Raw genomic sequence first — 221,212 nt, 5'->3', positions numbered from 1 at the left:
CGCGCAGTTCGAGCGAGCGGCGGCTCTGCACCTGGCCGAAGGCCTCGAGCACCGGCACCACCGTCTCGATCCGGGCGGTCGCCACGTTCACCGCAAAGACCCGCTCGCGCACGGGGGGCTTGGGCCGCTCAGCGCTCAGCCGGGCCTGGATCGCGCCGCTGACCATCGCGCCGGCCCAGACCAGCAGCGCCAGGGCCAGCGAGGCCAGGAAAACACCCGTCAGACTTTGCCGCAGAAACCGCATACCCTCGCCTACTCCCCGCGCAATGCGGACCCCGTGAAAATACCGGCCGGGCGGGATTCCACCAAGCCACAAGTGGGTCATATCGGGGTTACTACGCCGCCCGGCGCTATTTCCGTCGCTTGTGCTCGTCCAATCGCGGGAAAATCTCGACAAAGTTGCAGGGCATGTGACGATAATCGAGCTGTTTCACCAGGATCTCGTCCCAGGCGTCCTTGCAGGCGCCGGGGCTGCCGGGCAGCGCGAAGAGGTAAGTTCCCCCCGCGACGCCCGCCGTCGCGCGGCTCTGCACCGCGCTGGTGCCGATCTTGTTCATCGAGACGATGGTGAAGACGGTCGAAAAGGCGTCGATCTCCTTCTCGTAGACATCGCGATGCGCCTCGACCGTCACGTCGCGCCCGGTGAGGCCGGTGCCGCCGGTCGAGATGATGACGTCGATTTCCGGGTCGGCGACCCAGGCGCGCAGCTGGTCGGCGATCTCGGCACGTTCGTCCCGCAGGATGGTGCGCGCGGCCAGGACATGGCCGGCGGCGGCGATGCGGTCGACCAGCACCTGGCCCGAGCGGTCCTCGTCCAGCGAGCGGGTGTCCGAGACCGTCAGCACCGCGATGCGGACGGGTATGAAGTCGCGGTCAGCCATCAGGCGGCCCTTTCCAGCAGCGCCAGGCGCAGCGCCAGCGCGGCGAAGATCGCCCCGCTGATCCGGCCCAGCCAGGTTTGAGCAACGGGCGAGGCCAGCCGCCGGCCCGCGCCGCTTGCGAAGACGCCGACCAGGCTGTTGACGACGAAGCCGCCCAGCCCCAGCACCGCGCCGAAGATCAGGAATTGCGCCAGCACCGGGCGGGCCGGGTCGACGAATTGCGGGATGAAGGCCAGCACGAAGAGGATGACCTTGGGATTGGTCAGGTTGACGAAGAACCCCGCCCGAAAGGCCCGCCGCGCCGGCACCGCCGGGGCCTCTGCCCCGCCGCGGCTGCGGAAGGCCTGCACCGCCAGCCAGAGCAGGTAGGCCACGCCGACCCAGCGGATCGCGTCGAACAGCCAGGGCACCGCCGCCAGCGCCGCGCCGAGGCCCAGCGCCGCCAGCGTCACATGCACGAAGGAGCCCATCGAGATCCCGGCGCTCGCCGCTACCGCCGCACGCGGCCCCGAGCGCAGGCCCTGCCCGAGGCAGAACATCATGTCCGCCCCCGGCGTCAGGTTCAGCGCCAGTGCGGCGGGGACGAAGGCCAGCAGCACCAGCGGGTCGATCACGGCGTGACCTCGAACCAGTTCACCGTCGGCCCGAGGTTGACCACCTCGGTCGCCCCGATGGTGCCGCGCTGGCCCCAGCTGTCATGGATATGACCGCAGACCGCCAGCTTCGGCTGGATCCGCACGATGGCCTCGCGGATCGCGGTCGAGCCGACCGAAAGCCCGGTCGAGGTCGCATCGCCCAGCCCCTTGGGCGGCGAGTGCAGCACCAGCACGTCGGCAACGCTGCATTCGGCCAGCAGCCGTTCGGCCTCGGCCTCGGAGATGTCGCAGGACCACTGGCCGAAGGGCGTCTCGGGCACCGCATGGCCCAGCCCGAAGAGCTTCAGCCCCGAGACATCGACGCCGCTGCCATGCAGGATGGTCGCCCCGGCCGGGGCCGCGCCGCGCAGTTCGTCCAGGCTCTCGGCATTGCCGGGCACCAGCACGAAGGGTCTGGTGATGCCCGCCAGCATCGCCATCGCCTCGTCGATGCCCTGGCGCATGTTGCAGAAGTCCCCGGCCCCGATCACCAGGTCGGCCTCGGCGCTGGCCGCGACGATGTCGCGGGCCCGGGCGCGAGCCATATGCAGGTCGGAAAAGGCGAGTATCTTCAATGGCTCTCTCCCAGCCAGGCATTCAGTTCAAGCAGGTCGGCCCAGGCCTTCTTCTTCTCGCCGGCCTGGCGCAGAAGGTAGGCCGGGTGGAACATCGGCAGCACCGGCTTGCCCCAGGCCTCGGTCCATTGCCCGCGCAGGCGGGTGATGCCGCGCCGACCCAGCACCGCATCACAGCTGATGTTCCCCATCAGCACCAGCACGTCGGGCTTGGCCAGTTCGACATGGCGCTGCAGGAAGGGCAGCAGCATGGCGATCTCGTCCGGGCGAGGGTCGCGGTTCTGCGGTGGCCGCCAGGGCAGGACGTTGGTGATATAGACGCTCTCGGCGCGGCTGAGGCCGATGGCCCACAGCATCCGGTCGAGCAGCTGCCCGGCGCGGCCGACAAAGGGTTTGCCCTGCAGGTCTTCCTCGCGGCCCGGCGCCTCGCCGATCAGCATGACGCGCGATCCCGCCACCCCGTCGCAGAAGACAAGGTTGCGGGCGCCCTTCTTCAGGTCGCAATGGTCGTAATCGGACATCGCCACCTTGAGCTGTTCGAGCGAGCCCGCCGCCCGCGCCATCTCGCGCGCCTCGGCCACCGGATCGACCGCCGGGATGACGATGGGTTCATGCACGGCAGCGGCGGCCCGCGCCTTGGCGGGCGAGACATCGGCCAACGCATAGCGGTCGACCGGGGCGTCGCCGATCGCCTCGGTCGCGCCAAGTTCGATCTGCCACTCCAGCAGCGCACGCGCAGTGTAAAAGTCCGGGGCCGATTCCATGGCCGCAAACCTAGGGGCTGGACAGGGCAGGTTCCAGCGCCAACTCTCGTGCCATGGCCAGACTCGCCCTCGCGCTGATCTTTGCCCTGTTCGCCCAGGCCGCCGCCGCCTTTGGCAGCTGCGCGCCGGGACAGAGCGCCTGCCTCACCGGAAGCTGCTGCCCCATGGGCACCAGCTGCGCGCCGGACGGCACCTGCCTGCCCATCGGCGCCACCTTCTGCGGCGGCGGGCGATTCTGCCGGATGGGCGAAAGCTGTATGCCCGACGGCAGCTGCGCTCCGGTTGGATCGCAACGCTGCGCCAATGGCCGCACCTGCCTGCCGGGAACCTATTGCGGCTCGGACGGCAGCTGCCTGCGCGCGGGCTACAGGGACTGCGGCTTTGGCCGCTCCTGCCCGCCGGGCAGCATCTGCCTGCCCACGGGCGGCTGCGCGCCCTCGGGAACCGCGCTCTGCAAGGGCGGCGGGTCCTGCGGGCCGGGGCAGAAATGCAGCCTCGGCGGCGGCTGCATCCCCGCCAGCGCCACCGACTGCGGCAATGCCCGCTGGTGCCCGCCCAGCACGCTCTGCCTGCCCGATGCCACCTGTTCACCCCCCGGCGCGACCCGCTGCACGGGCGGCACCATCTGCCTGCCCGGCAGCCGCTGCACCCCCGAGGGCGGCTGCGCCCCGACAATCCGCCCGAAGGCGCGGCCCGAAGGCTGACGCCCGGTTGCAGCCCCCTCGCGGCCTTTCTATAAGACACCCGACTACGAGCGGAGCGCGCCGATGACCTTTTCCCAACGCCACCTCCTGGGGATCGAGCACCTGGCGCCAGCCGAGATCACCGCGATTCTCGACCTGGCCGATGACTATGCCGCCCTGAACCGCCGCGCCGACAAGCATGGCGACGCGCTCAGGGGCCTGACCCAGATCAACATGTTCTTCGAGAACTCGACCCGCACCCAGGCCAGCTTCGAGCTGGCGGGCAAGCGGCTGGGCGCGGACGTGATGAACATGTCGATGCAGACCTCCTCGGTGAAGAAGGGCGAAACCCTGATCGACACCGCGATGACGCTGAACGCCATGCACCCCGACCTGCTGGTGGTGCGGCACCCCTCGTCGGGCGCGGTCGACCTGCTGGCGCAGAAGGTGAACTGCGCCGTGCTGAACGCCGGCGACGGGCGGCACGAACACCCGACCCAGGCGCTGCTCGACGCGCTGACCATCCGCCGCGCCAAGGGGCGGCTGCACCGGCTGAACGTGGCGATCTGCGGCGACATCGCGCATAGCCGCGTGGCGCGGTCGAACATCCTGCTGCTGAACCGCATGGAAAGCCGCATCCGCCTGATCGGCCCGCCGACGCTGATGCCCGCCGGCGTCGCCGACCTCGGCTGCGAGGTCTATGGCGACATGGCCGAGGGGCTGAAGGACGTCGACGTGGTGATGATGCTGCGGCTCCAGAAGGAGCGGATGGACGGCGGCTTCATCCCGTCCGAGCGCGAGTATTACCACCGCTACGGGCTGGATGCCGAGAAGCTGGCGCTGGCCAAGCCCGACGCCATCGTGATGCACCCCGGCCCGATGAACCGCGGGGTCGAGATCGACGGCACCCTGGCCGATGACATCAACCGCTCCGTCATCCAGGACCAGGTCGAGATGGGCGTCGCCGTGCGCATGGCGGCGATGGACCTGCTGGCCCGCAACCTGCGCGACAGGCGCGCGGCGTGACGCAGACCGAGATCATATCGCCTGAATGGCAGGGCATCCTGCAACCGGGCGAACGGATTCTATGGCAGGGGGCGCCGCGCTCGGACGACCCCTCGCTGAAGACCGATCCCTACCGCTCTCTCCTTGCCATCGGCGTCATCGCCTTCGCCACGGTGATGATGGCATACCGGATACCCGAGGCCCCCACGACCAAGGCGCTGCTGGCGCTGTTCGGGCTGTGGCTGACAGCCTGCATCCTGATCGGCTACCCGGCCTTCGGGCGCACCATGTTCCTGGCGTACAAGACCCGGCACTCCTTCTACACGCTGACGACCCTGCGCGCCTTCATCGGCTGGACCCTGTTCGGCCACCGCCGGCTGGAGCAATGGCCGATCATCCGCGAGACGAAGGTCGAACTGGTGCCGGGCAACCCCGGCCACGTGCATTTCGCCGAGCGGCTTCACCACAACAAGCATTCCACCGATGTCGAGAAGGTCGGCTTCCGGAACATTGCCGACCCCGAGGCCGTTCATGCCCTGATACTCAAGGTTCAGGAAGGCACGGCATGAGCGACATCCTCACCGTTTCCCCCGGCGAGATGCGCGCGGTGCGCGTCTTCCACCTCGACCTGCCCCCCGAGCATGTCCGCTTCCTGCGCGACGAGCCGGGCGCGCTGGCCGATGCGCTTGGCGTGCCCTCGCTCGACGCCACCCATCTCGAAATCCTCCGCCTGGCCGATCTCGACGGTATCGGCCTCTCGGCCTACCTCGCCGATGGCGCCGACGTCTCCGAGGCCGAGGTCGCCCCCGACCGCGCCCGCCTCGATGCGCTGAAGGGCCATGCGCTGGTCCTGCTCAGCCGCGCCCACGAGGGCCGCGCCGAAACCCTGACCCCCCGCCCCGGTATCGAGCCGGTGGGGTTCTACCACCAGGTGCCCACCGACTGGACCGCAGGCAAGATCGCCTCGGCCAGCGCGACGACACCGCGCCCCTCTCCCCGCCAGGCCCGCTCGCGCGCCCGCCGCATCGGCGGCGCCATCTTCACGGTGGTGATGCTGCTGGTGGCGCTGATCCTCTGGCTGGCGCTGCGATGACCAAGGACCGCCCATGACCCTGCTTTTCACCAATGCCCGCCTGATCGACCCCGAAGCCGGCACCGACGAGACCGGCCACCTGCTGGTGCAGGACGGCGTGATCGCCGCCCTCGCCACCGGCGGCGGCGCCGCCGCCTTCCTCGCGGCGCAGGGCCTCAAACCCGAGGCCGTCACCATCGAGGACGCGCGCGGCCACTGCCTCGCCCCCGGCATCGTCGACATCGGCGTGAAGGTCTGCGAGCCGGGCGAGCGGCACAAGGAAAGCTATCGCTCGGCCGGGCTGGCGGCGGCGGCGGGCGGCGTCACCACCATGGTCACGCGGCCCGACACCGAGCCCGCCATCGACACCCCCGAGGTGCTGGAATTCGTCCGCCGCCGCGCCAACGAGGCCGCGCCGGTGCGCGTCCTCCCCATGGCCGCCCTGACCAAGGGCCGCGCCGGGCGCGAGATGACCGAGATCGGCTTCCTGATGGACGCGGGCGCCGTCGCCTTCACCGACTGCGACCATGTCGTGACCGACACCAAGGTACTCTCTCGCGCGCTGACCTATGCGCGCTCGCTCGGCGCGCTGGTCATCGCCCATCCTCAGGATCCGGGACTTTCGGCCGGGGCCGCCGCCACCTCGGGCAAGTTCGCCAGCCTGCGCGGCCTGCCCGCCGTCTCGCCCATGGCCGAGCGCATGGGCCTCGACCGCGACATCGCCCTGATCGAGATGACCGGCGCGAAATACCACGCCGACCAGATCACCACCCGCCGCGCCCTGCCGGCCCTGGCGCGGGCCAAGCGCAACGGGCTCGACATCACCGCGGGCATCTCGATCCACCACCTGACGCTGAACGAATTCGACGTCGCCGACTACCGCACCTTCTTCAAGGTCAAGCCGCCGCTGCGCGCCGAGGAAGACCGCCAGGGCATGATCGAGGCCGTGGCCGAGGGGCTGATCGACGTGATCTGCTCGATGCACACCCCGCAGGACGAAGAGTCGAAGCGCCGCCCCTTTGAGGAGGCGGCCAGCGGCGCGGTGGCGCTCGAAACCCTGCTGCCCGCCGCGCTGCGGCTCTACCACGCCGGCCACCTGACGCTGCCCCAGCTGTTCCGCGCAATGGCGCTGAACCCGGCCAAACGACTGGGCCTGCCCACCGGGCGGCTGAGCGTCGGCGCGCCCGCCGACCTGGTGCTGTTCGACGCCGATGTGCCCTTCGTGCTCGACCGCGCACAGTTGCACTCCAAATCGCGCAACACCCCGTTTGACGGCGCGCGGATGCAGGGTAGGGTTCTCGCGACCCTCGTGGCCGGAAAACCCGTCTACCGGAGACCCTGATGCCCGCCTTCGACGCCCCGGCCCTGACGCTGCTTCTTGTTGCCGTTCTCGGCTATCTGCTCGGCACCATCGCCGCCGGGTTGCTGATCTCGCGGGTGATGGGGTTGGGCGACCTGCGCAAGATCGGGTCGGGCAATATCGGTGCGACCAACGTTCTGCGCACCGGCAACAAGGGCGCGGCGGCCCTCACCCTGTTGTTCGACGCGCTGAAAGGCGTCGTCGCCGTGCTGCTCGGGCGGATGCTGGCCGGCGAGGCCGGCGCGCAGATCGGTGCGCTGTTTGCGGTGCTCGGACATTGCTGGCCAGTCTGGCTCGGCTTCAAGGGCGGCAAGGGCGTCGCCACCTTCCTCGGCGTCTGGCTGGCGCTGGCCTGGCCGGTGGGCCTGGCCTGCTGCGCCACCTGGGCGGCGGCGGCCTACGTCCGGCGCATCTCCTCGCTCGCGGCGCTGACCGCCGCGGCGAGTTCGACCCTCTGGGCGCTGCTGTTCGGTTATTCCGGCACCGTGGTGCTGGCGCTGGGGCTGACGGCGCTGGTCTTCTCGCGGCATTCGGCGAACATCGCCCGCCTGCGTGCCGGGACCGAACCGAAGATCGGCCAGAAGTAGCCCTACTTCGCGGCCAGCCGCTCGATGGCCTCGGCCGTGCGCCTGGTGTTGTGATAGATGCCCAGCGCCAGGTAGAGTATGCCGCCCATCATGATGACGTAGAGTCCGCCGCCGATCAGGATGGCGATGCCCTGCAGGAAGCCCTCCGAGAACATCGCGCCCAGGCCGGCGATCACGACGACGACCGCCAGCAGGATGATGATAACCGCTACGAGTTTTTCGAACGAACCGATGAAGAAGTCGCGCATTTGCTTAATCCCTGTTGTAAATGCCCTCATGCTGCTTCGCCCTGCCCAGGTCACGCAAGGCCATTCCTGCAAGACCGCCCGGCGCTGCATCCTTACGGCCACAGGGGCGCCTTGCGCTTGGGGGCGGGCAAGCCGGTTGCCCAGGCCCATGCGTGCCGGGACCGAGCCCAGCATCGGCCAAGGCTGAACGGCAGGAAACCGCCACACATCAAAACGTGAGGGACGGAATCGGCCCGAGCATGCGTTGATCCTGTTCATAACAAGAAACAGGACTACCCGAGCATGACCCCGTCCCAATCCCGCCGCGACTTCCTCGCCACCCTTGCGGTCTCGCCCTTCGTCACTCTCGGCACCGGAGTCTTCGCGCCCCCGGTCCAAGCCCAGGCGGCCGCCGCCGGGCTGATCGGGGCCAATGCCTGCATCCTGACCCCGCAGGTGACCGAAGGGCCCTATTACATCGACCCGCACCTGGTGCGGCAGGACATCACCGAGGGCCGCCCCGGCGTGCCGATGCGGCTGCGCCTGCAGGTGGTGACCGCCGACTGCCAGCCGATCGAGGGCGCCCGCGCCGATGTCTGGCATTGCGACGCGGCAGGCAATTACTCGGGCTTCGCGCGGCAGGGCAGCGACCAGCAGATCAGCACCAAGGGCGAGACCTTCCTGCGCGGCACCCAGTTCTCCGACGCGACCGGCATCGCCGAATTCGCCACGATCTATCCCGGCTGGTATCGCGGCCGCACCACGCATATCCACTACAAGGTCTTCCTCGAGGAGACCAACGTGCTGACCGGGCAGATCTTCTTCCCCGATGCGCTCAGCGCCTACCTGTTCCAGTCGGTCGCGCCCTACAACGAACGTGGCGGCACGCGGGATACGGTGAACGCGACCGACGGCATCGCGCAGGAGGCGGGCGACACCGCCTTTGCCGCCATCCGCGAGCAACCGGACTACTACGACGCGGCGCTGGTGGTCGGGGTCTCGCCCGAGGCGCGTCCGCAGGAGCAGGGCTTTGGCGGGATGCGCCCGCCGGGGCCGCCTCCGGGCCGCCTGCCCGAGCGTTCGGGAGCAGCGGAACCGACAGTGCCCGGCCGCAACGGTTGATTTGCAGTCTATTTCTGATATTTCTGTTATTACAGAAATTCAGGAAACCATGATGCACCTGACGCCGGCCATGACCGATTTCATCCTCCACTGGGGCGACATGGGCTCGCGCTGGGGGGTGAGCCGGTCGGTCGCGCAGGTACATGCGTTGCTGCACCTCTCGCCCGAGCCGCTCACCGCCGAGGAGATCTGCGAGACGCTGGAGTTGGCCCGCTCCAACGTCTCCACCGCGCTCAAGGAGCTGCAGGGCTGGAAGCTGGTTACGGTAAGCCGCGAACTGGGCGAGCGGCGCGACCGTTTCACCTCGGTCCGCGACCTGTTCGACCTGGTCACCACCGTGATCGAGGCCCGGCGCGAGCGGGAATTCCTGCCCACCCTCAATGCCTTGCAGCGGGTCGCGCTCGAGGCCGAGGGCGACCGCACCCCAGCCCCGGTCAAGGCGAGGATCATCGCGACGCTGGACATGATGCAGCTGTTCGACCGCTGGTACAGTGACGTCACCCGCCTGCCCCGCCCGGTGCAGCTGACCGCGCTCAAGCTGGGCGCGAAGGTCGGGAAGCTGGTGGGCAAGGGGAAGAAGTCGGCCTGAACGGCTGGTGGGATAGGTTGCGGCCCGCTACGGGGCGGGCCGTCACGGGCAAATTTCACAGATTACAGAAATTTCTGCAATCAGGGAAATCCCCTTCCTGGCAGCGGCACGGCCGACGGTCCCCCGCCGGCCACGCAACCGCAAAGCTCAGTAGCTGTATTCCGGGTAGATCCGGCTGATATCGCCGTTCCAGTCGCCGTTGTAATGGTCGAGCAGCTCGTCCGCCGGCACCTTGCCGGTCTCGACGCTCTCCTTCAGCGCGCTCAGGAAATGGGTCTCGTCCGGCACCAGACCACCGGCGCCGGGCTTGGCCCGCGCCTTGAGCCCGGCCTCGGAAATCGCCACCGCCTCGCGCGCGATCTCGTGCAAGGAGATACCGTCGACCACGCCGGCCAGCGCCTGCTCGCCCGCCGTGACGCGCATCTGCTCGCGCGTCTCGGCGCTCCAGCCCTTGACCAGGTCCCAGGCCGCATCCAGCGAGGACTGGTCGTACATCAGCCCGACCCAGAAGGCCGGCAGCGCGCAGAGCCGCCGCCAAGGGCCGCCATCGGCGCCACGCATCTCGATGAACTTCTTCAGCCGCGCCTCGGGGAAGACGGTGGTGAGGTGATCGGCCCAGTCCGACAGGGTCGGCGTCTCGCCCGGCAGCGCGGGCAGTTGGCCCTTCAGGAAGTCGCGGAACGACTGGCCCAGCGCGTTGATGTATTTCCCGTCGCGATAGACGAAATACATCGGCACATCGAGCACGTACTGCACCCAGCGCTCGAACCCGAACTCCTCGTCGAAGACGAAGGGGATCATGCCGGTGCGCGCCTCGTCGAGGTGCCGCCAGACCCAGGCGCGGTACGACCGCACGCCGTTCGGCTTGCCCTCGAAGAATGGCGAATTGGCAAACAGCGCATTGGCGATGGGCTGCAGCGCGATGGCCACGCGCATCTTCTGCACCATGTCTGCCTCGGTGGCGAAATCGAGGTTCACCTGCACCGTGCAGGTGCGCCGCATCATCGTGGTGCCCGCGGTGCCGACGGTCTGCATGTAGCCGTCCATCAGCTTGTAGCGCCCCTTGGGCATCAACGGCATCTGCTCATGCGTCCAGACCGGCGCGGCGCCCAGGCCGATGAAGCCGACACCGACCTTGTCGGCGATGTCCTTCACCTCGGCCAGGTGTTCGTTCACCTCGTCGCAGGTCTGGTGGATGGTTTCGAGCGGCGCGCCCGACAGTTCCAGCTGGCCGCCCGGCTCGAGGCTCACGTTGGCGCCGTTCTTGGTGAGGCCGATCAGGTTGCCGCCTTCCTCGACCGGCGACCAGCCGTGCTTGTCGCGCAGCCCTTCCAGCACGGCCTTGACCGAGCGCTTGCCCTCGTAGGGGATCGGCAGCAGCGTGTCCTTGCAATAGCCGAACTTCTCGTGCTCGGTGCCGATGCGCCACTGGTCCTTCGGCTTGCAGCCGGAAGCCAGGTATTCGGCCAGTTGCTCGTGCCGCTCGATCGGCCCGCCGCCGGACTGGGGAATGGACATGAAGTTGTTCCTCGAACCTTGTTCCGGCCAGAGGTGGAGCGGAAGGCAGGGGCTGTCAACCCGGCAAAGACGCAGGGTTCGCTGTGTGATGGCGCGCCGCCGCGGCGGTCGCGCCTAGTTCAGCCGCAGATGCGAGGGCCGCGACGGCACCTTTTCCCAGATAACCACCGGGTGTGCCGCCCCGCCGCGCAGCTGCGCCAGCATGTGCTCGGTGCGCATCCCCGGCAGGGTGGCGAAGATGTCGAACAGCTCCTCGGCGCCCTCGGCGGTGACCGGGATCGCCAACGGCGGCTGGCCCGGCTGGCTCAGCAGCCAATGCGCCGGGCGCTGGGTTGGATCGAGCGTCAGCCGCTCCATCTCGCGCGCCGCCACCACGCCGCCTGTGAGCGGGCCGAAATAGCTGATCTGCCCCTCGTCGACGCTGACCACCCCCGGCCCCTCGCCGTCGAGCCGGAACCGTGCCCGCTGTGCGCCGATCACGCCCATGGCGAAGCCCGCCACCACCAGCACCCAGCCGATCCAGCCGAGCAACCCGCCCGGCCCGGCCACCCAGCTGAGGCCGAGCAGCGCCACCGCCGCCCCGGCGATCACCTCGCGCCAGCGCCAGAGGGTCATGCGCACTTCGGGACGGATGAAGCTCATGATGTTCTTCCTCTCATCGCGGGACCTCCCCCCAGTCCCCCAGCCGCGCCTGCCAGAGCACCAGCGCCGCCACCGCCGCGGTATCGGCGCGCAGGATACGGGGGCCGAGGCTGAGGGTACGTGCAAAGGGCAGCCGCCCCAGCCGCGCGCGTTCGACTTCGGAAAACCCGCCCTCGGGCCCGATCAGCACCGCCGCCGGGCCGGGTGCCAGCCCGTCGAGGCCCGCAGGCGTGCCCGCCGCGCCCTCGTCGCAGAAGATCAGCGCGCGCTCCTCGGGCCAGTTGGCCAGCAGCCGGTCGAGCCGCGCCGCCTCGGCCACCTCGGGCAGGTAGGTCGCGCCGCATTGCTCGGCGGCCTCTAGCGCATGAGCTTGTAGGCGGTCCTGCCGGACCCGCTCGGAATTGGTGAATTCGGTCATCACCGGCTGGATCCGGGCCACCCCCAGCTCGACCGCCTTTTCCACGATGAAATCGGTGCGCGCCTTCTTGATCGGGGCGAAAAGCAGCCAGAGGTCCGGCGGATTCGCCTGCGGGCGCAGCGCCTGGGTGATCTCCAGCACGCCACCGCGCTTGCCGGCCTCGGCCACCACCGCCAGCCATTCGCCCTGGCGGCCGTTGAACACGGGCAGGCTGTCGCCCGCCCCCAGCCGCATGACGCCGAAAAGGTAATGGGCCTGCTCGCGGGACAAATCGACCGATTGCCCCTGCGCCAGATCGTGATCTACATACAGCCTGATCTTCGCAACCATGGAACGCGATATATGCAAGGCAACGCGCCGACGCCAGATACACAGGTTGCAGATGCCGCAAGCGGCAACTGGGTCGACCGCTGGGCCCCGGCCTTCAGCCGGCCCTACCTGCGCCTGTCGCGCGCCGACCGTCCGATCGGCACCTGGCTGTTGCTGCTGCCCTGCTGGTGGGGGCTGGCGCTGGCGATGCTCGCCGGGCAGGACGCGCGCTGGGAGGATCTGTGGATCTTCGTCGCCTGCGGGCTTGGCGCCTTCCTGATGCGCGGCGCCGGCTGCACCTGGAACGACATCACCGACCGCCATATCGACGGCAAGGTCGCCCGCACCCGCTCGCGGCCAATCCCCTCGGGCGCGGTCAGCGTCAAAGGCGCGCTGGCCTGGATGGTGATCCAGTCGCTGCTGGGCTTCGCCATCCTGCTGACCTTCCACCGCGCCGCCATCGCGCTGGGGGTGCTCTCGCTGCTGCTGGTCACGATCTATCCCTTCGCCAAGCGGTTCACCTGGTGGCCGCAGGTCTTCCTGGGCCTCGCCTTCAACTGGGGCGCCTTGCTGGCCTGGGCCGCCCATGCGGGCGGGCTCGGCTGGCCGCCGATCCTGCTCTATGTCGCCGGGATCAGCTGGACGCTGTTCTACGATACCATCTACGCCCACCAGGACGCCGAGGACGACGCGCTGATCGGGGTCAAGTCGACCGCCCGCCTGTTCGGGGCCGAGACGGTGCGCTGGCTGAAGTATTTCCTGGTCATCACCGTGTCGCTGATGGGCCTCGCGATCATCCTCGCGCTGATGCCCAAGGCCTCGGTTCTGGCCCTCGCGCTGGCGCTGGTCGGGCCCTGGGCGATGGGCTGGCACATGGCCTGGCAGCTGCGCGGCTTCGACCACACCGACGGCGCAAAGATGCTCCAGTTGTTCCGCGCCAACCGCGATACCGGCCTTATTCCGCTCATCTTCTTCGGAATTGCGCTCTTCGTGTGATTGATCCCCGGTTAATGCGCCGTTAAACCGGCGAGGCAATTTTCCGGGAAACAGGATCCGGCCGATGCGTATCCCCGCCCTTGTCGTGGTCGCCGCAACCTTTCTTCTGGCCGGCGCAGTCAGCCTCTTCGCGGCGGGATTCCTGTCGACGGCGGTCGAGAACACTTCGGAATACGCCGTGCGCCAGGCGCTGGATGCCGCGGAACACGACTGGGCCGAGGTCGAGGCCGACGGGCTGCAGGTGATCATCACCGGCACCGCGCCCGACGAGGCCCGCCGCTTCGATGCGCTCTCGACCGTGGGCCGGGTGGTCGACGCCGCGCGCATCATCAACGCCACCGAGGTCGCGCCGTCGCGGGCCATCGCGCCGCCGCGCTTCTCGGTCGAGATCCTGCGCAACCATGCCGGCCTGTCGATCGCCGGGTTGCTGCCCAAGAGCACCGACCGCGCCGCGCTGGTCGCCGCGCTGAGCCGCGCCGCCGGTGGCGCGCCGGTCAGCGACCTGATGCAATCGGCCGATTACGCCGAACCGCAGGGCTGGTCCGATGCGCTCGGCTTTGCCGTCACCGCCCTGACCCGCCTGCCTCGCAGCAAGGTCTCGGTCGATGCGGGCCGGGTCTCGGTCACCGCCGTCGCCGAAACCGCCGATGCGCGCCGCAAGCTCGAGGCCGAGCTGCGGAAGGCCGCGCCTCCGGGCCTGCGGATCACCCTCAAGATCTCGGCCCCGCGCCCGGTCATCACCCCCTTCACGCTGCGCTTCCTGATCGACGACAGCGGAAGTCACTTCGACAGCTGCTCGGCCGATACCGAGGACTCGCGAAACCGCATCCTCGCCGCCGCCACCGCGGCCGGGATGACCCGCGCGGGGTCCTGCACCCTGGGCCTGGGCGTGCCCTCGCCCCGCTGGGCCGAGGCCGTCGCCCTGGCGATCCACGCCGTGGCCGAGCTGGGCCGGGGCAGCGTCACTTTCGCTGACGCCGACATCACCCTCGCCGCCATCGAGGGCACTGACCCGGCGCTCTTCGACAAGGTGGTGGGCGAGCTGGAAAACGCCCTGCCCGAAGTCTTTGCCCTGCACGCGATCCTTCCGCCGCCCCCCGGCAAGGGCGATGCCGGCCCGCCCGAGTTCACCGTGACGCGCAGCCCCGAAGGCTCGGTCCAGCTGCGCGGCCGCGTCGGCGACGAGACCCTGCGCCGTATGGCCGATGCCTATGCCAAGGCGCGTTTCGGCAGCCAGAGCGTCTATACAGCCGCCCGCCTGGCCGAGGGAATGCCCGCCGACTGGCCGGTCCGCGTGCTGACCGCGCTCGAAGCGCTCTCGCACCTGGCTTATGGCTCGGCCGTGGTGACGCCCGACGACGTCACCGTGCGCGGCACCTCGAACCGCGAGGAGGCCAGCGCCGAGATCGCCGGGCTGCTGTCCGAGAAGCTGGGCGAGGGGCAGACCTTCACGCTCGACATCGTCTATCAGGAGCCGCCCGCGGTCGAGGAGGACTCGGCCCCGACGCCCGAGATGTGCGAGACCGCGCTGGCCGATATCCAGGCCACCTCGGGCAAGATCAGCTTCGAGCCGGGCTCGGCCACGATCGCCGCCGACTCGCTCGACACGATGGAGGCGATTGCCGAACTGCTGTCGACCTGCGGCGACCTCAAGCTCGAGATCCAGGGCCATACCGACAGCCAGGGCCGGGACGAGATGAACCAGAAGCTGAGCCAGGACCGCGCCCAGTCGGTGCTGAACGAACTGCGCGCGCGCCGCATCCTCACGTCGAGCTATACCGCCGTCGGCTATGGCGAGACCCAGCCCATCGCCGACAACAAGACCGAGGAAGGCCGCGAGGCCAACCGCCGGATCGAGTTCCGCCTGATCCGCCCGAAGGTGGAAAAAGAGGCACCGACAACGCTGGAAACGGTTGCACAGGACGCCCCGGTCGGCGATGCAGAAGACGCGGAGCCGCCCGCCGAGGACGCGCCCGCGCCGGAAGGCAGCAACGAAGGGAGCGGCGATTGAACCGGGCACAATTCATCATCGCAACGGCCGTCGTCCTGTTCGTGGCCTTCTGCGTCGGCTGGTTCGCCAACTGGCTGGTCCACCGCTTCACCCGCGTCAGCGCCTCGGACGTCAACGAACTCGACAGGATGAGTCAGGAGCTGCACGACGCCGAGGAGACCCGCGACCAGGCGATCACCTGGCTGCAGGCGCGCGAGGCGGAACTGTCGAACCAGCTCGCCCAGACCGAGGCCGAGCTGCGTGCCGCGATGGAAGGTCTCCGCGACGCCCGCGCCGAGACCGAGGAACTGCGCAACGCGCTGGAGCGCGTGCAGGGCTGAGGCCGGCTCAGCCGCCTTCGTGGAAGAAGCCGTAGATCGTTTCGGCCATCGCGTCGGAAATCCCGTCGACCGCCTTCAGGTCGGCCAGGTCGGCGCGTGACACCGCCTTGGCCGAGCCGAAATGCGCCAGCAGCGCCCGCTTGCGCGTCGCCCCCACGCCCGGAATATCGTCAAGCGGCGTCGCCCCCACCGCCTTGGCCCGCTTGGCCCGGTGGGTGCCGATGGCGAAACGGTGCGCCTCGTCGCGCAGGCGCTGCACGAAGTAGAGCACAGGATCGTTGTGGCGCAGCGCGAAGGGCCGTTCGCCCATGCGGTGGAACTCTTCCTTGCCGGCGTCGCGGTCCACGCCCTTGGCCACGCCCACCATCGGGATATCCTCGACCCCGTGCTCGGCCATGATCTGCGCCACCGCGCTCACCTGCCCGGCGCCGCCGTCGATCAGCAGCAGGTCGGGCCAGAGGCCCTTGTCGCGGTCGGGGTCCTCCTTCATCAGCCGGGAAAAGCGGCGGTTCAGGACTTCCTTCATCATACCGAAGTCGTCGCCCGGCGTAAGCTCGTCACCCCGGATGTTGTACTTCCGGTAGCTGTTCTTGATGAAGCCCTCCGGCCCCGCCACGATCATCGCGCCCACCGCGTTGGTGCCCATGATGTGGCTGTTGTCATAGACCTCGATCCGCTGCGGCGGCGCGTCCAGCCCGAAGGCCTCGGCCAGCCCGGCCAGCAGGCGGCCCTGGGTCGCGCTTTCCGACATCCGCCGCGCCAGGCTCTCGCGTGCGTTGCGCAGCGCGCCCTGGATCAGCTCGGCCTTCTCGCCCCGCTGCGGCACCAGGATCTCGACCTTGCGGCCCGCCTTCTGGCCCAGAGCCTCGGCCATCAGATCGGGGTTCTCGACCTCGTCCGAGAGGATCACCTGCCGGGGCGGCTCCTTGTTGTCGTAGAACTGGCCCAGAAAGGCCTCCATCACCTCGGCCGCCGAGACATCGGCGCCGACGCGCGGGTAGAAATCCTTGTTGCCCCAGTTCTGGTTCGCCCGGATGAAGAAGACCTGCACGCAGGCCTGCCCCTGTTCCATGTGCAGCGCGATCACGTCGGCCTCGGCCACGCCGCGCGGGTTGATGCCCTGCGTCGACTGCACCGCCGTCAGCGCGCGAATCCGGTCGCGCAGGCCCGCCGCGCGCTCGAACTCCATCGCATCCGAGGCCGCGCGCATCTGCTCGGCCAGTTCCTCCTGCACCTTGGTCGACCGTCCCGACAGGAAGCGTTCGGCATCCGCCACCGCCTCGCCATAGGCCGCTTCCGAGATCAGCCCCACGCAGGGCCCCGAGCACCGCTTGATCTGGAACAGCAGGCAGGGCCGGGTGCGGCCCTCGAACACGGAATCCGTGCAGTTGCGCAGCAGGAAGGCCTTCTGCAGCTGGTTCAGCGTCCGGTTCACTGCCCCGGCGCTGGCGAAGGGGCCGAAATAGGCGCCCTTCTCGGTCTTGGCGCCGCGGTGCTTCTTGATCTGCGGGAAGGTATGGCCCTTCGACACCAGGATGTTGGGGAAGGATTTGTCGTCGCGCAGCAGCACGTTGTATTTCGGCTTGAGCTGCTTGATCAGGTTCTGCTCGAGCAGCAGCGCCTCGGTCTCGGTCCTGGTCGTCAGGAACATCATCGAGGCGGTGTCGCGGATCATCCGCTCGATCCGCGGCGTGTGCTGGCCGGGGCGGGAATAGTTCGACACCCGCGCCTTCAGGTTCCGCGCCTTGCCGACGTAGAGCACACGCGCCTGCGCATCCAGCATCCGGTAGACGCCGGGCGAGCCGTCCAGCGTCTTCAGATAGCCCTGGATCACCGCATAACCGGTCGGTGGGGCAGCTTCGTTTGGCGTTTCGGTCGTCATGTCCATCGAATCGAAAGGTTAACTTGTGGCTGCACGGAGCGGGCGGCGTAATCAAGGGGCAAGGAGTCCACGCTTTTTGTGGATAACTGTGAAGATAACTTCCGGGGTAGTCGAAATTTCCGTTGTATTCGGCCCCTTTCGTTAATCTGCACAATTTTTAAGCGCAAATGGAACCTGTTGATTTTAAACGAAAGAATTATTGGCACCTATCAAGATCATGAAAAGACTTACAATTTTGTAACGCGTTGGTGAACGGCAGGTGAAGGTCTGATAACTTGACCTCGCGCCAGCCTATTCCACCCCGAGAACGTCCGGCGTCTGCCAACCCAGGTGCTGCCCGCCATCGACGCAAAGCAGCTGTCCGGTGACCGCTGGCGCGTCGAGGAAATAGCCCAGCGCCGCGTTGATGTCGGCCGGATCGCCGCCCCGCCCCAGCACCGTCGCGGCGCGCTGGCGCGAGAAGTGCTCGGCGCTCTGGCGCTCGGCCTTCAGAGTCGGGCCGGGGCCGATGGCGTTGACCCGGATCGCCGGGGCCAGCGCCTGCGCTGTGGTCCGGGTCATCGCCCAGAGGCCCATCTTGGCGATGGTATAGGTCATGAACTCGGGCGTCGGCTTGAGCACCCGCTGGTCGATGATGTTGACGATCAGCCCCGAGGCAACCGGCTCTCCGGCGGCGTTGCGCCCCGGCTCCAGCCCCTGTGCCGCCATCGCCTGCGTCAGCACGAAGGGCGCGCGCAGGTTGCTGTCGATATGGCGGTCCCAGCTGGCCCGTGTGGCGCTGGCCACGGTGTCGTATTCGAAGATCGAGGCGCTGTTGACCAGGCAGGTGATCGGCCCGCCCAGACCCTCGACCGCCCGCCCGAACAGACCCTGCAAAGGGCCTTCCTGAAGGAAATCGGCCTGGAGCACCACGGCGTTGCGGCCCATCGCACGGATCTCTTCCGCCGCCGTCTCGGCCCCGTCGCGCGACGCGACGTAGTGCAGCGCCACGTCAAAGCCGCGCCGCGCGAGGTAGAGCGCCATCTCGCGGCCAAGCCGCTTGCCAGCGCCGGTGACAAGGCATCGCGTCATTGGGAACTCCTTCTGCCGGTCCTGCTTATACGAGCACCGTCACCAGATAGACCAGATAGAGCGCGGTCAGCACCACGCCCCAGAGCCGGGTGATATCGCGGCGGAACATCACGAAGGGGATCAGCAGCAGGGCGGCAACCAGCATGGCGCCAAGGTCGAAGTTGAACTCGGGGCCGGTCGGGATCGGCCCGAACAGCGAGGCGAGCCCGATGATGCCCAGCAGGTTGAAGAAGTTCGACCCGATCACGTTGCCCAGCGCCACGTCGGCCTGCCGCCGCAGCGCCGCCATCACCGTCGTCGCCAGCTCGGGCAGCGAGGTGCCGACCGCCACCAGCGTCAGGCCGATGACAGCTTCGCTCACGCCCAGCGAACGGGCGATGATCGTCGCGTTTTCCACCAGAAGGTGCGCGCCCCAGGGCAGGCCGATCAGGCCGATCACCAGGTAGACGGCAATACGCCAGCCCGGCATGTTCGGGTCGGCGCCCTCGGGTTCCTCGGCCTCGCCATTGGCACGATGGGCCTGCGCCTCGCGCACCATGGTGAAGAGGATCGCGCCCAGCGCCGCCAGCAGGATCAGGCCCGAGACCCAGGTCAGCGTGCCCCACCAGGCCAGCGCGATGAACAGCAGCGTCGCGCCCAGCATCTGGAGATAGCCCTTGCGGGTGTCGCACTGGCTGGTGTGCAGCGCCGAGATCATCGCGGGGATGCCCAGCACCAGCAGGATATTGGCGATGTTCGAGCCGACGACATTGCCCAGCGCGATGCCCGGCGCATTGTCGAGCACGGCGCTGACCGAGATCAGCAGCTCGGGCGCCGAGGTGCCGAAGGCCACCACCGTCAGGCTGACGATCAGCGCCGGGATGCCGATCCGCAGCGCCAGGTTGACCGATCCGCGCACCAGCGCGTCGCCCGCGACCAGCAGAACCACCAGCCCGAGTGCGGACAGAATCCAGGGCATCATCATCCGCGCCCCGAGTGGCCGCAGCCGCAGGGGCCCTTGCCGATGCGATACCGCCCGCAGCGCGGGCACTTGGCCGATTTCAGCCGCGCCTGTCCCGGAAAGCGCAGCTTGCCGAAGAAGGCCAGCACCACCATGGCCAGCAGGAAGAGGAGAATGATCTTGGCCAGCACGTCAGAGACCGAACCGCGCGAAATCCGCGCGTTCCTCTACGGCGGACACCGCGTCCAGCGCCAGGCTCGCGCCGAAGCGCGACCAGAAGGGTTTCTTCAGCCCGTAGCGGCGGAACTGCACCTTGTCGCCGAAACGGTCCTTCATCTTGGGCTTCAGATGCCCGACCCCGTCGATCAGCCCCAGCGACAGCGCCTTGCGTGCCAGCCAGATGTCGCCGGTGAACAGGTCGGCATTGGCGTCGAGCCGCGCGCCGCGCCGGGCCTTCACGTGGTTGATGAAATTTGCGTGGATCTCTTCCAGCAGGGCCTTGAGCCGCGCCACATCCTCTTCCTTCTCGGGCTGGAACGGGTCCAGCATCGACTTCGACTTGCCGGCGGTATGCACCCGCCGCTCGATTCCCTGCCGGGCCAGAAGCACCTGCGCGCCGAAGCCCGAGGAAATCACCCCGATCGAGCCGAGGACCGAGCTTTCGTCCGCCCAGATCTCGTCCGCCGCGGCCGCCAGCCAGTAACCGCCCGAGGCCGCCACGTCCTCGACGAAGGCGATCACCGGCACCTTGGTCTCCTCCGAAAGCCGCCGGATGCGCCCGCCGATCAGCGAGGATTGCACCGGCGAGCCCCCGGGCGAGTTGATCTCGAGCGCCACGGCCGAAGGCTTGCCCTTGGTAAAGGCACGTTCGAGCACCGGGGCCAGCGCGGTATCGCTCATCGAGCCGCGGCCGGACATGCCGATGGACCCGGCCAGCCGGACCACCGAGACCAGCGGCGGGTTCTTCAGGAAGGGAAGGCGCAATTTCATGGACAGGGACATAGATCCGCGCCCCCCACTCTACAAGGTGCGGCTCAGGCCAGCCCGGCGCGAATTTTCTCGGCGTATCCGGCGATCTCGGTGAAATCGCCCATCTTTCCCGGCGGGCGCATCCGCACGCCCTCGCGCATCGGCAGCACGTGGAAGTGCAGGTGGAACACCTCCTGCCCCGCCGGCGCCTCGTTGTATTGCTCGATCACCACGCCATCGACCCCCAGCCCGGCCATCGCGGCCCTGGCCACCTTCTGCGTGGTGGCGATCACCGCGGCGAGCTGCTCGGGGCTGGCATCCAGCGCGTTGCGGCAGGGGGTCTTCGGGATCACCAGGCAATGGCCGTCGGTGCGCGGCATGATATCCATGAAGGCCAGCGTCGCCTCGTCTTCGTAGATCCGGGTCGAGGGGATCTCTCCGCGCAGGATCTTGGCGAAGACGTTGTCGGGATCATAGCTCATCTGGGGCCTCCATGTTCGCCCGACTCATCGCGGCCCCCGCGCCCTGCGTCAAGCCCGCAGACCGCAAGTCCGGCCCGCCCGCAACAACAAGGGGGGCGCGGCAATTTATCTTGATCGAGATCAATATCGGCCATTGAGTCACCTCCTGCGTCATTCTAAAACCTGAATGAATTCGCGACCCCTGGCAGGGGGGCGCGTCAACACGTTTACCCAGGAGGTGCCTAATGGCGGACGCAGCCATTCATGGACACGGGCATGAGGATCACCGCGGATTCTTCACCCGCTGGTTCATGTCCACCAACCACAAGGACATCGGGATCCTGTATCTCTTCGTCGCCGCAATCGTCGGCTTCGTGTCCGTCTGCTTCACCGTCTACATGCGGCTCGAGCTGATGAACCCCGGCGTCCAGTACATGTGCCTTGAAGGCGCACGTCTGATCGCCGATGCGACCCAGCCTTGCAGCCCGAACGGCCACCTCTGGAACGTTCTGGTCACCGGCCACGGCATCCTGATGATGTTCTTCGTGGTGATTCCGGCCCTCTTCGGCGGATTTGGCAACTATTTCATGCCGTTGCAGATCGGTGCACCGGACATGGCCTTCCCGCGGATGAACAACCTCAGCTTCTGGATGTATGTCGCCGGCACCTCGCTGGCGGTCTGCTCCGTGCTCGCACCGGGTGGCGACGGCCAACTCGGCTCGGGCGTGGGCTGGGTGCTCTACCCGCCGCTGTCCGTGAAAGAGGGCGGCATGTCGATGGACCTCGCAATCTTCGCGGTGCACCTCTCGGGCGCCTCGTCGATCCTCGGCGCCATCAACATGATCACCACCTTCCTGAACATGCGCGCCCCCGGCATGACCCTGTTCAAGGTGCCGCTGTTCGCCTGGTCGATCTTCGTCACCGCCTGGCTGATTCTGCTTTCGCTGCCCGTTCTGGCCGGCGCGATCACCATGCTGCTGATGGACCGTAACTTCGGGTTCACCTTCTTCGATCCCGCCGGCGGCGGCGACCCGATCCTCTACCAGCACATCCTGTGGTTCTTCGGTCACCCCGAGGTCTACATCATCATCGTGCCGGGCTTCGGGATCATCTCCCACGTCATCGCCACCTTCTCGCGCAAGCCGGTCTTCGGCTACCTGCCGATGGTCTGGGCCATGATCGCCATCGGCGCGCTGGGCTTCGTCGTCTGGGCGCACCACATGTACACGGTCGGCATGACCCTGAACCAGCAGGCCTACTTCATGCTGGCCACCATGGTCATCGCGGTGCCCACCGGCGTGAAGGTGTTCAGTTGGATCGCCACCATGTGGGGCGGCTCGATCGAGTTCCGCACCCCCATGCTCTGGGCCTTCGGCTTCCTGTTCCTGTTCACCGTCGGCGGCGTCACCGGCATCGTCCTGTCGCAGGCCGCCATCGACCGCTACTATCACGACACCTACTACGTGGTGGCACACTTCCACTACGTGATGTCGCTGGGCGCCGTCTTCGCCATCTTCGCAGGCATCTACTTCTACCTGCCGAAGATGTCGGGCCGGATGTATCCGGAATGGGCTGGCAAGCTGCACTTCTGGGCGATGTTCATCGGGGCCAACCTGACGTTCTTCCCGCAGCACTTCCTGGGCCGTGAAGGGATGCCGCGCCGCTACATCGACTACCCGGAGGCCTTCGCCTACTGGAACCACTGGTCGAGCCTCGGCGCCTTCCTCTCCTTCGCCTCGTTCGTGTTCTTCATCGGCGTGATCTTCTACACCCTGACGCGCGGCGCACGGGTGACCGAGAACAACCCGTGGAACGAATATGCCGACACGCTGGAATGGACCCTGCCCAGCCCGCCGCCCGAGCATACGTTCGAGATCCTCCCGAAGCAGAGCGACTGGGACAAGGGCCACGCGCACTAGGCGCCGGGCCGACAGAGACAGAGGGGGCCCCGGCGCAAGTCGGGGCCCTTTTTCTTGGACGGAACCGCCATGCCCTATGAATGGACCCCCTCCGACACCGGCACCGACCAGACCCTAACGCTCTGGCCGCACCAGTCGCTGCCGCCGCGCGGCTTCGTGCTGTTCATCGCGGTGACGGCGGCGATGATCTCGCTCCCGCTCTTCGCCCTGCTCGGCTCGGTCCTGCTCTGGGCGCTGCTGCCTTTCCTGGCGCTGGCGGTCGGCGGCATATGGTTCGCCATCCACCGCAACCGGCAAAGCGCCCGCATCCTCGAGGTGCTGACACTTCGGGGCAACATGGCACGGCTGGAGCGCAGCGACCCGGCGGGCAACAAGAGCTGGGAGTGCAACCGCTACTGGACCCGCGTGACCCTGCACAAAAATGGCGGCCCGGTGCCCAATTACGTCACCCTCGCCGGCAACGGCCGCGAGGTGGAAATCGGCGCCTTCCTCTCCGAGGACGAGCGCATCGCGCTCAGCAGCGAACTGCCGGGGCGCATTCGCGCGGAACAGTAGGCCCCTGACGGCGTTAATCCGCCGAACACCAGGGAAGGACCACTGCCATGACCCGACCTCAACACGCCATCGGCCTTCTTGCCACCGCCGCCATCGCCGTTGCCGCCACCTGGTCGCTGGCCCTGCCGGGCGGCGCCGAGGATATCCGCCTGCCCCCGCGCCACCTTGCCGCGATGGGAGAGATCCCGCAGGGCGCGATCCTCGTCTTCGACGACAACGGCTTGCTGCAAAACGTCGTGACCGACCACATGACCGCGCAGATCGACGCCGAGAACACCGCGCTGCATCCGCTCGGCCGCTGACCCTTCGCCTTGACGGCGGCCGGCCCCCGTCGCACTTTGCGCCGACCCCGCAACCGGAGCAGTCATGGCCGCAACACCCCCGCCCTTCGCGCCGTTCGAATGGATGATCGCATGGCGCTATCTCAGGGCGCGCCGCGCCGAAGGCGGGGTCAGCGTGATGACCTGGATCAGCTTGATCGGCATCACCCTCGCCGTCTTCGCGCTGATCGCCACGCTGGCCGTACGCTCCGGATTCCGCTCGGAATTCGTGAGCACGGTGCTGGGCGCCAATGCCCATGTCACCGTCTATACCACGGGCGAAGTGAACCCTCTGGGCATGGTCGACCGCACCTTCGCCGACTACGCCGAGATCGCCGACCGCCTGCGCAAGGTGCCCGGCGTCACCCATGTCGCGCCGCTGGTGCGCGGGCAGGTGCTGGCCAGCTTCCGCGGCCAGAATTCGGGCGTCGAGGTCATGGGCATCTCCCCCGAGGATCTCGCCAGCCTGCCCGGTATTGCCACGCCCGAGGATTCGGCCGGATCGCTGGCCGACTTCCCGAACGGCATCGCCATCGGTTCGGGCGTGGCCCGCGCGCTTGGCGTTACCGTGGGCGACCGGGTCAAGCTGATCTCGCCCGAGGGGCTGAAGACCGCGATGGGCACCAGCCCCCGGGTCAACGCTTATGACGTGGTCTATATCTTCACCGCCGGGCGCTATGACATCGACCGCACCCGCGTCTACATGCCCTTCGCCGAGGCGCAGTCCTACTTCAACCGCGAAGGCGTGGCCGACGAGCTGGAGGTGCGCATCGCCGACCCCGAGCACCCCGAGAAGCTGACCCTGCCGCTGCTGCAGGCCGCCGGCAACAAGGCCCTGCTCTGGACCTGGAAGGACAGCCAGGGCGGCTTCCTGCGCGCGCTGGAGGTCGAGGACAACGTCATGTTCATCATCCTGTCGATCCTCGTGCTGATCGCCACGATGAACATCGTTTCGGGCCTCATCATGCTGGTCAAGAACAAGGGCCGCGACATCGGCATCCTGCGCACCATCGGCCTGTCCGAAGGCTCGGTGCTGCGCGTCTTCTTCATCTGCGGCGCCTTCACCGGCATCCTCGGCACCGCCTTCGGCGTGGCCCTGGGCTGCCTCTTCGCAATCTACATCGACCCGATCTTCTCCTTCGTGAACTACGCCATGGGCGGCGGCGTCTGGGATCCGGCGATCCGGGGCATCTATGCCCTGCCGGCCGAGCTGCACCTGGCGGACGTGCTCAAGGCGGTGACCCTCTCGCTGGGCCTCTCCTTCATCGTCACCATCTTCCCGGCGCGGCGCGCCGCGCGCCTGAACCCGGTGGAGGCCCTGCGCTATGAGTGAGGCCGCCCTGCGCCTGTCCGGCGTCGCCAAGACCTACAACCCTGGCAGCCCCGGCGAAGTCCGCGTGCTGCAGGGCATCGACCTGACCGTGAACCCCGGCGAGGTGGTCGCCCTTGTCGCGCCCTCGGGCGCGGGCAAGTCGACGCTGCTGCACATCTGCGGCCTGCTCGACACGCCCGACAGCGGCACCGTCGCCATCGGCGGACAGGACATGACCGGCCAGCCCGAGGGCCGCCGCACCGCCGTGCGCCGGCAGGAGGTGGGCTTTGTCTACCAGTTCCACCACCTGCTGCCCGAATTCACCGCCGCCGAGAACGTGATCCTGCCACAGCTGGCCAACGGCACCCCACGCGCCGCCGCCGAGGCCCGCGCGGCTGAACTGCTGGGCCTTGTCGGCGTTGCCCCTCGCGCCCGCCACCGTCCCGCCGCGCTGTCAGGCGGTGAACAGCAGCGCGTCGCCTTCTGTCGCGCCATGGCCAATGCCCCGCGCCTGCTGCTGGCGGACGAACCGACCGGCAACCTCGACCCCGAGACCGCCGACCAGGTCTTTGGCGCGCTGATGACCCTCGTGCGCACCACCGGCATGGCGGCGCTGATAGCGACCCACAACCTCGAACTCGCGGCCCGGATGGACCGGGTGCTGCGGCTCAACCAGGGGAAACTCGACCCGTGACCCATGTGCCCCTCGACCGCCTCTCGCATGTCACGCGCTTTGCGCTGATGAAGCACGGGGCGGCCGAGTGGGTGGCCGACCAGGTCGCGCGCGCCGTGGTCGAGGCCGAGGCGACCGGCAACCGCATCTGCGGGCTGGCCTACCTGGAAAGCTACTGCCAGCAACTGCGTTCGGGCCGGGTCGATGGTCATGCCGAGCCGCAGGTGAGCCAGCCGCGCCCCGGCCTGGTCAGTGTCGATGCCCGCATGGGCTTTGCCCAGCCCGCCTTCGCGCGCGGGCTGCCGTCGGCCGTCGAGGCTGCGCGCACCAATGGCACCGCCGCGCTGGCGGTCGGGCATTCCCACACCGCCACCGCGCTCGGCTTCTTCACCGGGCAGATCGCGCGGGCCGGGATGATCGGGCTGGGCGTGACCAACGCCACCCCGCGTGTCGCCCCGCCCGGCGGCCGGGTGCCGGTGATCGGCACCAACCCCATCGCCTTCTCGGTGCCCGATGCGCAGGGCAACGTCGTGCTCCAGTTCGACCAGTCGACCACCACCGTGGCACTCGGCACCATCATGGCCGCGCGCGAGGCGGGCCAGCCGATCCCCGAGGGCTGGGCGCGCGATGCCGAGGGACGCGCCACCACCGACCCCGCCGCCGCTCTCGACGGCGGCTCGCTGGCCAGCGCCGGCGGGCACAAGGGCTGGGGCCTTGGCCTGATGGTCGAGATCCTGGCCGCCGGCATGACCGGAAGCCTGCTCTCGAAGGACATCCACCCGCTGATAGCACCCGAGGGGCCGCCACATGACATCGGCCAGTTCTACCTGCTGGTCGACCCCGCCACCGCGCCCGGTTTCGGCGACCGCCTGTCGGCGCTCACCGCTGCCATCACGGCAGACGAAGGCGCGCGCCTGCCCGGCCAGCACCGCCGCTTCGCCGATCCGGTCGAGGTGCCCGACGCGCTCTGGGAACTGGCCGAGCGGCTCGCGGCCTGATCAGGCCGCCCGCCCCTCGCCCATGTAGAGCTTCTGCATGTCGACGAAGGGCCCGTCGGTCAGCCGCGCATGGATCTTGGCCCAGCCCGCCTCGTTGCCGGCGATCTCGTCATAAAGCGCCCGGTCCACGGAAAAGCCCTGCTCCTGCGCCTCGCCCACGGTCTGGACCCAGGCGAAGCTCAGCGCGCTCTCGCCGCCACCCATCAGCCGCAACTCGGTGCCCGGCCCCAGCGGCACCTCGGGCAGGCGGCGCATCAGTTCCAGCTTCAGCTTCTCGACGATGACATCGTCGAGGCCCAGCTCGTCGATGGTCAGCTTCTCCTTGACGCCCGGCCAGCCGAAGGTGACGCGCGGTTTCAGGTCCTTGCCGATGGCCTTTGCCGCCGCCGGGGCCCGCTCGCCGTAGGAGATCTCGAAGACCCCCATAGCGCGGTCCTCGACCTCGATATACTCGGGCATCTCGCGCCCCGGCATCGCCGCGATCCAGAGGCCCTTGTCCACTTCGAGGTAGTTGAACAGCGGCTCCAGCCGGAAGGCGGTGCCGCAATCCCCGCAGATCATCATCTGGAAGCTGTCGTCCATGATCGCCGCGCGCAGATCGGGCCGCCGGTCGGCGTTGACGCTGCCCACCCCGGCGATGTTCTGGGTCTTCCCGCAGTTCGGGCACAATACGTTCATCTGGGAAAAGAGTGACATCGTTCCGCCTCCTTCAGAGGTCCTTGATCCAGTTGTAGGCCGGGTGGCTCGTCTTCATCTTGCCGCTGTGGTAGGCGGCATAGAGTTCGGCGAACCACTCGCCCGGGGCGCGGAACTGATAGCCGCTGACCCCCTTGGAGCGCTGCGCGATCGGGTAGCTCGTCCAGGTGCCCTCGTAGCTTTCCTGGTAGACGATCCCGTCGACCTCGGCCGCCTTGGCGCCGCTGGCGGTCTGCCACGGATCCTTGCCGCTGCGGATCCGGTCGACCCAGACCTTCACCCCGGCGCGTCGGCGTTCCCATTCCTCGGGCTCGCAGCCCTGCGGCTCGGGCACCGCCGCATTGTCGTCGCCGCTCATGATCGCGGCGACATAGGCCGGGTCGAATTCCAGCTTGCCGGCAATCGCCTTGGCGGCCGGAAGCACGTTGCCACCGTAGTATTCCCAGCCGGCCAGCGTCTTGCCGTTGCGGTCCATATAGCTCGCCCGGTCGTCCACCGCGTGGCCGACCTCGTGCAGCGTGTTCCAGGCGAAATAGGTCATCTCCTCGCCCGGATCGAGCTCGCAACCCGCGTCCACGGATTCGAGCTCATGCGGCAGCGTCAGCCCGTAGTAGGTGCTGTCGCTGGCATTGCCCTCGCGCATGGTCACCTCCTTCGAGCCGCCGTTGTAGTCCGACCCGGTCGCCGGCCCCTCGTTGGTGGTGAAGATGATCATCGAGTCGTTTTCCAGCGTCGCGCTCTCGGGCAGCTCGTCCATCACCTCGTAGAACCGCTTGATGTTCGGACCCTTCTGGCCAGCGTCCACCGAGACATTCGCCGCCCGCAGTTGGTTGCGCTTGGTCTCGATCTGCGTCGCGCTGGCGTTGGGGTTGGCCTTCATCCAGGCTTCGAGCTGCTTCTCGTGGGCATTGTTGTTGAAGATGTTCAGCTTGCAGCCGTACCGCGCCTCGAAGGCGGCGTTCAGAACGCTGCGCTGCGCCACCGGGTCGAGCGATTCGACGATGGCATCCAGCCGGTCGACACCGTTCGGCCCTTCGAGGATCGCCTTGATCTCGTTGGCCGGCGGCACCGCCCCGCGCGACATCTTGGCCTTGAGCAGCGCGTCGAGCTGTTCGCTGCGCGCCTCTTCGATCAGCTTCATCCCGCGGTCGTGGTCGCGCGCCTGCGAGGCGGCATCGGCGGTCTGAAGCTTGGTCTTAACGGCCGCGATCTGGTCGCCGATGGCATAGCGGCCGTCATCGCGCTCCATCACCAGCAGGTCGTTCGACACCTTGTCGCGCAGCGGCAGGTAGAGCTTGCGGGAGTCGGCGATGCCGCGCAGGCGGTGGAACTCGGCCATCACCTCCTCGATAGCCGTCTGCGCATCGCCGCGCTTGGAGGGCGTGCCGCGCAGCGCCAGGATCGTCTCGTCGACCTTGCCGCGCAGCGCCTCCATGTCGGCCTTCACGAAATCGGCCGCGCTGTGGTTCGACAGGAAATCGGCGATGTGCTGGCGCGCGTAATCGGCCGATTGGACGAACTGGGTATAGTGGCCGATATTCACGCGGCCCCGCGCGCAGGCGTCCATCGCCTCGACCACCTTGTCCTTGGCGGTGTCGTCGGTGCTGCCCTCGCCCAGCGCCTTCTCGGCGGCCTTGATGGCGGTCTCGGCAGCGATCACGTCGGCGATGACGTAAAGCCCCTCGGGCATCGCCCGCAACTCGGCCACGTGGGTCTTGGCCTTGGCCAGCGCATCCTTGACGCCCTGGGTATCGGTGCCGGCGAGCGTCTTCACCTCGTCGTTCAGCGTCACGTATTCCGCCTGTTTCGCCGCCGCGTCGATGGCGGTCTGGCAATCGGCCTTGATCTCGGTGAACAGGGTCTTGGCGGCGGCGAAATCGCCGGCATCGAAGAGCTTGATCGCATTCGCCTGCTTGCCGCCGAGCCGCGCCACCAGAGGCTCGATCGCCGCCTGGTTCGCAAGCTTGCCGACATCGGCCACCGCCTTCTCGGCCTCCTCGCGCTGGGTGCGGCAATCCTCCATCCGTGCCAGGTGCGGCTCGATCAGCAGCGCGGTGGCGATGACCTTGTCCATCCAGGTCTTGGCGGTCTTGTAGTTGCGCTCGCCCGCGGCCTTGGCCGCCTTCTGGAATTCGCTGTCCATCTTCGCGACCAGCGCCGTGATGGCGGCGATCCCGCCGCTGTCGCGCGCGTGCACGTCGGCATGAGCGGTCTCGCCGGCGGTCTTGCTCGGCCCCCAGGCCTGGAAGTCCTGGTTGATGTAGTATCCCTTGACGATCACGTTGGCCGCGTTGTTGGCCACGTTCTTGGCCGCCTTATAGGCGCGGGCCGTCATCAGCTCGACCACCGAGGCGTCCAGCGCCATGACCTGCGCCAGTTCGCCGGCCACCTCGGGAAGGCCCTGGAGGTAGTGCAGCTGGTCGGTGATCATCGACTTGCGCTGGTCGACGGCGGCCTTGTAGTCGTCGGCGATCACCCGATACCCCGCGTCCAGCCCCGCGCCTTCCTTGGCCTTGGCCTCGGCCTTGGCGAAGTCGCGCGCGGTGATGGCGTCGGCGATATCCTTCTTGATCGCCTTGAGCCGCTTGATCTCCTCGTCGACCCCGTCCTTGCGGACCGGGTCCTCGATATAGGTAAGCAGCGTGTCGATGGTGTCGCGGTTCGGCTTGAGCCGGCCATAGGCGGCGGCGTTGACCTCGGCCTTGCGCATGATCGCCAGTGCGGCGGTCAGCTTGGCATCGGCGCCGGGGAAATCGAGCGTCGGGGCCTTGGCCAGCGTCTCGGCCTCGGTGATCGCGGTGCCGATATCGTCGATCTCGGGCTTGATGCAGTCATCCGTGCTCAGCCCCGGCAGGGTGCCGGTATGGGCGCCCTTCACCATCGCCAGCCGGTCGGCATAGCCGCGCTTGGCGGCGATCTCGGCAAAGACCGCCTCGGCCTCGGCCAGCGCGGTCTTAATGCCCTCGGCCGCCGCGGCAAAATCCGGCGTTGCACCGGCGGCCTTGGCCTTGGCCTCGGTCGCCTTCTGCAGGATGGTGCCGAGCTTGGCCGCGAAGGTGCCATCATCCTTGCCCAGAACCTTGCCATGCACCGCCTGGAAGTTGGCAAAGGCCTTCTCGACCCCCCCGGCATCCCCGACGCCCTCATGCGCCGTGTCGTCCTTGGCCGAAGCGATATCGGCGGCATCGGTGAGCAGCCGCTCGGCCAGTTCGGCCTGCTTCTCGGCGGCGGCGATGGTGGTCAGCCCACCCTGCCAGTTCTTGCCCGTCACTGCCGTGTCGGTCGCACTCGCCACCAGCTCGGCCACCCGCGCGATGGCGGTCTCGGCCTTGTCGGCGTGCTCCTTCTTCCGCAGTTCGACGATCTGCTCGTTCAGCGCCTTCTTGCGCGCGATGAAGTCCTTGGCGAGATCCGCCAGCGCAAGGGCCTCGGTCTGCAGCTTGCCCTCGGTCGCCTTCAGCACCTTGGACGCAAAGGCCCAGTCAAAGCTCGCTGCCTTGGCGCGGGCAAAGGTCTCGTCCGCCTGGAGACGGAGGTAATATTCCTCGATGGCGATCCGGCCATTGTCGGCATCCCGGTCGGCCACGGCCTTGAGCCGTTCCTTGAAGGCCTTCAGCTCGGCCAGGTAGGCTTCGGCATCGGCGACCTGCGCCGTCAGCGTCGAGGTGGCGCGATAGAAGCTGGTCAGCTTCTGCATCGCCTGGGTCAGGTCGCCATCCGGCCCGCAGGCATTGGCGGTCCAGAAATCCCTGGCCTTCTTGATCGCCGTTGTCAGCGTGCCCTTGATGGCGACATCGTTGATCGCCTTCACCTTGTTTTCGCAATCGGTCAGCGTCTGGCCATAGCTGGCATAGCCGTTGGTATATTCGACCGAGAGGTTGCCCAGGTGGGTCGCCCTGTCGACCGACGGCGGGATCTTGTCGAGCGCGGCCATCGTCTTTCGCACGTCCCCGGCGTTGAACTCGCGGACTGCGTCGGCGTAGAGATCCTTGGCTTCCTGGATCGCCGTCTTGGCCTGGTTGTGGGCCAGCGCCGTCGGATTCCGCAGGCTGTTGACCGAATCCAGCCGCTGCTGCGAGACCGCTTGCAGCTTGGCGTAGTCGTCGGCTTTCTTGATCGCCTCATCCACCTTCTGCGGCAACGGCCCCAGATCGGCGATGGCCCCGGCATAGTCCCAGGTCGTCAGCTTGCCCTTGGCAATGTTGAAGGCGTTGGTGATCGCCGCAACGTCGGGCGCAACCTGCGGATGCGCCTTGCCCGGGTGCCGGTTCAGCGTGGCGAGCTTCGGCTCGAAGGCGGCGCGGTCGGCCTTCCACTGGGCGAACTGCTCCAGCGGCGTCTTGGCCGCCGCATCCAGCTCGTTCAGCTTGACCACCGCTTCCGCCGCCGCCTTGGCCACGACGTCCGCATGGTCCCGGATCGCCTTGGCCTCGGCCTCGAAATCACCGCCCGAGACCGAGGCGTCATCCTTCGGCGCCCCGTCGATCAGCTGGCGGATCTCAGCCGCCTTCTGCGCCAGGGTTGCCGGAACCGAATTGTCGAACCCGGTCTTGAACGCGGCCTCGGAATTGGTCAGGCGCGCCTCGGCGGCCAGCAGGTCGGCCAGCGCCTTGGCCTGCACGGTCTTCGCCTCGGACACCAGCTGCGCGCCCTGAGCGTTGGCAATCGCGGCGCTCAGCGACACAGCCGCGGCGATCACGCCCGGAAGCTTGTCCATCGCCGTCAGCGCCGAGTTCAGCTTGTCGATGCTGACCGCCTTGACCCCCGCCGCGATGTTCTCGGTGGCATAGGTCCAGAGCATCCGGATCTCGTCCTGCTTGTCCGACGGCGCGGCCAGCGCGTTCTCGACCATCACCTTGACGACCGCCTCGCGCGCCCGCACCCGTTCGATCAGGCGCTGCGCCTCGACACTCTGGTTCACCGCCACCAGGTGGCGGTGCCCGCCGTCGAAATCCGGCGTCTTGCCGCCGGCCATGATGATCTCTTCCGCCTTGGCCAGCTCAAGCTTCATCAGCTTGGCGACTTCGGCATCGGCGACGGTGTCGATCTGTCCCTCGACCCAGTCGCGCCGGATGTTGAAGCGGTCGAACTCGACCTCGTATTGCGCCCGCAGATCCTTGGCCTTGGAGCGGCCGAAGAATTTCGGGATGCCGACATATGTCTCCAGGAACTCTATCTGCTTCGGTGTCAATGCGCCGGTCATGGCCGCTCTCCCAACATAGGCAACAACAATGCGCACACTTAGTCACGCTTGCGTACGCGCGTCCAGCACAACCGGAGCGCGCGCTGCCTTTGGGTCAGCTTCCCGTCAGCCCCGGAACACCCGATAGATCGCCGGGATGACCAGCACCGTAAGCAGGGTCGAACTCAGCAGCCCGAACAGCAGCGAGATCGCCAACCCCTGGAAGATCGGGTCGGCCAGGATCACCACCGCGCCGATCATCGCCGCCACCGCCGTCAGCAGGATCGGCTTGAACCGGATCGCCCCGGCCTCGATCAGGATATCGACCTGGCTGCGCCCCGCGGGGTCGGTGTGGCGGATGAAGTCGACCAGCAGGATCGAGTTGCGCACGATGATGCCCGCCAGCGCGATGAAACCGATCATCGAGGGCGCCGAGAAGGGCGCGTTGAACAGCCGGTGCCCGACCATGATGCCCAGGAAGGTCAGCGGGATCGGCGTCAGGATCACCAGCGGCAGTTTGAACGACCCGAACTGCGCCACCACCAGGATGTAGATGCCCAGCAGCGCCACCGCAAAGGCCGCGCCCATGTCGCGGAAGGTGATGACCGTCACCTCCCATTCGCCGTCCCAGAGCAGGGTCACGCCCGACTCGTCCTCGGGCTGCCCGGCCAGCTTGATCGTGGGCTTCATGCCCTCGGGCCAGTCCATCCGGTCAATCTCCTCGGCCACCGCCAGCATCCCGTAGAGCGGCGCCTCGAAATCGCCAGCCAGTTCGGCCATCACCATCTCGGCGGCGCGGCCGTTGTGGCGGAAGATCGGGAACGACGCCTGTTCCTCGGCGATGTTCACCACATCGCCCAGTTCCACCACGCCGCGCGCGCCCGGCAGCACGTTGGCCGGGATCGGGGTGGACAGGAAGCGTTCGTCGACCACCCGGTCGGCCTTGTCGCGCGCCATCACGATGGGAATGGGATAGCGCCCGCCGCCACGGTGCGAATAGCCCACCGTCTTGCCCTGGTTCAGCACCGCCAGCGTGGTGAAGACATCCGCCTCCTCGACCCCGAAGAACTCCAGCTGGTCGGTCGAGATCGTCGCCCGCAGCCGCCGCGCCTGCACGCCGAAGCCGTCATCGGTATCGACAACGAAGGGCACCTTGCCAAAGGCCTCGCGCACACGGGTCGCCGCCGCCCGCCGCGTCTCGGCATCCGGGCCATAGACCTCGGCCAGCAGCGTGGCGATCACCGGCGGGCCAGGCGGCGGTTCGACGGTCTTGACGCTGGTGCCCTCGGGCACCGCGATGGCCGCGACCAGCGACCGTATCTCCAGCGCGATGTCATGGCTGGTGCGGTCGCGTTCGCCCTTGGGCGTGAGGTTGATCTGCACATCGCCTAGGTTCGGCTCGGCCCGCAAATAGTAGTGTCTAACAAGCCCGTTGAAGTTGAACGGCGCCGCATCGCCTGCATGGGTCTGCACCGACATCACCTCGGGCACCTGCAGCACCGCCGCCGCCACGTCCTGCGCCACCCGGTCGGTCGCCTCGACCGAGGCGCCCTCGGGCAGGTCGATCACCACCGCCAGCTCCGACTTGTTGTCGAAGGGCAGCAGCTTGACCGTCACGTCCTTGGTATAGAGCAGCCCGAGCGAGCCGAAGGACAGCACCACCGTCACCAGCAGGAAGGTCAGGCTGCCCGCCCTGGTCGCCAGGATCGGCCGCGCCACGGCGGCATAGACCCGGCCCAGCGTTCCGCCGCCATGGGCGTGCTCGTCACCGCCATGCGCAGGCGCATTGCCGGCGATCCTGGCCATCAGCCAGGGCGTGATGATCACCGCGACGAAGAAGGAAAACACCATCGCCGCCGAGGCCACCGCCGGGATCGGGCTCATGTAGGGCCCCATCAGCCCCGAAACGAAGAGCATCGGCAGCAGCGCCGCCACCACCGTCAGCGTCGCCACGATGGTCGGGTTGCCCACCTCTGCCACGGCGCGGATCGCCTTGGCCGTCCGGCTTGCCCCGTCGGGCATCGCCCAGTGCCGGGCGATGTTCTCGATCACCACGATGGCGTCGTCGACCAGGATCCCGATGGAGAAGATCAGAGCGAACAGCGAGACGCGGTTCAGCGTATAGCCCATGATCCAGGCCGCGAAGAGCGTCAGCAGGATCGTCACCGGGATCACTACCGCCACCACGATCGACTCGCGCCAGCCGATGGCCAGCAGGACGAGCCCGACGATGGAAACCGTCGCCAGCCCGAGGTGGAACAGCAGCTCGTTCGCCTTCTCGTTGGCGGTCTCGCCATAGTCGCGCGTCACCGTCACATGCACGGTGTCCGGGATCATCCGGCCTTCCAGCAATTCGACCCTATGCAGGACCTTTTCGGCCACCGTGACCGCATTGGCCCCGCCGCGCTTGGCCACCGCCAGCGTCACCGCGGGCACCCGGTTCACCCCCTCGGGGCCGCGCGTCACATGGGCGACCAGGCTGTCCGAGGTATCGGGAACGAAGCGCACCGTCGCCACGTCGCGGACATAGACGGGGCGGTTGTCGCGCGTGGTCAGCAGCAGGTTGCCGATCTCGTTCACGCCCTGCAGCGTCTCGCCCGCCACCAGCCCGATCTGCTGCCCCCCGTCGCGCACCGTCCCGGTCGAGAAGGCGCGGTTGGCGCTCTCGATCTTGCCGGCCAGCTGTTGCAGCGTCACGCCGTATAGCGCCAGCCGCTCGGGGTCTGGCTCGACCCGGATCGCCTCCTCGGCGGCGCCGACGATATAGGTCAGCCCGACATCGGCGATCTTCGACAGGTCCACCTGCACCTCGCGCGCGATCCGGGTGAGGTCGCTGGCGCTCACCTCGGCGCCCTCGGCAGGCGAGAAGGTAAGCGCCACGATGGCGACGTCGTCGATACCCCGCCCGACGATCAGCGGTTCGGCGATGCCCACCGGGATACGGTCGAAATTCGCGCGGATCTTGTCATGCACCCGCAGGATTGCCGCATCGGCCGAGGTGCCGACGACAAAGCGGGCCGTTACCATCGCGTAGTCGTCGCGGGTCTGGGAATAGACGTGCTCGACCCCGCTGATGCCCTTGACAATGGCCTCCATCGGCTCGGTCACCAGCTTCACCGCGTCCTCGGCCTTCAGCCCCGGCGCCTGGATGTGAATATCGACCAGCGGCACCGAGATCTGCGGCTCTTCCTCGCGCGGCAGGCTGACCAGCGCCACCAGCCCCACCGCCAGCGCGGCAAGGATCATCAGCGGCGTCAGCGCGGAACGGATGAAGCTGCGGGTCAGCCCGCCGGCCAGGCCCAGCTTTTCAGGGTGTTCACTCATGGCGCACCAGCGTCTCGCCTTCGGTCAGGCCCGAGAGGATCTCCACCATCTTCACCCCATCGACCTCGACAGGCCGGCCGATCACCACCGCCCGCTCGCGCGGCGCGCCGCCGGGCCCGGCCACGGTCACGAAATCGAGGCCCATGCGGCTCTGCACCGCGCTTTGAGGCACCACCAGCGCCTCGATTGTGCCGACCGGCAGGCGCACCGGCACCCGCGCATCGACGAAATCGGTCGGCAGCCCCTCGACCTCGACATCGGCGATCACCCGGCCGTTCTCGATCAGCGGATAGACCTTGGCGAGCGTGCCCTTGCGTTCGTCCGCGCCCTCCGACACCCGGATCTCGGCGCCTTCTTCCAGCGCCGTCGCGTGGCGCTCGGGGATGGCAAGGCGCAGGAAGAACCCGCCGCCGCCGATCTGCGCGACCACCTCGCCGGCCATCACAACCGAACCCGAAGTGACCGGGACATCCAGCACCGTCCCGGCAATCGGTGCGACCACCGTGCCCTCGGCCTCGCGCTGAACCAGCACATCACGTTCGGCCTTGGCCGCGTCGACCTGCCCTTCCAGCACCTGCACATCGGTGCGCAGCTGGTCGAGCCGCTGCGCCGTGGTGACGCCCCGGTCCACCAGGCTCTCGCCCCGCTTCAGCTCGGTGCGGGCATTTTCCAGCTGCGACTCCAGCGCCCGGATCTGCGCGTCGACTGCGTCGAGCTGCAGGTTCAGCTTTTCATCGGTGATGACCCCGATGGTCTGCCCCGCGGTCACCTTCGACCCCTCGGCGACGCTGATCTCGACCAGTGTCCCGCCTAGCCGCGCCCGCGCCGGAATGCGGTCACGCGCCTCGATGCGGCCAAAGACCGATTTCCAGCTGGTCAGCGAGACCCTTTGCACCTGGCCCAGGTCCTGGGCCAGCAGCGGTGGCGCGGCAAGAAGAACCGTCAGGGCAATCGCGGCAAGACGCAGCATCGCGGTAATCCTTTTCTGTCCGGAGCGGCGGCAAATCCGTTTCACGGCGCCGCCGCATACATATTCAAAAAGTTGAAAGTGTATATGCGCTCTACCGTTGCATCATGCAACGGTATTCCGCGCAGTCCACGCAGAAAATCACCGCATCAGGGCGCGATCAGGCGTCGCGCCCCAGCGCAGCCAGCTGCGCCACATCCGGCGTGATGAAGAACAGCTCGGCCGGCGGCGACACATTGACCAGCCGTCCGCCCACTTCGACGCCGGTCAGCCGCGCCCGGTAGATCGTGTGCCCGCCGCTGCCGCCGGCGACCACCGTCTGCGCCAGCACGTAGCGGATCGCGTCGACATAGGTGCAGCGCATCGCGTCGACGTTCATCAGCGCCGCCGCGCTTTCCGGCGAGCGGCCCGCCGCCATCAGTTCGACCGCGGCGTCGATCTCGGCATGGGTATTGCAGAACAGCCCGCGGATGCCTTCGGCCCGCGCGCCCGCCGCGATGAACAGCCCGGCCAGCACCACCAGGGCCGGAAACAGAAGGCGGCCACGCCGCCGGTGCCCAGTCATCCTTGTCATTGTTGACGTTCCTTTCTGCTCGACACCTCCCGCAGCGATGATGCTCCCCTAACGTCAACGCTTCACCAACGCCGCCGCCCGAATGCTTAAAACTCGTCGCATCCCGTTCGAACTGCCCAATAGCCGGGCATCCATGCTGCAATTGCAGCATCCCGCAAACGCCGCAGCGCAGCATGGCCCGCGCTTGCCAAATTGTCCGGATTACCGTCAACTCGCGCCATTGGCAGAGCTACAGGAAGGACCCTCTTATGGCAGGCAAATTTGAACTCTATCAGGACAAGGCCGGCGAATACCGCTTCCGGCTCAAGGCCGGCAACGGCGAGATCATCCTTGTCAGCGAAGGCTACAAGCAGAAGGCCAGCGCCACCAACGGCATCGAGTCGGTAAAGAAGAACGCGCCGGTCGATGAACGCTACGAGCGCAAGGACAGCTCCTCGGGCAAGCCGATGTTCAACCTCAAGGCCACCAACGGCCAGGTGATCGGCACCAGCGAGACCTATTCCAGCGCCTCGTCGCGCGACAACGGCATCGAGTCGGTCAAGAAGAACGCCCCCGACGCCCAGGTCGTCGACCAGACCGCCTGACCGCGCCGTCCGGCCTTTGGAACCGGCCCGGTCCGTTGCTGGACCGGGCGCAACCGGCCGCCGGGCCCTTGCCCGGCGCGCTGACAGCCAGGGAAAGGCGGACACCGGGCCATGGCGCGCCTGCTTGACATACTGATGTCCAACGGCGTGACGCTGGCCGACCTCGGCAGCCTGCGCATCGCCCGTGGCGAGACCCTTATCCGCCAGAACGCCCCCTCCGACGCCATCTACTTCGTGCTCGCCGGCCGCTTCCGGGTGGAACGCGACGGCGCCACCATCGGCACCATCGAACCGGGCAGCGTGGTCGGCGACATCGGCTTCTTCACCGGCGCGGCCCGCACCGCCTCGGTGGTGGCCTTCCGCGACAGCCTGGTGCTGCGCCTGACGCGCGAGGATTACGACAGCCTCTGCGCCCGCCACCCCGGCTTCCGCGACGGGATCATCGCCGAACTGGCCTCGCGCTTTGCCGAACGCTTCCAGACCCCCGACATCGCCCGGCGCGAGCGGACGCGGCCACGCACCATCGCGCTGATCGGCGCCGCCGACCGGCTGCTGCCCGCCCGCATCGCCGACCGTCTCGCCAATGCCGTCGCCGCGCTGGTCCCCGCGCAGGCGGTCTCGCGCGCCACCTTCCGTGCCGCCATGCCCGGCGCCGCGCCCGACAGCCTCGAGGCGGTCGACTGGTTCAGCCGCACCGAGCGCGAGCGCGAGGTGACGCTCTACCTCCCCGAACCGGGCGATGACGACTGGCAGCAGGCCATCGTGCGCCAGGCCGACCAGGTGCTGATCCTGGGCGAGGCCGGCACTCCGCCGCCGTTGGCCCCGATCGAACGCTTCGCCCTGGCCCAGATCCCCCGCGACCAGCGCCGCCTGGTGCTGCTGCACCCGCGCCGGCACACCGTGGTCGCCGGCACCGCCGCCTGGCTCGACGCCCGCCGGGTGGCGATGCACCACCATGTCGCGCTGACCGGCACCAGCGATATCCGCCGCCTGGCCCGCTTCCTCACCGGCAATGCGGTGGGCCTGGTGCTCTCGGGCGGCGGCGCCTATGGCGTGGCGCATATCGGCACCTATCAGGCTCTAACAGGGGTAGGACTGGGGTTCGACATCTTCGGCGGCACCAGCGTCGGCAGCGCGATGGGCGCGGCCTTTGCGCTCGGCATTGCCGGCGAGGAGCTGACCCGCCGCACCACCGACATCTTCCTGACCAGCCGCGCCCTGCGCCGCGTGACCCTGCCGCGCTATGCCCTGCTCGACCACAAGGTCTTCGACGCCAAGCTGGCCGAACATTTCGGCACGCTCGACGTGGCCGACATGTGGCTGCCCTTCTACGCGGTGGCCGCCAACCTCGGCACCAACAGCGCCGAGATCATCCGCCAGGGGCCGCTCTGGCAGGCGATCCGCGCCTCGAGCGCCCTGCCCGGCATCCTGCCGCCCTTCATCCGTCCCGACGGCGCGCTGCTGGTCGACGGCGGCATCCTCGACAACCTGCCCTACCGCGCCATGCATGACATCAAGGCCGGGCCGAATGTCGTCGTTTCGCTGGCCCGCGCCCGCCCACCGGAACGGGGCTGGGCCTATGACCGCATCCCCGGCCGCGCCGGGCTGCTGCTCGCCATGCTGCACCCGCGCGGCTGGCGCGCCTCCCCGGCCCCCGGCGTGACCGAGACGATCATCCGTTCGATGATGGCCGGCCAGTCCTCGCGCCCGGAAACGCCCGGCCCGCGCGACTGGCGCATCACCCCGCCGCTGTCCGAGCAGATGGGCTTCATGAACTGGAAGGACGCCTTCGACCTGATCGCCCCAGCCGAGCGCCATGCCCGCCAGGGCTGGGCCGCGCTGGAGGTCGAAAACAAGGCTCTACACGGGGCCTTGCTGGCCGCTGCCCCACCGCGCCGTCGCTAGCTTACTCCTGCGCCAGCGCCTCCAGCGCGGCGCGCGCCGCCTCGGTGTCGAAGGCCGAAGCATCGCCGATCAGCACCAGCCGGCAGCCGGGCAGGTCCAGCCCGCTGGGGCTGAGGCTCGCCCGCTTGCCGACCATCTGGAACAGCAGGCAGTCGCCCGGCTTCTCGGTGAAGCGGATCAGGCCCTTGGCCCGCAGCAGGCTGCCCGAAAGCCGCCCGATCACCTGCTGGAAGGCCGCCATCGGCACGGTGCCCGCGCAGGTCCACTCCAGGCTGGCGAAACGTCCGCTGTCCAGCACCGGCCGCCGCCCCGGCACCAGCCGCACCCCGGCCCGCCCGATCAGGTCGCGCACCGCCAGGGTCGAGCCGTCCGCACCCAGCGCAACCTTCCCCAGTGCGCCCAGCCGCGCGACCACGCTGTCGAGGCCGTCGCCCGGCGTTACCTTGCTCAGTTGCACGACATCCGCCGCCGCCAGCTGCGCCCGCCAGAGCGGGTCCTGCCAGCGCGCCGGGTCATTCGCCAGATCCTCGGCATCGACGATGCAGACGATGCTGTCGAGCGCCGCCGCCCCGATCAGCACCGGGTCCATCAGCGCCTGCGCGATCCCCGCCGGGTCGGCCACACCGCTCGCCTCGATCACCACCAGGTCGGGACTGCCATTGCGCAGCACCTGGCGCAGCGTGCGCAGCAGGTCGCCCTGCAGCGAACAGCAGATGCAGCCGTTCTTGAGGCCGATCACCTCGTCGGTCGCGCTCTCCAGCAGGGTCGCGTCGATGTTGATGCTGCCGAAGTCGTTGACGATGGCGGCAATGCGCATCCCCCCGGCATCCAGCAGCAACTCGTTGATGAAGGTCGTCTTGCCGGCCCCGAGGAACCCCGTGACCAGCAGAACCGGAACGCTCATCCCTGCGGGCAGCGGATCGCCCGGCCCGGCGCCGCCGCGGTGTCGAGCGTGCCGTCACTGATGACCGCCGTGCCCCCGACCAGCAGGTGAACCACCCCTTCCGAGGCCCTGTTCATGTCGGTGAAGGTCGCCCGGTCGGTGATCGTCGCCGGATCGAAGACCACGATATCGGCATCGAAACCGGCCCGCAGCCGCGCCTTGCGCGCGATCTGCGGCGCGCAGCGTTCGATCACCTGTGCCGGGTAGATCGTGCATTTCGCCAGCGCCTCGACCAGCGGCATGGTCTCGCGCTCGCGGGTGTATTCGCGCAGGAAGCGGGTGAAGGTGCCAGACGAGCGCGGATGCGCCGAGACCTCGGGCGGCAGCGGCCAGTCCATGCCGTCGTAGATCGACCCGTCGGGCCGCACCCAGGGCATCGCGTCCGAGGCGATCGAACCGCCGGGATAGGTGACCGAGGCATCCAGCATCCGGCGGTGCTCGGCGTTCACCTCGACGTCGAGATAGTGCCACATCACCAGGTCCGCGGGGTTCTCGTGCGCCGCGCGCAGGATGTCGTCGCGGTCGGTGAACCGGCGGTGGTTCTTCACCAGCTCGATGTCGCTGTAGTCGCTGCCGGTCTTGGTCCGGAAGTTCGGATCGGCGAAGAACCCGGCGCCGACCACAGTCGAGCCCGCGCCGTAGGGATAGGCTTCGGTGGTGACCGGCAAGCCTTGCGCCTGCGCCTTGGCGATCACCTCGACCGCGCGGTCGATGTCGCGCAGGCTGGTCGAGTTCAGGTGGCAGATGTGCATATGCGCCCCGGTCGCCCCGGCCAACCCGATCAGCCGGATATAGCTTTCGACCGAACTATTAGGGTCTGTATTGGCCATATAGGCGATATGGGTATAGGTCGGCCGGTCGAACTCGGCAGCCAGGTCGCAGATCAGCGACAGCTCCTTCAGACCCGCGCCGGTCAGGTAGCCGTTTGGCATCCCGATCCCGATGGCGCCTTCTTCCAGCGCCTGCCGGGTCAGCGCGACGATCTCCTCGGCCTGCTCTGCCGTCGCCGCTTCGGTGTTCCAGCGGGTGTCGTTGGAGCCGCCCATATGCGCGATGGGGTTCTTCTTGCCATCGGGGGTGAAGCCACCGAAGGCCGCGCGCCGGGCAAAGGCCCAGGCGGCGGCGGTGCCGTAGTTCAGCGCCCGCGGCACCGTGGCCTGGTGCTCGTACCACTCGGCCACCGGCAGCGCGCCGACTTCCAGCTCCAGCGAGGTGGTCACCCCGTCAAAGGCCTGCATCCGGTCGGCGGCGACCGATTGGCCATGCGCGTGCAGGTCGATGAACCCCGGCGCGACCACCAGCCCGGTGGCATCGATCTCGCGCGCGGCGGGGCCGAGGTCGGTGCCCACGGCGGCGATCTCGCCACCGCTGATGGCGACGTCGCAGACCTCGTCGAAGCCGGTCTCGGGGTCGATCACGCGGCCGTTGCGGATCAGCAGGTCATAGGTCATTCGGTGGCACTCTCGGCAAAGGGGTTCTCGGTCTTGGGCCAGAAATTGGCGTCCCGCTTGGTATAGGGGATGATGGTGTAATCGGGAGGGATCGCCCCCGGCGTCGCCAGGTGGATCACCTCCGAGGCAATCGGCGCGAAGGCGTCGTAGAAATGCTGCGAGGACTTCACCACCACGTATTTCATCGTCTTCGGGTCCAGCCCCAGCGCGGTGAAGACCTCCGGGTGGAAGGTCTGGGTCCGCCGCGTCGACAGCACGATATGCACGCCGTCGGCCTCGATCCAGACGGTATCGCCCAGCCCGGTGGTCGCCGGGCCGAAGTGCTGCTTGGCATCGTGGCAGATTCCGCGCACCGTCACCGTCAGGTCGACCGGATCGCCCGACATCGGGCCGATCTTGCCGCCCACGCGCACCGGCATCACCGCGCCGATGCCGGCGTCGATGCACATGGTCACCAGCACCGGGTCCCAGAAGGTCGCCATTGCCACGTCCTTCAGGCCGCGCTCCAGCACCGCCTTCAGCACGAAGGTCGAATCCGACGGCGCGCCGCCGCCGGCGTTGTCGGCGAAATCGGCCAGCACGACGGGAAAGGCATTGGCCGCAACCGCGCGGTCGAGCCCGGCCTCGAGGCTCGGGAAGCGGCGCAGCTGGTGCCGCAGCTCCCACAACTCCTGGCCCAGTTCCTTCGCCCGCGAGGCGGCAAGCTCGGCGTCGCCATCGGTGATGACCAGCGTCCGCGTGCCCACGCGCGGGCTGTCGCCCCAGGGAAAGCCATGCGCGAGCGAGACCGAAAGGATCCCGTCCTTGCCCTCCATTGCCGACATGCGGTCGACATAGCCGCGCACCGGCTCGAAGGGGGTGTGATACATCGCCATCATCCGGCAGTCGTAGTCGCGCATCACCGGCTTGGTGCGGCCCTCGATCGCATCGGCGCAGATGGTGAAGAGTTCCTCGGCCCGTTCGGCGATATCGACGTGCGGGTATTCCTTGTAGCAGATGATCGCCGTCGCCGCCGCCAGCATCTCCTCGGTCAGGTGGCAATGAGGGTCGACCTCCAGCCCCACCGCCGCCTTCGGCCCGACGATCTCGCGGGCGCGGGTCAGCAGGTCGCCCTCGCAGTCGTCATAGCCCTCGGCGATCATCGCGCCGTGCATCGACAGCAGCACCACGTCCACCGGCATCGCCGCGCGCAGGTCGTCGAGGATATCGTCGCGCATGGTCTCGTAGACCGAGCGCACCGTCGGCCCGGCGGGCTGCGCATAGGTGGCCAGCCCCTCGACCACATCCCAGCCCAGCGCCTCGGCCCGCCGCCGCCAGACCGTCACGGCGGTGGCATAGGGGCCGGTCTCGCCGTAGGAGGCCTGCTTGGTGTGGAGGTTCTCCTTGAAGCCGCTCCAGCCGGTCGGGATGGGCGAGAAGGAATTGGACTCGGTGGCCAGCGAGGCCATGAACATCTTCATGCGGCGGTTTCCGGAATTGTGTCGGCCGATGGCGCCGGGGCTGGCAGCGCCAGCCGGGCGATATCGGCGAGGATGTGGATGACGATGATGGCGAAGGCCAGGGGGATGGCGATGCCGAAGACCATCATGGGCAGATCCATCGTTTCGGCCTGCCGTCCGGCCAGCCGGGCGATATAGCCGCGCGTAGGGTCCATGCCCGCGCCGAAGATGCAGAACCAGATGGTGACGAGGACGAATATCAGCGCGCCGAAGCTGCGCACCAGCGTCGTCAGGACCCCGAGCGGCCCGCGCATCGCAAGCGCCTCGGGAAACAGGATCGGGTCGACCTTGAGACGGAAGGCGCAGGAGGCCCCCATCATGCCTGCCCAGACCATCGAGAACCGCGCGAGTTCCTCGGTCCAGATCGGCGGTTGCGCCAGCAGGTATCGGGCGATCACCTGCCATGAGGCCGCGCCCATCATGACGGCCACCGCGATCACCGCCATGACCAGGGCCAGGCGATTGAGCTGGACCGACAAACGGTCCAGCCCCAGGGCGATATGCCGGCCCATGCTCACTGGCCGACCGCGGCCTTCCAGGCGTCAAGCGCACCGGCAGGCATCTCGACCTTCTCGTAGAGCGGCTGCGAGGCTTCGCGGAACTTGGCGCGCTCTTCCGGAGTGAGGGTGATGACCTCGATCCCGGCATCGGACAGCTCGGCAAAGACCTTCTCGCCGGCGATCACGAAGGCGCGGTTGGCCTCGTGCGCGGCCTTCACGCCGCCGTCGACGATGGCGCGGTCGGCATCGGACAGGCCCTGGTACCAGTCTTCCGAGGCAATCGCGATCCGCACCGAGGCCGAGATCTTCACGTCGGTGAAATACTTGATGAAGGAGGTATGGCCATAGACCAGCGGCACCGCCGGCGGGTTGATGTAGCCATCGGCCACGCCGGTCTGCAGCGCATTCGGCACTTCCGACCAGGACACGATGGTGCCCTTGGCGCCCCAAGCCTCGAAGGTCTGGATCTGCAGCTCGTCCAGCGCCCGCATCCGCACGCCCGAGAAGTCGGAGAAGGCGCGGATCGGCGTCTTGGTGGTGAAGATGCCGGTCGGCTGGCCGAGATAGACGATATCCAGCACGCGCACCCCATGCGGCAGGGTGCCGGCGTTGATCCGCTCCAGCATCCCGCCGTCGAGCGCCTTGTCGAGCTGCTCGGTGTTCTCGAAGAAGAACGGCATCATCGCGCCGAAGATGGTGCCGTCAAGCTGCCCGGCCGACTTGGCATCGGACATCGATACCTCGAGCAGCCCGGTGCTGACCTGGTCCAGGCGCTCGGCCTCCTCGCCCAGGGCGTTGCGCTCGTATTCGACCGCCTTCAGGCCCTGGCTGTTGAGGTATTCGCCGAAGGCATGGGCCCAGACATAGGTGCCCGACTTCTCCAGGTCCGGCGGCGCGTCGAGCGCGATCTTCACTTCGGCGGCGGCCGGCAGGGCCAGGGCCAGGGCCGCGACCGTCGCGGCGATGCAGGTTCTCAGGTTCATGTTGGTTCTTCCCACTGTTGGTATCTAGTTCCAGAGGCCCATCAGGCGCGGCAGGGCGAGACTGATCTCGGGCACCACCACGAGCAGCGCCAGGACCAGGATTTCGACGATCACGAAGGGAATGATCTTCCGCGCCAGCTCCCAATAGCGCACGCCCGTGACGGTCGAGACGATCAGCAGGCAGCCCCCCAGCGGAGGCGAGATCAGGCCGATCGAAAGGTTGAAGCAGATGACGATGCCCAGGTGCACCGGGTCGGCGCCATTGGCGAGCGCAACCGGCGCAAGCAGCGGCACCAGCAGCGCCAGCGCCACGGTGACATCCAGCACCATGCCGGCAAGGATGAACATCACGTTCATCGCCAGCAGGTAGCCCGCCGGTCCCAGCCCCAGCTGGTCGACCAGCCCGGCCACCGCCTGCGGGATCCGCTCCAGCGCGGCCAGGTGGCCGAAGGCCGCCACGGCGCAGAGGATCATGAAGATCGACCCGGTCAGAACCGCCGTGCGCGCCAGCGCATGCCACATGTCCGACGGGCTCAGCCCCTCGTAGAACCACGCCACCAGCGCCGCCGCCACGACGGCAACGGCCGCCGCCTCGGTCGGGGTCATCCAGCCGAAGACGATCCCGCCGACGATGATCAGCGGCAGGCACATCGCCGGCGCCGCGTGCCAGAGCGCGGGCAGGATGCGCGGCGCGTCGCCCTTCTCGATCCGCGGATGGTCTTCCTTCCAGGCATACCAGCCGTTGACGATGAACAGCGCCAGCGCCAGCACCAACCCCGGCAGGATCCCCGCCACGAAGAGCGCCGCCACCGATGTCTGCATCAGCGCGCCGTAGAAGATCAGGATGATCGAGGGCGGCACGATCGGCCCGATGATCGACGAGGCGGCGGTAATCGCCCCGGCATAGGCCGCCGTATAACCCCGCTCGCGCATCGCCGGCACCAGCGTGTTCGACAGCGCCGCCGCATCGGCCACCGCCGACCCGGAAATGCCCGCGAAGAACACCGAGGTCAGGATGTTCACATGCCCCAGCCCGCCGCGCATCCGCCCGACCAGCGCCATCGAGGCATCGATCAGCGCCTTGGTCACGCCGCCCCGGTTCATCACCTCGCCGGCCAGGATGAACAGCGGCATCGCCAGCAGCGAGAAGACGCTGATCTGCGAGAAGATCTTCTGCGGCATCACCGCCAGGTACCGCAGGTTGTCACTCGCCGCGAAGGCGAGCACCGCCGAGCCGCCGATGACATAGGCCAGCGCCAGCCCAGAGGCCAGGAAGCCAACCGCCGCGAGGGGAACCAGCCAGATCATGCCGCCACCCCCAGCCGCGCGGGCCGCAGGCGCGCCGGGTCAAGCCCGGCGTCGGCGACATGGGCAGGCAGCGCCTGCCCCAGCACCGCCGAGGCGGCAAACTGCGCCATAGCGGGCGAGGACTGGATGCCGTATCCGCCCTGCCCGGCCAGCCAGAAGAAGCCCGGCTGCACTTCGGAATAGCCCACCACCGGGGACCCGTCGGCGACGAAGTTGCGCAGCCCCGCCCAGCTGGTCTCGATCCGCCGGATCTCGATGTCGAAGGCGGTCATTATGCGGTCGGCGCAGATGGCGATGTCCATCTCCTCGGGCCAGGCGTCGCAGGGCTCGGACGGCGTTTCGTCGGCCGGCGAGATCAGCAGCCGCCCGGCGTCGGGCTTGAGGTAGAACTTTTCCTCGGCGTCGATGGTGATCGGCAGCCGCGCGGTGTCGATGGTGGCGTGATCCGCGATCATCGCGGCAGTGCGCCGCTTGGGCACCAGCCCGATGCGCTCGGCCCCGGCCAGCGTGCCGACCCGGTCGGCCCAGGCCCCGGCCGCGTTGATGACGACCCCCGCGGTCAGTTCACCCCTGGCCGTCCCGATCCGCCAGCCCGCGCCCTCGCGTTCCAGCGCCGTGACCTCGGCGCCGGTCAGCACCGTGCCGCCCCGCGCCTTGAACCGCCGCAGGAACCCCTGGTGCAGCGCGTTGACCTCGATGTCCTGCCCGGCCTCGTCCAGCATCGCCTCGCTGGCATAGCCGGGGCGCAGCAGCGGCTGCACCTCGGCCAGCGCATCGCCCGACAGCCGGCGCACCGCCGTCTCCGTCTCCACCGCCGCGATCAGCGCCTCCAGCGCCGCGTGCTGGTCCTCGCGGGCGATCATCAGGATCGGCCGGGGCGAGAACAGCGGCACCGAGGCGAACCCCTCGGGCGGCGCGCGGAAGAAGGCCTCCGAGGCGCGCGTCAGGTCGCGGATCGGCTGCGGCCCGTAGCAGGGCGCGAAGACCGCCGCCGAGCGACCGGTGGTGTGATAGCCCGGCGCGCTCTCCATCTCGAGCAGCACCACCGACCCATGCGCCGCCAGCTCGCTCGCCACCGAGGCCCCGGCGATCCCCCCGCCGATCACGGCGAAATCTGCTGTTCCGAGGGGCACTGCTGTCATGGGTATGTCCGTTCGAGGATGTCAGTCGGGCCCCATGTTGGCCGATTCATTTTTTATTACAAGAAAATTTTTCACATACGAAACTTTTCTTGCTTTTGCGCTGTGCACCTTGATGAAAATATGGGAAAATGGCACCCGCAGACCGACGAAAGGGCGCCGATGTCATACAAGAGCGAAGTGGGCAAACGTCTGAGATCGCTACGAAAAGCCGACCAGATGACGCTCGCCGAACTGGCCGAGCGCGCCGATGTGTCGGTCTCGACCATCTCCAAGATCGAGAACGGCGCGCTCTCTCCCACGCTCGACGTGATCCTCAAGCTCTGCGACGGGCTGGGGGTGAAGATCGGCGACCTGGTGACCGGCGGCGAGACCGGCAACGCCCGGCTCAGCACGCCCAACAGCCGCTTCTCGCCCTATTTCAAGGGCGACGGCGCGCTGATCAGCACCTCGAACTACGACTACCTCTACCTCTGCCCCGAGGTGAAGAACAAGTTCATCGTCCCGATCATCGCCCGCGTGAAGGCGCGCGACATCCAGAGCTTCGGCGAGTTGTTCCACCACGGTGGCGAAGAATTCCTCTACGTCCTCGAAGGCCAGGTTGAGGTGCACAGCGAATTCTACGAACCGGTGATCCTGAACAAGGGCGACGGCGTCTACCTCGACAGCGCCATGGGCCACGGCTACCTCAGCACCGGCGATGGCGAGGCCGAGGTGCTCTGCATCTGCACCGAACCGCAGGTGCAGAGCATCTGAGCAAGAGCGGGCTGCCCCAGCCAAAGGCGCCGATGCGCCCGGAATCAAGCCGAAGGCGCCAGGCGGGCGCAGGGCTGGCCCCGCGGTCTGGCGCTCGGCCCGAGTGGAAGTGATGGGCACTTCACCGCACCGCAGCTTGAAGGATCGGTGCGCGCCAAGCACGCACCCTACGCTTGCTGCCAGTTCCTTTTGCAGACCGAGCGAATCGGCTATTTTGTGCCCCAACAATCTTTGCCAGCGACATATAGCGCGCACCTCGCACCCGGATCGCTACCAGCGATAATGTTACTTGACATGGCCGGATTAATAAGGCAATTCGGCAGAAGGCAGAGAAAAACCGTAACAAAGTAATTTCGCTTGAGGTCGCATACCTCTTTGATTATTGTTCAACCAATGAAAAAGGGCGAGGTGCTTTCGCATCCCCGCCCCTTCAGAGGCCACAATGGCGGCAGCCGAGTGGCCGTCCTGTCCCATTGGTTGGTCTCCCCTAGCGAGGAACACCTACCGCTGATTGGTGACAGGATCAACGGCTGCCTTCACGGCAACGTAGGAGGAATCCTATGCCATCCAAGAACAGCAGTCCGCGGCTGACAGCGGAAACAGCGTCTCACATTAAATGGTTGTGGGAAAACACGCCCCTCAATCAGGCGCAAATCTCGGCATACCTTGGCGCCATCAACCAAGGTCGCGTTTCTGAAGTTGTGTCCGGACAGAGGTATACCGAGGTGGCGCCCGCCGAACATCCGGAGTGGCGTTCATGACCAAGATTATTGGACGCAATGATGGACCTGGCAGTCGCAACGAGCACTACGATGTCGGTTCCCGGAAAAATGTGAGCCGCAGAGAGATTGTGAGCGAAATTAAACGGGGAGAACATCCCGACGCTCATGTGGTGAACATTAACGGCCGGGAGTATGCACGCGACAATCCGGATCGCAGCACGACAGACAACGTTAATCGACGGAAGCCGTAAGCCGGCCTGCAAATACACTGCCCTGCACTTGTGCCGGGCAGTGTTTTCTTGATTTACCGCTTGCGCCGCCGCACATTCCCCCCATGCTGCCCCGGACGCCCCGCCGTGCTCCGCCCCTTGCCCTTGACCGCGGCCTCGCTCGCCGCCTCCACCGCCGACTGCCGCGCGAGCGGGTCGTCGTGGACGGCGAGGTCCACCGCCTCCAGCCGCTTGATCTCGTCGCGCAGGCGGGCGGCTTCCTCGAACTCCAGGTTCTCGGCGGCCTTGCGCATGTCGGTGCGCAGGCCCTCCAGCACGGTCTGCAGGTTGCCCCCGGCGACGCGGGGATCGACCGTTGCCGTCACCCGGCTCATGTCGGCATCGCCCTTGTAGAGCCCGGCGAGGATGTCCTCGACGTTCTTCTTCACCGTGGCCGGGGTGATGCCATGTTCCTCGTTATAGGCGATCTGGCGGGCGCGGCGGCGGTCGGTCTCGGCCAGCGCGCGCTCCATGCTGCCGGTGATGCGGTCGGCATACATGATGACCCGCCCCTCGGCGTTCCGCGCCGCCCGGCCGATGGTCTGGATCAGCGAGGTTTCCGAGCGCAGGAAGCCCTCCTTGTCGGCATCCAGGATCGCCACCAGCCCGCATTCGGGAATATCCAGCCCCTCGCGCAGCAGGTTGATGCCCACCAGCACATCGAAGGCCCCCAGACGCAGGTCGCGCAGGATCTCGATACGCTCCAGCGTGTCGATGTCCGAATGCATGTAGCGCACCTTGATGCCCTGTTCGTGCAGGTATTCGGTCAGGTCTTCGGCCATGCGCTTGGTCAGAGTCGTCACCAGCGTGCGGTAGCCGTTGGCGGTGACGCGGCGCACCTCGTCCAGCAGGTCGTCGACCTGGGTGTTGACCGGCCGGATCTCGACCACCGGGTCGAGCAGGCCGGTCGGGCGGATCACCTGTTCGGTAAAGACCCCGCCCGCCTGTTCCAGCTCCCAGGCCGCCGGCGTGGCCGAGACGAAGACCGACTGCGGGCGCATGGCGTCCCATTCCTCGAACTTCAGCGGGCGGTTGTCCATGCAGCTGGGCAGGCGGAAGCCATGCTCGGCCAGGGTGAACTTGCGCCGATAGTCACCGCGATACATGCCGCCAATCTGCGGCACCGAGACGTGGCTTTCGTCTGCGAAGACGATGGCATTATCGGGGATGAATTCGAACAGGGTCGGCGGCGGTTCGCCCGGCGCGCGGCCGGTGAGATAGCGGGAATAGTTCTCGATCCCGTTGCAGACCCCGGTGGCCTCAAGCATCTCCAGGTCGAAATTCGTCCGCTGCTCCAGCCGCTGCGCCTCGAGCAGCTTGCCCTCGCTCACCAGCTGGTCGAGCCGCTGGCGCAGTTCCTTGCGGATGCTCACGATCGCCTGCTGCATGGTCGGCTTCGGCGTCACGTAGTGCGAATTCGCATAGACGCGGATCTGATCCATGCTGCCGGTCTTCTCGCCGGTCAGCGGGTCGAACTCGGTGATGCTCTCCAGCTCCTCGCCGAAGAACGACAGCTTCCAGGCCCGGTCCTCGAGGTGCGCCGGGAAGATCTCGAGGCTGTCGCCCCGCACCCGGAACGACCCACGCTGAAACGCCTGGTCGTTGCGCTTGTATTGCTGCGCCACAAGGTCGGACATCACCTGCCGCTGGTCATAGCTCTTGCCGACCTTCAGGTCCTGGGTCATCGCCCCGTAGGTCTCGACCGAGCCGATACCGTAAATGCACGAGACCGAGGCCACGATGATCACATCGTCCCGCTCCAGCAGCGCCCGGGTGGCCGAGTGGCGCATCCGGTCGATCTGGTCGTTGATCTGGCTTTCCTTCTCTATGTAGGTGTCGCTGCGCGGCACATAGGCCTCGGGCTGGTAGTAGTCGTAGAAGGACACGAAATATTCGACCGCGTTCTCGGGGAAGAAGCCCTTGAACTCGCCGTAAAGCTGCGCCGCCAGCGTCTTGTTGGGGGCAAGGATGATCGCCGGGCGCTGCGTCGCTTCGATCACCTTGGCCATGGTAAAGGTCTTGCCGGTGCCGGTGGCGCCCAGCAGCACCTGGTTCTGCTCGCCCGCCAGGATCGCCTCGGTGATCTCGGCGATGGCGGTGGGCTGGTCGCCCGCCGGCTGGAACTCGGTATGCATGACCAGCCTGCGCCCGCCCTCCAGCTTCTCGCGGCGGGTGCCCGAGGGCAGGGCCTGCATCATCGGCATCGAGCGGTCGTTATGGGCGTGGGGCATGGGCGATTCCTTCTGCAGGCGTTAATCTGATCCCTTTTTGTTCCAATGCAAGGGGTGCGAAGGTGCGCCCGGTCGGGTCATTTGGCGTGGAATATGGCCGAATCCCCGCTCCGGTGGAAACAAACGCGCTATAAAGCGGCGATTGTTCGCCGTTTCGAAATGGGTCGCAGATGGGCTTTGGGAATCACTTGGACGCGTGCTAGCCTCGGTCCCGGCTTTGAGCGGAGAAACTTCCGAATGATGACGATCTTGGCGACGGTCTGCCTGTTGACGCTGGTTTCCGCGGCGCTGGTCCTGCCGAAGCGGGCCGAGGCAAAGGCGGCGCGCAAGGCGCGCTGAACCGGGACACGGCCTGTCCCCTGTGCCAGCGGCGTCGCGCCCGCTTGGCAAGCCCTTCAAGTCGTGGCAAAAGAGACCGGACCCACCGGACGGAGACGAGTCTTCCATGCGCGCACGCATCTACAAGCCAGCCCGCAACGCGATGCAATCGGGGACCGCGAAGACCCGCAGCTGGGTGCTCGAATTCGCCCCAGCCAGCGCGCGCGACGTCGACCCGCTGATGGGCTGGACCTCGTCCGATGACACGCAAAGCCAGGTGCGCCTCAAGTTCCCGAGCAAGGAAGCGGCGCTCGACTATGCCGCCGCCAACGGGATCGAAGCGGTGGTGAGCGAGCCCAAGAGCCGCAAGCCCAACGTCCGCTCCGGCGGCTACGGCGAGAACTTCGCGACCAACCGGCGCGCGGTATGGACGCACTGAGCGATGTGGTCGGGATCGCGCCGACCGACCCGCGCGTCCTGCCCCTGATCGAAACCCATCTTACGCTGATGCACGCGACCAGCCCGCGCGAAAGCGTGCACGCGCTGCCGCCCGAGCTGCTGTCTGCCGGCGGCGTGCGCTTCTTCGCCATCCTCCAGGAGGATGCCGCCATCGCCATGGGCGCGCTCAAGCCGCTGGGCAACGGCCAGGGCGAGATCAAGTCGATGCACGTGCGCGAGGCCCATCGCGGCCGCGGTCTGGCCGACCGGATGCTCGCCCACCTGATCGCCGAGGCCCGCGCGGCCGGCATGACCGAAGTGCTGCTGGAAACCGGCAGCCGCCCCGCCTTCGCCCCCGCCCGCGCCTTCTATGCCCGCCACGGCTTCACCGAATGCCCACCCTACGTCGGCTATGCCGCCGACGTCGAGAGCACCTTCATGCGCTTGCCTCTTGATCGGACGGCCTAAACCCCTCAGAAGGGGCGCGTGCGGTCCCTTAGCTCAACTGGATAGAGCAGCTGACTTCTAATCAGCAGGTTGGGGGTTCGAGTCCTCCAGGGATCGCCAAATATTCCAATATTATCAATTGCTTGATGGGTCAACATTTTGCGCCTGGCGCGAGCGATTGGCTTGAGTAAACAATCAGGAAGCAGTTGGTTGGTGAATCGGGGGAGGGAGGCGGTGTTGCTTGGAGGCAGCGGGGAGCGGATGGGCTAGAGCAGTCGGCGACTGCAGCATTGACCATTGCCAAGCGCGCCCCGTTCAAGCGAGTTGCGGCTAGCACGGCGGATTCTTCCGACCCAGTCCGGACTTCTGCAATGGTGGGCGCACTGCAATGCGGCCTGCCCATCGCGACAATTCGAATTCAGTCGCGACATCACCGCGTCCGTTCGCCGGTTCTTTCAGCTAGACGCTAGCTGCCCATATTTTTGCCCTATAAAAATCAAGCTTTTCAGTTGGGTTTCCAATCAGCATTATGAGCACATCCAGAGTATAGGAGCGTCTAACGCAATGCCAAATCGAAACGCCTTGAAGGCCGTAGCGGCCCTTTTTCCGCCTCTGATTTTCGCAGCATCTATGTCCACGGCGCAGAGTACGTATACCGACTTGGATGCGCTGCGATCCGATATCGCCGCGATCGAGACGGAAATCTCGGAAGTCGAGGCGGCGAACGGCAAATACCAAGGCGGTGCACTCGCTCTGATCGCGGCCCTAAATCTCGAAACATTACGCCTAACGAAATCCGTCCTGGAGGCCCGGATCACAGCCGAGGAGACCGGTGCCCCTTTTGAGATTGTTGTACCTGCAGTTCAGCCCGATCCGGTGCTGGCCGCGAGCATCCTCGCGGACATCCAGACGCAGCAAGCAAGTGTCGATGCTGCGAAAACGGAGGCAGCCAACTCCGGCGGCCTAGTTCAAGCTCTTGCTCTCACACGATACGAGACCGAAAAGCTGAGCCTTGCCCAGCTGCGCCAAGCTTGGTTCCGAGCCCAGTATGGGATTGCCTTCCCAACGAATGGAGCGCCCCAAGCGCCTACGCCTGTCGCAAGAACGGCAGAGCAACCACCAGCAACCGGAGGCGGGCATGGCACGAGATCCAAGCCGGATTGGGCAGACCCAGATTATCCGGAAATCGACTACGAAATGGAAATTTTCAAGCAACTCGCCGCAGGTGATTTCGCGATAGTCGGTTGGTGGGGATTACAGCACTCTCGTGCAGCGATTGACGACTCGCCTCAGGTATTCGCCATCAATGTGTCCGATTACGGAACCGGTTTTTCCGATCATCCTTCGCTCAAGGTGCTGTGCCATGAAGGAGAGGCACGTGTGATTTTCGATGCCGACAGCTTCATCATGGGAGACTTCCAATCCAACACGCTTCCGGTCACGATTCGGATCGGAAACGAGGAAGCGATACCGCAGCGTTGGTCTAAACTCACCAGCAACAAGGGGGCCGGGCTATTTGGTGACAAAGCGCAAAACTTCATTCGAAAGCTCGTCGGAGTGGAAAAGCTCTTCTTGCGCCTGGAAGGAGACCGTGGCCGCCTGCATGATCTTTCGCTCAGACTGAATGGCTCGAAGAAAGTCTTTGAGGAAGTGGCTGAAGCCTGCCATTTCAGTCTACTCGATCTTGGTCGAGAGGACTACAAGGCCGTCCAAACGCTCCTAAACGCGGCTGGCTTCGATGCCGGGACACCAGATGGTCAGTGGGGTCCAGGTTCGCGCAAAGCGATGGCCGAATATCAGGCATCTGTGGGACTACCAGAAACCGGAACCCCGGACCGTGCGACGCTTGTGCGAATGGGAATTCTTCAAGAGTAGACGGCTGGCCGGGCCTTTCAGTGGCGGCGATCAACGGTCCCACAAGGTTCTCGCGCGCCACCTCGAAACCATTTCCAATGGTCAGAATTTTCCATTGAAGAACGTTGGTGGTGAGTATTACTGGTGTGAATGGTAAGCATCCGATTTGTATATTTGTGGTGGCCCTCCAAGGATCGCCACTTTCCGATATCCGCCAACGCTCCAAGGCGCCCTGCCGAATCGGGCGGGGGGAAGGTCCTGCGCGTTTGGACGGCGCTCAATCGAAGTCGAAGATCTCCGACAGGAAGCCGCCCCGCTTCTTGCGATAGGGCTTGCGATAGCGGTCGTCGTCATCGTCGTCGCGGTCCCGGTGGCGCGCCGGTTCCGGCATGGCCATCGGACGGTTCGAGACCTCGGCGGCGGCGCGGTCGATGATCTTGTCCAACTCGCCGCGATCCAGCCACACGCCGCGGCAGCGGGGGCAATAGTCGATCTCGACCCCCGCGCGCTCGGTCATCTTCAGTTCGGTCCCATCAATGGGGCATTGCATGGCGTTCTCCGTTCCTTGTCTCGGCCCGAGATAGGAACGCGACCGCCCTGCGGCAACCGCCGGGGGCCTACATCCCCTTGTCGACGACCTGCTCGGTCTCGCCGCCGGCGGCGGCCCAGTCCTTGAAGCCGCCGATGTTGTAGACCTGTTCGTACCCCATGTCCTTCAGCACCTTGCCCGAGAGCGCCGAGCGCCCGCCCGAGGCGCAGTAGACCAGCACCGGGCGGTCCTTGCGGAACTCGGGGTTGTGATAGGGCGTGCCCGGATCGGCGCGGAACTCCAGCATCCCGCGCGAGACATGCAGCGCGCCCTTGACCTTGCCCGCCGCCTCCAGCTCGGGCGCATCGCGCACGTCGAGCACCAGTGCCCCCTGCGCCATCAGTTCGCGGGCGCGGTCCATGCCGATCTTCTCGACGGCGGCGTTGGCCTCGGCCATCATGTCCTGGACGGTCTTGCTCATCTTCTGTCTCCCATTACCTTCAGACAACAGAATATGACCCCGCCGGGCCAGTCAACAAGAGGAGACGACATGGACAGCACCATCCGTCAGGGCGAGATCAGCGTCGACCTGCCGCCGGCCGAGGACGCCTGGCTGCGCTTCATCGGCCGCATCCACACGCCCTGGACCGACCGCAAGGACTGCCCGCGCCAGGGCAGGCCCGACGGCCCCGAGTGCCGGGTCGAGGTCTTCGAGCCCTGGGTCGCCGCGCTGCAGGGGCTCGACGCCTTCGCGACGGTGGAGCTGCTCTACTGGCTCGACCGCTCGCGCCGCGACCTGGTGGTGCAGAACCCGGCCCATTCCGACAAGACACATGGCACCTTCGCCCTGCGTTCGCCGGTGCGGCCGAACCCGATCGGCACCTCGCGGGTGAAGCTGGAGCGGATCGAGGGCAACACGCTGGTGGTCCGCGGCCTCGACTGTCTCGACGGCACGCCACTGGTCGACATCAAGCCCGACCGCTGCGCCTATACGCCGGTGGCCCCGCCGAAGGGCTGAGGGCTACCGGCCGACCAGCACCAGCAGCACCAGCGGGATCGTTGCCACCACCGCGACGGTCTGCGCGGTGATGATGCCGGCCATGAAGGTGCCGTCCCCGCCCATCTGCCGCGTCAGCACGTAGGAGGTCGGCGCGGCAGGCACCGCCGAGAAGACGATCAGCACCATCGCCTCGACCCCCGAGAGGCCGAAGAGACAGGCCACCCCCGCCGCCAGGACCGGCATCGCCAGCAGCCGCACCGCCACGGTGCCCGCCAGCCCGCGCAGGTCCTGGCGCAGCGCGGACATGTTCAGCGCCGCACCGACGCAGAGCAGGCCGAGCGGCAGGCTGCCCTGCCCGATCAGCTTGAGGAAACTGCCGGTGCCGAAGGGCAGGCCGATGCCGCTCAGCGCCAGCCCGAAGCCGGCGAGGCAGGCCAGGATCAGCGGGTTGCGCAGCACCGAGCGCAGCAGCGCGAAACGCGCCCGCGATGCCCCGGCCTCGGTGAGCGCGATGATCGACAGCACATTGCCCAGCGGCACCGCCACCGCGAGATAGATCGCCGCGCGCTCGATCCCCTGCTGCCCGGCCAGCACCGCCAACAGCGAGAGCGCGAGATAGGTGTTGAAGCGGATCACCCCCTGCACCACAGGCCCGTAGCGGGCCGCAGGCATCGGGCAGGCCCGCCGGAACAGAGCCAGCAGGACCACCGCCACCAGCATCGCCACCGCTGCCGCACCGCCAAGGCGCAGGACCTCCGCGTCATAGACCGGCGCGCCGGCCAGGCTCGAGACCAGCAGCGCCGGGAACAGCAGGAAATAGTTCAGCCGCTCTGCCGCCGGCCAGAACTCGGCCGAGGGGAAGGCCCGGCGCGCCAGCACGTAGCCGAGGCAGATCAGCCCGAAGACCGGCCAGATGGTAATCAGCAGCATGGTGGAATTTGTCCCGCCCCCTCCGCGCTTTGGTCGCGGCCCGGCGCGCGGGTGTCAAGCGCCTTTGCCCCGGTAACGGGCGGGATATTCGGCGAGCCGCGACAGGCAATGCGGCTTCAACACTTTCCCGATCTTCCCAGGCTCCGCGGCACCAACATTGGACAGCTCGCGGGTCGGCATGTTCTATTCCACCTCGCGACAGGCCCGTCCTGGGCCCTGCCAAACCGACGAGGGACTGCGTGCGCGGAACTGGAAACGGAATGGGCGGAACACCATGAACCCGCGTCTTCTTCTGGCGATCTACCTGGCGATCACGCTCGCCCCGCTCGGGCTGAGCGCCTTCAGCGGCAGACCCGCGCGCAGCCTGTGGGACGAGCTGGCAAGCGGCGCCGGGATGCTCGCCTACGCGATCATCCTGGCAGAGTTCCTCCTGTCCGGCCGTTTCCGAAGCATCTCGCGCAGGATCGGCATGGATGTCACCATGCGCTTCCACCAGCTCTTCGCGCGCAGCGCCCTGGTCTTCGCGCTCCTGCACCCCTTCCTCTACCGGGCGCCTTCCAAGCCACCCTACCCCTGGGACACGACGCGGCAGTTGACCCTGACCGACGACCTCTCCGCCATTGCCAGCGGGGTCGCCGCCTGGCTGCTGCTGACGCCGCTGGTCCTGCAGGCGATCGGACGTGACCGGCTGGACATGCGCTACGAGGTCTGGCGGCTGATGCACGGTCTCGGAGCGGCGGCAGTTGCCGCGCTCCTGCTGCACCACACCCTTGCCGCAGGGCGATACAGCGCCGACCCGGTGCTGGCGGCGGTCTGGATCGGCCTCTTCGCCATCGCACTTGCCTCCTTGCTGTCGATCTACCTGGTCAAGCCTGTTCTCAAACGGATGCGCCCCTGGGTCGTCGACAGCGTCCGCCCGGTGGCGGCCCGGACCTGGGAAGTGACGCTGGCTCCTCGGGGACACGGCGGCCTGCGCTACCTTGCCGGCCAGTTCGCCTGGCTCAACATCGGCCACGGGCCGGCCTCCCTGTTCGAGAACCCGTTTTCCATCAGCTCCGCCCCGGCAGCGGGCAACCGGGTGGCCTTCATCATCAAGGAGCTCGGTGATTTCACCCGGACGGTGGGCCGGATCCGGCCGGGCACCCCGGCCTACCTCGATGCCCCCCACGGCCACCTCTGTGTCGCCGGGCGCGACGAGCCGGGCATCGCGCTGATCGCGGGTGGCGTCGGCATCGCGCCGCTGCTGGGCATCCTGCGCCAGTTGCGCCTCGACAGGGATCCCCGGCCGACCCTGCTTGCCTACGGCAACCGGGTGGCCGAACAGATCGTCTGCCGCGACGAGATCGACGATCTGGCGCGGCACCACGGCACCCGCGTGATACACGCGCTGCAAGAGCCGCCTCCGGGCTGGACCGGGCACAGCGGGATGCTGGACGCCGCCTTCTTCCGCGACCACCTCGCGGATCCCGGAATGCGCGAATGGCTCTTCGTGATCTGCGGCCCGCCGGCGATGATGGATGCGGCGGAAACCGCGCTGATCGGACTCGGCGTGCCGGCCCGGCAGATCATCTGCGAGAGGTTCAGATATGATTGACCCGTTTTCGAGATACCCTGCCCCGGTACGGCACCGGCTCGTCTATCTCGCCGTGACGGCCATCATGCTCCTCGGCCTGCTGGCCTTCGCACTCCGCGGCGTCATTGCTGGCGGCTGAGCAATGTGCCGCCTTTTGGTTGCAGTTGCGGAGCGCGGCGGTTGGCACATGCCCACGAAGCCCAAGGGCTTCGCACAATTTCAACGGGCTGGGAGGGGCGTAGGTGAGAGGCTGGACATCGACCCAAGCGGGACTCGTTGTGGCTGCTTCCTTCCGGACCTGACCAGGTTGGCGAGGCGCTCGCCCGCGCCAACCTCTCGGGGGGCGATATAGGGGGGCCGCGCGGGATTCGCAACCTCGCATCACAGCGGCAGGATCAGCCGCAGGAAGCCCTCGCCGTCGATCCCCGCCGCCTCGACGCCGCGCCCCGCCAGTTCCCCCAGGTGCCCCTGCGCCCCCGGCCCGGTCTGAAGCCACGCCCGCGCGCCCGGCAGCGGGACAAAGCCCCAGGGCGGCGGGGCCTGCTCCAGCGGATCGTGCGCCGCGCCGCCGAGGTAGCCCGCCAGGGCCGCGCGCAGCCCGGTCCCCGGCAGGTCGAGCCGTTCCGCCCCGCGCAGCGCCGCGACATTGCCTCCGCCGCTGGAGCGGTAGCTGTTCACCGCCACCACGAACCGCTGATCGGGCATCACCGCGCGCCCCGCGTATGTCAGGCGGCGCGCCCTTCGCGCGCCGCCCTGCCGCAGGCTGCCGTCGCTCAGAAACCGCGAAGGCACCGAGAGGTCGATCTCGCAAGCCACCCCGTGGATCACGTCGAAGTCATGCCCCGGCAGGCCGGGATCGATCAGCGCCACAGGGTCCGCCCCCGGCACGATGCGGTTGAACAGCCCGGCGGAATGCTCGATCCAATCCCCAAGCTGCGCCCCGGTGACGACCACCGCGTGAAGGTCGTTGGGGAAGGGCTGCAACTCGACCAGGTGGCGCAGGGCGACCGGCCCGGCAGGGATATCGGCATAGGCCAGCGGCCCCGACCGCCCCCCGAACAGCCCCGGCGCGGCGGCCGAGAGCAATGGCAGCCCGGCCTCGGGCCACCCCGCCAGCAGCGGGCGCAGCGCGGCGGCCTGCGCGGCGGCGACCAGCGCCAGCGCCCGGTCCGGGGCGATGAAGGTGAAATAGCTGTGCAGGGGTGCCTCCACCCGCCCCACCGGCCGCGCCATCAGCGCCTCGGCGCGGGCGTGGTCCTCGGCCACCAGCGATGCCAGCGCGGGGTCTTCCGCCACCGCCGCCGAGACCGGGCGCAGCGCCGCCGTCGCCACATGCCATCGCCCCTCCGCGCCCGCCTCCAGCGCAATCACCCCGAGGTCCGAGCCATTGGCCCCCGGCAGCACCAGCGGCACCGATGGATCGGCGTGGCGCTCGTGCGTATGCCCGGCGATCACCGCGTCGATCCCATCCAGCGCCGCCACCGCAAGCGCCGCGTTCTCGGCCCCCGGCAGGGCATCGGCCGCGCCCGGCCCGCTGTGGGCCAAGGCCAGCACCAGGTCGCAGCCCTCCAGGCGCAGCGCCTGAACCGCCTCGCGCGCAGCGGCGACGATGTCCCGCGCCTCTGCCCGCCCCTCCAGGTGGTGCCGGTTCCACACCGCCGTCTGCGGCGGCAGCGCCGAAATCACCCCGATCCGCAGCCCCGCGCGCTCCAGCACCAGCCACGGCAGAACGCCCCGCACCGGGCCGAGGTTGGAGCAGACCACCGGGCAGGCCGCCTGCGCCAATACCGCCTCCAGCCGCTCCAGCCCGAGGTCGAAATCGTGGTTTCCCAGCCCCAGAACGTCATAGCCGAGATGGGCGAAGGCCCGCATCACCGGGTGTGGCCGCGCTGGCTCTTCCGCCGCCAGCTCGCCCAGCGCCCCGCCCTGCAGCGCATCGCCATTGTCGACCAGCAGGCAGATCGCCCCCTCGCGCGCGGCCGTGGCGCGCTCTTCGGCGATCAGGCTGGCGATCCGCGACAGCCCCGAGGCCGCGCCGCCCAGTTGCATGTGCAGGTCGGTTGTCGCCAGCAGCCGCAGGCGGCGCGCCTGAACGCTCCGGGCTTGCGGCCTTGCCTCTCCCTTCGCGTGCTGGCGGTTATCGGGCATCCGGTGTCTGGCTGCCTCCTGAACACGTGGCTCTGTCGCCCGAGCCTGCCAGAACATGTGGCAAACAGGCAAGGTCAACCCGACACGGATCGTGTCAGCACGTCCCGGTCACTGGCGGAATTGAAATGTCCAACCGCCTGTGCCATGCCAAGACCAAGAGCAGCCAAGAGGGACAGCCATGCGCAATGCGGAAACCGTGACATTCGGCGGCGCGGGGCTGGATCGGGCCGCCAAGGTCAGGAATGACCCCGCCGCGCTGGCCGCCGCATTGGCCCACGAGGACGCCGCCTGTGTCCTGCTCTGGCGCGGCAAGCCGCTGGTCGAGGGCGAACGCCTGGCGCTGGTGCCGATGACCCACCCGATCCTCGCCCGGCGCTACGGCGGCGAGATCGAGGCCCCCGTCTTCCTCGGCCTCGAACCCTCGGGCGCGCCCAACTTCGCCGTCGACATCTCGGGCTGGGAGCCGCAGGACCAGGACATCTCGACGCTGGGCAGCTTCGTCGACCCCTCGGAACAGACCCACCCCGACTTTCCGCCCGGCTATGTCTTCGCCGAGCTGCGCCGCATCATGTTCGCCCTCTCGCCGCGCGACGCCGAACTGGTCGCCACCGCCAAGGCCATCGTGAACTGGCACGGATCGCACCGCTTCTGCGCCAAGTGCGGCCACGCCAGCGAGGTCAGCCACGCCGGCTGGCAGCGCGGCTGCCCGGCCTGCAAGGCGCAACACTTCCCGCGCACCGACCCGGTGGTCATCATGCTGATCACGCACGGCAATTCCGTGCTGATGGGCCGCTCGCACGGCTGGCCGCAAGGCATGTATTCCTGCCTCGCCGGCTTCATCGAACCGGGCGAGACCATCGAGGCGGCGGTGCGCCGCGAGGTGTTCGAGGAATCCGGCATCAGGGTGGGCGCGGTCGACTATCTCGCCAGCCAGCCCTGGCCCTTCCCCGCCTCGCTGATGATGGGTTGCCGGGGCGAGGCGCTGACAACCGAGATCGCCTGCGACCCCGAGGAACTGGACGACGCCATCTGGGTCACCCGCGAGGAGATGATGCAGGTCTTCGCCGGCGAGCACCCGGTGATCCGCCCGGCCCGCAAGGGCGCCATCGCCCACTTCCTTCTGCACAACTGGCTTGCGGATACGCTCGACTGACCCCAAGTTTGGCCTGGGGGCCGAAACGACTACAGCGCGGACAAGACATGCAATTTTCCACCAAGGAAGACATCGAGGCACCGATCGGGGATGTCTTCGCGATGCTCTCTGATTTTGAGGGCTTCGAACGGCTGGCGATCCGGCGCGGCATCGAGGTGCAGCGCGACAAGGACATGACCCCGCCGGGACCCGGAATGGAATGGGCCGCCCGCTTCCTGCTGCGCGGCAAGTCGCGCGACCTGCGGCTGACCCTCGCGCAATACGATCGCCCCACCGCGATACGCTTCGAGGCCGTCTCGCAGGGACTCGACGGCACCCTGACGCTCGACCTGCTGTCGCTCTCGAAAAAGCGCACCCGCATGGCGGTGGTGCTGGAACTCAAGCCCAAGACCCTGCCGGCGCGGCTGCTGATCCAGTCGCTGCGGCTGACCAAGGCGACCCTGACCAAACGCTTCAAGCTCAAGGTCGCCACCTTCGCCAAGTCGCTGGAGAACCGGCCAGGCAGCACCATCACCTGAGGCTCGGGGCCAGAAGGAGGAAGCCGGGGGAGGAGGCCCGAGATGACCACGACGCCAGCACCCCGACCCGCCATCGCGCTCGAGCACATGACCGGGCTGATGCGCGGCGCGCTGACCTGGCTCGACGCCAGCACGCTCGACGTGCTGCTCGATTCCGACCGCCTGACCGAAGTGCGCCCCACCGAACCTGGCCCCGACCCGGCGCATCTGGTCGCCCGCCTGCACCGCGTGGGGGACAGCTATGAGGTCGAGGCGCGCAGCGGGACGCATGTCTGGGTGAACGGCAAGACGGTGCAGCACCACCGGCTGCGTCACGGCGATTGCGTCGAGTTCGGCGAAACTGGCCCGATCTGCCGCCTGCGCGTCTACAAGGACCTCGCCCGAGTCCGCAACACGGTGCCCGAGATCCTTGGCGACGTCGCCACCTACCTGCGGGTCAGCCGCCAGCGCCCGGTGACCCGCGCCTGGCGCGCCGGCACCGCGCTGGTCGGCCGGCTGACCCATGAGACCAGCGTGGCCTTCCGCCTGACCGTGCTCTTCGTGCTCGCCGGCTTCGCCGTGCTGGCCTGGCAGCAGCACAAGCTGAACCAGCTGGTGCGCAGCGAGATCGCCAAGACCTCGGAACAGCTCGACAGCGTCGCCGGTGCCCTGGTCGAAGCCCGCCGCGAGGCGCTGAAGCCGAGCGACCTCACCGCCCTGCGCGACAGCCTCGCCGCCAGTTCCTCGCGGCTGGAACAACTCGAACTGCGCTCGACCGCCGGGGCGCGGGTGGTGGCGGCGGCGCAGCAGCAGATCGTCTTCCTGCAGGGCATGTACGGCTTCCGCGAGGCCGGCGGCGAACGGATGCTGCGCCAGGAGGTCAATGCCGAGGGCGTCCCGCTGATGACCTTCCGCGGCCGACCGCTGCTGACCTTCGAGGGCGAGGGCCCGGTGGTCGAGATCGAATTCACCGGCACCGGCTTCTTCATCGGCAGCGAGGGGCTGGTGGCGACCAACCGCCACGTGGTGCGCCCCTGGGAGACCGACACCAGCATCGCCGAGTTGAGCAGCGCGCCGGTCGAACCGGTGATGCTGCGCTTCATCGCCTGGCTGCACGGGCAGGACACCGCCACCGGCGCGAGCCCGCTGCGGGTGAGCGAGACCGCCGATCTCGCCCTGCTGACGATCGAGGGCGCCCCCGCCGGGCCGGGGCTGTCACTGGCCGAGACGCCGCCCGCCTCGGGCGAGGAGGTGATCGTGATGGGCTATCCCACCGGCCTGCGCGCCCTGCTGGCGCAATCGGGGCCGGAGTTCATCGAGACCCTGCGCAGCGCCGGCGACACCGATTTCTGGAGCGTCGCCGCCCGCCTCGCCGAGGGCGGCCACATCAACCCGCTCGCCAGCGCCGGGATCGTCGGCCAGGTGACGCCGGCGGCGGTGGTCTATGACGCCGACACCACCCACGGCGGCAGCGGCGGCCCGGTGCTCGACATGCGCGGACGGGTGGTGGCGGTGAATTCGGCGATCCTGCCCGATTACGCAGGCTCCAACCTCGGCGTCCCCGCCGAGGCGCTGCGCGCACTGCTGGCCGCCACCGACGGCTGACCGGCGCGGCGGGGTGAACCCCGCCCTACCGCGCCCGCCGGCCTCCACGCCCGGTGGCGGCGTCGCATCGGGGGGGCGCTGCCCCCGCCGCCTCCGGCGGCTCCCCCGGAGGTATTTGAAAAGAAGAGAAATTGCGGTTGCGGTCTCAGCCGAGGAAGCCGCGTTCCATCGCCGCCGGGTAGACGCCGAGGATCTCGGTATTGGTGGTGAAATAGGCCAGCTCGTCCAGCGCCAGGCGGACGTTTGCGTCGTCCGGGTGGCCTTCGATATCTGCGTAGAACTGGGTCGCGGTGAAGGATCCGTCGACCATGTAGCTTTCCAGCTTGGTCATGTTGATCCCGTTGGTGGCAAAGCCCCCCATTGCCTTGTAGAGCGCCGCGGGGATGTTGCGGACCTGGAACACGAAGGTGGTTATCATCCCGTGGCTGCCGCGCCGGCTGTGGTCGGCCTCGCGCGACATGAGCAGGAATCGGGTGGTATTGTGGGCGTGGTCCTCGATGTGCCGCGCCAGGATGTGCAGCCCGTTGATCTCGGCCGCCAGGTCCGAGGCCAGCGCGCCGACGGTACGCAGCCCCTCGCGGGCGATCTCGGCCGCCGCGCCGGCACTGTCGGGTGCCGCCTCGCCGCGGATGCCGTAGCGGTTGAGGAAGGCCTTGGCCTGCGGCAACAGCACCGGGTGGGCGCGCACGCTCTCCAGTTCCTCGATCTGCACGCCGGGCATCGCCATCAGCGAGATATGCACCCGCACGAAGGCCTCGTCGACGATGCGAAGCCCGCTTTCCGGCAGCAGCCGGTGGATATCGGCGACCCGGCCGTAGGTCGAGTTCTCGACCGGCAGCATCGCCAGGTCGGCCTTGCCGGTCTGTACCGCCTCGATCACGTCCTCGAAGGCGTGGCAGGGCAGCGCCTCCATGTCGGGGCGGGCATTGCGGCAGGCCTCGTGGCTGTAGGCGCCGGGCTCACCCTGGAAGGCGATGCGTTTGGTCATGTGCACTCATTCCTGCAACAACTGGGGGCTGGTCGTTTGGTCGCGGTGTCTATACCTTGCCTCGGGACATGGGAAGGCTTAGACAACCGCCCAAACAGATCAAATGGACACGCGACCAAATGGATACGATGACTTCAACCAAGGTAGTGGCCGCGCTTTGCGGAGCCTTTCTGGTCTTTCTGCTCGGCAAATGGGCGGCCGAGGTGATCTATCACGTCGACGGCCACGGCGAGCAGGCCTATGTCATCGACACCGGTGCCTCGGAAAGCGCGGCTGAAGAGAAAGAGCCCGTCGACTTCGGCCCGATCCTCGCCGCGGCGGACGTCGCCAAAGGCGCCAGCGTCTTCAAGAAGTGCGGCGCCTGCCACAAGCTCGAAGCCGGCGCAAACGGCACCGGCCCGACCCTGCACAACGTCGTCGGCCGCCCTGTCGGCGCCGAGCCGGGCTTCAAGTATTCCGGCGCCATGGCGTCCGCCGGCGGCACCTGGACGCCCGAGCACCTGAACGAGTTCCTGACCAACCCCAAGGCCGTAATCCCCGGCACCGCGATGGGCTTCGCCGGTCTCAAGAAGATCGAGGAACGCGCCGACGTGATCGCCTACATCCAGAGCGTCAGCAACTGACGCAACCCTATGGGACGACCCTTCCGGGGCCGCTGCCACCGCAGCGGCCCTTTCCGTTTCCGCCCCGGCGAATCCGGTAAGATCACATATTCTCAACTTGAATCTTGGTCCTCTGGCCCTTTAGCTAGGCCACATCATATCCGGTGAGAGTGTGCCACGACGATGGAGGACCAGTAAGATGACCCAGACCCGCTCTGTCGCGGCGACCCGTGTGGCCGAACCCGCCCAGCGGCTTCTGGCGTCCCTGCTGGTGCTGGTCACCGCATTGGGCCTTGCCGGCATGGCCCGCGGCGAAGAGACCATCATCAAGAGCCACGGCTATTCCTTCTACGGCGACCTCACCTACCCCGCCGATTTCGACCACTTCGCCTACGTCAACCCCGAGGCTCCCAAGGGCGGCGAGATCTCCTTCGCGGCGCTCGGCACCTTCGATTCGATGAACCCCTACGCGGTCAAGGGCCGCGCCGGGCGGCTGGCGACGATGATGTATGAATCGCTGCTGACCGAATCCGCCGATACCTATGACGAGGGCTACGGCCTGCTCGCCGAAAGCGTCGAATACGACGAGGGCAAGAACTGGGTGATCTTCCACATGCGCCCCGAGGCGAAATTCTCGGACGGCACCCCGGTTACCGCCCATGACGTCAAGTTCAGCCACGAGCTGCTGCTCGAACAGGGCCTGCCGTCCTATCGCGCCGGCGTCTCCAAGCGGATGAAGAGCGTCGAGGTGATCGACGACCACACCATCAAGTTCACCTTCGTCGAGGGCATCTCGCGGCGCAGCCTGATCGACCAGGTCGGCGGCGTGCCGGTCTGGTCGAAGAAATGGTACGAGGAGACCGGCGCCCGGCTCGACGAGAGCCGGCTGGAAACCTCGCCGGGCTCGGGGCCCTACATGATCGAGTCGGTGAACGTGAACCGCCGCATCGTCTACAAGCGCAACCCCGACTACTGGGGCTGGAAGCTGCCGATCAACAAGGGCCGCTTCAACTTCGACCGCATCCGGGTCGAGTATTTCGGCGATGACACCGTCGCCTTCGAGGCCTTCAAGGCCGGCGACTATACCTTCCGGGTCGAGAGCGACTCGAAGAAATGGGCGTCGAACTACAACTTCCCCAAGATCACCGACGGCCAGGTGATCCGCACCGAGCTGCCCGACGGCACCCCGCCGACCGCCACCGGCATCGTCTTCAACCTGCGCCGCGACGTCATGAAGGACAAGCGCCTGCGCGAGGCGGTGGCGCTGGCCTACAACTTCGAATGGACCAACGAGAGCCTGCAATACGGCCTGTTCAAGCAGCGCACCTCCTTCTCCGAGAACACGCCGATCATGGCCACCGGCGCGCCCGAGGGGGCCGAGCTCGACTTCCTCAAGTCGCTCGGCGACCTGGTCCCGCCCGAGATGCTGACCGAACCGGCGCGGATGCCGCATACCTCCAGCCCCGAGCGCCTCAGCGACCGCCGCAACCTGCGCAGCGCGATGAAGCTGCTCGACGAGGCCGGCTGGCCGGTGGGCTCGGACGGCAAGCGGCGCAACGCCAAGGGCGAGCTGCTCAAGCTCAACTTCCTCTTCGACAAGTCGAATGAGGGCACCCTCTCGGGGGTGATGGAAAACTTCGTCGCCAACCTCGAGGCGATGGGCATCACCGCCACGCTCGAAAAGGTCGACTCGGCGCAATACACCCTGCGCGAGCGCGAGAACGACTACGACCTGATCTTCGACTTCTACCGCCCCTTCCTGGGCACCGGCACCGGCCTGGCGCAGATGTACGGCACCCCGGCGGATGGTGGCGACTCGCTGTTCAACCCGGCCGGCCTCGCCAGCCCGCTGATCGACAGGATCATCGACGCCTCGCTGCAGGCCACCAGCGTCGAGGAAGAGCGCGCCACGCTGATGGCGCTCGACCGGGCGCTGCGGCACGAGTTCATCATGATCCCGGTCTGGTACAAGCCGAACTACTGGGTCGCCTATTACGACCAGTACGAGCATCCCGATCCGCTGCCGCCCTTCGATCTCGGCTATCTCGATTTCTGGTGGTTCGATCAGGCCAAGGCCGAAGCCCTGCGAGCCGCCGGCGCGCTGAGGTAAGCCCCGGATGGGTGCCTATATCCTTCGGCGGCTGCTGCTGATCATTCCCACGCTGCTCGGGATCATGATCATCAACTTCGCGCTGGTCCAGTTCGTCCCCGGCGGCCCGGTGGAACAGGCCATCGCCCGTGCCCAGGGCCAGGGCGACGTCTTCGGCGGCTTCACCGGCGGTGGCGGCGATGCCGCCAACATGGACCAGACCGCCGGCGGCGGCGGGGACGAGCGCTATATCGGCGCGCGCGGCCTCGACCCGAAGTTCATCGCCCAGCTGGAAAAGGAATACGGCTTCGACAAGCCGCCGCTGCAACGCTTCCTCGACATGATGTGGAACTACATGCGGCTCGACTTCGGGCAAAGCTTCTTCCGCTCGGAAAGCGTCATCAACCTGGTGCTGGAGAAGATGCCGGTCTCGATCTCGCTCGGCCTCTGGTCGACGCTGATCGCCTACCTGGTGTCGATCCCGCTCGGTATCCGCAAGGCAGTGCGCGACGGCACCCCCTTCGACACCTGGACCTCGGGCGCGATCATCGTCGCCTATGCGATCCCGTCGTATCTCTTCGCCATCCTGCTGCTGGTGCTCTTCGCCGGCGGCAGCTACTGGCAGTTCTTCCCCCGCGCCGACCTGGTCTCCGAGAACTGGGACAGCCTGCCGCTCGGTGGCAAGATCCTCGACTATTTCTGGCACATGGTGCTGCCGATCACCGCGATGACCATCTCGGCCTTCGCCACGCTGACGCTGCTGACCAAGAACAGCTTCCTCGACGAGATCCGCAAGCAATACGTGATGACCGCCCGCGCCAAGGGCCTCTCCGACCGCCGCGTGCTCTATGGCCATGTCTTCCGCAACGCCATGCTGATCGTGATCGCGGGCTTTCCCAGCGTCTTCATCGGCGTCTTCTTCACCGGCTCGCTGCTGATCGAGACCATCTTCTCGCTCGACGGGCTAGGCCGCATGGGCTTCGAGGCGACGCTGGCCCGCGACTATCCGATCATGTTCGGCACGCTCTTCATCATGGGCATGATGGGCCTCGTGGTCGGCATCCTGTCGGACCTGATGTATGTCTTCGTCGATCCCCGCATCGACTTCGAAAAGCGCGAGGGCTGAATGGCGCTCTCCCCGCTCAACCAGCGCCGCTGGCGCAATTTCAAGCGCAACCGCCGCGCCTTCTGGTCGCTGTGGATCTTCCTGGTGCTCTTCGGCCTCAGCCTGTTCGCCGAGTTCCTGGCCTACAACAAGCCGATCCTCATCAGCTATCGCGGCGAATACTATACGCCGATCTGGCAGTTCTACCCCGAGACGGCCTTCGGCGGCGACTTCCAGACCGAGGCGGTCTACCGCGACCCCGAGGTGCAATGCCTCATCGTGACCGGCGGCATCAACGCCTGCCTCGACGACCCCGAGGCGCTGATGGAAGAGGCCCAGACCGGCACCATCGACGGCCAGCCGATCGAGAAGGGCTGGATGATCTGGCCGCTGATCCCCTATTCCTACGACACGCCCGTCGACCGCCCCGGCGCCGCGCCGCTGCCGCCCAACCCCGAGAACCTGCTCGGCACCGACGACACCAAGCATGACGTGCTGGCGCGGGTGATCCACGGCTTCCGCCTGTCGATCGCCTTCACCCTGATCGTCACCGCCCTCTCCAGCGTGCTCGGCATCGCCGCCGGCGCGGTGCAGGGCTATTTCGGCGGCCGCACCGACCTGCTGTTCCAGCGGTTCATCGAGATCTGGGGCTCGGTGCCGATGCTCTATGTCATCATCATCATGTTCGCGGTCTTCGAACGCAGCTTCTGGCTGCTGATCTTCCTGATGGTGCTGTTCGGCTGGATGGGCCTCGTCGGCGTGGTCCGAGCCGAGTTCCTGCGCGCTCGCAACTTCGAATACGTCCGCGCCGCCAAGGCGCTCGGCGTCTCCAATATGACCATCATGTTCCGCCACATGCTGCCCAACGCCATGGTCGCCACGCTGACCTTCATGCCCTTCATCGTCACCGGCACCATCGGCTCGCTGGCCGGGCTCGACTTCCTCGGCTTCGGCCTGCCCTCGACCGCCCCCTCGCTGGGCGAGCTGACGCTGCAGGCCAAGGAGAACCTCCAGGCGCCCTGGCTCGGCTTCACCGCCTTCGGCGTCTTCGCGGTGATGCTTTCGCTGCTGGTGTTCATCTTCGAGGGCGTGCGCGATGCCTTCGACCCGCGGAAGACCTTCTCATGAGCCTGCTCGACGTCCGCGACCTCACCGTCTCCTTCCGGCAGGACGGCAAGACCACCCGGGCGGTGAAGGGCGTCTCCTTCACGCTCGACCGCGGTGAGACGGTGGCGCTGGTCGGCGAAAGCGGCTCAGGCAAGTCGGTGACGGCGCTCTCGACCGTCTCCCTGCTGGGCGACAGCGCGACCGTCGGCGGCTCGGTCACCTATGACGGGCAGCAGATGATCGGCGCCAGCCGCGCCCTGCTGCACAAGGTGCGGGGCAATGACATCAGCTTCATCTTCCAGGAGCCGATGACCTCGCTCAACCCGCTGCACACCATCGAGAAGCAGCTGGTCGAATCGCTCGAACTGCACCAGGGCCTGCGCGGCGCCGAGGCCCGCGCGCGGGTGGTGGAGCTGCTGGAGAAGGTCGGCATCCGCGACGCCGCAAGCCGGCTCGGCGCCTATCCGCACCAGCTCTCCGGCGGCCAGCGCCAGCGGGTGATGATCGCCATGGCGCTCGCCAACAAGCCCGACATCCTGATCGCGGACGAACCGACCACCGCGCTCGACGTGACGATCCAGGCGCAGATCCTCGACCTGCTGGCGGAACTGAAGCGCACCGAGAACATGGGGCTGCTGTTCATCACCCACGACCTCGGCATCGTGCGCCGCATCGCCGACCGGGTCTGCGTGATGCAGGGTGGCGAGATCGTCGAATCCGGTCCCACCGCCGAGATCTTCGCCAACCCGCAGCACCCCTACACGCAGAAACTGCTCGCCGCCGAACCCAAGGGCCAGCCCGAGCCGGTGGAGCTGGGCGCCAGGGTGGTGGCCACGACCGAACACCTCAAGGTCTGGTTCCCGATCCAGCGCGGCCTGCTCAAGCGCACGGTCGGCCACGTGAAGGCGGTGAACGACGCCACCATCCAGGTGCGCGAGGGCGAGACGCTGGGCATCGTCGGCGAAAGCGGCTCGGGCAAGACCACGCTGGCGCTGGCGATCATGCGGCTGATCCCGTCCGAGGGCAGCATCACCTTCGCCGGCCAGGACATCCGAAAGTGGTCGACCGGCGAGCTGCGCCGCCTGCGCAAGGACATGCAGATCGTCTTCCAGGACCCCTACGGCAGCCTGAGCCCACGGATGACCGCCTTCGAGATCATCGCCGAGGGGCTGGCGATCCACCGGGTCGACCCCAGCCGCAACCCGCGCGAGCTGGTGGCCGAGGCGATGACCGAAACCGGGCTCGACCCGGCGGCGATGGACCGCTACCCGCACGAGTTCTCGGGCGGCCAGCGCCAGCGCATCGCCATCGCCCGCGCCATGGTACTGCGCCCGCGCCTGCTGGTTCTGGACGAACCGACCTCGGCGCTGGACATGACGGTTCAGGTGCAGATCGTCGAACTGCTGCGCAACCTGCAGCAGAAATACGGGCTGGCCTACCTCTTCATCAGCCACGACCTCAAGGTGGTGCGGGCGATGTCGCACAAGGTCATGGTGATGAAGGCCGGCGAGGTTGTGGAACAGGGAACGGCGGAACAGGTCTTCGACAGCCCCCGCAGCGACTACACCCGCGCCCTGATCGCCGCGGCGGGGTGAACCCCGCCCTACGCCCGTCCCGGGCGTCAACTCCTGGGGCGCGGTCGCAGTGGGGGCGCTGCCCCCGCCGCCTCCGGCGGCCCCCCGGAGGTATTTGGAAAGAAGAGAAATCAGGGGCGCGCGCCTGCTGCTTCTCTTCTTCTCAAATACTCCAGTCCCGTATCCGTCGCCTGCGCACCATCAGGCAAAGGCGTAGGGCGGGGTTTACCCCGCCGCCCCCGGCTCAGAGCGATGTCGCCGAGAAGGTGTCGCAGGCGTTCACGTCGCCGCTGTCGAAGCCGCGCTGGAACCAGCTGGCGCGCTGTTTCGAGGTGCCGTGGGTGAAGGTATGCGGCTGCGGCACCCGGCCGGCGTCGCGTTGCAGCTTGTCGTCGCCGATCTGGCGCGCCGCGTTCAGCGCCTCCTCGAGGTCGCCGCGCTCCATCAGGCCCGAGACCTTGCTGGCCCAGATCCCCGAGAGGCAATCGGCCTGCAGCTCCAGCCGGACTGTCAGCGCATTGGCCTCGGCCTGGCTCGCCCTCTGCCGCGCCTGGTCGACCTCGGGCAGGATGCCGGCGAGGTTCTGGACGTGATGCGCCACTTCGTGGGCGATGACGTAGGCCGCCGCGAAATCGCCCCTGGCGCCGAGACGCTGTTCCAGTGTGGCGAAGAAGTCGAGGTCGATATAGGCCTTGCGGTCTGCCGGGCAGTAGAACGGCCCCGTCGCGCCCGAGGCGCCGCCGCAGCCGCTCTGTGTCACCCGGCTGAACAGCACCAGCGTCGGCGGGGTGTATTGCGCGTTCAGCTGTTCGCGGAAGACCTCGGTCCAGACATCCTCGGTGGTGGCCAGCACCTGACCGGTGAACTGCGCCGCAGCCTGTTCCTCGGGTGTCGGCTCGTAGGGCTGGTCATAGCCGCCACCCTGGTCGACGATCAGCGGCGTCACGTCGATGCCGGTGAAATAGCCGATCGCCAGCACCACCAGCAGGCCGACCCCGCCCATGCCGCCCAGCGCGATGCCACCGCCGCCGCGGCCGCGACGATCCTCGATATTGCTGCTGGTCCTGACCCCTCTCAAGCGCATCGCCGGAAACTCCTCAAACCCAATGCTCCGATCCTAGCCGAACGCCGCCGCTCTGGCGACGGTTCCCGCGTCCCGCCGGTGGACCTTGCGGCCCAGAGGTTCTAACCTGACGCGAAGCCCAAGAATCCTCTCCGCATCCGGGACCGCATGTCAGACAGCCAGCCTTCTCAATACCGCGTGCTTGCCCGCAAATACCGCCCCGAGACCTTCGCCGACCTGGTCGGCCAGGAGGCGATGGTGCGCACCCTGAAGAACGCCTTTGCCGCGGATCGCATCGCGCAGGCCTTCATCATGACCGGCATCCGGGGCACCGGCAAGACGACCACCGCGCGGATCATCGCCAAGGGGATGAACTGCATCGGCCCCGACGGCACCGGCGGGCCAACGACCGAGCCCTGCGGCGTCTGCGAGCATTGCGTGGCGATCATGGAGGGGCGTCATGTCGACGTGATGGAGATGGACGCCGCCTCCCGCACCGGCGTCGGCGACATCCGCGAGATCATCGATTCCGTGCGCTATCGCGCCGCCTCGGCACGCTACAAGATCTACATCATCGACGAGGTGCACATGCTCTCGACCAATGCCTTCAACGCGCTGTTGAAGACGCTGGAAGAGCCGCCCGCCCACGTCAAGTTCATCTTCGCCACCACCGAGATTCGGAAGGTGCCGGTCACCGTGCTGAGCCGCTGCCAGCGCTTCGACCTGCGCCGGATCGAGCCGGAGGACATGCTCGGCCTGCTGCGCAAGATCGCCGGCTCGGAGGGTGCGCAGATCACCGACGAGGCGCTGGCGCTGATCACCCGCGCCGCCGAGGGCTCGGCGCGGGATGCGACCTCGCTGCTCGACCAGGCGATTTCTCATGGCGCCGGCGAGACCGGCGCCGACCAGGTGCGCGCCATGCTGGGCCTGGCCGACCGGGGCCGCGTGCTCGACCTGATGGACCTGATCCTGAAGGGCGACGCCGGCGGCGCGCTGCGCGAGATCGGCAGCCAATATGCCGAGGGCGCCGACCCGCTGGCGGTGCTGCGCGACCTGGCCGAGATCACCCATTGGGTCTCGGTGGTCAAGATCACCCCCGACGCGGCCGAGGATCCGACCATTTCGCCCGACGAGCGCGCGCGCGGCAGCGAGATGGCCGCCAGGCTGCCGATGCGGGTGCTGGCGCGGATGTGGCAGATGCTGCTGAAAGCGCTGGAAGAGGTGGCCGCCGCGCCCAACGCGATGATGGCGGCCGAGATGGCGGTGATCCGGCTGACCCATGTGGCCGACCTGCCGAGCCCCGAGGAACTGGTGCGCAAGCTGGAGAGCACGCCGCCCCCGCCCCCCGCACCGGGCAACGGCAACGGCGGCGGTGGTCATGCCTCCGGCTCCACCGGCGGCTTGGCCCGCCCGATGGGCGGCGGAGGCGGCGGCGCGGCCCAGGCGGCGCTGGCGGTGGAAAGCGCGCTCGCGCGCTATCCGAGTTTCGACCATGTCGTCGAGCTGATCCGCGCCAACCGCGACGGCAAGCTGCTCGCCGATGTCGAGACCGACGTGCGGCTGGTCAGCTACCAGCCCGGCCGGATCGAGTTCGAGCCGACCGAGCGTGCCCCTGCCGACCTTGCGCAGCGGCTCGGGCGGCAACTGCAGGCCTGGACCGGCACCCGCTGGGCGGTCTCGGTGGTCAGCTCGGGGGGCGCGCCGACCATCGACGAGATGCGGAACGCCGAGAAATACCGCCTCGAGGCCGAGGCCAAGGCGCATCCGCTTGTGCAGGCGGTTCTGGCGCAATTCCCCAAGGCCAAGATCACCGATATCCGCACACCCGAACAGATCGCCGCCGCGGCAATCACCGAGGCGCTGCCCGAGGTCGAGGATGAATGGGACCCTTTCGAAGATGGCTGAGCCTTCTTCGATGGCAGTGTGGGAAATCGCGGATTTCCTGCGGAGTCCGCCACGCCTGGGGTCAGCGCGAGCCGGGCCAGCGGCAGCCCGCGGGATGCCGCCGCGCCATATGTGGTCCTTGCTTGATGGTATCACATCATCGCCCCGTTCCGTCGTCGCGCTGGCGTCGACAAAGCGGCAGCCCGATGGGACGGGCCACCGCTGGCCCGGCGCCCTTGGCGCTGTTCGGGCCGGGAATTCTTGAGCACGAAGGCGGACAGATCCCATGACCCATGCCCTCACCCCTACCGGCTTCGAGACCGTCTCGCGCGAGTGGAAGTTCTCGATGGGACTGGTCTCGGGCGACCATGTCTTCCTCACCGGCATCACCGGGCAGCGGCTCGACGGCACCCTGTCCGAAGACCCCGAAGAACAGTTCAACACCGCCTTCGACTATATTGCGGCGATCCTGGCGGAGGGCGGCCTGACCCTGGCCGACATGGTCGACGTCACGACCTATCACGTCGGCCTGAGGGATCATCTCGACACCTTCCGCAAGGTCTGGGGCGAGCGGGTCAGCGCCCCATTTCCCGCCTGGACGGCCATCGAGGTCATGGGATTCATCATCCCCGGCAACTATATCGAGGTGAAGGTGGTGGCCCGCCTTCCGAAGGTGTAAACGGGCGACAAACGCGAAGGAGACAGCGATGCTGAAAGGACTGGGCGGGCTCGGCGGGCTCGGCGACATGGCCAAGATGATGAAGGCCGCACAGGAAGTGCAGGGCAAGATGGCCCAGCTGCAGGAAGACCTGGAAAACCGCACGGTGACGGGTGAATCCGGCGCCGGGCTGGTCAAGGCCGTCTGCACCTGCAAGGGTGAGCTGAAGTCGCTGGACATCGATCCCTCGATCTTCAACCCCGACGAGAAGGAAGTGGTCGAGGACCTGATCCTCGCCGCGATCAAGGACGCCCAGCAAAAGGCCTCCGAGTTGGCGCAGGAAGAGATGGGCCGCCTGACCGAGGGCCTCGGCCTGCCCAAGGGCATGAAACTGCCGTTCTGACGGAGTCCCCTTGAGCAGCACCCGCGACATCGACGCGCTGATCGACCTGATGGCCCGCCTGCCGGGCCTCGGGCCGCGCTCGGCGCGTCGTGCGGTGCTGCACCTGATCCGCAAGCGCGGCCTTCTGCTGGCGCCGCTGGCGCGGCAGATGCAGCTGGTGGCCGATACCGCCCGCGAATGCCTCAACTGCGGCAATGTCGGCACCGCCGACATCTGCGACATCTGCAGCTCGGAAAAGCGCGCCACCGGCGAACTCTGCGTGGTCGAGGATGTCGCCGACCTCTGGGCGATGGAACGCTCGGGCGTGTTCCGGGGCCGCTACCACGTGCTCGGAGGCACGCTCTCGGCGCTCGACGCGGTGGGTCCCGAGGAACTGCGCATCCCCAAGCTGCTCGACCGGGTCCATGCCGAGGGCATCACCGAGGTGATCCTCGCGCTGAACGCCACCGTCGACGGCCAGACCACCACCCATTACATCGCCGACCAACTGGAAGGCCGGGTCAGGATCACCTCGCTGGCCCAGGGCGTGCCCATCGGCGGCGAGCTCGACTATCTCGACGACGGCACCATCAGCGCCGCCCTGCGCGCCCGCAAGGAACTCTAGGCGTTACGCTGCGGCAGAGGCGCGAGGTTTCCTTTGCACCGCGCCCGGCAAGCCGCTATGCCCCGCAGGCCGAAAAGATTTCGAGGCCGGTCTGGTTATTCCGGCCCTCTGCCTGCCAGAGATCCAGTCGCTTTTGCGAACCCGCGGCATCGACCTAGAAACGGTCGGTGCCGGGGACGTCCTTTCGCCCCGCCCGACCCCCATTTGGACGGCTGACAATGGACCGCAAGACAATCATCATCGCACAACTCTTCATCACCTTCATGATGGCCACCCTGATGTCGGGGGTGATGTCCCTGATCGCCCTGGGGCCAACCGCCGAATGGCTGCACGGCTGGCCGCGCCAGGTCATCATCGCCTGGCCCATCGCCTTCGTCTTCACCCAGTTCACCACGCCGCTGGCCTTCTTCCTCGCCACGCGCCTGGGCCGTGGCCGGGTCTGAGCTGCGCAAAAGAAAAGGCCCCTGCGGTGCAGGGGCCTCGGATCTGGGATCATGCCGCGCGCGGTCGCCCGCGCGCCAAGACGATCAGCGGCGCGGATCGTCGCTGTCGTCGTCCTCGTCCTCGTCGTCGTTCGAATCCGGCAGGTTGAAGAAGCTGTCGGCGTCGGCGAAATCGCGGGCCGAGGGCTTTTCGTCCTCGTCCTCGTCATCGCGGTTGCCCGAGAGGGTGAAGGTCTCCAGACCCTCGATCGCGGTCGGGATGCGCGGCTCGGGCGACATGCCCAGCGACTGCTCGGTGCTCACCAGGCGGCGGCGCTCGTCGTCGGTCATAACCGCACCCTCGGCAGCGCGCTTGGCGGCGGCCTTCTGCACGGCGGCGTCCAGTTCCGACTGGCGGCACAGGCCCAGCGCAACCGGGTCGATCGGCTGGATATTGGCGATGTTCCAGTGGCTCCGCTCGCGGATCGCCTGGATCGTCGGCTTGGTGGTACCGACCAGCTTGGAGATCTGGCCATCGCTCAGCTCGGGGTGGAACTTGACCAGCCACAGGATCGAGGCCGGACGGTCCTGCCGCTTGGACAGCGGGGTATAGCGCGGACCACGGCGCTTTTCCTCGCCCACGGCGGCCGGGTTGAACTTGAGCTTGAGCTTGTGCAGCGGGCTCTTCTCGGCCGCGTCGATCTCGGCCTGGGTCAGCTGGTTGTTGGCAACGGGATCGAATCCCTTCACCCCAGCGGCCACGTCACCATCGGCGATTCCCTGAACCTCGAGCTCGTGCAGACCGACGAAATCGGCGATCTGCTTGAAGCTGATCGTCGTGTTGTCCACCAGCCAGACGGCGGTCGCCTTGGCCATCAAAGGTTTTGCCATTGCTAGTCTCCTTGACACAAATCTTCCCCGATGCCTGGTTTCCCAGGCGGCCACCGGTATCCGGGGCGGGTTTCCGTTGTAGGGGAACTTGGCCGCTATATAGTCTGAACGGTTGCTTAAGGAAAGAGCGAATGCGCTGGTTGCTGATCGCCCTGCTGGCCGCCCTCCCCGCCCTGCCGGCCCTGGCCGACGGCGAGAAGACGGGCAGCTTCGACTACTACGTGCTCTCGATGAGCTGGTCGCCCAACTGGTGCGCGCAGACCGGCCGGGCGCAGAACTCGCCTCAATGCGAGACCGGCCGCCGCTTTGGCTGGGTGCTGCACGGGCTCTGGCCGCAATACGCGCGCGGCTATCCCTCGTACTGCCGCACGCCCGAACGCGCCCCCTCGCGCGCGATGACCGCCGCCATGGCCGACGTGATGGGCACCGGCGGCCTCGCCTGGCACCAGTGGAAGAAGCACGGCGCCTGTTCCGGCCTCGACGCCGCCGCCTATTACGCCCTCTCGCGCGAGGCCTTCGAAAGCGTGCGCCTGCCCCCCGCATTCGCCGCGCTCGACAAGCCGATCCGCCTGCCCGCCAGGGTCGTCGAGGCGGCCTTCCTGAAGGCCAATCCCGCCTGGCGGCCAGACATGCTGACCATCACCTGCAAGAACGGCTACATCGAAGAGGCCCGGCTCTGCCTCTCCAAGGCGCTGAACCCGGTCCCCTGCGGTGCCGACGTGGTGCGCGACTGCACCCTGCCCGACGCCCGCTTCCAACCGATCGACTAGTCCCCGACGCAAAGAAAAACCCCGCCGGAAAAACCGGCGGGGCTGTTCATACCCTGCTCTGGCCCGAGGCTCAGACGGCCTTGCGGCGGCGCAGTGCGGCCAGGCCGCCAAGGCCGGCGAGGATCAGCAGACCCGAGGCCGGAACCGGAACCGGAGCCGGCTCGTTATTGTCGACCGGCGTGCCGGTCACGAGGTCCTGGTTCGCTTCGCTGAACAGGTAGGTGATGTCCTGCAGGCCGGTCTTGTCGCCCAGACCGTTCAGGTAGGCCTGCGCCTGGTTCCAGGCTTGGACGTTGCTGGTGTTGCCGCGCTTGAACGTGCCATTGTTCAGGTCGAAACCGCCTTCGCTGTCATAGATGATTTCCCAGAGGGCCAGTTGGAAACCGGCGGCAAGGACGCCATCGTTGATCACGCTGGCCATCGTGCTGGTGCCAATGACGCTCGAGAACAGCTTGTCGACGTTGGTGCGCACAGTATCGCTGAACAGAACGGCTTTCTCGACCACCTGCGACGGCTTGCCAAGCGTCTGCGCGAGATCGACGCAGAAAGCGACGAAATCGCCCATGTCGTCGCTCTTGAGGTGGAACATGCCAGCGGAAACCGCCTTGTTCGTGCCGTTGTAATTGATCTCAACGTTACGCAGCAGGTTGCCACCGAACAACTGATCCTGGCGAGTGACAGTGAAGGTTGCGGCGGAAGCTGCGGACGCGCCGAAAACGGCTGCGACGGCGAGCGTCGAAAGAATTTTCTTCATTTTCCTCACTCGTTACTAAAAGTGTTTCACGTGTTCAGATTGAACACTCTTTCTAACGCGCGAGAGATGCCACGGTTCCGCCACAATTCACAATAGCCAAATTAGAAACAATTCGTTCTCGCCTTGTGCGAGTGTCCGCAAAACCACACAACTCATGCGAAAGTTGGCACGTTTGACCTGGTCACGGCTCTCGAACCCATCGCAGGAAGGTTACAGCGCACCGGCGATATTTGTGCTATGATAACAAGAGGCGCAGGGCCGACGGTCCGGTAGCAACAACACCCCCGATCGCCAGGGCTGCGCGGCAGCACGTGCCACTGGAGGGTAATTTCATGGCAAAGACCATCGGCAATCCGCTCAGCTGGACAGCGCGGCACCTCGCGTCGACCGGCCATCACATCGCCGCCACGACCGCCGAGATGGGCGGCGAGACCAACGTCCGCGCGCCGGGCGTGCGCGCCCTGACCGACGCCGATCTGCGCGCGGCGCTGCGCGCCGGCTGGCAGGACGTCCTGGCCAGCCGCACCGACGCAATGGTCGCGATCCTGGTCTATCCCGCCATCGGCATCGCGCTCTTCGCGGTGGGCCTGCACCTGGCCCTGCTGCACCTGCTCTTCCCGCTCGCCGCCGGTTTCGCCCTGCTCGGCCCGGTCGCGGCCGTGGGCCTCTACGAGATCAGCCGCCGCCGCGAGGCCGGCCAGCCCGCCGACTGGCGCCAGGCCCTGGCCGTGGTGCAATCGCCCTCCTTCGGGGCGGTGGTGGTGCTCGGTCTCTACCTCGCCGGGCTCTTCCTCGCCTGGATGCTCACCGCCCGGCTGATCCATGCCATGACGCTGGGTGACACGATCCCGGCCTCGATGGTCGATTTTGCGCGGCAGGTCTTCGCCACCGCCGACGGCTGGACCATGATCGTGGTCGGCATCGCGGTCGGCTTTGTCTTCGCCCTGGTGGCTCTGGCGATCAGCGTGGTCTCCTTCCCGCTGCTGATCGACCGCCACGTCGGCGTGCCGATGGCGGTTGTGACCTCGGTCCGCGTGCTGCGCCACAGCCCCCGCGTGGTGCTGACCTGGGGCGCAATCGTTGCCGCCGCGCTGGTGGTCGGCTCTGTGCCCTTCTTCCTCGGCCTGGTGATCGTGCTGCCCTGGCTGGGCCATGCCACCTGGCACCTCTACCGGCGCGCCGTGGTCTGACCGACCCGCGCCGGAAGCCTGTCCAGCGGACGACCTTTGCCCCCAGGCCCGCTGGACAGTGGTCGCAGGTCAGCCCGCGATCTCGTGCAGCAGCGCGTCGGCCGTATAGGCCGGCGCTTCCGCCTGTCCCTCCGCCCCATGCACCAGCCGCACCAGCGCCGCGTTCACCGGCGTCGGGTGGCCACAGGCCGCACCGATCCGGCAGATCTCGCCATTGATCGTGTCCACCTCGGTCTGCCGCCCGGCCGCCAGGTCCGAAGCCAGAGAGGTCATCGACTTCGGGTCGAGGTTCTGGCGCTTCAGCACCAGCTGCCGGAACAGCCAGTCGGGCGCGCGCAGGACCGACACCGCCAGCCGGGGCGAGGTCGGCCCGACCTTTTCAAAGGCGATCCCGGCGGCGCGATAGACAGCCAGCGCTTCGGCCACCGCGGCGGCATAGACCCGGCGATAGCCCCGCCGCTGCAACATCTCGTAGAGCGACAGCCCGCTCAGGGCATTGACCGCCCCGACCAGGTTCAACAGCAGCTTGCCGTGCTGGATCGGGCCAAGGTCGTCATGCAACTCCAGCGGCGCGCCGGCCTCGGTCAGCCAGGTGGTAAGCGGATGCCGCTCGGCCGCCACCTCGCCCGGCCCGCTGCGATGCAACTCGCTCGGGCCGGTCCAGACCACGTTGAAGGGCACCATGCCCGCCAGCACCGGGCGGTCGGCAAGCCCCGCGCGCAGGCGGCGCACCGGCTCGATCCCGTTCAGCAGCGACAGCACCGGCACGCCGGGCCGCGCATGTCGCGCGATCTGCTCCATCACCGTGTCGAGCGCCTGGGCCTTGACCGAAACCGCGATCAGATCGGCCCGCGCCAGCGCACCCGGATCCTCGGTCAGCGCCATCGGCCCGGCTGTGACGCCTTCGGCCCGCAAAGGCTGCGCGCGCAGCGGCGCCAGCACCCGCTCGCGCCCGATCAGGGTAAGCGTTCCGCCCCGCGCCGCCACCGGCGCGGCCCATTGCGCGCCGATGTAACAGCCGATGGCCCCGGCCCCCAGTATCGCAATGCTGTAGGTCATACCGCCCCCGCACCAGCCCCTGGCACAGGCTAGCACGGGTGGCGCTCAGCTGTCCGCGGTTTCCGCGTCACGGCGCCCCGGAAAGGTCACTCGGCGAATTGGAAGGGAAATCAACACCTTGACCCCCCGTCCTAGCTGGGACACCCCTCAGGCGGCCTTGTAAAGCCCGCGTTCCTTGACCGCCGCCAGGCATTCATCCAACGACTTGGTGGCCCGCTCGATCAGGATATCGATCTCGGCCGGGGTGATCACCAGCGGCGGCGAGATGATCATCCGGTCGCCCACGTGCCGCATCACCAGCGAATTCGCAAAGCACCGCTCGCGGCAGATCAGCCCGACCGTGCCCTCTTCCGAGGCGAACTTGGCGCGGCTGGCCTTGTCCGGCGTCAGCGCGATCGACCCCATCATGCCGCAGATCTTCGCCTCGCCCACCAGCGGGTGATCGGCCAGCGCCTCCCACTTCGCCTTCAGATAGGGCGCCGCCACCTCGCGGACGTGGTCGAGCACCTTCTCCTCCTCCAGGATGCGCAGGTTCTCCAGCGCCACCGCCGCCGCCACCGGATGCCCGGAATAGGTATAGCCGTGGTTGAACTCGCAGGCGTTGATCACCGCGGCCACCTTGTCACCGACAATCGACCCGCCGATCGGCTGATAGCCCGACGACAGCCCCTTGGCGACGGTGATGATGTCCGGCTCGATCCCGAAGGTCTCGCAGGCGAACCAGTTGCCGGTCCGGCCAAACCCGGTGATCACCTCGTCGACGATCAGCAGGATGTCGTATTTCTTACAGATCCGCTGGATCTCGGGCCAGTAGGTCGACGGCGGGATGATGACCCCGCCCGCGCCCTGCACCGCCTCGCCGATGAAGGCCGCGACCCGCTCGGGCCCGAATTCGAGGATCGCCGCCTCCAGCTCCTGCGCGCGCTGCAGCCCGAATTCCTCGGGGCTCATGTCGCCACCCTCGGCATACCAGTGCGGCTGGCCGATGTGGTGGATGTTCGGGATCGGCAGCCCGCCCTGGCTGTGGATCGGCGCCATGCCCCCCAGGCTTCCCCCGCCCATGGTCGAGCCATGATAGCCGTTCTTCCGCGCGATCACGATGTTCCGCTCGGGCTGGCCCTTCTGCGCCCAGTAGGTGCGCACCATACGCAGGTTGGTGTCATTCGCCTCGGAGCCCGAGCCCGCGAAGAAGACGTGGTTCAGGTCGCCCGGCGCCAGTTCGGCCAGCTTCGCCGCCAGCGCGATGGCCGGCACGTGGGTGGTCTGGAAGAAGGTATTGTAATAGGTCAGCTCGCGGATCTGCCGCGCCGCCGCCTCGGCCATCTCCTCGCGCCCATAGCCGATGTTCACGCACCACAGCCCTGCCATACCGTCAAGGATCTCGATCCCCTCGCTGTCGGTCAGGAACACGCCCCTGGCCTTGGTGATGACCCGCGCGCCCTTCTTGTTCAGCGCGTCACCCGTCGTGAAAGGATGCATGTGATGCGCCGCGTCCAGCCTCTGGAGCTCGGCCGTGGGCAGGTGATTGGTGATCGTGGTCATGGCGCAAACTCCTCTGATCGGGGGATGCGCTCACAATATGATCATATTTTGCACTGTCAATCGAATCAGCCCGAGCGCTCGAGTACTGCGGCCATCTGCTCCATGCCCTGCTCGATGTCCTGGGCCATCGCAAGCGCCACCCCGGCCGCATCGCGCCGCTGCAATGCCGCCAGCAGGTCCTTGTGCCGGTCGGGCAGGTTCTCGGTGCCAAAGCGGCCGCAGACGACCCGGAGCGACGGGCCGAAGCGCAGCCAGAGACGGCTGGCCAACTCTGCCAGGATGGGCGCGCCGGCCTGGGCATAGAGGGTTTCGTGGAACTGGTGGTTCAGCGTGAGGTAGGCAGTCACGTCACCCAGGGTAATTGCCTCGTCCAGCGCCGCGTCGATCGCTTCCAGCGCCTCGACAATGCCCGGAGTGACCCGCGCGGTCGCCCGCCGCGCCAGCTCGCACTCCACTGATTTCCTGACAAAAACCAGCTGATCCAGGTCGTCCTGCGTCAGCGTCGGCACGCTGACGCGGCGATTGTCCTGGAACACCAGCGCCCCGTCCGAGATCAACCGCCGGATCGCCTCGCGCACCGGCGTGATGCCGGCGCCCAGCGCCTCGGTCAGCCCCTTGATCGTCACCGCCTGGCCCGGCGCCATCTCGCCATGCAGGATGCGCGCGCGCAGGTCCTGGTAGACCTGCTCGTGAACCGGCAGCGGCCCGGCCGAGGACACCCGCGAAGATGCCGAAATTTTCACCAAGCTCATTCACACGTCTCCCAGCAGGAACAACGTCCCTTGCGCCGCACTCCGACCCATGGAAACATACACGACGTTGTCCGCGAGGGCAAAACTTGATCAAATCTTTAAGCTGCCGGGGCAAACCGGCGCGTGCAGGGGAGAAACCGATGCACAGACACACTCTGACGCTTGCCGCGGCACTTGCCCTCGGCGGCACCCTGGCCATGGCCGAGGAAGTCCGCGTCTACAACTGGTCGGACTATATCGACGAAGAGCTTCTGACGAAGTTCCAGGAAGAGACCGGGATCGACCTCGTCTACGACGTGTTCGACAGCAACGAGGTTCTGGAAACCAAGATGCTGGCCGGCGGGTCGGGCTATGACGTGGTGGTGCCGACCGGCACTTTCCTCCAGCGCCAGATCCAGGCAGGGGCCTTCCAGAAGCTCGACAAGTCGAAGCTGCCGAACCTGTCGAACATGTGGGACGTGATCATGGAGCGCACCGCGCAGTATGATCCGGGCAACGAATATTCGGTCAACTACATGTGGGGTACCACCGGCCTTGGCGTGAACACCAAGAAGGTCGCCGAGGTGCTGGGCGAGAACGCTCCGATCGACAGCCTCGCGCTGGTCTTCGATCCGGCCAACATGGAAAAGCTGGCCTCCTGCGGCGTTCACTTCCTCGACGCACCGACCGAGATGATCCCCGCCGCGCTGAAATACATCGGCGAGAACCCCGATGCCCAGGACGCCGAGACCATCGCCAAGGCCGAGGCCGTGCTGATGGCGGTGCGCCCCTACGTGCAGAAGTTCCACTCGTCGGAATACATCAACGCGCTGGCCAATGGCGACATCTGCGTGGCCTTCGGCTGGTCGGGTGACGTGCTCCAGGCCCGCGACCGCGCGGCCGAGGCCGACAACGGCGTCGAGATCGCCTACAACGCGCCGAAGGAAGGCGCGCTGATGTGGTTCGACATGATGGCGATCCCGGCCGACGCGCCGAACCCGGATGGCGCCCACAAGTTCCTGAACTTCATCATGGACGCCCAGAACATGGCGGCGGCATCGAACTACGTCTACTACGCCAACGGCAACAAGGCCTCGCAAGAGTTCCTGGCCGAGGACGTGATCGGCGATCCGGCGATCTACCCCTCGGAAGAGACCGTCAAGAACCTCTACACCGTCTCGCCCTGGGACGCGAAGGTTCAGCGGGTCGCCACCCGTCTTTGGACCAAGGTCAAATCGGGCACCTGACCCGATCAATGGCGGGCGGGTCCAAATGGGCCCGCCCGATTGCGCCTATTGCCGAAAGGGTCCGTTTTGGCCGTCAAAGTCTTTGCCCCCTGGGATAACCCTGACGAAAAGCCGCTGATCCGGTTCGAGAACGTCACCAAGAAATTTGGCGATTTCGTCGCCATCGACAATCTCACGCTGGATATCTTCGAACGCGAATTCTTTGCCCTCCTCGGCCCCTCGGGCTGCGGCAAGACCACGATGATGCGCCTGCTGGCCGGGTTCGAGGCCCCGACCTCGGGCAAGATCGAGCTTGGCGGGCAGAACATCGTCCCGGTGCCGCCGAACAAGCGCGCAGTGAACATGATGTTCCAGTCCTACGCGCTGTTCCCGCATCTCACCGTCTGGGAAAACATCGCCTTCGGCCTCAAGCGCGAAGGGATGGAGAAGGACAAGCTGAACGCGCGGGTCGAGCAGATGCTCAAGCTGACCCGGCTGGAACGCTTCGCCAAGCGCAAGCCGCACCAGATCTCTGGTGGCCAGCGCCAGCGGGTCGCGCTGGCACGCTCGCTTGCCAAGGCGCCCAAGCTGCTGCTGCTCGACGAACCGCTCGGCGCGCTCGACAAGAAGCTGCGCGAGGCCACCCAGTTCGAGCTGATGGACATCCAGGAAAAGACCGGCACCACCTTCGTGATCGTGACCCACGACCAGGAAGAGGCGATGACCGTCGCCAGCCGCGTCGCCGTGATGGACGAGGGGCAGATCATCCAGGTCGCCACGCCCGACCGCATCTACGAGACGCCGAACTCGGTCTACGTGGCCGATTTCATCGGCGACGTGAACATCGTCGAGGGCAAGGCCGCCCCGCTCGAAGAAAACCAGGTCCGCATCGACTGGGCCGAGGGCCAGCCGCCGCTGGTCTGCACCGCCACCCAGCCCTTCGATCCGGGCCAGACCTGCTACCTGGCGATCCGCCCGGAAAAGGTGATGATCACCGCCGAACGCCCCGAGGGCGCCGACAACGCGGTGCAGGGCAAGATCCACGACATCGCCTATCTCGGCAATATCTCGACCTATCACGTCCAGCTCTCGAACGGCACGATCATCAAGGCGCAGTCGGCCAACACCCGCCGCATCGCCCGCCGTTCCTTCACCTGGGAAGACCCGGTCTGGCTGTCCTGGACCGCCACCGCCGGCGTTCTGCTGGCCCGATGAAAGGCGCCGCCGATGCGTAGGTTCCTGCTGATCGCCATCCCCTTCGGCTGGCTGCTGGCGCTGTTCCTGGTGCCCTTCTTCATCGTGGTGAAAATCTCGCTCTCGGACGTTGCGGTCTCGATCCCGCCCTACGTGCCGCAGTTCAGCTGGGAGACCGGCATCGGCACCTTTCTGCGCGATCTCGACTTCGAGAACTTCGTCTTCCTCACCACCGACTCGCTCTATTGGAAGTCCTACGTCGGCAGCCTGGTCATCGCGGTGATCTCCACATTCCTGACGCTGCTGATCGGCTACCCCATCGCCTATGGCATGGCCCGCGCCCCCGAGGAATGGCGCGCCACGCTGATGATGCTGATCATCCTGCCGTTCTGGACCTCGTTCCTGATCCGCATTTACGCCTGGATGGGCATTCTCAGCCGCGAGGGTCTGCTGAACCAGTTCCTGATGTGGACCGGGGTGATCTCGGAACCGCTCACCATCCTGAACACCAATTACGCCGTCTACATCGGCATCATCTACGCCTACCTACCCTTCATGGTGCTGCCGATCTATTCCGCGCTCGACCGCATGGACACCTCGCTGATCGAGGCGGCCGAGGACCTCGGCTGTTCGCGCCTGACCGCCTTCTGGCTGGTTACCGTGCCGCTCTCGCGCAACGGCATCATCGCCGGCTGCTTCCTCGTCTTCATCCCGGCCCTGGGCGAATTCGTGATCCCCTCGCTGCTCGGCGGGTCGGGCACGCTGATGATCGGCAAGGTGCTCTGGGAGGAATTCAGCTCCAACCGCGACTGGCCGCTGGCCTCGGCGGTGGCCGTGGTGCTGCTGCTGATCCTGGTGGTGCCCATCGTGCTGTTCCAGCGCAACCAGCAAAAGCAGCAGGAGGCCGAACAATGAACCGTCTCAGCTGGTTCAACGCGGTCTCGCTGACCCTGGGCTTCGCCTTCCTCTACATCCCGATGATCATCCTGGTCACCTACAGCTTCAACGAAAGCAAGCTGGTCACCGTCTGGGCCGGCTTCTCGACCAAGTGGTATGGCGAGCTGATGGGCAACGAGGCCTTCCTCTCGGCGGCCTGGACCACGCTCAAGGTCGCCGTGGCCTCCTCGACCATGGCCACCGTGCTCGGCACCATGGCCGCCTATATCCTGGTCCGCGCCGGGCGCTTTCCGGGCCGCACGCTGTTTTCCGGCATGATCTATGCGCCCTTGGTAATGCCCGAAGTGATCACCGGCCTCTCGCTGCTCCTCCTCTTCATCGGCGTCGGGCTCGACCGCGGCGTGACCACCATCGTGCTGGCCCATACCACCTTTACCATGTGCTATGTCTCGGTCGTGGTCTCCTCGCGTCTCGCCACCTTCGACCAGTCGCTGGAAGAGGCGGCGCTCGATCTCGGCTGTTCCCGCGCCGAGGCCTTCCGCCTGGTGACGCTGCCGATCATCGCGCCGGCGGTGATCTCGGGCTGGCTGCTGGCCTTCACCCTTTCGCTCGACGACCTCGTGATCGCCTCCTTCACCACCGGCCCCTCGGCCACGACCCTGCCGATCAAGATCTTCTCGGCGGTGCGCCTGGGCGTCTCGCCCGAGATCAACGCGCTCTCGACCATCATGATCGGCATCGTCACCGTCGGCGTCATCACCGCCTCGCTGATCACCAAGCAGAACATGGTGCGCCAGCGCCGCGACGAACAGGCTGCGGCCCGCACGCAATGAAACGCATCTTCGGGCCGTATGCCTACAGCGCGGGTCCGCGCGATCTCTGCTGGTGGGACCAGACCATCGCCGCGCCCGAATGGGACCGGCTCGATGGCGACACCGACACCGATGTCGCTATCGTTGGCGGCGGATTCACCGGCGTCTCGGCCGCGCTGCACCTGGCCGAAGCCGGGATCGGCGCGCTCGTGCTCGAGGCCGAAGCGCCGGGCTGGGGGGCCTCGGGCCGAAACGGCGGTTTCTGCTGTCTTGGCGGGGCGATGCTGAAGGACACGGCGATGGCCCGCGCCTTCGGTCCCGAGGCCGCCGCCGAATACTGGCGGGCCGAGGCCGGCGCCGTGCAGTTCGCCGAGGCGCTGATCGACCGGCTGAACCTCGACGTCGACCGCCATTCCCGCGGCGAGACCCAGCTTGCACATCGCCCGAAGGATATGGAAAAGCTGCGCCGCCGCGCCGAACAGATGATCCGCGACGGCGAAGGCGAACCCGAGGTGATCGAGGCGCAGGACCTGGCGGCCCACGGGCTTGGCGGGCCGTTCCACGGGGCGCTGACCATTCCGGTCGGTTTCGGGCTGAACCCGCGCAAGTATCTCTTCGGCATGGCCGCCGCGGCGCGGGCGCAGGGTGCGCGCATCTGCGCGCAAGCCCCGGTTACCGCTATCGAACGGGGCCCGCACGGATTCACGCTCGACACTCCCTCGGGGCGCGTGCGCGCGCGCCAGGTCATCATCGCCACCAACGGCTATTCCAGCGAGGACCTGCCGCGCTGGCTATCGGCGCGCTATGTTCCGGCGCAGTCCAACGTGCTGGTGACCCGGCCGCTGAGCGACGCAGAACTCGCCGCCGCCGGCTGGACCAGCGACCAGGCCAGCTACGACACCCGCGGCCTGCTGCATTATTTCCGCCTGATGCCCGACCGCCGTTTTCTCTTCGGGATGCGTGGCGGCCTGGTCTCCTCGCCCGCCGCCGAGGCGCGGGCCCGCGCGCGCAACCGCCGCGATTTCGAGGCAATGTTCCCCGCCTGGGCCCATGTCGAGGCGCCCTTTGCCTGGTCCGGCATGGTCTGCCTTGCGCGCAACCGCGTGCCCTTCGTCGGCGCGGTGCCCCGCCAGCCCGGCATGTTCGCCGGCATGGCCTATCACGGCAACGGCGTCGCCATGGGCAGCTGGTCGGGCAGCCTGCTTGCCGCCCTGGTCGGTGGCGAAGACCGGGTGCCGCGCGTGATGCAGACCCCGCTCGCGCGTTTTCCGCTCGGCCCGTTCCGCCGCCTCCTTATGCCGCCCTTTTACATCGCCCGCGCGCTGGCCGACCTCTGAGCGCGACGCCGTGGTTGACAGGCGATGCCCCGCGTCCGAAAGGTTCGGAACAGCTGAACCGGGGTTGGGCGCATGAAGATTGCAATGGTTGGTACGGGCTATGTCGGGCTGGTGTCCGGGGTCTGCTTTTCGGACTTCGGGCATGATGTGATCTGCGTCGACAAGAACCCGAGGAAGGTCGAGATGCTGCGCGCCGGAGAGGTGCCGATCTACGAACCTGGACTTGACGCGCTGATGGCCAAGAACGTCGAGGCCGGGCGGCTGACCTTCACCGATGACCTCGCAGGCGCGGTAGATGGCGCCGACGCGATCTTCATCGCCGTCGGTACGCCAACCCGTCGCGGCGACGGCCACGCCGACCTCACCTATGTGATGGCCGCGGCCGAGGAAATCGCCCGCGCGCTCACCGGCTATGCGGTGATCGTCACCAAGTCGACCGTGCCCGTCGGCACCAACCGGCAGGTCAAGCAGGTCATCGCCCGGGCCAATCCGGAGGCCGAGTTCGACGTCGCCTCGAACCCAGAGTTCCTGCGTGAAGGCGCAGCCATCGACGATTTCATGCGCCCCGACCGCATCGTCGTCGGCGTCCAGAACGAGCGCGCAGCCGAGGTCATGGCCGGGATCTATCGCCCGCTCTACCTGCGCGACTTCCCGATCCTGACCACGGATCTCGAAAGCGCCGAAATGATCAAATACGCAGCAAACGCCTTCCTGGCGACCAAGATCACCTTCATCAACGAGATCGCCGCGCTGTGTGAACGCACCGGCGCGGATGTGAAGCTGGTCAGCAAGGGCATGGGCCTCGACGGGCGGATCGGCAACAAGTTCCTGCATGCCGGGCCGGGTTATGGCGGGTCCTGCTTCCCGAAGGACACCCAGGCCCTGGCGCGGATCGGGCAGGAGCACGGGCTGCCGATGCAAATCACCGAGACCGTCATAAAGGTGAACGCCGAAACGCGGCGGCGCATGGTCGAGAAGATCACCGACATGCTCGACGGGCGCCTTGCCGGCAAGACCATCGCCGTGCTGGGTGTGACCTTCAAGCCGAACACCGACGACATGCGCGAGGCCCCGTCGCTGACGGTGATCCCCGCGCTGATCGGGGCCGGCGCGCGGGTGCGGGCGGTCGATCCGCAGGGCCACCGCGAGGCGGCCGAGCTGCTGCCTGGCGTGCATTGGTTCGATGATGCTTACAAGGCGGCGCAAAATGCCGATGCGGTCGTGATCCTGACCGAGTGGAACGAGTTCCGCGCGCTCGACCTCAAACGCATGGCCCGCCGCATGACCTTCCCGGCGCTTGCCGACCTGCGCAACATCTATTCCGCCCGCGATGCCCGCCGCGCCGGGTTCCTGCGTTATGCCTCGGTCGGCCGCGCCGACTACATTGCCGAGGCGGACGCGGACCAGGCACCGGAAGGCACCGAAGAGCCGGCCGATTTCGAATAGGCAACGCATCAGCTGGCCTCGCGCAGCGCGGTCACGGCGCTGGCGGGCAACGCCTGACCGCCCTCCAGGATCAGAAAGGTTTCGCCGTCCCGAAGCTGAGCCTCGGTAACACGCGCATAGACCGCCGCCTGCACAGTCTGGGTGACCTTGCCATTGCGCAGGCTTTCGATCTCGAACGAATAGGTGCCGCCGGGCAGCGGCGCGCCGGCATCGTCGACGCCGGCCCATTCGACCGTCTCGGCCTCCAGCGGAATGCGCAGCCGCTGCACCGCCACGCCCGAAGCATCGCGGACGACCAGGTTGGCCCCGCTGGTGCCGGCGGGCAGCTCTGGCGCAATGGTAATCGGCGCGCCGTCAAAGCGCATTGGCGTGACCGCGCGCGCCTCCATCCCGACCCAGGTGGCCAGGCCCGCGGGAGATTGCCCGCCGAACTGCGCGATCAGTTCCACGAGCCTGTCATTGGTCAACACCTGCTGTTCGACCATCGAAAACTGCGCAAGCTGTGCCGCGTATTCCGTCGAATCGATCGGCTCCAGCGGATCCTGGTAACGCGCCTGCGCCGTCAGCATCCGCAGGAAGGTCTCGAAATCCGAGGTCAGCCCGACCGGTTTGCTGGCCGTCGAAGTGCTGGAGGAAGGTGTGGCAGCAGATACCGCGTTGATCATGGTGTCAGATCCTGATGTCGAGACTGGCGCGCACGAAACGGGTCGTCGGCCGGGCCGGCTCTTCCATTTCGGCGATTTCATGGGGCATCATCCTTTGTCGCGGGGTAGCACCCCGATCGCCGCTGCCGGATTGGCGGAATTCAAAGCCGATGCTGTCGAACCCCTGGCGTCGGAACTCCTGTGCCAGCCCGTCGATGTGCCGCCGCATGAGGTCCAGCGTCTCTGCCCGGTCGCCCGAGATGACGACGCTGATCGCCCCCTCGGTCGCGCGCAGGGTCATGCGCACCGGACCCAGTTCCTCGGGGTCGACGGCCAGTTCAATCTGGCCGTCAGGTTGGCGCAGGAGCGCGGCGACGGTCTGCGCTGCGGGAAATCCCGACGGAGCGGAACTATGCGCAGGCTGCGCAGCGGAATGCGTGGCAACTGGTGCCGACTCACTTGGGAGCGCGAGGGTCAGCCCACCGGTGAACGGCATCGAAACATCCCCGCCCCCTCGGGTCACCGCGGTTTCCTGCCGACCCGCAGGCGCGATCTCAGGGGGCGGTACGGATCCGCCCCCAAGCCGAAAGCCTCCCGAGAGTCCTTGCGCGGCGCCGACCTGCCCGGCGGGCGTGGCAGCGGATCCGGAGTCCGGGCCGATGTCTCGCGGGGGGGCCAACGCAGCGTGATTGCTTCGCGACAGGAAGCCCCGACCTGCTTCCTCAACCTGCCAGGCCGTGAACCGGATCTTCCCGACTTCAGGCCCCATATCGCGTCCGTCGTTTCGAGACCCGCTCCGACCGTGCGTTCGAGTCGTTGGATTGATGTATTCCTCAGCAGCCCCGGCAACAGCTTGTGCATCCCCGCCGGTCCCGACACCCGCCCAATATGTCAGCCGAGATAGCGCGCCCCCAGGTTCCTCCCGAACGTCACGCCTTGCTGCTTGCGGCAGGTCGATTGGCTCTGCGGAGCTATGATTGCTCAGGTGCCCGGCTGAGATGCGCGCACCCCGATGCATCGCCCCAAGACCCGGCCGCGCAAGCGTTTCAGGCACCCCTGCAGCCGCGAGATCAGGCACTCCCGAGAATAGCCTGGGCGGCGCCGGCCCCTCTCGGCCAAACCTCTCTGCCTGACCGTCAACGGACCCGACCAAGTCGGGCATGCGGTCCGCCCGGTCCCTTTGTCGGTCATTGAGCTCCGCCATCTGCTCCGTCCCTGTCTGTCCCGGCAGGACTGCAACGATCTCGCTCTGCAACGCGGCCCTTCCCGCGCCTGCATTCACCCCACTCTCATCGCTTTCAGCATGAGGTCGCGCAGGCAAAGTCGGTCCAGGCAAGGTCATTTCCGAATCAACTTCAAGCGCTGCACCAACTTGACGGACTGCCCCAAGCCGAATCTCAGACGGAACTGCGGCTCCAGGCATGGCGCCCGACTCGCCCGCATCACACGCAGCAGGCTCCTGCCATTCACTGACACTTGTTTCGGGCTCGTCCGAATCCGAATTGCCCGCCTCTTCGAGAGACAGGGAAGCCCCATTATCAGCCAGCAACCGATAGCAGCCGTCAAAACTGCCGGCCTCTCTCTCTGTAGTCGCGCCGCAATCTTCGGGAATCTCCCCCGTTCGCGGCGAAACGGCCAGGGGCGCCTGGAGTGGAAGTATCTGCATTTCGTCCGGCCTTCTGTCGCGGTGGAAACCATCCTTGGCCGGAACGGGTTACGATTATTTTAACTCGCACCGGTCAAACTCTCCTGGATGCAAGCAATTCGAGGGAATCATGATAACCGAGAGTCACGGCGCCCTGCCGCCCCCGCATTCCGATGCCGCGCTGCGCGCGGCAGCGGTGGAGCTTGAGGCCACTTTCCTTGCGGAAATGCTCAAATCCGGAGGCTTGGCCAAAGCGCCCGCCGGTTTCGGCGGCGGCGCGGGAGAAGAGCAGTTCCAGTCGATCCTGGTTGGCGAACAGGCCCGCATGATCGCGCGCGCGGGGGGAATCGGCCTCGCCGAAACGCTGTTCCGGGCGCTGACAGAGGCGGAATCATGACGACCGCAGCCAGCCAGGATGTGATTGACGAACTCGACCAGTTGCTCGAACGCGAACGCGCGGCGCTTCTGGCCGGCGATCTCGACACGATTGCTCGAATTCTCGACCTGAAGGAGGCGCTGATCGACCGGATCAACGGGTTTGATGCCACCGATCACGCGCCGCTGGGCCCGCTTCGCGAGAAACTGGGGCGCAACCTGTCGTTGTTGGTTGGCGCGATGGAGGGGATCCGCGCCGTCGCCGACCGGATGGCACATCTCAGGCGGGTGCGGCTTGGCCTTGAAACCTATGACAAATCCGGCCGCAGGCATCGTCACCAGACAGGCATCCCGGGCACTGTGGAGCGACGTGCCTGAGGCACGAATTTAAGCAAATTGCCGGAAATTGGAGGGCGCGCATTAGCAGTCTGTTAGGCAGTTACGGGGCAGTCTGTCGCCGCACCTGGGACTCAGGTGGCGCGATACCCGAAGCGGGGCCATCGCATTGGTCAGAAGGACGTTTCGCTTCGCCCTGACGGGCGGAAACACCAGGGCCGAATCTGCCCAATGTCGAGAAGGAACGTAGTATGGCAACCTTCCAGGCGCCGCCGTGATGGCCTTCGCCGGCCACGACCTTCTTCCGCTTGATGATGACCGGTGCCACCCGGTTCGAGGATGCCATCGCGCTGCCTTCCGCTCGCCCGGAAGCCGGGGTAGCAGAAGGCGGGTTAAGACGGGGCTAACGGATAAACTTCTCGGCGTTCAGCCTTTCAGCAGCACCTCGCCATACTGCTCGCGCAGCTTGTTCTTCAGCACCTTGCCGGTGGCGCCCAACGGCAGCTCCTCGACGAAGATCACCTCGTCGGGCACCTGCCAGCTCGCCACCTTGCCCTGGTAATGCGCCAGGATATCCTCGCGGCTGACATCCTGCCCCGAGGCCCGCACGGCAATCACCACCGGCCGCTCGTCCCACTTGGGATGGCGCGCGGCGATGGCGGCGGCATTGGCGATCTTGGGGTGCGAGATGGCGATATCCTCCAGCTCCACGGTCGAGATCCACTCGCCCCCCGACTTGATGATGTCCTTCGAGCGATCCCGGATGATCATGTAGCCGTCGGCATCTATGGTCGCCACGTCGCCGGTGTCGAACCAGCCGTCCTCGGTCAGCGCCGACTTGCCGGCATTGAAATAGCTGTCGACGATCCAGTGCCCGCGGATCTGCAGGTTGCCCTGGGTCTTGCCGTCCTCGGGCAGGCGGTTGCCGGCATCGTCGACCAGCCGCAGCTCGACGCCATAGGGCGGCCTTCCCTGGCCCTCGCGCAGCTTGCCCTTCTCGGCATCGCTCAGGCTGTCGTGCTTCTGCAAGAGTTGGTTCAGCGTGCCCAATGGGCTGGTCTCGGTCATGCCCCAGGCATGGATCAGATCGACGCCGTAGAGATCGCGGAACTTCGGGATCATCGAGGTCGGCAGCGCCGAGCCGCCCACCACGGTGCGCTTCAGGCTCTCCGCCTTGCTGCCGGTCTTCTCGAGCGCGCCCAGCAGCATCATCCAGATCGTCGGCACGCCCAGCGCGATGGTGACCCTGTGGGTGTCGATCAGCCTGACCAGGCTCTCGCCGTCCAGCCTCGGCCCCGGCAGCACGAACTTGCAGCCGACGCCCGCCGCCACATAGGGCGTGCCCCAGGCATTGGCGTGGAACATCGGCACCACCGCCAGAACGGTGTCCTTGGCCGACAGCGCCAGCCCGTCCGGCTGGTTGCCGCCGATCGAATGCAGCACGGTCGAGCGGTGCGAATACTGCACGCCCTTCGGGTTCCCCGTGGTGCCCGAGGTATAGCACAGGCTCGACGGCATCCGCTCGTCCAGTTCGGGCCACTGGTAGCTGTCCGGCTCGGCCGCCAGCAGCTCGTCGTAGAACAGCACGCCGTCGAGTTCCGCCGCCACCTCGGCGTCGCGCGGGCCCATGTAGACGAAATGCTTCACCGATTGCAGATGCGCCCGCAGCTTGGCCGCCGCCGGCACGAACATCCGGTCGAGGAACAGCACCTGATCCTGGGCATGGTTGATGATATAGATCAGCTGCTCGGGGAACAGGCGCGGGTTGATCGTGTGGCAGACCATCCCGGCCCCGGCCACGCCGAAATAGATCTCCAGGTGCCGCCGGTTGTTCCAGGCGATGGTGCCGCAGCGGTCGCCCTTCTGCACCCCCAGCCGCTCCAGCGCCGAGGCCAGTCGCCGCGCGTTGGCCTCCACCTCGCGCCAGTTGGTGATCACCGTCTCGCCGTTCGACTCGACCGAAACGATCTCGGTCGCGCCGTGATACCGTGCCGCATGAGCGATCAGCGAACTGATCGTCAACGGCTGCTCCATCATGGTGCCGTTCATTGAAATCCTCCCTGGGGCCCCTGTCTTCTGTTTGGGATCGGGTCCCGACATCCGGCCACTGAGAGAAGGATGGAACGTTCCCGGCCTTTCGGCAAGCGCGCTGTGGCCGGGGTCCCGTCAGGCGCTCCGCACCAGGCTCTGCCCCAGCCGGTCGAGCATCGAGAGGCAGGCGTCGAGCTGGTCCACCGCGATGAACTCGTCCGGCTTGTGCGCCTGCTCGATGGAACCGGGGCCGCAGACGACGACCGACATGCCCATCTCCTGGAACAGCCCCGCCTCGGTGCCGAAGGGCACCACGTCGGCCCCGTTCGCGCCGACCAGCCCGGCGACCAGATCGCGGGCGGCGTTGTCGTCCAGCACCTCCAGCCCGGCCACCTCGCCGATCACCTCGGTCTCGATGCTGGCCTCGGGGTGGACGGCGCGCATCGCCGGCAGCAGCTCGCCCTCGACAAAGGCGGCGATGGCGTCCTTGACGAAGGCCATGTCACCCTTCTGGACCGGCCGCGTCTCCCATTCCAGCTCGGCCTTGCCGGCGATCACGTTATGCGCGACCCCGCCCCGCAACGAGCCGATGTTGATCGTGCTCCAGGGCGGCTGAAACCGGCTCTTCGCCGGCGCGCGTCCCATCAGCTCTGCCCGCAGCTCCATCAGCCGGGTGACATAGCGCACCGCGTATTCCACCGCGTTCACGCCGCGCTCGGGGGCCGAACCGTGGCCTTCCAGCCCGCCGAACCGCACGGTGTATTCGCAGCAGCCCTTGTGCCCCTCGATCACCCCCATCAGCGTCGGCTCGCCAATGATCGCCATGGCGGGACGCAGCCCGCGCTTCTGCAACTCGGGCACCAGCGCCCGCGCGCCCAGGCAGCCGACCTCCTCGTCATGGGTAAAGGCAAAATGCAGCGGGCGCTTGAGATCGAGCTGCGCGTAGTCCTGCGCCATCACCACCGCCGCGGCGATAAAGCCCTTCATGTCGCAGGTGCCACGGCCATACAGCAGCCCGGCCTCGCTGCGCATCTGGAACGGGTCGCTCGACCAGTCCTGTTCGGCCACCGGCACCACATCGGTATGGCCCGAGAGGATCAGCCCGCCGTCGCCTTCGGGCCCCAGCGTGGCGAAGAGGTTCGCCTTGGCCCCGGTCTCGTCGGTGAACATCTCGACCCGCGCGCCCACGTCCGTCAGGCGCGCGGCAAGGTCGGCGATCATGGCGAGGTTGCTGTCGGACGAGATGGTCGGAAAACCCACCAGCCGGTCGAGCAGGGCAATGGTATCGGCCAGGCGCTCGCTCATGCCGCGACCCCCTCCCCCATCCGACGAGGGGGAGGGGCGATTCCAGGCCGTCCACCCGAACCGCCAGCGATCAAGGGCGCTTCCCCTCCCCCTCGTGGGGAGGGGAGAGGGGAGGGGGGCCGACCGGCACCGCAGGAAAGCCCGCCCCTCATGGCTTCACGAAGAGCTTCCGCGGCCGGTTGCACAGCGTCTCCGCCGGCCCACTCTCGCGGATCAGGATCGGCTCGGTGATCTCGAGCCCCCAGTTCTCCTGCCAGAGACCGGGCATGAAGTGGAAGGTCATCCCCGGCTCCAGCACGGTCTCGTCGTTCTCGCGCAGCGAGATCGTCCGCTCGCCCCAGTCCGGCGGATAGCTCAGCCCGATGGCATAGCCGCAGCGCCCGTCCTTGGTGATCCCGGCCTTCTTCAGCGCACCATAGAGGGCGTTGGCGATGTCGCAGGCCCGGTTCCCCGCCCGCGCCGCGTCGATCCCGGCCTCCAGACCCTCCTGCAACGCACCTTCCGCGCGCAGCATGTCGTCCGGCGGCGTCCCGAGGAACAAGGTCCGGCAGAACGGCGCGTGATAGCGACGGTAACAGCCCGAGATCTCGAAGAAGGTCGCCTCGCCCGTCTTGAAGGGCCGCCCGTCCCAGGTCAGGTGCGGCGCGGTGGCGTCGATCCCCGAGGGCAGCATCGGCACGATGGCCGGGTAATCGCCCCAGGCCCCCTCGACCCCGCGGATGGCATCCCGGTACAGCTCGGCCACCACCTCGTTCTTCGGCACCCCCGGCTCGACCCGCTCCAGCAGCCCGTCGATCATCTTCTCGGAAATCGCCGCCGCCTTGCGCATGAAGCCGATCTCGGCCTCCGACTTCACCGCCCGCTGCCGGTTCACCGCGCCGGTGGCATCGACCCACATCGCCTTTGGCAGCGAGGCGTGCAGCATGTGCATCGCCCGCGCCGTGAAGTAATAGTTGTCCATCTCGACGCCGATGCGCCCGTGGCCGGTGCCGAAGTCGACCAGTACCTTGGCGAGGTCGTCCATCGGATGCTTCTCGCGCGACTGCACGTAGCTGTCGTCATAGCCCACCACCCGATGCGGCGACATCCAGACCGTGCGCAGCGCCCCGAAGGTGTCCATCTTGCGGCCCCACCAGATCGGCTCGCCATAGGGCAGCAGGATCACCGCCTGGTGCACGTAGAACGACCAGCCGTCATAGCCGGTCAGCCAGGCCTGGTTCGACGGGTCGGTGATGATCAGCGCATCGAGGTTCGCGTCCGACATCGCGCGTCGCACACGGGCCATGCGCTCGGCGTATTCCTCGCGGGTGAAAGGCAAGTCGGTGGCCGGCACTGGAAGTCTCCCCTTTGTCGTTTCCCGCCCACCATACCCACTTCCGCTCAGGCAAGAAGCCCGTTCATGACGCGTGCGCGACGGATATGTTCGCTTTTGCCCGATTTAGCGGCCCTGCCCCTCGTCAATATGGCGCAAATCAGGAACGCGGTTGCAACCGCACCTTTCTGTGTGGTTACATTAAGGCACAAAAGCGCAGGATAACCTGCCGACAAAACAGGGGGGCCGCATTTGGCCGAGTCACAGAACTCCGGCGCGTTCGTCGAATTCGAACGCGTCCAGAAGAGCTATGACGGCGAAACTCTAGTCGTCAAAGACCTGAACCTCTCACTGCCCAAGGGCGAGTTTCTCACGATGCTCGGGCCCTCCGGTTCGGGCAAGACAACCTGCCTCATGATGCTCGCCGGCTTCGAGACGGCGACTCACGGCGACATCCGGCTCGACGGGGTCAGCATCAACAACATCCCCCCGCACAAGCGCGGCATCGGGATGGTGTTCCAGAACTACGCGCTGTTCCCGCACATGACGGTGGCCGAGAACCTGTCCTTCCCGCTGGAAGTGCGGCGTATGGGCAAGGCCGAGCGCGAAGCCAAGGTGAAACGCGCGCTGGACATGGTGCAGATGGGCGCCTTCGGCGGCCGCCGGCCCTCGCAGCTTTCGGGCGGCCAGCAGCAGCGCATCGCGCTGGCCCGCGCGCTGGTCTTCGAGGCCGAGCTGGTGCTGATGGACGAACCGCTCGGCGCGCTCGACAAGCAGCTGCGCGAGCATATGCAGTTCGAGATCAAGCGCATCGCCGACAACCTCGGGATCACCGTGGTCTACGTGACCCACGACCAGACCGAGGCGCTCACCATGTCCGACCGGGTCGCGGTGTTCAACGACGGCCGCATCCAGCAGCTGGCGCCGCCGGACAAGCTCTATGAAGAGCCCGAGAACAGCTTCGTCGCCCAGTTCATCGGCGAGAACAACACTCTGGAAGGCGTGGTGAAGGAGATCAAGGGCGGCACCGCGCTCGTACAGCTCGACGGCGGTGGCCTGATCGACTGCAAGCCGGTCAACGTCACCGAAGCCGGCCAGCGCACCCGCGTCTCGATCCGCCCCGAGCGGGTCGAATACAACAAGGACCGGATGCGCCCGGGCGCCCACACGCTCAAGGCCGAGGTGATGGAGTTCATCTACATGGGCGACATCTTCCGCACCCGGCTCAAGGTCGCCGGGAACGAGGATTTCGTGATCAAGACCCGCAACGCCCCCGACCAGGTCCGCCTGCAACCGGGCACGCAGATCGAGATCGGCTGGCTGCCCGAAGACTGCCGGGCGCTCGACGCCGTCTAGCGCCGTTCATCGTCGCCCGGCCCCGCCGGACGATGTTCACGTGGGACGCGGAGTCATGCCCGCCGCTCCGTCTCCGGAAAATAATCAAGCGGGCAAAGTCTGGGAGACTTAGTGAATGAAACGTATCAATCTTCTTCTGGCCACCAGCGCGGCAGTTTCGCTCGCCGCCGGGTCGGCCTTCGCGGCCGACATGGCCAACGAGATGACCATCGTGAGCTGGGGCGGCGCCTATTCCGCCTCGCAGCTGAACGCCTATCACAACCCCTACTCGGAAAAGACCGGCGTCAAGATCATCAATGACGAAAGCTCGCCCGAGGCCGTGGCCAAGCTGCGCGCCATGAAGGAAGCCAACAACCTGACCTGGGATCTGGTCGACGTCGAGGCCGCCGACGCCATCCGCCTCTGCGACGAAGGCCTGGCGATGGAAATCGACGCCGACACCCAGCTCGCCGATGCGCCGGACGGCACCAAGGCCAAGGACGACTTCGGCGACCTGATGGTCTCCGACTGCTTCATCCCGCAGATCGTCTTCTCGACCACCTTCGGCTATCGCAAGGACATGGTCCCCGCCGGGACCGAGCCGCCGACCGGCGCCTGCGACGTCTTCGACCTGCAGAAATACCCGGGCAAGCGCGCGCTGAACAAGCAGCCGGTCGCCAACATGGAATGGGCGCTGCTCTGCGATGGCGTCGCCTATGAGGACGTCTACGACACGCTCGAAACCGACGAGGGCGTCGCCCGCGCCTTCGCCAAGCTCGACACCATCAAGGACCAGACCATCTGGTGGACCGCTTCGGCCCAGCCGGTGCAGCTCCTCGCCGACGGCGAGATCTTCATGGGCTCCGCCTACAACGGCCGTCTCTTCGCGATGATCGAAGAGCAGAAGCAGCCCGTCGGCATGGCATGGGACTGGCAGATGTTCGACATCGACGGCTGGGTCGTTCCCGCCGGCCTGCCGGAAGACCGCCTCGCCCGCGTGATGGACTACCTGTATTTCGCCACCGACACCCAGCGTCTGGCGGATCAGGCCAAATACATCTCCTACGGCCCGGCGCGCAAATCCTCGGCTCCGCTGGTCGGCAAGCACGCCACCCTCGGCATCGAGATGGCGCCGCACATGCCGACCGATCCGAACAACGCCAAGCACACCTTCGTGAACAACTACACCTGGTGGGCCGACTACCGCGACGATCTCGACGCCAAGTTCCAGGCCTGGCTCGCGAACTGATCCGGTACTAGATGGGGCGGGGCCCGGCTGTCGGGCCCCGCATTCCCCAAGGAGAAGACCGAGAATGAGCAAAGGCTACTGGATCCTGCACGTGACGGTGACCAACCCCGAGCAATACGCCGAATACGTTCGCCTCGACACGCCCGTGGTCGAGGGCTTCGGCGGCAGGTTCCTGGTTCGAGGCGGCCGCAACGAGACGCCCGAGACCCCGCAGAAGGACCGCCACGTCATCGTCGAGTTCCCCGACTACGAAACCGCGCTGGCCTGCTACCACTCCGACGCCTACCAGGCCGCCGCCAGGATCCGCATGGCCAACGCCCAGAGCGACGTCGTCATCATAGAAGGCATGTCATGACCGAAGCGACCACTCAGCCAGGCCGCGTTCTCGCGGCCGACGGAACCCCGCTCAAGCGCAGCCTCGCACGGGCGCTGCGAATGCAGAAAATCCGGGCGCTGATGCTGGTCGCTCCCCTCCTGATCTTCGTGCTGGTGACCTTCATCGCCCCGATCGCCGACATGCTGTTCCGCTCGATCGAGAACCAGGTGGTGAAGGACACCATCCCCCGGACGGTCGAGGCGCTCGACTCCTGGGACCCGCATTCCACCGAACTGCCCCCCGAGGCGGTCTTCGCCGCGCTCCAGGCCGACCTGGTGGAGGCGGTCGACCAGAAGACCCACACCCGCCTCGGCTCGCGGCTGAACTACGAATACTCCGGCGCCGCCTCGCTGCTGCGCAAGACCGGCCGCGGCGTCGAGAAGATGAAGGCGCCCTACCAGGAGGCCTTCCTCAAGGTCGACAAGGACTGGGGCGACCTCGAACTCTGGCGCACCCTCTACATCTACTCGCCCGCCTACACGAACGGCTATTTCCTCAACGCCGTGGATCTCAAGAAGGGCATCGACGGCCCCGAGGCCCGCCCCGAGAACGAACAGATCTACATCCTGCTGTTCAAGCGCACGATGTTCATGTCGCTGGTCATCACCTTCAGCTGCATCATGCTCGGCTACCCGGTGGCCTGGATCCTCGCCAATATCCGCGCCCGTACCGCCAACCTGCTGATGATCCTCGTGCTGCTGCCGTTCTGGACCTCGCTCCTGGTGCGCACCTCGGCCTGGAAGGTGATGCTGCAGCAGGAGGGCGTCATCAACGAGACGCTCGTCTGGCTCGGCCTTGTCGCCGACAACGACCGCCTGATCCTCATCAACAACCAGTTCGGCACCATCGTGGCGATGACCCACATCCTGCTGCCCTTCATGATCCTGCCGATGTATTCGGTGATGAAGACCATCCCGCCCAGCTACCTGCGCGCCGCCAAGTCGCTTGGCGCCACCAACTGGACCGCCTTCTGGCGGGTCTACTTCCCGCAGTCGGTACCCGGCATCGGCGCCGGCTCGATCCTCGTCTTCATCCTCGCCATCGGCTACTACATCACCCCCGAGATCGTCGGCGGCACCGACGGCACCTTCATCTCGAACCGGATCGCCTATCACATCTCCAAGTCGCTGAACTGGGGCCTTGGCGCCGCGCTCGGCGCGATCCTGCTCGGAGCGGTGCTGCTGCTCTACTACGTCTACGACAAGATCGTGGGCATCGATAACGTGAAGCTCGGAGGCTGAGCCCATGGCCGTCCTGACCACCGTCCCCCGCCGCCCCGCCTCGTTCTACGTGCCCGTGGTCGCCGCCTTCGGCGCCTTCGTCGGCCTCTTCGTCGGCACCGCGCAGGGCAGCGGCCCGCTCGGCATCCTCGGCGGCGCGATCCTGATGGGCGCGCTCGCCTTCCTGCTGACCCATGCGCCGCTGGCCGAGAAGCAGCTCCGCTGGATCGTCGCCGTGGTCTTTGCCATTGCCGGCTTCGCCCTCGCCGGGCTGTCCGCCGGCATCATCGGAGCGGCGCTCGGCTGGTTCTTCGGCTGGCTCACCTTCTGGCTCTTCGAAGGCCGTTACCGCGCCCACCTGGTGCCCTACCTGACCCCCGGCCAGGTGCTCTGGCACTATACCTTCCGGGTGATCTGCGGCGCGATATTCATCTTCCTCATCACCCCGATCCTGGTGGTGCTGCCGCTCAGCTTCAACGCCCAGGACTTCTTCACCTTCACCCCCGAGATGCTGGCGCTCGACCCGGCGGGCTACTCGCTCAAGCACTACCGCGACTTCTTCACCAACTCCGACTGGCAGAACGCGCTCAGGAACTCGCTGATGATCGCCCCGGTGGCGACACTGCTCTCGGTCGGCTTCGGCACGCTGGCGGCGATCGGCCTGAGCCAGCCCCACGTCCCGTTCCGCCGCGCCATCATGGCGATCCTGATCTCGCCGATGATCGTGCCCCTGATCATCTCGGCCGCGGGGATGTATTTCTTCTACTCCCGTGCCGGGCTGCAGGGCACCTATATCGGCGTCGTGCTGGCCCATGCCGCGCTCGGCATTCCCTTCGTCATCATCACCGTGACCGCCACGCTGGTCGGCTTCGACAATTCGCTCACCCGCGCCGCCGCCAACATGGGCGCCGACCCGGTGACCACCTTCTTCCGGGTGCAGATGCCGCTGATCCTCCCCGGCGTGATCTCGGGCGCGCTCTTCGCCTTCATCACCTCCTTCGACGAGGTGGTGGTGGTGCTCTTCGTCGGCTCGGCCGGCCAGAAGACCCTGCCCTGGCAGATGTTCATCGGCCTGCGCGAACAGATCTCGCCCACCATCCTCGCGGTTGCGACGATCCTGGTGGCGATCTCCATCGCCCTGCTGACCGTCCTCGAACTCCTCCGCCGCCGCTCCGAGCGCCTGCGCGGCATGAGCCCGAGCTGAGAGGGAAGCCGCCGATGAGTCCAATATGGATTCACATGAGTCCAGTTTTGTGATTCAATGTGATAGATGAGACGAGGTTTGAACCCATGACAGAGATCGAGTCGATCATCAGAAATGAAGTCGGCAGCACGATAATCCAGACCGTGAAAATCCAACCTGCTGTCAACAGGGATGGAGAAAATGTGCTGTTCATCGACGTGATCTACGATGAGAACGGGACATTGCCGAATGGTGTAGCGGTGACAGTCACGGATCTGATCTGGAACCATCTTCAATCTGAAGCGAATGACGCTTTCCCCGTCATTAACTTTATCTCCTCATCCGACGCGATGGAGCATCACGCTGCTTAGCAACGGCCTCTTCCAATCGGCCAAACGGCGACTGGAAGATCCGAAACGCATGACAGAAGCGGATCTCCGCAGAGTTACAAGTGACCTGTACTACGCTTTGTTCCATCGGATTTGCGAAGCGCTCGTGGCTCCACTTGGTGCCGATCCGGATAACCCGGCATTCATTGAAGCCTACAAGAACTTGTACCGCCAACCGGACCATTCCCACATCGAGAAGAAGTGCAAAGAGCTCAAGAGGCACAACTTCTCCGAACCGGTCAACAGGTTCGCTGAGCAGTTTGTCGCGTTGAAGAACAAACGCGAAAATGCCGACTATGACCCGTTAGCCAAATTTGCGATCTCATCTGTTCGGATGGACATACAATCCATCGAGTCAGTCATCAGTGATTTCGACAACGCAGAGCCGTCCGAACAAACACGCTTCGCCTATTTCGTATCGCTGAAACAAACGCGCCGAATGGACGGATAGGGTCCGTCTCCTTTCTCCCTACCGCAACCGCTCCAACAACCGCGGCGAGGCATAGCCGTCCGGCAGCAGCCCGCTGGCGACCTGGTAGGCGCGCACCGCGTTGATCGTCAGCGGCCCGATGCGCCCGTCGAGCTTCACCGTGTCAAAGCCCTTCGCCGTCAGCAGCCGCTGCAACTCGACCCGTTCGTCAAAGGTCAGCGCCCGGTCCTCGCGCGGCCAGGGATGCCGAACAGGCCCGCCGCCCCGGATCCGGTCGGCGAGGTGCCCCACCCCGATCACATAGGCATCGGCGGTGTTGTAATGCTCCAGCACCTCGAAGTTGTCGAAGATCATGAAGGCCGCGCCCTCCGCGCCGCCCGGCAGCAGGATCGAGGCCGGCCCATGCTCCGGCACCGGCCTGCCGTCGAGTCCCAGCACACCCAGCTCGGCCCAGTCCGAGGGCGGCTTCATGATGTCGCGGTTGGCCAGCGTATAGGCGAATCCTTCGGGCAGGTTGACCTCGACACCCCAGGGCTGCCCCTTGGTCCAGCCGAAATGGCGCAGGTAGGCCGCCGTCGAGGCCAGCGCGTCGCTTGGATCGTCCGACCAGATGTCGCGCCGCCCGTCGCCGGTGAAATCCACCGCATGGGCCTGGAACGAGGAGGGCATGAACTGCGTATGCCCCATCGCCCCGGCCCAGCTGCCCTTCAGCGCCGCGACACCCACCTCGCCCGAATCGACGATCCTCAGCAGCGTCATCAGCTCGTTCTCGAAGAAGGCCCGGCGGCGCTCGTCAAAGGCCAGCGTCGCCAGCGAGCGGATCGTGCTGTCATTGCCCCGGAACGCGCCAAAGGCGCTCTCCAGCCCCCAGATCGCCGCCACGATGTAGCGGTCGACGCCGTATTGCGCCTCGATCCTGTCCAGCAGGGCCCGGTGCTTCTCCACCGCTGCCTTGCCGGCGGCGATCCGGTCGTCCGAGGCGGCACTGTCGAGATAGACCCAGACCGTCTTGGTGAACTCGTTCTGGTTGCGGTCGCGCCGGATCACCTCCGGATCATAGCTGACCCCGGCAAAGGCGCGTTCCAGCGTCTTTGCGCTTATGCCTTCGCCAGCCGCACGCGCGCGGAACCCCGCGAGCCAGTCGTCGAACCCGCCGTTGTCGGAACTGTCCCGCACCCTCTCCTCTTTCCCGCCCTGTGCCTCGGGCCGCGCCGTTGGCCGCAGCGATTGCGATACGGCCAGCACGCTGTCCTCCGCGGCGGGCTTTTCGGCGGTTTCGGCATGAACGATGCTATAGCCAAGGGCCACCAGCCCCGCCTTCATCCAAAGACGCATCCTGTCGTCCTGTTTATCTGCTCGCCCTCACTCTAGCGGCAAAATCCCGGAAAAGCACACCGAATTCCTGCGAGGAATTCGTCCGTTTCCCTGCGAGGGAAACGGCCCCACCCCCTCGGATGGCGCGCAAAAATTCTCGCAGGATTTTTGCCGTTTTCCTCGAAGGAAAACGGTGTCCCAGAAAGTCACTCGAATAAAATCATTATACTTCAGCCACTTGACCCCCCGTCCCAGCTGGGACACCCGGATCTAGCGCCGCTTGCGGCTCACCTTGCGCTTTTCCTTGGCCGCCTTGTGCCGCGCCACCGCCGGCTTGCGCCGCCCGCCGCGCCCCTTGCCCGCCGGGGCCCGCGGCATGGTCTTGTTGTCCAGCTCCAGCAGCTCCAGCTCCAGCCCGCCGGTCACCGGCACCGCCTCGGCCAGCCGCACCGTGACCCGCTGCCCGATCCCGATCAGCGTGCCGGTATCCGACCCCATCAGCGTGCCCGCCTCGCGGTCGAAATGGAAATACTCCCGCCCCAGCGACCGGATCGGCACCAGCCCGTCGGCCCCCGTCTCGTCCAGCTTCACGAAGACCCCGAACCGCGCGATCCCGCTGATCCGCCCCGTGAACTCGTTGCCCACCCGCTCGGACATATAGGCCGCCAGGTAGCGGTCGTTGGTATCCCGCTCCGCCATCATCGACCGCCGCTCGGTGTCCGAGATATGCTCGGCCGTCGCATCCAGCCGGTCGATCTCCTCCGGGGTCAGCCCGTCATCGCCCCAGCCATGCGCCGCGATCAGCGCCCGGTGCACGATCAGGTCGGCATAGCGCCGGATCGGCGAGGTGAAGTGGGCATAGTTCCGCAGCGCCAGCCCGAAGTGGCCGAAGTTCTGCGGCGAGTAATAGGCCTGCGTCATCGACCGCAGCGTCGAAAGGTTGATGAGCTCGGCATCGTCACGCCCCGCCGCCTGGTTCAGCAGGCTGTTGAGGTGCCGCGTCTGCAACACCTGCCCCTTGGCCAGCGTATAGCCCGCCGCCTGCGCCGTCTCGCGCAGCGCCTCCAGCTTCTCGGGGGCCGGCTCCTCGTGGACCCGGAACAGCAGCGGCGATTTCTTGGCGATCAGCGTCTCGGCGGCGCAGACATTGGCCAGCACCATGAATTCCTCGATCAGCCGGTGCGCATCCAGCCGGTCGCGGAACTTCACCGAGGTGACCTTGCCCTCCTCGCTCAGCTCGATCTTGCGCTCGGGCAGGTCGAGGTCCAGCGGCTGGCGGTCATTGCGCGCCTTGGTCAGCGCGGCATAGGCCGCATAGAGCGGCCGGATCACCGGCTCGAGCAGCGGTTCGGTCTTGTCCGAGACCTGCCCGTCCATCGCCGCCTGCACCTCCTGGTAATTCAGCGAGGCCTTCGAGCACATCAGCCCACGGGTGAAATGATGGTCGATCTTCTGGCCCATCGAGTCGATCCGCATCCGCACCGCCACGCAGGCGCGCGGCACATCCTCGTGCAGCGAGCAGAGATCGCCCGACAGCCGGTCGGGCAGCATCGGCACCACCCGGTCGGGGAAATAGGTCGAGTTGCCCCGGTTGCGCGCCTCGGCGTCCAGCGCCGAGCCGGGGGTGACATAGGCGGCCACATCGGCAATCGCGACCCAGAGCACGAAGCCGCCCTCGTTCTTCGGATCGTCATCCGCCAGCGCCAGTATCGCGTCGTCGCGGTCGCGCGCGTCGACCGGGTCAATCGTCACCAGCGGCAGCTCGCGCAGATCCTCGCGGCCCGCCAGCCCCATCGGCTTGGCCTTGTCCGCCTCGGCAATCGCCGCGTCGGGGAAGTGGTCGGGAATGCCGTGCTGGTGAATCGCGATCAGCGAGACCGCCTTCGGCGCGCTGGGGTCGCCCAGCCGGTCGGTCACCCGCGCGCGCGGGAGGCCCAGCCGCCCGGCGGGGCCAAAGGCCTCGGCCTCGACCAGCTCGCCATCCTTCGCGCCGCCGCGTGCCTCTTCCGGCACCTGCCACTCGTTCATGCCCGACTTGTCGACCGGCACGATCCGCCCGCCTTCCGAGGTCTTGCGGAACACGCCCAGGATACGGCGTGGGTTGGTCCCGATCCGCCGGATCAGCCGCGCCTCGTAATTGTGATCTTCCTCGTGCACCACGCTCAGCTTGGCCAGGATCCGGTCGCCCGCGCCCAGCGCCGGGTCGCTCGCCCGCGGTATCACCAGCACGATGGGCTCGATCCCCTCGCCATGCCACTCCAGCGGCCGCGCGAAGATGTCGCCGTTGCGATCCGGCGCCTTGACCTGCAGCACCGTCACCGGCGGCAGCCGCTCGGGGTCGCCATAGCTGCGCCGGCGCTTCTCGAGATGGCCCTCGGCCTCCAGCTCCTTCAGCAGGCGCTTGAGGTCGATCCGCGCAGCGCCCTTGATGCCAAAGGCCTTGGCCAGATCACGCTTGGAATTGAGGGTCGGGTTGGCCGCGATCCAGTCTAGGATTTCAGCCTTGGAAGGGATGCTGCTCATGGCGCTGACTACCACGCGCGCGCAGGGCCGTCATCGGCAAAAATCCCGATGCGCCAGCGCCCCCAGGTCCGCGGCGGTATCGACATCGGCCAGCCGATCGGCCAGGGCGATCCGCCAGCCCGCCAGCGCCGCCCGGCTGTCGGCCAGGGCATGGGGCGAGGACCAGCGCACCGGCCCGAACATGCCCGCCCGCGCCAGCCCACCGCGCCGCAGCCCGACCAGCCAGTAGCCGCCATCCGCCGCCGGGCCGAACACCGCGTCCCGCCCTTGCAGCGCCTCGAAGGCGCGCGCGATGTGGCGGCGGTCCAGCCCCGGAATGTCCGACCCAACCAGGCAGACCGGCCCGCGCGCCCGCCCCAGCGCCCGCGCCATCCGCTGCCCCAGGTCACCCGCCCCCTGCGGCACCCGCAGCAGGTCAGAGGGCCAAAATGGCTCGCTTAGAGCCTGATCCGGCGCCACCGCCAACACGATCCGCCAGCGTGGATCGCGCAGGCGACGGATCAGGCGGAGGCACTGGTGGCGATACCACCAGGCCGCCGCCCCCATCCCGATCTCGCGCCCGAGCCGCGTCTTCACCCGTCCGGGCCGCGGCTCTTTCACCATCACGATCAGCGTGCGCTCAGCCAAAGTAATCGGCCAGGATGCGCCCGTAGATCCGCTTGAGCTGGCGGATCTGCTCGACCTCCACCCGCTCGTCCACCTGGTGCATCGTCTGCCCGACCAGCCCGAACTCCACCACCGGGCAATGCGCCTTGATGAAGCGCGCGTCCGAGGTGCCGCCGGTGGTCGACAGCACCGGGTCAATCCCGGTCTCGGCCTTGACCGCCGCGCCAACCAGGTCCGAGAGCGCGCCCGGCGGGGTCAGGAAGCTCTCGCCCGAGATCTTCACCCGCATCTCCACGCTGACGCCGAATTCGTCCTGCACCCGGTCCGCCTCGGCGCGCAGCCAGTCGGTCAGCTTCGCGCCGGTGTGCGCGTCGTTGAAGCGGATGTTGACCGTGCCCCGGCACTCGGCCGGGATCACGTTGGTCGCCGGGTTGCCGGTGTCCATGGTCACCACCGCCAGGGTCGAGGCGTCGAAATGCTCGGTCCCCGAATCGAGCGGGTGGCTTGCCAGCCGATCCATCAGCCGCGCCATCGCCGCGACCGGGTTCCTGGCGCGGTGCGGATAGGCCGAATGCCCCTGCACGCCCTTCACCGTGAACCAGGCCGACATCGACCCGCGCCGCCCGATCTTCATCATCTCGCCCATGCGCTCGGGGCAGGTCGGCTCGCCCACCAGGCAGGCGCTCATCGCCTCGCCGTTGGCCTCCATCCAGTCGAGCAGCGCCACCGTGCCATCGGTCGCATCGCCCTCCTCGTCGCCGGTGATCGCCAGCACCACGGCCCCCTCGGGCGGGGTGGTGCTGACAAAGTCGACGGCGGCGGCGGCAAAGGCCGCGACGCCCGATTTCATATCCGTCGCGCCCCGCCCATAAAGTACCCCGTCGACAATCTCGGCCCCGAAGGGCGCCCGGCTCCAGGCCGCCGCATCGCCCACCGGCACCACGTCGGTATGGCCATTGAAACCGAAGGTCTTCGCATGGCCCTTGGCCCCCCAGCGGGCATAGAGGTTGGCGACCCCGCCCCGGTCGACCCGCGTGCAGGCAAAGCCCGCGCCACTCAGAACAGTCTCTAACAAGGCCAGGGCGCCACCTTCCTCGGGCGTCACCGAGGGGCAGCGGATCAGGTCGGCAGTCAGGGCGACGGCATCGGTCTCGGACATGGCGGGCAGGGCTCCTTGCAATCTCGGGCGGCGGGCGCGCCGCCGGTTCGAGCCCAGACTTGTGACAAAAAGGCCGCGCCGCCAAGCCTCAAACGGTAAAATCCGCGCCCGCTTTGGCGTGACATGCTAGGGCTGGTTCAACAACAAGACGACCAGAGGCAGGTCAAACGGAGAGCAAAGGCCGAAAACGGTCAGCTCGCCCATCGTCGCCCAACCGGGCGAAGCACGACGCCCCGGCGTCGTCTCCTGCCCTTGGCGAGACAGAAGGGCAGAGCAATGAAGACCACCCACATCCCGCGGAGCACCCGATGACCTGGCGTGCCGTCTGCGATCAGGAGGCCGCCTGGAGCGCGCCCTGGCCCGAGGACGAACCACTGCTGGTGCGCGGTTCGGTGGTGATCGAGACGCGCCTGCCGCAGCTGCGCCGCCTGAAACCCCTTGTCAGGGTCACAACCGGCGGTGCCTGGCCGATGTCCTTCGCGCTCCAGGCCCTGCCCGGCGGCGGGCTGTCGGTGGTGCTCGACCAGGCCGGCGCGGTGGTCAGCCACCTGCTCGACTGCGCCGATGCCGGCCGCGCCGACATCCTGCGCATCACCTATGCCTGGGATGGCCCCGCCCGCACCGGATGGCTGGCGATCGAACGGCCCGACACCGACCAGATCACCCTGCTGCCCTGCCCCAACCCGCGCCCCTTCCACCGCAGCCAGATCGCCGCGATGACCGGCGAGGGCGGTGACCGCTACCTCTCGCCCGAGGTGCTCTTCCTCGCCGTCTCGGACCGGATCGAGCCGGTCGGCCCGATGCCGACGCTCACCGCCGACACGCCCATCGCCACGCCCGACGGCGCCCGCCGCGCCGGCGAGTTGCAGCGCGGCGACCTGGTACTGACGGCGGCCGGCGAATCGGTGCCGGTGCTGCACGCGCTGCAACGCACCGTGCCGGCGCGCGGCAGCTTCGCCCCGGTCTGCCTGCGCGCGCCCTATTTCGGCCTGACCCGCGACATCGCCGTGGCGACGACGCAGAAACTGCTGATCGGCGGGTCCGAGGTTGAATATCTCTTCGGCCGCGAGGCGGTGCGGCTCCAGGCCGGGCACCTGCTGGGCACGCCGCAGGTCAGGCCCGCGCCCACCGGCTGGCTGGTGCCCTACGTGCAGCTGCTGCTGCCCGAGCAGGAGGTGCTGATGGCGGCCGGCTGCCTGCTGGAAAGCCTCTGCGCCGGGCGAATCCGCCGCAAGCCCGACCTGCTTCGCGCCAGCATCTTCGCCGGGCTCGACCGCTCGACCCTGCCGGAACACGCGCCGCCACCCGGCCCGATGCTGCGCGCCTTCGACGCCATCGTGCTGGCCGAACACCGCGCCGCCTGAGCGCGCGCCCGGCACCGGCGCCGAAATCCGTCACGGATTTCGGACGTTTTCCTTGCAGGAAAACGGCCCCGCTCAGTCCTGTTCGTCGGTGTCGAAAAACGGCGTCATCTGCGCCACGATGACCGAGTTCTCCTCGAGCGCCCGCAGCATCAGCGCGCGCTCGTCCTCGTCGATCTCGTGGCCCTGCGCCTCGCGCTCCTCCAGCGTGCCATAGCCGGTGACGTCCAGCGGCGCGCAATCGGCCTGCTTGAGGATCGCCACCGTCTCGCGCACTGCCTCGGCCTCGTCCACGCCCGAGGCATAGCAGACCAGCGCCGCCCCGCTGGCGCCCTCGGGCAGGCCGTCACCGGCCTTGCGGCCGATCTGGACCAGCAGCGTGTAAACCTGTTGTCTGGAGTCGCGATTTGTCATGCGCCCGCGATGCGCCGCGCCCGGCCGATTGTCAAGCTGTCACCCTTCAGCCTCCGCCCCGTTGCGCAATCGCAATCAGGCAACGCGCAACAGGAACGCAACGGGACCAAGGCCAGGGCAGGCAGCTTTCGCGGACCAGGAAGACCAGAGAACTCTTTGACCGGAACACCCCCGTTATCACCTTTGACTGTGGCGCAAATCGGTGCGGTTCTGCCTTGTTTGGGTGCCGGATCGGAAACAAAGCGTTCCGCAATCGCGATTGCCGGGGCGTCCCGCAAGCCATCCGGGCAAAGAAAAACCCCCGGACACCGCGAGGCGCCGGAGGTTTTCCGCGAATGTCAGGCGATCAGTCGCGCAGCAGCTCGTTGATCGAGGTCTTGGAGCGGGTCTTGGCGTCGACCCGCTTCACGATCACCGCGCAGTAGAGGTTCACGCCATTCTTCGACGGCATCGAGCCCGAGACGACCACCGAGCCGGCGGGAACTTCGCCATACATGACCTCGCCGGTCTCGCGGTCGACGATCTTGGTCGACTGGCCGATGAAGACGCCCATGCCCAGCACCGAGCCCTCGCGGACGATCACGCCCTCGACCACTTCCGAACGCGCGCCGATGAAGCAGTTGTCCTCGATGATGGTCGGGCCGGCCTGCATCGGTTCCAGCACGCCGCCGATGCCGACGCCGCCCGAGAGGTGGACGTTCTTGCCGATCTGCGCGCAGGAACCGACGGTGGCCCAGGTATCCACCATGGTGCCCGAGTCGACATAGGCGCCGAGGTTCACGAAGGACGGCATCAGCACCACGCCCGGCGCGATGAAGGCCGACTTGCGCACAACGCAGTTCGGCACGGCGCGGAACCCGGCGGCCTTCCACTGGTTGTCGCCCCAACCGGCGAACTTGCTGTCCACCTTGTCCCACCAGCCGCCGCCCTGCGGGCCGCCCGACTGCTGTTCCATGTCCTTGATGCGGAAGCCCAGCAGCACCGCCTTCTTGGCCCACTGGTTGACGTGCCATTTGCCGTCGGCCTGCCGCTCGGCCACGCGCAGGGTGCCGCCGTCCAGCGCCGCCAGCGTGTCCTCGATCGCCTCGCGGGTCTCGCCGGTGGTGGCCGGGGTGATCTGGTCGCGGGCTTCCCACGCGGCTTCGATGGCGGTTTCAAGCTGGGCGTTCGACATCTGGGGCTCCTGTCTGTTGGTCGTCCGCCGCTATATCCAGCAAAGCGGTTCTGCGCAATCGCCGCTAACCCAGCGGGTCCGGCGCGATATTGGCGCCGCAGACCAGCACGGCGACCCTTTCACCCGGCGCGGGCACATAGGCGCCCGACATCAGCGCCGCCAGCGCCGTGGCCCCGGCCGGTTCGACCAGCAGCCGCCGCTCGCGCCAGAGCGCCGCCTGCGCGGCGGTGATCGCCTCGTCGCTCACCAGCACCGAGGTCGCGCCGGTCGACTGCGCCAGGTCGAAGCAGATGCGCCCGATCCGCTTGGCGCCCAGCGCGTTGGCGGCGACACCGGCCACCTCGACATCCACCGGCGCGCCCGCCTCTAGCGCCGCGTTCAGCGCGCGCGAGGTCACCGGCTCGACCGCCACCACCCTGCGCGCGCCGCCCAGCCAGGCCATCGCCCCGGCAATCAGCCCGCCGCCGCCCACGGCGATCAGCACGGTATCGGCCTGAAGGCCCTGCGCCTCCCATTCGCGCATCAGCGTGCCCTGCCCGGCCACCGTCGGCACCGCGTCATAGGCATGAATCTGCATCGCCCCGGTCTGCGCCTCATGCGCCTGCGCCAGTTCCAGCGCATTGGCATATTGCCCCGGCACCACCGTCAGCTCGGCCCCGGTGCCGCGGATCAGCGCAATCTTCGACGGCCCCGCCATCTCGGGCACGAAGATATGCGCCGGATGCCCCAGCTGATGCGCCGCATAGGCCGCCGCCGCCCCGTGGTTGCCGCCGCTCGCCGCGACCACGCCCGCCGCCGGCACATCCGAAGCCAGCAGCGTGTTGAAGGCCCCGCGCGCCTTGAACGTCCCGGTGTGCTGCAGCTGCTCCAGCTTCATCTCGACCGGATAGCCCAGCCCGAAGCCCTGCACCGTGACAACCGGCGTTTTCACCACATGCGGCGCGATGCGCGCGGCCGCGGCCTCGATCTCGGCTTTCCAATCGGTCATCTGGGTCCCTCAACTGGTCTTGCACCGCCGAACCCTATATCGATGGATAGCACGCGCAACCGAGGAATCCCTCCGCATGAAAGAAGATCGTTCGAGCCCCTTCCGTGACGCCCAGCGCGACAAGGACACGGCCCGCCATGTCCCCGACACGCCGCAGACCCGCGCGCCCTCGTATCGCCTGGCCTTCGCCGACGAGGAATTCCTGCTGCGCGACGAGCTGCGCCCGGTCCGCCTGCAGCTCGAACTGCTGAAACCGCAGATGATGCTGGACGAGCGCCAGATCGAAAGCACCGTCGTGCTCTTCGGCGGCGCGCGCATCCCGGAACCGGCGAAGCGGGATACCGCCCGCACCAAGACCCTGGGCGAGCTGTCGAAATACTATGACGAGGCACGCAAGTTCGCTCGGCTGATGACCGAGAAATCCATCGTCACCGGTTGCCGCGAGCATGTGGTGATGACCGGCGGCGGACCCGGCGTGATGGAGGCCGGCAACCGCGGCGCGCATGATGCCGGCGGCGTCTCGATCGGGCTCAACATCGTGCTGCCGCACGAACAGGCGCCCAACGCCTACGTGACGCCGAACCTCTGCTTCAACTTCCACTACTTCGCCATCCGCAAGATGCACTTCCTGATGCGCGCCAAGGCGGTCTGCGTCTTCCCCGGCGGCTTCGGCACGCTCGACGAGATGTTCGAGAGCCTGACGCTCATCCAGACCGGCCGCATGGGCCGCGTCCCCTACCTGCTCTTCGGGCGGGAGTTCTGGGAACAGGTCATCAACTGGAAGGCCCTGGCCGAGGCCGGCACCATCTCGGACCAGGATCTCGACCTGTTCCGCTATGTCGAGACCGCCGAAGAGGCCGTTTCCATCATCGAGAACTGGGAATCGACGGACCCGCGCGACCATATTCCGGGACGTTGACGTAACGGCACTCAAGCGCGGACTTGCGGCAACGATTCCGGGCCGGTACCCCTTGCGGAGCAGCATGATTTCGCTGCTCTGGCCAAATCTTTGAGAGAGCATTCCGAATGGCAAAATCCGTTATCAAGTCGCTTGTCCCCGAACCGCTGTATTACGCCGACGTCTTCTCCTTCGCCACGCAAGGCTATTACAGCTTCGACGCGCAGGACTGGGCCGACGCGATGCCCGTTCGCAAGTCCGTGAAGGCCATCACCGTCAGCACCGACATCAGTTACCAGATCCACAACCAGCCCGACTTCGAGGCAGTGTTCGGCTACAAGTTCATCGGCGATTTCTCCCGGGCCGGGGGCACCTGGAGCGGCACAATCGAGCGCGTGCAGTTCCTGCGCGACGGCGAGGTGATGGGCGTGGTGCAGATCAATTCGGGCGTCGATATCTCGCGCGTGGTCAATGTCGCCGGTTCCGGGCTTATCTGGAACGAACTCACATCGACGGGCCTGCGCGGCAGCCTGACCAATACCGCCGACATCATCAACGGATCGGTTGGCGACGACGTCATCAACCTAGGGGCCGGCAATGACAAGATCAACGCCTCGCTCGGGAATGATGTCATCCGCGGCGGCGGCGGCCATGACTACATCGACGGTTATAACGGCAACGACCGGATCTATGGCGGCGGCGGCAACGACCAGCTCTTTGGCAACGGCAACGACGACCGCCTCTTCGGCCAGGCCGGCAATGACAGGTTCTACGCCGACAGCCAGGGCACCAACGTCTGGACCGGCGGCAAGGGCGCGGACATGTTCCAGGCCAGCAGCCTGAACTGGGACAAGACCAGCCCGACAACCGTGACCGACTTCAACGCCCGCCAGGGAGACAAGCTCGACCTCACGGAACTCACGCCGCTGCTCTACAACGAGGTGGACGAGATCCGCTACATCGGCAAGCGGGCCTTCTCCGGCACCGAGGGAGTGATGGAGATCCGCATGAACAACGGTCTCGTCACCATCGACGCCACCGGCGACGGCATCGCCGACTACGGCCTGATGCTCGACGGGCTGACCAACTTCAAGTCGGCACAGACCAACTGGATCGCCCTTCCCGACGGGTGGGATTTCAGCTGAACCGTCAGCCGGTCAGTGAAAGCTGACCGGCAGCACACCCAGTTCCGAGCCGTTGGTCAGCCACGTCACCACCTGGCGCGGCCCGTCTTCCTTGATGGCATAGCCATGGCCGGCAAGGCGGAATTTCCATTCACGTGCCGACAGGGCCTTCTGGCGTTCCTCGACCAGCAGCTTCAGCAGCGGGCCTTCGACAGGCCGGTCGGTAAAAGTCGCATGTTCCATATTCGATGTCCTGACTTACCTATTCCAATACCCCCGACATTCGTCACCCATCTGGGCTGAAATGGTTCCCGATATAGGTATTTTCGGGGCTGATAATCCGTAGGATGGCATCGCACTGTTGCTGGATCTGCGACGCAGGACACATTCCCGCCAGAATTTGCCGATCAGGCCGTGCAGGCCGGCCGTTCGCGTTCCAGCTCGATCAGCCGGCGCAGCCGCGCCTCGGGCATCCGCCCTGCCGTCAGGGTACGCCCGATGGCCAGGCCCGGCGTGCCGGGCAGCCCCAGCCGTTTCGCCAGTGCCCGTGTCGCCTCGATCCGCGCCTGCACCTCGCCGCTCTGCGCATCCCGCGCCAGCAGCCCGGCATCCAGCCCGAACCGTTCGGCAAATTCGGCCAGCGCCGCCGGGCCGGGCCGAAGCGCGTTGCGCATGAGGTAGGCATGGGCCGCGTCATGCGCCCCCTGCGCTGCCGCCGCCAGCGCCACCCGCGCCATCGCCTCGGACCGCGGCCCCAGCACCGGCCATTCCCGCCAGACCGCCCGCACCTCGCCCGCGCGGTCAAGCCGGCGCACCAGTTCGCTCACCTCGGGGCAATAGGGGCAGAAGTAATCGGTGAACACCGCCACCGGCAGCCGGTCGTCACCGTCGCCGAAGATCGCCGCGCAGGGGTTGCTTCCCAGCGGGTTCGGCCCCGGCGCTTCACCCTCGCCGATGCCCAGCAGCGCGATATTCGCCCCGCCACCGCCGAAGCCAAGGCTGCGGAACCCCGGCAGCCCCGGCATGTCCTCGAAGGGAAACTCGTCCTGCGTCAGCCGGATCAGCCTTGGCGCACCAATCACCCAGGCCAGCGCCAGGGCACCGCCGATCAGCAGGTTGCGCCGACTCACAGGCCCGCTTCGGCCTCGATCTGCCGCTTGCTCTTGCGGGCGCGCTCGGTCGCCGACTTGAGCTGCCCGCAGGCCGCCATGATATCCTCGCCGCGCGGCGTCCGGATCGGCGAGGCATAGCCCGCCTTGTAGACGATATCGGCGAAAGCCCGGATGCGGTTGTTCGACGACCGCTGATAGGGCGCGCCGGGCCATTCGTTGAACGGGATCAGGTTGATCTTGGCCGGAATCCCGTAATCCTCGATCAGCTGCACCAGCCGCCGGGCATCCTCGTCGGTGTCGTTCACATCCTTCAGCATCACGTATTCAAAGGTGATGCGCTCCGAGTTCGACGCCTTCGGATAGGCCTTCAGCGCGCTCATCAGCGCGTCGATGTTCCACCGCTTGTTGATCGGAACCAACTTGTCGCGGGTCTCGTCCGTGGTGGCGTGGAAGGACACAGCCAGCTGGCAGCCGATCTCATCCGCCGTGCGCGCGATCTCGGGCACCACGCCCGAGGTCGACAGCGTGATCCGCCGGCGCGACAGCTGGATGCCCTCGGCGTCCATGGCGATCTTCATCGCGTCGCGCACGTTCTCGAAGTTGTAGAGCGGCTCGCCCATGCCCATCAGCACGATGTTCGACAGCAGCCGCGTCTCGTCCTTCGGCGCGCCCGGCACCGGCCATTCGCCCAGGTCGTCCCGCACCAGCATGACCTGGCCGATGATCTCGGCCGCGGTCAGGTTGCGCACCAGCTTCTGCGTGCCGGTGTGGCAGAAGGAACAGGTCAGCGTGCAGCCGACTTGGCTCGACACGCAGAGCGTGCCGCGATCCTCTTCCGGGATATAGACCGTCTCGACCTCGTGCCCCCCGGCGATCCGGACCAGATACTTGCGTGTGCCGTCGTTGCTGACCTGCTTGGTCACGATCTCGGGCAGCTCGATGGCGAATTTCTCGGCCAGCTCGGCGCGATAGCCCTTGGCGAGGTTGGTCATCGCCCCGAAGTCGCGCACACCCCATTGATACAGCCACTGCCAGATCTGGCCGACCCGCATCTTCGCCTGCTTCTCGGGCGTCCCCGCCTCGATCAGCGCGGCGCGCATCGCCTCGCGGGTCAGCCCCACAAGGTTGATCTTTCCCTCGGGCAGAACGCGGGGAATGGTGACGACATCCTGGGTGATCGGGGCCGAAGCAGGCATGAGACAAATCCGTGGGCAGCGCAGAACGACCATATAGGCGCATTTGCGCCCCAGTTCAAAGCAATCCTGCGCGGCCGGGATGATCCGCCGCAGCGTCGCAACCAGGCCCTCGCCCGGATTACTTGGCGCAGCGCTTCTCGGCGTCGTCCAGCGCGGCGGTGAAGCCCAGCAACGAGAAGGTGTCCTTGGTCTGCGTGCCGCGCGACGAGCGTGCGGTCAGCGTCGCGGACGACCCCCGCTTCATCGCGTCGGTGACCTTCGAGTCATCCTCGGGGCGCGGCCAGGCCCATTCGCCATCGGTGATCAGCTCGAACTGGGTGCCCGAGATGTCCATGTTCACGGTCGATCCCTTGGCGAAGGGATAACCACCGGTGAACGAGACCTGCCCTTTGACCCCACCTTCGGGGCGGAAGAACACCATCAGAAGAACGTCGCTGCGCTTGACCGCAACCACCCGCCCGTCGCGCGTGTTCACGGTCTCTTTGGGCGCCGACACCGTCCAGCATTCCTTGGGACTGCTCTCGACGAAGACGCTCCAGTCGGTCTGCGCCGCAACCTTGTTGTCACTCTGGCTTTGCGCCCCGGCGGCGGCCGCCCAACCGGCCAAGAAAAGACCCGCGAGAACGCGTGCTCGTATCGATCCCATCTGTCCAGCCTCCAGACTGTCCGTAACCTCAATTTCTGGCGCGCCAGCGGTGTTTCGCATACCGTCTTTGCGGCGCTGCCTGTCGCTTGCCGACGTGACCACACTATCTTAACTTCCGCCATGGGCGAAAGGGCGATTGGCAGGATTTCGCCCAGAAATGAGGGTGATGATGGGCAAAGCGGTACCCCTGGTCGAAGTCTGGCGCGGCGCGCTGCTGGAAAGCGCCCATTCGGGCCATGCGGTAATCTGCGACGCAAAGGGCCAGATCGTCGCCTCTTGGGGCGATCCGCAGGCGGTGATCTACCCCCGATCCTCCTGCAAGATGATCCAGGCGCTGCCGCTTCTGACCTCCGGCGCAGCCGACCGATACGGCCTGACAACCGAGCAGCTGGCCCTGGCCTGCGCCTCGCACAACGGCGCGGCGATCCACACCACCCGCGTCACCAAATGGCTCGACCAGTTGGGCCTCACCGAGGCCGACCTGCGCTGTGGCCCGCAGGACCCCGCCGACACCGAGGCGCACGAGGGGCTGATCCTGGCCCATGAAAAGCCCTGCCAGATCCACAACAATTGCTCGGGCAAACACTCGGGCTTCCTGACGCTCAACCAGTATATGGGCGGCGATCCCGAATATACCGAGGTCGACCACCCGGTGCAGCAGGCGGCGCTGGCCGCCTTCGAGGAAGTCACCGGCGAAGACAGCCCCGGCTATGGCATCGACGGCTGCTCCGCCCCGAACTTCGCCACCACGCTGCTGGGCCTCGGCCGCGCCATGGCCTGGTTCGCCACCGCCGGCCAGCGTTCCGACCAGGGCAGCGCCGCTGGTGCGCGGTTGGTGCAGGCGATGATGAAACACCCCGAATTGGTCGCCGGAGAGGGGCGCGCCTGCACCGCGCTGATGCGCGCCATGCCCGGCCGCGCGGCGGTCAAGACCGGGGCCGAGGGCGTCTTCACCGGCATCCTGCCGGAACTGGGCCTGGGCGTCGCGCTCAAGATCACCGACGGCACCACCCGCGCCAGCGAATGCACGATGACCGCGCTGCTCATCATGCTTGGCCTGATCGAGGCCGAGAACCCGGTGGCGCGTAGCTATTGCAACGTGCCGATCCGCAGCCGCCGGGGCCTCGACGCGGGCGTCATCCGCCCGGTCGCCGACTTCATCCGCCCGCTCTGAGGCGAGCCGCTCACATCTCCATGATCGGCGCGATCTCGACCGATCCCGAGCCGTCCATCACCATCGGATTGGACTGCGCCATCCTGCAGGCGGCGGCGATATCCGCCGCCTCGACGATGGTATAGCCCGAGGCAGGGTTGGCCCCGCCATCGTCGGCAATCCCGCTGGCGCTGACCGTCTTCGACATGCCCACCGGGTTGCCGGCATCCACCAGCGCCGGGCCGTTGTCGGTCATCCACTTCCCCCAGGCCGCCATCGCCTTGTCGATATCCGCCTGCGTTTCGGGACGCTTGCCGCCGTGATAGACAAACAGGAACTTCGGCATTTCTTGATCCTCCAGGTTGGGAAAGTCTCACTGCCCGAGATAGCGCTCCAGCTTGGGCAGGGTTGCCAGCCAGCCGCGGGTATGGCCCTGCGCCGCCTCCAGCGTCGGCAGGTCGCGGTGGCTGAGAGTAAATCGCGCCCCGGTGTCGGTCGCGGCCACGGTGAAGGTCACGTGGCTCTCGGCCCCGCGCACCTCCTCGTCGTCATGCCAGCCCCAAGTGAACCCGACCGAGCCCTCGTCCCCCTGCTGCGGCGGGCGCACCGAAGTCACCTGGCCGGAAACCTTGAAACGATTGCCGCTCTCCAGCCCGCGCATAGTGCAGACCCATGGCCCGGTCCGGGTGAAATCCATCTCGCAGGATTCGATCCGCACCCCTTCGGGGCCGAACCACTGCACCAGTTCCTCGGGGCGCGTGACCGCCTTCCACAGCCGGTCGACGCTGACGTTGTAATCGCGCACGAATTCCGCGTCGTGGGTGTCCTTCATGGCTCAGTCCTCTCCCTCGGGGTCCAGCGCCAGCAGCGCATCCAGCCGGTCCAGGCTGCCACCCCAGAAGGCGCGCCGTTCCAGCGTCCAATCGGCGATGGCCTTCATCGCCTCGGGTCGAACCGCGTAGAAACGATGCGTGCCCGCGACACGTTGCGAGATCAGCCCGGCCTCGCGCAGCACCTTGAGGTGCCGCGAGATCGCCGGGGCAGAGATGGGAAACTCGGCGACAAGGTCGCCGGCAGGCAGTTCGCCCTGGTCGATCAGCCGCTCCACCATGCTCAGGCGGGTCGGATCGGAAAGGGCGGCAAAGGTGCGGGTCAGCTCGGTCATGCCGCCATTATTGACCGAACCATTAATTAACTCAAGAGTTAATTTACGACGCCTTGAACTCGTCCCTGGAATAACCCTGCACGTAGAGAAGCGCCGTCAGGTCGCCGAAGTTGATCCGCACATCGCATTCCGCCGCCACGACCGGCTTGGCGTGCAGGGCCACGCCCATGCCGGCGCGGTGCAGCATCCCGAGGTCATTGGCCCCGTCGCCCACCGCGATCACATCTGCCTCGGAAATCCCGAGCCGCGCCGAGATTTGCTCCAGCGCCTCGACCTTGGCCTGCTTGCCCAGGATCGGCCGCGCCACGTCGCCCGTCAGCACGCCACCCTCGGCCAGCAGGGTGTTGGCGCGGTTCTCGTCAAAGCCCAGCTTGCCCGCGATCACCCGCGTGAAGGCGGTGAACCCGCCCGACACCAGCGCCGCATGGCCGCCATTGCCGCGCATCGTCGCCACCAGCTCCGGCCCGCCCGGCATCAGCGTGATCCGCTCGGCCAGAACCTTGGCGATGACGCTCTCCGGCAGGCCCTTCAGCAGCCCGACCCGCTCGGTCAGCGCACCCTCGAAATCCAGCTCGCCGTTCATCGCCCGCGCGGTGATCGCCTTGACGTATTCGCCGACCCCGGCCTCCTCGGCCAGCTCGTCGATGCATTCCTGCCGGATCATCGTCGAATCCATGTCCGCCAGCAGCATCCGCTTGCGCCGCCCGGCCTCGGGAACGACCACCAGGTCGGTCTTCATGCCCTGCAGGTCGGCCCAGACCTCCCACAGGTTGCCCGGCGTCTCGGGCATCACGAACTCCGCCGCCTCGCCCGCCGCCAGCCATCGGGCCGCGCCGCCGCCCCAGGCATTGCGCAGCGACTCCACCAACGCGGTATCGAGCGCGGGCGCAGCGGGATCGGTCAGAAGAATGGCAGCGAACATGAAAAGCCTCCGTCTTGCAGGCCGCTGCCTAGACCAGCACGCGCCGACTTACCAGAGACCCGCGCAGCCCGCGCGCAAATCTTGCCGCTTGTCCTTTGCCCGCAAAACCGTCAACCCTGCGGCTATGAACGACTGGCCAGGACATCCGGCGGACAGGGGCTTCTGGCGCAGACAACTGCCGGCGCTGGCAGCATTCGTGCTGCTTCCCGCGCTGATCGAGCTGACGCTCTCCGCCGCCGACCTCGGCCTGATCGCGAACACCCGCCTGCGCCTGACCGCCTACCAGAACGGCGCCTTCTGGGCCGGCCTGCTTGACAACTGGCGGCCGAACTATGCCGGCCAGCCCGAGCTGATGTTCGTCACCTATTCCTTCCTGCACGCCGGGCTCTGGCACCTGGTGGGCAACATGCTCTCGCTGCTGTTCCTGATGCGCCTCACCGCCGGCGAACTGGGCGGCTGGCGTTTCCTGCTGGTCTACGTGGTCTCGGCCATCGGCGGCGCGCTCGGCTTCGCGCTGCTCGGCACCGCGCTGAACCCGATGGTCGGCGCCTCGGGCGCGATCTTCGGACTGGCCGGTGCCTGGAGGTGGATGGAATGGCGGCTGATCGCGAAGCCCCGTGACCGCGCTCTCGTCGCGCTGCGAGACATCGCGCTGCTGAGCGCGCTGAACGCGATCATGTGGCTGATGCAGGACCGCGCCCTCGCCTGGGAGGCGCACCTCGGCGGGTTCATCGCCGGGGCCGCGGTGATGGCGGCGCTCCCACGCCGCCGACAGGCTCAGTAGTAGTCGTTCTCGTAGCCATGCGCGCCGCCGGTATAGCGGCAGCGGTTCAATACGATCCCCATCACGTTGGTCAGCTCGGCCAGCTGCCGTTCCGCAACGTCGATCCGTTCCATCGGGGTACGCTCGGCGGCGACCACCAGCAGCGCACAATCGACCAGCTGAAGGAAGCCGTGGCTGTCGTCGCTCGCCATCAGCGGAGCGGTGTCAAACAGCATGATATCCGGATGGTAGATCTCCTCGATCTCGTCCAGCACCTCGCTGCATTCCGGGTCCTGCAGCAGTTCCGCTGCGTTCGGCGTCCGCTCGCGGTTCAGCCCGAAGACCACGTTGTCGTCGTAACCCATGCCATGATCGGCAAAGGAGACGCGCCGCTTGAGGACATCCGCCATGTTGTGCTTCGGCTTGACCCCCAGCAGCTCGCCCAGGCCCATCCGGCGCATGTCGAAATCCAGCACCATCGTGCGGCGGTCGCGCATCCGGCTGAAGCTGAAGGCGAGGTTTCCGGTGATCGTCGTCTTGCCCACCGCGCTCTCGGGCGAGACGATGGCAATCCGCTTCCAGTTGTTCTTGCGCGCCACCTGCAGGATGCGGGTGCGCAGCATGTCATAGGGAATCGCGTGTTCGCCGGTCGAGAAGGCCATCAGGCGGTTCCGCTGCACCGACTTGGCGGTGATCTGCAGCGGCTGGAAAGCCGACCAGAGGCTGTTCAGATCACCCGCCGGTTCGGCCACCCGTTCCGGAGCCGGGGCGGGCGCGGCCGGTTGCGCCCCCGCTTCGGCGCTCGCCTGCCGCGCAGCACTGATCGCAGCGGCAACCGGGGTCTGCACCTCGCGGGCCACCGTTTCGCTGCGCTCGCGCCGCGCCTTGCTGATCGCTTGTTGAAGCCGGTCCATGAGGAACCCTTCCCTTCGATAGCTACCCGATGCGCCGCATTACATGCGGACGCCCAGCTTGTTCATGACCTTGTCCGCCAGCAGGTCGAGCGGCAGATAGAACTGGTGAATGGCCCAGACCGTGATTGGCCCCCCGACCAGGATCAGCAGGATGATCGCCAGCTTGACCGACCGCTGCAGCACCATCTCGCGCCGCGTCCGGGTGTAGGGGATCGCCGCCATCGGCCAGACCTCGAGCTTCTTGATGATGTCCTCGGGACGGCGCGGCGCGCGGTTCAGGAATTCCAGCAGGAACACCAGACCGAGGCCAAGCCCGATCCCCAGGAAGGTCCCGGCACCGGCAATCTTGATCCGGTTCGGCTTGGTCGGGATGCTCGGAACTGCCGGCTGTTCGATGACCGAGATGCGCTCGCCGCGCGACAGGATCTCGATCCGCTCGCCGGTGGTTGCCTGCGCCAGCCGCTGCACCGCCTCGTTGTTCTGGCTCTCGAGGTTCGCATAGACCCGCTGCAGCTCTTCCAGCTGGATCGCATTGGCCGGAGTCGCATCGATCGTCTTGGTCAGCGCCTCGATCCGCGTCGTCAGGCCTTCCAGTTGGCTGTCCAGCGTGGCGACACGCGTGTCGATTTCCGCCAGTTGCAGGTTGAGCGCCGGGTTGCTGGTTTCCGCGCCCCCATCCGTCGCCTCCAACGAAGCCTTCTCGGCATCCACCGTGCCCTGCAACTGCGCCACCCGCGACTGCAGCAGCCGTACCTTGGGGTTGCTCTCCGAATAGAGCAGCAGTGCCGAGGACAGCTCGGATTTCGCCGCCGCCAGCTGGGTTTCCGCTTCGGTCTTCGGAATCGCTGCGGTTCCCGCCGCCGCGCCTTCCTTGAAGATCGTCAGCAGCTGCTGCCGCTGCGACCGGAGCCGGAAGATCTCGCGCTCGGTCTCCTCGAGCCGGTCTTGCATGGCCGCCCGCTGGTCCTGGCGGAACTCCAGGCTGTCCGGCAGCGAATCTATATTGCTGTTCTTGAACGCCAGGATCCGCGCGCCCTGCTCCTGCAGCTCCTTGCTCAGGCGGGTGACCTCGGTCTGGAAGAAGTCGAGCGTCTGGCCCGCCCGCACCTTGCGCAGGTCGATGTCGCTCTGCTGGATCAGGCTCAGGTATTCGTTCAGCACCGCGGCGGCCAGCTGCGGCGTGCGCGCCTCGAAGCTGATCTCCATCAGCGTCGCCGCATCGCGCCCGGCGGTCCGCTTGATCCGCGTGCGCGCCTGCATCGCGTTGACGATCTCGTCCGGCGACAGCTTGGACTGGTTGTCGAGCACGTTCAGCCGGCGCGCGATGTCCAGCAGGTTGGGCCGCGTCAGCAGGCGCTGCTCGATGATCTGCAACCGCTCGTTGCCGCCCATCTGCACCATGCTCGGCGCCAGCTGGTTGGGGATCTGCGAGGCCTCGACGATGATCCGGGTGCGCGATTCATAGGCCGGCGGCAGCGACACCGCGACAATGATCGAAATCGCCGAGATCGTCGCGGCGATCAGCAGGAAATAGGGCAGCCGCCGGATGAACAGGCTGAGATAGAAACGCAGGTCGGCCATCAGGTCTTGACCTCTTCCTTCCGGTTGTCGTTCCAGAAGAACGTGCCATCGTTCAGCACGGACTGGATATTGTCACGGGTGACGCGCGGGCTGTCGTCGGTCCAGCTGTAGAGCAGCCCCAGGTCGCAAAGCTGGTTGATCAGGCGCGGCACCCCGCCGGTCGCCTTGAAGATCACTTCAGCCGCATCGCTGGTGAATTCCTCGCCGGTTCCGCCCGCGGTCTTCATCCTGTGGCGGATATAGGCACGCGTGCCGTCCAGGTCCATGCGGTTCAGGTGGAAACTCGCCGCGACGCGCTGCGCCAGCTGGTTCATCTTCGGGTCGCGGATCAGGTCGCGCAGTTCGGGCTGGCCGACCAGGATCAGCTGGATCAGCTCGTCCTTGTTCGAGTTGATGTTGGTCAGCATCCGCAGCTCTTCCAGGCCCTCGGTCGAGACGTTCTGCGCCTCGTCGAACACCAGGATCACCCGCCGGTTCTGCGCATATTCCGAGATCAGGAAATCCTGCAGTTTCTGGAAGTTCTGCACATAGCTGGCGCCGGGGTCGAACGGGACGTCGAGCGCGTTCAGCACCCATTGCAGGATCTCGCCGCGGTTGCCCTGGGCGTTCGAGATCAGGCCCACGGTCACGCCGTCCTCGACCTGGCTCAGCAGCTTCTGCAACAGCGTCGTCTTGCCGGCCCCGATCTCGCCGGTCAGCACCGTGATCGGCGCGCGGGACATGATGCCGTATTCCAGCACGGCATAACCGCGCCGGTGCTGGTTCGACCAATAGAGAAACTCCGGGTCCGGCAGCAGCGTGAAGGGCCGCTGCGTCAGCCCGAAGAAGTGCAGGTAAAATTCGTTCACTTCCGAATCCGCTCCGGGGTCCGCCTCGTCGCTCCTGGGCTCGAACCGCTCCGCAGCCGCGACCGGGACAACCTCATCCGCTTGGTTGGACGCACCAAGATCATGGGCTTGCTTCCAGGCTTGTAAACTTGCATCCAACAGAACCGGCACCGATGGCTTCCTCACTAACCGCGTTTTTCACTACAAAGCAATGTTGGCACAATTGTGTGCCCCAAGCGTACTTCTCAACCTGTGGTCGCGGCGCAACCACTGCCACACCGCTACCGCTATCGGTCCGGCGCAGCAACTTCCAGACTGGGGCAACGCGCAGGAAAATCAACAAAAACGGTGGCATGGCGCAACGGAACATCGCTTCAGGGTTGCAAACGCCGAAAACTGTGTCTTACCGGCGGCAGCCATCAGCGCGACCAACATTTATGCAAGAGTACGCAACAATAACTTTTTCAAAGCTTTACTATCTCCAACTCAGGTGCCATTTGCCTCGAATCAGTTGCCAAACGGGGTTTTTTGCGACACCTTCCTCGGGTCGATGTAGCGATTGTGGCCTAAATTTGACGGAACCGTGTCCAGTGTTCGGGCGTTGTGTTGGAACCGATCAAACTCGCGTCACAATTTAGTAGTTAGTGAGAGATATGACATTTCAGGTTAATGATCTGGACCACCGTGACGCTGCGCCCGTCGTTAGCCCGTTCACCAAGGTTCTGGGCCAGGCGGTCTACGTCCCCTCGGTTTACGAGACGGCGGGAAAAAGAATTTTGGATATCACGCTTGTTCTCGCAAGCTTGCCGGTTGTTCTGCCGGTCATCCTGCTGATGGCAGCCCTGGTCGCGCTGGACGGCCACAACCCGTTCTACTCGCAGAACCGGGTCGGTCGCTTTGGCCAGATCTTCCGCATCTACAAGCTTCGTACCATGATCCCCAACGCCAAGGCGTCGCTCGAGGATTACCTGGCCAAGAACCAGGACGCCCGGCAGGAATGGGAAGTGAACCAGAAGCTGCGCAACGACCCGCGCATCACCCGGATCGGCCAGTTCCTGCGCCGCAGCTCGCTCGACGAGCTTCCGCAGCTGTTCAACGTTCTGCTGGGCGACATGTCGCTTGTCGGCCCGCGCCCGATGATGATCGAACAGACCCCGCTCTATCCCTCGATGTCCTATTACATGCTGCGGCCCGGTGTGACCGGTTCCTGGCAGGTCTCCGAACGCAACGCCTCGACCTTCGCGGCCCGCGCCGGTTTCGACACCGAATACAGCCGTTCGATTTCCTTCTGGCTCGACATCAAGATCCTGATGCGCACCATACTCGTTGTCGTTCGCGGCACCGGGTGCTAATCAGCTGACTGATCTTTCCTAGCCGGGATTAATGCATTGACCACGACCGCTAGAAGCAACCGGCGCGCCCGGACCATTGCCATTGCCACCGTCCTTGCCGCCATGATGACCGTGTCGGCCTGCGACTCTTCCGAAGATCGCGCCAACAAGCACTTCCAGTCCGCCATGGAACTGGTCGAAAAGGGCGACTTCGATCGTGCCCTTGTCGAGTTCCGCAACGTTTTCAAGCTGAACCCGAACCATCTCGACGCGCACAGGGCGCTCGCCAAGCTGCAATTCGATCGCGGCAACAGGCGGCAGGCCTTCGCCGAGTATCGCAAGGTGGCCGAACAGGCGCCCGAGGATATCGAGGCGCTCACCGCCCTGACCGGGATCGCGCTGGATGGCGGCGACTGGGAAAGCGCGAACCGCTACGCCGGCAAGCTGCTGGAACTGCAGCCAGACAGCCTGACGGCACAGGCCTTCGACAACACGCTGCGCTATAACGACGCCGCGCGCGACCGCAACGAGGATGCACGCAAGGCCCAATTGATCCGGGCACGCGAGCTGAACCAGAAGGCACCCGATCTGATCAATCCCCTGCGGATCATCATCGACGATCTGCTGCGCAATCAGGAATGGAACGACGCGCTGGCCGAGATCGACAAGGCGCTCGCGATCACTCCCGACGACATGCCCCTTCTCCAGGCCCGCCTCGGCGTGCTCGGCCAGCTGGGAGACAACGGCGCCGTGCGCGCCCAGCTCGAGGAGATGGTCGAACGCTTCCCCGCGAACGAGCAGATCCGCGAAAGCCTCATCGCCCTCTATGTCAGTCTGGAAGACATCGACGGCGCCGAGAAGCTCTTGAAGGCCGACGCCGAGGCGTCGACCGAGGTCGAGCCGACCCGCCGCTATATCGCCTTCCTCTACCAGTATCGCGGCCGCGACCAGGCCCGCGCCGAACTCGAACGTGTCATCGCTGCCGGCCGCCTCAATCCGCTCCCCTTCGAGTCTTCCCTGGCCCGGCTGATGTATGACGAGGGCGAAACCGATGCCGCAATCGCCCGGCTGGAGAAGATCTCCTCGACCGCCGAACGCAGCGCCGGCGTACGCGACCTCGAAACCGAACTGGCCCAGCTTCTGTTCCGCGAAGGCAATGCGGTGGGCGCGCGCCAGCTTGTGGAGCGCGTCCTCAGCGAGGACGCAGGCCAAATCGGCGCCGGCAAGCTCAAGGCCAGCTGGCTGATCCAGGACGACAAGACCGACGACGCCATCGTGCTTCTGCGCGACATGCTCGCCCGCGCGCCGCGCGACCCGCTGATCCTGACCCTGCTGGCCGAGGCCTATCAGCGCCAGGGCAACCGCGATCTTTCCGAACAGATGCTGTCGCAGGCTGTCGAGGTCTCGAACAACGCCCCGGCGGAATCGCTGCGCTATGCCCAGGCCTTGATCGCCCGCGACCAGAAGATCCCCGCGGAACAGGTTCTGATCGACGCCCTGCGCCGCAGCAACGCCAACGAGGACCTTCTCGCCGCGCTTGGCCGCCTCTACGCCGGGATGGAGAACTGGCCCCAGGCCGCGACCGTCATCAACCGGCTCAAACAGCTCGACACGCCCTCGGCCAAGGCCATTGCCGCCGGGCTCGAAGCCCAGACGCTGGCCGGTCAACAACGCGGCGAAGAGCTGAACGCGCTCCTCGAAAACCTCGCCGACGATTCCGACGTCGCGCGCGGCGCTCAGAACGCGATCTTCCGCAACAAGCTGCAATCGGAAGGCCCCGAAGCGGCGCTTGCCTATGTCGATGGCCTGCTCGCCGAGACCCCCGACGACCCAGCGCTTCGCTTCGTGCGCGCCGGCACGCTGATCATCCTCGACCGCAAGGACGAGGGCGTGGCGATCTACCGCAAGTTGCTCGAGGAACAGCCGAAAAGCGACCGCGTCTGGCTGACCCTCTACCGCGTCGAACTCGCAACCGGCACCCCGGAAAGCGCGAAAGCCATCCTCGACGAGGCCCTCCAGGCCGCGCCCGAAGCGCCGACGCTGCTGCTCGCCAAGGCCGAGCAACAGCAGCGCGACGGCGATATCGAAGGCGCGATCGCGACCTACGAGGCGCTCTACGCCAAGAACACCTCTTCGGCGATTGTCGCGAACAACCTGGCAAGCCTGCTGGCCGACTATCGCACCGACGAAGAGAGCCTGAAGCGCGCCTACGAAGTGGCCCGCCGCCTGCGCGACACCGATGTGCCGGCCCTGCAGGACACCTACGGCTGGATCGCCCACCGCATGGGCAACACCGCCGAGGCGCTGCCCTACCTCGAAGGCGCCGCCAAGGGCCTGACCGAGGACCCGACGGTGCAGTATCACTACGCCGTCAGCCTCGCGGCCAACGGCAAGGACGCCGAGGCGCTGGAACAGTTCCGCAAGACCCAGGCATTGCTGGCAGACGCGGTCAACCCGCCGGCCTACGCCGACGAGATCGCCTCCGAGATCGCCCGCCTCGAAGCCGCGCCCAAGCAATAGGCAAACCCCGCTGCCAGGCCCTGATTTCGGGGCCTGGCAGCCCCCGTTTCCCCGCATCACCAACCGCATCCGGCGCATCCGCCACAGCCGGCCCGGAACCTGCTTCGCAAGCGCAACAAAGGGCTTGTGCCGGCCTGTGAATGGTCTACCTTGCCGATCCCGGCACAGAGGCTCAGGAGTGAGGGCATGAAACTCAGCATCGAACGCGGCGCGCTGCTCAAGGCGGTGGCTCAGGCGCAATCGGTCGTCGAGCGGCGCAACACGATCCCGATCCTCGCCAACGTGCTGATCGAGGCCGAGGGCGACACCGTCCAGTTCCGCGCCACCGATCTCGACATCGAGGTGGTCGACCGCGCGCCCGCCCATGTCGACCGCGCCGGCGCCACCACCGTGGCCGCGACGACCCTGCACGAGATCGTCCGCAAGCTGCCCGACGGCGCCCTGGTGACGCTGACCGCCGACAGCGCGGCGGGCCGCCTCGCCGTCGATGCCGGCCGCTCCAGCTTCTCGCTGGCGACGCTGCCCAAGGAAGATTTCCCGGTGATGGCCTCCTCGGAATACGAGAGCAACTTCACCGCGCCCGCCCCGGTCCTGCGCCGCCTCTTCGACAAGTCGAAGTTCGCGATTTCGACCGAGGAGACCCGCTATTACCTGAACGGCGTCTACATGCATGTCGCCGAAGGCGAAGACGGCCGCGTGCTGCGCTGCGTCGCCACCGACGGCCACCGCCTCGCCCGCATCGATGCGCCGCTGCCCGAAGGCGCCGAGACGATGCCCGGCGTGATCGTGCCCCGCAAGACCGTAGGCGAGCTGCGCAAGCTGCTCGACGACGACGAGGCCAAGATCGCCGTCTCGGTGAGCGAGACCAAGGTGCGCTTCGCCACCCCCGCCATCACCCTGACTTCCAAGGTCATCGACGGCACCTTCCCCGACTACACCCGCGTGATCCCGCAGGGGAACACCCGCCGGCTCGAGGTCGACGCCTCGGAATTCGCCAAGGCGGTGGACCGGGTGGCGACGGTCAGCTCGGAACGCTCGCGCGCGGTCAAGCTGCAGCTCGACGAAGACCGGCTGATCCTCTCGGTCAACGCCCCCGACAGCGGCGCCGCCGAGGAAGAACTCGCCGTGGCCTATGGCGACGACCGGCTCGAGATCGGCTTCAACGCGAAATACCTGCTGGAAATCGCCAGCCAGGTCGACCGCGAGAACGCCGTCTTCATGTTCAACTCGGCCGGCGACCCGACCCTGATGCGCGAAGGCGACGACCAGAGCGCGGTCTACGTCGTCATGCCGATGCGGGTGTGAGCGGGCAAATCTTTCCCGGAAAGATTTGCGAAAACTTTCGCCGAAAGTTTTCCTGCACGGGCTGATCCATGCTTGCCCTGACCTCGCTGACCCTCTCCCACTTCCGCTCGCACCGGCTGGCGCGGCTGAGCGTCGACGCGCGCCCGGTGGCGATCTGGGGCCCCAACGGCGCTGGCAAGACCAACCTGATCGAGGCGGTCTCGCTGTTCTCGCCCGGCCGCGGCCTGCGCCGCGCCAGCGCCGAGGAAATGACCCGCCGCCCCGAGGCGCTCGGCTGGAAGCTCTCCGGCCTGCTGAGCACCGCCGAGGCCACCCACGAGATCGAGACCTGGTCCGAGAACGGCGCCGCGCGGCAGGTGCTGATCGACGGCAAGGCGGCCTCCCAGCTCGCGCTGGGGCGCATCGCCCGCGTGCTGTGGCTGATCCCGGCGATGGACCGGCTCTGGATCGAAGGCGCCGACGGCCGCCGCCGCTTTCTCGACCGGATGGTGCTCAGCTTCGACCCCGCCCATGCCGAGGCGACGCTGGCCTACGAGAAGGCGATGCGCGAACGCAACCGCCTGCTCAAGGACCAGGTGCGCGACGCCTTCTGGTATGGCGCTCTGGAGAGCCAGATGGCCGATGCCGGCCACCGCATCGACATGGCCCGCCAGGCGGCCCTGGCGCGCGTGCAGGCGGCCCAGCAGGACGCCGAGACCGCCTTCCCCGCCGCCACGCTGGAGCTGCGCCAGCCCGAAGGCGAGATGCCCGCCACCGAGGCTGACCTGAAGGAGGCCCTGGCCGAGAGCCGCAGCCGCGACATGGCCGCCGGGCGCACCCTGGTCGGCCCGCACCGGACCGACCTCCACGGCACCTACGCCGCGAAGGACGTGCCCGCCAGCGACTGCTCCACCGGCGAGCAGAAGGCGCTGCTGATCTCGCTGATCCTCGCCAATGCCCGCGCACTGGCGCAGGACATCGGCGCGCCGCCGATCCTGCTGCTCGACGAGGTCGCCGCCCATCTCGACGCCAGCCGCCGCGCCGCGCTCTATGACGAGATCTGCGCGCTTGGCGCCCAGGCCTGGATGACCGGCACCGGCCCCGAGCTCTTCGAAGACCTCGGCGACCGCGCCCAGCGCCTCGAAGTGCTCGACCTGGGCGGCGCTTCCGAGGTGCACCCGCGATGACCGTCACCGCCTTCGAGCTCTGGTTCTACGCCGGCGCGCTGCTGATCCTCTTCATCACGCCGGGGCCGGTCTGGCTCGCGCTGATCGCCCGCGCGGTCTCGGGCGGCTTCGGCGCCGCCTGGCCGCTGGCGCTGGGCGTGGTCACCGGCGATATCCTCTGGCCGCTCGCCGCCATCCTCGGCGTTTCCTGGGTGGTGCAGGAGGTCGACGGCGCCATGACCGTGCTGCGCTGGGTCGCCTGCGCCATCTTCGTCATCATCGGCCTCTCGCTGCTGAGCGACCGGGGCCATATCGACGAGAACCGCCGCCTCACCCGCCCCGGCCGGCTGGCCGGGCTGACCGCCGGCGCGGCGGTGGCGCTCGGCAATCCCAAGAGCGTGCTCTTCTACATCGGCGTGCTTCCCGGCTTCTTCGACCTGACCCGCGCCACCCCCGCCGACATCAGCGTGATCGTCGCCATGTCGGCCCTGATCCCGCTCGCCGGGAACCTCTGCCTGGCCCTCTTCGTCGACCGGATGCGGCGCTTCCTGAGGTCCGGAACGGCGATCCGCAGGCTCAACCAGGCCTCCGGCATTCTCCTGCTTATCGTGGCGCTGATAATCGCCCTGGCATGACACAAAATCTTGGGCGGGCGCGTGACAAGCCCCCCAAGAGTCAGTATAAAATGCCGAACTCAAGAAGGATAATCCCGATGTCCGAAGACGCTCAGAACCCGCAGGAATACGGCGCGGATTCCATCAAGGTTCTCAAGGGCTTGGACGCCGTCCGCAAACGGCCCGGCATGTACATCGGCGACACCGACGACGGCTCGGGCCTGCACCACATGGTCTACGAGGTCGTCGACAACGGCATCGACGAGGCACTGGCCGGTCACGCCGACGCGGTGACGGTCAAGATCCACGCCGATTCCAGCGTTTCCGTGCGCGACAACGGCCGCGGCATCCCCACCGACATCCACGAGGAAGAGGGCGTTTCGGCGGCCGAGGTCATCATGACCCAGCTGCACGCCGGCGGCAAATTCGACCAGAACTCGTACAAGGTCTCGGGCGGCCTGCACGGCGTGGGCGTCTCGGTGGTGAACGCGCTGTCCGACTGGCTCGAACTGCGGATCTGGCGCAAGGGCAAGGAGCACTACGCCCGCTTCGAACGCGGCGAGACGGTGGAACACCTGCGCGAGGTCGGCGACGCGCCGGGCGAAAAGGGCACCGAGGTGCGCTTCCTCGCCTCGACCGACACCTTCTCGAACCTGGAATACTCCTTCGAGACGCTGGAACGCCGCCTGCGCGAACTGGCCTTCCTCAACTCGGGCGTGCGCATCATCCTGATCGACGAACGCCCCGCCGAGGCGCTGCGTTCGGAACTCTTCTACGACGGCGGCGTGCGCGAATTCGTGCGCTACCTCGACCGCTCCAAGACTCCCGCCATGCCCGAGCCGATCTTCATCTCGGGCGAACGTGACGGCATCGGCGTGGAAGTCGCCATGTGGTGGAACGACAGCTACCACGAGACGGTGCTGCCCTTCACCAACAACATCCCCCAGCGCGACGGCGGCACCCACCTCGCCGGCTTCCGTGGCGCGCTGACCCGCACCATCACGAAATACGCCCAGGACTCCGGCATTGCCAAGAAGGAGAAGATCAACTTCACCGGCGACGACGCCCGCGAGGGGCTGACCTGCGTGCTCTCGGTCAAGGTGCCCGATCCGAAGTTCAGCTCGCAGACCAAGGACAAGCTGGTCTCCTCCGAAGTGCGCCCCGCGGTCGAGAACCTGGTGAACGAGAAGCTCACCGAATGGTTCGACGAACACCCGAACGAGGCCAAGATGATCGTCGGCAAGATCATCGAGGCCGCGCTCGCCCGCGAGGCAGCCCGCAAGGCGCGCGAACTTACCCGACGCAAGACGGCGATGGACGTGAACTTCCTCGCCGGCAAGCTCAAGGACTGCTCCGAGAAGGACCCCTCCAAGACCGAACTCTTCCTGGTCGAGGGTGACTCGGCCGGCGGCTCGGCCCAGACCGGACGCGACCGTCTGACCCAGGCGGTGCTGCCCCTGCGCGGCAAGATCCTCAACGTGGAACGTGCCCGCTTCGACCGGATGCTCTCCAGCCAGGAGATCGGCAACCTGGTCATGGCAATCGGCACCGGCATCGGCCGGGACGAGTTCGACATCAAGAAGCTGCGCTACCACAAGATCGTCATCATGACCGATGCCGACGTCGACGGCGCGCACATCCGCACCCTGCTGCTGACCTTCTTCTACCGCCAGATGCCCGAGCTGATCGAGGGCGGCTACCTCTACATCGCCCAGCCGCCGCTCTACAAAGTGTCGCGCGGCAAGTCCGAGGTCTACCTCAAGGACCAGGCGGCGCTGGACGACTACCTGATCCATCAGGGCGTCGAAGGCGCGATCCTGCGCCTTGGCAGCGGCGAGGAACTCTCCGGCGCCGACCTCACCCGCGTGGTGGACGAGGCCCGCCAGCTCAAGCGCGTACTCGACGCCTTCCCGACGCATTACCCGCGCCACATCCTCGAACAGGCCGCCGTGGCCGGTGCCTTCGTGCCCGGCGCGGTCGATGCCGACCTCCAGGGCGTCGCCGATACCGTGGCCCGCCGGCTCGACATGATCGCGCTGGAATACGAAAAGGGCTGGACCGGCCGCATCACCCAGGACCACGGCATCCGCCTCGCCCGCATCCTGCGCGGGGTCGAGGAGGTCCGCACCCTCGACGGCCCGATGCTGCGCTCGGGCGAGGCCCGCAAGACCGGCAGCTTCACCAAGAGCCTGCAGGAGGTCTACGGCACCACCGCCACGCTCGAACGCCGCGACCGCAACCAGATGATCTTCGGCCCCCTCGGCCTGCTCGCCGCCATCCTGGAAGAGGGCCAGAAGGGCCTCTCGCTGCAGCGCTACAAGGGCCTGGGCGAGATGAACCCGGAACAGCTCTGGGAAACCACGCTCGACCCCAACGCCCGCACCTTCCTGCGCGTGAAGATCGACGACATGGTCGAGGCCGACGACATCTTCACCAAGCTGATGGGCGACACGGTGGAACCCCGCCGCGAGTTCATCCAGCAGAACGCCCTCAGCGTCGAACACCTCGACTTCTGATCGGGTTGTAGGATTGAAGCGACCATCGGCATGCTCACAAGAGCATGCCGATGCGAACTCTGACCAGCACGGCGGCGTTTCGAGCGGCGGCAACGCCACCCGAGGTGCCAACGCCCGATTCCGTGATGCCGCCCGACGACATCACCGGCCAGGGAACGGTGCCCCCCTTTCAGCGGCTCATCCCATCCGTTCCTTGCGCAACAGGATCACCGTCCCGGCAGGGTCCGATGTCCAATGCCCGGTCACCTCGGTCAGCGGCTCCAATTCATCCCGGTTAGGGCTGCCGAGCCGCGACAGCGCGGCGTCGGGGTCGTCGTCGAACAGTTCTATCCACACATCCACCTGGCTCTGATGCGCAACGCGGTCGATCCACAGCGTCAGGCCGCCAAACTCGAACCCGGTGCTGTTCTTCAGCTCCGAGGCGACCGGCAACCCCACCTTGTCGCGGTAAAAGGCCACGGTCTCCTCCCAGCGATGCAGGGGAACCTTGAGGGCGATGTTCTTTCCAGCTTCCATGCCAATTCGCTCCGTTTCAGGCACTCGGGCTACTTGTAGAATCCGTTCCGCAGGTTGATCCCGTGCTCCAGCCAGGCCTTCATGGCGCAAAGCATCCCGGTCCAGCCTTCGCAGTTGCCCAGGCAGGACGTCAGGCCCGCATCTGTTTCGGGCCAGCCGAATTCATTGATCCGAACCAGGGTGCGACCGTCATCCAGTCGGCTGAATTCCATGGTGACGGTGGTCCAGGTCGCGCTCTCCCCGTCGGCTTCCCATTGCAGCACGATCTTTTCATTCGGGATGACCTCCTGCACCAGGACAGGGAAGGCGCCGGGAAAGTCGTGAAAGTCCCAGGTCACCTCGGCCCCGGTTTCCAGCCGCCCCCGTGCGCCGCCGGTGGTGAAATAGTTCGACAGCCGGTCAGGAGCGACCACGGCCTCGAAAACCTCTTCGACCGGCTTGGCGATGCGTCCGGCCACGGTGAACTTCAACTCCATGATGCGAATCCTCTTTGCCTTCGGTCAATCATGTTATAAAAGAATAACATGTCAACCGAAGATAAATTTGACGCCCTGTTCAAGGCGCTTGGCCATCGGGCCCGGCGGCGCATACTCGATCTGATCAAGGATGGCCCGCAGACAACCGGCACCCTGTGCGCGACACTGACGGATCTCGACCGCTGCACCGTGATGCAGCATCTTTCAGTCCTGGAAAAAGCCGGGCTGGTGGTTGTCGAACGACGGGGCCGCGAACGCTGGAACCATCTCGACGCCCTCCCGATCCACGACGTTCAGAACCGCTGGATCGGGCCCTATGCCGCGCAGGCGATCACGATGCTCGGCGATCTGGAGCGGCTCGGCAAAACCGACGCATCTTTGGTGAAGGCTGACGACAACAGCGAAACCTGAAACGCTCGTAAAGGCCCTGCCCTCTGGCTGGTCTTCCATGCCTCGGGCCGCTGACGCCCCTTCCGGCAGAGCACGGCAATGGCCTTCGGCCTCTCCCTTCGCGGGCCGGATCCGCAGGAAAAAGCCCCGCAGCATTGGCTGCGGGGCGTTCAGGCGTCAGGCGGTCAGTTGCTGACCTTCTTCAACCCGACCTTGGCGTTGATCTGGTCGACCGTGGCCAGGACGGTCGCAACCCGCTTGGCATCCGGCGGATGGGTGCCCCAGAACGAGAGCTTGCCGGCAGAGGCCTTCGCCGACTCGGGCCGGGCAAAGAACTTGGCGCCCGCGGTCGGATCGTAGCCGGCGGCATAGGCGATGCGCGTGCCCAGCGTGTCGCTTTCAAGCTCGTAGCTCTGCGAATAGGCCATCTTCCCGGCGGCCGCGCCGAGCTCCATGCTGTCGCTCACCAGGCTGCTGTCATAGGTGCTGCCATAGGGTGTCGACTGCGCCGTGGCCGCCGCGGCGATGACGCCCAGCAGGAGCGCGCCCGCAAGCGCCTGCTGCTGCTTCTTTTCGATGTGCCGTCCGATCAGGTGGCCGTATTCATGGCTCATGACAAAGGCCGCTTCGTCATCGTTGGCGGTGTCACGCAGAAGCGGCATCGAGAGGCGGATCACCGGCTGCTGGTCGACATAGGTGAAATAGGCGTTCCGCTCGGCCATGTCGCGATCGATCGCCACCTGGACATTGCAGTTCACGCCGACCTTCCCGGCCGAGGCCTGCTCGCAGACGGCTTTGCCAACGGGCGAGACCTTTCTGGCCACGCGGGCAAACCGGGCTTCGGCCGCGCTATTGGAGAGTTGCCGGCGCGGGCCTTCCTGACGCGCCTCCGCGAACAGGCTCGCGGCCTTCTGTGTCTGAGGTTCGCCCAGTGTCGGAAGTTCGTAGGTGGTCCCGCAGGCGGTGAGCCCCACAAGGGCCGCGGCTGGCAAGAGCCGAAGTAAAGCTTTCATTGGCGTTCTATTCCCGTAGATTAATGAATCTCAGAAATAGGGAATTCATGTCTATACCAAGACGGAAATAGAACGAATTCCAGACAAACGGAATTATCATTGATCCAAGAGCCCGCGAATGCTCCATGCTGACAAGTGGTTGGCCTGCATGAAGTTGACTGACCCGAGCGCCCCGCTCAGATGGGCTCGCTCAGCCGTTTTCACAGACGCCCTCGGCGAAGCTGGTATCTGGCCGGGCAACCCAGAAAAGGCTGACCAGCCTTCCAGAAATCGGGATGACCCCATGCGGTCACCGAACTCCAAGGCAATTGCAGCGAACCTGTGCGCACATCGAATACCCCAAGCGCCCCAAAACCCTCGAAATCCTCTCCCAAAGCCAACACGTGCCAGCGCAGCATTTGCGCGCGGTCCTGCCCCTCTCCCGCCTCTCGATTGCCCTGTCCGGCATCCGCCAAGCCCTCCTGTATCCGCGCACCGGCGCCCTGATGCCGGTCCCTTCCCACGGCCCTTAATTTGCACGTGCGATTCAGAATTCTTCTGCTAAGGGGAGCATATGGACATCATCCTCGTAACCACTGTCATTGCCTCCCTTTTCCTCGTCATCGGCGTCGCGGAACCCTTTGCCGCGCGCGTTCGGATGCCCTTCAGCGTGATCCTCGCGGTGCTCGGCCTGCTGATCGGCGCCGGTGCGATCTTCTTTCTGAACACCCCCCTGACCGACGCACTGAACCCGGTGGCCGAGGCGATTCTCGGCCTGCCGATACGCTCGAACGTGTTCCTCTACGTCTTCCTGCCGACGCTGCTGTTCCAGGCCACCCTCGGCATGAACCTGCGCCGCATGATCGACGACTGGGTGCCGATCCTCGTCCTGGCCGTGGTCGCGGTGGTGGTGGCGACCCTCAGCGTCGGCTTCGCCCTGTCCTGGACCGGCGCGCTGCCGCTCGCGGCCTGCCTGCTGGTCGGCTCCATCGTCTCCACCACCGACCCCTCGGCCGTGGTCTCGATCTTCCGCTCGATCTCCGCCCCCCGCCGCCTCGCCCGGATCATCGAGGGCGAGAGCCTGCTGAACGACGCCGCCGCCATCGCCCTCTTCGGCCTGTTCATGGCCTTCGTCATGCTCGGCATCCCCGACCCCGAGCTCGGCACCGCCCTCACCCAGTTCCCGGTGCTGATCCTGGGCGGCGCGCTGGTCGGCTGGCTCGCCGCGCGCATCGCGGTCTGGGCCATGGCCCTGCTGCGCCGCCACGAGCTGGCGCAGACCTCCATCTCGGTCGCCCTGCCCTACCTCGTCTACATCGGCGCCGAACAAAGCGTCGGCGCCTCGGGCGTGATCGCCGTGGTCGCCGCCGGCCTGACCATGAACCTGACCGCGCCGGGCCGGCTGCCGCCGCAGGCCTGGACCAACCTGCGCGAACTCTGGGGCGTGCTGGCGCATTGGGCCGGCGCGCTCATCTTCATTCTCGCCGCGCTGCTCATCCCCCGCCTGCTCGAAGAGGTGCGGCTGTTCGACTTCGTCCTGGTCGGCGTGGTGATCCTCGCCGCCATGGCCGCCCGCGCCGTGATCCTCTTCGGCCTCCTGCCGCTGCTCACCGCGCTCAAGCTCTCGCCCGTGGTCGAAGGCCCCTATCGGGTGGCGATCCTCTGGGGCGGGCTGCGCGGCGCGGTGACGCTGGCCCTGGCCCTCGCCGTGACAGAAAGCTTCCTCGTTCCCGACCCGGTGCAGCGCGTCGTCGGCATTCTCGCCACCGGCTTCACCCTCTTCACCCTCCTGGTGCAGGGCACCACGCTGCGCTGGGTGATCGGCAAGCTCGGCCTCGACCGCCTCTCGGCCATCGACGAGGCCCTGTCGCGTCAGGTCGTCGCCGTGGCCCTGCAGACCGTGCGCGAGGACGTGGCCCGCACAACCGAGAACTACGACCTCAACCGCGACACCATCCGCTCCGAGGCCAAGCGCTTCGGCGAGCGCCTCGACCAGGCGGTCAAGGCCGCCGAGGACAATTCCGAGATCCTCGACCGCGACCGCATCGCGCTTGGCCTGATCGCCCTGGCCGGCCACGAACGCGACACCATCCTCGAACGCGTCCGCGAACGCACCATCTCGGCCCGAATGGCCGAACTCGTGCTCTCCGATGCCGAGCGTCTGATCGAAGGCGCCCAGTCCAAGGGCCGCAACGGCTATCAGCGCGCCGCCCGGCGCAGCGTCGCCTACGGCCGCGGCTTCCGCGTCGCGGTCTTCCTGCACAGCCGCCTCGGCCTCTCCGGCCCGCTGGCCCGGATCACCGCCGACCGCTTCGAATTGCTGCTCTCCCAGCGCCTCACCCTGCGCGACCTCGGCGGCTTCATCGACGGCCGCATCCGCCGCATCCACGGCCGCCGCGTCGCCGAGTTGCTGCGCGAACTGCTGTCGCGCCGGATCGAGATGGTCGAGACCGCGCTCGAAGGCCTGCGCCTGCAATACCCCGGCTATGCCGAGGAACTGGAGCGCCGCTTCATCCGCCGCACCGCCCTGCGGATGGAGGAACGCGAATACGTCGCCATGCGCGAGGACGGGCTGATCGGCGAAGAGGTCTATACCGCGCTGATGCAGGAACTCGACGCACGCCGCGTGGCCGCCGAGGACCGCCCGCCGCTCGACGTGGCGCTGCAGCGGGTGACATTCGTCAAGCAGTTCCCCCTCTTCGCCGATCTCGGCGATGCCGCCCTGAAACGGCTGAGCCGGTCGCTGATGACCCGCTATGTCGATGCGGGCGAGGTGATCCTGCGCAAGGACGGCGGCGCGGCAAGCGTCTTCTTCATCACCTCCGGCGCGGTCGAACTGGTCTCGGCGGGGCAGACATCGCGTCTCGGCCGGGGCGAGATGTTCGGCCAGATGGCGATCCTGACCAACAAGGCCCGCCGCGCCGATGTCCGCGCCATCGCGCCGACGACGTTGCTGGTGCTCGACGAGGAACGCTTCCGCAAGCTGATCGAACGCAGCCAGGTCTTCCGCGAGGCCGTGCGCGCCAGCGCTCAGGCCCGCGGTATCGATCCGACGGGCCTGCTGCCAAGCGACGAAACCGCCGGTTAACCGCCGAAGCGCTCCAGCGCCTCGCAGAACATGCCAGCATCGACGTTCCCGCCCGAGGCGACGGCGATCACCGCATCGCCCTCGACCGCCTCGGGGCGGAACAGCGCCGCCGCCAGCGCCACCGCGCCGCCCGGCTCGATCACGATCTTCAGCCGCAGGAAGGCCAGCGCCATCGCGCGCAGCGCCTCTTCCTCGCTCACCGCCAGCCCCGGCCCGCACAGCCGCTGCATGATCGGGAAGGTAATGTCGCCCGGCTGCGGCGTGATGATCGCATCGCAGATCGACCCCGACAGGCGCGGGTTGCGCTGAATCAATCCGGCGGCCAGCGAGCGCGCCACGTCGTCGAACCCCTCGGGCTCGACCGGCCGCGCGCGCAGCCCCGGCGCCTTCGCCTCTAGCGCCAGCGCGATGCCCGAGGTCAGCCCGCCGCCACCGCAGCAGACCAGCACGTCGGCGCGGCTCACGCCCTCCTCGGCGGCCTGCTCGGCGATCTCCAGCCCGGTGGTGCCCTGCCCGGCGATCACCTGCGGCTCGTCGAAGGGCTTGATCAGCGTCAGCCCCCGCTCGCCCGCCAGCTTCGCGCCCAGTGCATCGCGGTCCTCGTTCGCCCGGTCATAGAGCACCACCTCGGCGCCCAGCGCGCGGGTATTGGCGATCTTCAGCTGCGGCGCGTCCGAGGGCATGATGATGACCGAGGGCACCCCGTGCCCCTTGGCCGCCGCCGCCACGCCCTGCGCGTGGTTGCCGCTCGAAAAGGCGATGACGCCACGCGCCCGCACCTCCGGGTCCAGCGCCGAGACCGCCGACCAGCCGCCGCGGAACTTGAAGCTGCCGGTATGCTGCAGGCACTCCGGCTTCACCAGAACCCGCCGCCCGGCGATCTCGTCCAGGAAGGGCGAGGACAGCAGCGGAGTGCGCCGCGCGGGGCCGGCCAGCCGCTGGGCGGCGGCTTCGATCAGGGCAATCGAGGTCATGTTCTCTCCATCACGGCGCGGATCACGCGCAAGGATTCAGGTTCGTCGAGGAAGGGCACATGGCCGCGCCCCGGCACGGTCTCGACGATCATCTCGGGGAAACGGGCCTGCATCTCGGCCAGTGTCGCGGGGCTCAGCAGGTCCGAGTTGGCGCCCCGGATCACGCCCACCGGGCGGCCCTTCAGCGCCTCGAACCAGGGCCAGAGATCCGGCGCGGGGCCGGCCTCGGCCTGCGCCAGCAGCGCATCGCGCAGCTTCGGGTCATAGCGCAGGTCCAGCCCGTCCGGCGTCTCGTCGTATTGCACCCGCGCCATGCGCTGCCAGACCTCGGGCGATACCCCGGTGAAGCTGCGCGAATAGATCCGCTCCAGCGCCGCCGCCGCCTCGTCATAGGTCCGGTAGGGCGGCCGCTTGCCCACATAGGTCATGATGAAGGCAATGCCCTCGGGCGCGATCACCGGCCCCACGTCGTTCAGCACCGCACCGCCCAGCCGGTCGCCGAACAGCGCCGCCAGCGCCATCGCCACCAGCCCCCCGCGCGAGGTGCCCAGCACGCAGGCCTTCCCAATCCCGAGATGGTCCAGCAGCTCGACCACGTCCCGCGCCTCGCGCACCACGTTGTAATTGGCAAACTCCGGGTCGCGCTCGGACTGCCCGCGCCCGCGGTAATCCATCCGGATCACCCGGTAGTCGCCCAGGTGCGGCGCGACGAAATCGAAATCGCGCGTGTTGCGCGTCAGCCCCGGCAGGCACAGCAACACCTTGCCGCTCCCTGCGTCCTCGACATGCAGGCTCAGCCCGTCCGACGTCTTGAATTGCATCTAAAGTCCTGCCTCCTTCGGAATGCCCGTCAGATCCTTCAGCACCCGGTGCGGCTTCCACGGCAGCCGGTCCATCGGCTCTCCCGCCCGGTTCACCCAGGCGGTGAAGAACCCATATCCCGCCCCCGCCGCCGCATCCCAGCCATTGGACGAAACGAACAGCACCTCGCCCGGCGCGCAGCTGAACCGCTGGCCCACAAGGTCGTAAACCACCCGCGCCGGCTTGAAGACGCCGACGCTCTCGACCGAAAGCACGTCGTCCAGCACATCCCCGATCCCGGCCGAGCTGACCGCCCCCTCCAGCATCCTCGGCGACCCGTTCGACAGGATCGCCGTGGCCAGCCCGCCCGCCTTCAACGTCTTCAGCATCGCCGGCACCTCGGGAAAGGCCCGCAGCTCCCAGTAGAGATCCAGCAGCCGCTGCCGCAACGCCACCTCGCCGCCCAGCCCGTTCGCCTCCAGCGCCCAGTCGAGCCCGTCCTGCGTCACCTCCCAGAAATCCGCGTGCGCCCCGGCCACCGCGCGCAGCCACGAATAGCTCAGCTGCTTCTGCCGCCAGTCGCGCGCCACCTGCGCCCAGCTATCGCGCAGCCTCTCGAACCCCGGCTCCGCCGCCGCCTGCCGCGCCGCCGCGGCCACGTCGAACAACGTGCCATAGGCATCGAAGACACATGTGGTGATCGCCATCGCACTCCCCCTTGTCGGCGCGGAGAGTTGCACAGGACGGCAGGGCGCGAAAGATCCGATCGCGCCGGAGCCTCAGCGCGCGGGCTGGCTCTGCGTCGCGCTGACGGCATTCCCCCAGAGCAACCCGGTGATCCTCGGGTTGCTGAGAAGGGTACTCGCGATCAGCGCCATCGCGCCGATGGCAACCAGTCTCAGCACCCCGTTCAGCATAGCGCCGCGACGGTCGGGCATGTCCTGGCGTATGGATGTATCGATCTCGCTCATGCAGCCGGTATCGCCCCCGACTGTGGCCGCCGCGTGGCGAGCTTTGGGAATTATTCGGAGCGTCGCGCCCGATCAGATGAAATCGGGCTGCGGCATCCCCAGGACGTGGAAGCCCCCGTCCACCCGGATGATCTCGCCCGTGGTGAATTTCCCAGCGTCCGAAACAAGATAGACCGCCGTGCCCCCGACCGCCTCCAGCGTCGCATTGCTGCGCAGCGGCGCGTTCTGGTCGGTGAACTTGTAGGTCTTGCGCGCCCCGCCGATGGCCGCGCCGGCCAGCGTCTTCATCGGGCCCGGGCTGATCGCGTTCACGCGGATCTGATCGGGGCCGAGGTCGTTCGCCAGATAGCGCGTCGCCGCCTCCAGCGCCGCCTTGGCCACGCCCATCACGTTGTAGTTCGGCACCACCCGCTGCGAGCCCTGGTAGGTCAGCGTGATCAGCGTGCCGCCATTGTCCTTCATCAGCGGATAGGCGCGCCGCGCCACGTCGATGAAGGAATAGGCCGAGATATCCATCGAGTTCTTGAAGTTCGCCCGCGTTGTGTTCAGGAACCGCCCGGTCAGTTCGGACTTGTCCGAGAAGGCGATGGCATGAACCACGAAGTCGATGGTCGGCCAGCGTTCGCCCAGCTGCGCGAAGGCGGCGTCCAGCGAGGCGTCGTCGGTCACATCGACATCCACCATGAAATCCGATCCGACACTTTCGGCCAGCGGCTTCAGCCGGCTGCCGAAGGCCTCGCCCTGGTAGGTAAAGGCCAGCTCGGCCCCCGCCTCGTGCATCGCCTTGGCGATCCCCCAGGCGATGGAGCGGTCATTGGCCACCCCCATGATGAGGCCGCGCTTGCCCTTGAGTTGCTCGCTCATGTTTTACCCGTGATATCTGGACAGGATCATCGACCCGTTGGTGCCGCCGAAGCCGAAGGAATTGGTCATCACAGAGTCGAGACCCGCGTTCTCGACATGGGCGGTGGCAATCTCTTCCGGCTTCAAGGCCGGGTCCAGCGTCTCGACGTTGATCGAGCGGGTGATGAAATCGCCATCCAGCATCAGCAGGCTGAAGATCGCCTCCAGCGCGCCGGCCGCGCCCTGCGCGTGGCCGGTCATCGACTTGGTCGAGCTGATCGGCGGCGTGCTGCCCTCGCCGAAGACCCGGCGCACCGCCATGACCTCGCCCACGTCGCCCACCGGCGTCGAGGTGCCATGCGCGTTGATATAGCCGACCTTGCGGCCCTGCGGCAGCGTCGACAGCGCCAGCCGCATCGCCCGCTCGCCACCCTCGCCACTGGGTGCCACCATGTCGTGGCCGTCGCTGGTGGCGGCATAGCCGGTCACCTCGGCATAGATCTTGGCGCCGCGCGCCTTGGCGTGCTCCAGCTCCTCCAGCACGACGATGCCGCCGCCGCCCGAGATCACGAACCCATCGCGGTTGGCGTCAAACGCCCGCGAGGCCTTCTCCGGCGTGTCGTTGTATTTCGACGACATCGCGCCCATCGCATCGAACAGGCAGGACAGCGTCCAGTCCAGCTCCTCACCGCCGCCGGCGAACATCACGTCCTGCTTGCCCATCATGATCTGCTCGGCCGCATTGCCGATGCAATGCAGCGAGGTCGAACAGGCCGAGGTGATCGAATAGTTGATGCCCTTGATCTTGAAGGCGGTCGAGAGGTTCGCCGAGATTGTCGAGGACATGGCTTTCGGCACCGCAAAGGGCCCGATCCGCTTGGTCGCGCCGCTCGACAGCACCGTCTGATGCGCGGCGAAGATCGCGCTGGTCGACGGCCCGCCCGACCCGGCGACAAGGCCGGTGCGCGGGTTGACGATATCGGCCTCGTCCAGACCGGCATCGGCAATCGCCTCGTTCATGGCGATATAGGCATAGGCCGCCCCCGGCCCCATGAAGCGCAGCGCCCGCTTCTCGACATGCTCGGTCACGTCGAGCTTGAGCGTGCCGGCAACCCGGCTGCGGAACCCGTGCTCGGCCATTTCCTCCGAGGCCACGATCCCGCTCTTCCCTGCCTTGAGGGCGGCGATGACCTCGTCCCGGTTGTTGCCGATGGAGGATACGATTCCCAGACCTGTAACGACGACGCGGCGCATAAGCGCTCTCCTCTTCTGCCTTTGCCCTGTGTAGGCCAGCGGGGCAGCGGGGTGCAACCACCTAGCGCGGGGCGCGAAAACCCATTCTCCTGGCCGCCACCGTTTTCCGGCGCGGAAAACGGCCGAATTCCTGCGAGGAATTCGCGCCAGCGGAGAGGTGCCCCGTTTTCCTCGCAGGAAAACGAACCGAAATCCTCGCAGGATTTCGCCCGCCCGGCGCTTTCGCGCCCTCCCCCGCGCGGCGGGCGCTCCCTCGCAAGCTTCGCCTCACCGTAGGGTGCGCATTCATTGCGCACCCTCCCGCGTGTCCCTCGACAAGCCCCCCTCCGGTCATCGCTTCCGCAGATAGGTCCAGGACACCCAGCCCTTCATCCCCCGTGCCTGGTCGAGCGCGACCCGGCACCAGCGCGTGCTGCCGGTCTGGGTGCACTCCTGCACCTGCAACACCGTGCCGTTCGGCAGGCCGAGCACCACCACGTATCCGGTCCCCGGCCCGGCGCGCATCTTGAGGAAGTCATCCGCCTCGACGCCATGCACCTCGTAACGCCCCATCGACGCCGCCCAAGCCGGGCCGCCGCCAAGTACCGCCCCCAGCCCGGCCACCACGACCGCCGCGAAAATCCTGCTGCGCATTGTCTTCTCCTGCTTCTGCCTCAGAGCGGATTCTAGGGGCCGCCCGCCCGAAAGAAAACGGCCCTCGCAGGGCGGGATCACCCCCGCCGCCACGGCCCGGAATCGAGGTAAAACCGGTGTCCCGGATTCACTCCCCGAAAATACACAACGATTACAATTGGTTGGATAGCGTCCTAGCTGGGACGCTTTCACCAGCGGGTCAGGGCGTCCTCGTCGTCACCCTTCGCGGCCACCCATTCCGACCCGTCGGCCCGGTATTCCTTCTTCCAGAAGGGGGCCCGAGACTTGAGATAGTCCATCAGGAATTCCGCCGCCTCGAAGGCCGCCTTGCGATGGGCCGAAGCGGTCGCCACCATCATGATCCGCTCGCCGGGGACCAGCTTGCCGAAGCGGTGGATCACAAGCACATCCGCCAGCGACCAACGCTCCACCGCGGCCCGCGCGATCTCCTCCAGCGCTGCCTCGCTCATGCCCGGATAGTGTTCGATCTCCATCGCCGCCAGCCCGTCGCCAAGGTCGCGCACCACGCCCGAGAAGGTCACGACGGCACCGATGCCGGGTGCCCGCCCGAAGGCCTCGGCCTCGGCGCCGAGATCGAAGGGCGCGGACTGCACCACCACCCGCACCTCAGCCCCCGGTCATCGGCGGGAAGAAGGCGACCTCGCGCACCCCCGCCAGCGGCGCGTCGAAATCGGCCAGCTTCTGATCGACAGCCACGCGCAACGCCTTCAGGTCGGCGAAGGCCGCCTCGTAGCGCGGCTCGCGCGCCCGCAGTTCTTCGACCAGCCCGGCCACCGTGGTGGCAACGGTCTCGACCCGCTCCCTCGGCAGCCCGATCCGCTCGCGGACCCAGGCGAAATACAGAACCTCCATCAACGCACCTCCTTCAGATGCGGCAGCGCCTTGCGGAAGTAATCATAGCCCGTCACCAGCGTGAGGCCAGCCGCGATCCAGAGCAGCCACAATCCGGCCCGCCCGGACCACTCCACCGCCTTCGCCGTCCAGCGCAGCCCCTGCGGGTCGGGCATCCGCCCGGTGAGGATCGCGTCGAACTGCTCGGGGTCGATCCCCCACGAGGCGACGCCGAGATGATGCTCGAAGATCCCCTGGCTGAACAGCACCGCGATCGCCACCATCTGCGCCGTCGTCTTCCACTTGGCGAGCTTGGTCACCTTCAGCGTGCCCGAGACATTGCCCAGGTATTCGCGCAGGCCCGAGACGAAGACCTCGCGGAACAGGATCATCGTGGTCGGCAGCACCAGCCAGGGCGACATCGAGGAATAGCCGAGGATCACGCTCAGCGCGATCACCACCATCGCCTTGTCGGCGATCGGGTCAAGCATCGCGCCCATCCGGGTTTCCTGCTTCCACATCCGCGCGAGATAACCGTCGAACCAGTCGGTGATCGCCGCGCCAAGGAACAGCACCAGGGCGAACCAGTCGGCATAGGGCCGCGCGAAGAACAGGAACATCACCGCGAGGCCGGGCGCGGCCAGCAGGCGCAAAGTGGTCAGCAGAGTCGGAATGTTCATCCTTGGCATGGCCGAGGCATAGCCTTTCGCCCCAGCCAAGGAAAGAGGCGCCGCGCCATGCTCAGGCCGCGATACCCAGCGCCTTCAACGCCTTCCGCACGGCATCGCCAAGGTTCTTGGCGCGGATGTCCGAGATCCAGCTGTCGTTCGAGCGCTTGATGGTCTCGATCCGCCGCTGTTCCACCTGGGCCAGCGCGACAATGCGCGCGTGGGCCTTCTGCAACCGCGCCAGCGGCGCGCGCAGCGACTGGACGCCCGCCAGCAGCCGCGCGGCTCCGGGGCCGCCGGTATCCCGCACCGCCGCGGCGCAAGCGCGTTCGGCGGCCCTCTGGGCCTCGGCGATCTGCACGAGTTCCTGTTCCTGCCGGCCCGACTCGGCGATCAGCAAGGCACAGTCCAGCAACCGGCAGCGCAATTCGCAATCGTGGTTCAGCAGCGCGCTGAGATAGGCGTCGCGCGCCTTCTGCGCCTCCGGCGACTCCTCGCCGTATTCGCCAAGCGCCGTCCACCAGCGGCCCCAGGTCTCGGTCGTCTGGGACCGGACCGCCTCGAACCGGCTTTCGGCGACCTCGGCGGTGGCGCGCGCCCGCGCGCGAAGCAGCCGCGCCAGTCGGCGCGCCTCGCGTTCCGCTCCGGGCAGCGACGGCTCGGGCCCGGCCGCGGCGCCGAGCAGGCGGCGCACATCGTCCAGCAGGCCGCCCTTGGGGCTGTAGTATCCGTGCTCCCTGCCCAGCCTCGACAGGGCGACTTTGAGGTCGGTCATGGTCGTCTCCCGCAAGTCGCGGCGCGGGCGAGTGAGCCCGGCGCCGGTATTACCCCATCGCCTCAGACTAGGCCGAAACGGGTGCCCCGGTCTGTGAAACAGGTCACACATGCCCGCGTCGCAGCCGCTTGACCCGCGCCCCTGCGCCTGTCAAAGCAATGCCCGCGCGGAGGGCCGGATGGCCGCGGGGGGCAACCTCCGAGGAAAGTCCGGACTCCGGAAGGCAACGGTGCCGGGTAACGCCCGGGCGGGGAAACCCGACGGAAAGCGCCACAGAGAACAGACCGCCCCGGTCCGCCGGGGTAAGGGTGAAACGGTGGGGTAAGAGCCCACCGCGCCCCTGGCAACAGGGGCGGCACGGCAAGCCCCACCGGGAGCAATGCCGAATAGGACCCCCGCGCGGGACAGGTCCCTTCGGGGATACCGCCGCTAGGCACGCTTTCGCCGAGAGGGGTCGGGTTGGCAGCTAAAGGTGCATGGCAACATGCACCGTAGAGGAATGGTCATCGAACGGCGGGCAACCGCCGGGAACAGAATCCGGCTTACAGGCCCTCCGCGCAGCCTGACCCGGTGACCTTCCCAACCGTCTCCCGCATTTGACGGTTCCGTCCGGCGAATTTAACCGTACGGATAGATTACAAATTAACTACTTATCGCTGAATTGCACCAAACAGGCCGCATTCCTGCCGGGTTTCAGGAGCAAATTATGCCAAATTATCAGCTATCGGAGTAAGCGCCTTGGGCAAGCTCGCATTTTTGTCTTTCTGTTCAGTTGCGTTTCTCATTGTTATGGGCATCGACTTCGCCCAGCAGCGCGGGCTGGCTCACGGATCCTTTGGTCCGGGCGAATATTTCTACACCATCAAGAAGCGCATCGGGCTTGGCGCAGAAACCTACGCCGCTGCCACCGACGAAGGACAGACCGCTACGGGGCGTCAGAAACAAGACCTGCCCGCTTCAGGCGTGGGCCGCACCGTCCTCGGCAAGGTCGTAGCGGGCACAGATTCGGTCGGCGATGTGGCAAACGCCAAGGATCAGCCCCCGATCGTCAACCGTCCGGCCGGCAAGGTGTCGAATTGTGGCGCAGGCAAGTTCTGCGGCGCAGGCAACTGACCCGCGGCTGACCTGCCCATGTCGCATTCCGGCTGCGACGTGTCGGGCGGGCTCCCCAAGCATTTCGCATAGGCGCTATTGAGAGGGGGAAACCTGACGGAGTCGCCCCTTATGAAGAGCCATGTCAAAGCACTTGTCGTCGGCGGTGGCGCCGTCGGCACGGCCATCGCCTATCACCTCGCCCGCGGCGGCTGGGACGACGTGATGCTGCTGGAACGCGACGAGCTGACCTCAGGGTCGACCTGGCACGCCGCCGGCCTGCTGCCGCTCTTCAACATGAGCTATGCCACCACCCATATCCACAAGTATTCAGTCGACTTCTACAAGACGCTCGAAGCCGAGACCGGGCTGAACGCCGGTTTCTCGGTGGTCGGCAACCTGCGCATGGCACAGACCGACGCGCGGATGGACGAATACATGCTCTACGCCTCGACCGCCGAGACCTGCGGTGTGCCCTTCGAATGGCTCAGCCCGAAGGACATCAAGGACCGCTGGCCGCTGGTGCGCACCGAGGACCTCAAGGGCGCGATCTTTCACCCGACCGATGGCTACATCAACCCGGCCGACGTGACGATGGCGATGGCCAAGGGCGCCCGCCAGCGCGGCGTCACCATCGAGCGCCGCTGGCAGGTCGACGGCTACGAGTGGACCGGCTCGGAATGGCGCGTCACCGTGACCAAGATGGTCGAGCAGGGCGGCAACCTCGTCCCCTCTGACGAACGCCAGGTCATCACCGCCGAACATGTCGTCACCGCCACCGGCAACCACGCCCAGCGCACGGCGCGCCTGCTGGGCATCAAGATCCCGGCGATCCCGGTCGAGCACCAGTATATCGTCACCGAACCCGACCCGGCGCTGGTGGAATGGCGCAAGACCAACCCTCAACACCCGGTCCTGCGCGATGCCGATGCCAAGTGGTATGTCCGCGAGGAGCGCGGTGGCTGGATCCTGGGTCCCTACGAACAGGGCGCGCCGGCGCGGTTCCTCTATGACGTGCCGGAGTCCTTCCGTGCCGATCTCTTCCCGCTGGACCTCGAGCGGATCGAAGAGGAATACATGTCGATGATCCACCGGATCCCGACCTCGGAACATGTCGGCCTCAAGGACGATTTCAATGGCCCGATCTGCTATACGCCCGACGGCAACCCGCTGGTCGGCCCGGCGCCGGGGCTGCGCAACATGTGGCTCGCCGAAGGTTTCTCCTTCGGCATCACCGCCGCCGGCGGCACAGGCTATTACCTCGCCCAGCAGATGATCGAGGGCGAGGCCGAGATCGACATGGCCAGCCTCGACCCCAAGCGCTACGGCTCGTGGGTGACGACCGAATACGCGGCGCGGAAGAACGAGGAGTGCTACGCCCACGTCTTCATCCTGCACCACCCGGACGAGGAACGCGAAGCCTGCCGCCCGCTGCGCACCGCGCCGGTCTATGACCGCCAGAAGGCGCTCGGCGCGCAGTTCGGTCAGGTGAACGGCTGGGAGCGGCCCAACTACTATGCGCCGCAGGGCTTCGACGATCACGCGGCCCGCAGCTTCCGGCGCGGCGGCTGGTGGCAATATGCCGTGGACGAGGCGAAGGCGATCCGCGAGGGTGTCGGCCTGATCGACGCCACCGCCTTCACCAAGCACCGCGTCTACGGGCCGGGCGCAACCGCCTTCCTCGACCACTTCACCTGCAACAAGCTGCCCAAGGTCGGGCGGATCAACCTGACCTACGCGCTGACCTCGGCGGGGACGACGCGGACGGAATACACCATCGTGCGCAAGGGCGAGGACGACTACTACCTCGTCTCGGCCGGCGCCTGGACCGCCTATGACGCCGACTTCCTGACCAAGGCCGCCGAAGATCACATGAAGGCGGGCGGCGGCTTTGTCGTGATCCAGGACGTGACCACGCAATACGGGGTCTTCGCGGTGGCCGGGCCGAAGTCGCGCGACCTGCTCAAGGAGCTGATCCGCGACGCCGCGCCCGAGACGGCGCTGTCGAACAAGCGGTTCCCCTGGCTCTCGGCGCGGGAGATCGAGCTGGGCATGGTGCCGGTCACCGCGATCCGGGTGGCCTATACCGGCGAACTGGGCTGGGAGCTGCACCACCCGATCGAGATGCAGGCCCACCTCTGGGACCGACTGATGGAGGCCGGCGAGAAATACGGGCTGAAGCTGGTGGGCGCGCGGGCGCAGAACTGGCTGCGGCAGGAGAAGAGCTATCGCGCCTTCGGGACCGAGCTGGGCCGCGACGCGACCCCGCTGGAGGCCGACCTGCCGCGTTTCGTCGACCTGGCGAAGGAGTTCAACGGCAAGGCCGCGATGGAGGCGAAGGGGATCCGCAGCAAGTGCGTGACCCTGCTGATCGACGGGCCCGCGGATGCCGACCCCTGGGGCCGCGAGGCGCTCTATGACGGCGAGACCCGGGTGGGGCGTCTCACCTCGGGGGGCTATTCGGTGGTCTTCGGCAAGTCGATCGGGATGGGCTACGTCACACCCGAGGTCGCGGTCGTGGGCAAGAAGCTGAAGGTGAAGATGCTGAACCGGCTGTGGGAGGCCGAGATCGTCGAGGACAGCCCCTACGACCCGAAAAACGAGGCGATCCGCAAGGACGGGTGAGCGCTGCGGGCGGCGGGGTTCAGCCCGCCGCTCCCCTCTTCATCAAGTGTCCCAGCTGGGACGGGGGGTCAAGCATCTGATTTTGCGTATATTTTTGGAAGTGACTTTCCGGGACACCGGAATCGGGCCCCTCCGTCCCCGCGTTGGGGCAGGCCTAGAGGCGGCGGAAGGTCAGGTAGTGCGGCACCCGGCCCTCGCGCAGTGCCTTCTGTTCGTAGCGGGTCGAGATCCAGTCGGACCAGGGTTTGCGCCAGTCCTCGGGGCTTTCGGCAAGCCATTCGAAACCGGCCTTCGGCACCTCTTCGAGCGTCTGACGGACATAGTCGGGAATATCCGTCGCCACCCGGAAGATCGCGCCGGGGCGCAGCACCCGCGCCAGCGGTTCGAGGTAGCCCGGATTGACGAAGCGGCGGCGGTGGTGGCGCTTCTTGGGCCAGGGATCGGGGTAGAGCAGGAAGGCACGGTCGATGCTCGCCTCGGGCAGCACGTCGAAGAGATCGCGCACGTCGTTCGGATGCACCGCAAGGTTGCTCACCCCGGCGGCGCGGATCTTGCCCAGCAGCATGGCCACGCCGTTGATGAAGGGCTCGGCCCCGATGATGCCGACATCGGGGTTGCTCGCGGCCTGGTGCACCATGTGCTCGCCGCCGCCGAAGCCGATCTCGAGCCAGACCGGACGGCCACCGAAACGGGCGCCGAGGTCGAGCGGGATGCGGTCGGGATTCTCTTCCCAGCTCACCGCACCGGGCGAGAGCGGCGCCAGATCCTCGGACAGGTAGACACGCTGGCTGGCTTTCAGGGTCTTGCCCCGGGTGCGGCCGTAGAAGTTGCGGAACGGGCGGTCGGCGGGCGAGTCTTCGGGCTTGTCATCGGTCATGGCGTCGGGCGGCCTTCGGCTTTCTTGGGAGCGGCGCTGTCCTAGCGGCTTGGCGCGGCTGCGGCAAGGGCGGGATCCGGCCGAATTGACGGTACGTCCGTTAACGAACCGGCTTGAAACCCCCGCCGGTCAGTTTATCTACGCCGCAACGCAGCATTGCCGGCAAGGACGTCGCGCAAGAGGTCTGCGGTCACGAGGTTGGCAAGATGTTCGGATTTTCCCGCAATTCGCTGTTCCGCAAGACCCGCGGCGGTGTCGCGGTCAATCATCCTTCGGGGGTGTCCATCGTCCTGCGCACCCTGGGGCGCGGCGATCAGCACCTGCTGGCCGAGCACCTGCGGCGGCTCTCGCCGGATGACCGGCGCACGCGCTTCTTCCACCAGATGGGCGACGAGGCGATCCAGACCTATTGCGAACGCATCAACTGGAAGGACGCCTTCATCGTCGGCGCATTTGTCGAGGGCGAGCTGCGCGGCGCCGGAGAACTGGTGCCCGAGGGCGGCGAAGGCGGCGGCGAGATCGCGGTGACGGTGGAGCAGGAATGGCGCCACGCGGCGCTTGGCCGGATCCTGGTGGCCGCCCTTCTGGTGGTGGCCGAAGGACGCGGCCTGCCCTCGGCCCGGCTGTTCTTCCTGCGCGAGAACTCGGCCATGCGCAAGCTGGTGGCCGACATCGGCGCGCGGCTCAGCGCGGCCTCGGGCGTAACCGAGGCCAAGGTCGAGTTCCGGCCCAACCCGCAGTGATCACTCGGTAAGAACGCCCCCGGCCAGCAGCTCGGCGCGGCTGGGGCGCCAGACCTCGGACTGAGGGTCGCGGATCGTCTCTATGGCAAAGGCCGGATCGACCCCGCGCGAGATCAGGAAGCGGAGGTTGGCATAGACCTCGGCCTGGGTGTCGAGATACATCCACGACGCAAAGTCGAAGGGCGTGTTCCAGCCCTGCATCTCGCGCTCGGTCTCGTAGTACGAGGCGATGTTCTCGGCCGACCAGTAGACCTGGTGGAAGCCGATGCGCGAACCGCGCGACATGGCGCGTTTCGTGCCGCCCAGCAGGATGGTCACGCAGGAGCTGTCGCAATCGCCGTGGACCTCGGTATCGAGCTCGAAGTCGATCACGATGTCCTTGATCTGGGCGGCGGCATAGACCTCGCCCCCGGAGGAATTGAGCCGCAACGTGGTGATGCCCGGATTGGCGCGCAGCAGTTGCAGCAGGACGGCAACGTCTTCAGAGACGATGCCGCCGCTTTCCTCGGGTCCGGGCGCTTCGGTGTCGTAGACCAGGGTCGCACCGTCGAGGCGGAACTTGCCGCCCGAGGGCTGCGCCAGCAGGGGCGCAGCCACCAGAAGGGCCAGGACCGTCAGAAGCGACCGCATAACCGCCAGGATCAGACCGCGCGTTTCAGCGCTTCGACCAGGTCGGTCTTTTCCCAGCTGAAGCCGCCCTCTTCGTCCGGCGTCCGGCCGAAGTGGCCATAGGCCGCCGTGCGCTGGTAGATCGGGCGGTTCAGGTGCAGGTGTTCGCGGATCCCGCGCGGCGAAAGGTCCATGACCTGGCCGACGGCGCGCTCGATCTCCTCGGGCGAGACCTCGCCAGTGCCGTGGGTATCGACGTAGATCGAGAGCGGCTGGCTCACGCCGATTGCATAGGAGAGCTGCAGCGTGCATTTCTCGGCCATGCCGGCGGCGACCACGTTCTTGGCGAGGTAGCGCGCGGCATAGGCGGCGGAACGGTCGACCTTGGTCGGATCCTTGCCCGAGAAGGCGCCGCCGCCGTGGGGGGCTGCACCGCCGTAGGTGTCGACGATGATCTTGCGGCCGGTGAGGCCGGCGTCACCATCAGGGCCGCCGATCACGAACTTGCCGGTGGGGTTCACGTGCCAGACGGTCTCCGGGGTGATCCAGCCCATCGGCAGAACTTCGCGGATGTAGGGCTCGACCACGTCGCGCACGTCGCCCGAGGTCATCGACGCATCGAGGTGCTGGGTCGAGAGCACGATCGAGGTGACGGCGACGGGCTGGCCGTTCTCGTAGCGGATCGACAGCTGCGACTTGGCGTCGGGGCCGAGGCGCGGCTCTTCGCCAGACTTGCGGACCTCGGCCAGGCGGCGGAGGATCTTGTGGGCATACTGGATCGGCGCCGGCATCAGCTCGGCGGTCTCGGTCGTGGCGTAGCCGAACATGATGCCCTGGTCGCCTGCACCCTCGTCCTTGTTGCCCGAGGCATCGACGCCCTGGGCAATGTCGGCGGACTGCGCGTGCAGGTAGTTGTCGACCTTCAGATTGGCCCAGTGGAAGCCCTTCTGTTCATAGCCGATGTCGCGGACGCATTCGCGCGCGATCTCCTCGACGCGTTCGATGACGCTGCCGGGGCCGCGCACCTCGCCGCCGATCACCACGCGGTCGGTGGTGGCAAAGGTCTCGCAGGCGACGCGGGAATGCGGGTCCTCGGAGAGGAAGGCGTCGAGAACGGCGTCGGAAATCCGGTCGCAGACCTTGTCGGGGTGGCCCTCGGAGACGGATTCCGAGGTGAAGACGAACTTGGTGCGGGCCATAAAGTGCTCCATTGATGAATATCGCGCCACGCCAGGAAGCCGTTGTGACGCGCTTGTAACGGGTTACGCGTGTGGGGCCGCAGGGTCAATGACAGAACGCGTGCGGCGGCGGAGGTAGAGCGCCAGGAGGAGCAGGCCGAGCAGCAGCAGGAACGGCCTGTCGCCGAGGCGGGAATAGAGTGTCGGTGCGAAGGGGGCGGGCATGGCGACGTCGATGAAGCCGCCGGCGCCAAGCGGAAGGCTGTCGACCACGCGGCCGCGCGGGTCGACAAGGGCGGAGATGCCGGTATTGGCCGAGCGCACCAGCGGCAGGCCCTGCTCGATCGCGCGCATCCGGGCCTGGGCGAGGTGCTGGTAGGGGCCGGAGCGGGTGCCGAACCAGGCGTCGTTGGTGACCTGCAGCAGGAAATCGGCGCGGCCCGGCACGTTGCCGGCATCGCGGGCGAAGACCGCCTCGTAGCAGATCAGCGGCACCGCGCGGCCAAGCGGGCCGAAGTCGAGCAGCTGCGGGCCGGGACCAGCGCTGAAACCGTCGCCGAAGCGGACCGCGAGGCCGGTGATGCCGGCGCGTTTCGCCAGGCCCGAGAGCGGGATGTATTCGCCGAAGGGCACCAGGTGGTGCTTGTCGTAGATCCCGGCCAGCGCGCCGGTGCCGTCGAGACGGATCAGCGAGTTGTACCAGCGGCCGTCCTCCCAGCGCTGGATGCCGGTTGCCACCTCGGCCCCGCGTGCAGCCAGCGCGATCATCTCGAGCGCCTGCCCCGCCTCGTCAAGCAGCGCGGGCACGGCGGTTTCGGGCCAGACCACCAGGTCGGGGCGCGGCTCGGCGGCGGTATAGCCGACCTGGCGCTGGAAATGGGCGGCGATGCGGTCGCGATCCCATTTCTCGTCCTGGGGGATGTTGGGCTGGATGATGCGCACGGTGCGGCCGGTGGTGGCGACCTCGGGCAGCGTGACATGCGCGCCCAGCGCAAGGCCGAGCGCCGCGAGCGCGGGCAGCAGCGCCAGCCCCGCGCGCGGCAGGCGCAGGAGGGGCAGCAGGCCCAGCGGCAGGACCGCCGCCAGCGTGGCGAGGTTCAGCCCGATGGGGCCGGTCCAGGCCAGCAGGGCGGCAAGCGGCGTGTCGATCCAGACCTGACCGGGCGCGGCCCAGGGAAAGCCGGTAAAGACATAGGCGCGCAACGCTTCGGCGGCGGTCCAGGTCACGACAAGCGCGGCCACGCGGCCCGCCCCGGCCCGCGCCATCCGGGTGGCGGCCCAGAAGGCCGCGCCCCAGAACAGGGCCAGACCGCCGCACATGAAGGTCACGGCGAAAGGGGCCATCCAGCCATCGCGGGCGGCATCGACGAAGAAGGGCTCGACGATCCACGTCAGCGCGCGGGCGAACCAGGCGGTGCCGAAGACCCAGCCGACCAGCGCCGCGTCGCGGGGCCGGTCCGAGCCGTTCAGCAGCAGCGGCAGCACCGCCAGACCGGCGACCGAGACCCACCAGAACCCCCAAGGCGCCAGGCCATAGGCCGCGGCGACCCCGCACAGGGCGGCGAGCCCCAGCCGCAGCCAGAGCGGCCAGGACGCCGCTGGGCTCATTCCGCCTTCTGCGGCAGGCGTACCCGCAACCGCTTGATGCGGCGGGGGTCGGCGTCGATTACCTCGAACTCGGGGCCGTCGGGGTGCGTCACCACCTCGCCCCGCGCCGGCACCCGGCCCGAGAGCATGAAGACCAGCCCACCCAGCGTGTCGATCTCTTCCTCGTCCACCTCGTCATGCGCGGTGAGCGACTGGCCGATCTCGGCCTCGAACTCTTCCAGCGGGGTCTTGGCCAGCGCGATATACTGGCCCGGTTTTTCCTTGACCCAGGTCTGGTCCTCGTCGGTGTCGTGTTCGTCCTCGATCTCGCCGACGACCTGTTCGATCAGGTCCTCGATGGTCACCAGCCCGTCGACCCCGCCGTATTCGTCGATCACCAGCGCCATGTGGCGGCGTTCGGTCTGCATCTTCGCCAGCAGCACGCCCAGCGGCATGGACGGCGGCACGAAAAGCAGCGGTCGCAGCAGCGCCGCGACGTCGAAGGGGGTCGACCCGCCGTTGAAGCCGTGGGTCAGGGCGAAATCCTTGAGGTGGATGAAGCCGAGCGGCGTATCCAGCGTGCCCTCGTAGACCGGCACCCGGCTCATCCCGCTTTCGCGGAAGACACGCACGAGTTCGTCCTTTGTCACGCTGTTGGCCACGGCGACAATGTCGGCAGTGGGGATGGCCACGTCCTCGACCCGCATCCGGCGCAGGTTCATCATGCCCTTGAGCGGTTCGGCCGTCAGGCGGCCACGCGGGGCTTCGTCCGGCTCGTCCTCGCTGGGCGAGAGCGCTTCGAGGATGCGGCCGAAAAATCCGGACCGTTCTTCCGTTTGCTCGGGGGGGTCTTCGGCAAGACCCTGTTCGTCGAGCGCGCGCGGTTGCGCGGCGCTAGAACTGCCGTCTGAATCTCCCATCAATCCTTCGTCCAAAACGACCCGTCAGGGCCCATCAGAAATAGCATATGGGTCCGGCAGACCCATTTTGCCAAGTATAGTTTTTTCGAGGCCTTCCATCAACGCGGCATCGGCCTCGGTTTCGTGATCATATCCGAGCAGGTGCAGCGTGCCATGCACGATCAGATGCGTCACATGATCGCTGGGCGGCTTGCCCTGTTCCTCGGCCTCGCGGATGCAGGTTTCCCAGGCCAGCGCGATGTCGCCGAGCGGGATGGTGCCGTCGGGATCGGCCTCGGGCGGCAGCGGGTCACCGCCGGGGTCGTCGGGGCCGAGATCCTCGGCAGGCCAGCTCAGCACGTTGGTCGGCTTGGCCTTGCCGCGATAGTCGGCGTTCAGCACGGCGATGCGCGCGTCGTCGCAGGCCAGCAGCGCGATCTCGCAGACCTCCGGGTCGAGCCCGAGATGGGCGAGCGTGGCCTCGGTCGCGCGTTCGACGACCGCCGGGAGGCCAAAGGCCGCCCAGCGGTCGTCGTCGGTAACGATGTCGATCACTTGCGCTAGGTCCGTCCGCTGTCGGCCTCGTAGGCCTCGATGATCGCGGCGACCAGCGGGTGGCGCACCACGTCCTTGGAGGTGAAGTAGTTGAAGCTGATCTTGGGGATCGACTTCAGCAGGCGCTCGGCGTCGGCAAGGCCCGAGTCGACGTTCTTGGGAAGGTCGATCTGGGTGCGGTCGCCGGTGATGACCATGCGGCTGCCCTCGCCCAGGCGGGTAAGGAACATCTTCATCTGCATCTGGGTGGCGTTCTGCGCCTCGTCTAGCACCACGAAGGCGTTCGACAGGGTGCGCCCGCGCATGAAGGCGAGCGGCGCGATCTCGATGCGCTTTTCCTCTATCAGCTTGGCCAACTGCTTGCCGGGCAGGAAATCGTTCAGCGCGTCGTAGAGCGGCTGCATGTAGGGATCGACCTTGTCCTTCATGTCGCCGGGCAGGTAGCCGAGCTTCTCGCCGGCCTCGACCGCCGGGCGGGACAGGATGATCTTGTCGACCTCGCCCGAGATGAACATGGTCACGCCGACCGCCACCGCGAGATAGGTCTTGCCGGTGCCCGCCGGGCCGATGCCGAAGGCCAGCTCGTGGTCGAACAGCGCCTTGACATAGGCCTTCTGCGCCTCGGTCCGGGGTTCGACGGATTTCTTGCGGGTCTTGATCTCGTATTTGCCGCCGCGGAACATCTCGAGCTGGCTGCCAGGTTCGTCGGCCTCGGCCACCGAGCCCATGCGGAATTCGCGGTCGATGTCGCCGCTTTCGAGGCTGCGGCCGGATTCGAGGCGGGCATAGAGCGCGCGCAGGATCTGGGCGGCCTGGTCGCGCGAGGCCTCTTCGCCGTGGATCACGAGGACGTTGCCCCGCCGCACGATCTGCACGGAGAGCTTGGTCTCGATGTCGGCCAGGTTGCGGTCGTATTCGCCGCAGAGGTCGATCAACAGGCGATTGTCGGGGAACTCGAGTTGCACCTCCGCAGAGGGCTGCGGCTTCGGGGGGGTCAAGGCGCCAATGGCCAATCCGCTCTCCTGTACTCAGTCACTGTCTGAATCGTGCCAAGTAAAGGCCGCAGGTGCAAGCGCTAGCTGGCAGGAAGGCGGATAAGGGAGCGAATTTTGGCCGGAGCGACCTCAGCGCGGCAGGATGCGGGCCGATGACGGCCCGCATGGCGGCGCTCAGTAGCTGCGCGCGCGCAGCCGCGGGTTGTGATACTTGGGCGACTCGTTGAAGACGCGGATCATCTCGGCCTTCATGCCCTCGGGGTTGTCGACCAGCGAGGCGTCGCGGCAGATCCGCTCGCCGATGGCATGGGCGCTGGGATAGTCGTAGCCGACCTTGATCAGGCTGTCGATGAACACCGGATTGGCGCGGTCCCAGATCACTTCCTTCCACGGGCCGCGGAAGCAGCTCACGTAGATGACCGGCGGTTCGGCCTTGGAGCCGCCGCCCCCGGCGATGGCCGGCGAGGCGAAACCGGCGAGTGCCGCAAGTGCGATAGCCAGATGTTTCATAACAATACCCCAGAAAACGAAAGCAGCATTCCGCGGCAGTGCCTTCCGCTGGCAGGCGGATCTTGGGGCTCTGCCGAGTTCTGCCGGACATGGTACGACCGATCCGGGCAAATGACCAAGATTTTTGGGCCATTGTCGACGGCTGGGAATTAATGACACGATTTCAGCGCGGTTGCGCCAAAATCGCGCCTTTCGGATGCCATATTCTCGCCGTAATTCGACGACGAACGGCACGAATCGCCCGCCGGAGCGGCGCGTCGGCCAGACCGGCAATCAGGCGATGAGGTCGCCCGAGAGCGAGTTGGTGCCGGAACCCGTGATGCGGACACGGCGCAGGTCGCCGGGAGCGATGCCCTCGGCGTTGACGTGGACCGCGTGGAGATAGTCGGACTTGCCGGTCATCTGGCCGGCGAACTTGCCCGGCTTCTCGAACAGCACGCCGACCTCGCGGCCGACCATGCTGTCCTGCGCGGCGCGCTGCTGGCGGGCGATCAGCGCCTGGATGCGGTAAAGGCGGTCGTCCTTCTCGGCCTCGGACATCTGCGCGCGCTCGGCGGCGGGGGTGCCGGGACGGGGCGAATACTTGAAGGTGAAGGCAAAGCCGTAATCGACCGCCTCGATCAGGTCGAGCGTGGCCTGCACATCCTCCTCGGTCTCTTCCGGGAAGCCGGCGATGAAATCGCCCGACATCAGGATATCGGGGCGGGCGGCGCGGATGCGTTCGATCAGGCGGATATACTGTTCGGCGGTATGGCCCCGGTTCATCCGCTTGAGGATGCGGTCCGATCCGGACTGCACCGGCAGGTGCAGGTAGGGCATCAGCTTCGGCTCCTCGCCGAAGGCGGCGATCAGGTCGTCGGCCATGTCGTTGGGATGCGAGGTGGTGAAGCGGATGCGGGCCAGGCCGTCGATCTTCGCCAGTTCGCGGATCAGCCGGGCCAGCGACCAGTCGCCGCCCTCGCCCGCGCCGTGATAGGCGTTGACGTTCTGGCCCAGCAGGGTGAGTTCGCGAACGCCCCGGTCGACCAGGTCGCGGGCCTCGTCGAGGATGCGCGCAGCGGGGCGCGAGACCTCGGCGCCCCGGGTATAGGGCACGACGCAGAAGGCGCAGAACTTGTCGCAGCCTTCCTGCACGGTGAGGAAGGCGGTCGGCCCGCGCGCGGCGCGGGGCCGGCGGTTCAGGTGGTCGAACTTGTCTTCCTCGGGGAAATCGGTGTCGAGCGCCCGCGCCCCGGCGCGCGTCTGCGCCTCCAGCTCGGGCAGGCGGTGATAGCTCTGCGGGCCGACAACCAGATCGACCAGCGGCTGGCGGCGCATGATCTCGGCGCCCTCGGCCTGGGCGACGCAGCCGGCAACGCCGATCTTGAGATCGGGTTTCGCCTCTTTCAGATCGCGCAGGCGGCCCAGCTCGGAATAGACCTTCTCCGCCGCCTTCTCGCGGATATGGCAGGTGTTGAGCAGGATCAGGTCGGCCTCGTCGGCACGGTCGGTCTGGTCGTAGTCCTTCAGGGATTCGGCCATGCGCTCGCTGTCGTAGACGTTCATCTGGCACCCATAGGTTTTGAGGAACAGCTTCTTGCGGGCGGTCATGGGTGCGGGATCTCCTGCGGTCGGCGGGGGCGGCTCGCGCCTTGCAATACAGGCGCAATTAACCGAATCTGGCGAAGATATCCAGCCGCAGCCGGGACAGACCGTTGAGCCAGCCGCATCCTTCTCTCGACGCCTTCCTCGCGGGCCAAGCGGGGGCGCTGGCCAAGGGGCCGGTGGCGCTGGTCTTCGTCGAGGACGAGGTCGAGGTTGAGACCACGCTGCGCCACCACCTCGACTGCGGCTTTCGCAGCGTGCTGGCGCTGATGCCCGACGCCTTTGCGCTGGCCGAGGATGTGGCGAAGAGGGTGCAGCGGATCAGCTTCGAAACGACGCAGCCCGATGCGCTGTTCGAGGCAGTGAACCGGGTGATCGAGGCGGCGCCGGGGGCCTGGCTCTATTACTGCTACAACGCGGAATACCTGTTCTTTCCTTTCTGCGAAAACCGCACCGTGGGCGAGATGCTGGCCTTTCACGCCGAAGAACGGCGCGAGGCGATGCTGACCTATGTGATCGACCTTTACGCCGACGACCTGGGCGCCTGCCCCTCGGCCGTTTCGCTCGACCGCGCGCATCTCGACCGGTCGGGTTACTACGCGCTGGCGCGGCGGGATCCAGCCACCGGCAAGGCGCGCGACCGACAGCTCGACTTCTTCGGCGGGCTGCGCTGGAGGTTCGAGGAGCATATCCCCAAGGGCAGCCGCAAGATCGACCGGATCTCGCTGTTCCGGGCGCGCCCCGGCCTGCGGCTGCTGGGCGACCACACCTTCAACGACCAGGAATTCAACACCTACGCCTGCCCCTGGCACCACAACCTGACGGCGGCAATCTGTTCCTTCCGCACGGCAAAGGCGCTGAAGCGCAACCCGGGGTCGACCTTCGACATCCGCAGTTTCCGCTGGCACAACTCGACGCCCTTCGAGTGGCACTCGCGCCAGCTGCTCGACCTCGGGCTGATGGAACCGGGGCAGTGGTTCTGAGCGTGACGGCGGGGCCGGGCGAAATTCCCTGAAGGGATTCGCCTCCCGGCGTCAGCGGAGCATCGGGAACCAGTCCTCGCGCAGCCGCTGGCCCGCCACCATGCCATGCCCCGGATAGGGCGGCGAGGTGCGGCCCGGCCGTTCGACATAGCGCGCATCGTCGCCCACCAGTCTCAGCGAGAAGGCGCGGCGGCGGTTGGCCGAGGTATTGCCGCGCGCGCCATGCAGGGTGCGGTAGTCGAAGGCTACGGCGTCACCGGGCTGCATCTCGTATTCGACAATGGTCATGCCTTCCTTCTCGGGGTCGGGCACCGGCATGTAGTCCTCGATCCCCTCGAAGAAGGGAGTCTCGGCGGCCCAGCGCGTCGGCAGCACCTCCTTCTCCCAGCGGTGCGAGCCAGCGACGCAGCGCAGCGTCGCCTCGCGCACCGGGTCGAGCGGGGCCCAGAAGCTGACGGTCTGGCGGCCCGAGACGAAGTAGTAGGGGCTGTCCTGGTGCCAGGGCGTGGCCATCGAGGTGCCGGGCTCCTTGACCAGCACGTGGTCGTGGAACAGCTGGACATGCTGCGACCCCATCAGATCGGCGGCGACCTCGGCGGCGGGGCTTTCGCGGATCACCTTTTCGAAGGCGGGGATGCGGTCCCAGTTGCAGTAGTCGTCGAAGAAGCGGCCGCTCTCGCCGGCGCGCTTGTTTTCGGAGGCATAGGGGCCGGGTTCGGCCATGTTCTGGGCGATGCCCTCGCGCAGGGCCTCGACGTGGTCGGCAAAGAGGCCGCGGATCAGCACGACGCCGTCGCGCTGGTAGGCCTCGATATCGGCGGGGGTGACGAGGGGGTGCGGCATGGGTCGGCCTCCGGTTCGGTGCGTTCTGCTGCCTTGGTAATCGACTCCTTGCGCGTTGAACATAACCGGATTGCAGCCCGGGCATGTCGCCCCGCTTGAGTTGTCTGTGGCCCCGCGCCATGCTGACCCAAAACGCGGGACAGGGAAAAGTCGCATGAAAGTCGTCGTGATGGGAGCCGGGGTGATCGGCGTGACCACCGCCTATTACCTGGCGCGGCAGGGGGCCGAGGTCACCGTGCTCGACCGCCAGCTCGGGCCGGGACTGGAGACCAGCTATGCCAACGCGGGCGAACTGTCCTACGGCATGACCTCGCCCTGGGCGGCGCCGGGCATCCCGATGAAGGCGGTGAAATGGCTGTTCATGAAACGCCGGCCGCTGTTCATCTGGCCGCTGATCAGCCCGACCATGTGGGCCTGGGGCTGGCAGATGCTGCGCAACTGCAACGACGAGGCTTATCGCGTCAACAAGAGCCGGATGGTGCGGGTCTCGAACTATTCGCGCGACGTGATGCCCGACCTGATCGCCGAGACAGGGATCGAATACGACGGCCGCGCGCAGGGCACGCTGCAGCTGTTCCGCACCGAGAAGCAGCTGAAGGGCTCGAAGGCCGACCAGGAGATCCTCGCGGAATACGACAGCCCCTACGAGGTGCTCGACCCCGAGGGCTGCATCGCGGTGGAGCCGGCGCTGGCGGCGGTGCGCGACAAGTTCGTCGGCGGGCTGCGGCTGACCGCCGACCGCACCGGCGATTGCCGGATGTTCACCGTGGCGCTGGCCGAGCGCTGTGCCGAGATGGGGGTCGAGTTCCAGTATGGCCAGTCGATCCGCTCCATCGCGGTCGAGAACAACAAGGTTGTGGGCGTCGATACCGAGATCGCCGGGCGGATCACCGGCGATGCCTATGTCTGCGCGCTGGGCAGCTTCGGGCCGAAAGTGCTGAACCCGATCGGGATCCGTCTGCCGGTCTACCCGGTCAAGGGCTACTCGGTCACGCTGCCGGTGACCGATGACGCGATGGCGCCGCAGTCGACGATCATGGACGAGACGCACAAGGTGGCGGTGACCCGGCTGGGCGACCGCATCCGCGTGGCAGGCACCGCCGAGATCGCCGGCTATTCCGGGCGGCTGGGGCCACATGCGACCGATACCGTGCGCTACGTGATCTCGGACCTCTTCCCCAAGGGCGGCGATGTGTTCAGGGCCGAGGGCTGGACCGGCCTGCGCCCGATGACGCCGGACGGCACCCCGGTGCTGGGGCCGTCGCGCTATGCGAACCTGTTCCTGAACACCGGGCACGGCACGCTCGGCTGGACCATGGCCTGCGGCTCGGGCCGGGCGGTGGCGGACGTGGTGCTGGGCAAGAAGCCGGAGATCTCGCTCGAGGGCATCACCGCCGAGCGCTACGGGGTCTGAGCGCGCTCAGTCCTTACGGCGGCGCAGGCGGATGACCACCTCGACCGAGGCGATCTCGGCGCCCTCGGGGGCGTCGGGGAACCGCGAGATCACCAGCTGGTCGGAGGGCGCGTCGGTCAGCTGGCCGTCGTCCTCCCAGAAGAAATGCGGGTGCTGGCGGGTGTTGGTGTCGAAGTAGCTGCGCGAGCCGTCGACGGTGACTTCCTGCATCAGCCCGGCCTCGCAGAAGGCGCGCAGCGTGTTGTAGACGGTGGCGAGCGACACCGGCGCGCGGCGGGCGCGGGCGGCTTCGAACAGGCTCTCGGCGGTGACGTGGCGGTGCTGGCCATCGCCGACCAGCAATTCCGCCAGCGCCAGGCGCTGACGCGTCGGGCGCAGGCCGGCCTTGCCCAGCCAGTCGGTGGCGAATTTGCTTGGTTTGGCCGTCATGCCTTGGCTCTCGCGTATTACTTGCGGGTTAATATAGGGCCGGATGGTACCCGGATTCAATTGATATTCATTTGCAATTCCGCCCGGGCCGGAATCCGGCCCGTCCAGCGTGGCCTTGCAGGACCGGTCCCGCGGGTGCTAGATCGGTTCGATATCAACGCGATCAAGGGCAGGAGACGCGCGCAGATGGCCGGATACCCCACCAGCTTCGACAAGGAAGCGCTTCTGAAATGCGCACGCGGCGAGTTGTTCGGGCCGGGCAACGCGCAGCTTCCCGAGCCGCCGATGTTGATGATGGACCGGATCACCGAGATCAGCGGCGACGGCGGCCTGCACGGCAAGGGCCATGTGGTGGCCGAGTTCGACATCAACCCCGACCTGTGGTTCTTCTCCTGCCACTTCCCCGGCAACCCGATCATGCCAGGCTGCCTGGGCCTCGACGGTCTGTGGCAGCTGACCGGCTTCAACCTCGGCTGGCGTGGCTGGACCGGCCGCGGCTATGCACTGGGCGTGGGCGAGGTGAAACTGACCGGCATGGTGCGGCCCGACCGCAAGATGCTGACCTACAAGGTGGATTTCACCAAGGCGATCCAGACGCGCCGGCTGACCATGGGCGTGGCCGACGGCATCGTCGAGGCCGATGGCGAGGTGATCTACCAGGTCAAGGACATGAAGGTCGCGCTCAGCGAGAGCTGATGTAGGGCGGGGTTCACCCCGCCGCGCCCTGCCCCGCCGGGTTCCAGACTTCTCCCGCGTGCAGCGCCCGGAATCGTTCCGGCGCGATGCCGCGCGCCGCCAGTGCCGCCGCCAGCGCCTGGGGCGGCGCCTCGCGTTCCTCGTTCGTGAGCTGGAAGGTGCCCCAGTGGTGGCCGATCGCCGCCTCGGCGCCGCAGCGCAGGAAACCCTCGACCGCCTCGGCCGGGTCCTGGTGCTGGGGCGACATGAACCAGCGCGGCTCGTAGGCGCCGACCGGCAGGATCGCAAGGCGCAGCGGCCCGTGACGGCGCACCACCTCGTAGGGGCGGCCCCGGTCGAAACCGGTGTCGCCGATGAACAGTATCCGTCCCGCCGGCCCCTCGATGGTCATCGAGGCCCAAAGCGCCATGGCCCGGTCGCGGGTGCCCCGCGCCGACCAGTGGTGGCAGGGGTCGAGGTGTACCGTCAGCGGCCCGGTGGGTACCGCCGCGCCCCAGTCATGCGCGCTGACCCGGATGCCGGGCACAAGCCGGCGCAGCAACGTGTCGTTGCCGAGCGGCGTGATGACCTGCGGCGTATGCGCGGCCTGCAGGCGGCGCAACGTGATCGTGTCGAGGTGGTCGTAGTGGTTGTGCGACAGCAGCACGAGGTCGATCTTCGGCAGGTCGTCGAAGGCGATGCCCGGCTGCGTCACCCGCTTCGGCCCCGCGAACTGCACCGGCGAGGCGCGCTCGGACCAATGCGGATCGGTCAGGATGTTGATCCCGGCCGTCTGGATCAGCAGCGTGGCATGGCCCACCATCGTCACGCGCAGGTCGTCGACGCGCGCCTCGGGCCGGGTGCCCTGGTGCGGGCTGGTCACCTGCTGCGGCCAGCGGGCGCGGGTGTCCTTGCCGAACTGCCAGCGCAGCAGGGCGCTGAAGCCGTTCAGCGGGTGGCCGCCGGGGTTGTGGAAACGGCGGCCGTCGAAGTGGTCGGAGACCGGGCCGTCGTAATAGGGGTTGGCGCGGGACAGGGCCCGGCGGATGCGCGGTTGTGCCATGCCTCAGAGGATAGGAAGCCGCCCCGCGTTTTCCAAGCGGGCATGGACGCAAGCCGCTGATCGCGCTACAGCGTTGCCCAAACAAGAGGATGTTTTTGCATGTCCGGCCACGGCACCCCGATCCCGATGACCTCCACCGCCTGCGGGCCGCTCTCCGGCACCGCCGAGGTGCCCGGCGACAAGTCGATCTCGCACCGCTCGCTGATCCTGGGCGCGATGGCGGTGGGCGAGACGAAGATCACCGGCCTGCTCGAGGGCGAGGACGTGATCGACACCGCCAAGGCGATGCGCGCCTTCGGGGCCGAGGTGGTGCAGCACGGCCCCGGCAGCTGGAGCGTCTTCGGCGTCGGCGTCGGCGGCTTTGCCGAGCCGGGCAACGTGATCGACTGCGGCAACTCGGGCACCGGGGTGCGGCTGATCATGGGCTCGATGGCGACTTCGCCGATCACCGCGACCTTCACGGGCGATGCCAGCCTCAACAAGCGGCCGATGGCGCGGGTGACCGATCCGCTGGCGCTGTTCGGCGCGCAGTCGGTCGGGCGCAAGGGCGGGCGGCTGCCGATGACCATCGTCGGCGCGGCCGATCCGGTGCCGGTGCGCTACGTGGTGCCGGTGCCCTCGGCGCAGGTGAAGTCGGCGGTGCTGCTGGCCGGGCTGAACGCGCCGGGCGAGACCGTCGTGATCGAGAAGGAGGCCACCCGCGACCATACCGAGCGGATGCTGGCCGGCTTCGGCGCCGAGATCACGGTCGAGGAAACCGACGAGGGCCGGGTCATCACCCTGACCGGACGACCCGAGCTGAAACCGCAGACCATCGCCGTGCCGCGCGATCCGTCGAGCGCCGCCTTCCCGGTCTGCGCCGCGCTGATCGTGCCGGGGTCGGACGTGCTGGTGCCGGGGATCGGCCTCAACCCCACCCGCGCGGGCCTGTTCACCACGCTGCGCGAGATGGGCGCGGACCTGACCTATGAGAACGAGCGGGTCGAGGGCGGCGAGCCGGTCGCCGACCTGCGGGCGCGTTTCTCGCCCAACATGAAGGGCATCGACGTCCCACCAGAGCGCGCGGCGAGCATGATCGACGAATACCCGGTGCTTTCGGTGGTCGCGGCCAATGCCAGCGGCGTCACCATGATGCGCGGCGTCAAGGAGCTGCGGGTCAAGGAGAGCGACCGCATCGACGCGATGGCGGTCGGCCTGCGCGCCTGCGGAGTCGAGGTCGAAGAGGGCGAGGACTGGTGGTCGGTCACCGGGCACGGGCCCGGGTCGATCGAGGGCGGGGCGACCTGCGAGAGCCACCTCGACCACCGGATCGCCATGTCCTTCCTGGTGGCGGGTATGGCCTCGGAAAAGCCGGTCAGCGTGGACGACGGCTCGCCCATCGCCACCTCCTTCCCGATCTTCGAGTCGCTGATGGCGCAGTTGGGCGCGCAGGTGACACGGACCGCCGGCTGATGTCGCGGCGCCGCCTGGCCGTCTGGACCGGACAGGCCGCGGCGCTGCTGTTCGGACTGATGTGGGTGGTGCTGCAATGGCAGGTCCGCCCCGAGGCGGGCGGCCTTGCGCTGCCGCAGTCGAGCTTTGCGAGCTATTCCGACGCCCACCTCTGGAACCTCGGGCAGGTGCTTGTCCCCGAGGTTCTGGCAACCTACCGCGCCGTGCTGGTCTGGCTGGATACGGCCTTCATCCTCTGCTTCGCCGCCTTCGTCGCGCTGGCCGTCTGGCCGCGCCGCTGGCTGCTGCCCTTGGCCCTTGCCTATGCGCTGGTGGACCTCACCGAGAACCGGCTGATCCTGGCGGGGCTTGAGCAGCCGGTGACACTGCCGATCCGCCAGGCGGCAGCCTATCCCTTCACCCTGCTGAAATTCGCGCTCTTCGCGCTCTGCTGCGGGGCGCTGCTCTGGGTCTGGTGGCAAAACCGGGTGTCGCAGGCTGGCAATCGCGGGTAAAACCACCGGAACGACAAGGAGAAGGCACATGGCGTTCACGGTGGCCATCGACGGACCGGCAGCGGCGGGCAAGGGAACACTGTCCAAGGCGCTGGCGGCGCATCTCGGCTTTGCGCATCTCGACACCGGGCTGCTTTACCGCGCGGTAGGGGCGAAGCTGCTGCTGGGCGTGGAACCGCTGGAAGCGGCCGAGACGCTGACGGCCGAGGACCTCGCCGCCGACAACCTGCGCACCGCCGAGGTGGCAGATGCGGCGAGCAAGGTGGCGGTGATTCCCGAGGTGCGGGCGGCGCTGGTCGACTTCCAGCGCGCCTTTGCGCGGCGCGACGGCGGCGCGGTGCTGGACGGGCGCGACATCGGCACGGTGATCTGCCCCGAGGCCGAGGCCAAGCTTTTCGTGACCGCCAGCCCCGAGGTGCGGGCCGAGCGGCGCTGGCTGGAACTGCGGGCGCGCGACCCCAAGGTCGCTTTCGACGCGGTGCTGGCGGATGTGCGCGAGCGGGACGAGCGCGACATGAACCGCGCCTCGGCACCACTGAAACCGGCGGAAGACGCGGTGATGCTCGACACCAGCGACCTCGGGATCGAGGCTGCGCTCAAGGCGGCGATCGAAATCGTCGAGGCCCGGATGCAGGCGCTGAAAGCCTGAGAGCCGCGGTCCCGTCAGCCGGTCGAGGGCCCGGCTGACGGACGGCGGCAGCTTTGACCCGCGCGGGCGCGGGGTTCGTCGGCGGTCACCGTTTCTCGGCGTCCAGCGTTTCTTCGGCGAGAAGGATGAAATCGGCCACGGAACGGTAGACCTTCTCCTTCGGAGGGGCCCCCGACCCGAGGAACGCGATGATCGTGTTCTCGCCGGTGCGGGCGGTATCGCCCAGGACATTGAGGCCAAGCGTGCCCGCGGTGCCGGCGATCTTGTGAAGGATCATCTGCACCTGCTCCAGCGCGTCGCGCGGCGAAAGGCCGCTGACCGCCGGGTCGCACAACCGGTCGATTTCGTTCAACCGTTCCACCAGCATGTCCATGAACCGGGCCCTGATGCGTTCAAGCCCCGGCATCTTCATTTGTGCTTCGATCATCCTGCCTGCTCCGTGATCCAGAATTCGTTCAGCATCTTTTCTCTTTTTATGGCTTCTTCCTCGGCGCTTTCATGTGCCTGTATCACAGCGTCGATGGCGCTCTTGCCGCCGCGCCAGATCAGCCGCTGGGGCTGGCCTGCGCAGACACGGAAGTCGAGTTTCCTGCCGTCACAGAAGTAGAGGTCCATCTGGTGCAGGGTGAGGTTGATCGCGTCGGTCAGCTTCTCAAGATCCGGGCGGAAACCGCCTTCGACCACGCAGAGGAAGGTGCCGTTGCCGGCATAGGCGATCAGGAAGTTGTTGGGCTTGAGGCAGTCGGAGATCGCCTCGGAGGTATCGGTGATCAGGCATTCGAAGCCGAAGGCCGTCGATTCCCTGTAGAGCTTCTCGATCTGGCGGATGGCGATGCCGAAGACGGTCGACCCGAACATCGAGCTGCGCGAGAGCTGGGTGATGTAGTTCTCGAAGGCATAGTAGTCGATCACGCCGTCGACGTCGAAGATCGTCACCGGGTCGTTCAGGCGGACCTTCTCGTTCGCCGGCTGCTGCTGCTTGAGCTTGTTGACCGAGAAGATCTTGCGGGTCATCCCGCCGGCTTCCTGCAGCCGGGCCTCGGCCGACTTGATGCGGAAGCGGACCTCGTCGATGTCGAAGGGCTTGGTGATGTAGTCGGTGGCGCCGGCACTAAAGGCGCGGTCGATGTAGGACTTGTCCGACATCGCCGTGATCATGAGAATCGGCGTGCGGGCATAATCGGGATCGGCGCGCAGCTTGCCGCAAAGCTCGATGCCGGTCATGCCGGGCATCTGGATGTCGAGCAGGATGCAGTCGAAGTGCTTGTGGTCGGGATCGCCGACGATCTTCAGCGCTTCGGGGCCGGAACAGGCGGTTTCCACGTCATGCTGGCCGATGGTCGTGAGCAGCTCGGAGAGCAGCTCGATGATGATCGGATCGTCATCTACGGCTAGGATACGCATGTTTCGGCCTCGTTACTTTCCATGTTCCGGCGCACATGCCGGATACCGCCAAAAGACTTGCGCTTTGCGGGACAAGCCCATTCTCCATTATCTTTGGAGTTGAATGGGGCAGAAATGTGGCAAGTTTTCTGCACCGAGGCCGGCTGTTGCATACGGTTCATCGTTTGCATGGTCGATTGTCGGACTACGGCGGTCATTGGTTTGCGCCCTCAGGTTCGCGCGGTTTCTAGGCTGCTGTCGTCGGCTTCGTGCTCGGCGAGCGCGGCGGCGGTGCGGGCTTCGCGCTCGGCCTTTTCGGCGGCCTTGGTAGCGGCCTGCGAGGCGGCTGCGCTGGCCTTGGGAAGGTCGAATTCGAAACGGCTGCCCTCGCCCAGCTTGCTGGTCACGGTCAGGCGGCCGCCGTGGAGCTCGACGATCCGGCGCGCGATGGTGAGGCCGAGACCGAAGCCGCCGAAGGACCGGGTGTCCGAGCCGTCGACCTGCTTGAAGCGCTCGAAGATCATGTCGATGTTCTCCTGCGCGATGCCGACGCCGGTGTCCTCGACCCCGATGATCACCCGCGCGCCCTTGTTGCGCACGGTGACGGTGATGGTGCCCTTGTTGGTGAACTTGATGGCGTTGCCGACGAGGTTGTAGATCACCTGCCGCAGGCGCGACGGGTCGGCCATGACGCGGGCCGGGGCGCACATGCAGATCAGCGACAGACCCTTGGCCTGGGCCTGGATCTTCATCTCGTCGACGATGTTCACCGCGATGTCGTTGGCCAGCACCACCTCGGGCACGACCTTGAGCTCGCTGCCCTCGGCCTTGGCCCAGTCGAGCAGGTCGTTGACCAGGCTCAGCAGCAGTTCCGACGCGTTGATGATCTTCTGGCCCTGGCCGGCGATCGACTCGATCTGCGCCTGGGCGAGGTTTTCGATCTCGGCGAGGTCGGGCTCGTCCTTGCGGATCGCGGCCATCAGCTGCTTGGACGCCGGCAGGTTGCCCGCCTTGGCGAGGAAGGCGGCGCGGCCGGCGATGGCGGTCAGCGGCGTGCGCAACTCGTGCGAGACGGTGCTGAGGAACTCGGACTGCTGGCGGGTGGCGGCCTCGGCGGCGAGCTGGGCCGATTTCTGCGCAGAGACGTCGAAGCGGACGCCGACGATATAACCCTCGGGCGTCACGGCGTTCGAGGTCTTGAGCCAGCGGCCGTCGACCAGCTGCTGCACACCGTCCTCGGCCTCGGCCATTTCGGCCATTTCGGCGTTGAGCGTGACCTCGGCGCCCGGAAGCTCGACGACGGTGCCCTCGACGGTCTCGGCCGGCTGGCGGCGGATCGCGTGGCGCACCATCTCGTCATAGGGCAGGCCCGGCACCAGTTTCTCGGGCGCGATCCGGTAGTATTCGGCGACGCGCTTGTTCGCCATCAGCAGCTTGTTGTCGCGGTCGAAGAGCAGGAAGCCCTCCTCCAGCGATTCGATGGCGTGGGAGAGGACGTTGAAGGTCTCGTGGCTCTTCACTGCATAGTGGCGGATCATCAGGATCGCCGAGGCGAGCAGGATGCTGATCAGCGCCGCAGACCCGACGATCCAGGGGCTGCGCGGCGAATGGGCAGCCCAGCCGCCGGCGGGAACCGCGGCGATCTGCCAATGACCGCCGACAACGGAAATCGTCTCGGTGACCGGGTTCGAGGCGAAGACCGAGGGATCGCCGGCCAGGTGCTGGCGGGGCCGGCCGTCGCGGCTGATTTCGCGCAGGGCGACACGGGGCGGCAGCTCGCCGGTGTGCGGGTCCGCTGCGCGGGCCGGAAGCAGGCCCTTCTCGGCCAGGACAACCGAGACGACGCCCCAGAAATTACCGGTGTCGGAATACTTGCCCGGCTTGAACACCGGGTAGCGCAGGATATAGCCGCGTCCGCCCTGCAACAGGTTGATCGGCCCGACGAAGACGGGCGCGCGGTCGCGGTAGGCGCGGGCGATGCCGACGAACTGGCCGGGAACCTGCCAGTAGATCGTTCCCACCACCTTCTGGTTGCCGGTACGCGGCGTGACGTGGCTCACCACCAGGTCGGGCGCGAGGGCGACCGAGATGACCTCGGGGTGATGGCGGACCAGCTGTCCGCCGATCTGATCGATCGCCTCTTGCGAATAGGTATCGTTGTTGCGGGCGAAGGCCGCCAGCCGTTCGGCGACGAGGCCCATGCCGAAGAGCTTCTCGCGCAGTTCGTTGGCGGTCTGGCGGATCTCGGCATTGGCTGCGATCCGCTGACCCTTGAGATAGCTGGCATCTTCGCGCTGCATCAGGATGAAGCCGACGCTCAGGCAGATGACCGCCACCGACGTGGCGAAGGTCACGTAGGAATGCGAGATATTGCGGGCGAATTTCCAGATCATGTCACCAACCCGTGCTCACCATGCGGTCTGTCTGAGGCTTTCGAGGTTCGGAAATTCGCCGCCTCTTGTTCTTGTTTTACGAACGGAATGGGCAGAAATGTGGCGGGTCCGTGCCATTGCCCGCATTGGGGGCGCAATCCCCCCCTGCCCTGGCGGCACCTGCCCAATCCCACGGCGGCCGGGGCTGGCAGAAGTGCTGGCTGATGGCAGGGGTTCGCGGACATGGCTCTATCGCTTGGCGTTCCAGCTTTCCCAGATCGACTGGATCTCCTTGACCAGCGTGTCGGGGGTGAAGGGTTTCAGGATCACCGCCGCCGCGCCCTTGAGCATAAGCACTTCCGAGACCGAGGCTTCGGCCTTGGCGGTGAGAAAGATTGCCGGGATGCGGTCGTAGCCCTCGACCTTGGCAATGTTCTGCCAAAGCTCGGGGCCGGTCATGCCGGGCATCATGTAGTCGAGCAACAGGAGCTGCGGCTTGAAGTCCTGGAAGGCCTCGAAGGCACTGGCGCCGTCGGGGAATTGCAGGAGCTCGAAGTCACCGAAGAAATCGAGCGACATCTGGACGATTTCCCGGATGTCGGGATCGTCGTCAGCGTGGAGAATGCGTTTCAGTTCCATGGAATCTCTCGTCCGAAGCTTGGGCAACCGACAGAATGGCCGGGCGCGGCATCATTTGCAGATCTGGTTCAGGGCGGCCAGCGCGACCACGAGCGCGCCGAGGAGCGATGGCGCCAGGCCCGGATCGGGCAGGGCCGTCGCGCGGGCGCGGCCTGTCTTGGGAATGCGGGTATCCTGCCGTTTTTCGCGGTCTTGCATGGTTCTGTGCCCTTTGCCGCGATCCCGAGGCACTTATCCGGGCCTGCCCTGCCCGTTCACTGCACCTTTGGTCACGGTTCTTGCCTGTTGTTATTCAGTATGTGGATCTCATCAAGGAGATCGATGTTATGTCTATCGTAATAGGCGTAAAACTGTCGCCGCTGCCGGCGCTGACGGCGCTGCTCATCATCTGGACCACGACGTTGTTCAGAGCGGCGGTCGAATTCAGGGCATCGGATACGATCGAGAAGCGGGTGATCATCGCTTCCACCTCGGCCGGGTCTTGTAGCTTGTCGAAGTCCAGGCGGGCCTCGAGAAAGGTCGCTTGCCGGTCGATGTCCATTTGCGCGGACTCCGCGGGCAGGCCGAGGACCGTGCGGACGAACTTGGACAGGTCGGTGTCCTTGAGGATATCGAAGGGGCTTTCTATATCCGCAGCCTTGCGGCGGAACTGGAGCGCGGCGCCGACCGTCTCGTTCTGTTCGGCGAGCCCGTTGACGAATTGGGTGTCGATGTACCTTTCGACGAGACGGGTCTGCCAGCCGGTCAGGATGGTATTGAGGTTCTTGGTGCCGTTCTCGGTAAAGCCGAGCACGTCGAACATTTCGCGCATCCGCGGATCGGTCAGCCGGTTGATAAGTGACTCGCGGTCGTCCTTGTCACTTTTCAGAGCCTTCTTGACCAGCGCCTTGCCGAAGATCTGATCCTCGAGATCGAAGGCGCGCATGACGAAGGTATAGAGGTCGTTGTCCTCGACCAGCTGATCGACGGTCTCGACGTCGGAGATCCGTTCCTTGAAGATTTCGATTGCCCGCGAATGCTGGAACGAATTGCGGATCTGTTCCTTTTGAAAGTCCTCGGTCCGGTCGGCCAGCTTGAGCGCGAGAAAACTCGACATTCCCGATATGGAGATCATCCCGCCACCTTTTCGTCATGGGGCGTGTCCCCGGCCAGGGCTTCGGCCTCGGCCTGCGACGCGCTGATATGGTTCAGCAGTTCATTCTCGTATTCCAGCACCGGCTTGAGATGGCGCAGGGCCTTGTAGAAATCCGATTTACTTACGTAATTCGCCGCCTCGAAGATATGGCCCACGGTCGGCGGACCAAAGACGGTGGCGATCTCGGCCAGGTTCTGCTGGATCATCGGCACCAGCTTCTCGCGCAGGTCGGCGCGGGTCAGCGCGGTCTGGATCAGGAAATAGACCTTGTTGACCACCGTCACGGCCTGCGAGGAATCGAGCAGGTCCTTGCCGCGCACGACGTCGGCCTGGGCCTCGATCACGATGCTGTGGCGGCGGCCCGAGTTGCGCATGGCACAGCCGTTGACGATGAAGCGTTCGTAGGGCTTGAGTGTGAGCTTGAGGACCATCGCTCAGGCACTCCGCCGCTGTGGGCTTTCGGCAAGGGCATTCACGATATTGGTGTTGACCGCGACCAGCGCGCGCACGCCGCCGGCGCCGCCGAGGATCGAGCGGGTGGATTTCTCGACCCAGATCGCCAGCGACAGGAGGCCGGCGCGCAGTTCCGGCGTCAGCGCGTTGCCGGGCTGGGACAGGTCGTGCTTCAGCGCCGCCCAGAGCGCCTGGTTGTCGGCGAGGGCATCGCGCAGGCCCGAGCCCAGGATGGTGACGCGATCGAATGTCGTCTTGGAAAGGTCATAAGTCTCTGCGTGTTCGGCCATCCGCCCGGTGATGCCCGCCATGATGCGGCGTTCCATCTGCCTTGGCGATTCAACCTCGCGCAAAGTGCGCTTGTAAGCACTAATGCTCATCTTCTGCCGTACCTCCGCGCCGTTCTGGCGTCGTTAGATTTTTCCAGCGCTCCCTTTGGCGGGAGTTCTCGGCTTCTGCCTCGAAGGAGGGGGCCCTGTGGCGGGCCCCGTCCGTGTTCTAGAACGACAGAGCCGGCGGACCCGAGAGCCCGCCGGACGTGCCGTCAGGGATCAGATCACCGGAACAGGCTCAGGATGTTCTGCGGCGCCTGGTTTGCAATCGAGAGCGATTGCGTTGCCAGTTGCTGCTGAACCTGGAGCGACTGCAGGCGGGCTGCTTCCTCTTCCATGTTGGCGTCGACCATCGAACCCACACCGGAGTCGAGCTTGTCGGTCAGTGCGCCAAGGAACTCTTTCTGGGTCTCGATCGACTTCTCGGCGATGCCGAGGGCCGTTGCTGCCGCGATTGCCGCATCGAGCGCGCCTTCCGCGGTCTGCAGGTCTGCTTCCATCAGCGCGGTGGTCGAGCTGGCGGTCAGGTCGACGGCGGACAGGGTCGAAAGGATCGCGCCCAGGTCCTGCTGCTGGAAGGTGATCGTGGTGGTCGTCACCGAGCCTGCCGAGCCGCGGCTGATGCCGGTCACGACGGTCACGGTAGCGGAGCCGGACACGAGGTTGGCGCCGTTGAAGGTCGACTGCGAAATCGTGGTCTGGATACGAGCCACGAGTTCATCGAGTTCGGCCTGGACGTCGGCGCGGACCTCGGCAGTGCCACCCTGGGCAAACGCGACGCGCTCGGCAAATTCTTGAGCGACGTCCTTGATGGTTTCCGAACCCAGGCGGGCAGTCGAAACCGAGTTGACCATCAGGGTCAGGCTTTCGTCGATCGCCTTGTACATGCCGGAGTCGCCGGTCATGGTTTCGGAGATCGAGAAATAGGCCGCGTTGTCCTTGCCGGACGTGATCTTCAGGCCCGAGCTGATGCGGCCCTGGGTCTGATCGAGGCCCTTGTTGATGGTTTGCAGCGTTTGCAACGCGGTCATTGCCGAGTTGTTGGTGAGAATGGAGGACATTTTCTGCTCCTGTTATTTTCTCTCGTAATCGTCTTTCTGACGAAAACGGGACCTGCCCGTAACGGGAGAGATTGGAGCCAAACGTTAACGCTGGGTTAAAAATTTAAATCGTTTCGTCAACCTGTTGCGGACGCGCCACAACCTGCGGGCGAAGACTTCCGCTCGCCTCGTAAATGCCGCCGAGCCCGTGGCGGTCGCGGATGCGGTTCAACTCCTTCACCACGCGTTCGGTTGCATTGGTCAGTTGTTGCAGCAATGCATGGTCTTTTCGGATCAATCCATGCAGCACTTCAAGGCTCGCGCGCAGCTCCTGCGCCTCGGGCGTGGCCGACTGGAGTTGACGCTCGACGTGTTCGGTCTGGGCCTCGAGTTCTTCGTAGAGCGAGAGTTTTTCCGGGTAGAGTTCGCGCACGGTTTCCAGCTGCCCGGCGCCGATGGCGGCGATCTCGTCGTGCAGGACCCGGGTGAGACGTTCGATGATCAGGGACGCGGCGGTCATTTCTGTGGCTCCTGCGCCTTGGTGGCGGTCTCGTAGGCGGCGATGGTCTGCAGCACGCTGCGGGCGATGCCGGTGGAATTCTGCTCGGCGATCTGGTCGGCATAGGCGCGGGCCAGGAACGAGCGCCAGGTCTCTTCCGCCTCACCACCGCCAAAGCTGCCGATGTCGACGCTCTTCAGCATCTCGTCGACGGTCTGGGTGAGGAACACCGCCTCGAACTCGCGCGCGGCCTTCTTCGCCTCGGGCGAGGCGGCCTTTTCCGCCTGGGCCTGCAGGCGGGCGGTGGCGACCTGGAGCGAGGGGGCCGGGGTTCCGATGAGTTTCATGGCCGGGCCTCAGATGATTTCGAGATCGGCGTGCAGCGCGCCGGCGGCCTTGATGGCCTGGAGGATCGAAATGGTCTCGGTCGCGCCGAGGCCGATGGCGTTCAGCCCGTCAACCAGGCGTTGCAGGCTCACGTCGCCTTCGAGGATGGTGAACTTGGTTTCCTTCTCGTCGACCACCACGGTGGTGTCGGGCACGACGACCGTGGTGCCGCCGATCGAGATGGGCTCGGGCTGGCTCACCTTCATCTCTTCCTTGACGATGACGGTAAGCCCGCCCTGGCTGACCGCGATCTGGTCGATGCGGACATTGGCGCCGATGACGATGGTGCCCGAGCGCGCGTCGATCACCACCTTGGCCGGGGTGTCGGGCTGCACGGTGAGGTTTTCCACGTCAGCCATCAGGCCGGGGATATTGGCCTTGTCGAAGATGTCGATCTCGACCGTCGAGGGGTCGAGCGCAGCGGCGCGGCGGCCGCCAAGCTTGGCGTTGATGGCCTCGGCGATGCGCACGGCGGTGGTGAAATCCGGGTTGCGCAGGGCGATGCGCAGCGAGGTGAGTTCACTCAGGCGGAAACCGATCTCGTTCTCGACCGTGGCGCCGTTCTCGATCCGGGCGACGGTGGGCACCCCCTCGACGATGGAGGCGTTGAGGCCCTGGGCCGCGAAGCCGGCCACCGCGATCGGGCCCTGGGCCACGGCATAGACCTCGCCGTCGGCACCGGTGAGCGGGGTCACGACCAGGGTGCCGCCGCGCAGGCTGCTGGCGTCGCCGAGCGAGGAAACGACCACGTCGATGGTCGAGCCGCGCCGCGCGAAGGGCGGCAGCATGGCGGTGACCATGACGGCGGCGGTATTGGCGGTCTTGAGTTCGTCGTCGGTGAGGTTGCCGACGCCGAGACGTTCGAGCATCCCCTTGATGCTCTTCTCGGTGAAGGGGCTGTTGCGCAGCCGGTCGCCGGTGCCGTTCAGGCCGACGACGAGGCCGTAGCCCACCAGCTGGTTCTCGCGCACGCCCTCGAACATGGCGATGTCCTTGATGCGCACCTCGGCCGACGCCGCACCGGCGAGCAACAGCAGCATGGCCACAAGCCGTGTCGCCAGTCGCAAGGGGGTGAGGCGCATGAGGGCCGCTCCGAGGTTGAACCCGCCACAGGCGGCGGGCCTGCGCGGGCAAGATCAGTCATGTGCAAACCGCCGATGGAGTGCAGCTTGTCACATAATCCCATACGCTTCAAGAATAGTTGGAACAGTACTTGGAGATATCGTTGACTATTTATGAATTCTATTCTTAAGATGGGTTCAACTTGCCGTGTCACGGGGCACGGCGGCTTTGCTGAGGTAGGGATGCACGTCTATCTGTATCAGGCTGAAGGGCAGTCACAGCAGTGGCTGAACGACCTGCGGGCCGAACGGATGACGCCAACCCAGATCAAACCGCAGTTCTTCCGCGGCGATCTGCGCCTCCTGAACCGTGACGGGCACGAGGCTCATGCCTTCCTGCTCGTGGCCAATCCCGACCTGATCACGCAGATCCTCCAGCTGCGCCGGGCCGGGATTGCCAACCCCATCCTGGTACTGCGCCCCGAGCGTGACGCCGACAACGCGGCGCAGGCGCTCGATGCCGGGGCCGATGACGACGTGGTGATGCCGGTGCGCGCGCTCGAGCTCAAGGCGCGGATCAACGCTGTGCTGCGGCGCGCGCATGGCCATGCGGCGGACAGCATCACCGTGGGCGAGGTGACCGCCTTCTTCGACGGGCGCGACCCCGAGGTCGACGGACAGCGGGTCAAGCTCTCGCGGCGCGAGCACAAGGTGTTCCAGCAACTGGTGCTGAACGCGCGCAAGGTGACCTCCAAGGCGGCGATCTACGACGCGGTCTACGGCATGTCGGACGACCAGCCCTTCGACAAGGTCATCGACGTCTATATCTGCAAGATCCGCAAGAAGATCGGGCAGGCAGCAGCCTCGGGCCATCCCTATATCGAGACGGTACACGGGCGCGGCTACAAGTTCGACGAGGCCGACATCCGGCTGGCGCCTGTCGCAGCCGAGTGATCAGCGCAGGAAGTTCAGGAACGTCAGGCTGGAAAGCCGCGCCGTGACGGCATAGCTGGCTTCGAGCTGGGTCTGCAACATGCTGAGCCGCGTTGCCGCCTCGTAGGCATCCACCCCTTCGAGATCGACCATGCGGATGGCATAGACGTCGTTGACCTTCTCGTGCCGTTCGATGGTTTCCTCGACCAGCGCCTGGGTCGAACCGAGGCTGGCCTCGGCGCCGAGCAGCTTCTGCGAGCCCATCGAGATCGACTGCACCGCCGCATCGAGATAGGCGCCGTAGGTCGCCTCGTCGGTGATTTTCGAGACGTCGATCGAGGCCAGCATCGACAGGCCCTTCATCAGCTCGGTGAAGCCGTCGTCATTGGCCTGGATGCCGTGCGAGACAGTCACGCCCTCGCCGATCCGGGCCTCGACCCGCTGGCCGGTGGCGGCGGCGGTGCCGTTGTAGAAGGTGCCCTCGTAGGTATAGCCGGCGGTCGCATGGGTGCCATCAAATACCGCGTTCACCTCGGCGGTGATGGTGGCCACATCGGCCAGGCTGGCCGGGCCCGCGCCGATCACCGAGGTCATCACGTCCTCGGGCGAGAGACCGGTCGCGGCGCTGGTCTGGGTCCAGCCCTGCATCGGCTTCCTGTCCTGGTCGATGCCGGCGAAGATGTGGCTGCCCTGATAGACAGTGTTGGCCTGGGTGACGATACGCTCGATGGCATAGCGGGCGTTGGCCTGGAGTTCCGAGCTGATGGCGTCGCCGGGGTTGGCGCCGCTGACCGCAAGGGCGAGGAAATCGTCGGCGACCTGGCGCATCTCGGACATGGCGATGGAGGTGATCTCCATGCGGCCGTTCAGCAGCTTGTTCGAGGCGATGTAGCCCTCGTTCCGGGCGACGATGTTGCGCAGGCGCACGGATTCCGCCGCGCGCTGGCCAAGGTCGCGGAACAGGTCGGCGCGCAGGCCTGTCGTGACTTCCTTCTCGGCCTTCGACATGCCGATGGTCAGCCGCGCGACCTCGCGTCGGCGCGCCAGCGAGGACTGGAGTGTCGAGATATTGCTCAGAAGGTCGGCCATTCAGTCACCTATTCTTCAGGTTGCCGCCAGCAACGCGTCGAGCATGTCCGACAGCGCGCTGATCACCTGGGCATTCGCGGCATAGCTTTTTTCCACCATCAGCAATTGCTGCAACTCGTCGTCGAGGCTGACGCCCTGGGCGTTCAGGCGGGCGTCGTCGATGCTGCCGGCAGAGGCGGCGTAATTGTCGAAGGCTTCGTCGGCGCGGGCGCGGATGTCCTGCTGGGCCGAGATCATCGCGGCGCCGAATTCCGACAGCGCGATGCCCGTGGGCAGGCCGCTGGCGCCGTCGAAGGACTGGGGCGCATCCAGCGCGTCGATGAAGGCACCGAGCTGGGTCGATTCACCCTGCGCCCCCGGCGTCGTCGCGCCGATGCCATCGCGCAGGCGCCAGAGCGCGCCGCCGGCGTTGGGGTTGACCGCGTCATTGACCGAGATCCGCCCGGCAAGGCCGGTCAGCGAGGCCGGGTCATAGGCCGCACCGTTGTCGGTGAAGAGACCGGCGGCCGGCGGGGCGATCGAGGCATCGCTGTTCTCGAAGGTCTGGATCAGGCCGCGCGCGAACTCGTCGAGCTGGAGGCGGATCTTGGGCAGGGTCGTCACCAGCAGCTCGACATGGCCGGCGATGCTGCCTTCGCTCACGCCGATGGCCCGGCCCGGAGTGACCTCGTAGCCGCCGGCCGTCAGCACGCCGGTGCCGCGGTCGTATTCGAAGTTGAACACCTCCGTTCCGTCGATCAGCCGCGCCCCGCCCGTCGTGCGCACGTTGACCGAGCCCTGCGGGCCGTCGCTGATCTTGATGTCGGCATAGGCCGACAGCTGGTTCAGCGCCGACTCCTGCTGGTCCTTCAGCGTGACGTAGAGCGCGCTGTTCGGCTCGGTCCGCGCCAGCTTGGTGTTCACGTCCGATATCTGCTGCATCAGCTTGTTGGCCTCGGTCATGTCCGAGGTCAGCCGCTGGTAGGTCTCGTTCGTGGCGGTATCGAGATCGCCGGACACCCGGTTCAGCCCGCGCGTCAGCGCCTGCGCCGATTGCAGCGCGGCCTGTTGCAGCGAGCTTTGGCCGGGGTCGTTGAACAGGAAGTCGAGGCTGGTCTGGAACTGGCTGAGCAACTGCGTCGGCGCGCCGGCATCGTCGATCGAGCCGAGCGCGGTGGTATAGGCGGTGAGGCCGGTGCTCAGCGCCTCCTGGCGGGTCATGCGCCCGTATTCCTCGCGGAACATGCGCGTCAACGAGGCATCCGTCGCGCGGATCACGCCGGTCGCGACCACCGAACCGTCCGAGAAGGAGGCGCGGTTCAGCGTCCGGCGCCCGTAGTCCGGGTTGTCGGCATTGGCGATATTCCCGGAGACGACCTCGCTCCACTGGGAGTTTATCGCCAGACCGGATCGGGCGACGTTGAACGCACTGGTAATCCCGCTCATGGCGTCACCTTCTCAGTCAGTCGTCGGATCAGCGTTTGAGACGCGTCGTCTCGTCCATCATCTCGTCGACGGTGGTGATGATCTTGGCGTTCGACGAATAGGCCCGCTGGGTCTGGATCAGACGGGTCAGCTCCTCGGCCAGTTCGACGTTCGAGGATTCGAGCGACCCGGTGGTGATGGTGCCGGTGGCGCCGGTGCCGGGCCCGAGCAGGTTGAAGCTACCCGAGGCCTGGGTGGTCAGGTAGGCGTTGCCGTCGACAAGCTTGAGCCCGTCGGGGTTCGGCACCTCGGCCAGCGGGATGTGGTAGAGCAGGTGGCGGGCGTTGTTGTCGAAGATGCCGTAGAGGTCGCCCTTGTCGTCGATCTCGTAGCGGACCAGCTCGCCGGTGGCATAGCCGTCGATGTCACCGGCAACGGTCACACCGGCCCCGGAAAACTGGCTCAGCCCGTCGATCTCGCCCGGGGTGCCGATGCTGAGCTCGATGACCTGCGGCGTGGTGCCGTTGTCGATGGTCAGGCTGGCAAGACCGGTCGCTGTGTCGAAGGAGAAGGCCGCCGGGGCGGGCGCCATCGAGGTCACGTTGGAATAGGTCAGCGGCGCGCCGGCGGTGGGGCCGCTGTCGGCGAAGGTGATGTCGACCGAGCCGAGATCGACGCCTTCGGCGGCGATGGTCAGGGTCCAGAGGTTGGGCGTGGTCGAGGGCAGCCACGAGAACTCGACCCGCTGCGCGGCGCCGAGCGCGGTGTAGAACTCCTGCGAGGTCACCAGCGGCTGGCCGTCGATCGCGGCGGTGCTGTCGGGGCCGGTATAGTCGGCCGGCAGGTTGCCCTGCACGGAGATCGAGGTGGTCGCCTCGCCGCGGATCGTCACGTCGCCGACATTCACGGTCTGCAGGTCGCTGAACTGCGACCGGTCGACGGTGCCGAGCGAACCGTTGTTGTCATAGCGGAAGCCGGCGAGATAGAGGCCCGCCGCGTTGCGCAGGTTGCCGTCGGCATCCGGCGTGAACGAGCCGGCGCGGGTGAAGGCATAGTTCGCGGCGACGGTTTCGTTCGGGTTGCGCGAGACCACGAAGAAGCCCGAGCCGCTGATCGCCATGTCCGAAGTGACGCCGGTCAGGCGGGGCGAACCTTCGACGGTGACGTTCTGGCGCGAGACGGCGCGGACGCCGGCATGACCGCCTTCCCCGGTGGAGGAGGCGGTGGTGACCATCTGGGCAAAGCTGCGGCGATAACCATCGGTGTTCGCGTTGGCGATATTGGTGGAGATCGTGCTGACGGCCGAGGAATTCGCAAGAAGGCCGGCAACCCCGGTTTGCATTGCGCTGGAAATGCTCATGTACGTGTCCCTATAGACGTCTTTGTGCTTAGCTGAGGGATAGATATGCATGAAAAATTTCATGCAGGTTAAAGAATTGGGTATTTTTCATTTGTTCCGCTTCTTGCGGAATCTTCTTCAGTTGCCCGAAGACTTGAGATTGCGCAGGTTTTCCAGCGTCTTTTCCGCCGTGTCGACGCGCTGCTGCGCAGTCACCGCGCGCAGGGGCAGCAGGTCGGGCGCCTCTTCGGTGAGGCTGTTGGCGATGCGCGCCCAGTCGGGCCGCTGCGTGACTTCCTGGAACCGGCGCGCCACCTCGATGGCGGTCTCGCTGTCGCCCGAGCGGTGGGCCGAGAGCAGCAGCCGCACCGCGTCGCTGTAGGTCGCGTCCTTGCCGGCGCGGCCGAGGATGATGGCGTAGAGCCGCTTGGCCTCTTCCCAGTCGCCCCGGCCGAAATGGGCGGCCGCGCGCAGCCGAAGGTAGTGCAGCGTGGGTTCGGCCACCTCGGTATCGACCACGTCCGCGGCCTCGCCCCGCTCGGCATGGAGCCCGGCGCGCAACAGGTTGAGGCGGTCCTGCAGGTCGGCCTCCTCGCCGCGCAGGCCCTCGGCAAGGATATAGGCCAGCTCGTCGAGCTGGCCGCCGCGATAGAGCGCATCGGCCTGTTTCAGCCGCAGCATGTCGAGGCGGCGGTCGTCGGTCTCGACCAGGCCGAGATCGCGGGCCACCAGCAGGAAGTCGTGCGTCTCGCGGTATTCGTCGGCGGCGACCATCGTGGCGCCGAGGCTCATGAACCGATCCGCCAGCGCCTCGGTCTGCAGGTCGAAGCCTGGCTCGAAGCGGTAGCCTTCCGAGATACGCCGGTGGCCGGTCAGGAAGTCGGAGAGCGACAGCTTTCCGGCGGCACCGCGGGCGTAGAAATCGGTCCAGAGGCTGCGCGCCTGCTGGCGCGCCAGCTGGGCGTCGGGCGTGTCGGGATAGCGCGACATGATGTTCGAAAGCACCTTGAGCGCGCCAAGCCCATCGCCGAGCTGGAGGTTGGTGTCGGCAAGCTGCTTGAGCACCGCAACGCCCCAGGCGTCCCCGGTCCAGTCGCGGCTGGCCTGTTCCAGCAGGGTGCGGGCGTCCTGCAGCGGCAGGGTGCCGGTGTTCAGGCCAAGCTGGATCAGCCCCATCCGGGCGCGGTGGGCCCAGAGATCGTTGCCTTGCCCCGCCTTCAGGTAGTTGTCGAAGGCGGTCAGGTAGTCGCCCCCGGCCTCGGCGGTGCGGGCAAGCTGGAACAGGTAGTTGGACGACTCCGCCAGTTCCGGGTCAAGCGCGAAGCGCCCCGCCAGGCGGCGCGCGGCGGCCCATTGCCGGGTTTCCACGGCGGTGTCGAGCATCGCGGGCAGCGCCTTGCGCACGAAGGGGCGGGAATACTGGTAGAGCCGCTTGGCCGCGACATCGACGTATTTCCCGGCCTCCTCGACCTCGCCCTTCTTCCAGTGGTGCAGCAGCACCAGAACGGCCTGGTCGCGCCAGAGGTCGTATTTCGGATCGAGCAGCGCCTCTGCGCCCTCGGAGAGCGGGATGTCGCGGGTATCTATCGCCGCCAGCCCGACCTCGAGCGAGGCACGCTTCAGCTCGTGCGCGCGGACCAGGCCGGGCGTGAGGCCGGCAAGCACGTCGCGCCCCTCTGCGGCGAGACCGTGGGCGAGGTCGAACTCGGCCAGGTCGAGCAGCGCGCGGATCTCGGCTACGCCCTGGTAGCGGTTGCCTTCCTCGTCGGGTGGCTCGGAGCGTCGGGCATTGGCGATATTGGCGTAGAGATCGCGCCGGCGCTGCAGGAAGCTGCCGGTCTCGAAATGCGGCATACGGAACTGTTGCGGCAGCAGAACGGTCTCGGCCGGAGGGCCGCTTTCAGACATCGCCTCTGCCACGGGCATCAAGAACACCGCGGCACCGGCCATGAATAAAAATGAATATAGCCGCAAGTTGCCCACAGTTCTTCATATACGCTTGCGTTATCATAGATTATTAATCATGATATACAACAACAGAAGACAGGTCGACCAAAGTTAAGAAGGTCTGACGATGGACAATTCAACCTACGTAGCCCTTTCGCTCGCGCAGTCCATGCGTCGGGACCTGGATGTTACTGCCAACAATATCGCCAACGCCAATACCGCCGGCTTCAAGGGCGAGCACATCGTCTTCGAGAGCTATCTGCACAAGGGCGGCGCCGAGAATGCCGAGACCGAGATCAGCTTCGTGGCCGAGACCGGGTCGTTCACCGACGACAGCCAGGGCGCGCTGTCGCAGACCGGCAACGCGCTGGACGTGGCGCTGCTGGGCAAGGGCTGGCTCTCGTATCGCACCGAGGACAACCAGATCGCCTACGGCCGTGATGGCCGTTTCACCGTCGATACCGACGGTGCGCTGGTGACACTGAGCGGGGCCAGGGTGCTGGACACGGGGGGCGGAGAAATCTCGATCCCCCCGGGGGCCGGCGATATCGAGATCGCACGGGACGGGACGATCTCGAGCAGCATCGCCGGCCCTATCGCCCGCATCGGCGTCTTTGACCTGCCCGACCTGCAGGCGCTGAACCGGCTGGGCAACGGGATGCTTGTGCGCCCGCCGGGAACCGGGACGGGGCTGCAGGTTCCGGCCGAGCGGACCGAGGTGGTGCAAGGCTCGATCGAGAGCAGCAACGTGCAGCCGGTCACCGAGATGACCCGGCTGATGGAAATCCAGCGCTCCTACGAGCGCGCAATCAATCTGATGAACGGCAGCGACGAGTTGCGGCGGGACACGCTGCAGCGCCTCGGGCGGCTGGGGTAAAGGAGACGAACCATGCGAGCCTTGGGAATTGCGGCCACCGGCATGATGGCGCAGCAGACAAACGTCGATGTCATCTCGAACAACATCGCCAACGCCAATACCACCGGCTTCAAGTCGGCCCGCGCGGCGTTCCAGGACCTGATCTACGACCACCGCTCGCGCGAGGGCGCGGCGACGTCCGAACAGGGCTCGGTCCGACCGACCGGTGTGGACATCGGCCTTGGCGTGCGCACCGTCGGCACCGTGCGGCTGAACGTGCAGGGCGGGCTGATCGCCACCGAGAACAAGCTGGCCATGGCGGTCGAGGGGCGCGGCTATTTCACCGTCAACCTGCCGGACGGGACCAATGCCTATACACGTGACGGCTCGTTCCAGCTGTCGGCGGAGGGGCAGATCGTGACGCTGCAGGGCTACGAGGTCGACCCCGGCATCGTGGTGCCCGAGAATACCGTCGACATCGAGGTGAGCGAGCAGGGCATCGTCAGCGCCTATATCGAGAACGACCCGATCCCGGTGGAGCTGGGCCAGCTGACACTGACCACCTTCATCAACGACGCCGGCCTGCGCCCGCTGGGCAACAACCTGCTCGAGGCGACCAATACCTCGGGCGATCCGCAGCAGGCGGTGCCGGGCGATCCGGGCGTGGGGATGATCCGGCAAGGGTTCCTCGAGGATTCCAACGTGAACATCATCCAGCAGATCACCGACCTGATCTCGGCCCAGCGAGCCTACGAGATGAATTCCAAGGCGATCGAGACCGCCGACCAGATGATGTCGGTCACCAACGAGATCAAGTGAGATGAAGCACTTCCTCCTCTCCTCGCTCTTCGCGCTCTGCGCCTCGGCCGCGCTGGCCGTGCCGGTCGAGGAGCTGGTCTCGGAACAGGCCGCCGACAGCCTAGGCGTCGAGATGCCCGAGCATGGCGCGTTCCAGATCACCTTCCAGCGCAAGGATTACGACGAGGCCGAGCTGATCTCGGCCTTCTGGATGGACCGGACCACCGGCCAGTTCCTGGCCAACGCGGTGCTGCCCGGTGGCACGGTGATGCGGTTGCAGGGGCTGGCGGTGCTGACGGTGCCGGTGACGGTGCCGGTGCGGCGGATGATGCCGGGCGAAGTGATCACCGAGGCCGACGTGCAGACCATCGACATGCCGCACGCGCGGATCGGCGTCTTTGCCCTGACCGACCATGACGCGCTTGTCGGCAAGCAGGTGCGCCGCACGCTGACGCAGGGCCGCCCCGTGATGGCGCAGTCGGTGACCGAGCCGCTGGTCATCACCCGCGGCGACAAGGTCTCGATCCAGTTCAACGACGGCCGCCTGTCGCTCTCGGCGCCGGGCCGCGCGCTGGACGACGGCTTTCGCGGCGCCGAGATCCGCGTCGTCAACCTGGTCAGCAATACCCTCGTGACCGGGGTCGCCATGCCGGGCGGCCTCGTGGAGATCGTCAGATGAGCACGCCCTATCGCGTCACCGCTTCCTCCCTCGCGCTCTGCGTGGCGCTGGCCGCCTGCGGCAGCGATCCGTTCAACCAGGACCCGGATATCTCGAACATCTCGCTGAACGGGCAGACCGTGCCCGAGATGCAGTTCGTCTCGGTGCCGATGCCGCCGCCGAAGGCGCCGCGGGTGCCGAACCGGGCCGAGAAATCCTCGCTCTGGGCGCCGGGGTCGGGCGGGTTCTTCGCCGACCAGCGGGCCAAGGAAGTGGGCGATATCCTCACCATCATCATCGAGATCAGCGATGAAGCCAGCCTGTCGAACACCTCGTCGCGGCTGCGCACCGGGGGCAGCACGATCGCCTATCCCAAGCTCTTCGGCTACGGCAACAAGCTCGACAATATCCTGCCCGACGTGGGCGAGGACGATCTGCCCGAGGGCGAGGACATCGTCGATGTCGGCTCGAACATCACCGCGCTGGGGCGCGGGTCGATCGACCGCGACGAGAAGATCAGCCTGAAGGTCGCCGCGATGGTCGTGCAGCAGCTCCCGAACGGCAACCTGGTGATCGCCGGCCGGCAAGAGGTGAAGGTCAACAGCGAGCTGCGCGAATTGCGCGTCGCCGGCATCATCCGGCCCGAGGACGTGCAGACCAACAACACCATCCCCTACGACAAGATGGCCGAGGCGCGGATCACCTACGGCGGACGCGGCCAGATCTCGCGGCAGCAGAAGAGCGGCTATGGCGAAGGCGCTCTCAACATAATTTTGCCTTTCTAGGACTAAATTCACGCCCCAATGGGATGTGACACGGGTACCCGCAAGAAACGCGTGGGGTACCCGCATGAAAATGCTTCTGATCGCAGCGGCCGTTGTCCCTGTCCTGAGCCTCGGCGCCGGTTACGGCATCGGGACGACGATGGGCGGCAAGGCCGAGAAGCACGAGGCCGCGGTGACCAACCAGTCGAAGGACGGCGAGAAGGAAGCCAAGGCGCTGATCGAGGCGGCCGAAGCCAAGGCCAAGGCAGAGGCCGGACATGCCGAGGACGACGGTCACGCCGCCAGGGCCGAGACGCCGTCGGCGCATGAAGCCAAGCCCGCGCATGGCGAACCGCACGCCAAGGCCGATGACAAGCCGAAGAAACGCTCGAAGGAAGTGGTCAACCTGGGCCAGGTGACCGTGCCGATCTACAAGCCGATGAGCGTAACCTACGTGGTCGCCGACCTGGGTGTCGCCATGTCGAGCGCCGAGCGCGCGGCGCAGTTCCGCATCGCCGAGAACGCCACCCGCCTGCGCGACAACATCATGGAAAGCTTCCGCGAAGCCACCGAGAACCCGAAGATGCGCCGCGCCGCGCTGGATTCGGACTGGCTCTCGCGCCAGCTGACGCAGAACCTGCGCGCCGAGTTCGAGGACGCCGAGGAAGTGATCTTCCTCAACCTCTTCAAGAAGGACGTGCCGCGGAGCTGATCGTCAGCGGATGCTGACGACGCTGCCCGAGGTGGCGACATTGCCGTTGCGCAGGATCAGCGTCGGCGTTCCCCTCTCGAACGACAGCTCCTCGACCCGCGTGGCCGCATAAACCGAACCGGACACGTCGGTGCCGTCGGTCGTCTTGGCTTCCAGCTCGACCGTGAAGACGGCATCCGGGACCGGCAGCCCCTTGTTGTCGAGCCCGTCCCAGGTAATCTTGTGCACCTCGCCCTTGAGGCCCTTCAGCCCGGTCAGCTCGCGCACAACAGTGCCGTCTTCGGCCTTGATCGTCATCTTTACCAGCCCGGCATCGTCGTCGACCGCGTATTCGAACTTGGCCGCGCCATCGATCAGCTCGATCGTGTCGGTGGCCAGCAGCACGTCGTGGCCGATCAGCTGGATATCGGACATGGCCGCATTGGCCGAGATCTGGGCGTAGATGTTCTCGAGGTTGTTGTTGGTCACAACGCTCTGCTCGACCTGGGTCAGTTGGGCAAGCTGCGAGACGAACTGCGTCGAGTCGATGGGCTGGAGCGGATCCTGGTGCTGGATCTGCGCGGTCAGCAGCTTGAGGAAGCTGGTATAGTCCTCGCCCAGCTTCTGGAGCGACGAGGTGCTGGCGCTGGGGGTGGTCGTGGTGCTGCCGATCTCCATGGTCCGGTCCTTCGTGCCTGGGTCAGGTGATGATATCGACGCGCCCGTTGGCGAAGACGTTCTGGCGCGGCGCATAGGCCACCACCTCGTCCTCTTCGGGCGCGCTCGGGGTGTAGTCGAAGGCCTGGGCCTCGGGCTGCTGGCGGGCGCCGCGTCCGAAATCCTCGAAGCCGAGCGAGCCGTCCTGCATCGCCGTGCCATTGTCACGGAGGGCGGCCAGCAGGATCTCGCGGTTCTCGCGCAGCGCGCCGAGCACCGCCGGGTTCTCGGCCCGGACGGTGATGCGCAGCGCGCCATTGTCGTCGTGGACGAGGTCGATCTCCATCGAGCCGAGGCCCTGCGGGTTCAGCTGGATGCGCGTGGTGCCTTCGGAAAGCTGGTTGCCACGCAGCTGCGAGGTCACATGCGAGGCAAGCTGCGCCTGCGGGCTGTGCAGGCTCTGCGCCGCCGGTATCTCGATCGGGCGCAGAGAGAGCGCGTCGAAGCGTGCCGGCGGCAGGTTGACCTCGGCCCGCTGCGTCGGGCCCTCGGACGCGTCGAGCGCCGCCACCTCGGGCGCAGCCTGTCCGAGCGCGGTGCGCACGGCGCGGCTGCTGGGCGACATGGCCGCGAAGGTCATCGCCTCGGGGCTGGCTGAAAGACCGCTGTCGCGCAGGATGGCGGCGAACTGGTCGGCGTTGTTTTGCAGCGCCGAGAGGATGCGCGGGTTGTCGGCGCTGACGGCAAGGCCGGTTGCCTCGCCCGCGATCCGGGTGACGGTGATCTCGACCACGCCCAGCCCCGAGGGGACAAGCTGAACGCGGGCGGTGTCGCCGCTGACCTGCAGGTTGCGCAGCTGCGGCGCGAGGTTCGCCAGCAGGCCGCTGCGCGGCGCTGCCTCGGCGCTGGCCTGCGGGGCGGCGGGAAGCACGTCGCGGAAGGCCTCGACCGCGCGGCCCTCGGGGATATCCGAGGCGGCGACGCTGCCGGGGCCGGCGGCGGCCTGGCGGATCAGGTCGCCGATCGATTGGGCACCCGGCACCCGCAGCATGACCGGCGAGCTGGGCACGACGGCCGGGCTGGTGGTTTCGCCGTCCAGCCCAAGCAGGCCCCGCGCGACGCCGATCAGCCCGGCGGCTGCGGTTGCATCGCTCTCGCCGCGCAGGGTGAAGGCGGGCAGGGTCGCCACGTTGGCGGCCAGCGCCTCGACCGTGTTGGTGCCATTGGCCCGGTCGAAGCGTTGCAGCACCAGCCCCAGCCGGTCGGCGAGCAGCGTGGCGAAGGCCACGCCGCTGGCGGGGGCCTCGGTGGCCCCGGCCGATTGTACGGCGGCCAGTACCGAGGTGTCCGCCGGCAGCACACCAGCGTTGACGGCGAGGTCCGGGTCGGTGAGCCCCGGCGTTCCGGCGGTGACGGTCCCTGCCGGCGCAGCCTGCCCCATGGCGGCCAGCATCGCCGCCATGTCGGTCGCCCATTGCTGCAACTCGTCCAGCGTGTCGCCCAGCTCCTGCAGGATCCGCGCGCGCGCCGCCGGATCCTCGGGCAGATCGACCTCCACCGTCTCCGGCGCGTTGGCGGGTCTGGTCACAGGCTGGCTGGCCGGCTGCGCCGCCCCGGTCGAGGCCAGCAGCTGTGCAAAGATGCCCTGGGCACCGGAAGTGCGGGCCGGGCCGTCACTGGCCAGGATCGACCGCGCGGCGCTGGAGGGTTCGGCCAAGATCACCTTGTTCATCCGGTTTCCTTCAAGTGAGGGCTTCCATGTGGAAGCCCGCTTCGATCAATTTCTTGCGCAGCCGCAGCAGCGCGCGTTTCTCCAGCTGCCGGATCCGGTCGCGCGAGACGCCGTAGTCGCGGGCCAGGGTCTCGACGTCGCTCGGCGGGTCGTCGAGGCTGAGGCGGCGGATGATCTCGGCATCCTGGTGATCGAGCTGCGCCAGCGCATGGGTGACCAGCCGGCGCTGTTCCTTCTCGCTCGACCGCAGCGCCACGGTTTCCTCGGGCGTCAGCGCCGGGGCGGTCAGCTTGCCCGAAACCTCGCCGATCTCGCCCAGGTCGACGGTGCCATACATCGCCATCCGCGCGATCTCGCGGTCTTCCTCGGTCAGCCGACCGCCGCGGGCGTCGAGGAAAGTGCGTACCGGGATGTCGATGACACTCTTGATCCGGACCAGCGCGGCGGCGATGCCGTTCAGCACCCACCAGCCGGCGTAGGTGGAGAAGCGCACCTCCTGCGCGAGGTCGAAACTGTCGGCGGCACGCATCAGGCCGATCATCCCCTCGGCAACGAGATCCTCGATATGCACCGGGTTGTCGGTCCAGCGGGCGGCCTGGGCATAAACCTGGCGGGCGTGCGAGCGAAGCAGGCGTTCGAGCGCCGACTTGTCACCCTCCTGTTGCCAGTTCCGGATTGCGTCACGCTCTTCGGCCACCGTCAGCATTGGCTCGTTCATCGCCGCCCGTCGCGTGATAAACATCATGTGAAAGTGTCCGACAAGTATTTGGCGTCAAGGACATATAAGCACAGTCCAAGAAACCGGGAAAGGACATTGCGGTTTAGGGATGATTAAAATCCCTTGGAGTGTCGCAATATTTCCCAATCCATGCCGGCGGTTCTCTCGAGGGTGATTCCATTGATCGCCGCCTGCAGCAGGCCGTGCCATTCCTGGAGGCCGTAATTCCCGTCTGGAAACACCAGCAAGCCCTGCGGAAGGCGGTCGTATTGCGGCGCGGCAAAGGCGGGGTCGAGCTTGAGCAGGTAGCTGCGCAACTCGGCGCTGGCGAGGCAGTTGGCGCCGAGGAACAGGTGGGTCCGGTCGGTCCGGGCCTGCATCGCGCCGGACCAGTAGGCGCCCAGCGTGCCGGTCAGGCCCTTGGCGAATTCGTCGGGGACAAGGCCGAGATGCTGCATCCCGATGCTGCGGGCCATGCGATCATAGGCGCAGGCCATGATGTAAAGCGCCTCGTTCTCGCGTTCGAGCGGGAAGACGCCGTTGCGCACGACACCCAGCAGCACCTTGGCGACGGCAACGCCGATGTCGAAGGACAGCATCTCGAGGTCGATCGGCGCAGTCAGGCAGTCGTCGTCGCAGACCACCACGAGCGAGCCATAGGGGACTTCGACCGAGAGCTCTTCGACCAGCACGTCGCCGAGCGCGAGTTCCGGCATCAGCTCCATGTCATCCTGGTAGACATTGGCGCGGGCGGCCCCAACGGGACCTTGCAGGAATAGCGTCTTCGTGGGGACCATCGCCTGGAAGATCCGGCGCACCCGTTTGCTTTCCGCGGCTCCGGCCGGGCGGATCGCGCCCTGCCAGATCTGCTCAAGGATTCCCGTGCGCATTTCGGATTCCCCCAGTAATCCCAGTGACATGTACAGGTTAACGGAAGGTTTACGGTTCACTCCAGACGGCATGTGTAAACCCGATTCGCGAGATACCGCTCAGGTTGATCAAGGGGCCTACCAGATCTCGGGTTATCCACAATATGTAGTGGGGATAACTCTTCGACTTAACAACCTGTGTTTACGGGACTTGACCCCGAATCGGGCGAATCAGGGGGTGCGGCTGTGGATGGCTTGCCGCTCCGCTCGGCATTGCGCCCGAATTTACAATTCAAAGGGTTGACAAGATTTTCTTGTGGACAACTGGAACAGGCAGCGATTTGCGGCCGACTACCCCAGCCGAAACAGGCGAGGGACCGCCTATCTATTGGGCAGCTTGCAACGCCGGGTCCGGGTAGGCGAGCAGGATGTCGATCCGCCGGTTCAGCGGCGCGTCGGGGCTCTCTGGCGTCAACGGCTTGGTATCGGCGAGGCCGGCGATCTGCTGCACCCGCGTCGGGTTTACCCCGGTGCTGATCAGCACACGCCGGGTCGCATTGGCGCGGTCGGCGGAAAGCTCCCAGTTCGAATAGCCCGAGGTGCGCAGGAAGGGCACCGAGTCCGTGTGGCCCGAGATGGTCAGCGGGTAGGACATGTCGGAAATGGCCGAGCCGACGATCTCGATCATCTCGCGGGTGTGGTCCTCGATCCGCGACGAGCCAGAGCCGAACATCGAACGGCCATCCTGGTCGACGATCTGGACCGTCAGCCCCTCGGGCGTACGCTCGAACCGGATGTTGGCGGTGAAATCGGTGAGATCGGGTTTCTGGCGGATCGCGTTTAGGATGGTCTCCTCGATCGCGTCGAGTTGCGCTTCCCGTTCGTATTGCGCCGCGGCGACCGCGGCCGAAACCGGCTGGCCAGGACCGGTGCCTTCGTGTTCGGCGGTTCCGTCATGCTCGGTGATGCCCTCATGCGGCTGGGTGCCGTCGAGCGGACCCGAGCGCGAGACCACGTCCCGCCCGCCATTGCCTGCGGCATCCAGTGGGGCGGGTTCGTATTCGACCACCGTGCGGGTGGTGTCTTCCTTGAGGCGGCTGTCAAAGACCGACAGCGGGTTCTCGCGGCCGAAGCTTGGCAACTGCACCTCGCTCTGCGGGCCTTCGCTGCCGCTGAGCACGCCCTTCTCGGCCAGCACTTGGCCACCGAGGACACCATCGCCCTTGCCGCCCTGTTCGGACAGCGAGGGGGTGAAGTAGTCGGCCAGGCCGCGCAGCTTTTCCTCGTCCGAGGCGGCCAGGATCCAGAGCAGCAGGAAGAAGGCCATCATGGCGGTCATGAAGTCGGCATAGGCGACTTTCCAGCCACCGCCGTGATGGCCGTGTTCGCCCTCTTCCTCGATCCGCTTGATGATGATCGGTCGGTTTCGCATCCGCGCCCTGCTCGGCCTCTGTCCTGTCCTGCGCCGGGCCTTCTGCGGGCACCGTGGCGCGCGTCGTCAGCTTCGGTTCAACACGCCCGCGCGCTTCCCGGCCGGGTCTCGGGCATATTTGCCAAAGCCGGTTTCCTTGGCGTATTTCGCCTTCTTGCTGGAATAGCTCGGGGCCACCAGCGGCACGTCGGCCGGAAGGCCGAAACGGGTGCGATACTCGGCCTCGGTCAGGCCGTGTTCGGCGCCGATGTGGCGCTTGAGCATCTTGAAGCCCTTGCCACAGCAGAGGCAGTAGACCTTGTCCTTGGTCATCGCCTTGTCGAGCGGCACCGCCGCCTCGACCGGCTGCGCGGGATCGGCGGCAAGCGGGGCCGTCGCTTCGGCCGGGGCTTCGGAGGACATTTCGTGGCGCAGGCGGTTGAACAAGTCGACTATCTCGTTCGGGCTGACGCCGGAGCGCCCCGCATAGGCCGCAACAATGCGCGAGATCATCTCGTCCTTGCTGTCAATCGTGCTCATTCTGCCTCCGACCTGCCCATGCGCAAGACTCATAAACAGGTATTCCGAAAACGCCCTCAGATCTAGATGAAACTCGGAACTGCCCAAGAATCAATCGGAAAGACGCTTTTTCTGTTCTTCACTCTGCTTTCGGCAGTCCACCGAAAAGCGTTTTGTTGCGTTGGTTTAGGTAGTTCCTGGAAACCATCGGATAATCATCGGGAAGGCCCCACCGGCGGCGATACTCGTCCGGGGAGAGGCCCAGCGTTTCGGCCAGATGACGGCGCAGCGAGACGTGCCGGGTGCCTGTTTCCAGGCAGATGAGCACGTTCGGCGTCACGCTATTCTCAATGGCGATAGCGGGTTCCGGCCTGTCGGGCCGATCGCCGCGCCGCCAGAGCCAGCGCAGAATCCTGTATGTTCTCCTCAACGGCCTACCGTCCCTCGGCTTCACGTTCGATCGCGAACTTCTTCTTGGTTTCAAGGACAATTATGCAAAAATAGTTAAGGTTGGTTGAAGGATTGTGCATTTCTTGCATTTTTGTTTGCCCGGGGTTGGAGAATCCTTCGTGACCGCATAGCTTTGTTGCTTGTCGTACAACATCAGCCGACGGATTCCCTGGTGAGCGGAGCTTGCATCATCGTCGTTCCGGATCGGCGACAGCGCGCGGACCTGCTCAAGGTCGCGCAGCGCCTGGGCCTGGATTGCGTGGTGAACCTGGCCGAGCCCTACCAGGTCGATGGCATTTTCGAGGTGCCGATGGCACTGCGTCTGGCGATCGTCGCGGTGGATTCGTCGGCCAACGGCGCGCTGGGGCTGGTATCGCGGCTCTGCGTGAACATGCCCGAATGCCTGGTGATCGCCGTCGACGCCGCCGATACCGAGGACAGCGCCGCGCGCGCCTTTGCCGCCGGGGCGCATGACGTGCTGCGGATGCCGCTGCGCCCGTCCGAGGCCGCGGCGCGGATCACCCGCGGGCTGGCCCGCATGGCCCCCGCGCAGGCGCGCCAAGTCGAGGCCACCGTCAACGGGATGATCGGAAAGCTCGACCTGAAGCAGGCCGAGGCGAACATCCTGCGCATATTTTCGGCGAACCTGGGTCAGATCGTCACCCGCGATGCGCTGTCGCAAGAGCTATACGGCACGCCCTGGCAATATGGCGACCGGCGTTTCGACGTCTACGTGACGCGGATCCGCCGCAAGCTGCGGCAGGCCTATCCGGACAGGTTGGAACTGCGCACGATCCGCTCGGTCGGATATACGCTGGAATACCTGGTGCAGGCGCAGGGCTGAGCCGGGTCATCGCGCCAGCGCCTCGGCCAGCGCGGCAAGCGGCGCGTCCCAGTCGCTGGCCTTTTCCTGGCGGTGTAGCGTCGCCGCGCCATACCAGGGATCCGAGCTGCCACCGCCGCCCCAGTACCACATGCAATCCGCCCCCTCAGGGATCAGCAGATGCGCCCCGGCATGACCCAGCGCGCCGCACATGTGGGCGGTGGTGTTGTCGATGCTGGCGACAAAGTCCAGCGCGGCAATCTGCGCGGCGAACCCGGCGAGATCGGTCATCTGGTCGACCTCGGCGTCGGTGACGAAACGCAGGTCGGGGCGGGCCTCCTGCGCAGCTTTGATTTCGGCGGCGACATCGCCGTATTGCAGGTTCACCACCAGCGCGCCCTGCGGCAGCGCCTGTGCGAGGCGGGCCAGCGGGACCGAGCGGAGGTGGCCGATCAGGCTGGTGCTCTTCCAGGCGACGCCGACAACTGGCGCGCCATGCGCCATTTCGGAATATTTACGGCGCAGAGCATCGCTGCGAGCAGCATCGGGCACGAGGTACGCCCCCTGCCGCGCGGCCGGCTCTGCGCCGTCGAGGTAACGGGTAAGGTCGCCGAGATAGACCAGCTGGTTCGGCGCGAGCTTTTGCGGGTTGGACAGGAAGTTCTTGCGGTCATGATGAGCGATGCCCAGCGTATTGCCGGCAAGCAGCGGGCCGAAACGTGCGTCTGCGATCAGCGTGACCTGCGCGTCCGGCGCCAGCGGCGCGAGGCGCAGCAGCTCCAGCAGCGCCAGCTGGTCGCCGATCCCCTGTTCGCCCATCAGCAGGACGCGGCCCAACGAGGCGAGGTTGTCCGGCGCGGCGTTCTCAAGCGGGATCAGCGCGCGCTGCTGCGCCGGGAAGCGTTCGGCATAATGCGGCGCGGCGGCGGCATAGTCGCCCTTGCGCAGCAGGAAGACGCCATAGGCCTTGGCCATGTTGCCGCCGGCGCCCGTGACGTGGATCGCCTCGAGGAATGCGGCATCCGCCGCCGCGTCGTCGCCCCGGTCCTGGTGGATGTTCGCCATCACGCCGCGCGCATGGGCAAAGCCCTCGGGCGAGGCAAAGTCGAAGCCGGCGGCAAGGTTCTCGGCCTCGTCGGAACGGCCCATGACCCGCAGCATGAGGAGATGCATCCCCATCACAGCATCGCGGTCCTTGACCCTGCCCAGCAGGTCGAGCGCCAGGGGTTCGGCCTCGGCAAAGCGGCATTGCGTGACCAGACCGCGCAGGCGGCCGATCTGGTGCGCCTCGGGTTTCGGGTCGAGGTTATAAGCCTGTTCGTAGAACTTCGCCGCGCGATTGGGTTCGTCGGCATCGACCAGCATGTCGGCCAGCTTGAGGCAGACGCCCGCATCCTTGAGGCGCAGCACATGCGCCTCCATCAGGTCGGCCGCCAGGATGCGCCGTCCGAGCTGGGCCATCAGTTCGAGATAGAGCCGGGCGAGGCCCGCGTCCTCGCTGCCGGCGGCAAAGGCGCGGGGGATCAGCGTCACCGCCTCTTCGACCTCGGCGTCCAGCACATGCGCCTTGGCGAGACCGCCCAGCACCAGCGGGTCCTTGGGCCGCATCGCCTGCGCCTCGGCGAAGAAGGCCTTGGCCGTGCGTCCCTCGCGCTGCGCAAGCGCGGCGCCGCCCATGACGATCCAGGCGTGCGGGCTGGCGGGGTGGCTCTGGGTGATCGGATGCGCGAGTTGCACGGCGCGCATCACCTCGCCCCGCGCCAGCGCGTTATAAGCCTCGTGCAGGTCCAGCGATTCCTGCCCCTTGATGCCATAGACCTTGGCGGCCTTGGCGATCCGGACGCGGCGATCCTTGCGGCTGAGGGCGGCTTGGTCGGTCATCTCAGTCCCTCGGCACGACGAAGTAGTCGATGGTGTTGCGATAGGCAGTGCTGTCGACCACGCGGTAATTGGCGCGGCGGCACCAGTCCTGCACGAACCCCATGATGTTCTTGCGCAGCACCTCGATCCAGATCACCGGGCGGTCGCGGGCGATCAGCCCCGCCGCGCCGTCGAGCACGTCGAGCTCCATGCCCTCGGCGTCGATCTTGATGAAATCGACACGGTCCATGCCCAATAGCGCATCAAGGCTGCGGGTCTCGATCCCGCCGTCGCTGGCGGCGACGAGGCGGGTGGCGCCGAGGTTGTCGGCGTCATCGGTCACGGCGGCGAAACGCCCCTCGCCCCGGCCCGCACCCAGTCCCCAGCCGCGCCGATCGATGCGGTCGGCGATGCCGTTGGCGGCGATGTTCTGATCCAGCAGCGCCAGCGCCTCGGGGTTGGGCTCCACCGGGTAGATGCGCGCCGGGTCGAGGTGGCGGGCATACCAGACGACATGGTTGCCGATGTTGGCCCCGACCTCGACGATGTTCGGCTTTGGCTGGTTCAGCAGGCGCTTGAGCTTGGCAAGCGAGCTTTCCTCGAAGAATTGCCCACGCAGGTGCGAGGCCTGGATCAGGTCGCGCGGGTTGGTGACGCGCATCCGGGCCGGCGCGCCCTCGGTATCGCGGATCTCGGCGTAGACCGGCACCTCGGCCAGCTGCTCGGCCCAGAGTTTTGACACCGCCGTCTGCCAGTCGGCCCCGGTGGCCCCGCGCGGGCCCGTGGAATGCTGACCGCGCCGGTTGACGAAGAAGATCTCGGGCCGCTTGGCGCAATGGCAATCGGCCCAGAGCTGGTAGTAGAACTTGAAATCCTCGCCGGTGTTCATCGCCGCATCGAAGCCGAAGCGCGCGGCGCAGGCGGTTCGGACAAAGGCGCCGATCTGTAGTGAGAGATGCGGCTCGACCGTCAGCAGCTGGGCGCGGGTGTCGATGCGTTCCGGCTGGCCCTCGCGCAAGGCCGGGTCGCCGTTGTCGTCGAAGGTGCAGATCAGGCCCCAGACCGCGTCCAGATCGGGTTCCGCTTCGATCACCCGGCCAAAGGCCTGAAAGGCGTTCGGGGTCATCACGTCATCGGCGTCGAGGAAGAAGACCCAGTCGAAGCCCTCGGCCTGCGCCCGATCCAACGCGGTATTGCGGCGGTTCGAGCGGCCGTGCCGGCCCTCGGTGTCGTCCATCACGAAATGTTCGATGGTCTCGAATGGCCCGGGGTCATAGGCGCGGGCTTGCGCGACCGAGGGCGCGCAGGAGGACTCCAGCAGAGCCCCGTGGCCGGGGCCGACCGGGGTTATGACCGCGCATTTCATTCCGAGTTGCTGGCCAGAATCCGCTCGAAGGCGCTGACCGGGCCGAGTGGCACCATGTTGACTGCCGCCGCTGCGGTGCCGGCGACAACACAGGCCGCCGCCGCCGCCCGCAGCGGCGTGAGCCAACGGCGCCTGGGTCTTGCCGATGGCTGGGGGGTCAGTTGCGGTTCTTCTTCGACCTCGACGCGCGGCTCGGTCACGGGACCGCCCGGCGCAAGGAAGACGCCCTCGGAGGTGATCGTCGCCTCGACATGCAGCAGCCGGCCCTCGAAGGCGCGCAGCAGCGCTTCGGGGAAGGAGCCGAGCGGGATGTCGAGCACGGCGGCCCGGCCCGGAAGCCAGCCGGCCAGCGCCGCGCGCGGCAGGTAGAAGCGCAGGAAGTCAGCACTGAAGCCGATCTCGTTCACCACCACCGGATCGGTGTTCACGGTGACCCGTTCGGGCGCGAGGATGACGCGGACAAAGCTGCCGGCGATGCCGATATGGCCTGCGCCGAATTGGCATTCGCGCTGCGGCCCGCCCGGCATGAAACCGAAGGGCATCCTGGCGGCCGGAGGTGCTGGCGGCTGTGGTGTCTCGGCGGTGAGCCGGCGCACCTTCTCGGCGATATCCGCCTTGGCGAGACCGAGGTTGAGGCGGCGCGTCGGACCGGCACGGACGGGCTCGGAGCCCTCGGCCTCCTTCCGGCTCGCCTGCTCCTGCTCGGTCTTGTAGTTCTCGGCATAGGCCTTGGCCTTGTCGACCAGCCCGCTGACCCCGGAAACGATGGTCAGCATGTCCTGCTCTTCCGAGAACCGGACGGCGCGGGTGGGCCAGCCCTTGACCTCGGGCGCAACGGCGAAGCTGCGGGTCGGCAGGTCGAGAACCGCAGCCGCGCGGCGCAGGGCGCGGGTGCCTTCCTCGTTGTGGTAAATCACGGTGCGGCAGCTGCCGTCGGCCTTGAGACACAGAAGCACGCTGATGTCCGCCGGCCAGTCGGGCAGGACGCTGCGGACCAGTTCCTCGTCGAAACTATATGCGAAGGCTTCTGAGTTATTCATGCTCTTGGCGTCAGATTGGCAGCTGGACGTTGGATTTATACTCAATTATACTTGTAGGGAAGTCAATTATGTTTATCATGTTCTTGGACGGATTTGCAAATTTGACGCTCTCTTCAAGCATACGGACGTAGAAATGACGGTTTTCCTTGGACTCGCGATGGTCTTCGGGCTTGTCTTTGGCGGCTTCATCCTGTCAGGCGGCAAGATGGACATCGTGCTCCACGCGCTGCCCTTCGAAGGCATGATGATCGGGGGCGCGGCCATCGGGGCCTTTGTCATCGCCAACTCGATGGCGATGCTGAAAAGCGCGATGGCAGGCGTGGTCAAGGTGATCAAGGGCCCCAAGTGGAAGGGCAAGGATTACGAAGACCTGCTCAGCCTGATGTATGAACTGGCCCGGATCTACAAGCAGAGCGGCATCCTCGCGCTCGACGACCACATCGAGAAGCCGAACGAGAGCGAGATCTTCTCGCGCTATCCCAAGGTGCAGCACGACCACTTCGCCATCGAGCTCATCACCGACAGCTTCCGGATGCTGTCGATGCAGTTCGACGACCGCTTCCAGACCGAGGACGTGATCAACCGCAAGCTCAAGAAGCACCACCACGAGGCGCTGGCCAGTTCGCACGCGATCCAGACCATGGCCGACGGCCTCCCCGCCATCGGGATCGTCGCGGCCGTTCTCGGCGTCATCAAGACCATGTCGTCGATCGACCAGCCGCCCGAGGTTCTGGGCGGCATGATCGGCGGCGCTCTGGTCGGGACCTTCCTCGGCGTGTTCCTGGCCTATTGCATGGTGCAGCCGATCTCGGGCCGGCTGAAGCAGATCGAGGAAGAGGACGGCAACTTCTACGTCGTGATCCGAGACATCTTCCTGGCCATCGTCGCCAACCATCCGCCGAACATCTGCATCGAGATCGGCCGCGGCGCGATCCCGACCCGGATGCAGCCGAACTTCTACGCGGTGGAAGAGAGCCAGCGCGCCCTGGCCTCGTCGTCGTCGTGATCCGCCTGGCGGCTGCCTTCGCGCTGCTGCCGGGGCTGGCCCTGGCCGCCGGCGGCGAGATGCCGGCCTCGTCGGTGCGCAAGATCCCGACAGAAACCATCGCCGTTCCCGTGACCGTCCCCAAGGCGCGCCACATGCTGCCGCCCGAGATCACCGACCGGATGCGCGCGGCGCTGGAGATCAAGCTGGGCGGCCCGCCGCCCGCCGATGCCGGGGCGCAGGCGGCCCCGAAGACAGGCCACTAAGGTGGACGAGCGCCGCATCGCCGCGCTGGAACTTCTGGAACGCGTCCGCCGGCACGAGATCGAATCCGAGACGCAGGAACTGGGCCAGCTGAGAGCCGAGGCTGGCCTGCTCGAAAGAGCAAAGCAAGAGCTCGAGACCAGCATGGACGAAGGCGCGCAATGCGCCGATCCGGCGCTGCGGGGCTATCTTGGCAATTTCGTGCGCTCCGTCCGCTCGGAAATCGACCGCAACCAGAAAAGCCAGGACGCGATCGAGGCCAAGGCGAGCAAGATCGCCGACCGCGTGGCCGAGAGCTTTCGCGAGATCAAGTCCTACGAGATCCTGCGGCTCGACGCGCTGGCGCAACGGGCGAAGGAACGCGCGGCCAGGGAAGAGGCGGAACTGAGCGAACTGGCCCAGATCCGCTGGTGGCGCGAACAGGCGCGCCGGCGCTGAGCGCGCCTTTCAAATGAAGTCGTCTTCCTCGGATTCCGTCGGCAGTTGGATGACGTCTTCGTCGGCCAGTTCCTTGGCGTAATCCACCATCGCCAGCTGCGCCGTCCGCACGTCGCGCCCGCGCACCGGTCCCATGTTGTTCATCTCTTCGGCCAGCATGTCGCGCGACCGGCCCGGAAGCTGCGCCAGGAAGTGGTCGCGCACCTCTTTGCTGGCCCCGCGCAGCGCGACCGGCAGCGTGTTGCCCGGCACCCCGCGCATCACCCGCGCCAGCGCCATCGCGTCGAGCTTGACCAGGTCGTCGAAGGTGAACATGCGCTGCTTGATGCTGGTGAAGGCATCGGGCATCTTCTCTTCCAGGACGCCGGCGAGTTCTTCGAAGGCATTGCGGTCGAGCTTGTTGAACAGCTCGGCCATCTGCTTGTGCATGTCCCGGCCCGAGGATTCCGCTGCACCCATCAGCTCGGTCTTCAGGGTCTCCTCGATCTCGGACATCATCTCGGCCGGAACGGCCTCCATCTTGATCATCCGCTCGATCACGTCCTGCATCCGTTCGGTGCCCAGCAGCGGCAGCACGCGGGCGGCGACATCGGTGGCGACGTTCGACAGGATTGCCGCGGCGGTCTGCGAATGCTCGCCCTTGAGGTAGTTGGCGATGACGTTCTCGTTGATCTGGCTGAACCGCGCCCAGAGGTCGCGTTCCTTGAGCGGGCCGGAGATATCCTTGAGGATCGCTTCGACCTGCTCGCCCGGCAGGAAGTTCCGCAGCAGCTTTTCGGCCACCGAGAAGGAACCGACGATCGAGCCGCCGTTGTAGACGTTCTCGGTGAACTCGGTCATCACCTGCTCGACCTGCTCGCCGTCGATCATGCCGAGGCGCGACATGGCGCGGGTGATCTTCTGGATCTCGTCCTCGTCGAGCTTCTTCATCAGCTCGGATCCGCGTTTCTCGCCGAGGCAGAGGAACAGGATCGCGGCCTTTTCCGGGCCCGACATGCGCTTGCGGCGCGGCCGGTCGTTGGGCAGGTCGTTCAGGGCCCGTCGGAGCGTCGCGGTTGCCATGGGTCCATTCCCCTCAGTTCATCCGCCCACAAGGGGCACATAGCCTTCCATCAGGCTGCCGGCCAACATGTACCAGCCGTCGATCAGCACGAAGAAGATCACCTTGAACGGCAGCGAGACCAGCACCGGCGGCAGCATCATCATGCCTGCGCTCATCAGGATCGAGGCGACGATCAGGTCGATGGCGATGAAGGGCAGGTAGATCAGGAAGCCGATGGAAAAGGCGCGCCGCAGTTCCGAGATCATGAAGGCCGGCACCAGGATGCGCCAGCCGGTGGTCTCGGCGGTCACCGGGCCGGTCGGCACCGGCGCATTCTCGCTGCGGGCCGCGATATCGGCGAACAGCGCGATATCCTTCTCGCGCGTGTTGGCGAACATGAAGCGCTTGAACGGGTCGCCGATGCGCCCCATCGCCTGCTCCTCGGTGATCGCGTTGTTCATCAGCGGCTGGATCCCGTCCTGCCAGGCGTCCTCGAAGACCGGCTGCATGACGAAGAAGGTCATGAACAGCGCCATCGAGCTCAGCACCATGTTGGGCGGCGTCTGGTTCAGGCCAAGCGCCGAGCGCAGCATCGAGAAGACGATGACGAAGCGGGTGAACGAGGTCATTACCACCAGCAGCCCCGGCGCCAGCGCCAGCACCGTCATCAGGGCGATCATCTGGATGATGCGACCCGAGAGCGTGGCCCGTTCGTCCGACCCCGCCGGCGCGTCGCTCAGTGCGTCGGTGATCGCGCCCAGGAACTGCCCGCCCGCATCCTGCGCCGCCGCCGGCTGGTGCCAGAGCACCAGCACCGCCAGCGCCGCAATCAGCGTCAGCAGGCAGAGGCGCCGGGCCGGAAGGGTTGGATGCTGGACCATCTCGGTCAGTCATTTCCGGGAACGTAGTCTTTCACGATCTCCGTCAGCTCGACACCCAGCCGATCGCCCGGCAGCTTCACCAGGTCGCCGCGCGCGACGAGGCGGTCGTTGATCAAAACCTCGACCGGGTCGCCGATCTTCTTGTCGAGTTCGATGATCGACCCGCGGGTAAGCTTGAGGATCTGCGAGATCGGCATCCGGCTGCGGCCGAGGATGATCTGCACCTGCAGCCCGACGTTCAGCATGGCGTCGATGTTGCGCCCGCTCGCGTGATGCTCGGGGCCGCTGCCGGCCTCCTTGATGTCCAGTTCCGCGATGCCGCCCTGGCCGGCGGTGCCCTCGCCGTTTTCCGGATCGTCAGCCATCTTGCGCACTCCCTTCTGCCGGGCGCGCCGCGCCCGCCTCAGTTCCGGCGGCCTGCCGCAACCCGGTCAGGATGCGGTCGCAGATCGCCGTGAAACTGTATTCCATGAAACCGTTGTCCCATTCGACGCGGGCGTCGCCCTCGCGCAGGGCCGGGTCCGCCTCGATCTCGACGCGCCCCTCGGCACCGCTGGTGCCGGCGGCCAGCGCCTCGCCGATGGCGGCATGAACCGCCGGCGGCAGGTGGATGTGCAGCACCGACGTGCCCCGCGCCATCTCGATGGCGGCGCGCACCTCGGCCTCGGCCCGCGGCAGGGCGCGGGCGGTGACCAGCTCGGGCGCCACCTTCTCGAAGACCGCCAGCACGAAGGACAGGAGCTGCTGTTCCAGCTTCGCGATCCGGTCGTCGATCACCGCGGTCAATTCGCCCACCTGGCCCGAGATCTCGGCCAGCGAGTCCGCCTGGCGGCGCAGGTCGCTCTGGGTCAGCTTCTCGGTGGCCTCGGCACGACCGGCGACGCGGCCTTCCTCGAAACCCTCCTGCCGCGCCTGCTCCATCGCGGCGTCGAGATCCTCGGGCGTGTAGCAAGCCCGCGTGGCGCGCTGCCGGGCGGCGCGTTCCTGTTCGATCTCGATGTCGAAGTTGCGGTCGAAGAGGTGGCCCATTGGTCAGACCTCCTCCGCCAGCCAGGACTTCACCACCCGGAGGGATTCCTCGGGCTGGGACTCGATGGTGTTGGAAACGGTCTCGATCCAGCCGCGCTGCACGCCGCCCTGCACCGATGCGAGGTTGACCAGCTCCTGATGCGCACGGTTGGGCGAGAAGCGGTGCACGGTGTTCGGCGCGGCCTGGGTCACGTTGTGCTCGACGGTGACATTGCCACCCGCCTCGCTGCCGACCTGCATCACCTTGGCGGTGTCGCCGCCGGTCGCACCGGCCAGCATCTTGGCGGCCTCCTGCTTTTCCGCCGCCAGCGCCAGTTGCTGGTTCACCTGGATCTCGCCCATCTGCTTCATCAGCGGGCGCACGCCAAGGGCCAGCACCGCGCCGGTCAGGCCAAGGGCCAGAAGGCCACGCAGGATCGAGGCGAAGTTGTCGCTGAGCAGCTGGCCGATGCCGGGGCCGACCGGCTCGCCCACGTCCATCGAGTAGTCGATGAACCGCAGGCTGTCGACGGAGACCGAGTCGCCGCGCTCGGCGTTGAAACCGACGGCCGACTTGATGAGTTCCTCCAGCCGTGCGAGCTCCTCGGTGGGGCGTTCCTGGTAGTCGACCCCGCCATTGTCGGCGACGTTGTAGATGCCGTTGACCAGCACCGCGACCGAGACGCGCCGGATCTCGCCGGGTTCGCGCACGACCTCGCTCTCGGTCTTGCCGATCTCGTAGTTCACCACCTCGCGGGTACGTTCGCTGGTATTCTTGGTGCCGCCGTTCTCGGGCGCGCCGTCGGCCAGTTCCGGGGGAATGTTGCCGTTTACGCCGACCTCGCCCGCCGCCAGGTCGCGGTCCTCGCGGGTCTCGCCCGAGGTCTCGGTCGACCGCACGACGCGCTGCGCCGGGTCGAAGCTTTGCTGGCGGATCACCCGCCGCTCGGTTTCGAGATCGACGTTGACCTGCACCCGCACGTTGCCGGCGCCGACGCGGGCCGAGAGGATCTGCGAGATCGACTGCGCCATGCGCTCCTCGATGCCGACCTTGACCGACTGGATCGAGACATCGCCCGCGCCGTCGGTGGTCTCGCCCAGGATCGTCTCGCCATCGGCGGAAAGGACGGTGACCTTGTTGGTCGACAGGTCCGGCACAGCCGAAGCCACCAGCGCGCGGATCGCGCGGGCCTGGCGCTGGCCGATCGACCGGCTGGCCGAGCCGCGCACGATCACCGAGGCGGTGGGTTCGGGCCGGTCGCGCGAGAAGGCCTCGCGCTCGGGCAACACGAGGTGGACCCGCGCGGCAGAGACGCCCTCGATGGTCTGGATCGAACGGGCAAGCTCGCCCTCCAGCGCCCGCAGCCGGTTCACCCGCTGCAGGAAGGAGTTCATCCCCAGCCCGCCGGATTCGTCGAACAGTTCCCAACCCGGCGTGCCATCCCCCGGCAGGCCCTTGTCGGCCAGCGCCATCCGGGCGCGCGCGATGGATTCCTTGGGCACACTGACCGTCGCCCCGGAATCGCCAAGCTGGACCTTGATGCCTTCCTGTTCGAGCGTATCGACGATGTTGCTCGCCGCGCCCGGCCCGAGGCCGCCGTAGAGCTGCACGTATTCGGGCTGCATGATCGCGCGCAACCCGAAGAAGAAAACCAGCAGCAGCGCGCCACCGGACAGCGCCAGAAGCGACAGGCGCAACTGACCCAGAGAGGCGAGGTTTCTCAGCAGCGTGTTCACGGGACCAGAGCGCTTGGAAGGATAAAAAAGGTTTCAACAGAATTAATACAGGACTATTCTTGTCATGCAAGGCTAAATCCATTTTATACTTGTGAGAAACCTCAAGATGCACGATAGTAGTGCTTGATTGAAAAGAAGTTCCGGCCCGGCTGATCATGGCGAAGAAACCCCAGAAACCTGCGAAGGAGGCGGCCGCATCCGGTGGCAAGCCCATCGTGCTGCTGGCGGCAATTGTCGGGCTGTCGCTGGTCGGGGCCGGCGGGGGCTATTTCCTGGCCACCAACCTCGACAAGCCCGACGAGGCGGCGCAGGACCATGCGGCGGCAACGCCCGCAGCGGCCCCGGCGGCCGAGGACCATGGCGGCGCGCCCGCGCCCAAGCCGGTCAACGAGATGTCGGTGACGCCGTTCAAGGAGATCATCGTCAACATCAACGCCACCACGGCGACGGGCCGCACTACCTCGCGGTTCATGAAGCTGAACGTGGCGCTGGTCTATGACGAGACGCTGGCCGGAGCCGAGCGGATCGAGGAGCGGCGGCTGTTCATCCGGGATTCCTTCCAGGACTACCTGCGGATGCTGACCGAGCAGGACCTGCGCGGCTCGCTCGGGCTGGTGATCGTCAAGCAGGAGCTGCTGCACCGCGCCCGGACGGTGACGGAAAGCATGTCGCCCCAGGAAATCCTTGTCGCGGACCTGATCGTGCAATGAACCATGGCTGAAAACGACACCATCACCCAGGACGACCGGGTCGTCGACCAGATGATCCGCAGCGCCAAGGCGAATTACCAGCGCCTGCCGGTGCTGGAAGTCATCTTCGACCGCTTCACGCTTGCCCTCGGCCCGGTGATGAAGGCCCATTGCGCCGGCAATACCGCCGAGGCCAAGATCGAAAGCTTTACCTACACCACGGTTGGCGAGGCGCTGGACAGCCTCTCGCTCGACTCGCTGGCTATGGTGGCCGCGACCCATCCCTGGGAGGCCGATATCGGCGTGGTCCTCGACCACGAACTGCTGTTCACCACGCTGGAGATCCTGCTGGGCGGGCGCGATGCCTCGAAGACACCATGGACCCCGCGCGCCTTCTCGATGATCGAGCGTAAATTCGGCGCGCGCCTGTGCCAGGCGGCGCTCAACGCGCTGTCCGAGGCCTTTGCCCGGCTCGCCGAGGTGCAGTTCCAGATCGACCACATCGAAAGCAGCCCGCAGGCGATGGTCCTTGCGGCGCCTTCCGGGCCCTGCGTCAAGGTGGTCATGAGCATCGACTTCGACGGTCGCGGCGGCAAGATGATCTTCCTCTTCCCCACTTCGGTCTTCGAATCCATCCGCTCGATCCTGTCGGCCCCGTTCCACGGCGGCCAGCTCGGCGGCGACAGTTCCTGGCGCGAACTGCTCTCGGGCAAGCTGCAGGGCACCTCGATCACCGTCGACGCCATCCTGCACGAACCGATGATCCCGCTGGCCGATGTGCTGGGCTGGAAACCGGGGGTAACGGTGCCGCTGGGCATCACCGCCGACCAGAACGTGACCGTGGCCTGCGACAACCTGAAATTCTTCTCGGCCGCGGTGGGCCGGCGGGCCAATGGCTCCGTCGCGCTGCGGGTGGTCCGGGATTACAGTGAAGAAGAGGAACCGACCGATGTCACATTTGATTGATTTCGCCATCCTGATCCTTCTGGCGGGCGTGCTCGGCTATGCCTATCTGGTCGACCGGCGGGTTCGGAACCTTGTCATCGTGCTTCGCGAGATGGCCCCGATGGTCGACGAGTTCTCGGCCGCGGTGGACCGGTCGGAAAGCTCGGTCTCGGCCATCAAGGCGGTGACCAACGCGATCGAGGACCAGGTCCGCGACGGGCTGTCGCTGCGCCCGGCGCGCCGCCAGGCCGCTGCCGCGCCCGCCCCGGCGCCCGAGCCGGTGCTTGAGCGTGTCGAGGAACCGGCCGGCGTGACCTCGGTCAACGGCAAGGCGGAACTGGTGCGCAGCTTCTTCGCCACCGTGAAGAGCCGCGAGGCATGAGACGCCCCCGCCCCTTCATGCTTGTCCTCGGCGGGCTGGCCGTGATGGGCGTATTGCGCACGACCACCGCCATCTTCTTCCCCGAGACGGACTCGGAACCCAGCGCCTTTGTCAGCTCCGCCCATGCCTCGGGCGGGACCGAGCAGCCGATGCCGGTTCCGGCAGCGGTATCCGCGCCGGCGCCGCCGATGCTCTGCGAGACGCCGGAAGAGATGCTGCAGGCGATGAGCGAGGAACGCGCCCTGCTCGACGCACAGAAGGCCCGGCTGATCGAGCAGCAGTCGGAAGTCGAACTGGCGCAGGAGAAGCTCGGGATCGAGCAGAAACGGCTGGCCGACCTCAAGACCGAGCTGGAAGGGCTGCTGGCCACCGTCGCGAAGGCCCAGACCGACGACCTCGACCGGCTGGTGGCGCTCTATTCCTCGATGAAGCCGAAGGAAGCCGCAGCGATCCTCGACGACATGGACATCGAGACCTCGGTGATGGTGCTGGCAACGATGCCGGAACGCGACGCCGCACCGATCCTCGCCGCGCTGAACCGAGTGCGGGCACGGGCGATCTCGCGCATCATCCTCGAACGCTCCAAGCTGCCGGGCGACCAGCGCCTGCAGGGTCTGAAGCTCTAGGAATTTACCCCTCGCGACGGCACAAGCCGCGCGAGTGGGCGCCCCAATCCCCCATTTCCAGATTTTTTGTTGACGGGTTAAGTAATCCGAAAGACATTTACCTGTCGGGAATTCACCCGCGGTTTTGAAAGTTTCTCATTTTGGGAGGGAATTATGAAAGGCATTCACACCGCCCTTGCGGCAGGCACCTTCGCCCTGGCCATGTCGGCGACATCCGCCTCGGCCGTAGTGGTTTCCTACGCGGGCCATGACTACGATGTCACCAGCCTATATGGAACGTTCAAGGACATGGACGACTTGCTTCAATCCCAGGTCTGGTGGGGCAACCAGGAAATGGCGCGCGCCTTCGCTGACCTTGTCGGCACCTCGCTCGGAACTCCGAACAGAGGAGGCGACGCTGGCCCCTATTTCGCTTTTGACGTCCCCGAGACGGGCGAAGACTTTGCAGTCGGCTGGTACATTCCGTCAATTGCCGTGCGAAACGTCTCCGCGAATCCCCAGTTCGTCGATGCCAACGCCACCTATGCCGTGGCAGAGCGGATCGGCGAAGTTCCCCTGCCTGCCGGCGGGCTTCTGCTGGTCTCCGGCATCGCCGCCCTCGCCGCCGCCAGCCGCCGCCGCAAAGGTCAGGCATAGGCCCATTCACCGGGGCCGAAAGGGCGGCCCGGCCCGGATCAGTCCTCGCGCACGCTCGACCCCGCCGGCGGAGCCCTGCGGATGTTCTGGCGCAGGTCGAAGACGAAACGGATGATCTCGGCCGCGGCCTGCCAGTGCTCCAGCGGGATCGGCGCGTCGACCTCGGCCACTTCGAACAGGGCGCGCGCCAGCGGGCGGTTCTCGATCACCGGCACCCCGGCCTCATGCGCCAGCTTGCGGATCTGCGCAGCCATCAGGTCGGCGCCCTTGGCGGTGCAGATCGGGGCCTCGTCCTCGCCCTGCTCGTATTTCAGCGCGACGGCATAGTGGGTTGGGTTGGTCAGGATCACCGTCGCCTCGGGGATCGCCGCGGCCATGCGCTGGCGCGAGCGCTTGCGGCGGGTCTCCATCCGCTTGGCCTTGATGAGCGGGTCGCCTTCCTGCTCCTTGATCTCGTCGCGCACGTCCTTGACCGACATTCGCTGCTTGGCAATCCAGTGCAGGCGCTTGTAGATCGTGTCGGCCAGCGCGATCACCACGGCCATCACCGCCGCCACGGCCAGCAGCAAGGTGATGTAGTGCTGGAAATAGGGCGCGATGGCCTCGGGCAGGAACCCTTCGCTCTGCCAGATGCCGGTCACCGCCTTGAAGGCCAGCCAGACCCCGACCGCCCCGACGATCAGCACCTTGGCGACGCTCTTCACGAACTCGACCAGCGCATCGGGCGAAACCAGCCGCTTGAACCCGGCGATTGGCGAAAGCTTGCTCCACTTCGGCTTGATCCGCTCGGCCGCCACCACGATCTCGCCCTGCAGAAGCGCGCCAGCAATGGCGGCGAGCAGGAACAGGCCCATCACCGGAGCGAGGACGATGACGACCCCGCGCGACAGCAGGCCGGTCACCAGGCCGATATCCTGCAACCCGGCGCGGCCCTCGCCGATCTGCACGGTGCCCGCAGTCTCGAACACGCGCGACAGCACGCCGGTCAGCGGCGTCACCACCTGCGGCATCAGGAAGACGGTCAGGATCAGCAGCGCCAGGATCATCATCATGGTCCCGGCTTCGCGTGAATTCGGGACATCGCCCTTCTCGCGCGCCTTCTTCAGCTTTCGCGGGGTCGGGTCTTCTGTCTTTGTGCCCTGGTCTTCGGTGTTCTCGGCCATCCGCCTCTCCTCAGAACGCCAGTAGCCCGACCCAGCGCGAGAAATCCTCGAGCCAGGCGTGCATCATCGCCGGGGCGGCGACGACCAGGACGAACATGCCCGCCGCGATCAGCAGCGGCGCGGCGACGAAGAAGACCGGCAGCGTCGGCATCATCCGGTTGGCCAGGCCGAAACCGACGTTCAGCACCAGCCCCATCACGAAGAAGGGGGCCGAGATCATCGTGCCGATGTAGAAGCTGTGCGAAACGGCCCGCACCGTCTGCTCTGCCATGTCACCCGCCATGATGCGGCCCGGCGGGAAGATGTCATAGCTCATGACCAGGGCTTCGATGATGCCGTGGTGCAGGTCGGTGACGAAGATCAGCGTGACCCCGGTCAGCATCAGCGCGGTGGCCAGCAGGGTCGAGCCCTCGAACGAGCCGATGCTGGGCGCGAAGGCGTTGGAGAGGCCGGTGACGATGCCGACCTGGTAGCCCGCCAGTTGCAGCCCCGAGAGCAGGATGCGGGCGGTGACACCGATCCAGATGCCGATGGCGGTTTCGACCACCAGCAACGGGAAGAGATCGAGCGGCGTGTCGAACTGGAGCGGTCCGACCGGCGTGGCCGGGTAGAGCGCCAGCGACAGCACCACGCCCATAGCGAGGCGGTGGCGGATCGGGATCATCTGCTCGCCGATGCCCGGCATGAACACCATGACCGAGCCCAGCCGCGCAAAGACCAGCGCGTACCCCAGAACCTGCGAGGTGAGGAGCGCGGTCAGGTCCATGCTCTAGCTGCCGACGCTGGCGACGGTGCGCAGGTTCGCCTTACGATGCACCTCGTTGTGCGAGATCACCTGGGTCGAGGGGCTGACCCGTTCCAGCATCGAGCGCACGAAGGTCCGCACCTCGGGCGCCACCATCAGCGCCGGCCACTCGTCCTTCTGGGCGAAGTTCTGGATGGTCTGGCGCGCGGCGAGCACGAATTCCTGCACCCGCTGCGGCGACATCAGGAACGTCCGGTCGTCGCCGTTCATGCGCACGGCCTGGAGGAATTCCTTCTCCCAGGAATTGTTCATGGTGATGACCGGAATGAACCCGCTCGGGTCGGTCAGCGAGCGGCAGATCTGGTTGGCCAGCCGCTTGCGGACATGTTCGGTGATGGTGACCACATTGCTGGTGGTGCGCCCGACCTCGGCCACCGCCTCGACGATCAGCGGCAGGTTGCGGATCGAGACGCGCTCGGCCAGCAGGCCCTGGAGCACGTGTTGCAGGGTGATCGCCGATGACACGCCGGGGATCTCGCCCGCGAGCTTCTGGTAATCGCGGTCGAGGTTGCCGATCAGCTCCTGAACCGCCGCATAGGTCAGCAGCTCGGGCATATGCTCCTTGATGATCTCGGTCAGATGCGTGGTGATGACGCTTTCGGGATCGACGGCGGTATAGCCCTGCGCCTCGGCGGTCGAGGCGCTGGCGTGGTCGGTCCAGATGGCGTCGAGCCCGAAGGTGGGGTCCTTGACCTTCTCGCCCGGCAGGGTGATCGGCGCATCGGCGGGGTTCAGCACCATCATCATGTTGGGCCGCACCTGGCCGCGCGCGACTTCGACGCCCTGCACCGAAACCGCGTATTGGTTGGTCTCGAGGTTGGAGTCGTCCTTGATCCGCACCGAGGGCAGGATGAAGCCGTATTCGCGGGCGAAGAGGCCGCGCAGGCTGCGGATCTTGCCCGGAAGCGCCGCTTCCGAGCCGCTGGTCAGCGGCACCAGCGCCAGCCCGAGGTCGAGGCGCAGGTCGTCGACCTTCATCGTGGTGCGCAGGTCGTCCTCGCGGCTGGCCGCCTCATTGCGCTGGCGCTCGGTCTCGGCCCGCGCGCTCGCCGCCTTCTCGCGTTTCGTAAGGCGCTGCATGTAGACGCCGAGGCCGGCCATCGCCCCGGCAAGCAGCATGAAGACGAAGAGCGGAAAGCCCGGCAGCATCCCGATGCCCAGGAGCAGGCCGGCGGCGACGAAGGTGGCCTTGGGGAAGTTCGACAGCTGGCTCAGCACCGCCTCGTTCGCCGCGCCCTCGGTGCCGCCCTTGGTCACGATCAGGCCCGCCGCCAGCGAGACGATCAGCGCCGGCACCTGGCTGACCAGACCGTCGCCGATGGTCAGCGTGGTATAGCTGTCGGCCGCCTGCATCAGCGAGAGGTCGTGCTGCATCGTGCCGACGAGAATGCCGCCGATCACGTTGACGAAGGTGATGATGATGCCCGCCACCGCATCGCCGCGCACGAACTTCGAGGCGCCATCCATGGCGCCGAAGAAACCGCTCTCGCCCTCCAGCTCGCGCCGCCGCCGCTTGGCTTCTGCCTCGTCGATCAGGCCCGAGCCGAGGTCGGCGTCGATCGCCATCTGCTTGCCCGGCATCGCGTCGAGCGAGAAGCGGGCGGCCACCTCGGCGATCCGCCCCGAGCCCTTGGTGATGACGATGAAGTTGATCACCACGAGAATGGCGAAGATCACGATGCCGATGACAAAGTTGCCGGCGACGATGAAACGCGCAAACCCCTCGATCACCCCGCCCGCCGCGCCGGCGCCGGTATGGCCCTCGGAGAGGATGAGCCGGGTCGAGGCGACGTTCAGCGAGAGGCGCAGCAGCGTTACCACCAGCAGCAGCGTCGGGAAGGAGTTGAACTCCAGCGGTTTCGGGATCCAGAGCGCCACCATCAGGATCAGCACCGAAAGCGACAGCGACACGGCCAGCCCGAAATCCAGCACCACCGGCGGCAGCGGGATGAACAGCATCGCCAGCACCATCGTGACGCCGATGGCGAAGGCCACGTCGCGATGCGCCAGTCCGCGCAGGAAAGCCGGGGCTTCGGTCTTGCCCGCCGCCATCATTCACCTCGTCCGAATTGGGGCAGGAGCGGCTGCAGCGCGTCCCTGGAATAGAGCGTGCGGGCGCCGTCTTCGCCCTGCTTGATCTGGCTGATGCCCGAGGACCAGAGAATGCCGCCCGGCGCAGCGACCACTGCCGCCTCGCTCACGGTCGCGCCGACAACCCCGGCGATGTCGCGGAACTCGTCGATACGGCCATTGGCCGCCGCGACGTTGCGCCGGAGCGAGTCGAGGTAGATCGCGCGCAACTCGGGTGTGAAGGAATGGTAGGACCCCGCCGCCAGCTCCCAGTCCCCGGTCTTGTAGTAGAGATCGCGCAGGAAGCTCGCTGCATAGTCGACATTGCGCGCGGGATCGAAACCCGCCTCGGGCGAGGTGAAGGCATTCGGATGCCATTGCAGGTTCACCTGCATGCAGCCGATGTCGATCGACCTGACGCCCATGGCCTGGCGTTCATGCACCCAGGCCAACGCCTCTTCGCCGCTGTCGAAGACCCGGCCTTCGCCCGCCGCGTTCACCGCCCAGGGCCAGACGGTATAGAGATCGCCCAGCCGCAGTCCGGCTTCCTGCAGGCCGATGCCCAGCAGGATGTTGTTCGGGATGTTGTAGCGGATCTGCGCGTCGAGGATCTCGCGCACGCAGACGCCCTCTTCGGGCTGCGAGAGGGTGACACGCGGCTTCTCGGTGTGCTTGTAGAGACCTTCCCACCCGCTTGCGAGGAGCGGGCCGGCGGCAAGGGCGGCAACCGCCAGAGCGCCGATCCGTGCGGCGGCCCTCACGGCCCACCGGTCACGAGCATGTCGAACACCTGGTCCGACAGCCGCTTGAGCACGAGATACATCAGCGGCGTGACCACCACGAGCCCAACCATGATGACGGCGATCTTGGGCACGAAGGTCAACGTCATCTCCTGCACCTGCGTCAGCGCCTGGAAGAAGGCGATGGCGAGACCGACAACCAGCGCCATCAGCATGATCGGACCTGCTCCGTACAGGACGGTCAGGAAGGTCATGGACAGGATGTCGTAGGTGTCGCTCTCGTTCACCGCGCCGTTTCCCTCAGATCGGCATCCGCATGATTTCCTGGTAGGCCGCCACCAGCTTGTCACGCATCGCCACGGCGACCTTCACCGTGGATTCCAGCGCGATGGTCGCCTGCACCACTTCCTGCGTCGTCGCCCCGTCGGCCAGACCCGACCGCGCCACGGCATCGGCCTCGCGCATGGTGCGGGCGGCGTCGGTGGCCGCCTCGCGCACCATGTCGGCAAAGGAGTTGCCGGCCTGCTCGGCATCCGTCGACGGCCCCGCAGGCGGCTGCAGGTTGAACGAATTGCGATAGGCGCCCGCAACCGCGCCGCCGTTCACGATGGTGGTGGTTATTTCCGACATGTCTTCCTAATCACTTCAAGAGATCAATCATCAGCCCGCGCATCTTGCGCCCGGCCTCGTACAGGTTGAGGTTCGCCTCGTAGCTGCGCGAGGCTTCGCGCATGTTGGCCATCTCCAGGATTGGATTGACGTTGGAGATCTTCACCATCCCGTCCGGATCCGCCGCAGGGTGCGAGGGATCGTAGCGGAGCGAGAAGGCCGAGTTGTCGCGGCCAACATCCGCGACACGTACCATGTTGAGACCGGATTCCCGGTCGAGATATTCCTCGAAGGCGATGGTCTTGCGCCGGTAGGGATCGCCGCCGGCGGACTTGGCCGTGGTATCGGCATTTGCGACGTTCTCGGCGACGACCTGGAGACGGGCGCTCTGCGCGCTCATGCCGCTCGCCGCGATCTGGGCAATGGATTTCAACGGGTCCATATGTCTTCTCGCTATCTGATGCCGGTAACGGCCAGGGTCACCAGCTCGTAGCCCTTGCGGTAGAGACTGGCCGCAAGCCGGTAGTTCTCGGTGGTTTCCGTCGCCCGGATCGCCTGCTGTTCCAGAACAACCGAGTTGCCGTCGATGCTCGAACTGACCCAGGCATCCTTGTCCTCTTCCACGCGCAGGCCGGGGCCGACCGGATCGGTGCCGGTGATGTGGTTCGAGGAGGTGCGCGCCAGCGGGGCGCTCGTCGTCACCGACTCGAGCGTCTCGGCAAAGGAGGCGACGTCGCGCGCCTTGTAGCCGGGCGTGTCGGCATTCGCGACGTTCTCGGCGATGACTTTCTGCCGCGCGCTCAGCCACTCCATTTTCCGGGAGGCGAGGCGGAAGAAGGACATGGATTCGAGCTTCAATGCATCTTTCCTTTCTATCAATTCATGTTTAACATGTATTAAACCTTAAGGCTAGCGGATTTATTCATGCAGAACGCCTTCTCTGGACTATCTACACTTGTAAGATCCGTGGATAGTTCAAGAATTGCTGGTGAGGTCAGCTCGATCGTCGGGCTGACGCTGACCGTCACCGGGCTCGAACGCGCGATGTGGGTCGGCCATCGCTGCATCGTGCATGGCGCGCGCGGGCCGGTGCTGGGCGAAGTCGTCGGCGTCGACGGCGACGGCACCCACGTCCTGCCCTTCGGCAACTGGGTCGGGGTCAGCGCCGGCGACCCGGTCTCGCTCAGCCCGCGCGGCGACACGATCCGCCCGGATGCCTCGTGGAAGGGCCGTGTGATGAACGCCCTGGCCGAACCGCTCGACCGCAAGGGCCCGCTGGTCGAGGGGCCGCGCGCCCGCGACGTCAAGGCCCCGCCCCCTGCCGCCTTCGACCGCCGCCGCACCGGCGAGCGGCTGGAGACCGGCATCAAGATCTTCGACGTTTTCACCCCGCTCTGCCGTGGCCAGCGCATGGGCGTCTTCGCCGGCTCGGGCGTCGGCAAGTCGACCCTGATGGCCATGCTCGCCCGCCAGGCGGCGGCCGACGTGATCGTCGTCGGGCTGGTCGGCGAACGCGGCCGCGAGGTGCAGGACTTCATCCAGTCCGACCTCGGCCCCGAGGGGCTGGCGCGTTCGGTCGTGGTGGTCTCGACCGGGGACGAGCCGCCGCTGATGCGCCGCCAGGCCGCCTGGACCGCCACCGCCGTCGCCGAGTATTTCCGCGACCAGGGCCAGCAGGTGTTGCTGCTGATGGACAGCGTCACCCGCTTCGCCATGGCCCAGCGCGAGATTGGCCTATCGGGGGGCGAGCCGCCGACGACCAAGGGCTATCCGCCGACCGTCTTCTCGGAACTGCCGCAACTGATGGAACGCGCCGGGCCGGGCCCCGAGGGCGTGGGCGACATCACCGCGATCTATACCGTGCTGGTCGATGGCGGCGACATGAACGAGCCGGTGGCCGATACCGTGCGCGGCATCATGGACGGCCACGTCGTGCTCGACCGCCATATCGCCGAGCGCGGGCGCTTCCCGGCGGTGAACCTCTACCGTTCGGTAAGCCGGATGCTGCCCGACTGCCACCGCCCCGACGAACTGGCAATCTTCCAGGCCGCCCGCCGCACCCTGGCGCGCTATGCCGACATGGAGGAGCTTATCCGCATCGGCGCCTACCGCTCGGGGGCCGACGCCGAGGTCGATGCCGCGATCCGCTTCTTCACGCCAGCCGAGGAGTTCCTGAACCAACGCAAGGGCGAACTCACCCCGACCGAGGAAACCTTCGCGACGCTCTACCGACTGCTGAGCGAGGCGGGCGTGCGGGTCGACCTGCCGGAACAGGGCCAGATCTGACGCGCTAGAGCATCAGGCACCGCCGCCACAATCCAGTACGGTAATATGAGGTTTTCCCCGAATTCGAGTCGAAGCGGGCGCTGCGGGGGAAAGAAATCGATGCGGGTTAGCGTCACATTTGGCCGCCAAAAACCTGCATATTCTGCGTATCTTTACATGGATTCCGGTCAACCCCCGGAAAAGTTACGTACGGTCAGCACATTTCCGCCTGTTCTTTCCATTTGTTCCAAGTTTTGCCTTTTTCGCGGCGCTATTGTTCAGCAAAAGTTGCGAAATTTTAGAAGTAATGCTCCTGGACCTGCGGTTCGGACTGGGGCGCATGAAAATGGACCGCACATTTAGGGATCCGCTCAGAACGAGCGGAAGACAAGGCATCGAATTATGCATACAGGCAAAACGACAGTACTGGCTGCACTTGCCTCAGGGGCGCTTGGCGCCGCTGTGATGTGCGGCGCTCATCTGGTCGAGGTTCACCTCACACCCCTTGCGACCCTGTCTATCGCACTGGGCTCGGTTGGTCTCTTCCTCATTCTCAAGATGGATCACGGCAGGGGCCGCAACAGCCTCAAGAACCTGATGGGCGAGGCCGAGGCGCTGAACAATCACTCGATGATCTCGCTCAGCAATGCCGAGGCGGGAATCTTCCACGCCAACGAGAACCTGTTGAAGGCGACCGGCTACAGCCGCGAGGAAACCATCGGCCGCCCCTCCAGCATGTTCTATTTCGACGAGGACCACGCGCTCTTCGACGAGATCCGCGCCGGGCTCGACGCCGGCCGCCCCTGGTCTGGCGAAATGCGTCTGCGCTGCAAGAACGGCGAGGCGATCTCGACGCTGGCGACGATCATTCCGCACCTCGACCGCAAGGGCGCGCTGGTCGGGGCCATCTCGATCCGCACCGACATCACCGCCACCAGGGCGGCGTCCGAGCAGAAAGAGCTGTTCACCCTGCTCAACGGCCTGCAGGACGAGGTCTACATGGCCGACGCCAGGACGCTGGCCTATACCTACATGAACCGCGCCGCGCTCAAGCGCACCGGCTGGAACGAGGCCGAGCTCCACGGCAAGCATCTCTGGGACGAAGACCCGGAGATGGATGTCGAGGCGTTCCGCGCCCAGATGGCGCCGCTTCTGAGCGGCGAGGTCGAGCAGATCGGCAGCCGCCGCCGGGTCAACGACACCCCCTACGACGTGCGGATGAACCTGATCCGTGGCGCAGACGGCTCGCGCCGCATCGTCATCGTGATGCGCGACAACTCCGAGCAGGAGCGCAACGAGCGCGCCAAGTCCGAGCTGCTGTCGACGATCAGCCACGAGCTGCGCACGCCGATGACCTCGATCAAGGGCGCCATGGGGCTGCTGCTGTCGAACGCCGCCGGCGACATGTCGGACAAGGCCCGGTCGATGCTCTCCATCGCGCATCGCAACGCCGACCGGCTGGTGAACATCGTCAACGACATCCTCGATGTCGAGAAGATCGCCGCCGGCCAGATGGAGTTCAACCTCAAGCGCGCGCCGCTTGTGAACGTGCTCGACGAAGCCATCGTCGCCAACGAACCCTTCGCCAGCCGCTTCGACGTCTGCGTGGAGAAGAAGAACTTCGACCCCGAGTTCGTTGCCGAATATGACTTCGAGCGCACCCTCCAGGTGATGACCAACCTGCTGTCCAACGCCGCCAAGTTCTCGCCGCCCGGCGGCAGGATCGTGATCTCGATGGAGCAGGTCGACGGCTTCACCCGCATCAACGTGCGCGACTTCGGCAAGGGCATCCCGGCCGACGTGCAGCCGCGGATCTTCCAGCGCTTCGTGCAGGCGCCGGGGCAGACGCGCGGCGTGAACGGGACGGGGCTGGGCCTCTATATCTGCCAGCTCATCATGAAGCAGCAGAACGGCGACATCGGCTTCGACAGCACCGAGGGCGAAGGCACCGTCTTCCACGTCGACTTCCCGATGCTGGCCGCGGACAGGAAACCGCTCTCGCTCGTGACCGGCTGACCGGATCGCAAGGCACCCGACGACGAAAGGAAAGGCCCCGGACGTTCGGATCGTCCGGGGCCTTTCCGTTTGCGTGGCGCCCGTCAGGGGGCTGTACCGGGGATCTGCTCGTGCATTGGCCCACAGCCATCCGTGCAGGCCTGCGCGGGACACCAGGGTGGCCCATCCGACCTGCGGGCAGGTGGTAGTGCAATGGAAACGCGGTCAGGGGCCGACCGACTGGCGCTGCCTCTCGGACGAAACAGACGGCGACCGCCCCCCGCTCGCCCACATGTCACGCCCGGAACGCTCCTGCGGACTCGGGTCACGCCCGGCATGACCCTGCTCTCAACCTATCCGCAGCGCATCTCCCGCCGCGTCAGGTCTCGCCAGCAGATGGCCACACCCGCGTACCCCAAACGCAAAGGGA

General features: G+C 66.7%; 222 protein-coding genes, 1 tRNA gene, 2 other RNA genes, 2 pseudogenes and 1 riboswitch (1 of these 228 running past the window's edge). Of the genes and pseudogenes, 97 read left to right on the top strand and 130 right to left on the bottom strand.

Annotated elements, in window-relative coordinates; all coding sequences use genetic code 11:
• The 5 genes from IE266_RS03465 to IE266_RS03445 all read right to left on the bottom strand — a co-directional run.
• Positions 1 to 244: the start of an efflux RND transporter periplasmic adaptor subunit gene (locus IE266_RS03465; protein WP_189678633.1), read on the bottom strand. The gene continues 1,217 nt to the left of window position 1, outside the view; only the first 244 of its 1,461 coding nucleotides appear in the window; it begins with the start codon at positions 242 to 244; its stop codon lies off the left edge, out of view.
• 106 nt (positions 245 to 350) lie between these two features.
• Positions 351 to 881, bottom strand: coding sequence for a molybdenum cofactor biosynthesis protein B (gene moaB / locus IE266_RS03460; protein ID WP_189678632.1), 531 nt, complete (start codon positions 879 to 881; stop codon positions 351 to 353).
• On the bottom strand, positions 881 to 1,495 hold the full coding sequence (locus IE266_RS03455; protein ID WP_189678631.1) for a LysE family translocator: 615 nt from the start codon (positions 1,493 to 1,495) through the stop codon (positions 881 to 883). The genes moaB and IE266_RS03455 overlap by 1 nt, the downstream gene beginning before the upstream one ends.
• Positions 1,492 to 2,091 carry a metallophosphoesterase family protein gene (locus tag IE266_RS03450; RefSeq protein WP_189678630.1) on the bottom strand — a complete coding sequence of 200 codons (600 nt, stop codon included), beginning with the start codon at positions 2,089 to 2,091 and terminating at the stop codon, positions 1,492 to 1,494. Before IE266_RS03450 ends, IE266_RS03455 begins: the two co-directional genes overlap by 4 nt.
• A complete protein-coding gene (locus IE266_RS03445) occupies positions 2,088 to 2,855 on the bottom strand; it encodes a uracil-DNA glycosylase (RefSeq protein WP_189678629.1) in 768 nt (255 codons plus the stop codon). Before IE266_RS03445 ends, IE266_RS03450 begins: the two co-directional genes overlap by 4 nt.
• A 53-nt stretch (positions 2,856 to 2,908) precedes the next feature.
• On the opposite strand from IE266_RS03445, the gene IE266_RS03440 reads away from it, so the two are divergent.
• From IE266_RS03440 to plsY, 6 genes are all read left to right on the top strand, one after another.
• On the top strand, positions 2,909 to 3,559 hold the full coding sequence (locus IE266_RS03440; RefSeq protein ID WP_189678628.1) for a scavenger receptor class F, member 2: 651 nt from the start codon (positions 2,909 to 2,911) through the stop codon (positions 3,557 to 3,559).
• 63 nt (positions 3,560 to 3,622) lie between these two features.
• Positions 3,623 to 4,564: an aspartate carbamoyltransferase catalytic subunit gene (locus IE266_RS03435; RefSeq protein ID WP_189678627.1), complete on the top strand. Its 942-nt coding sequence runs from the start codon at positions 3,623 to 3,625 to the stop codon at positions 4,562 to 4,564.
• Entirely contained in the window at positions 4,561 to 5,112 is a 552-nt protein-coding gene (locus IE266_RS03430) for a hypothetical protein (protein ID WP_189678626.1), read from the top strand. Before IE266_RS03435 ends, IE266_RS03430 begins: the two co-directional genes overlap by 4 nt.
• Entirely contained in the window at positions 5,109 to 5,636 is a 528-nt protein-coding gene (locus IE266_RS03425) for a hypothetical protein (RefSeq protein ID WP_189678625.1), read from the top strand. Before IE266_RS03430 ends, IE266_RS03425 begins: the two co-directional genes overlap by 4 nt.
• 13 nt (positions 5,637 to 5,649) lie before the next feature.
• Positions 5,650 to 6,957, top strand: coding sequence for a dihydroorotase (pyrC, locus tag IE266_RS03420; protein ID WP_189678624.1), 1,308 nt, complete (start codon positions 5,650 to 5,652; stop codon positions 6,955 to 6,957).
• Positions 6,957 to 7,562, top strand: coding sequence for a glycerol-3-phosphate 1-O-acyltransferase PlsY (gene plsY, locus IE266_RS03415; RefSeq protein ID WP_189678623.1), 606 nt, complete (start codon positions 6,957 to 6,959; stop codon positions 7,560 to 7,562). The genes pyrC and plsY overlap by 1 nt, the downstream gene beginning before the upstream one ends.
• A gap of 2 nt (positions 7,563 to 7,564) precedes the next feature.
• On the opposite strand, the gene IE266_RS03410 is transcribed toward plsY, so the two are convergent.
• Positions 7,565 to 7,810, bottom strand: coding sequence for a hypothetical protein (locus IE266_RS03410; protein ID WP_189678622.1), 246 nt, complete (start codon positions 7,808 to 7,810; stop codon positions 7,565 to 7,567).
• A gap of 282 nt (positions 7,811 to 8,092) precedes the next feature.
• Here IE266_RS03410 and IE266_RS03405 point away from each other — a divergent pair, with 282 nt between their 5' ends.
• Entirely contained in the window at positions 8,093 to 8,911 is an 819-nt protein-coding gene (locus IE266_RS03405) for an intradiol ring-cleavage dioxygenase (RefSeq protein ID WP_189678621.1), read from the top strand.
• 52 nt (positions 8,912 to 8,963) lie between these two features.
• Entirely contained in the window at positions 8,964 to 9,500 is a 537-nt protein-coding gene (locus IE266_RS03400) for a GbsR/MarR family transcriptional regulator (RefSeq protein ID WP_229863873.1), read from the top strand.
• A gap of 147 nt (positions 9,501 to 9,647) precedes the next feature.
• Here the strand turns inward: IE266_RS03400 and IE266_RS03395 are convergent, their stop codons facing one another.
• From IE266_RS03395 to IE266_RS03385, 3 genes are all read right to left on the bottom strand, one after another.
• Entirely contained in the window at positions 9,648 to 11,018 is a 1,371-nt protein-coding gene (locus tag IE266_RS03395) for a glutamate--cysteine ligase (RefSeq protein WP_189678620.1), read from the bottom strand.
• Positions 11,019 to 11,132: 114 nt separating this feature from the next.
• A complete protein-coding gene (locus IE266_RS03390; protein WP_189678619.1) occupies positions 11,133 to 11,660 on the bottom strand; it encodes a hypothetical protein in 528 nt (175 codons plus the stop codon).
• A gap of 13 nt (positions 11,661 to 11,673) precedes the next feature.
• Entirely contained in the window at positions 11,674 to 12,408 is a 735-nt protein-coding gene (locus tag IE266_RS03385; protein WP_189678618.1) for a 16S rRNA (uracil(1498)-N(3))-methyltransferase, read from the bottom strand.
• A 12-nt stretch (positions 12,409 to 12,420) separates the two neighbouring features.
• On the opposite strand from IE266_RS03385, the gene ubiA reads away from it, so the two are divergent.
• The 3 genes from ubiA (at position 12,421) to IE266_RS03370 (ending at position 15,714) form a co-directional block, all read left to right on the top strand.
• Positions 12,421 to 13,383, top strand: coding sequence for a 4-hydroxybenzoate octaprenyltransferase (gene ubiA / locus IE266_RS03380; protein WP_189678617.1), 963 nt, complete (start codon positions 12,421 to 12,423; stop codon positions 13,381 to 13,383).
• A 64-nt stretch (positions 13,384 to 13,447) separates the two neighbouring features.
• Positions 13,448 to 15,394: an OmpA family protein gene (locus IE266_RS03375; RefSeq protein ID WP_189678616.1), complete on the top strand. Its 1,947-nt coding sequence runs from the start codon at positions 13,448 to 13,450 to the stop codon at positions 15,392 to 15,394.
• Positions 15,391 to 15,714, top strand: coding sequence for a hypothetical protein (locus tag IE266_RS03370; RefSeq protein ID WP_189678615.1), 324 nt, complete (start codon positions 15,391 to 15,393; stop codon positions 15,712 to 15,714). The genes IE266_RS03375 and IE266_RS03370 overlap by 4 nt, the downstream gene beginning before the upstream one ends.
• Positions 15,715 to 15,721: 7 nt before the next feature.
• On the opposite strand, the gene uvrC is transcribed toward IE266_RS03370, so the two are convergent.
• The 6 genes and pseudogenes from uvrC to IE266_RS03340 all read right to left on the bottom strand — a co-directional run bounded on the left by uvrC (position 15,722) and on the right by IE266_RS03340 (position 21,058).
• Entirely contained in the window at positions 15,722 to 17,596 is a 1,875-nt protein-coding gene (gene uvrC / locus IE266_RS03365) for an excinuclease ABC subunit UvrC (RefSeq protein WP_189678614.1), read from the bottom strand.
• Positions 17,597 to 17,887: 291 nt separating this feature from the next.
• Positions 17,888 to 18,673, bottom strand: a pseudogene (locus IE266_RS03360) (SDR family oxidoreductase); the annotation flags it as partial.
• Positions 18,674 to 18,692: 19 nt separating this feature from the next.
• Entirely contained in the window at positions 18,693 to 19,628 is a 936-nt protein-coding gene (locus IE266_RS03355; protein WP_189678612.1) for a calcium/sodium antiporter, read from the bottom strand.
• Entirely contained in the window at positions 19,628 to 19,798 is a 171-nt protein-coding gene (locus tag IE266_RS03350; protein WP_189678611.1) for a hypothetical protein, read from the bottom strand. The genes IE266_RS03355 and IE266_RS03350 overlap by 1 nt, the downstream gene beginning before the upstream one ends.
• A gap of 1 nt (position 19,799) precedes the next feature.
• Positions 19,800 to 20,597, bottom strand: a complete 798-nt coding sequence (locus IE266_RS03345; RefSeq protein ID WP_189678610.1) for a S49 family peptidase — start codon at positions 20,595 to 20,597, stop codon at positions 19,800 to 19,802.
• A 44-nt stretch (positions 20,598 to 20,641) separates the two neighbouring features.
• Positions 20,642 to 21,058 carry an HIT family protein gene (locus IE266_RS03340; protein ID WP_189678609.1) on the bottom strand — a complete coding sequence of 139 codons (417 nt, stop codon included), beginning with the start codon at positions 21,056 to 21,058 and terminating at the stop codon, positions 20,642 to 20,644.
• Between the two features lie 224 nt (positions 21,059 to 21,282).
• Between IE266_RS03340 and IE266_RS03335 the strand changes: the two genes are divergently transcribed.
• The 6 genes from IE266_RS03335 to IE266_RS03310 all read left to right on the top strand — a co-directional run bounded on the left by IE266_RS03335 (position 21,283) and on the right by IE266_RS03310 (position 26,814).
• Positions 21,283 to 22,956, top strand: a complete 1,674-nt coding sequence (locus IE266_RS03335) for a cytochrome c oxidase subunit I (RefSeq protein WP_189678608.1) — start codon at positions 21,283 to 21,285, stop codon at positions 22,954 to 22,956.
• Between the two features lie 69 nt (positions 22,957 to 23,025).
• Positions 23,026 to 23,511, top strand: coding sequence for a DUF2244 domain-containing protein (locus IE266_RS03330; protein WP_189678607.1), 486 nt, complete (start codon positions 23,026 to 23,028; stop codon positions 23,509 to 23,511).
• Between the two features lie 47 nt (positions 23,512 to 23,558).
• Positions 23,559 to 23,813 carry a hypothetical protein gene (locus tag IE266_RS03325; protein WP_189678606.1) on the top strand — a complete coding sequence of 85 codons (255 nt, stop codon included), beginning with the start codon at positions 23,559 to 23,561 and terminating at the stop codon, positions 23,811 to 23,813.
• Positions 23,814 to 23,877: 64 nt separating this feature from the next.
• Positions 23,878 to 25,164, top strand: a complete 1,287-nt coding sequence (locus IE266_RS03320; protein ID WP_189678605.1) for a lipoprotein-releasing ABC transporter permease subunit — start codon at positions 23,878 to 23,880, stop codon at positions 25,162 to 25,164.
• Positions 25,157 to 25,837, top strand: a complete 681-nt coding sequence (locus IE266_RS03315; protein WP_189678604.1) for an ABC transporter ATP-binding protein — start codon at positions 25,157 to 25,159, stop codon at positions 25,835 to 25,837. The genes IE266_RS03320 and IE266_RS03315 overlap by 8 nt, the downstream gene beginning before the upstream one ends.
• Positions 25,834 to 26,814 carry an Ldh family oxidoreductase gene (locus tag IE266_RS03310; RefSeq protein ID WP_189678603.1) on the top strand — a complete coding sequence of 327 codons (981 nt, stop codon included), beginning with the start codon at positions 25,834 to 25,836 and terminating at the stop codon, positions 26,812 to 26,814. The genes IE266_RS03315 and IE266_RS03310 overlap by 4 nt, the downstream gene beginning before the upstream one ends.
• On the opposite strand, the gene IE266_RS03305 is transcribed toward IE266_RS03310, so the two are convergent.
• The 5 genes from IE266_RS03305 to IE266_RS03285 all read right to left on the bottom strand — a co-directional run bounded on the left by IE266_RS03305 (position 26,815) and on the right by IE266_RS03285 (position 37,557).
• The gene (locus tag IE266_RS03305) at positions 26,815 to 27,510 is read right to left on the bottom strand and encodes a CpXC domain-containing protein (protein ID WP_189678602.1); all 696 of its coding nucleotides are present in this window, start codon (positions 27,508 to 27,510) and stop codon (positions 26,815 to 26,817) included.
• A 13-nt stretch (positions 27,511 to 27,523) separates the two neighbouring features.
• Positions 27,524 to 32,713 carry a hypothetical protein gene (locus IE266_RS03300; RefSeq protein WP_189678601.1) on the bottom strand — a complete coding sequence of 1,730 codons (5,190 nt, stop codon included), beginning with the start codon at positions 32,711 to 32,713 and terminating at the stop codon, positions 27,524 to 27,526.
• A gap of 105 nt (positions 32,714 to 32,818) precedes the next feature.
• A complete protein-coding gene (locus IE266_RS03295; protein ID WP_189678600.1) occupies positions 32,819 to 36,016 on the bottom strand; it encodes an efflux RND transporter permease subunit in 3,198 nt (1,065 codons plus the stop codon).
• Entirely contained in the window at positions 36,009 to 36,986 is a 978-nt protein-coding gene (locus IE266_RS03290) for an efflux RND transporter periplasmic adaptor subunit (protein WP_189678599.1), read from the bottom strand. Before IE266_RS03290 ends, IE266_RS03295 begins: the two co-directional genes overlap by 8 nt.
• 157 nt (positions 36,987 to 37,143) lie before the next feature.
• Positions 37,144 to 37,557 carry a hypothetical protein gene (locus tag IE266_RS03285; protein WP_189678598.1) on the bottom strand — a complete coding sequence of 138 codons (414 nt, stop codon included), beginning with the start codon at positions 37,555 to 37,557 and terminating at the stop codon, positions 37,144 to 37,146.
• Positions 37,558 to 37,805: 248 nt separating this feature from the next.
• Between IE266_RS03285 and IE266_RS03280 the strand changes: the two genes are divergently transcribed.
• Together IE266_RS03280 and IE266_RS03275 are read left to right on the top strand one after the other, a co-directional pair.
• Entirely contained in the window at positions 37,806 to 38,141 is a 336-nt protein-coding gene (locus tag IE266_RS03280; protein ID WP_189678597.1) for a YegP family protein, read from the top strand.
• Positions 38,142 to 38,252: 111 nt separating this feature from the next.
• Entirely contained in the window at positions 38,253 to 40,046 is a 1,794-nt protein-coding gene (locus IE266_RS03275; protein ID WP_189678596.1) for a patatin-like phospholipase family protein, read from the top strand.
• A 1-nt stretch (position 40,047) separates the two neighbouring features.
• On the opposite strand, the gene IE266_RS03270 is transcribed toward IE266_RS03275, so the two are convergent.
• The 7 genes from IE266_RS03270 to IE266_RS03240 are packed head-to-tail and all read right to left on the bottom strand — an operon-like array spanning position 40,048 to position 47,872.
• Positions 40,048 to 40,950, bottom strand: coding sequence for a CobW family GTP-binding protein (locus tag IE266_RS03270; RefSeq protein ID WP_189678595.1), 903 nt, complete (start codon positions 40,948 to 40,950; stop codon positions 40,048 to 40,050).
• Positions 40,947 to 42,440 carry an amidohydrolase family protein gene (locus IE266_RS03265; protein WP_189678594.1) on the bottom strand — a complete coding sequence of 498 codons (1,494 nt, stop codon included), beginning with the start codon at positions 42,438 to 42,440 and terminating at the stop codon, positions 40,947 to 40,949. The genes IE266_RS03270 and IE266_RS03265 overlap by 4 nt, the downstream gene beginning before the upstream one ends.
• Complete coding sequence (locus tag IE266_RS03260; protein ID WP_189678593.1) at positions 42,437 to 43,900, bottom strand: M81 family metallopeptidase; 1,464 nt, start codon at positions 43,898 to 43,900, stop codon at positions 42,437 to 42,439. The genes IE266_RS03265 and IE266_RS03260 overlap by 4 nt, the downstream gene beginning before the upstream one ends.
• Entirely contained in the window at positions 43,897 to 44,451 is a 555-nt protein-coding gene (locus tag IE266_RS03255; RefSeq protein ID WP_189678592.1) for a TRAP transporter small permease, read from the bottom strand. Before IE266_RS03255 ends, IE266_RS03260 begins: the two co-directional genes overlap by 4 nt.
• Before the next feature lie 2 nt (positions 44,452 to 44,453).
• The gene (locus IE266_RS03250; protein ID WP_189678591.1) at positions 44,454 to 45,422 is read right to left on the bottom strand and encodes a TRAP transporter substrate-binding protein; all 969 of its coding nucleotides are present in this window, start codon (positions 45,420 to 45,422) and stop codon (positions 44,454 to 44,456) included.
• A gap of 24 nt (positions 45,423 to 45,446) precedes the next feature.
• Complete coding sequence (locus tag IE266_RS03245) at positions 45,447 to 46,730, bottom strand: TRAP transporter large permease (RefSeq protein ID WP_189678590.1); 1,284 nt, start codon at positions 46,728 to 46,730, stop codon at positions 45,447 to 45,449.
• Positions 46,727 to 47,872, bottom strand: coding sequence for an NAD(P)/FAD-dependent oxidoreductase (locus IE266_RS03240; RefSeq protein WP_189678589.1), 1,146 nt, complete (start codon positions 47,870 to 47,872; stop codon positions 46,727 to 46,729). Before IE266_RS03240 ends, IE266_RS03245 begins: the two co-directional genes overlap by 4 nt.
• Positions 47,873 to 48,031: 159 nt before the next feature.
• Between IE266_RS03240 and IE266_RS03235 the strand changes: the two genes are divergently transcribed.
• Both IE266_RS03235 and IE266_RS03230 read left to right on the top strand, forming a co-directional pair.
• Positions 48,032 to 48,625 (top strand): helix-turn-helix domain-containing protein, encoded by a 594-nt coding sequence (locus tag IE266_RS03235; protein ID WP_189678588.1) that lies wholly within the window; start codon positions 48,032 to 48,034, stop codon positions 48,623 to 48,625.
• Between the two features lie 757 nt (positions 48,626 to 49,382).
• On the top strand, positions 49,383 to 49,598 hold the full coding sequence (locus IE266_RS03230; protein WP_189678587.1) for a DUF3892 domain-containing protein: 216 nt from the start codon (positions 49,383 to 49,385) through the stop codon (positions 49,596 to 49,598).
• Positions 49,599 to 49,651: 53 nt separating this feature from the next.
• Here the strand turns inward: IE266_RS03230 and uvrB are convergent, their stop codons facing one another.
• Positions 49,652 to 51,847 carry an excinuclease ABC subunit UvrB gene (gene uvrB / locus IE266_RS03225; protein ID WP_189678586.1) on the bottom strand — a complete coding sequence of 732 codons (2,196 nt, stop codon included), beginning with the start codon at positions 51,845 to 51,847 and terminating at the stop codon, positions 49,652 to 49,654.
• Between the two features lie 445 nt (positions 51,848 to 52,292).
• Between uvrB and IE266_RS03220 the strand changes: the two genes are divergently transcribed.
• From IE266_RS03220 to IE266_RS03205, 4 genes are all read left to right on the top strand, one after another.
• Entirely contained in the window at positions 52,293 to 52,604 is a 312-nt protein-coding gene (locus IE266_RS03220) for an ETC complex I subunit (RefSeq protein ID WP_189678585.1), read from the top strand.
• A complete protein-coding gene (locus tag IE266_RS03215; protein ID WP_189678584.1) occupies positions 52,592 to 53,071 on the top strand; it encodes a GNAT family N-acetyltransferase in 480 nt (159 codons plus the stop codon). The genes IE266_RS03220 and IE266_RS03215 overlap by 13 nt, the downstream gene beginning before the upstream one ends.
• 22 nt (positions 53,072 to 53,093) lie before the next feature.
• Positions 53,094 to 53,170 (top strand) — tRNA-Arg (locus tag IE266_RS03210).
• A gap of 444 nt (positions 53,171 to 53,614) precedes the next feature.
• On the top strand, positions 53,615 to 54,925 hold the full coding sequence (locus IE266_RS03205) for a peptidoglycan-binding domain-containing protein (protein ID WP_229863872.1): 1,311 nt from the start codon (positions 53,615 to 53,617) through the stop codon (positions 54,923 to 54,925).
• A 256-nt stretch (positions 54,926 to 55,181) separates the two neighbouring features.
• Here the strand turns inward: IE266_RS03205 and IE266_RS03200 are convergent, their stop codons facing one another.
• The gene (locus IE266_RS03200; protein ID WP_189678583.1) at positions 55,182 to 55,454 is read right to left on the bottom strand and encodes a TFIIB-type zinc ribbon-containing protein; all 273 of its coding nucleotides are present in this window, start codon (positions 55,452 to 55,454) and stop codon (positions 55,182 to 55,184) included.
• 67 nt (positions 55,455 to 55,521) lie between these two features.
• Positions 55,522 to 55,914 carry a rhodanese-like domain-containing protein gene (locus tag IE266_RS03195; protein WP_189678582.1) on the bottom strand — a complete coding sequence of 131 codons (393 nt, stop codon included), beginning with the start codon at positions 55,912 to 55,914 and terminating at the stop codon, positions 55,522 to 55,524.
• A gap of 69 nt (positions 55,915 to 55,983) precedes the next feature.
• On the opposite strand from IE266_RS03195, the gene tsaA reads away from it, so the two are divergent.
• Positions 55,984 to 56,451, top strand: a complete 468-nt coding sequence (gene tsaA / locus IE266_RS03190) for a tRNA (N6-threonylcarbamoyladenosine(37)-N6)-methyltransferase TrmO (protein ID WP_189678581.1) — start codon at positions 55,984 to 55,986, stop codon at positions 56,449 to 56,451.
• A 3-nt stretch (positions 56,452 to 56,454) separates the two neighbouring features.
• Here the strand turns inward: tsaA and IE266_RS03185 are convergent, their stop codons facing one another.
• Positions 56,455 to 57,363: an AEC family transporter gene (locus IE266_RS03185; RefSeq protein WP_189678580.1), complete on the bottom strand. Its 909-nt coding sequence runs from the start codon at positions 57,361 to 57,363 to the stop codon at positions 56,455 to 56,457.
• Positions 57,364 to 57,637: 274 nt separating this feature from the next.
• Between IE266_RS03185 and IE266_RS03180 the strand changes: the two genes are divergently transcribed.
• Complete coding sequence (locus IE266_RS03180) at positions 57,638 to 58,957, top strand: ferredoxin reductase family protein (protein ID WP_189678579.1); 1,320 nt, start codon at positions 57,638 to 57,640, stop codon at positions 58,955 to 58,957.
• A gap of 219 nt (positions 58,958 to 59,176) precedes the next feature.
• On the opposite strand, the gene ffs is transcribed toward IE266_RS03180, so the two are convergent.
• Positions 59,177 to 59,275, bottom strand: an RNA gene (gene ffs, locus IE266_RS03175) — signal recognition particle sRNA small type.
• A gap of 42 nt (positions 59,276 to 59,317) precedes the next feature.
• The gene (locus tag IE266_RS03170) at positions 59,318 to 61,084 is read right to left on the bottom strand and encodes a 5'-nucleotidase C-terminal domain-containing protein (RefSeq protein ID WP_189678578.1); all 1,767 of its coding nucleotides are present in this window, start codon (positions 61,082 to 61,084) and stop codon (positions 59,318 to 59,320) included.
• 178 nt (positions 61,085 to 61,262) lie between these two features.
• Here IE266_RS03170 and nudC point away from each other — a divergent pair, with 178 nt between their 5' ends.
• The 3 genes from nudC to IE266_RS03155 are packed head-to-tail and all read left to right on the top strand — an operon-like array spanning position 61,263 to position 64,339.
• Complete coding sequence (gene nudC, locus IE266_RS03165; RefSeq protein WP_189678577.1) at positions 61,263 to 62,237, top strand: NAD(+) diphosphatase; 975 nt, start codon at positions 61,263 to 61,265, stop codon at positions 62,235 to 62,237.
• Positions 62,238 to 62,284: 47 nt separating this feature from the next.
• The gene (locus IE266_RS03160; RefSeq protein ID WP_189678576.1) at positions 62,285 to 62,755 is read left to right on the top strand and encodes an SRPBCC family protein; all 471 of its coding nucleotides are present in this window, start codon (positions 62,285 to 62,287) and stop codon (positions 62,753 to 62,755) included.
• Positions 62,756 to 62,797: 42 nt separating this feature from the next.
• A complete protein-coding gene (locus tag IE266_RS03155; protein WP_189678575.1) occupies positions 62,798 to 64,339 on the top strand; it encodes a trypsin-like peptidase domain-containing protein in 1,542 nt (513 codons plus the stop codon).
• Positions 64,340 to 64,484: 145 nt separating this feature from the next.
• Here the strand turns inward: IE266_RS03155 and IE266_RS03150 are convergent, their stop codons facing one another.
• Positions 64,485 to 65,327, bottom strand: a complete 843-nt coding sequence (locus IE266_RS03150; RefSeq protein ID WP_189678574.1) for a prephenate dehydratase — start codon at positions 65,325 to 65,327, stop codon at positions 64,485 to 64,487.
• A gap of 119 nt (positions 65,328 to 65,446) precedes the next feature.
• On the opposite strand from IE266_RS03150, the gene IE266_RS03145 reads away from it, so the two are divergent.
• From IE266_RS03145 to IE266_RS03125, 5 genes are all read left to right on the top strand, one after another.
• Positions 65,447 to 65,950: a c-type cytochrome gene (locus IE266_RS03145; RefSeq protein ID WP_189678573.1), complete on the top strand. Its 504-nt coding sequence runs from the start codon at positions 65,447 to 65,449 to the stop codon at positions 65,948 to 65,950.
• Between the two features lie 178 nt (positions 65,951 to 66,128).
• A complete protein-coding gene (locus tag IE266_RS03140) occupies positions 66,129 to 68,039 on the top strand; it encodes an extracellular solute-binding protein (protein WP_189678572.1) in 1,911 nt (636 codons plus the stop codon).
• A 7-nt stretch (positions 68,040 to 68,046) separates the two neighbouring features.
• Positions 68,047 to 69,144, top strand: coding sequence for a microcin C ABC transporter permease YejB (locus IE266_RS03135; RefSeq protein ID WP_189678571.1), 1,098 nt, complete (start codon positions 68,047 to 68,049; stop codon positions 69,142 to 69,144).
• Positions 69,145 to 70,251, top strand: a complete 1,107-nt coding sequence (locus IE266_RS03130; RefSeq protein ID WP_189678570.1) for an ABC transporter permease — start codon at positions 69,145 to 69,147, stop codon at positions 70,249 to 70,251. It begins immediately after the preceding gene.
• Entirely contained in the window at positions 70,248 to 71,825 is a 1,578-nt protein-coding gene (locus IE266_RS03125; protein WP_189678569.1) for an ABC transporter ATP-binding protein, read from the top strand. Before IE266_RS03130 ends, IE266_RS03125 begins: the two co-directional genes overlap by 4 nt.
• A 223-nt stretch (positions 71,826 to 72,048) precedes the next feature.
• On the opposite strand, the gene ypfJ is transcribed toward IE266_RS03125, so the two are convergent.
• Positions 72,049 to 72,888, bottom strand: coding sequence for a KPN_02809 family neutral zinc metallopeptidase (gene ypfJ, locus IE266_RS03120; RefSeq protein WP_189678568.1), 840 nt, complete (start codon positions 72,886 to 72,888; stop codon positions 72,049 to 72,051).
• 147 nt (positions 72,889 to 73,035) lie between these two features.
• Between ypfJ and IE266_RS03115 the strand changes: the two genes are divergently transcribed.
• The 5 genes from IE266_RS03115 to IE266_RS03095 all read left to right on the top strand — a co-directional run bounded on the left by IE266_RS03115 (position 73,036) and on the right by IE266_RS03095 (position 76,859).
• A complete protein-coding gene (locus IE266_RS03115; protein ID WP_189678567.1) occupies positions 73,036 to 74,772 on the top strand; it encodes a DNA polymerase III subunit gamma/tau in 1,737 nt (578 codons plus the stop codon).
• Between the two features lie 265 nt (positions 74,773 to 75,037).
• A complete protein-coding gene (locus tag IE266_RS03110; RefSeq protein ID WP_189678566.1) occupies positions 75,038 to 75,430 on the top strand; it encodes a RidA family protein in 393 nt (130 codons plus the stop codon).
• 28 nt (positions 75,431 to 75,458) lie between these two features.
• A complete protein-coding gene (locus tag IE266_RS03105) occupies positions 75,459 to 75,812 on the top strand; it encodes a YbaB/EbfC family nucleoid-associated protein (protein WP_189678565.1) in 354 nt (117 codons plus the stop codon).
• Positions 75,813 to 75,822: 10 nt separating this feature from the next.
• Positions 75,823 to 76,416: a recombination mediator RecR gene (gene recR, locus IE266_RS03100; protein ID WP_189678564.1), complete on the top strand. Its 594-nt coding sequence runs from the start codon at positions 75,823 to 75,825 to the stop codon at positions 76,414 to 76,416.
• 218 nt (positions 76,417 to 76,634) lie between these two features.
• The gene (locus tag IE266_RS03095; RefSeq protein ID WP_189678563.1) at positions 76,635 to 76,859 is read left to right on the top strand and encodes a DUF2798 domain-containing protein; all 225 of its coding nucleotides are present in this window, start codon (positions 76,635 to 76,637) and stop codon (positions 76,857 to 76,859) included.
• A gap of 84 nt (positions 76,860 to 76,943) precedes the next feature.
• Here IE266_RS03095 and IE266_RS03090 read toward each other — a convergent pair whose 3' ends face one another.
• On the bottom strand, positions 76,944 to 77,729 hold the full coding sequence (locus tag IE266_RS03090) for a DUF1013 domain-containing protein (protein ID WP_189678562.1): 786 nt from the start codon (positions 77,727 to 77,729) through the stop codon (positions 76,944 to 76,946).
• 131 nt (positions 77,730 to 77,860) lie between these two features.
• Here IE266_RS03090 and IE266_RS03085 point away from each other — a divergent pair, with 131 nt between their 5' ends.
• Complete coding sequence (locus tag IE266_RS03085) at positions 77,861 to 78,499, top strand: ribonuclease T2 family protein (protein WP_189678561.1); 639 nt, start codon at positions 77,861 to 77,863, stop codon at positions 78,497 to 78,499.
• 70 nt (positions 78,500 to 78,569) lie between these two features.
• On the opposite strand, the gene IE266_RS03080 is transcribed toward IE266_RS03085, so the two are convergent.
• Positions 78,570 to 79,253: a VPLPA-CTERM sorting domain-containing protein gene (locus IE266_RS03080; RefSeq protein ID WP_189678560.1), complete on the bottom strand. Its 684-nt coding sequence runs from the start codon at positions 79,251 to 79,253 to the stop codon at positions 78,570 to 78,572.
• A gap of 332 nt (positions 79,254 to 79,585) precedes the next feature.
• On the opposite strand from IE266_RS03080, the gene IE266_RS03075 reads away from it, so the two are divergent.
• Positions 79,586 to 80,443 carry a DUF2189 domain-containing protein gene (locus IE266_RS03075; RefSeq protein ID WP_189678559.1) on the top strand — a complete coding sequence of 286 codons (858 nt, stop codon included), beginning with the start codon at positions 79,586 to 79,588 and terminating at the stop codon, positions 80,441 to 80,443.
• A 69-nt stretch (positions 80,444 to 80,512) separates the two neighbouring features.
• Here IE266_RS03075 and IE266_RS03070 read toward each other — a convergent pair whose 3' ends face one another.
• The 3 genes from IE266_RS03070 to IE266_RS03060 all read right to left on the bottom strand — a co-directional run bounded on the left by IE266_RS03070 (position 80,513) and on the right by IE266_RS03060 (position 83,796).
• A complete protein-coding gene (locus IE266_RS03070) occupies positions 80,513 to 81,502 on the bottom strand; it encodes a 2-dehydropantoate 2-reductase (RefSeq protein WP_189678558.1) in 990 nt (329 codons plus the stop codon).
• Positions 81,503 to 81,649: 147 nt separating this feature from the next.
• Positions 81,650 to 83,044 carry an aspartate aminotransferase family protein gene (locus tag IE266_RS03065; RefSeq protein WP_189678557.1) on the bottom strand — a complete coding sequence of 465 codons (1,395 nt, stop codon included), beginning with the start codon at positions 83,042 to 83,044 and terminating at the stop codon, positions 81,650 to 81,652.
• 65 nt (positions 83,045 to 83,109) lie between these two features.
• Entirely contained in the window at positions 83,110 to 83,796 is a 687-nt protein-coding gene (locus IE266_RS03060; RefSeq protein ID WP_189678556.1) for a GntR family transcriptional regulator, read from the bottom strand.
• 140 nt (positions 83,797 to 83,936) lie between these two features.
• Here IE266_RS03060 and IE266_RS03055 point away from each other — a divergent pair, with 140 nt between their 5' ends.
• The 6 genes from IE266_RS03055 (at position 83,937) to IE266_RS03030 (ending at position 90,687) form a co-directional block, all read left to right on the top strand.
• Positions 83,937 to 85,022 carry a polyamine ABC transporter substrate-binding protein gene (locus IE266_RS03055; protein WP_189678555.1) on the top strand — a complete coding sequence of 362 codons (1,086 nt, stop codon included), beginning with the start codon at positions 83,937 to 83,939 and terminating at the stop codon, positions 85,020 to 85,022.
• Positions 85,023 to 85,088: 66 nt separating this feature from the next.
• Positions 85,089 to 86,216: an ABC transporter ATP-binding protein gene (locus IE266_RS03050; RefSeq protein ID WP_189678554.1), complete on the top strand. Its 1,128-nt coding sequence runs from the start codon at positions 85,089 to 85,091 to the stop codon at positions 86,214 to 86,216.
• A gap of 12 nt (positions 86,217 to 86,228) precedes the next feature.
• Entirely contained in the window at positions 86,229 to 87,110 is an 882-nt protein-coding gene (locus IE266_RS03045; protein ID WP_189678553.1) for an ABC transporter permease subunit, read from the top strand.
• The gene (locus IE266_RS03040) at positions 87,107 to 87,925 is read left to right on the top strand and encodes an ABC transporter permease (RefSeq protein WP_189678552.1); all 819 of its coding nucleotides are present in this window, start codon (positions 87,107 to 87,109) and stop codon (positions 87,923 to 87,925) included. Before IE266_RS03045 ends, IE266_RS03040 begins: the two co-directional genes overlap by 4 nt.
• A complete protein-coding gene (locus IE266_RS03035) occupies positions 87,922 to 89,241 on the top strand; it encodes an NAD(P)/FAD-dependent oxidoreductase (RefSeq protein ID WP_189678551.1) in 1,320 nt (439 codons plus the stop codon). Before IE266_RS03040 ends, IE266_RS03035 begins: the two co-directional genes overlap by 4 nt.
• Positions 89,242 to 89,313: 72 nt before the next feature.
• On the top strand, positions 89,314 to 90,687 hold the full coding sequence (locus IE266_RS03030; RefSeq protein WP_189678550.1) for a UDP-glucose dehydrogenase family protein: 1,374 nt from the start codon (positions 89,314 to 89,316) through the stop codon (positions 90,685 to 90,687).
• An 8-nt stretch (positions 90,688 to 90,695) separates the two neighbouring features.
• On the opposite strand, the gene IE266_RS03025 is transcribed toward IE266_RS03030, so the two are convergent.
• Both IE266_RS03025 and fliK read right to left on the bottom strand, forming a co-directional pair.
• Positions 90,696 to 91,352, bottom strand: a complete 657-nt coding sequence (locus tag IE266_RS03025; protein ID WP_189678549.1) for a flagellar hook capping FlgD N-terminal domain-containing protein — start codon at positions 91,350 to 91,352, stop codon at positions 90,696 to 90,698.
• A 4-nt stretch (positions 91,353 to 91,356) separates the two neighbouring features.
• Positions 91,357 to 91,827 carry a flagellar hook-length control protein FliK gene (fliK, locus tag IE266_RS03020; protein ID WP_189678548.1) on the bottom strand — a complete coding sequence of 157 codons (471 nt, stop codon included), beginning with the start codon at positions 91,825 to 91,827 and terminating at the stop codon, positions 91,357 to 91,359.
• A 1,279-nt stretch (positions 91,828 to 93,106) separates the two neighbouring features.
• Between fliK and IE266_RS03015 the strand changes: the two genes are divergently transcribed.
• Both IE266_RS03015 and IE266_RS03010 read left to right on the top strand, forming a co-directional pair.
• Positions 93,107 to 93,373, top strand: a complete 267-nt coding sequence (locus tag IE266_RS03015; protein ID WP_189678763.1) for a rod-binding protein — start codon at positions 93,107 to 93,109, stop codon at positions 93,371 to 93,373.
• Complete coding sequence (locus IE266_RS03010) at positions 93,370 to 93,729, top strand: flagellar biosynthesis protein FlgN (protein ID WP_189678547.1); 360 nt, start codon at positions 93,370 to 93,372, stop codon at positions 93,727 to 93,729. The genes IE266_RS03015 and IE266_RS03010 overlap by 4 nt, the downstream gene beginning before the upstream one ends.
• 211 nt (positions 93,730 to 93,940) lie before the next feature.
• Here IE266_RS03010 and IE266_RS26820 read toward each other — a convergent pair.
• The 4 genes and pseudogenes from IE266_RS26820 to IE266_RS02995 all read right to left on the bottom strand — a co-directional run.
• Positions 93,941 to 94,033 (bottom strand): annotated as a pseudogene (locus IE266_RS26820) (chemotaxis protein MotB); the annotation flags it as partial.
• Between the two features lie 80 nt (positions 94,034 to 94,113).
• Positions 94,114 to 95,736, bottom strand: a complete 1,623-nt coding sequence (locus IE266_RS03005; RefSeq protein ID WP_189678546.1) for a long-chain fatty acid--CoA ligase — start codon at positions 95,734 to 95,736, stop codon at positions 94,114 to 94,116.
• A 117-nt stretch (positions 95,737 to 95,853) separates the two neighbouring features.
• Positions 95,854 to 97,023 (bottom strand): acetylornithine deacetylase, encoded by a 1,170-nt coding sequence (argE, locus tag IE266_RS03000; protein WP_189678545.1) that lies wholly within the window; start codon positions 97,021 to 97,023, stop codon positions 95,854 to 95,856.
• Positions 97,024 to 97,171: 148 nt separating this feature from the next.
• Positions 97,172 to 98,308 carry a M24 family metallopeptidase gene (locus IE266_RS02995; protein WP_189678762.1) on the bottom strand — a complete coding sequence of 379 codons (1,137 nt, stop codon included), beginning with the start codon at positions 98,306 to 98,308 and terminating at the stop codon, positions 97,172 to 97,174.
• A gap of 279 nt (positions 98,309 to 98,587) precedes the next feature.
• Between IE266_RS02995 and IE266_RS02990 the strand changes: the two genes are divergently transcribed.
• The 7 genes from IE266_RS02990 (at position 98,588) to IE266_RS02960 (ending at position 104,538) form a co-directional block, all read left to right on the top strand.
• Positions 98,588 to 99,691, top strand: a complete 1,104-nt coding sequence (locus IE266_RS02990; protein ID WP_189678544.1) for an ABC transporter ATP-binding protein — start codon at positions 98,588 to 98,590, stop codon at positions 99,689 to 99,691.
• 115 nt (positions 99,692 to 99,806) lie between these two features.
• Complete coding sequence (locus tag IE266_RS02985; RefSeq protein ID WP_189678543.1) at positions 99,807 to 100,919, top strand: extracellular solute-binding protein; 1,113 nt, start codon at positions 99,807 to 99,809, stop codon at positions 100,917 to 100,919.
• A gap of 64 nt (positions 100,920 to 100,983) precedes the next feature.
• Entirely contained in the window at positions 100,984 to 101,274 is a 291-nt protein-coding gene (locus IE266_RS02980; RefSeq protein ID WP_189678542.1) for a DUF1330 domain-containing protein, read from the top strand.
• Complete coding sequence (locus tag IE266_RS02975) at positions 101,271 to 102,536, top strand: ABC transporter permease (RefSeq protein ID WP_189678541.1); 1,266 nt, start codon at positions 101,271 to 101,273, stop codon at positions 102,534 to 102,536. The genes IE266_RS02980 and IE266_RS02975 overlap by 4 nt, the downstream gene beginning before the upstream one ends.
• Before the next feature lie 4 nt (positions 102,537 to 102,540).
• Entirely contained in the window at positions 102,541 to 103,719 is a 1,179-nt protein-coding gene (locus tag IE266_RS02970; protein WP_189678540.1) for an ABC transporter permease, read from the top strand.
• Between the two features lie 86 nt (positions 103,720 to 103,805).
• Positions 103,806 to 104,069, top strand: coding sequence for a hypothetical protein (locus IE266_RS02965; RefSeq protein WP_189678539.1), 264 nt, complete (start codon positions 103,806 to 103,808; stop codon positions 104,067 to 104,069).
• Positions 104,070 to 104,118: 49 nt separating this feature from the next.
• Positions 104,119 to 104,538 (top strand): hypothetical protein, encoded by a 420-nt coding sequence (locus tag IE266_RS02960; RefSeq protein ID WP_189678538.1) that lies wholly within the window; start codon positions 104,119 to 104,121, stop codon positions 104,536 to 104,538.
• Between the two features lie 18 nt (positions 104,539 to 104,556).
• On the opposite strand, the gene IE266_RS02955 is transcribed toward IE266_RS02960, so the two are convergent.
• The 4 genes from IE266_RS02955 to dapE all read right to left on the bottom strand — a co-directional run bounded on the left by IE266_RS02955 (position 104,557) and on the right by dapE (position 110,119).
• The gene (locus tag IE266_RS02955; protein WP_229863870.1) at positions 104,557 to 105,852 is read right to left on the bottom strand and encodes a lytic murein transglycosylase; all 1,296 of its coding nucleotides are present in this window, start codon (positions 105,850 to 105,852) and stop codon (positions 104,557 to 104,559) included.
• Positions 105,853 to 106,101: 249 nt separating this feature from the next.
• Positions 106,102 to 108,354 carry a ribonuclease R gene (rnr, locus tag IE266_RS02950; protein ID WP_189678537.1) on the bottom strand — a complete coding sequence of 751 codons (2,253 nt, stop codon included), beginning with the start codon at positions 108,352 to 108,354 and terminating at the stop codon, positions 106,102 to 106,104.
• A gap of 30 nt (positions 108,355 to 108,384) precedes the next feature.
• Complete coding sequence (locus IE266_RS02945) at positions 108,385 to 108,957, bottom strand: TIGR04282 family arsenosugar biosynthesis glycosyltransferase (protein WP_189678760.1); 573 nt, start codon at positions 108,955 to 108,957, stop codon at positions 108,385 to 108,387.
• A 16-nt stretch (positions 108,958 to 108,973) separates the two neighbouring features.
• A complete protein-coding gene (gene dapE / locus IE266_RS02940) occupies positions 108,974 to 110,119 on the bottom strand; it encodes a succinyl-diaminopimelate desuccinylase (protein WP_189678536.1) in 1,146 nt (381 codons plus the stop codon).
• A gap of 308 nt (positions 110,120 to 110,427) precedes the next feature.
• On the opposite strand from dapE, the gene IE266_RS02935 reads away from it, so the two are divergent.
• Positions 110,428 to 111,483 carry a Hint domain-containing protein gene (locus tag IE266_RS02935; protein WP_229863869.1) on the top strand — a complete coding sequence of 352 codons (1,056 nt, stop codon included), beginning with the start codon at positions 110,428 to 110,430 and terminating at the stop codon, positions 111,481 to 111,483.
• Between the two features lie 72 nt (positions 111,484 to 111,555).
• Here the strand turns inward: IE266_RS02935 and IE266_RS02930 are convergent, their stop codons facing one another.
• From IE266_RS02930 to IE266_RS02920, 3 genes are all read right to left on the bottom strand, one after another.
• Positions 111,556 to 111,894 carry a DUF8846 family protein gene (locus tag IE266_RS02930; RefSeq protein ID WP_189678535.1) on the bottom strand — a complete coding sequence of 113 codons (339 nt, stop codon included), beginning with the start codon at positions 111,892 to 111,894 and terminating at the stop codon, positions 111,556 to 111,558.
• 346 nt (positions 111,895 to 112,240) lie between these two features.
• The gene (dapD, locus tag IE266_RS02925; protein WP_189678534.1) at positions 112,241 to 113,068 is read right to left on the bottom strand and encodes a 2,3,4,5-tetrahydropyridine-2,6-dicarboxylate N-succinyltransferase; all 828 of its coding nucleotides are present in this window, start codon (positions 113,066 to 113,068) and stop codon (positions 112,241 to 112,243) included.
• 64 nt (positions 113,069 to 113,132) lie between these two features.
• Entirely contained in the window at positions 113,133 to 114,056 is a 924-nt protein-coding gene (locus tag IE266_RS02920; protein ID WP_189678533.1) for a threonine/serine dehydratase, read from the bottom strand.
• A gap of 76 nt (positions 114,057 to 114,132) precedes the next feature.
• On the opposite strand from IE266_RS02920, the gene IE266_RS02915 reads away from it, so the two are divergent.
• Complete coding sequence (locus IE266_RS02915; protein WP_189678532.1) at positions 114,133 to 114,975, top strand: LOG family protein; 843 nt, start codon at positions 114,133 to 114,135, stop codon at positions 114,973 to 114,975.
• A 107-nt stretch (positions 114,976 to 115,082) separates the two neighbouring features.
• Positions 115,083 to 116,099, top strand: a complete 1,017-nt coding sequence (locus tag IE266_RS02910; protein WP_189678531.1) for a calcium-binding protein — start codon at positions 115,083 to 115,085, stop codon at positions 116,097 to 116,099.
• Positions 116,100 to 116,111: 12 nt separating this feature from the next.
• On the opposite strand, the gene IE266_RS02905 is transcribed toward IE266_RS02910, so the two are convergent.
• The 4 genes from IE266_RS02905 to IE266_RS02890 all read right to left on the bottom strand — a co-directional run bounded on the left by IE266_RS02905 (position 116,112) and on the right by IE266_RS02890 (position 119,032).
• Positions 116,112 to 116,321, bottom strand: a complete 210-nt coding sequence (locus tag IE266_RS02905; RefSeq protein WP_189678530.1) for a hypothetical protein — start codon at positions 116,319 to 116,321, stop codon at positions 116,112 to 116,114.
• A 164-nt stretch (positions 116,322 to 116,485) separates the two neighbouring features.
• Positions 116,486 to 117,208 carry a DsbA family protein gene (locus IE266_RS02900; RefSeq protein WP_189678529.1) on the bottom strand — a complete coding sequence of 241 codons (723 nt, stop codon included), beginning with the start codon at positions 117,206 to 117,208 and terminating at the stop codon, positions 116,486 to 116,488.
• Positions 117,205 to 118,386, bottom strand: a complete 1,182-nt coding sequence (gene rlmN, locus IE266_RS02895) for a dual-specificity RNA methyltransferase RlmN (RefSeq protein ID WP_189678528.1) — start codon at positions 118,384 to 118,386, stop codon at positions 117,205 to 117,207. The genes IE266_RS02900 and rlmN overlap by 4 nt, the downstream gene beginning before the upstream one ends.
• Before the next feature lie 118 nt (positions 118,387 to 118,504).
• The gene (locus IE266_RS02890; RefSeq protein ID WP_189678527.1) at positions 118,505 to 119,032 is read right to left on the bottom strand and encodes an invasion associated locus B family protein; all 528 of its coding nucleotides are present in this window, start codon (positions 119,030 to 119,032) and stop codon (positions 118,505 to 118,507) included.
• 166 nt (positions 119,033 to 119,198) lie between these two features.
• On the opposite strand from IE266_RS02890, the gene IE266_RS02885 reads away from it, so the two are divergent.
• Positions 119,199 to 120,206, top strand: a complete 1,008-nt coding sequence (locus tag IE266_RS02885; RefSeq protein ID WP_373310493.1) for an asparaginase — start codon at positions 119,199 to 119,201, stop codon at positions 120,204 to 120,206.
• Between the two features lie 10 nt (positions 120,207 to 120,216).
• On the opposite strand, the gene IE266_RS02880 is transcribed toward IE266_RS02885, so the two are convergent.
• The 4 genes from IE266_RS02880 to serB are packed head-to-tail and all read right to left on the bottom strand — an operon-like array spanning position 120,217 to position 122,272.
• Positions 120,217 to 120,531 carry a YciI family protein gene (locus tag IE266_RS02880; protein ID WP_189678525.1) on the bottom strand — a complete coding sequence of 105 codons (315 nt, stop codon included), beginning with the start codon at positions 120,529 to 120,531 and terminating at the stop codon, positions 120,217 to 120,219.
• 27 nt (positions 120,532 to 120,558) lie between these two features.
• Positions 120,559 to 121,017: an SRPBCC family protein gene (locus IE266_RS02875; protein WP_189678524.1), complete on the bottom strand. Its 459-nt coding sequence runs from the start codon at positions 121,015 to 121,017 to the stop codon at positions 120,559 to 120,561.
• Between the two features lie 3 nt (positions 121,018 to 121,020).
• Positions 121,021 to 121,350, bottom strand: a complete 330-nt coding sequence (locus tag IE266_RS02870; RefSeq protein ID WP_189678523.1) for an ArsR/SmtB family transcription factor — start codon at positions 121,348 to 121,350, stop codon at positions 121,021 to 121,023.
• A gap of 43 nt (positions 121,351 to 121,393) precedes the next feature.
• Positions 121,394 to 122,272, bottom strand: a complete 879-nt coding sequence (gene serB / locus IE266_RS02865; RefSeq protein WP_189678522.1) for a phosphoserine phosphatase SerB — start codon at positions 122,270 to 122,272, stop codon at positions 121,394 to 121,396.
• Positions 122,273 to 122,396: 124 nt separating this feature from the next.
• Between serB and IE266_RS02860 the strand changes: the two genes are divergently transcribed.
• Positions 122,397 to 123,056, top strand: a complete 660-nt coding sequence (locus IE266_RS02860) for a rhomboid family intramembrane serine protease (protein ID WP_189678521.1) — start codon at positions 122,397 to 122,399, stop codon at positions 123,054 to 123,056.
• Here IE266_RS02860 and IE266_RS02855 read toward each other — a convergent pair.
• Genes IE266_RS02855 through IE266_RS02845 form a run of 3 tightly spaced genes read right to left on the bottom strand, consistent with a single transcriptional unit; the run spans position 123,050 to position 126,378 of the window.
• On the bottom strand, positions 123,050 to 123,949 hold the full coding sequence (locus IE266_RS02855; RefSeq protein ID WP_189678520.1) for a CpsD/CapB family tyrosine-protein kinase: 900 nt from the start codon (positions 123,947 to 123,949) through the stop codon (positions 123,050 to 123,052). The two genes, IE266_RS02860 and IE266_RS02855, sit on opposite strands and share 7 nt — an antisense overlap.
• A 39-nt stretch (positions 123,950 to 123,988) precedes the next feature.
• Positions 123,989 to 125,530, bottom strand: coding sequence for a GumC family protein (locus IE266_RS02850; RefSeq protein ID WP_189678519.1), 1,542 nt, complete (start codon positions 125,528 to 125,530; stop codon positions 123,989 to 123,991).
• A complete protein-coding gene (locus tag IE266_RS02845) occupies positions 125,530 to 126,378 on the bottom strand; it encodes an ExeA family protein (RefSeq protein WP_189678518.1) in 849 nt (282 codons plus the stop codon). Before IE266_RS02845 ends, IE266_RS02850 begins: the two co-directional genes overlap by 1 nt.
• 632 nt (positions 126,379 to 127,010) lie before the next feature.
• Here IE266_RS02845 and IE266_RS02840 point away from each other — a divergent pair.
• From IE266_RS02840 to gyrB, 6 genes are all read left to right on the top strand, one after another.
• Entirely contained in the window at positions 127,011 to 127,709 is a 699-nt protein-coding gene (locus tag IE266_RS02840; protein ID WP_189678517.1) for a sugar transferase, read from the top strand.
• 36 nt (positions 127,710 to 127,745) lie between these two features.
• Positions 127,746 to 130,208 carry a tetratricopeptide repeat protein gene (locus tag IE266_RS02835; RefSeq protein ID WP_189678516.1) on the top strand — a complete coding sequence of 821 codons (2,463 nt, stop codon included), beginning with the start codon at positions 127,746 to 127,748 and terminating at the stop codon, positions 130,206 to 130,208.
• 186 nt (positions 130,209 to 130,394) lie between these two features.
• Complete coding sequence (gene dnaN, locus IE266_RS02830) at positions 130,395 to 131,513, top strand: DNA polymerase III subunit beta (protein ID WP_189678515.1); 1,119 nt, start codon at positions 130,395 to 130,397, stop codon at positions 131,511 to 131,513.
• Between the two features lie 68 nt (positions 131,514 to 131,581).
• Positions 131,582 to 132,679: a DNA replication/repair protein RecF gene (recF, locus tag IE266_RS02825; RefSeq protein ID WP_189678514.1), complete on the top strand. Its 1,098-nt coding sequence runs from the start codon at positions 131,582 to 131,584 to the stop codon at positions 132,677 to 132,679.
• On the top strand, positions 132,676 to 133,293 hold the full coding sequence (locus tag IE266_RS02820; RefSeq protein ID WP_189678513.1) for a LysE family translocator: 618 nt from the start codon (positions 132,676 to 132,678) through the stop codon (positions 133,291 to 133,293). The genes recF and IE266_RS02820 overlap by 4 nt, the downstream gene beginning before the upstream one ends.
• Positions 133,294 to 133,370: 77 nt before the next feature.
• The gene (gene gyrB, locus IE266_RS02815) at positions 133,371 to 135,788 is read left to right on the top strand and encodes a DNA topoisomerase (ATP-hydrolyzing) subunit B (RefSeq protein ID WP_189678512.1); all 2,418 of its coding nucleotides are present in this window, start codon (positions 133,371 to 133,373) and stop codon (positions 135,786 to 135,788) included.
• A 177-nt stretch (positions 135,789 to 135,965) separates the two neighbouring features.
• Here gyrB and IE266_RS02810 read toward each other — a convergent pair whose 3' ends face one another.
• Together IE266_RS02810 and IE266_RS02805 are read right to left on the bottom strand one after the other, a co-directional pair.
• On the bottom strand, positions 135,966 to 136,304 hold the full coding sequence (locus tag IE266_RS02810) for a hypothetical protein (RefSeq protein ID WP_189678511.1): 339 nt from the start codon (positions 136,302 to 136,304) through the stop codon (positions 135,966 to 135,968).
• A gap of 29 nt (positions 136,305 to 136,333) precedes the next feature.
• Positions 136,334 to 136,780 (bottom strand): SRPBCC family protein, encoded by a 447-nt coding sequence (locus IE266_RS02805; protein WP_189678510.1) that lies wholly within the window; start codon positions 136,778 to 136,780, stop codon positions 136,334 to 136,336.
• Between the two features lie 48 nt (positions 136,781 to 136,828).
• Here IE266_RS02805 and IE266_RS02800 point away from each other — a divergent pair, with 48 nt between their 5' ends.
• Positions 136,829 to 137,191 carry an ArsR/SmtB family transcription factor gene (locus IE266_RS02800; RefSeq protein WP_189678509.1) on the top strand — a complete coding sequence of 121 codons (363 nt, stop codon included), beginning with the start codon at positions 136,829 to 136,831 and terminating at the stop codon, positions 137,189 to 137,191.
• A 164-nt stretch (positions 137,192 to 137,355) separates the two neighbouring features.
• On the opposite strand, the gene IE266_RS02795 is transcribed toward IE266_RS02800, so the two are convergent.
• A complete protein-coding gene (locus tag IE266_RS02795) occupies positions 137,356 to 137,928 on the bottom strand; it encodes a M48 family metalloprotease (protein ID WP_229863868.1) in 573 nt (190 codons plus the stop codon).
• A gap of 455 nt (positions 137,929 to 138,383) precedes the next feature.
• A complete protein-coding gene (locus tag IE266_RS02790) occupies positions 138,384 to 138,581 on the bottom strand; it encodes a hypothetical protein (protein ID WP_189678507.1) in 198 nt (65 codons plus the stop codon).
• Positions 138,582 to 138,736: 155 nt separating this feature from the next.
• On the opposite strand from IE266_RS02790, the gene IE266_RS02785 reads away from it, so the two are divergent.
• Positions 138,737 to 141,250, top strand: coding sequence for a cation:proton antiporter (locus tag IE266_RS02785; RefSeq protein ID WP_189678506.1), 2,514 nt, complete (start codon positions 138,737 to 138,739; stop codon positions 141,248 to 141,250).
• Here the strand turns inward: IE266_RS02785 and IE266_RS02780 are convergent.
• From IE266_RS02780 to IE266_RS02730, 11 genes are all read right to left on the bottom strand, one after another.
• Positions 141,247 to 142,224: a threonine ammonia-lyase gene (locus IE266_RS02780; protein ID WP_189678505.1), complete on the bottom strand. Its 978-nt coding sequence runs from the start codon at positions 142,222 to 142,224 to the stop codon at positions 141,247 to 141,249. The two genes, IE266_RS02785 and IE266_RS02780, sit on opposite strands and share 4 nt — an antisense overlap.
• Positions 142,221 to 143,045, bottom strand: coding sequence for an alpha/beta fold hydrolase (locus IE266_RS02775; protein ID WP_189678504.1), 825 nt, complete (start codon positions 143,043 to 143,045; stop codon positions 142,221 to 142,223). The genes IE266_RS02780 and IE266_RS02775 overlap by 4 nt, the downstream gene beginning before the upstream one ends.
• Positions 143,046 to 143,732, bottom strand: a complete 687-nt coding sequence (locus IE266_RS02770; protein ID WP_189678503.1) for a haloacid dehalogenase type II — start codon at positions 143,730 to 143,732, stop codon at positions 143,046 to 143,048.
• Between the two features lie 72 nt (positions 143,733 to 143,804).
• Entirely contained in the window at positions 143,805 to 143,996 is a 192-nt protein-coding gene (locus IE266_RS02765) for a hypothetical protein (RefSeq protein ID WP_189678502.1), read from the bottom strand.
• 72 nt (positions 143,997 to 144,068) lie between these two features.
• Entirely contained in the window at positions 144,069 to 144,860 is a 792-nt protein-coding gene (locus tag IE266_RS02760) for an enoyl-ACP reductase FabI (protein WP_189678501.1), read from the bottom strand.
• A 3-nt stretch (positions 144,861 to 144,863) separates the two neighbouring features.
• Positions 144,864 to 146,093 (bottom strand): beta-ketoacyl-ACP synthase I, encoded by a 1,230-nt coding sequence (gene fabB / locus IE266_RS02755; protein ID WP_189678500.1) that lies wholly within the window; start codon positions 146,091 to 146,093, stop codon positions 144,864 to 144,866.
• 330 nt (positions 146,094 to 146,423) lie between these two features.
• Entirely contained in the window at positions 146,424 to 146,726 is a 303-nt protein-coding gene (locus tag IE266_RS02750) for an SH3 domain-containing protein (protein WP_189678499.1), read from the bottom strand.
• A 188-nt stretch (positions 146,727 to 146,914) separates the two neighbouring features.
• A complete protein-coding gene (locus IE266_RS02745) occupies positions 146,915 to 147,352 on the bottom strand; it encodes a molybdenum cofactor biosynthesis protein MoaE (protein ID WP_189678498.1) in 438 nt (145 codons plus the stop codon).
• Position 147,353: 1 nt separating this feature from the next.
• Complete coding sequence (moaD, locus tag IE266_RS02740; protein WP_189678497.1) at positions 147,354 to 147,599, bottom strand: molybdopterin converting factor subunit 1; 246 nt, start codon at positions 147,597 to 147,599, stop codon at positions 147,354 to 147,356.
• The gene (gene pgsA / locus IE266_RS02735) at positions 147,599 to 148,267 is read right to left on the bottom strand and encodes a CDP-diacylglycerol--glycerol-3-phosphate 3-phosphatidyltransferase (protein ID WP_189678758.1); all 669 of its coding nucleotides are present in this window, start codon (positions 148,265 to 148,267) and stop codon (positions 147,599 to 147,601) included. The genes moaD and pgsA overlap by 1 nt, the downstream gene beginning before the upstream one ends.
• A 52-nt stretch (positions 148,268 to 148,319) precedes the next feature.
• Positions 148,320 to 149,021 carry a hypothetical protein gene (locus IE266_RS02730; protein WP_189678496.1) on the bottom strand — a complete coding sequence of 234 codons (702 nt, stop codon included), beginning with the start codon at positions 149,019 to 149,021 and terminating at the stop codon, positions 148,320 to 148,322.
• Positions 149,022 to 149,187: 166 nt separating this feature from the next.
• Between IE266_RS02730 and rnpB the strand changes: the two genes are divergently transcribed.
• The 3 genes from rnpB (at position 149,188) to IE266_RS02715 (ending at position 152,738) form a co-directional block, all read left to right on the top strand.
• Positions 149,188 to 149,582, top strand: an RNA gene (gene rnpB / locus IE266_RS02725) — RNase P RNA component class A.
• A gap of 177 nt (positions 149,583 to 149,759) precedes the next feature.
• Complete coding sequence (locus tag IE266_RS02720) at positions 149,760 to 150,134, top strand: hypothetical protein (protein WP_189678495.1); 375 nt, start codon at positions 149,760 to 149,762, stop codon at positions 150,132 to 150,134.
• A 111-nt stretch (positions 150,135 to 150,245) separates the two neighbouring features.
• On the top strand, positions 150,246 to 152,738 hold the full coding sequence (locus IE266_RS02715; protein ID WP_189678494.1) for a GcvT family protein: 2,493 nt from the start codon (positions 150,246 to 150,248) through the stop codon (positions 152,736 to 152,738).
• A 154-nt stretch (positions 152,739 to 152,892) separates the two neighbouring features.
• Here the strand turns inward: IE266_RS02715 and trmB are convergent, their stop codons facing one another.
• Positions 152,893 to 153,615: a tRNA (guanine(46)-N(7))-methyltransferase TrmB gene (trmB, locus tag IE266_RS02710; protein ID WP_189678493.1), complete on the bottom strand. Its 723-nt coding sequence runs from the start codon at positions 153,613 to 153,615 to the stop codon at positions 152,893 to 152,895.
• Positions 153,616 to 153,821: 206 nt separating this feature from the next.
• Here trmB and IE266_RS02705 point away from each other — a divergent pair, with 206 nt between their 5' ends.
• Positions 153,822 to 154,358, top strand: coding sequence for a GNAT family N-acetyltransferase (locus IE266_RS02705; protein WP_189678492.1), 537 nt, complete (start codon positions 153,822 to 153,824; stop codon positions 154,356 to 154,358).
• Here IE266_RS02705 and IE266_RS02700 read toward each other — a convergent pair whose 3' ends face one another.
• From IE266_RS02700 to miaB, 8 genes are all read right to left on the bottom strand, one after another.
• The gene (locus IE266_RS02700; RefSeq protein WP_229863866.1) at positions 154,359 to 154,988 is read right to left on the bottom strand and encodes a COG3904 family protein; all 630 of its coding nucleotides are present in this window, start codon (positions 154,986 to 154,988) and stop codon (positions 154,359 to 154,361) included.
• An 11-nt stretch (positions 154,989 to 154,999) separates the two neighbouring features.
• The gene (gene metK / locus IE266_RS02695) at positions 155,000 to 156,166 is read right to left on the bottom strand and encodes a methionine adenosyltransferase (protein WP_189678491.1); all 1,167 of its coding nucleotides are present in this window, start codon (positions 156,164 to 156,166) and stop codon (positions 155,000 to 155,002) included.
• Positions 156,167 to 156,170: 4 nt separating this feature from the next.
• Positions 156,171 to 156,220, bottom strand: a riboswitch (SAM-SAH riboswitch).
• Positions 156,221 to 156,229: 9 nt separating this feature from the next.
• On the bottom strand, positions 156,230 to 157,753 hold the full coding sequence (lnt, locus tag IE266_RS02690; protein WP_189678490.1) for an apolipoprotein N-acyltransferase: 1,524 nt from the start codon (positions 157,751 to 157,753) through the stop codon (positions 156,230 to 156,232).
• Positions 157,750 to 158,652 carry a hemolysin family protein gene (locus IE266_RS02685; RefSeq protein WP_189678489.1) on the bottom strand — a complete coding sequence of 301 codons (903 nt, stop codon included), beginning with the start codon at positions 158,650 to 158,652 and terminating at the stop codon, positions 157,750 to 157,752. The genes lnt and IE266_RS02685 overlap by 4 nt, the downstream gene beginning before the upstream one ends.
• A 24-nt stretch (positions 158,653 to 158,676) precedes the next feature.
• The gene (gene ybeY, locus IE266_RS02680) at positions 158,677 to 159,186 is read right to left on the bottom strand and encodes an rRNA maturation RNase YbeY (protein ID WP_189678488.1); all 510 of its coding nucleotides are present in this window, start codon (positions 159,184 to 159,186) and stop codon (positions 158,677 to 158,679) included.
• A gap of 5 nt (positions 159,187 to 159,191) precedes the next feature.
• Positions 159,192 to 160,199 (bottom strand): PhoH family protein, encoded by a 1,008-nt coding sequence (locus tag IE266_RS02675; protein WP_189678487.1) that lies wholly within the window; start codon positions 160,197 to 160,199, stop codon positions 159,192 to 159,194.
• A 156-nt stretch (positions 160,200 to 160,355) separates the two neighbouring features.
• Positions 160,356 to 160,691 (bottom strand): hypothetical protein, encoded by a 336-nt coding sequence (locus IE266_RS02670; protein ID WP_189678486.1) that lies wholly within the window; start codon positions 160,689 to 160,691, stop codon positions 160,356 to 160,358.
• 273 nt (positions 160,692 to 160,964) lie between these two features.
• Complete coding sequence (gene miaB / locus IE266_RS02665) at positions 160,965 to 162,281, bottom strand: tRNA (N6-isopentenyl adenosine(37)-C2)-methylthiotransferase MiaB (protein ID WP_189678485.1); 1,317 nt, start codon at positions 162,279 to 162,281, stop codon at positions 160,965 to 160,967.
• 104 nt (positions 162,282 to 162,385) lie between these two features.
• Here miaB and IE266_RS02660 point away from each other — a divergent pair, with 104 nt between their 5' ends.
• Complete coding sequence (locus tag IE266_RS02660; RefSeq protein ID WP_189678484.1) at positions 162,386 to 163,258, top strand: hypothetical protein; 873 nt, start codon at positions 162,386 to 162,388, stop codon at positions 163,256 to 163,258.
• A 51-nt stretch (positions 163,259 to 163,309) separates the two neighbouring features.
• On the opposite strand, the gene IE266_RS02655 is transcribed toward IE266_RS02660, so the two are convergent.
• Positions 163,310 to 164,101, bottom strand: a complete 792-nt coding sequence (locus IE266_RS02655) for a phytanoyl-CoA dioxygenase family protein (protein WP_189678483.1) — start codon at positions 164,099 to 164,101, stop codon at positions 163,310 to 163,312.
• Between the two features lie 154 nt (positions 164,102 to 164,255).
• Between IE266_RS02655 and IE266_RS02650 the strand changes: the two genes are divergently transcribed.
• Positions 164,256 to 165,515, top strand: coding sequence for a D-amino acid dehydrogenase (locus tag IE266_RS02650; RefSeq protein WP_189678482.1), 1,260 nt, complete (start codon positions 164,256 to 164,258; stop codon positions 165,513 to 165,515).
• A gap of 6 nt (positions 165,516 to 165,521) precedes the next feature.
• Here IE266_RS02650 and irr read toward each other — a convergent pair whose 3' ends face one another.
• Entirely contained in the window at positions 165,522 to 165,944 is a 423-nt protein-coding gene (gene irr, locus IE266_RS02645; protein WP_189678481.1) for a Fur family transcriptional regulator Irr, read from the bottom strand.
• Between the two features lie 186 nt (positions 165,945 to 166,130).
• On the opposite strand from irr, the gene fabA reads away from it, so the two are divergent.
• The gene (gene fabA / locus IE266_RS02640; RefSeq protein ID WP_189678480.1) at positions 166,131 to 166,640 is read left to right on the top strand and encodes a bifunctional 3-hydroxydecanoyl-ACP dehydratase/trans-2-decenoyl-ACP isomerase; all 510 of its coding nucleotides are present in this window, start codon (positions 166,131 to 166,133) and stop codon (positions 166,638 to 166,640) included.
• A gap of 13 nt (positions 166,641 to 166,653) precedes the next feature.
• Here the strand turns inward: fabA and IE266_RS02635 are convergent, their stop codons facing one another.
• Positions 166,654 to 167,682 (bottom strand): MBL fold metallo-hydrolase, encoded by a 1,029-nt coding sequence (locus tag IE266_RS02635; protein ID WP_189678479.1) that lies wholly within the window; start codon positions 167,680 to 167,682, stop codon positions 166,654 to 166,656.
• Between the two features lie 99 nt (positions 167,683 to 167,781).
• Between IE266_RS02635 and aroA the strand changes: the two genes are divergently transcribed.
• The 3 genes from aroA to IE266_RS02620 are packed head-to-tail and all read left to right on the top strand — an operon-like array spanning position 167,782 to position 170,277.
• Positions 167,782 to 169,134 carry a 3-phosphoshikimate 1-carboxyvinyltransferase gene (gene aroA / locus IE266_RS02630; RefSeq protein WP_189678478.1) on the top strand — a complete coding sequence of 451 codons (1,353 nt, stop codon included), beginning with the start codon at positions 167,782 to 167,784 and terminating at the stop codon, positions 169,132 to 169,134.
• On the top strand, positions 169,134 to 169,628 hold the full coding sequence (locus IE266_RS02625; protein WP_189678477.1) for a hypothetical protein: 495 nt from the start codon (positions 169,134 to 169,136) through the stop codon (positions 169,626 to 169,628). The genes aroA and IE266_RS02625 overlap by 1 nt, the downstream gene beginning before the upstream one ends.
• A 28-nt stretch (positions 169,629 to 169,656) precedes the next feature.
• Positions 169,657 to 170,277: a (d)CMP kinase gene (locus IE266_RS02620; protein WP_189678476.1), complete on the top strand. Its 621-nt coding sequence runs from the start codon at positions 169,657 to 169,659 to the stop codon at positions 170,275 to 170,277.
• An 85-nt stretch (positions 170,278 to 170,362) separates the two neighbouring features.
• Here the strand turns inward: IE266_RS02620 and IE266_RS02615 are convergent, their stop codons facing one another.
• From IE266_RS02615 to IE266_RS02560, 12 genes are all read right to left on the bottom strand, one after another.
• Entirely contained in the window at positions 170,363 to 170,704 is a 342-nt protein-coding gene (locus IE266_RS02615) for an Hpt domain-containing protein (RefSeq protein ID WP_189678475.1), read from the bottom strand.
• A complete protein-coding gene (locus tag IE266_RS02610; RefSeq protein ID WP_189678474.1) occupies positions 170,701 to 171,681 on the bottom strand; it encodes a response regulator in 981 nt (326 codons plus the stop codon). The genes IE266_RS02615 and IE266_RS02610 overlap by 4 nt, the downstream gene beginning before the upstream one ends.
• Positions 171,682 to 171,890: 209 nt before the next feature.
• Positions 171,891 to 174,053 carry an ATP-binding protein gene (locus IE266_RS02605; protein WP_189678473.1) on the bottom strand — a complete coding sequence of 721 codons (2,163 nt, stop codon included), beginning with the start codon at positions 174,051 to 174,053 and terminating at the stop codon, positions 171,891 to 171,893.
• Positions 174,054 to 174,281: 228 nt separating this feature from the next.
• On the bottom strand, positions 174,282 to 174,671 hold the full coding sequence (locus IE266_RS02600) for a response regulator (protein ID WP_189678472.1): 390 nt from the start codon (positions 174,669 to 174,671) through the stop codon (positions 174,282 to 174,284).
• Between the two features lie 51 nt (positions 174,672 to 174,722).
• The gene (locus IE266_RS02595) at positions 174,723 to 174,869 is read right to left on the bottom strand and encodes a hypothetical protein (RefSeq protein WP_189678471.1); all 147 of its coding nucleotides are present in this window, start codon (positions 174,867 to 174,869) and stop codon (positions 174,723 to 174,725) included.
• A gap of 94 nt (positions 174,870 to 174,963) precedes the next feature.
• Positions 174,964 to 175,785 (bottom strand): DUF1217 domain-containing protein, encoded by an 822-nt coding sequence (locus tag IE266_RS02590; RefSeq protein ID WP_189678470.1) that lies wholly within the window; start codon positions 175,783 to 175,785, stop codon positions 174,964 to 174,966.
• Entirely contained in the window at positions 175,782 to 176,237 is a 456-nt protein-coding gene (locus IE266_RS02585) for a flagellar biosynthesis repressor FlbT (RefSeq protein WP_189678469.1), read from the bottom strand. Before IE266_RS02585 ends, IE266_RS02590 begins: the two co-directional genes overlap by 4 nt.
• A gap of 3 nt (positions 176,238 to 176,240) precedes the next feature.
• Positions 176,241 to 176,639: a flagellar biosynthesis regulator FlaF gene (locus tag IE266_RS02580; RefSeq protein ID WP_189678468.1), complete on the bottom strand. Its 399-nt coding sequence runs from the start codon at positions 176,637 to 176,639 to the stop codon at positions 176,241 to 176,243.
• Between the two features lie 176 nt (positions 176,640 to 176,815).
• A complete protein-coding gene (locus tag IE266_RS02575; RefSeq protein WP_189678467.1) occupies positions 176,816 to 177,652 on the bottom strand; it encodes a flagellin N-terminal helical domain-containing protein in 837 nt (278 codons plus the stop codon).
• Positions 177,653 to 177,755: 103 nt separating this feature from the next.
• Entirely contained in the window at positions 177,756 to 178,151 is a 396-nt protein-coding gene (locus IE266_RS02570) for a hypothetical protein (RefSeq protein ID WP_189678466.1), read from the bottom strand.
• Entirely contained in the window at positions 178,148 to 178,477 is a 330-nt protein-coding gene (locus IE266_RS02565) for a rod-binding protein (protein WP_189678465.1), read from the bottom strand. Before IE266_RS02565 ends, IE266_RS02570 begins: the two co-directional genes overlap by 4 nt.
• 9 nt (positions 178,478 to 178,486) lie before the next feature.
• Positions 178,487 to 179,599, bottom strand: coding sequence for a flagellar basal body P-ring protein FlgI (locus IE266_RS02560; protein ID WP_189678464.1), 1,113 nt, complete (start codon positions 179,597 to 179,599; stop codon positions 178,487 to 178,489).
• Between the two features lie 222 nt (positions 179,600 to 179,821).
• Here IE266_RS02560 and IE266_RS02555 point away from each other — a divergent pair, with 222 nt between their 5' ends.
• Positions 179,822 to 180,532, top strand: a complete 711-nt coding sequence (locus IE266_RS02555; protein ID WP_189678463.1) for a response regulator transcription factor — start codon at positions 179,822 to 179,824, stop codon at positions 180,530 to 180,532.
• On the opposite strand, the gene IE266_RS02550 is transcribed toward IE266_RS02555, so the two are convergent.
• The 4 genes from IE266_RS02550 to IE266_RS02535 form a co-directional block, all read right to left on the bottom strand.
• Entirely contained in the window at positions 180,533 to 181,600 is a 1,068-nt protein-coding gene (locus tag IE266_RS02550; RefSeq protein WP_189678462.1) for a flagellin N-terminal helical domain-containing protein, read from the bottom strand.
• 15 nt (positions 181,601 to 181,615) lie between these two features.
• The gene (flgK, locus tag IE266_RS02545; RefSeq protein ID WP_189678461.1) at positions 181,616 to 183,025 is read right to left on the bottom strand and encodes a flagellar hook-associated protein FlgK; all 1,410 of its coding nucleotides are present in this window, start codon (positions 183,023 to 183,025) and stop codon (positions 181,616 to 181,618) included.
• A 28-nt stretch (positions 183,026 to 183,053) separates the two neighbouring features.
• Entirely contained in the window at positions 183,054 to 184,364 is a 1,311-nt protein-coding gene (locus tag IE266_RS02540; RefSeq protein WP_189678460.1) for a flagellar hook protein FlgE, read from the bottom strand.
• Between the two features lie 117 nt (positions 184,365 to 184,481).
• Positions 184,482 to 186,251 (bottom strand): hypothetical protein, encoded by a 1,770-nt coding sequence (locus IE266_RS02535; protein ID WP_189678459.1) that lies wholly within the window; start codon positions 186,249 to 186,251, stop codon positions 184,482 to 184,484.
• Between the two features lie 166 nt (positions 186,252 to 186,417).
• Between IE266_RS02535 and flgF the strand changes: the two genes are divergently transcribed.
• The 5 genes from flgF to IE266_RS02510 all read left to right on the top strand — a co-directional run bounded on the left by flgF (position 186,418) and on the right by IE266_RS02510 (position 190,078).
• Positions 186,418 to 187,167, top strand: coding sequence for a flagellar basal-body rod protein FlgF (gene flgF, locus IE266_RS02530; RefSeq protein WP_189678458.1), 750 nt, complete (start codon positions 186,418 to 186,420; stop codon positions 187,165 to 187,167).
• 12 nt (positions 187,168 to 187,179) lie between these two features.
• Positions 187,180 to 187,965 carry a flagellar basal-body rod protein FlgG gene (gene flgG, locus IE266_RS02525; RefSeq protein WP_189678457.1) on the top strand — a complete coding sequence of 262 codons (786 nt, stop codon included), beginning with the start codon at positions 187,180 to 187,182 and terminating at the stop codon, positions 187,963 to 187,965.
• A gap of 1 nt (position 187,966) precedes the next feature.
• The gene (flgA, locus tag IE266_RS02520) at positions 187,967 to 188,623 is read left to right on the top strand and encodes a flagellar basal body P-ring formation chaperone FlgA (protein WP_189678456.1); all 657 of its coding nucleotides are present in this window, start codon (positions 187,967 to 187,969) and stop codon (positions 188,621 to 188,623) included.
• Positions 188,620 to 189,387, top strand: coding sequence for a flagellar basal body L-ring protein FlgH (locus tag IE266_RS02515; RefSeq protein ID WP_189678455.1), 768 nt, complete (start codon positions 188,620 to 188,622; stop codon positions 189,385 to 189,387). Before flgA ends, IE266_RS02515 begins: the two co-directional genes overlap by 4 nt.
• 64 nt (positions 189,388 to 189,451) lie before the next feature.
• Positions 189,452 to 190,078 carry a hypothetical protein gene (locus IE266_RS02510; RefSeq protein ID WP_189678454.1) on the top strand — a complete coding sequence of 209 codons (627 nt, stop codon included), beginning with the start codon at positions 189,452 to 189,454 and terminating at the stop codon, positions 190,076 to 190,078.
• A 3-nt stretch (positions 190,079 to 190,081) separates the two neighbouring features.
• Here IE266_RS02510 and IE266_RS02505 read toward each other — a convergent pair whose 3' ends face one another.
• The 7 genes from IE266_RS02505 to IE266_RS27150 form a co-directional block, all read right to left on the bottom strand.
• Positions 190,082 to 190,735: a flagellar hook assembly protein FlgD gene (locus IE266_RS02505; protein ID WP_189678453.1), complete on the bottom strand. Its 654-nt coding sequence runs from the start codon at positions 190,733 to 190,735 to the stop codon at positions 190,082 to 190,084.
• Positions 190,736 to 190,757: 22 nt separating this feature from the next.
• Positions 190,758 to 192,446, bottom strand: a complete 1,689-nt coding sequence (locus IE266_RS02500) for a flagellar hook-length control protein FliK (RefSeq protein ID WP_189678452.1) — start codon at positions 192,444 to 192,446, stop codon at positions 190,758 to 190,760.
• 10 nt (positions 192,447 to 192,456) lie between these two features.
• Positions 192,457 to 193,191 (bottom strand): sigma-70 family RNA polymerase sigma factor, encoded by a 735-nt coding sequence (locus tag IE266_RS02495; protein WP_189678451.1) that lies wholly within the window; start codon positions 193,189 to 193,191, stop codon positions 192,457 to 192,459.
• Positions 193,192 to 193,277: 86 nt separating this feature from the next.
• Positions 193,278 to 194,054, bottom strand: coding sequence for a hypothetical protein (locus tag IE266_RS02490; protein WP_189678450.1), 777 nt, complete (start codon positions 194,052 to 194,054; stop codon positions 193,278 to 193,280).
• Positions 194,055 to 194,418: 364 nt separating this feature from the next.
• Entirely contained in the window at positions 194,419 to 195,465 is a 1,047-nt protein-coding gene (locus IE266_RS02485; protein WP_189678449.1) for a flagellar motor protein MotB, read from the bottom strand.
• Positions 195,466 to 195,531: 66 nt separating this feature from the next.
• A complete protein-coding gene (locus IE266_RS02480) occupies positions 195,532 to 195,984 on the bottom strand; it encodes a Ros/MucR family transcriptional regulator (RefSeq protein ID WP_189678448.1) in 453 nt (150 codons plus the stop codon).
• A gap of 118 nt (positions 195,985 to 196,102) precedes the next feature.
• Positions 196,103 to 196,417 (bottom strand): MucR family transcriptional regulator, encoded by a 315-nt coding sequence (locus IE266_RS27150; protein ID WP_268249741.1) that lies wholly within the window; start codon positions 196,415 to 196,417, stop codon positions 196,103 to 196,105.
• Between the two features lie 168 nt (positions 196,418 to 196,585).
• Between IE266_RS27150 and IE266_RS02470 the strand changes: the two genes are divergently transcribed.
• Positions 196,586 to 197,257: a winged helix-turn-helix domain-containing protein gene (locus tag IE266_RS02470; protein ID WP_189678446.1), complete on the top strand. Its 672-nt coding sequence runs from the start codon at positions 196,586 to 196,588 to the stop codon at positions 197,255 to 197,257.
• A 6-nt stretch (positions 197,258 to 197,263) separates the two neighbouring features.
• Here IE266_RS02470 and IE266_RS02465 read toward each other — a convergent pair whose 3' ends face one another.
• Genes IE266_RS02465 through IE266_RS02455 form a run of 3 tightly spaced genes read right to left on the bottom strand, consistent with a single transcriptional unit; the run spans position 197,264 to position 201,502 of the window.
• Positions 197,264 to 199,117 (bottom strand): tetratricopeptide repeat protein, encoded by a 1,854-nt coding sequence (locus IE266_RS02465; protein ID WP_189678445.1) that lies wholly within the window; start codon positions 199,115 to 199,117, stop codon positions 197,264 to 197,266.
• Position 199,118: 1 nt separating this feature from the next.
• Positions 199,119 to 200,462 (bottom strand): FkbM family methyltransferase, encoded by a 1,344-nt coding sequence (locus IE266_RS02460; protein ID WP_189678444.1) that lies wholly within the window; start codon positions 200,460 to 200,462, stop codon positions 199,119 to 199,121.
• A complete protein-coding gene (locus IE266_RS02455; RefSeq protein WP_189678443.1) occupies positions 200,459 to 201,502 on the bottom strand; it encodes a hypothetical protein in 1,044 nt (347 codons plus the stop codon). The genes IE266_RS02460 and IE266_RS02455 overlap by 4 nt, the downstream gene beginning before the upstream one ends.
• 133 nt (positions 201,503 to 201,635) lie before the next feature.
• Here IE266_RS02455 and motA point away from each other — a divergent pair, with 133 nt between their 5' ends.
• Genes motA through IE266_RS02440 form a run of 3 tightly spaced genes read left to right on the top strand, consistent with a single transcriptional unit; the run spans position 201,636 to position 203,189 of the window.
• Positions 201,636 to 202,508 carry a flagellar motor stator protein MotA gene (gene motA, locus IE266_RS02450; RefSeq protein ID WP_189678442.1) on the top strand — a complete coding sequence of 291 codons (873 nt, stop codon included), beginning with the start codon at positions 201,636 to 201,638 and terminating at the stop codon, positions 202,506 to 202,508.
• The gene (locus IE266_RS02445) at positions 202,505 to 202,753 is read left to right on the top strand and encodes a hypothetical protein (protein ID WP_189678441.1); all 249 of its coding nucleotides are present in this window, start codon (positions 202,505 to 202,507) and stop codon (positions 202,751 to 202,753) included. The genes motA and IE266_RS02445 overlap by 4 nt, the downstream gene beginning before the upstream one ends.
• A 1-nt stretch (position 202,754) precedes the next feature.
• Positions 202,755 to 203,189: a hypothetical protein gene (locus tag IE266_RS02440; protein ID WP_189678440.1), complete on the top strand. Its 435-nt coding sequence runs from the start codon at positions 202,755 to 202,757 to the stop codon at positions 203,187 to 203,189.
• 9 nt (positions 203,190 to 203,198) lie between these two features.
• Here the strand turns inward: IE266_RS02440 and IE266_RS02435 are convergent, their stop codons facing one another.
• From IE266_RS02435 to fliF, 5 genes are read right to left on the bottom strand one after another with little or no spacing between them, the layout of a single operon-like run.
• Complete coding sequence (locus IE266_RS02435) at positions 203,199 to 204,251, bottom strand: flagellar motor switch protein FliG (protein ID WP_189678439.1); 1,053 nt, start codon at positions 204,249 to 204,251, stop codon at positions 203,199 to 203,201.
• Positions 204,252 to 204,269: 18 nt separating this feature from the next.
• Positions 204,270 to 205,112: a flagellar type III secretion system pore protein FliP gene (gene fliP / locus IE266_RS02430; protein WP_189678438.1), complete on the bottom strand. Its 843-nt coding sequence runs from the start codon at positions 205,110 to 205,112 to the stop codon at positions 204,270 to 204,272.
• A 5-nt stretch (positions 205,113 to 205,117) separates the two neighbouring features.
• On the bottom strand, positions 205,118 to 205,477 hold the full coding sequence (locus tag IE266_RS02425) for a FliM/FliN family flagellar motor switch protein (protein WP_189678437.1): 360 nt from the start codon (positions 205,475 to 205,477) through the stop codon (positions 205,118 to 205,120).
• Positions 205,470 to 206,141 carry a FliH/SctL family protein gene (locus IE266_RS02420; RefSeq protein WP_189678436.1) on the bottom strand — a complete coding sequence of 224 codons (672 nt, stop codon included), beginning with the start codon at positions 206,139 to 206,141 and terminating at the stop codon, positions 205,470 to 205,472. Before IE266_RS02420 ends, IE266_RS02425 begins: the two co-directional genes overlap by 8 nt.
• 3 nt (positions 206,142 to 206,144) lie before the next feature.
• Positions 206,145 to 207,857, bottom strand: a complete 1,713-nt coding sequence (gene fliF, locus IE266_RS02415) for a flagellar basal-body MS-ring/collar protein FliF (RefSeq protein ID WP_189678435.1) — start codon at positions 207,855 to 207,857, stop codon at positions 206,145 to 206,147.
• Between the two features lie 155 nt (positions 207,858 to 208,012).
• Between fliF and IE266_RS02410 the strand changes: the two genes are divergently transcribed.
• From IE266_RS02410 to IE266_RS02390, 5 genes are all read left to right on the top strand, one after another.
• Positions 208,013 to 208,567 carry a flagellar basal body-associated FliL family protein gene (locus IE266_RS02410; RefSeq protein ID WP_189678434.1) on the top strand — a complete coding sequence of 185 codons (555 nt, stop codon included), beginning with the start codon at positions 208,013 to 208,015 and terminating at the stop codon, positions 208,565 to 208,567.
• Positions 208,568 to 208,570: 3 nt separating this feature from the next.
• Positions 208,571 to 209,512, top strand: coding sequence for a flagellar motor switch protein FliM (locus IE266_RS02405; RefSeq protein WP_189678433.1), 942 nt, complete (start codon positions 208,571 to 208,573; stop codon positions 209,510 to 209,512).
• A complete protein-coding gene (locus tag IE266_RS02400; protein WP_189678432.1) occupies positions 209,496 to 209,873 on the top strand; it encodes a flagellar motor switch protein in 378 nt (125 codons plus the stop codon). Before IE266_RS02405 ends, IE266_RS02400 begins: the two co-directional genes overlap by 17 nt.
• Positions 209,870 to 210,499 carry a MotE family protein gene (locus tag IE266_RS02395; protein ID WP_229863864.1) on the top strand — a complete coding sequence of 210 codons (630 nt, stop codon included), beginning with the start codon at positions 209,870 to 209,872 and terminating at the stop codon, positions 210,497 to 210,499. Before IE266_RS02400 ends, IE266_RS02395 begins: the two co-directional genes overlap by 4 nt.
• A gap of 153 nt (positions 210,500 to 210,652) precedes the next feature.
• Complete coding sequence (locus tag IE266_RS02390) at positions 210,653 to 211,135, top strand: VPLPA-CTERM sorting domain-containing protein (protein ID WP_189678431.1); 483 nt, start codon at positions 210,653 to 210,655, stop codon at positions 211,133 to 211,135.
• A gap of 38 nt (positions 211,136 to 211,173) precedes the next feature.
• Here IE266_RS02390 and IE266_RS02385 read toward each other — a convergent pair whose 3' ends face one another.
• From IE266_RS02385 to flgB, 8 genes are read right to left on the bottom strand one after another with little or no spacing between them, the layout of a single operon-like run.
• Positions 211,174 to 212,298 carry an EscU/YscU/HrcU family type III secretion system export apparatus switch protein gene (locus IE266_RS02385; protein WP_189678430.1) on the bottom strand — a complete coding sequence of 375 codons (1,125 nt, stop codon included), beginning with the start codon at positions 212,296 to 212,298 and terminating at the stop codon, positions 211,174 to 211,176.
• Between the two features lie 10 nt (positions 212,299 to 212,308).
• Positions 212,309 to 213,064, bottom strand: a complete 756-nt coding sequence (locus tag IE266_RS02380; RefSeq protein ID WP_189678429.1) for a flagellar biosynthetic protein FliR — start codon at positions 213,062 to 213,064, stop codon at positions 212,309 to 212,311.
• Between the two features lie 3 nt (positions 213,065 to 213,067).
• Complete coding sequence (gene flhA / locus IE266_RS02375; RefSeq protein ID WP_189678428.1) at positions 213,068 to 215,158, bottom strand: flagellar biosynthesis protein FlhA; 2,091 nt, start codon at positions 215,156 to 215,158, stop codon at positions 213,068 to 213,070.
• A complete protein-coding gene (locus IE266_RS02370) occupies positions 215,155 to 215,934 on the bottom strand; it encodes a transglycosylase SLT domain-containing protein (RefSeq protein WP_189678427.1) in 780 nt (259 codons plus the stop codon). The genes flhA and IE266_RS02370 overlap by 4 nt, the downstream gene beginning before the upstream one ends.
• Complete coding sequence (locus IE266_RS02365) at positions 215,931 to 216,200, bottom strand: flagellar biosynthetic protein FliQ (RefSeq protein ID WP_189678426.1); 270 nt, start codon at positions 216,198 to 216,200, stop codon at positions 215,931 to 215,933. Before IE266_RS02365 ends, IE266_RS02370 begins: the two co-directional genes overlap by 4 nt.
• Before the next feature lie 13 nt (positions 216,201 to 216,213).
• Positions 216,214 to 216,543, bottom strand: coding sequence for a flagellar hook-basal body complex protein FliE (fliE, locus tag IE266_RS02360; RefSeq protein WP_189678425.1), 330 nt, complete (start codon positions 216,541 to 216,543; stop codon positions 216,214 to 216,216).
• 10 nt (positions 216,544 to 216,553) lie between these two features.
• A complete protein-coding gene (gene flgC / locus IE266_RS02355) occupies positions 216,554 to 216,964 on the bottom strand; it encodes a flagellar basal body rod protein FlgC (RefSeq protein WP_189678424.1) in 411 nt (136 codons plus the stop codon).
• Positions 216,965 to 216,975: 11 nt separating this feature from the next.
• Entirely contained in the window at positions 216,976 to 217,380 is a 405-nt protein-coding gene (gene flgB, locus IE266_RS02350) for a flagellar basal body rod protein FlgB (protein WP_189678423.1), read from the bottom strand.
• 66 nt (positions 217,381 to 217,446) lie between these two features.
• Here flgB and fliI point away from each other — a divergent pair, with 66 nt between their 5' ends.
• Complete coding sequence (gene fliI / locus IE266_RS02345; protein ID WP_189678422.1) at positions 217,447 to 218,808, top strand: flagellar protein export ATPase FliI; 1,362 nt, start codon at positions 217,447 to 217,449, stop codon at positions 218,806 to 218,808.
• 444 nt (positions 218,809 to 219,252) lie between these two features.
• Positions 219,253 to 220,803 carry a PAS domain-containing sensor histidine kinase gene (locus tag IE266_RS02340; RefSeq protein WP_189678421.1) on the top strand — a complete coding sequence of 517 codons (1,551 nt, stop codon included), beginning with the start codon at positions 219,253 to 219,255 and terminating at the stop codon, positions 220,801 to 220,803.
• The last annotated feature ends 409 nt before the right edge of the window (positions 220,804 to 221,212 follow it).

Origin of the sequence: Seohaeicola zhoushanensis, assembly GCF_014656415.1 — a bacterium.
Lineage (GTDB): Bacteria > Pseudomonadota > Alphaproteobacteria > Rhodobacterales > Rhodobacteraceae > Seohaeicola_A > Seohaeicola_A zhoushanensis.
Note: the sequence above shows the minus strand (reverse complement) of the source record. Positions and strands in the feature narration are given on the sequence as shown.

Bases quoted from the DNA above. Each gene is read 5' to 3' on its own strand.
- IE266_RS03075 (WP_189678559.1), top strand. From the start codon at position 79,586: ATGGCAAAGACCATCGGCAATCCGCTCAGCTGGACAGCGCGGCACCTC.
- IE266_RS02965 (WP_189678539.1), top strand. From the start codon at position 103,806: ATGACAGAGATCGAGTCGATCATCAGAAATGAAGTCGGCAGCACGATA.
- IE266_RS03145 (WP_189678573.1), top strand. From the start codon at position 65,447: ATGGATACGATGACTTCAACCAAGGTAGTGGCCGCGCTTTGCGGAGCC.
- IE266_RS02855 (WP_189678520.1), bottom strand. From the start codon at position 123,949: ATGGACCGGCTTCAACAAGCGATCAGCAAGGCGCGGCGCGAGCGCAGC.
- IE266_RS02770 (WP_189678503.1), bottom strand. From the start codon at position 143,732: ATGGCGATCACCACATGTGTCTTCGATGCCTATGGCACGTTGTTCGAC.
- IE266_RS02600 (WP_189678472.1), bottom strand. From the start codon at position 174,671: ATGGAACTGAAACGCATTCTCCACGCTGACGACGATCCCGACATCCGG.
- IE266_RS03295 (WP_189678600.1), bottom strand. From the start codon at position 36,016: ATGAGTGAACACCCTGAAAAGCTGGGCCTGGCCGGCGGGCTGACCCGC.
- IE266_RS02935 (WP_229863869.1), top strand. From the start codon at position 110,428: ATGACCTGGCGTGCCGTCTGCGATCAGGAGGCCGCCTGGAGCGCGCCC.
- IE266_RS02615 (WP_189678475.1), bottom strand. From the start codon at position 170,704: ATGATCGAAGCACAAATGAAGATGCCGGGGCTTGAACGCATCAGGGCC.
- IE266_RS03260 (WP_189678593.1), bottom strand. From the start codon at position 43,900: ATGAAGATGTTCATGGCCTCGCTGGCCACCGAGTCCAATTCCTTCTCG.
- IE266_RS02945 (WP_189678760.1), bottom strand. From the start codon at position 108,957: ATGGTGAAAGAGCCGCGGCCCGGACGGGTGAAGACGCGGCTCGGGCGC.
- IE266_RS02780 (WP_189678505.1), bottom strand. From the start codon at position 142,224: ATGACCTCGATTGCCCTGATCGAAGCCGCCGCCCAGCGGCTGGCCGGC.
- IE266_RS03375 (WP_189678616.1), top strand. From the start codon at position 13,448: ATGCGTATCCCCGCCCTTGTCGTGGTCGCCGCAACCTTTCTTCTGGCC.
- plsY (WP_189678623.1), top strand. From the start codon at position 6,957: ATGCCCGCCTTCGACGCCCCGGCCCTGACGCTGCTTCTTGTTGCCGTT.
- IE266_RS03085 (WP_189678561.1), top strand. From the start codon at position 77,861: ATGCGCTGGTTGCTGATCGCCCTGCTGGCCGCCCTCCCCGCCCTGCCG.
- IE266_RS02560 (WP_189678464.1), bottom strand. From the start codon at position 179,599: ATGCGCCTCACCCCCTTGCGACTGGCGACACGGCTTGTGGCCATGCTG.
- pgsA (WP_189678758.1), bottom strand. From the start codon at position 148,267: ATGCCAAGGATGAACATTCCGACTCTGCTGACCACTTTGCGCCTGCTG.
- IE266_RS03185 (WP_189678580.1), bottom strand. From the start codon at position 57,363: ATGCTGCTGATTACCATCTGGCCGGTCTTCGGGCTGATCTGCCTCGGC.
- IE266_RS03245 (WP_189678590.1), bottom strand. From the start codon at position 46,730: ATGATCTGGCTGGTTCCCCTCGCGGCGGTTGGCTTCCTGGCCTCTGGG.
- IE266_RS03195 (WP_189678582.1), bottom strand. From the start codon at position 55,914: ATGAGCAAGACCGTCCAGGACATGATGGCCGAGGCCAACGCCGCCGTC.
- IE266_RS02465 (WP_189678445.1), bottom strand. From the start codon at position 199,117: ATGACCGACCAAGCCGCCCTCAGCCGCAAGGATCGCCGCGTCCGGATC.
- IE266_RS03025 (WP_189678549.1), bottom strand. From the start codon at position 91,352: ATGATCAACGCGGTATCTGCTGCCACACCTTCCTCCAGCACTTCGACG.
- IE266_RS03040 (WP_189678552.1), top strand. From the start codon at position 87,107: ATGAACCGTCTCAGCTGGTTCAACGCGGTCTCGCTGACCCTGGGCTTC.
- IE266_RS03330 (WP_189678607.1), top strand. From the start codon at position 23,026: ATGCCCTATGAATGGACCCCCTCCGACACCGGCACCGACCAGACCCTA.
- IE266_RS03015 (WP_189678763.1), top strand. From the start codon at position 93,107: ATGATAACCGAGAGTCACGGCGCCCTGCCGCCCCCGCATTCCGATGCC.
- IE266_RS02495 (WP_189678451.1), bottom strand. From the start codon at position 193,191: ATGATGTTTATCACGCGACGGGCGGCGATGAACGAGCCAATGCTGACG.
- IE266_RS03130 (WP_189678570.1), top strand. From the start codon at position 69,145: ATGGCGCTCTCCCCGCTCAACCAGCGCCGCTGGCGCAATTTCAAGCGC.
- IE266_RS02405 (WP_189678433.1), top strand. From the start codon at position 208,571: ATGGCTGAAAACGACACCATCACCCAGGACGACCGGGTCGTCGACCAG.
- IE266_RS03220 (WP_189678585.1), top strand. From the start codon at position 52,293: ATGCGCGCACGCATCTACAAGCCAGCCCGCAACGCGATGCAATCGGGG.
- tsaA (WP_189678581.1), top strand. From the start codon at position 55,984: ATGGACAGCACCATCCGTCAGGGCGAGATCAGCGTCGACCTGCCGCCG.
- IE266_RS03250 (WP_189678591.1), bottom strand. From the start codon at position 45,422: ATGAACCTGAGAACCTGCATCGCCGCGACGGTCGCGGCCCTGGCCCTG.
- IE266_RS03150 (WP_189678574.1), bottom strand. From the start codon at position 65,327: ATGACCAAACGCATCGCCTTCCAGGGTGAGCCCGGCGCCTACAGCCAC.
- IE266_RS03280 (WP_189678597.1), top strand. From the start codon at position 37,806: ATGGCAGGCAAATTTGAACTCTATCAGGACAAGGCCGGCGAATACCGC.
- IE266_RS03270 (WP_189678595.1), bottom strand. From the start codon at position 40,950: ATGAGCGTTCCGGTTCTGCTGGTCACGGGGTTCCTCGGGGCCGGCAAG.
- flgG (WP_189678457.1), top strand. From the start codon at position 187,180: ATGCGAGCCTTGGGAATTGCGGCCACCGGCATGATGGCGCAGCAGACA.
- IE266_RS02605 (WP_189678473.1), bottom strand. From the start codon at position 174,053: ATGATCTGGAAATTCGCCCGCAATATCTCGCATTCCTACGTGACCTTC.
- IE266_RS02595 (WP_189678471.1), bottom strand. From the start codon at position 174,869: ATGCAAGACCGCGAAAAACGGCAGGATACCCGCATTCCCAAGACAGGC.
- serB (WP_189678522.1), bottom strand. From the start codon at position 122,272: ATGTTCGCTGCCATTCTTCTGACCGATCCCGCTGCGCCCGCGCTCGAT.
- IE266_RS03340 (WP_189678609.1), bottom strand. From the start codon at position 21,058: ATGAGCTATGATCCCGACAACGTCTTCGCCAAGATCCTGCGCGGAGAG.
- IE266_RS02840 (WP_189678517.1), top strand. From the start codon at position 127,011: ATGACATTTCAGGTTAATGATCTGGACCACCGTGACGCTGCGCCCGTC.
- IE266_RS02460 (WP_189678444.1), bottom strand. From the start codon at position 200,462: ATGAAATGCGCGGTCATAACCCCGGTCGGCCCCGGCCACGGGGCTCTG.
- trmB (WP_189678493.1), bottom strand. From the start codon at position 153,615: ATGACCGATGACAAGCCCGAAGACTCGCCCGCCGACCGCCCGTTCCGC.
- IE266_RS03125 (WP_189678569.1), top strand. From the start codon at position 70,248: ATGAGCCTGCTCGACGTCCGCGACCTCACCGTCTCCTTCCGGCAGGAC.
- gyrB (WP_189678512.1), top strand. From the start codon at position 133,371: ATGTCCGAAGACGCTCAGAACCCGCAGGAATACGGCGCGGATTCCATC.
- IE266_RS02635 (WP_189678479.1), bottom strand. From the start codon at position 167,682: ATGGCACAACCGCGCATCCGCCGGGCCCTGTCCCGCGCCAACCCCTAT.
- IE266_RS03315 (WP_189678604.1), top strand. From the start codon at position 25,157: ATGAGTGAGGCCGCCCTGCGCCTGTCCGGCGTCGCCAAGACCTACAAC.
- moaD (WP_189678497.1), bottom strand. From the start codon at position 147,599: ATGGAGGTTCTGTATTTCGCCTGGGTCCGCGAGCGGATCGGGCTGCCG.
- IE266_RS03170 (WP_189678578.1), bottom strand. From the start codon at position 61,084: ATGCCCGATAACCGCCAGCACGCGAAGGGAGAGGCAAGGCCGCAAGCC.
- IE266_RS02785 (WP_189678506.1), top strand. From the start codon at position 138,737: ATGGACATCATCCTCGTAACCACTGTCATTGCCTCCCTTTTCCTCGTC.
- IE266_RS02565 (WP_189678465.1), bottom strand. From the start codon at position 178,477: ATGAAACTCATCGGAACCCCGGCCCCCTCGCTCCAGGTCGCCACCGCC.
- IE266_RS03355 (WP_189678612.1), bottom strand. From the start codon at position 19,628: ATGATGCCCTGGATTCTGTCCGCACTCGGGCTGGTGGTTCTGCTGGTC.
- IE266_RS02790 (WP_189678507.1), bottom strand. From the start codon at position 138,581: ATGCTGCGCTGGCACGTGTTGGCTTTGGGAGAGGATTTCGAGGGTTTT.
- IE266_RS02860 (WP_189678521.1), top strand. From the start codon at position 122,397: ATGAACGACTGGCCAGGACATCCGGCGGACAGGGGCTTCTGGCGCAGA.
- miaB (WP_189678485.1), bottom strand. From the start codon at position 162,281: ATGACCGCCCGCAAGAAGCTGTTCCTCAAAACCTATGGGTGCCAGATG.
- nudC (WP_189678577.1), top strand. From the start codon at position 61,263: ATGCGCAATGCGGAAACCGTGACATTCGGCGGCGCGGGGCTGGATCGG.
- IE266_RS03200 (WP_189678583.1), bottom strand. From the start codon at position 55,454: ATGCAATGCCCCATTGATGGGACCGAACTGAAGATGACCGAGCGCGCG.
- IE266_RS02625 (WP_189678477.1), top strand. From the start codon at position 169,134: ATGTCGCGGCGCCGCCTGGCCGTCTGGACCGGACAGGCCGCGGCGCTG.
- dapD (WP_189678534.1), bottom strand. From the start codon at position 113,068: ATGTCGAACGCCCAGCTTGAAACCGCCATCGAAGCCGCGTGGGAAGCC.
- IE266_RS02620 (WP_189678476.1), top strand. From the start codon at position 169,657: ATGGCGTTCACGGTGGCCATCGACGGACCGGCAGCGGCGGGCAAGGGA.
- IE266_RS03305 (WP_189678602.1), bottom strand. From the start codon at position 27,510: ATGTCACTCTTTTCCCAGATGAACGTATTGTGCCCGAACTGCGGGAAG.
- IE266_RS02760 (WP_189678501.1), bottom strand. From the start codon at position 144,860: ATGAGCGAGCAACTCAAGGGCAAGCGCGGCCTCATCATGGGGGTGGCC.
- IE266_RS02410 (WP_189678434.1), top strand. From the start codon at position 208,013: ATGGCGAAGAAACCCCAGAAACCTGCGAAGGAGGCGGCCGCATCCGGT.
- IE266_RS03010 (WP_189678547.1), top strand. From the start codon at position 93,370: ATGACGACCGCAGCCAGCCAGGATGTGATTGACGAACTCGACCAGTTG.
- IE266_RS02550 (WP_189678462.1), bottom strand. From the start codon at position 181,600: ATGGCCGACCTTCTGAGCAATATCTCGACACTCCAGTCCTCGCTGGCG.
- IE266_RS02715 (WP_189678494.1), top strand. From the start codon at position 150,246: ATGAAGAGCCATGTCAAAGCACTTGTCGTCGGCGGTGGCGCCGTCGGC.
- fliP (WP_189678438.1), bottom strand. From the start codon at position 205,112: ATGGTCCAGCATCCAACCCTTCCGGCCCGGCGCCTCTGCCTGCTGACG.
- IE266_RS03115 (WP_189678567.1), top strand. From the start codon at position 73,036: ATGTCAGACAGCCAGCCTTCTCAATACCGCGTGCTTGCCCGCAAATAC.
- argE (WP_189678545.1), bottom strand. From the start codon at position 97,023: ATGAGCGAGCGCCTGGCCGATACCATTGCCCTGCTCGACCGGCTGGTG.
- IE266_RS02915 (WP_189678532.1), top strand. From the start codon at position 114,133: ATGAAAGAAGATCGTTCGAGCCCCTTCCGTGACGCCCAGCGCGACAAG.
- IE266_RS03390 (WP_189678619.1), bottom strand. From the start codon at position 11,660: ATGAGCTTCATCCGTCCCGAAGTGCGCATGACCCTCTGGCGCTGGCGC.
- IE266_RS03140 (WP_189678572.1), top strand. From the start codon at position 66,129: ATGACCCAGACCCGCTCTGTCGCGGCGACCCGTGTGGCCGAACCCGCC.
- IE266_RS03215 (WP_189678584.1), top strand. From the start codon at position 52,592: ATGGACGCACTGAGCGATGTGGTCGGGATCGCGCCGACCGACCCGCGC.
- IE266_RS02930 (WP_189678535.1), bottom strand. From the start codon at position 111,894: ATGACAAATCGCGACTCCAGACAACAGGTTTACACGCTGCTGGTCCAG.
- IE266_RS02510 (WP_189678454.1), top strand. From the start codon at position 189,452: ATGAAAATGCTTCTGATCGCAGCGGCCGTTGTCCCTGTCCTGAGCCTC.
- IE266_RS02420 (WP_189678436.1), bottom strand. From the start codon at position 206,141: ATGGGCCACCTCTTCGACCGCAACTTCGACATCGAGATCGAACAGGAA.
- IE266_RS02380 (WP_189678429.1), bottom strand. From the start codon at position 213,064: ATGGACCTGACCGCGCTCCTCACCTCGCAGGTTCTGGGGTACGCGCTG.
- IE266_RS02455 (WP_189678443.1), bottom strand. From the start codon at position 201,502: ATGAATAACTCAGAAGCCTTCGCATATAGTTTCGACGAGGAACTGGTC.
- IE266_RS02500 (WP_189678452.1), bottom strand. From the start codon at position 192,446: ATGAACAAGGTGATCTTGGCCGAACCCTCCAGCGCCGCGCGGTCGATC.
- IE266_RS02875 (WP_189678524.1), bottom strand. From the start codon at position 121,017: ATGAAGGACACCCACGACGCGGAATTCGTGCGCGATTACAACGTCAGC.
- motA (WP_189678442.1), top strand. From the start codon at position 201,636: ATGACGGTTTTCCTTGGACTCGCGATGGTCTTCGGGCTTGTCTTTGGC.
- IE266_RS02515 (WP_189678455.1), top strand. From the start codon at position 188,620: ATGAGCACGCCCTATCGCGTCACCGCTTCCTCCCTCGCGCTCTGCGTG.
- IE266_RS03090 (WP_189678562.1), bottom strand. From the start codon at position 77,729: ATGGCAAAACCTTTGATGGCCAAGGCGACCGCCGTCTGGCTGGTGGAC.
- flgK (WP_189678461.1), bottom strand. From the start codon at position 183,025: ATGAGCGGGATTACCAGTGCGTTCAACGTCGCCCGATCCGGTCTGGCG.
- fliI (WP_189678422.1), top strand. From the start codon at position 217,447: ATGCAGAACGCCTTCTCTGGACTATCTACACTTGTAAGATCCGTGGAT.
- IE266_RS02575 (WP_189678467.1), bottom strand. From the start codon at position 177,652: ATGTCCTCCATTCTCACCAACAACTCGGCAATGACCGCGTTGCAAACG.
- IE266_RS03240 (WP_189678589.1), bottom strand. From the start codon at position 47,872: ATGACAGCAGTGCCCCTCGGAACAGCAGATTTCGCCGTGATCGGCGGG.
- IE266_RS03435 (WP_189678627.1), top strand. From the start codon at position 3,623: ATGACCTTTTCCCAACGCCACCTCCTGGGGATCGAGCACCTGGCGCCA.
- IE266_RS03255 (WP_189678592.1), bottom strand. From the start codon at position 44,451: ATGGGCCGGCATATCGCCCTGGGGCTGGACCGTTTGTCGGTCCAGCTC.
- IE266_RS03290 (WP_189678599.1), bottom strand. From the start codon at position 36,986: ATGCTGCGTCTTGCCGCGATTGCCCTGACGGTTCTTCTTGCCGCGCCA.
- IE266_RS02580 (WP_189678468.1), bottom strand. From the start codon at position 176,639: ATGAGCATTAGTGCTTACAAGCGCACTTTGCGCGAGGTTGAATCGCCA.
- lnt (WP_189678490.1), bottom strand. From the start codon at position 157,753: ATGAGCCCAGCGGCGTCCTGGCCGCTCTGGCTGCGGCTGGGGCTCGCC.
- IE266_RS02905 (WP_189678530.1), bottom strand. From the start codon at position 116,321: ATGGAACATGCGACTTTTACCGACCGGCCTGTCGAAGGCCCGCTGCTG.
- IE266_RS03400 (WP_229863873.1), top strand. From the start codon at position 8,964: ATGCACCTGACGCCGGCCATGACCGATTTCATCCTCCACTGGGGCGAC.
- pyrC (WP_189678624.1), top strand. From the start codon at position 5,650: ATGACCCTGCTTTTCACCAATGCCCGCCTGATCGACCCCGAAGCCGGC.
- IE266_RS03065 (WP_189678557.1), bottom strand. From the start codon at position 83,044: ATGACCACGATCACCAATCACCTGCCCACGGCCGAGCTCCAGAGGCTG.
- IE266_RS02705 (WP_189678492.1), top strand. From the start codon at position 153,822: ATGTTCGGATTTTCCCGCAATTCGCTGTTCCGCAAGACCCGCGGCGGT.
- IE266_RS02870 (WP_189678523.1), bottom strand. From the start codon at position 121,350: ATGACCGAGCTGACCCGCACCTTTGCCGCCCTTTCCGATCCGACCCGC.
- IE266_RS02570 (WP_189678466.1), bottom strand. From the start codon at position 178,151: ATGACCGCCGCGTCCCTGATCATCGAACGTCTCACCCGGGTCCTGCAC.
- IE266_RS02750 (WP_189678499.1), bottom strand. From the start codon at position 146,726: ATGCGCAGCAGGATTTTCGCGGCGGTCGTGGTGGCCGGGCTGGGGGCG.
- IE266_RS03410 (WP_189678622.1), bottom strand. From the start codon at position 7,810: ATGCGCGACTTCTTCATCGGTTCGTTCGAAAAACTCGTAGCGGTTATC.
- dnaN (WP_189678515.1), top strand. From the start codon at position 130,395: ATGAAACTCAGCATCGAACGCGGCGCGCTGCTCAAGGCGGTGGCTCAG.
- IE266_RS03345 (WP_189678610.1), bottom strand. From the start codon at position 20,597: ATGAAATTGCGCCTTCCCTTCCTGAAGAACCCGCCGCTGGTCTCGGTG.
- IE266_RS03285 (WP_189678598.1), bottom strand. From the start codon at position 37,557: ATGACAAGGATGACTGGGCACCGGCGGCGTGGCCGCCTTCTGTTTCCG.
- IE266_RS03395 (WP_189678620.1), bottom strand. From the start codon at position 11,018: ATGTCCATTCCCCAGTCCGGCGGCGGGCCGATCGAGCGGCACGAGCAA.
- IE266_RS03300 (WP_189678601.1), bottom strand. From the start codon at position 32,713: ATGACCGGCGCATTGACACCGAAGCAGATAGAGTTCCTGGAGACATAT.
- IE266_RS03440 (WP_189678628.1), top strand. From the start codon at position 2,909: ATGGCCAGACTCGCCCTCGCGCTGATCTTTGCCCTGTTCGCCCAGGCC.
- IE266_RS02890 (WP_189678527.1), bottom strand. From the start codon at position 119,032: ATGGGATCGATACGAGCACGCGTTCTCGCGGGTCTTTTCTTGGCCGGT.
- IE266_RS03080 (WP_189678560.1), bottom strand. From the start codon at position 79,253: ATGAAGAAAATTCTTTCGACGCTCGCCGTCGCAGCCGTTTTCGGCGCG.
- IE266_RS02505 (WP_189678453.1), bottom strand. From the start codon at position 190,735: ATGGAGATCGGCAGCACCACGACCACCCCCAGCGCCAGCACCTCGTCG.
- IE266_RS02920 (WP_189678533.1), bottom strand. From the start codon at position 114,056: ATGACCGATTGGAAAGCCGAGATCGAGGCCGCGGCCGCGCGCATCGCG.
- IE266_RS02685 (WP_189678489.1), bottom strand. From the start codon at position 158,652: ATGGGAGATTCAGACGGCAGTTCTAGCGCCGCGCAACCGCGCGCGCTC.
- IE266_RS03070 (WP_189678558.1), bottom strand. From the start codon at position 81,502: ATGACCTACAGCATTGCGATACTGGGGGCCGGGGCCATCGGCTGTTAC.
- fliE (WP_189678425.1), bottom strand. From the start codon at position 216,543: ATGTCGGAAATAACCACCACCATCGTGAACGGCGGCGCGGTTGCGGGC.
- IE266_RS03275 (WP_189678596.1), top strand. From the start codon at position 38,253: ATGGCGCGCCTGCTTGACATACTGATGTCCAACGGCGTGACGCTGGCC.
- metK (WP_189678491.1), bottom strand. From the start codon at position 156,166: ATGGCCCGCACCAAGTTCGTCTTCACCTCGGAATCCGTCTCCGAGGGC.
- IE266_RS03135 (WP_189678571.1), top strand. From the start codon at position 68,047: ATGGGTGCCTATATCCTTCGGCGGCTGCTGCTGATCATTCCCACGCTG.
- IE266_RS02820 (WP_189678513.1), top strand. From the start codon at position 132,676: ATGACCGTCACCGCCTTCGAGCTCTGGTTCTACGCCGGCGCGCTGCTG.
- IE266_RS02610 (WP_189678474.1), bottom strand. From the start codon at position 171,681: ATGCGTATCCTAGCCGTAGATGACGATCCGATCATCATCGAGCTGCTC.
- IE266_RS02910 (WP_189678531.1), top strand. From the start codon at position 115,083: ATGGCAAAATCCGTTATCAAGTCGCTTGTCCCCGAACCGCTGTATTAC.
- IE266_RS02485 (WP_189678449.1), bottom strand. From the start codon at position 195,465: ATGCGAAACCGACCGATCATCATCAAGCGGATCGAGGAAGAGGGCGAA.
- flgC (WP_189678424.1), bottom strand. From the start codon at position 216,964: ATGGACCCGTTGAAATCCATTGCCCAGATCGCGGCGAGCGGCATGAGC.
- IE266_RS03060 (WP_189678556.1), bottom strand. From the start codon at position 83,796: ATGAGCTTGGTGAAAATTTCGGCATCTTCGCGGGTGTCCTCGGCCGGG.
- IE266_RS02385 (WP_189678430.1), bottom strand. From the start codon at position 212,298: ATGGCCGAGAACACCGAAGACCAGGGCACAAAGACAGAAGACCCGACC.
- fabB (WP_189678500.1), bottom strand. From the start codon at position 146,093: ATGCGCCGCGTCGTCGTTACAGGTCTGGGAATCGTATCCTCCATCGGC.
- IE266_RS02880 (WP_189678525.1), bottom strand. From the start codon at position 120,531: ATGCCGAAGTTCCTGTTTGTCTATCACGGCGGCAAGCGTCCCGAAACG.
- IE266_RS03205 (WP_229863872.1), top strand. From the start codon at position 53,615: ATGCCAAATCGAAACGCCTTGAAGGCCGTAGCGGCCCTTTTTCCGCCT.
- moaB (WP_189678632.1), bottom strand. From the start codon at position 881: ATGGCTGACCGCGACTTCATACCCGTCCGCATCGCGGTGCTGACGGTC.
- IE266_RS03385 (WP_189678618.1), bottom strand. From the start codon at position 12,408: ATGGTTGCGAAGATCAGGCTGTATGTAGATCACGATCTGGCGCAGGGG.
- IE266_RS02540 (WP_189678460.1), bottom strand. From the start codon at position 184,364: ATGAGCATTTCCAGCGCAATGCAAACCGGGGTTGCCGGCCTTCTTGCG.
- rnr (WP_189678537.1), bottom strand. From the start codon at position 108,354: ATGAGCAGCATCCCTTCCAAGGCTGAAATCCTAGACTGGATCGCGGCC.
- IE266_RS02885 (WP_373310493.1), top strand. From the start codon at position 119,199: ATGATGGGCAAAGCGGTACCCCTGGTCGAAGTCTGGCGCGGCGCGCTG.
- ypfJ (WP_189678568.1), bottom strand. From the start codon at position 72,888: ATGCGCTTGAGAGGGGTCAGGACCAGCAGCAATATCGAGGATCGTCGC.
- IE266_RS02340 (WP_189678421.1), top strand. From the start codon at position 219,253: ATGTGCGGCGCTCATCTGGTCGAGGTTCACCTCACACCCCTTGCGACC.
- IE266_RS02400 (WP_189678432.1), top strand. From the start codon at position 209,496: ATGTCACATTTGATTGATTTCGCCATCCTGATCCTTCTGGCGGGCGTG.
- IE266_RS02775 (WP_189678504.1), bottom strand. From the start codon at position 143,045: ATGCAATTCAAGACGTCGGACGGGCTGAGCCTGCATGTCGAGGACGCA.
- IE266_RS02810 (WP_189678511.1), bottom strand. From the start codon at position 136,304: ATGGAAGCTGGAAAGAACATCGCCCTCAAGGTTCCCCTGCATCGCTGG.
- IE266_RS03325 (WP_189678606.1), top strand. From the start codon at position 23,559: ATGACCCGACCTCAACACGCCATCGGCCTTCTTGCCACCGCCGCCATC.
- IE266_RS03095 (WP_189678563.1), top strand. From the start codon at position 76,635: ATGGACCGCAAGACAATCATCATCGCACAACTCTTCATCACCTTCATG.
- IE266_RS03425 (WP_189678625.1), top strand. From the start codon at position 5,109: ATGAGCGACATCCTCACCGTTTCCCCCGGCGAGATGCGCGCGGTGCGC.
- IE266_RS03035 (WP_189678551.1), top strand. From the start codon at position 87,922: ATGAAACGCATCTTCGGGCCGTATGCCTACAGCGCGGGTCCGCGCGAT.
- IE266_RS02730 (WP_189678496.1), bottom strand. From the start codon at position 149,021: ATGACCGACCTCAAAGTCGCCCTGTCGAGGCTGGGCAGGGAGCACGGA.
- rlmN (WP_189678528.1), bottom strand. From the start codon at position 118,386: ATGCCTGCTTCGGCCCCGATCACCCAGGATGTCGTCACCATTCCCCGC.
- IE266_RS02490 (WP_189678450.1), bottom strand. From the start codon at position 194,054: ATGCGCACGGGAATCCTTGAGCAGATCTGGCAGGGCGCGATCCGCCCG.
- uvrB (WP_189678586.1), bottom strand. From the start codon at position 51,847: ATGCCCCACGCCCATAACGACCGCTCGATGCCGATGATGCAGGCCCTG.
- aroA (WP_189678478.1), top strand. From the start codon at position 167,782: ATGTCCGGCCACGGCACCCCGATCCCGATGACCTCCACCGCCTGCGGG.
- IE266_RS02670 (WP_189678486.1), bottom strand. From the start codon at position 160,691: ATGAAACATCTGGCTATCGCACTTGCGGCACTCGCCGGTTTCGCCTCG.
- IE266_RS02435 (WP_189678439.1), bottom strand. From the start codon at position 204,251: ATGGCAACCGCGACGCTCCGACGGGCCCTGAACGACCTGCCCAACGAC.
- IE266_RS02985 (WP_189678543.1), top strand. From the start codon at position 99,807: ATGAAACGTATCAATCTTCTTCTGGCCACCAGCGCGGCAGTTTCGCTC.
- IE266_RS03155 (WP_189678575.1), top strand. From the start codon at position 62,798: ATGACCACGACGCCAGCACCCCGACCCGCCATCGCGCTCGAGCACATG.
- IE266_RS03335 (WP_189678608.1), top strand. From the start codon at position 21,283: ATGGCGGACGCAGCCATTCATGGACACGGGCATGAGGATCACCGCGGA.
- IE266_RS03445 (WP_189678629.1), bottom strand. From the start codon at position 2,855: ATGGAATCGGCCCCGGACTTTTACACTGCGCGTGCGCTGCTGGAGTGG.
- IE266_RS02800 (WP_189678509.1), top strand. From the start codon at position 136,829: ATGTCAACCGAAGATAAATTTGACGCCCTGTTCAAGGCGCTTGGCCAT.
- IE266_RS02590 (WP_189678470.1), bottom strand. From the start codon at position 175,785: ATGATCTCCATATCGGGAATGTCGAGTTTTCTCGCGCTCAAGCTGGCC.
- IE266_RS02395 (WP_229863864.1), top strand. From the start codon at position 209,870: ATGAGACGCCCCCGCCCCTTCATGCTTGTCCTCGGCGGGCTGGCCGTG.
- flhA (WP_189678428.1), bottom strand. From the start codon at position 215,158: ATGATGGCGGCGGGCAAGACCGAAGCCCCGGCTTTCCTGCGCGGACTG.
- IE266_RS02585 (WP_189678469.1), bottom strand. From the start codon at position 176,237: ATGGTCCTCAAGCTCACACTCAAGCCCTACGAACGCTTCATCGTCAAC.
- IE266_RS03405 (WP_189678621.1), top strand. From the start codon at position 8,093: ATGACCCCGTCCCAATCCCGCCGCGACTTCCTCGCCACCCTTGCGGTC.
- IE266_RS02700 (WP_229863866.1), bottom strand. From the start codon at position 154,988: ATGCGGTCGCTTCTGACGGTCCTGGCCCTTCTGGTGGCTGCGCCCCTG.
- dapE (WP_189678536.1), bottom strand. From the start codon at position 110,119: ATGTCCGAGACCGATGCCGTCGCCCTGACTGCCGACCTGATCCGCTGC.
- flgA (WP_189678456.1), top strand. From the start codon at position 187,967: ATGAAGCACTTCCTCCTCTCCTCGCTCTTCGCGCTCTGCGCCTCGGCC.
- IE266_RS03030 (WP_189678550.1), top strand. From the start codon at position 89,314: ATGAAGATTGCAATGGTTGGTACGGGCTATGTCGGGCTGGTGTCCGGG.
- IE266_RS03055 (WP_189678555.1), top strand. From the start codon at position 83,937: ATGCACAGACACACTCTGACGCTTGCCGCGGCACTTGCCCTCGGCGGC.
- IE266_RS02555 (WP_189678463.1), top strand. From the start codon at position 179,822: ATGCACGTCTATCTGTATCAGGCTGAAGGGCAGTCACAGCAGTGGCTG.
- IE266_RS02425 (WP_189678437.1), bottom strand. From the start codon at position 205,477: ATGGCTGACGATCCGGAAAACGGCGAGGGCACCGCCGGCCAGGGCGGC.
- IE266_RS02535 (WP_189678459.1), bottom strand. From the start codon at position 186,251: ATGTCTGAAAGCGGCCCTCCGGCCGAGACCGTTCTGCTGCCGCAACAG.
- IE266_RS03265 (WP_189678594.1), bottom strand. From the start codon at position 42,440: ATGACCTATGACCTGCTGATCCGCAACGGCCGCGTGATCGACCCCGAG.
- IE266_RS02765 (WP_189678502.1), bottom strand. From the start codon at position 143,996: ATGAGCGAGATCGATACATCCATACGCCAGGACATGCCCGACCGTCGC.
- IE266_RS02975 (WP_189678541.1), top strand. From the start codon at position 101,271: ATGACCGAAGCGACCACTCAGCCAGGCCGCGTTCTCGCGGCCGACGGA.
- IE266_RS03005 (WP_189678546.1), bottom strand. From the start codon at position 95,736: ATGAACGGCACCATGATGGAGCAGCCGTTGACGATCAGTTCGCTGATC.
- ubiA (WP_189678617.1), top strand. From the start codon at position 12,421: ATGCAAGGCAACGCGCCGACGCCAGATACACAGGTTGCAGATGCCGCA.
- IE266_RS02850 (WP_189678519.1), bottom strand. From the start codon at position 125,530: ATGGCCGACCTGCGTTTCTATCTCAGCCTGTTCATCCGGCGGCTGCCC.
- IE266_RS02480 (WP_189678448.1), bottom strand. From the start codon at position 195,984: ATGAGCACGATTGACAGCAAGGACGAGATGATCTCGCGCATTGTTGCG.
- IE266_RS02805 (WP_189678510.1), bottom strand. From the start codon at position 136,780: ATGGAGTTGAAGTTCACCGTGGCCGGACGCATCGCCAAGCCGGTCGAA.
- IE266_RS02995 (WP_189678762.1), bottom strand. From the start codon at position 98,308: ATGGCCCGTGTGCGACGCGCGATGTCGGACGCGAACCTCGATGCGCTG.
- IE266_RS03230 (WP_189678587.1), top strand. From the start codon at position 49,383: ATGACCAAGATTATTGGACGCAATGATGGACCTGGCAGTCGCAACGAG.
- IE266_RS03105 (WP_189678565.1), top strand. From the start codon at position 75,459: ATGCTGAAAGGACTGGGCGGGCTCGGCGGGCTCGGCGACATGGCCAAG.
- IE266_RS02980 (WP_189678542.1), top strand. From the start codon at position 100,984: ATGAGCAAAGGCTACTGGATCCTGCACGTGACGGTGACCAACCCCGAG.
- IE266_RS02655 (WP_189678483.1), bottom strand. From the start codon at position 164,101: ATGCCGCACCCCCTCGTCACCCCCGCCGATATCGAGGCCTACCAGCGC.
- IE266_RS02390 (WP_189678431.1), top strand. From the start codon at position 210,653: ATGAAAGGCATTCACACCGCCCTTGCGGCAGGCACCTTCGCCCTGGCC.
- IE266_RS03235 (WP_189678588.1), top strand. From the start codon at position 48,032: ATGTCATACAAGAGCGAAGTGGGCAAACGTCTGAGATCGCTACGAAAA.
- recF (WP_189678514.1), top strand. From the start codon at position 131,582: ATGCTTGCCCTGACCTCGCTGACCCTCTCCCACTTCCGCTCGCACCGG.
- IE266_RS03110 (WP_189678566.1), top strand. From the start codon at position 75,038: ATGACCCATGCCCTCACCCCTACCGGCTTCGAGACCGTCTCGCGCGAG.
- fabA (WP_189678480.1), top strand. From the start codon at position 166,131: ATGGCCGGATACCCCACCAGCTTCGACAAGGAAGCGCTTCTGAAATGC.
- IE266_RS02970 (WP_189678540.1), top strand. From the start codon at position 102,541: ATGGCCGTCCTGACCACCGTCCCCCGCCGCCCCGCCTCGTTCTACGTG.
- IE266_RS03320 (WP_189678605.1), top strand. From the start codon at position 23,878: ATGGCCGCAACACCCCCGCCCTTCGCGCCGTTCGAATGGATGATCGCA.
- flgF (WP_189678458.1), top strand. From the start codon at position 186,418: ATGGACAATTCAACCTACGTAGCCCTTTCGCTCGCGCAGTCCATGCGT.
- IE266_RS03045 (WP_189678553.1), top strand. From the start codon at position 86,229: ATGCGTAGGTTCCTGCTGATCGCCATCCCCTTCGGCTGGCTGCTGGCG.
- irr (WP_189678481.1), bottom strand. From the start codon at position 165,944: ATGACGGCCAAACCAAGCAAATTCGCCACCGACTGGCTGGGCAAGGCC.
- IE266_RS02650 (WP_189678482.1), top strand. From the start codon at position 164,256: ATGAAAGTCGTCGTGATGGGAGCCGGGGTGATCGGCGTGACCACCGCC.
- IE266_RS03180 (WP_189678579.1), top strand. From the start codon at position 57,638: ATGAACCCGCGTCTTCTTCTGGCGATCTACCTGGCGATCACGCTCGCC.
- IE266_RS02960 (WP_189678538.1), top strand. From the start codon at position 104,119: ATGACAGAAGCGGATCTCCGCAGAGTTACAAGTGACCTGTACTACGCT.
- IE266_RS02955 (WP_229863870.1), bottom strand. From the start codon at position 105,852: ATGCGTCTTTGGATGAAGGCGGGGCTGGTGGCCCTTGGCTATAGCATC.
- IE266_RS03160 (WP_189678576.1), top strand. From the start codon at position 62,285: ATGCAATTTTCCACCAAGGAAGACATCGAGGCACCGATCGGGGATGTC.
- fliK (WP_189678548.1), bottom strand. From the start codon at position 91,827: ATGCCGTTCACCGGTGGGCTGACCCTCGCGCTCCCAAGTGAGTCGGCA.
- uvrC (WP_189678614.1), bottom strand. From the start codon at position 17,596: ATGACGACCGAAACGCCAAACGAAGCTGCCCCACCGACCGGTTATGCG.